Annotated in this window: 222 protein-coding genes, 1 tRNA gene and 1 pseudogene (1 of these 224 running past the window's edge); 108 read left to right on the top strand and 116 right to left on the bottom strand. The window is 66.4% G+C overall.

Going from position 1 to position 223,841, the window contains the following annotated elements; translation table 11 throughout:
* The 4 genes from NMQ16_RS02540 to NMQ16_RS02555 all read right to left on the bottom strand — a co-directional run.
* The coding region (locus NMQ16_RS02540) for an NYN domain-containing protein (protein ID WP_257078919.1) at window positions 1-996 on the bottom strand (996 nt) is incomplete at its 3' end.
* Between the two features lie 122 nt (window positions 997-1,118).
* A complete protein-coding gene (locus tag NMQ16_RS02545; protein WP_257078920.1) occupies window positions 1,119-2,138 on the bottom strand; it encodes a hypothetical protein in 1,020 nt (339 codons plus the stop codon).
* A gap of 16 nt (window positions 2,139-2,154) precedes the next feature.
* Entirely contained in the window at window positions 2,155-2,874 is a 720-nt protein-coding gene (locus NMQ16_RS02550; protein WP_257078921.1) for a hypothetical protein, read from the bottom strand.
* Window positions 2,875-3,113: 239 nt separating this feature from the next.
* A tRNA-Leu gene (locus NMQ16_RS02555) sits at window positions 3,114-3,198 on the bottom strand.
* Window positions 3,199-3,284: 86 nt separating this feature from the next.
* Here NMQ16_RS02555 and NMQ16_RS02560 point away from each other — a divergent pair.
* On the top strand, window positions 3,285-5,000 hold the full coding sequence (locus NMQ16_RS02560) for an ABC transporter transmembrane domain-containing protein (RefSeq protein ID WP_257079288.1): 1,716 nt from the start codon (window positions 3,285-3,287) through the stop codon (window positions 4,998-5,000).
* A gap of 46 nt (window positions 5,001-5,046) precedes the next feature.
* On the opposite strand, the gene NMQ16_RS02565 is transcribed toward NMQ16_RS02560, so the two are convergent.
* On the bottom strand, window positions 5,047-5,439 hold the full coding sequence (locus tag NMQ16_RS02565; protein ID WP_257078922.1) for a BON domain-containing protein: 393 nt from the start codon (window positions 5,437-5,439) through the stop codon (window positions 5,047-5,049).
* 244 nt (window positions 5,440-5,683) lie between these two features.
* Between NMQ16_RS02565 and NMQ16_RS02570 the strand changes: the two genes are divergently transcribed.
* The 3 genes and pseudogenes from NMQ16_RS02570 to NMQ16_RS19325 all read left to right on the top strand — a co-directional run bounded on the left by NMQ16_RS02570 (window position 5,684) and on the right by NMQ16_RS19325 (window position 8,262).
* Window positions 5,684-5,983 (top strand): hypothetical protein, encoded by a 300-nt coding sequence (locus NMQ16_RS02570; RefSeq protein WP_257078923.1) that lies wholly within the window; start codon window positions 5,684-5,686, stop codon window positions 5,981-5,983.
* A gap of 362 nt (window positions 5,984-6,345) precedes the next feature.
* Window positions 6,346-6,789: pseudogene (locus tag NMQ16_RS19320) on the top strand (ATP-binding cassette domain-containing protein); the annotation flags it as partial.
* A gap of 234 nt (window positions 6,790-7,023) precedes the next feature.
* On the top strand, window positions 7,024-8,262 hold the full coding sequence (locus NMQ16_RS19325) for an ABC-F family ATP-binding cassette domain-containing protein (RefSeq protein WP_373566750.1): 1,239 nt from the start codon (window positions 7,024-7,026) through the stop codon (window positions 8,260-8,262).
* Window positions 8,263-8,272: 10 nt separating this feature from the next.
* Here the strand turns inward: NMQ16_RS19325 and NMQ16_RS02580 are convergent, their stop codons facing one another.
* Window positions 8,273-8,728 carry an antibiotic biosynthesis monooxygenase gene (locus NMQ16_RS02580; protein WP_257078925.1) on the bottom strand — a complete coding sequence of 152 codons (456 nt, stop codon included), beginning with the start codon at window positions 8,726-8,728 and terminating at the stop codon, window positions 8,273-8,275.
* 262 nt (window positions 8,729-8,990) lie between these two features.
* Here NMQ16_RS02580 and NMQ16_RS02585 point away from each other — a divergent pair, with 262 nt between their 5' ends.
* Both NMQ16_RS02585 and NMQ16_RS02590 read left to right on the top strand, forming a co-directional pair.
* Window positions 8,991-9,437: a DUF2141 domain-containing protein gene (locus tag NMQ16_RS02585; protein WP_257078926.1), complete on the top strand. Its 447-nt coding sequence runs from the start codon at window positions 8,991-8,993 to the stop codon at window positions 9,435-9,437.
* A gap of 87 nt (window positions 9,438-9,524) precedes the next feature.
* Entirely contained in the window at window positions 9,525-10,139 is a 615-nt protein-coding gene (locus NMQ16_RS02590; RefSeq protein WP_257078927.1) for a TetR/AcrR family transcriptional regulator, read from the top strand.
* Window positions 10,140-10,150: 11 nt separating this feature from the next.
* Here the strand turns inward: NMQ16_RS02590 and NMQ16_RS02595 are convergent, their stop codons facing one another.
* From NMQ16_RS02595 to NMQ16_RS02615, 5 genes are all read right to left on the bottom strand, one after another.
* A complete protein-coding gene (locus NMQ16_RS02595) occupies window positions 10,151-10,870 on the bottom strand; it encodes a hypothetical protein (protein ID WP_257078928.1) in 720 nt (239 codons plus the stop codon).
* A 72-nt stretch (window positions 10,871-10,942) separates the two neighbouring features.
* Entirely contained in the window at window positions 10,943-11,410 is a 468-nt protein-coding gene (locus tag NMQ16_RS02600) for a BLUF domain-containing protein (protein ID WP_257078929.1), read from the bottom strand.
* A gap of 231 nt (window positions 11,411-11,641) precedes the next feature.
* On the bottom strand, window positions 11,642-14,293 hold the full coding sequence (locus NMQ16_RS02605) for an AAA family ATPase (protein WP_257078930.1): 2,652 nt from the start codon (window positions 14,291-14,293) through the stop codon (window positions 11,642-11,644).
* Window positions 14,290-15,423, bottom strand: a complete 1,134-nt coding sequence (locus NMQ16_RS02610) for a DNA repair exonuclease (RefSeq protein ID WP_257078931.1) — start codon at window positions 15,421-15,423, stop codon at window positions 14,290-14,292. The genes NMQ16_RS02605 and NMQ16_RS02610 overlap by 4 nt, the downstream gene beginning before the upstream one ends.
* 307 nt (window positions 15,424-15,730) lie before the next feature.
* On the bottom strand, window positions 15,731-16,453 hold the full coding sequence (locus NMQ16_RS02615) for a class I SAM-dependent methyltransferase (RefSeq protein WP_257078932.1): 723 nt from the start codon (window positions 16,451-16,453) through the stop codon (window positions 15,731-15,733).
* 152 nt (window positions 16,454-16,605) lie between these two features.
* Between NMQ16_RS02615 and dksA the strand changes: the two genes are divergently transcribed.
* The gene (gene dksA, locus NMQ16_RS02620) at window positions 16,606-17,055 is read left to right on the top strand and encodes an RNA polymerase-binding protein DksA (protein WP_373566742.1); all 450 of its coding nucleotides are present in this window, start codon (window positions 16,606-16,608) and stop codon (window positions 17,053-17,055) included.
* 197 nt (window positions 17,056-17,252) lie between these two features.
* Here dksA and infA read toward each other — a convergent pair whose 3' ends face one another.
* A complete protein-coding gene (gene infA, locus NMQ16_RS02625; RefSeq protein WP_069038651.1) occupies window positions 17,253-17,516 on the bottom strand; it encodes a translation initiation factor IF-1 in 264 nt (87 codons plus the stop codon).
* 592 nt (window positions 17,517-18,108) lie between these two features.
* Here infA and NMQ16_RS02630 point away from each other — a divergent pair.
* Both NMQ16_RS02630 and NMQ16_RS02635 read left to right on the top strand, forming a co-directional pair.
* Window positions 18,109-18,840 carry a serine protease gene (locus NMQ16_RS02630; RefSeq protein WP_257078933.1) on the top strand — a complete coding sequence of 244 codons (732 nt, stop codon included), beginning with the start codon at window positions 18,109-18,111 and terminating at the stop codon, window positions 18,838-18,840.
* 93 nt (window positions 18,841-18,933) lie between these two features.
* Window positions 18,934-20,142 (top strand): glycoside hydrolase family 2 TIM barrel-domain containing protein, encoded by a 1,209-nt coding sequence (locus tag NMQ16_RS02635; RefSeq protein WP_257078934.1) that lies wholly within the window; start codon window positions 18,934-18,936, stop codon window positions 20,140-20,142.
* Window positions 20,143-20,228: 86 nt separating this feature from the next.
* Here NMQ16_RS02635 and NMQ16_RS02640 read toward each other — a convergent pair whose 3' ends face one another.
* Complete coding sequence (locus NMQ16_RS02640; RefSeq protein ID WP_257078935.1) at window positions 20,229-21,266, bottom strand: serine/threonine protein kinase; 1,038 nt, start codon at window positions 21,264-21,266, stop codon at window positions 20,229-20,231.
* A gap of 87 nt (window positions 21,267-21,353) precedes the next feature.
* Between NMQ16_RS02640 and queE the strand changes: the two genes are divergently transcribed.
* The 3 genes from queE (at window position 21,354) to NMQ16_RS02655 (ending at window position 24,497) form a co-directional block, all read left to right on the top strand.
* Entirely contained in the window at window positions 21,354-21,986 is a 633-nt protein-coding gene (gene queE / locus NMQ16_RS02645; protein ID WP_257078936.1) for a 7-carboxy-7-deazaguanine synthase, read from the top strand.
* 97 nt (window positions 21,987-22,083) lie between these two features.
* Window positions 22,084-22,449, top strand: coding sequence for a 6-carboxytetrahydropterin synthase (locus NMQ16_RS02650; protein ID WP_257078937.1), 366 nt, complete (start codon window positions 22,084-22,086; stop codon window positions 22,447-22,449).
* Between the two features lie 26 nt (window positions 22,450-22,475).
* Window positions 22,476-24,497 (top strand): transglycosylase domain-containing protein, encoded by a 2,022-nt coding sequence (locus NMQ16_RS02655; protein ID WP_257078938.1) that lies wholly within the window; start codon window positions 22,476-22,478, stop codon window positions 24,495-24,497.
* On the opposite strand, the gene NMQ16_RS02660 is transcribed toward NMQ16_RS02655, so the two are convergent.
* Window positions 24,498-25,637, bottom strand: coding sequence for a class I SAM-dependent methyltransferase (locus tag NMQ16_RS02660; protein ID WP_257078939.1), 1,140 nt, complete (start codon window positions 25,635-25,637; stop codon window positions 24,498-24,500).
* Window positions 25,638-25,708: 71 nt separating this feature from the next.
* Between NMQ16_RS02660 and NMQ16_RS02665 the strand changes: the two genes are divergently transcribed.
* On the top strand, window positions 25,709-26,449 hold the full coding sequence (locus NMQ16_RS02665; protein WP_257078940.1) for a pteridine reductase: 741 nt from the start codon (window positions 25,709-25,711) through the stop codon (window positions 26,447-26,449).
* Window positions 26,450-26,549: 100 nt separating this feature from the next.
* Window positions 26,550-27,440 carry an adenylate/guanylate cyclase domain-containing protein gene (locus NMQ16_RS02670; protein ID WP_257078941.1) on the top strand — a complete coding sequence of 297 codons (891 nt, stop codon included), beginning with the start codon at window positions 26,550-26,552 and terminating at the stop codon, window positions 27,438-27,440.
* A gap of 21 nt (window positions 27,441-27,461) precedes the next feature.
* On the opposite strand, the gene NMQ16_RS02675 is transcribed toward NMQ16_RS02670, so the two are convergent.
* The 24 genes from NMQ16_RS02675 to NMQ16_RS02790 form a co-directional block, all read right to left on the bottom strand.
* Window positions 27,462-29,843: a serine/threonine-protein kinase gene (locus NMQ16_RS02675; protein ID WP_257078942.1), complete on the bottom strand. Its 2,382-nt coding sequence runs from the start codon at window positions 29,841-29,843 to the stop codon at window positions 27,462-27,464.
* Window positions 29,844-29,868: 25 nt separating this feature from the next.
* A complete protein-coding gene (locus NMQ16_RS02680) occupies window positions 29,869-30,684 on the bottom strand; it encodes a hypothetical protein (protein WP_257078943.1) in 816 nt (271 codons plus the stop codon).
* A 98-nt stretch (window positions 30,685-30,782) separates the two neighbouring features.
* A complete protein-coding gene (locus NMQ16_RS02685) occupies window positions 30,783-31,469 on the bottom strand; it encodes a hypothetical protein (RefSeq protein WP_257078944.1) in 687 nt (228 codons plus the stop codon).
* Between the two features lie 142 nt (window positions 31,470-31,611).
* The gene (locus tag NMQ16_RS02690; protein ID WP_257078945.1) at window positions 31,612-31,938 is read right to left on the bottom strand and encodes a PsiF family protein; all 327 of its coding nucleotides are present in this window, start codon (window positions 31,936-31,938) and stop codon (window positions 31,612-31,614) included.
* A gap of 103 nt (window positions 31,939-32,041) precedes the next feature.
* Complete coding sequence (gene hprK / locus NMQ16_RS02695; RefSeq protein WP_257078946.1) at window positions 32,042-32,977, bottom strand: HPr(Ser) kinase/phosphatase; 936 nt, start codon at window positions 32,975-32,977, stop codon at window positions 32,042-32,044.
* Entirely contained in the window at window positions 32,946-33,434 is a 489-nt protein-coding gene (gene ptsN / locus NMQ16_RS02700; protein WP_257078947.1) for a PTS IIA-like nitrogen regulatory protein PtsN, read from the bottom strand. The genes hprK and ptsN overlap by 32 nt, the downstream gene beginning before the upstream one ends.
* A 121-nt stretch (window positions 33,435-33,555) precedes the next feature.
* Window positions 33,556-33,876: a ribosome hibernation-promoting factor, HPF/YfiA family gene (gene hpf, locus NMQ16_RS02705; protein ID WP_069038663.1), complete on the bottom strand. Its 321-nt coding sequence runs from the start codon at window positions 33,874-33,876 to the stop codon at window positions 33,556-33,558.
* 63 nt (window positions 33,877-33,939) lie between these two features.
* On the bottom strand, window positions 33,940-35,376 hold the full coding sequence (locus NMQ16_RS02710) for an RNA polymerase factor sigma-54 (protein ID WP_257078948.1): 1,437 nt from the start codon (window positions 35,374-35,376) through the stop codon (window positions 33,940-33,942).
* Window positions 35,377-35,396: 20 nt separating this feature from the next.
* The gene (gene lptB / locus NMQ16_RS02715) at window positions 35,397-36,137 is read right to left on the bottom strand and encodes an LPS export ABC transporter ATP-binding protein (RefSeq protein ID WP_257078949.1); all 741 of its coding nucleotides are present in this window, start codon (window positions 36,135-36,137) and stop codon (window positions 35,397-35,399) included.
* Window positions 36,130-36,573 (bottom strand): recombination regulator RecX, encoded by a 444-nt coding sequence (recX, locus tag NMQ16_RS02720; RefSeq protein WP_257078950.1) that lies wholly within the window; start codon window positions 36,571-36,573, stop codon window positions 36,130-36,132. Before recX ends, lptB begins: the two co-directional genes overlap by 8 nt.
* Entirely contained in the window at window positions 36,570-37,601 is a 1,032-nt protein-coding gene (recA, locus tag NMQ16_RS02725; protein WP_257078951.1) for a recombinase RecA, read from the bottom strand. The genes recX and recA overlap by 4 nt, the downstream gene beginning before the upstream one ends.
* A gap of 57 nt (window positions 37,602-37,658) precedes the next feature.
* Entirely contained in the window at window positions 37,659-38,153 is a 495-nt protein-coding gene (locus NMQ16_RS02730; RefSeq protein WP_257079289.1) for a CinA family protein, read from the bottom strand.
* Window positions 38,153-38,599, bottom strand: coding sequence for a phosphatidylglycerophosphatase A (locus NMQ16_RS02735; protein WP_257079290.1), 447 nt, complete (start codon window positions 38,597-38,599; stop codon window positions 38,153-38,155). The genes NMQ16_RS02730 and NMQ16_RS02735 overlap by 1 nt, the downstream gene beginning before the upstream one ends.
* Window positions 38,600-38,657: 58 nt before the next feature.
* Entirely contained in the window at window positions 38,658-39,620 is a 963-nt protein-coding gene (gene thiL, locus NMQ16_RS02740) for a thiamine-phosphate kinase (RefSeq protein ID WP_257078952.1), read from the bottom strand.
* Window positions 39,621-39,640: 20 nt separating this feature from the next.
* The gene (gene nusB / locus NMQ16_RS02745; RefSeq protein ID WP_257078953.1) at window positions 39,641-40,132 is read right to left on the bottom strand and encodes a transcription antitermination factor NusB; all 492 of its coding nucleotides are present in this window, start codon (window positions 40,130-40,132) and stop codon (window positions 39,641-39,643) included.
* Window positions 40,133-40,135: 3 nt separating this feature from the next.
* On the bottom strand, window positions 40,136-40,609 hold the full coding sequence (gene ribH, locus NMQ16_RS02750) for a 6,7-dimethyl-8-ribityllumazine synthase (protein ID WP_257078954.1): 474 nt from the start codon (window positions 40,607-40,609) through the stop codon (window positions 40,136-40,138).
* A gap of 20 nt (window positions 40,610-40,629) precedes the next feature.
* Window positions 40,630-41,718, bottom strand: a complete 1,089-nt coding sequence (gene ribBA, locus NMQ16_RS02755; RefSeq protein WP_257078955.1) for a bifunctional 3,4-dihydroxy-2-butanone-4-phosphate synthase/GTP cyclohydrolase II — start codon at window positions 41,716-41,718, stop codon at window positions 40,630-40,632.
* Window positions 41,715-42,323, bottom strand: coding sequence for a riboflavin synthase (locus tag NMQ16_RS02760; protein WP_257078956.1), 609 nt, complete (start codon window positions 42,321-42,323; stop codon window positions 41,715-41,717). Before NMQ16_RS02760 ends, ribBA begins: the two co-directional genes overlap by 4 nt.
* A 43-nt stretch (window positions 42,324-42,366) precedes the next feature.
* A complete protein-coding gene (gene dsbD / locus NMQ16_RS02765) occupies window positions 42,367-44,247 on the bottom strand; it encodes a protein-disulfide reductase DsbD (protein WP_257078957.1) in 1,881 nt (626 codons plus the stop codon).
* A gap of 57 nt (window positions 44,248-44,304) precedes the next feature.
* A complete protein-coding gene (cutA, locus tag NMQ16_RS02770) occupies window positions 44,305-44,646 on the bottom strand; it encodes a divalent-cation tolerance protein CutA (protein WP_257078958.1) in 342 nt (113 codons plus the stop codon).
* The gene (locus tag NMQ16_RS02775) at window positions 44,643-45,308 is read right to left on the bottom strand and encodes an alpha/beta hydrolase (protein WP_257078959.1); all 666 of its coding nucleotides are present in this window, start codon (window positions 45,306-45,308) and stop codon (window positions 44,643-44,645) included. Before NMQ16_RS02775 ends, cutA begins: the two co-directional genes overlap by 4 nt.
* The gene (locus NMQ16_RS02780; RefSeq protein ID WP_257078960.1) at window positions 45,308-45,616 is read right to left on the bottom strand and encodes a ferredoxin; all 309 of its coding nucleotides are present in this window, start codon (window positions 45,614-45,616) and stop codon (window positions 45,308-45,310) included. The genes NMQ16_RS02775 and NMQ16_RS02780 overlap by 1 nt, the downstream gene beginning before the upstream one ends.
* A gap of 54 nt (window positions 45,617-45,670) precedes the next feature.
* The gene (locus tag NMQ16_RS02785; protein WP_257078961.1) at window positions 45,671-46,762 is read right to left on the bottom strand and encodes a VanZ family protein; all 1,092 of its coding nucleotides are present in this window, start codon (window positions 46,760-46,762) and stop codon (window positions 45,671-45,673) included.
* Window positions 46,759-47,166, bottom strand: a complete 408-nt coding sequence (locus NMQ16_RS02790) for a YqaA family protein (RefSeq protein WP_257079291.1) — start codon at window positions 47,164-47,166, stop codon at window positions 46,759-46,761. Before NMQ16_RS02790 ends, NMQ16_RS02785 begins: the two co-directional genes overlap by 4 nt.
* Before the next feature lie 116 nt (window positions 47,167-47,282).
* On the opposite strand from NMQ16_RS02790, the gene ilvA reads away from it, so the two are divergent.
* The 3 genes from ilvA to NMQ16_RS02805 all read left to right on the top strand — a co-directional run bounded on the left by ilvA (window position 47,283) and on the right by NMQ16_RS02805 (window position 50,355).
* The gene (ilvA, locus tag NMQ16_RS02795; RefSeq protein ID WP_257078962.1) at window positions 47,283-48,794 is read left to right on the top strand and encodes a threonine ammonia-lyase, biosynthetic; all 1,512 of its coding nucleotides are present in this window, start codon (window positions 47,283-47,285) and stop codon (window positions 48,792-48,794) included.
* A complete protein-coding gene (locus tag NMQ16_RS02800; protein WP_257078963.1) occupies window positions 48,791-49,759 on the top strand; it encodes a beta-propeller fold lactonase family protein in 969 nt (322 codons plus the stop codon). The genes ilvA and NMQ16_RS02800 overlap by 4 nt, the downstream gene beginning before the upstream one ends.
* 68 nt (window positions 49,760-49,827) lie before the next feature.
* A complete protein-coding gene (locus NMQ16_RS02805) occupies window positions 49,828-50,355 on the top strand; it encodes an SRPBCC family protein (RefSeq protein WP_257078964.1) in 528 nt (175 codons plus the stop codon).
* 55 nt (window positions 50,356-50,410) lie between these two features.
* Here the strand turns inward: NMQ16_RS02805 and NMQ16_RS02810 are convergent, their stop codons facing one another.
* The gene (locus tag NMQ16_RS02810; protein ID WP_257078965.1) at window positions 50,411-50,995 is read right to left on the bottom strand and encodes a 5-formyltetrahydrofolate cyclo-ligase; all 585 of its coding nucleotides are present in this window, start codon (window positions 50,993-50,995) and stop codon (window positions 50,411-50,413) included.
* Window positions 50,996-51,039: 44 nt separating this feature from the next.
* Here NMQ16_RS02810 and NMQ16_RS02815 point away from each other — a divergent pair, with 44 nt between their 5' ends.
* From NMQ16_RS02815 to NMQ16_RS02825, 3 genes are all read left to right on the top strand, one after another.
* Entirely contained in the window at window positions 51,040-53,013 is a 1,974-nt protein-coding gene (locus NMQ16_RS02815) for a lytic transglycosylase domain-containing protein (protein ID WP_257078966.1), read from the top strand.
* Between the two features lie 118 nt (window positions 53,014-53,131).
* Window positions 53,132-54,088, top strand: a complete 957-nt coding sequence (locus tag NMQ16_RS02820) for a complex I NDUFA9 subunit family protein (RefSeq protein WP_257078967.1) — start codon at window positions 53,132-53,134, stop codon at window positions 54,086-54,088.
* Between the two features lies 1 nt (window position 54,089).
* Window positions 54,090-55,334: a multifunctional CCA addition/repair protein gene (locus NMQ16_RS02825; RefSeq protein ID WP_257078968.1), complete on the top strand. Its 1,245-nt coding sequence runs from the start codon at window positions 54,090-54,092 to the stop codon at window positions 55,332-55,334.
* A gap of 4 nt (window positions 55,335-55,338) precedes the next feature.
* Here NMQ16_RS02825 and ruvB read toward each other — a convergent pair whose 3' ends face one another.
* Genes ruvB through NMQ16_RS02840 form a run of 3 tightly spaced genes read right to left on the bottom strand, consistent with a single transcriptional unit; the run spans window position 55,339 to window position 57,743 of the window.
* Complete coding sequence (ruvB, locus tag NMQ16_RS02830; RefSeq protein ID WP_257078969.1) at window positions 55,339-56,409, bottom strand: Holliday junction branch migration DNA helicase RuvB; 1,071 nt, start codon at window positions 56,407-56,409, stop codon at window positions 55,339-55,341.
* Between the two features lie 4 nt (window positions 56,410-56,413).
* Entirely contained in the window at window positions 56,414-57,103 is a 690-nt protein-coding gene (locus tag NMQ16_RS02835; RefSeq protein ID WP_257078970.1) for a pseudouridine synthase, read from the bottom strand.
* A gap of 1 nt (window position 57,104) precedes the next feature.
* Window positions 57,105-57,743 carry an MBL fold metallo-hydrolase gene (locus tag NMQ16_RS02840; RefSeq protein WP_257078971.1) on the bottom strand — a complete coding sequence of 213 codons (639 nt, stop codon included), beginning with the start codon at window positions 57,741-57,743 and terminating at the stop codon, window positions 57,105-57,107.
* A 145-nt stretch (window positions 57,744-57,888) separates the two neighbouring features.
* On the opposite strand from NMQ16_RS02840, the gene NMQ16_RS02845 reads away from it, so the two are divergent.
* On the top strand, window positions 57,889-58,602 hold the full coding sequence (locus NMQ16_RS02845; RefSeq protein WP_373566752.1) for a glutathione binding-like protein: 714 nt from the start codon (window positions 57,889-57,891) through the stop codon (window positions 58,600-58,602).
* Window positions 58,603-58,810: 208 nt separating this feature from the next.
* Complete coding sequence (locus NMQ16_RS02850) at window positions 58,811-59,017, top strand: hypothetical protein (protein WP_257078973.1); 207 nt, start codon at window positions 58,811-58,813, stop codon at window positions 59,015-59,017.
* Between the two features lie 36 nt (window positions 59,018-59,053).
* On the opposite strand, the gene NMQ16_RS02855 is transcribed toward NMQ16_RS02850, so the two are convergent.
* From NMQ16_RS02855 to NMQ16_RS02870, 4 genes are all read right to left on the bottom strand, one after another.
* A complete protein-coding gene (locus tag NMQ16_RS02855; RefSeq protein WP_257078974.1) occupies window positions 59,054-59,428 on the bottom strand; it encodes a YchJ family metal-binding protein in 375 nt (124 codons plus the stop codon).
* Window positions 59,425-59,868: a glycine zipper domain-containing protein gene (locus NMQ16_RS02860; RefSeq protein WP_257078975.1), complete on the bottom strand. Its 444-nt coding sequence runs from the start codon at window positions 59,866-59,868 to the stop codon at window positions 59,425-59,427. The genes NMQ16_RS02855 and NMQ16_RS02860 overlap by 4 nt, the downstream gene beginning before the upstream one ends.
* Before the next feature lie 121 nt (window positions 59,869-59,989).
* Window positions 59,990-60,928 (bottom strand): carbohydrate kinase family protein, encoded by a 939-nt coding sequence (locus tag NMQ16_RS02865; RefSeq protein WP_257078976.1) that lies wholly within the window; start codon window positions 60,926-60,928, stop codon window positions 59,990-59,992.
* Window positions 60,929-60,979: 51 nt separating this feature from the next.
* Window positions 60,980-62,269, bottom strand: coding sequence for a glycosyltransferase family 1 protein (locus NMQ16_RS02870; protein WP_257079292.1), 1,290 nt, complete (start codon window positions 62,267-62,269; stop codon window positions 60,980-60,982).
* 69 nt (window positions 62,270-62,338) lie between these two features.
* Between NMQ16_RS02870 and NMQ16_RS02875 the strand changes: the two genes are divergently transcribed.
* From NMQ16_RS02875 to NMQ16_RS02890, 4 genes are all read left to right on the top strand, one after another.
* The gene (locus NMQ16_RS02875; RefSeq protein ID WP_257078977.1) at window positions 62,339-62,863 is read left to right on the top strand and encodes a TlpA disulfide reductase family protein; all 525 of its coding nucleotides are present in this window, start codon (window positions 62,339-62,341) and stop codon (window positions 62,861-62,863) included.
* A 25-nt stretch (window positions 62,864-62,888) separates the two neighbouring features.
* Entirely contained in the window at window positions 62,889-63,986 is a 1,098-nt protein-coding gene (locus tag NMQ16_RS02880) for a transglutaminase-like domain-containing protein (RefSeq protein ID WP_257078978.1), read from the top strand.
* A 49-nt stretch (window positions 63,987-64,035) separates the two neighbouring features.
* Window positions 64,036-65,748 (top strand): ABC transporter ATP-binding protein, encoded by a 1,713-nt coding sequence (locus NMQ16_RS02885; RefSeq protein ID WP_257078979.1) that lies wholly within the window; start codon window positions 64,036-64,038, stop codon window positions 65,746-65,748.
* A 237-nt stretch (window positions 65,749-65,985) separates the two neighbouring features.
* On the top strand, window positions 65,986-66,390 hold the full coding sequence (locus tag NMQ16_RS02890) for a group II truncated hemoglobin (RefSeq protein ID WP_257078980.1): 405 nt from the start codon (window positions 65,986-65,988) through the stop codon (window positions 66,388-66,390).
* A 99-nt stretch (window positions 66,391-66,489) separates the two neighbouring features.
* Here the strand turns inward: NMQ16_RS02890 and NMQ16_RS02895 are convergent, their stop codons facing one another.
* Window positions 66,490-67,317 (bottom strand): PEP-CTERM sorting domain-containing protein, encoded by an 828-nt coding sequence (locus NMQ16_RS02895; protein ID WP_257078981.1) that lies wholly within the window; start codon window positions 67,315-67,317, stop codon window positions 66,490-66,492.
* Between the two features lie 296 nt (window positions 67,318-67,613).
* Between NMQ16_RS02895 and NMQ16_RS02900 the strand changes: the two genes are divergently transcribed.
* The 5 genes from NMQ16_RS02900 (at window position 67,614) to NMQ16_RS02920 (ending at window position 73,286) form a co-directional block, all read left to right on the top strand.
* Window positions 67,614-68,630 (top strand): glycosyltransferase family 2 protein, encoded by a 1,017-nt coding sequence (locus NMQ16_RS02900; protein ID WP_306441644.1) that lies wholly within the window; start codon window positions 67,614-67,616, stop codon window positions 68,628-68,630.
* A 2-nt stretch (window positions 68,631-68,632) separates the two neighbouring features.
* Complete coding sequence (locus tag NMQ16_RS02905; RefSeq protein WP_257078982.1) at window positions 68,633-69,016, top strand: GtrA family protein; 384 nt, start codon at window positions 68,633-68,635, stop codon at window positions 69,014-69,016.
* Window positions 69,013-69,792, top strand: coding sequence for a ChbG/HpnK family deacetylase (locus NMQ16_RS02910; RefSeq protein ID WP_257078983.1), 780 nt, complete (start codon window positions 69,013-69,015; stop codon window positions 69,790-69,792). Before NMQ16_RS02905 ends, NMQ16_RS02910 begins: the two co-directional genes overlap by 4 nt.
* Window positions 69,793-70,017: 225 nt before the next feature.
* On the top strand, window positions 70,018-71,574 hold the full coding sequence (locus NMQ16_RS02915) for a glycosyltransferase family 39 protein (RefSeq protein WP_257078984.1): 1,557 nt from the start codon (window positions 70,018-70,020) through the stop codon (window positions 71,572-71,574).
* A 23-nt stretch (window positions 71,575-71,597) separates the two neighbouring features.
* Window positions 71,598-73,286: a CorA family divalent cation transporter gene (locus tag NMQ16_RS02920; protein ID WP_257078985.1), complete on the top strand. Its 1,689-nt coding sequence runs from the start codon at window positions 71,598-71,600 to the stop codon at window positions 73,284-73,286.
* A 76-nt stretch (window positions 73,287-73,362) separates the two neighbouring features.
* Here NMQ16_RS02920 and NMQ16_RS02925 read toward each other — a convergent pair whose 3' ends face one another.
* Window positions 73,363-75,375: a ribonuclease catalytic domain-containing protein gene (locus NMQ16_RS02925; RefSeq protein ID WP_257078986.1), complete on the bottom strand. Its 2,013-nt coding sequence runs from the start codon at window positions 75,373-75,375 to the stop codon at window positions 73,363-73,365.
* Window positions 75,376-75,571: 196 nt separating this feature from the next.
* On the opposite strand from NMQ16_RS02925, the gene mgtE reads away from it, so the two are divergent.
* Together mgtE and NMQ16_RS02935 are read left to right on the top strand one after the other, a co-directional pair.
* On the top strand, window positions 75,572-76,978 hold the full coding sequence (gene mgtE, locus NMQ16_RS02930; protein WP_257079294.1) for a magnesium transporter: 1,407 nt from the start codon (window positions 75,572-75,574) through the stop codon (window positions 76,976-76,978).
* 12 nt (window positions 76,979-76,990) lie between these two features.
* Complete coding sequence (locus NMQ16_RS02935) at window positions 76,991-77,518, top strand: hypothetical protein (protein ID WP_257078987.1); 528 nt, start codon at window positions 76,991-76,993, stop codon at window positions 77,516-77,518.
* Window positions 77,519-77,531: 13 nt separating this feature from the next.
* On the opposite strand, the gene NMQ16_RS02940 is transcribed toward NMQ16_RS02935, so the two are convergent.
* From NMQ16_RS02940 to NMQ16_RS02980, 9 genes are all read right to left on the bottom strand, one after another.
* On the bottom strand, window positions 77,532-78,350 hold the full coding sequence (locus NMQ16_RS02940) for a sulfite exporter TauE/SafE family protein (RefSeq protein WP_257078988.1): 819 nt from the start codon (window positions 78,348-78,350) through the stop codon (window positions 77,532-77,534).
* A 113-nt stretch (window positions 78,351-78,463) separates the two neighbouring features.
* Window positions 78,464-79,468 carry a 2-dehydropantoate 2-reductase gene (locus tag NMQ16_RS02945; protein WP_257078989.1) on the bottom strand — a complete coding sequence of 335 codons (1,005 nt, stop codon included), beginning with the start codon at window positions 79,466-79,468 and terminating at the stop codon, window positions 78,464-78,466.
* Between the two features lie 101 nt (window positions 79,469-79,569).
* Entirely contained in the window at window positions 79,570-81,066 is a 1,497-nt protein-coding gene (locus tag NMQ16_RS02950; RefSeq protein WP_069038704.1) for a tripartite tricarboxylate transporter permease, read from the bottom strand.
* A gap of 30 nt (window positions 81,067-81,096) precedes the next feature.
* A complete protein-coding gene (locus NMQ16_RS02955) occupies window positions 81,097-81,606 on the bottom strand; it encodes a tripartite tricarboxylate transporter TctB family protein (RefSeq protein WP_257078990.1) in 510 nt (169 codons plus the stop codon).
* Window positions 81,607-81,712: 106 nt separating this feature from the next.
* Window positions 81,713-82,717, bottom strand: a complete 1,005-nt coding sequence (locus NMQ16_RS02960) for a tripartite tricarboxylate transporter substrate binding protein (protein ID WP_257078991.1) — start codon at window positions 82,715-82,717, stop codon at window positions 81,713-81,715.
* Between the two features lie 54 nt (window positions 82,718-82,771).
* A complete protein-coding gene (locus tag NMQ16_RS02965) occupies window positions 82,772-84,298 on the bottom strand; it encodes an acyl--CoA ligase (RefSeq protein WP_257078992.1) in 1,527 nt (508 codons plus the stop codon).
* Window positions 84,299-84,848: 550 nt separating this feature from the next.
* The gene (locus NMQ16_RS02970; protein WP_069038708.1) at window positions 84,849-85,166 is read right to left on the bottom strand and encodes a cell division protein ZapA; all 318 of its coding nucleotides are present in this window, start codon (window positions 85,164-85,166) and stop codon (window positions 84,849-84,851) included.
* The gene (locus NMQ16_RS02975) at window positions 85,163-85,393 is read right to left on the bottom strand and encodes a hypothetical protein (protein WP_257078993.1); all 231 of its coding nucleotides are present in this window, start codon (window positions 85,391-85,393) and stop codon (window positions 85,163-85,165) included. The genes NMQ16_RS02970 and NMQ16_RS02975 overlap by 4 nt, the downstream gene beginning before the upstream one ends.
* Window positions 85,394-85,490: 97 nt before the next feature.
* Window positions 85,491-85,745, bottom strand: coding sequence for a hypothetical protein (locus NMQ16_RS02980; protein ID WP_257078994.1), 255 nt, complete (start codon window positions 85,743-85,745; stop codon window positions 85,491-85,493).
* Between the two features lie 223 nt (window positions 85,746-85,968).
* Here NMQ16_RS02980 and NMQ16_RS02985 point away from each other — a divergent pair, with 223 nt between their 5' ends.
* The 3 genes from NMQ16_RS02985 to NMQ16_RS02995 all read left to right on the top strand — a co-directional run bounded on the left by NMQ16_RS02985 (window position 85,969) and on the right by NMQ16_RS02995 (window position 88,564).
* Complete coding sequence (locus NMQ16_RS02985) at window positions 85,969-86,541, top strand: histidine phosphatase family protein (protein ID WP_257079295.1); 573 nt, start codon at window positions 85,969-85,971, stop codon at window positions 86,539-86,541.
* 44 nt (window positions 86,542-86,585) lie between these two features.
* Entirely contained in the window at window positions 86,586-88,334 is a 1,749-nt protein-coding gene (gene msbA, locus NMQ16_RS02990; RefSeq protein WP_257078995.1) for a lipid A export permease/ATP-binding protein MsbA, read from the top strand.
* 98 nt (window positions 88,335-88,432) lie between these two features.
* Complete coding sequence (locus NMQ16_RS02995; RefSeq protein ID WP_257078996.1) at window positions 88,433-88,564, top strand: hypothetical protein; 132 nt, start codon at window positions 88,433-88,435, stop codon at window positions 88,562-88,564.
* Between the two features lie 9 nt (window positions 88,565-88,573).
* On the opposite strand, the gene NMQ16_RS03000 is transcribed toward NMQ16_RS02995, so the two are convergent.
* The 5 genes from NMQ16_RS03000 to NMQ16_RS03020 all read right to left on the bottom strand — a co-directional run bounded on the left by NMQ16_RS03000 (window position 88,574) and on the right by NMQ16_RS03020 (window position 94,989).
* Window positions 88,574-89,071 carry a CIA30 family protein gene (locus NMQ16_RS03000; RefSeq protein ID WP_257078997.1) on the bottom strand — a complete coding sequence of 166 codons (498 nt, stop codon included), beginning with the start codon at window positions 89,069-89,071 and terminating at the stop codon, window positions 88,574-88,576.
* Between the two features lie 97 nt (window positions 89,072-89,168).
* The gene (locus NMQ16_RS03005; protein ID WP_257078998.1) at window positions 89,169-91,643 is read right to left on the bottom strand and encodes an ABC transporter permease; all 2,475 of its coding nucleotides are present in this window, start codon (window positions 91,641-91,643) and stop codon (window positions 89,169-89,171) included.
* Window positions 91,636-92,322: an ABC transporter ATP-binding protein gene (locus tag NMQ16_RS03010; RefSeq protein WP_257078999.1), complete on the bottom strand. Its 687-nt coding sequence runs from the start codon at window positions 92,320-92,322 to the stop codon at window positions 91,636-91,638. The genes NMQ16_RS03005 and NMQ16_RS03010 overlap by 8 nt, the downstream gene beginning before the upstream one ends.
* A 30-nt stretch (window positions 92,323-92,352) precedes the next feature.
* On the bottom strand, window positions 92,353-93,909 hold the full coding sequence (locus NMQ16_RS03015) for an EAL domain-containing protein (RefSeq protein ID WP_257079000.1): 1,557 nt from the start codon (window positions 93,907-93,909) through the stop codon (window positions 92,353-92,355).
* Between the two features lie 165 nt (window positions 93,910-94,074).
* Window positions 94,075-94,989, bottom strand: a complete 915-nt coding sequence (locus tag NMQ16_RS03020) for an asparaginase (RefSeq protein ID WP_257079001.1) — start codon at window positions 94,987-94,989, stop codon at window positions 94,075-94,077.
* 105 nt (window positions 94,990-95,094) lie between these two features.
* Here NMQ16_RS03020 and dbpA point away from each other — a divergent pair, with 105 nt between their 5' ends.
* Window positions 95,095-96,537, top strand: a complete 1,443-nt coding sequence (gene dbpA, locus NMQ16_RS03025; RefSeq protein ID WP_257079002.1) for an ATP-dependent RNA helicase DbpA — start codon at window positions 95,095-95,097, stop codon at window positions 96,535-96,537.
* Here dbpA and NMQ16_RS03030 read toward each other — a convergent pair whose 3' ends face one another.
* From NMQ16_RS03030 to NMQ16_RS03050, 5 genes are all read right to left on the bottom strand, one after another.
* Window positions 96,538-97,446 (bottom strand): patatin-like phospholipase family protein, encoded by a 909-nt coding sequence (locus NMQ16_RS03030; RefSeq protein ID WP_257079003.1) that lies wholly within the window; start codon window positions 97,444-97,446, stop codon window positions 96,538-96,540.
* Between the two features lie 5 nt (window positions 97,447-97,451).
* Entirely contained in the window at window positions 97,452-97,955 is a 504-nt protein-coding gene (locus NMQ16_RS03035) for a M48 family metallopeptidase (RefSeq protein WP_257079004.1), read from the bottom strand.
* Between the two features lie 49 nt (window positions 97,956-98,004).
* The gene (locus NMQ16_RS03040) at window positions 98,005-98,577 is read right to left on the bottom strand and encodes a YceI family protein (RefSeq protein ID WP_257079005.1); all 573 of its coding nucleotides are present in this window, start codon (window positions 98,575-98,577) and stop codon (window positions 98,005-98,007) included.
* A gap of 37 nt (window positions 98,578-98,614) precedes the next feature.
* Window positions 98,615-99,199, bottom strand: coding sequence for a YceI family protein (locus tag NMQ16_RS03045; protein ID WP_257079006.1), 585 nt, complete (start codon window positions 99,197-99,199; stop codon window positions 98,615-98,617).
* An 89-nt stretch (window positions 99,200-99,288) separates the two neighbouring features.
* Window positions 99,289-99,537 carry an accessory factor UbiK family protein gene (locus NMQ16_RS03050; RefSeq protein ID WP_257079007.1) on the bottom strand — a complete coding sequence of 83 codons (249 nt, stop codon included), beginning with the start codon at window positions 99,535-99,537 and terminating at the stop codon, window positions 99,289-99,291.
* A 365-nt stretch (window positions 99,538-99,902) separates the two neighbouring features.
* Here NMQ16_RS03050 and NMQ16_RS03055 point away from each other — a divergent pair, with 365 nt between their 5' ends.
* The 5 genes from NMQ16_RS03055 to NMQ16_RS03075 all read left to right on the top strand — a co-directional run bounded on the left by NMQ16_RS03055 (window position 99,903) and on the right by NMQ16_RS03075 (window position 103,845).
* Entirely contained in the window at window positions 99,903-100,700 is a 798-nt protein-coding gene (locus NMQ16_RS03055; protein ID WP_257079008.1) for a TorF family putative porin, read from the top strand.
* A 38-nt stretch (window positions 100,701-100,738) separates the two neighbouring features.
* Window positions 100,739-101,077, top strand: a complete 339-nt coding sequence (glnK, locus tag NMQ16_RS03060; protein WP_069038722.1) for a P-II family nitrogen regulator — start codon at window positions 100,739-100,741, stop codon at window positions 101,075-101,077.
* Window positions 101,078-101,090: 13 nt separating this feature from the next.
* Window positions 101,091-102,530 carry an ammonium transporter gene (locus NMQ16_RS03065; protein WP_257079009.1) on the top strand — a complete coding sequence of 480 codons (1,440 nt, stop codon included), beginning with the start codon at window positions 101,091-101,093 and terminating at the stop codon, window positions 102,528-102,530.
* A gap of 209 nt (window positions 102,531-102,739) precedes the next feature.
* Window positions 102,740-102,928: a hypothetical protein gene (locus NMQ16_RS03070; RefSeq protein ID WP_257079010.1), complete on the top strand. Its 189-nt coding sequence runs from the start codon at window positions 102,740-102,742 to the stop codon at window positions 102,926-102,928.
* A gap of 188 nt (window positions 102,929-103,116) precedes the next feature.
* Window positions 103,117-103,845 (top strand): hypothetical protein, encoded by a 729-nt coding sequence (locus NMQ16_RS03075; protein ID WP_257079011.1) that lies wholly within the window; start codon window positions 103,117-103,119, stop codon window positions 103,843-103,845.
* Between the two features lie 3 nt (window positions 103,846-103,848).
* Here the strand turns inward: NMQ16_RS03075 and NMQ16_RS03080 are convergent, their stop codons facing one another.
* The 3 genes from NMQ16_RS03080 to ubiB all read right to left on the bottom strand — a co-directional run bounded on the left by NMQ16_RS03080 (window position 103,849) and on the right by ubiB (window position 107,709).
* Entirely contained in the window at window positions 103,849-105,351 is a 1,503-nt protein-coding gene (locus NMQ16_RS03080; RefSeq protein WP_257079012.1) for a sodium:solute symporter family protein, read from the bottom strand.
* A gap of 101 nt (window positions 105,352-105,452) precedes the next feature.
* Entirely contained in the window at window positions 105,453-106,049 is a 597-nt protein-coding gene (locus tag NMQ16_RS03085) for a chemotaxis protein CheC (protein WP_257079013.1), read from the bottom strand.
* 136 nt (window positions 106,050-106,185) lie between these two features.
* Window positions 106,186-107,709, bottom strand: a complete 1,524-nt coding sequence (gene ubiB, locus NMQ16_RS03090) for a ubiquinone biosynthesis regulatory protein kinase UbiB (RefSeq protein ID WP_257079014.1) — start codon at window positions 107,707-107,709, stop codon at window positions 106,186-106,188.
* 211 nt (window positions 107,710-107,920) lie between these two features.
* Here ubiB and argS point away from each other — a divergent pair, with 211 nt between their 5' ends.
* From argS to NMQ16_RS03110, 4 genes are read left to right on the top strand one after another with little or no spacing between them, the layout of a single operon-like run.
* Window positions 107,921-109,663, top strand: a complete 1,743-nt coding sequence (gene argS / locus NMQ16_RS03095; RefSeq protein ID WP_257079015.1) for an arginine--tRNA ligase — start codon at window positions 107,921-107,923, stop codon at window positions 109,661-109,663.
* Window positions 109,663-110,262: an SPOR domain-containing protein gene (locus NMQ16_RS03100; protein WP_257079016.1), complete on the top strand. Its 600-nt coding sequence runs from the start codon at window positions 109,663-109,665 to the stop codon at window positions 110,260-110,262. The genes argS and NMQ16_RS03100 overlap by 1 nt, the downstream gene beginning before the upstream one ends.
* 31 nt (window positions 110,263-110,293) lie before the next feature.
* Window positions 110,294-110,932 (top strand): thiol:disulfide interchange protein DsbA/DsbL, encoded by a 639-nt coding sequence (locus tag NMQ16_RS03105; protein ID WP_257079017.1) that lies wholly within the window; start codon window positions 110,294-110,296, stop codon window positions 110,930-110,932.
* Between the two features lie 5 nt (window positions 110,933-110,937).
* Complete coding sequence (locus NMQ16_RS03110; protein WP_257079018.1) at window positions 110,938-111,738, top strand: SDR family oxidoreductase; 801 nt, start codon at window positions 110,938-110,940, stop codon at window positions 111,736-111,738.
* Window positions 111,739-111,827: 89 nt separating this feature from the next.
* Here NMQ16_RS03110 and hemL read toward each other — a convergent pair whose 3' ends face one another.
* Genes hemL through NMQ16_RS03125 form a run of 3 tightly spaced genes read right to left on the bottom strand, consistent with a single transcriptional unit; the run spans window position 111,828 to window position 114,594 of the window.
* On the bottom strand, window positions 111,828-113,108 hold the full coding sequence (gene hemL, locus NMQ16_RS03115; protein WP_257079019.1) for a glutamate-1-semialdehyde 2,1-aminomutase: 1,281 nt from the start codon (window positions 113,106-113,108) through the stop codon (window positions 111,828-111,830).
* Between the two features lie 10 nt (window positions 113,109-113,118).
* A complete protein-coding gene (thiE, locus tag NMQ16_RS03120) occupies window positions 113,119-113,742 on the bottom strand; it encodes a thiamine phosphate synthase (RefSeq protein ID WP_257079020.1) in 624 nt (207 codons plus the stop codon).
* Window positions 113,743-113,745: 3 nt separating this feature from the next.
* Window positions 113,746-114,594, bottom strand: coding sequence for a hydroxymethylpyrimidine/phosphomethylpyrimidine kinase (locus NMQ16_RS03125; protein WP_257079021.1), 849 nt, complete (start codon window positions 114,592-114,594; stop codon window positions 113,746-113,748).
* Between the two features lie 115 nt (window positions 114,595-114,709).
* On the opposite strand from NMQ16_RS03125, the gene NMQ16_RS03130 reads away from it, so the two are divergent.
* The 6 genes from NMQ16_RS03130 to NMQ16_RS03155 all read left to right on the top strand — a co-directional run bounded on the left by NMQ16_RS03130 (window position 114,710) and on the right by NMQ16_RS03155 (window position 124,247).
* Complete coding sequence (locus tag NMQ16_RS03130; RefSeq protein ID WP_069038733.1) at window positions 114,710-114,898, top strand: rubredoxin; 189 nt, start codon at window positions 114,710-114,712, stop codon at window positions 114,896-114,898.
* A 104-nt stretch (window positions 114,899-115,002) separates the two neighbouring features.
* Window positions 115,003-115,401 carry a PleD family two-component system response regulator gene (locus NMQ16_RS03135; RefSeq protein ID WP_083223978.1) on the top strand — a complete coding sequence of 133 codons (399 nt, stop codon included), beginning with the start codon at window positions 115,003-115,005 and terminating at the stop codon, window positions 115,399-115,401.
* A 31-nt stretch (window positions 115,402-115,432) separates the two neighbouring features.
* Window positions 115,433-115,816 (top strand): PleD family two-component system response regulator, encoded by a 384-nt coding sequence (locus tag NMQ16_RS03140; protein ID WP_069038734.1) that lies wholly within the window; start codon window positions 115,433-115,435, stop codon window positions 115,814-115,816.
* Complete coding sequence (locus tag NMQ16_RS03145) at window positions 115,809-116,321, top strand: chemotaxis protein CheW (protein WP_257079022.1); 513 nt, start codon at window positions 115,809-115,811, stop codon at window positions 116,319-116,321. The genes NMQ16_RS03140 and NMQ16_RS03145 overlap by 8 nt, the downstream gene beginning before the upstream one ends.
* Before the next feature lie 160 nt (window positions 116,322-116,481).
* Complete coding sequence (locus tag NMQ16_RS03150; RefSeq protein ID WP_257079023.1) at window positions 116,482-118,575, top strand: methyl-accepting chemotaxis protein; 2,094 nt, start codon at window positions 116,482-116,484, stop codon at window positions 118,573-118,575.
* On the top strand, window positions 118,572-124,247 hold the full coding sequence (locus NMQ16_RS03155) for an Hpt domain-containing protein (RefSeq protein ID WP_257079024.1): 5,676 nt from the start codon (window positions 118,572-118,574) through the stop codon (window positions 124,245-124,247). The genes NMQ16_RS03150 and NMQ16_RS03155 overlap by 4 nt, the downstream gene beginning before the upstream one ends.
* A gap of 28 nt (window positions 124,248-124,275) precedes the next feature.
* On the opposite strand, the gene NMQ16_RS03160 is transcribed toward NMQ16_RS03155, so the two are convergent.
* A complete protein-coding gene (locus NMQ16_RS03160) occupies window positions 124,276-126,108 on the bottom strand; it encodes an alpha/beta hydrolase (protein ID WP_257079025.1) in 1,833 nt (610 codons plus the stop codon).
* 24 nt (window positions 126,109-126,132) lie between these two features.
* Window positions 126,133-127,179, bottom strand: a complete 1,047-nt coding sequence (locus NMQ16_RS03165) for an MBL fold metallo-hydrolase (protein ID WP_257079026.1) — start codon at window positions 127,177-127,179, stop codon at window positions 126,133-126,135.
* A gap of 262 nt (window positions 127,180-127,441) precedes the next feature.
* Here NMQ16_RS03165 and NMQ16_RS03170 point away from each other — a divergent pair, with 262 nt between their 5' ends.
* The 16 genes from NMQ16_RS03170 to NMQ16_RS03245 all read left to right on the top strand — a co-directional run bounded on the left by NMQ16_RS03170 (window position 127,442) and on the right by NMQ16_RS03245 (window position 140,941).
* On the top strand, window positions 127,442-127,756 hold the full coding sequence (locus tag NMQ16_RS03170) for a hypothetical protein (protein WP_257079027.1): 315 nt from the start codon (window positions 127,442-127,444) through the stop codon (window positions 127,754-127,756).
* A gap of 128 nt (window positions 127,757-127,884) precedes the next feature.
* Entirely contained in the window at window positions 127,885-128,442 is a 558-nt protein-coding gene (locus NMQ16_RS03175) for a TIGR00730 family Rossman fold protein (RefSeq protein ID WP_373566744.1), read from the top strand.
* Entirely contained in the window at window positions 128,432-128,809 is a 378-nt protein-coding gene (locus NMQ16_RS03180) for a hypothetical protein (RefSeq protein WP_257079028.1), read from the top strand. The genes NMQ16_RS03175 and NMQ16_RS03180 overlap by 11 nt, the downstream gene beginning before the upstream one ends.
* Window positions 128,806-129,600 (top strand): enoyl-CoA hydratase-related protein, encoded by a 795-nt coding sequence (locus NMQ16_RS03185; RefSeq protein WP_257079029.1) that lies wholly within the window; start codon window positions 128,806-128,808, stop codon window positions 129,598-129,600. The genes NMQ16_RS03180 and NMQ16_RS03185 overlap by 4 nt, the downstream gene beginning before the upstream one ends.
* Window positions 129,600-130,511 carry a hydroxymethylglutaryl-CoA lyase gene (locus NMQ16_RS03190; RefSeq protein WP_257079030.1) on the top strand — a complete coding sequence of 304 codons (912 nt, stop codon included), beginning with the start codon at window positions 129,600-129,602 and terminating at the stop codon, window positions 130,509-130,511. The genes NMQ16_RS03185 and NMQ16_RS03190 overlap by 1 nt, the downstream gene beginning before the upstream one ends.
* The gene (locus tag NMQ16_RS03195; RefSeq protein WP_257079031.1) at window positions 130,508-130,702 is read left to right on the top strand and encodes a DUF1289 domain-containing protein; all 195 of its coding nucleotides are present in this window, start codon (window positions 130,508-130,510) and stop codon (window positions 130,700-130,702) included. Before NMQ16_RS03190 ends, NMQ16_RS03195 begins: the two co-directional genes overlap by 4 nt.
* 445 nt (window positions 130,703-131,147) lie before the next feature.
* On the top strand, window positions 131,148-131,996 hold the full coding sequence (rapZ, locus tag NMQ16_RS03200) for an RNase adapter RapZ (RefSeq protein ID WP_257079297.1): 849 nt from the start codon (window positions 131,148-131,150) through the stop codon (window positions 131,994-131,996).
* A complete protein-coding gene (locus NMQ16_RS03205; RefSeq protein WP_257079032.1) occupies window positions 131,993-132,367 on the top strand; it encodes a NusG domain II-containing protein in 375 nt (124 codons plus the stop codon). The genes rapZ and NMQ16_RS03205 overlap by 4 nt, the downstream gene beginning before the upstream one ends.
* Window positions 132,367-132,888, top strand: coding sequence for a Gx transporter family protein (locus tag NMQ16_RS03210; RefSeq protein WP_257079033.1), 522 nt, complete (start codon window positions 132,367-132,369; stop codon window positions 132,886-132,888). The genes NMQ16_RS03205 and NMQ16_RS03210 overlap by 1 nt, the downstream gene beginning before the upstream one ends.
* A complete protein-coding gene (locus tag NMQ16_RS03215) occupies window positions 132,888-133,520 on the top strand; it encodes a flavin prenyltransferase UbiX (protein WP_257079034.1) in 633 nt (210 codons plus the stop codon). The genes NMQ16_RS03210 and NMQ16_RS03215 overlap by 1 nt, the downstream gene beginning before the upstream one ends.
* Before the next feature lie 176 nt (window positions 133,521-133,696).
* Complete coding sequence (locus tag NMQ16_RS03220; protein WP_257079035.1) at window positions 133,697-134,038, top strand: STAS domain-containing protein; 342 nt, start codon at window positions 133,697-133,699, stop codon at window positions 134,036-134,038.
* A gap of 30 nt (window positions 134,039-134,068) precedes the next feature.
* Entirely contained in the window at window positions 134,069-135,832 is a 1,764-nt protein-coding gene (locus tag NMQ16_RS03225; RefSeq protein WP_257079036.1) for a SpoIIE family protein phosphatase, read from the top strand.
* A 94-nt stretch (window positions 135,833-135,926) separates the two neighbouring features.
* Window positions 135,927-136,685, top strand: a complete 759-nt coding sequence (locus NMQ16_RS03230) for a GNAT family N-acetyltransferase (RefSeq protein WP_257079037.1) — start codon at window positions 135,927-135,929, stop codon at window positions 136,683-136,685.
* A 60-nt stretch (window positions 136,686-136,745) separates the two neighbouring features.
* A complete protein-coding gene (locus tag NMQ16_RS03235; RefSeq protein ID WP_257079038.1) occupies window positions 136,746-137,615 on the top strand; it encodes a 1-acyl-sn-glycerol-3-phosphate acyltransferase in 870 nt (289 codons plus the stop codon).
* 98 nt (window positions 137,616-137,713) lie between these two features.
* Entirely contained in the window at window positions 137,714-140,329 is a 2,616-nt protein-coding gene (locus NMQ16_RS03240) for a CHAT domain-containing protein (protein WP_257079039.1), read from the top strand.
* A gap of 105 nt (window positions 140,330-140,434) precedes the next feature.
* On the top strand, window positions 140,435-140,941 hold the full coding sequence (locus NMQ16_RS03245; RefSeq protein ID WP_257079040.1) for a macro domain-containing protein: 507 nt from the start codon (window positions 140,435-140,437) through the stop codon (window positions 140,939-140,941).
* A 7-nt stretch (window positions 140,942-140,948) separates the two neighbouring features.
* Here the strand turns inward: NMQ16_RS03245 and NMQ16_RS03250 are convergent, their stop codons facing one another.
* The 5 genes from NMQ16_RS03250 to gshA all read right to left on the bottom strand — a co-directional run bounded on the left by NMQ16_RS03250 (window position 140,949) and on the right by gshA (window position 146,032).
* On the bottom strand, window positions 140,949-142,490 hold the full coding sequence (locus NMQ16_RS03250; protein ID WP_257079041.1) for a cryptochrome/photolyase family protein: 1,542 nt from the start codon (window positions 142,488-142,490) through the stop codon (window positions 140,949-140,951).
* Window positions 142,483-142,641, bottom strand: a complete 159-nt coding sequence (locus NMQ16_RS03255; RefSeq protein ID WP_257079042.1) for a DUF2256 domain-containing protein — start codon at window positions 142,639-142,641, stop codon at window positions 142,483-142,485. The genes NMQ16_RS03250 and NMQ16_RS03255 overlap by 8 nt, the downstream gene beginning before the upstream one ends.
* A gap of 115 nt (window positions 142,642-142,756) precedes the next feature.
* A complete protein-coding gene (locus NMQ16_RS03260; RefSeq protein WP_257079044.1) occupies window positions 142,757-143,779 on the bottom strand; it encodes an FAD:protein FMN transferase in 1,023 nt (340 codons plus the stop codon).
* Window positions 143,763-144,707 carry a glutathione synthase gene (gene gshB, locus NMQ16_RS03265; protein WP_373566745.1) on the bottom strand — a complete coding sequence of 315 codons (945 nt, stop codon included), beginning with the start codon at window positions 144,705-144,707 and terminating at the stop codon, window positions 143,763-143,765. The genes NMQ16_RS03260 and gshB overlap by 17 nt, the downstream gene beginning before the upstream one ends.
* Window positions 144,708-144,709: 2 nt before the next feature.
* Complete coding sequence (gshA, locus tag NMQ16_RS03270; RefSeq protein ID WP_257079046.1) at window positions 144,710-146,032, bottom strand: glutamate--cysteine ligase; 1,323 nt, start codon at window positions 146,030-146,032, stop codon at window positions 144,710-144,712.
* A gap of 162 nt (window positions 146,033-146,194) precedes the next feature.
* Here gshA and NMQ16_RS03275 point away from each other — a divergent pair, with 162 nt between their 5' ends.
* Window positions 146,195-147,817, top strand: a complete 1,623-nt coding sequence (locus tag NMQ16_RS03275; RefSeq protein ID WP_257079048.1) for an ABC-F family ATPase — start codon at window positions 146,195-146,197, stop codon at window positions 147,815-147,817.
* Window positions 147,814-148,701: a DUF3293 domain-containing protein gene (locus tag NMQ16_RS03280; protein WP_257079050.1), complete on the top strand. Its 888-nt coding sequence runs from the start codon at window positions 147,814-147,816 to the stop codon at window positions 148,699-148,701. The genes NMQ16_RS03275 and NMQ16_RS03280 overlap by 4 nt, the downstream gene beginning before the upstream one ends.
* Before the next feature lie 22 nt (window positions 148,702-148,723).
* Here NMQ16_RS03280 and NMQ16_RS03285 read toward each other — a convergent pair whose 3' ends face one another.
* Window positions 148,724-149,134, bottom strand: coding sequence for a hypothetical protein (locus NMQ16_RS03285; RefSeq protein ID WP_257079051.1), 411 nt, complete (start codon window positions 149,132-149,134; stop codon window positions 148,724-148,726).
* Between the two features lie 156 nt (window positions 149,135-149,290).
* Between NMQ16_RS03285 and NMQ16_RS03290 the strand changes: the two genes are divergently transcribed.
* Complete coding sequence (locus tag NMQ16_RS03290; protein ID WP_257079053.1) at window positions 149,291-150,841, top strand: hypothetical protein; 1,551 nt, start codon at window positions 149,291-149,293, stop codon at window positions 150,839-150,841.
* Window positions 150,838-152,451 carry a hypothetical protein gene (locus NMQ16_RS03295; protein WP_257079055.1) on the top strand — a complete coding sequence of 538 codons (1,614 nt, stop codon included), beginning with the start codon at window positions 150,838-150,840 and terminating at the stop codon, window positions 152,449-152,451. The genes NMQ16_RS03290 and NMQ16_RS03295 overlap by 4 nt, the downstream gene beginning before the upstream one ends.
* A gap of 187 nt (window positions 152,452-152,638) precedes the next feature.
* Here NMQ16_RS03295 and phoR read toward each other — a convergent pair whose 3' ends face one another.
* Window positions 152,639-153,958 (bottom strand): phosphate regulon sensor histidine kinase PhoR, encoded by a 1,320-nt coding sequence (gene phoR / locus NMQ16_RS03300; RefSeq protein WP_257079056.1) that lies wholly within the window; start codon window positions 153,956-153,958, stop codon window positions 152,639-152,641.
* A gap of 36 nt (window positions 153,959-153,994) precedes the next feature.
* Window positions 153,995-154,684, bottom strand: a complete 690-nt coding sequence (phoB, locus tag NMQ16_RS03305; RefSeq protein WP_069038764.1) for a phosphate regulon transcriptional regulator PhoB — start codon at window positions 154,682-154,684, stop codon at window positions 153,995-153,997.
* Between the two features lie 156 nt (window positions 154,685-154,840).
* Here phoB and NMQ16_RS03310 point away from each other — a divergent pair, with 156 nt between their 5' ends.
* The 4 genes from NMQ16_RS03310 to NMQ16_RS03325 all read left to right on the top strand — a co-directional run bounded on the left by NMQ16_RS03310 (window position 154,841) and on the right by NMQ16_RS03325 (window position 157,661).
* Window positions 154,841-155,278 carry a DUF971 domain-containing protein gene (locus NMQ16_RS03310; RefSeq protein WP_257079057.1) on the top strand — a complete coding sequence of 146 codons (438 nt, stop codon included), beginning with the start codon at window positions 154,841-154,843 and terminating at the stop codon, window positions 155,276-155,278.
* 7 nt (window positions 155,279-155,285) lie between these two features.
* A complete protein-coding gene (ubiE, locus tag NMQ16_RS03315; protein WP_257079058.1) occupies window positions 155,286-156,023 on the top strand; it encodes a bifunctional demethylmenaquinone methyltransferase/2-methoxy-6-polyprenyl-1,4-benzoquinol methylase UbiE in 738 nt (245 codons plus the stop codon).
* Between the two features lie 141 nt (window positions 156,024-156,164).
* Window positions 156,165-157,061, top strand: a complete 897-nt coding sequence (locus NMQ16_RS03320) for a Tim44 domain-containing protein (protein WP_257079059.1) — start codon at window positions 156,165-156,167, stop codon at window positions 157,059-157,061.
* 6 nt (window positions 157,062-157,067) lie between these two features.
* Entirely contained in the window at window positions 157,068-157,661 is a 594-nt protein-coding gene (locus tag NMQ16_RS03325) for an SCP2 domain-containing protein (protein WP_257079060.1), read from the top strand.
* Here the strand turns inward: NMQ16_RS03325 and glpD are convergent.
* From glpD to NMQ16_RS03375, 10 genes are all read right to left on the bottom strand, one after another.
* Window positions 157,646-159,136 (bottom strand): glycerol-3-phosphate dehydrogenase, encoded by a 1,491-nt coding sequence (gene glpD, locus NMQ16_RS03330; protein ID WP_306441646.1) that lies wholly within the window; start codon window positions 159,134-159,136, stop codon window positions 157,646-157,648. The two genes, NMQ16_RS03325 and glpD, sit on opposite strands and share 16 nt — an antisense overlap.
* 99 nt (window positions 159,137-159,235) lie before the next feature.
* Window positions 159,236-159,658, bottom strand: a complete 423-nt coding sequence (locus NMQ16_RS03335; protein ID WP_257079063.1) for a F0F1 ATP synthase subunit epsilon — start codon at window positions 159,656-159,658, stop codon at window positions 159,236-159,238.
* Between the two features lie 65 nt (window positions 159,659-159,723).
* On the bottom strand, window positions 159,724-161,127 hold the full coding sequence (gene atpD / locus NMQ16_RS03340; protein WP_257079064.1) for a F0F1 ATP synthase subunit beta: 1,404 nt from the start codon (window positions 161,125-161,127) through the stop codon (window positions 159,724-159,726).
* Window positions 161,128-161,162: 35 nt separating this feature from the next.
* Window positions 161,163-162,032 carry a F0F1 ATP synthase subunit gamma gene (atpG, locus tag NMQ16_RS03345; protein ID WP_069038769.1) on the bottom strand — a complete coding sequence of 290 codons (870 nt, stop codon included), beginning with the start codon at window positions 162,030-162,032 and terminating at the stop codon, window positions 161,163-161,165.
* A 21-nt stretch (window positions 162,033-162,053) separates the two neighbouring features.
* On the bottom strand, window positions 162,054-163,592 hold the full coding sequence (gene atpA / locus NMQ16_RS03350; RefSeq protein WP_069038770.1) for a F0F1 ATP synthase subunit alpha: 1,539 nt from the start codon (window positions 163,590-163,592) through the stop codon (window positions 162,054-162,056).
* 10 nt (window positions 163,593-163,602) lie between these two features.
* Entirely contained in the window at window positions 163,603-164,139 is a 537-nt protein-coding gene (locus NMQ16_RS03355; protein WP_069038771.1) for a F0F1 ATP synthase subunit delta, read from the bottom strand.
* A gap of 4 nt (window positions 164,140-164,143) precedes the next feature.
* Window positions 164,144-164,617 carry a F0F1 ATP synthase subunit B gene (locus NMQ16_RS03360; protein ID WP_069038772.1) on the bottom strand — a complete coding sequence of 158 codons (474 nt, stop codon included), beginning with the start codon at window positions 164,615-164,617 and terminating at the stop codon, window positions 164,144-164,146.
* A 45-nt stretch (window positions 164,618-164,662) separates the two neighbouring features.
* Complete coding sequence (atpE, locus tag NMQ16_RS03365) at window positions 164,663-164,899, bottom strand: F0F1 ATP synthase subunit C (protein WP_069038773.1); 237 nt, start codon at window positions 164,897-164,899, stop codon at window positions 164,663-164,665.
* Between the two features lie 55 nt (window positions 164,900-164,954).
* Window positions 164,955-165,836: a F0F1 ATP synthase subunit A gene (gene atpB, locus NMQ16_RS03370; RefSeq protein ID WP_257079068.1), complete on the bottom strand. Its 882-nt coding sequence runs from the start codon at window positions 165,834-165,836 to the stop codon at window positions 164,955-164,957.
* Between the two features lies 1 nt (window position 165,837).
* Complete coding sequence (locus tag NMQ16_RS03375) at window positions 165,838-166,188, bottom strand: ATP synthase subunit I (protein ID WP_257079069.1); 351 nt, start codon at window positions 166,186-166,188, stop codon at window positions 165,838-165,840.
* 273 nt (window positions 166,189-166,461) lie between these two features.
* Between NMQ16_RS03375 and NMQ16_RS03380 the strand changes: the two genes are divergently transcribed.
* The 9 genes from NMQ16_RS03380 to NMQ16_RS03420 all read left to right on the top strand — a co-directional run bounded on the left by NMQ16_RS03380 (window position 166,462) and on the right by NMQ16_RS03420 (window position 177,194).
* Complete coding sequence (locus NMQ16_RS03380; protein ID WP_257079071.1) at window positions 166,462-166,773, top strand: helix-turn-helix transcriptional regulator; 312 nt, start codon at window positions 166,462-166,464, stop codon at window positions 166,771-166,773.
* Window positions 166,770-167,993, top strand: a complete 1,224-nt coding sequence (locus NMQ16_RS03385; RefSeq protein ID WP_257079073.1) for an alanine racemase — start codon at window positions 166,770-166,772, stop codon at window positions 167,991-167,993. The genes NMQ16_RS03380 and NMQ16_RS03385 overlap by 4 nt, the downstream gene beginning before the upstream one ends.
* Window positions 167,990-169,600 carry a hypothetical protein gene (locus NMQ16_RS03390; protein WP_257079075.1) on the top strand — a complete coding sequence of 537 codons (1,611 nt, stop codon included), beginning with the start codon at window positions 167,990-167,992 and terminating at the stop codon, window positions 169,598-169,600. The genes NMQ16_RS03385 and NMQ16_RS03390 overlap by 4 nt, the downstream gene beginning before the upstream one ends.
* Before the next feature lie 12 nt (window positions 169,601-169,612).
* Complete coding sequence (locus NMQ16_RS03395; protein WP_257079076.1) at window positions 169,613-171,487, top strand: MFS transporter; 1,875 nt, start codon at window positions 169,613-169,615, stop codon at window positions 171,485-171,487.
* A 10-nt stretch (window positions 171,488-171,497) separates the two neighbouring features.
* Complete coding sequence (locus NMQ16_RS03400; RefSeq protein WP_257079077.1) at window positions 171,498-174,251, top strand: DUF2339 domain-containing protein; 2,754 nt, start codon at window positions 171,498-171,500, stop codon at window positions 174,249-174,251.
* Window positions 174,248-174,778: a DUF3617 domain-containing protein gene (locus tag NMQ16_RS03405; RefSeq protein ID WP_257079078.1), complete on the top strand. Its 531-nt coding sequence runs from the start codon at window positions 174,248-174,250 to the stop codon at window positions 174,776-174,778. The genes NMQ16_RS03400 and NMQ16_RS03405 overlap by 4 nt, the downstream gene beginning before the upstream one ends.
* 212 nt (window positions 174,779-174,990) lie before the next feature.
* A complete protein-coding gene (locus NMQ16_RS03410; RefSeq protein ID WP_257079079.1) occupies window positions 174,991-175,923 on the top strand; it encodes a hypothetical protein in 933 nt (310 codons plus the stop codon).
* A 144-nt stretch (window positions 175,924-176,067) separates the two neighbouring features.
* Window positions 176,068-176,493: a hypothetical protein gene (locus NMQ16_RS03415; RefSeq protein ID WP_257079081.1), complete on the top strand. Its 426-nt coding sequence runs from the start codon at window positions 176,068-176,070 to the stop codon at window positions 176,491-176,493.
* 104 nt (window positions 176,494-176,597) lie between these two features.
* On the top strand, window positions 176,598-177,194 hold the full coding sequence (locus tag NMQ16_RS03420) for a hypothetical protein (RefSeq protein WP_257079082.1): 597 nt from the start codon (window positions 176,598-176,600) through the stop codon (window positions 177,192-177,194).
* Window positions 177,195-177,432: 238 nt separating this feature from the next.
* Here NMQ16_RS03420 and NMQ16_RS03425 read toward each other — a convergent pair whose 3' ends face one another.
* The 5 genes from NMQ16_RS03425 to NMQ16_RS03445 form a co-directional block, all read right to left on the bottom strand.
* Window positions 177,433-178,581, bottom strand: coding sequence for a PHB depolymerase family esterase (locus NMQ16_RS03425; RefSeq protein ID WP_257079083.1), 1,149 nt, complete (start codon window positions 178,579-178,581; stop codon window positions 177,433-177,435).
* 21 nt (window positions 178,582-178,602) lie between these two features.
* A complete protein-coding gene (locus NMQ16_RS03430) occupies window positions 178,603-179,028 on the bottom strand; it encodes a CopG family transcriptional regulator (protein WP_257079085.1) in 426 nt (141 codons plus the stop codon).
* Window positions 179,029-179,073: 45 nt separating this feature from the next.
* Window positions 179,074-180,993, bottom strand: coding sequence for an AsmA family protein (locus NMQ16_RS03435; RefSeq protein ID WP_257079087.1), 1,920 nt, complete (start codon window positions 180,991-180,993; stop codon window positions 179,074-179,076).
* A gap of 46 nt (window positions 180,994-181,039) precedes the next feature.
* Window positions 181,040-181,912, bottom strand: a complete 873-nt coding sequence (locus NMQ16_RS03440) for an alpha/beta fold hydrolase (RefSeq protein ID WP_257079088.1) — start codon at window positions 181,910-181,912, stop codon at window positions 181,040-181,042.
* Window positions 181,913-181,995: 83 nt separating this feature from the next.
* Window positions 181,996-182,394, bottom strand: a complete 399-nt coding sequence (locus tag NMQ16_RS03445; protein WP_257079089.1) for a BON domain-containing protein — start codon at window positions 182,392-182,394, stop codon at window positions 181,996-181,998.
* Between the two features lie 182 nt (window positions 182,395-182,576).
* Here NMQ16_RS03445 and NMQ16_RS03450 point away from each other — a divergent pair, with 182 nt between their 5' ends.
* Window positions 182,577-183,209 carry an ATP-dependent Clp protease proteolytic subunit gene (locus NMQ16_RS03450; RefSeq protein ID WP_257079090.1) on the top strand — a complete coding sequence of 211 codons (633 nt, stop codon included), beginning with the start codon at window positions 182,577-182,579 and terminating at the stop codon, window positions 183,207-183,209.
* Between the two features lie 162 nt (window positions 183,210-183,371).
* Here NMQ16_RS03450 and NMQ16_RS03455 read toward each other — a convergent pair whose 3' ends face one another.
* Window positions 183,372-183,926 carry a YaeQ family protein gene (locus NMQ16_RS03455; RefSeq protein WP_257079091.1) on the bottom strand — a complete coding sequence of 185 codons (555 nt, stop codon included), beginning with the start codon at window positions 183,924-183,926 and terminating at the stop codon, window positions 183,372-183,374.
* 82 nt (window positions 183,927-184,008) lie between these two features.
* Between NMQ16_RS03455 and NMQ16_RS03460 the strand changes: the two genes are divergently transcribed.
* Together NMQ16_RS03460 and NMQ16_RS03465 are read left to right on the top strand one after the other, a co-directional pair.
* Window positions 184,009-184,272 carry a hypothetical protein gene (locus tag NMQ16_RS03460; protein ID WP_257079092.1) on the top strand — a complete coding sequence of 88 codons (264 nt, stop codon included), beginning with the start codon at window positions 184,009-184,011 and terminating at the stop codon, window positions 184,270-184,272.
* 6 nt (window positions 184,273-184,278) lie between these two features.
* The gene (locus NMQ16_RS03465) at window positions 184,279-184,737 is read left to right on the top strand and encodes a YaiI/YqxD family protein (RefSeq protein ID WP_257079094.1); all 459 of its coding nucleotides are present in this window, start codon (window positions 184,279-184,281) and stop codon (window positions 184,735-184,737) included.
* Between the two features lie 24 nt (window positions 184,738-184,761).
* Here the strand turns inward: NMQ16_RS03465 and metW are convergent, their stop codons facing one another.
* The 4 genes from metW to NMQ16_RS03485 all read right to left on the bottom strand — a co-directional run bounded on the left by metW (window position 184,762) and on the right by NMQ16_RS03485 (window position 187,778).
* Complete coding sequence (gene metW, locus NMQ16_RS03470) at window positions 184,762-185,343, bottom strand: methionine biosynthesis protein MetW (RefSeq protein WP_257079299.1); 582 nt, start codon at window positions 185,341-185,343, stop codon at window positions 184,762-184,764.
* Between the two features lie 16 nt (window positions 185,344-185,359).
* Window positions 185,360-186,502, bottom strand: coding sequence for a homoserine O-acetyltransferase (locus tag NMQ16_RS03475; RefSeq protein ID WP_257079095.1), 1,143 nt, complete (start codon window positions 186,500-186,502; stop codon window positions 185,360-185,362).
* Window positions 186,503-186,713: 211 nt separating this feature from the next.
* The gene (locus NMQ16_RS03480) at window positions 186,714-187,031 is read right to left on the bottom strand and encodes a heavy metal-binding domain-containing protein (protein WP_257079096.1); all 318 of its coding nucleotides are present in this window, start codon (window positions 187,029-187,031) and stop codon (window positions 186,714-186,716) included.
* An 18-nt stretch (window positions 187,032-187,049) separates the two neighbouring features.
* Window positions 187,050-187,778, bottom strand: a complete 729-nt coding sequence (locus NMQ16_RS03485) for a YebC/PmpR family DNA-binding transcriptional regulator (protein ID WP_257079097.1) — start codon at window positions 187,776-187,778, stop codon at window positions 187,050-187,052.
* 144 nt (window positions 187,779-187,922) lie between these two features.
* Between NMQ16_RS03485 and NMQ16_RS03490 the strand changes: the two genes are divergently transcribed.
* The 5 genes from NMQ16_RS03490 (at window position 187,923) to NMQ16_RS03510 (ending at window position 193,957) form a co-directional block, all read left to right on the top strand.
* Window positions 187,923-189,152 carry a signal protein gene (locus tag NMQ16_RS03490; protein WP_257079099.1) on the top strand — a complete coding sequence of 410 codons (1,230 nt, stop codon included), beginning with the start codon at window positions 187,923-187,925 and terminating at the stop codon, window positions 189,150-189,152.
* A complete protein-coding gene (locus NMQ16_RS03495) occupies window positions 189,149-189,583 on the top strand; it encodes a hypothetical protein (protein ID WP_257079101.1) in 435 nt (144 codons plus the stop codon). Before NMQ16_RS03490 ends, NMQ16_RS03495 begins: the two co-directional genes overlap by 4 nt.
* The gene (locus NMQ16_RS03500) at window positions 189,573-191,201 is read left to right on the top strand and encodes a diguanylate cyclase domain-containing protein (RefSeq protein WP_257079109.1); all 1,629 of its coding nucleotides are present in this window, start codon (window positions 189,573-189,575) and stop codon (window positions 191,199-191,201) included. The genes NMQ16_RS03495 and NMQ16_RS03500 overlap by 11 nt, the downstream gene beginning before the upstream one ends.
* Before the next feature lie 333 nt (window positions 191,202-191,534).
* The gene (locus NMQ16_RS03505; protein WP_257079110.1) at window positions 191,535-193,061 is read left to right on the top strand and encodes a helicase HerA-like C-terminal domain-containing protein; all 1,527 of its coding nucleotides are present in this window, start codon (window positions 191,535-191,537) and stop codon (window positions 193,059-193,061) included.
* Entirely contained in the window at window positions 193,058-193,957 is a 900-nt protein-coding gene (locus NMQ16_RS03510) for a DMT family transporter (RefSeq protein WP_257079300.1), read from the top strand. Before NMQ16_RS03505 ends, NMQ16_RS03510 begins: the two co-directional genes overlap by 4 nt.
* Before the next feature lie 3 nt (window positions 193,958-193,960).
* On the opposite strand, the gene NMQ16_RS03515 is transcribed toward NMQ16_RS03510, so the two are convergent.
* Genes NMQ16_RS03515 through NMQ16_RS03525 form a run of 3 tightly spaced genes read right to left on the bottom strand, consistent with a single transcriptional unit; the run spans window position 193,961 to window position 198,857 of the window.
* A complete protein-coding gene (locus NMQ16_RS03515) occupies window positions 193,961-195,544 on the bottom strand; it encodes an ATP-binding protein (RefSeq protein ID WP_257079111.1) in 1,584 nt (527 codons plus the stop codon).
* The gene (locus NMQ16_RS03520; RefSeq protein WP_257079112.1) at window positions 195,544-195,915 is read right to left on the bottom strand and encodes a response regulator; all 372 of its coding nucleotides are present in this window, start codon (window positions 195,913-195,915) and stop codon (window positions 195,544-195,546) included. Before NMQ16_RS03520 ends, NMQ16_RS03515 begins: the two co-directional genes overlap by 1 nt.
* Window positions 195,912-198,857, bottom strand: coding sequence for an ATP-binding protein (locus tag NMQ16_RS03525; RefSeq protein WP_257079113.1), 2,946 nt, complete (start codon window positions 198,855-198,857; stop codon window positions 195,912-195,914). The genes NMQ16_RS03520 and NMQ16_RS03525 overlap by 4 nt, the downstream gene beginning before the upstream one ends.
* 275 nt (window positions 198,858-199,132) lie before the next feature.
* On the opposite strand from NMQ16_RS03525, the gene NMQ16_RS03530 reads away from it, so the two are divergent.
* Complete coding sequence (locus NMQ16_RS03530) at window positions 199,133-199,948, top strand: ChaN family lipoprotein (protein WP_257079114.1); 816 nt, start codon at window positions 199,133-199,135, stop codon at window positions 199,946-199,948.
* Window positions 199,948-201,948 (top strand): M1 family metallopeptidase, encoded by a 2,001-nt coding sequence (locus tag NMQ16_RS03535; protein WP_257079115.1) that lies wholly within the window; start codon window positions 199,948-199,950, stop codon window positions 201,946-201,948. The genes NMQ16_RS03530 and NMQ16_RS03535 overlap by 1 nt, the downstream gene beginning before the upstream one ends.
* A gap of 6 nt (window positions 201,949-201,954) precedes the next feature.
* On the opposite strand, the gene NMQ16_RS03540 is transcribed toward NMQ16_RS03535, so the two are convergent.
* The 3 genes from NMQ16_RS03540 to NMQ16_RS03550 are packed head-to-tail and all read right to left on the bottom strand — an operon-like array spanning window position 201,955 to window position 202,898.
* Complete coding sequence (locus NMQ16_RS03540; protein WP_257079116.1) at window positions 201,955-202,155, bottom strand: oxidoreductase-like domain-containing protein; 201 nt, start codon at window positions 202,153-202,155, stop codon at window positions 201,955-201,957.
* Entirely contained in the window at window positions 202,152-202,520 is a 369-nt protein-coding gene (locus NMQ16_RS03545) for an Hpt domain-containing protein (RefSeq protein ID WP_257079117.1), read from the bottom strand. The genes NMQ16_RS03540 and NMQ16_RS03545 overlap by 4 nt, the downstream gene beginning before the upstream one ends.
* A gap of 60 nt (window positions 202,521-202,580) precedes the next feature.
* Complete coding sequence (locus tag NMQ16_RS03550) at window positions 202,581-202,898, bottom strand: DUF1840 domain-containing protein (protein ID WP_257079118.1); 318 nt, start codon at window positions 202,896-202,898, stop codon at window positions 202,581-202,583.
* 56 nt (window positions 202,899-202,954) lie between these two features.
* Here NMQ16_RS03550 and NMQ16_RS03555 point away from each other — a divergent pair, with 56 nt between their 5' ends.
* The 6 genes from NMQ16_RS03555 (at window position 202,955) to NMQ16_RS03580 (ending at window position 206,984) form a co-directional block, all read left to right on the top strand.
* Entirely contained in the window at window positions 202,955-203,848 is an 894-nt protein-coding gene (locus NMQ16_RS03555) for an ROK family protein (protein WP_257079119.1), read from the top strand.
* Window positions 203,849-203,955: 107 nt separating this feature from the next.
* Window positions 203,956-204,222 carry a DUF2282 domain-containing protein gene (locus tag NMQ16_RS03560; RefSeq protein WP_257079120.1) on the top strand — a complete coding sequence of 89 codons (267 nt, stop codon included), beginning with the start codon at window positions 203,956-203,958 and terminating at the stop codon, window positions 204,220-204,222.
* Window positions 204,223-204,270: 48 nt separating this feature from the next.
* Window positions 204,271-205,125, top strand: coding sequence for a DUF692 domain-containing protein (locus NMQ16_RS03565; protein WP_257079121.1), 855 nt, complete (start codon window positions 204,271-204,273; stop codon window positions 205,123-205,125).
* The gene (locus NMQ16_RS03570) at window positions 205,109-205,909 is read left to right on the top strand and encodes a DNA-binding domain-containing protein (RefSeq protein ID WP_257079122.1); all 801 of its coding nucleotides are present in this window, start codon (window positions 205,109-205,111) and stop codon (window positions 205,907-205,909) included. The genes NMQ16_RS03565 and NMQ16_RS03570 overlap by 17 nt, the downstream gene beginning before the upstream one ends.
* Window positions 205,906-206,364 (top strand): DoxX family protein, encoded by a 459-nt coding sequence (locus tag NMQ16_RS03575; protein WP_257079124.1) that lies wholly within the window; start codon window positions 205,906-205,908, stop codon window positions 206,362-206,364. The genes NMQ16_RS03570 and NMQ16_RS03575 overlap by 4 nt, the downstream gene beginning before the upstream one ends.
* Window positions 206,365-206,492: 128 nt before the next feature.
* Window positions 206,493-206,984, top strand: a complete 492-nt coding sequence (locus NMQ16_RS03580) for a hypothetical protein (protein ID WP_257079126.1) — start codon at window positions 206,493-206,495, stop codon at window positions 206,982-206,984.
* A gap of 46 nt (window positions 206,985-207,030) precedes the next feature.
* Here NMQ16_RS03580 and NMQ16_RS03585 read toward each other — a convergent pair whose 3' ends face one another.
* Window positions 207,031-208,122, bottom strand: coding sequence for a 6-carboxytetrahydropterin synthase (locus NMQ16_RS03585; RefSeq protein ID WP_257079128.1), 1,092 nt, complete (start codon window positions 208,120-208,122; stop codon window positions 207,031-207,033).
* A 96-nt stretch (window positions 208,123-208,218) separates the two neighbouring features.
* Here NMQ16_RS03585 and NMQ16_RS03590 point away from each other — a divergent pair, with 96 nt between their 5' ends.
* Both NMQ16_RS03590 and NMQ16_RS03595 read left to right on the top strand, forming a co-directional pair.
* Window positions 208,219-208,605, top strand: coding sequence for a hypothetical protein (locus tag NMQ16_RS03590; protein ID WP_257079130.1), 387 nt, complete (start codon window positions 208,219-208,221; stop codon window positions 208,603-208,605).
* Window positions 208,606-208,653: 48 nt separating this feature from the next.
* Entirely contained in the window at window positions 208,654-209,229 is a 576-nt protein-coding gene (locus tag NMQ16_RS03595; RefSeq protein WP_257079131.1) for a GNAT family N-acetyltransferase, read from the top strand.
* A gap of 38 nt (window positions 209,230-209,267) precedes the next feature.
* On the opposite strand, the gene NMQ16_RS03600 is transcribed toward NMQ16_RS03595, so the two are convergent.
* The 4 genes from NMQ16_RS03600 to NMQ16_RS03615 all read right to left on the bottom strand — a co-directional run bounded on the left by NMQ16_RS03600 (window position 209,268) and on the right by NMQ16_RS03615 (window position 214,709).
* Window positions 209,268-211,271, bottom strand: a complete 2,004-nt coding sequence (locus tag NMQ16_RS03600; protein WP_257079132.1) for a methyl-accepting chemotaxis protein — start codon at window positions 211,269-211,271, stop codon at window positions 209,268-209,270.
* Between the two features lie 247 nt (window positions 211,272-211,518).
* Window positions 211,519-211,971 (bottom strand): PA2169 family four-helix-bundle protein, encoded by a 453-nt coding sequence (locus NMQ16_RS03605; protein ID WP_257079133.1) that lies wholly within the window; start codon window positions 211,969-211,971, stop codon window positions 211,519-211,521.
* 82 nt (window positions 211,972-212,053) lie between these two features.
* Window positions 212,054-212,797: a PEP-CTERM sorting domain-containing protein gene (locus tag NMQ16_RS03610; protein WP_257079134.1), complete on the bottom strand. Its 744-nt coding sequence runs from the start codon at window positions 212,795-212,797 to the stop codon at window positions 212,054-212,056.
* 157 nt (window positions 212,798-212,954) lie between these two features.
* Window positions 212,955-214,709, bottom strand: coding sequence for a pyrroloquinoline quinone-dependent dehydrogenase (locus NMQ16_RS03615; RefSeq protein WP_373566753.1), 1,755 nt, complete (start codon window positions 214,707-214,709; stop codon window positions 212,955-212,957).
* Window positions 214,710-214,947: 238 nt separating this feature from the next.
* On the opposite strand from NMQ16_RS03615, the gene NMQ16_RS03620 reads away from it, so the two are divergent.
* The 4 genes from NMQ16_RS03620 (at window position 214,948) to NMQ16_RS03635 (ending at window position 220,668) form a co-directional block, all read left to right on the top strand.
* Window positions 214,948-215,715: a PEP-CTERM sorting domain-containing protein gene (locus NMQ16_RS03620; protein ID WP_257079136.1), complete on the top strand. Its 768-nt coding sequence runs from the start codon at window positions 214,948-214,950 to the stop codon at window positions 215,713-215,715.
* Between the two features lie 95 nt (window positions 215,716-215,810).
* Entirely contained in the window at window positions 215,811-219,296 is a 3,486-nt protein-coding gene (gene dnaE / locus NMQ16_RS03625) for a DNA polymerase III subunit alpha (RefSeq protein ID WP_257079137.1), read from the top strand.
* Window positions 219,289-219,792: a WbuC family cupin fold metalloprotein gene (locus tag NMQ16_RS03630; protein ID WP_257079138.1), complete on the top strand. Its 504-nt coding sequence runs from the start codon at window positions 219,289-219,291 to the stop codon at window positions 219,790-219,792. Before dnaE ends, NMQ16_RS03630 begins: the two co-directional genes overlap by 8 nt.
* 147 nt (window positions 219,793-219,939) lie before the next feature.
* Window positions 219,940-220,668: a response regulator transcription factor gene (locus NMQ16_RS03635; protein WP_257079139.1), complete on the top strand. Its 729-nt coding sequence runs from the start codon at window positions 219,940-219,942 to the stop codon at window positions 220,666-220,668.
* 71 nt (window positions 220,669-220,739) lie between these two features.
* Here NMQ16_RS03635 and mscL read toward each other — a convergent pair whose 3' ends face one another.
* Window positions 220,740-221,168 (bottom strand): large conductance mechanosensitive channel protein MscL, encoded by a 429-nt coding sequence (mscL, locus tag NMQ16_RS03640; protein ID WP_257079140.1) that lies wholly within the window; start codon window positions 221,166-221,168, stop codon window positions 220,740-220,742.
* A gap of 229 nt (window positions 221,169-221,397) precedes the next feature.
* Between mscL and NMQ16_RS03645 the strand changes: the two genes are divergently transcribed.
* The gene (locus NMQ16_RS03645; protein WP_257079141.1) at window positions 221,398-223,635 is read left to right on the top strand and encodes an AsmA family protein; all 2,238 of its coding nucleotides are present in this window, start codon (window positions 221,398-221,400) and stop codon (window positions 223,633-223,635) included.
* Window positions 223,636-223,761: 126 nt separating this feature from the next.
* Here the strand turns inward: NMQ16_RS03645 and NMQ16_RS03650 are convergent, their stop codons facing one another.
* Window positions 223,762-223,841 carry the end of a heme-binding protein gene (locus tag NMQ16_RS03650; protein ID WP_257079142.1) on the bottom strand. Its footprint extends 340 nt past the window's final position, so 80 of the gene's 420 nt are visible here — the last part of the coding sequence; its start codon lies off the right edge, out of view; it ends in the stop codon at window positions 223,762-223,764.

The raw sequence follows: 223,841 nt of genomic DNA on the forward strand, positions 1-223,841 counted from the left end.
CGGCTTTGCGGCCTTGGGGTCGCTGGCGGTCGGCGCGTCAGGCGCCGGGTCGGCGGCCACCGGCGCCGGTGCGACGGCCACACTGTCCGCGGCCCCCGAATCGGCCGGCGCCTTGCGCGGCTGACGGCTGCGCCGCGGTCGCGCTGCAGCCTTCGGGGTGTCGTCCGCCGAGGGTTCGGCCACACGCTCGACCGGCTTTTCGATCAGCTGCACCTGGGCCTGGCCATTGTCACCCTTGCGCAGGCGGAACAGCTCCGGATGACTTTCCAGCAGGCCGGACAGGCTGGCGTGGCCGTAATCCTTGTTGCTGAAGCCGGGTTCGTACTGGCGAACGATCTGGCCGACCCGCCCGATACCCGCCCAGCCGGTGTCTTCGTCGGTGGCAGAACGGATGCCCTGCGACAGCAGATCGAGCACCTGCGCATCAGGCTGCGTGCTGCGCGCCTTGCGCGGTGCCTCGGCGCGTGCCGGCGCTGCGCCGGCCGGGCTCGCCGGCGCGGTCCGTTCGGCCGGACGTCGCTTCGGTGACGATGACGCGGCGGAGGGCGCGGCACGCATGTCGTCGGTGAACACGAATTCTTCGCAGGCGCGCTGGAAGGCGACCGGCGTCGTGCGCCGACCGACCCCCATGACGAACAGGCCGCTTTCCTGGATGCGGCGCGCCAGCGACGTGAAATCGGAGTCACTGGACACGATGCAGAAGCCATCGACGAGGCCGGAGTGCAGCAGGTCCATCGCGTCGATGATCATCGCGCTGTCGGTCGCATTCTTGCCGCCGACAATGCGGAACTGCTGGATCGGCCGGATCGAGTGGTCGAGCAGGTGCGCCTTCCAGCTCGTCATGTTGGGCGACGTCCAGTCGCCGTAGATGCGGCGCACCGTCACGCGACCGCGCGACGCGGCGGCCAGCAGTACGGGCTGGATCAGCGACGGCTGCGCGTTGTCGGCGTCGATCACCAGCGCCAGGCGGCGCTGCGAGGTTTGGGTATCGTTCATGCGGAGCAGTTGAAGGAACAAACCGTCATGCTACCCCTGTCGGCGCGGCCGCGCGGTCCCTGTGGGAGTTGTCCCTGTGGGAGCGTTGCTCGCTTACGGGTCGCGCTCTTCAGAAGTCCCGGTCAGCCCTCGATCGTCAGATAGACCAGCGTCTGGTTCAGCAGCTGATAGGCCACTTCGCCGTAGGTCATCGGGCCGAGCAGCGAGGGCACGCGCTTGCCTTCGAGTTCGCTGTACAGGTAGTTCAACACGCAGTTGCAGCTGAAGCCGACCGGGCCCGCCTGGCCACCGTCTCGCGCGCGCAGCGCCTGCTGGAAGGCGCTGACGTAGTCGGGCACCGGCGCGGCAAAACGGTATTCGACGTCGTCGAATACCGGCGCGTAGAAATCGACCACGCCCTTGCCCAGATCGACGGCCTTGATGCTCACGTTGATCATCGCGCCGCTGTAGTCGGCGACCAGCGGCAGGCGGGTGTCTATCGCATTGGATGTGACATAGCGCGCGAAATTGGCCGGCTCGCCGTTGATGCGGCACTCGCCGACCGAAAACCCCTTGGCTGGGAAGCGGATGCTGTCGCCGTCACCCGGTGTGAACAGATTGATGATGTCGATGTGCGCGTACTTGTCGGCCGGCAGCGGCACGTGCATCACCAGTGCGCGATCCGGTTCGAATTCCAGCGTTTCACCATTGACCGCGAGTGGACTGGCGCGGCCGAGATCGTCGAGATGAATGCCCGAAATCCAGCCGATCAACGGCTTGAGGTACATGTCCTCGTAGCCCGGCGCGTTGCGAGCGAACAGGGAGTGCACGGCCGAAAACGCGGGAATGACGATGATCGAAAAGCCGTTTTCCGGTGCGTCGGCGCATACCCGCTCCAGACTGATCTGGTCATAGAAGCGCATCAGCGGCACACCACTGCTGACCGGCACCTGCGCGACATAGAGCTGGTCGCGCGTGGTGACGCCGCCGTCCTGCCCCATGAAATAAGGAATGGTGCCGCCGATCCAGTGCCCGCGAGGCAACTCGCGCAGCAGCAACTCGTCGCCGGCGATGCTGTAATAGCCACCGCCGCGAATCAGGGCCGTCGCTTCCGACAGCCCCATCATGCGCCCGCTCAGTTCCTGCTTGGTCTGACTGTTCATGAAGGCGGTGCGGACGTCAGCTGGCGCGCAGCTGGGACAGTTCATGCCCGAGCATTCGTGCGTTCTTGACGAAATATCGATGCAGCTCGCGCAGCTTGAGCATGCGTACTTCTTCGTCGGTGATCACTTCAAGCTGACTGCGCAGGCGCGTCATCAGAAGCTTCAGGCTGAGCGCACGGATATCGAGATCGACCTGGCCCTCGATCAGCTTGAGCCAGACCGGATCGGTCAGGTCGGGAATGTCGTCTGCCGGCGCGACAGCTACGACGGATCCGGCGGGCGCCAGATCGACCAGCGGCGAAGCCGGCACCGCGATGGCGGTCTTGCCCTGATCAAGCGAGTACTTGAACTTCCACAGTTCCTGCAGCGGAATGCCGGTGATCGTGCAGATGCCGTTCAGCGGCACACCTTCGTTGAACAGCGCAAACACATGCTTGGAAAGCGCCTGGGAAAACGGCATGTCGACTGCGCCGGCCCAGGGCAGCGCGCTCAGATCGGCGCCGATCGGCGCCTGCACATGCACATGGCAGCGCCAGCCCGCGAGGTCGACGTGGCGCCAGACGCGCTCGGGCCCTTCGGCCGGCTGACGCCGCACGCGGGCAAACCAGCCGCGTGGCGGCTCAACGCCGACCCAGGCGTCCAGCTTGCGGGCGTCCGGATCGAAGCGAAAATCGCGTACCGTCCACGGCTCGTTCAACTGCAACAAGCGGCCCAGAAGTACCTTGTCCAACGCCATCGGTTTCTCCTCCTCCGACCGAATTCTGTTCCGGTTACATGACCGGAATCTTTTCTGTATTGAGACGGGCCCGGAATTGCGAGACGGATGGTAGCAAAGCGATGCCGTGACACGGTTTGCGCTGCAACATCGCAACCGGTGCCCGGCATGTCTGACCACGACGAGGATTTTTCCGGCCGGGCCGACCGGAGGGTGAAACAGAAGCGAGGCGCGATGAAGCGCCTGAGATACTCAATGTGTGGTGCGCGGAAAGAGACTCGAACTCTTACGCCTTGCGGCACTGCCCCCTCAAGACAGCGCGTCTACCAATTTCGCCACCCGCGCACTTCGGATAGGGGCCGGAATATACAACAAAACAGCCACAACAAGGAGTCAGCAGTGTGACGGATGTACAGCGAGCGCGGCAGGTGATGTTCGAAATGGTGAAGCCGCATCGGGGCCGACTGCTGCTGGCCACCATCGGTCTGGTATTGGCGGCGAGCGCCGCGCTGGCGCTTGGCCAGGGTCTGCGCAGCGTGATCGACCAGGGTTTTGCGGCCGGCGACGCGCAGTGGCTGGACCGCGCGCTTGGCGGTTCGCTGCTGCTGGTCGTGCTGCTGGCGGGCGCGACCTGGCTGCGCTTCTACAATGTTTCGTGGCTGGGCGAACGGGTGTCGGCGGACCTGCGCACCCGGGTCTATGCGCATCTGCTGACGCTGCCACCGTCCTTCTTCGAAGCCGGGCGCACCGGCGAAGTCATTTCGCGACTGACCAACGACACGGCGCAGATCGAGAATGTGGTCGGATCGACGCTGTCGATCGCGCTGCGCAATCTCCTGCTGCTGACCGGCGGCCTCGTGATGCTGGCGCTGACCAGCGGCCGGCTCACCCTGCTGGTGCTGGCCGGCGTGCCACTGGTGGTCGCACCCATCGTGCTGTTCGGCCGCAAGGTGCGTGCGCTGTCGCGCGAGCGCCAGGCCCGGGTGGCCGACCTCGGCACCCATGTCGACGAGAGCGTGCACGCCATCCGCATCGTGCAGGCCTGCGGCCACGAAGACGCGGACCGAGATCACTTCACCGCGCTGGTCGAACGCAGTTTCGACACCGGCGTGAAACGCTATCGTCATTCGGCGCTGATGGTGGTGATGGTGATCCTGCTGGTGTTCGGGTCGGTAGCGGTCATCCTGTGGGTCGGCGGGCACGATGTGCTGGAAGGTCGTCTGAGTGCCGGCGAACTGTCGGCTTTCGTGTTCTACGCGGCCATGGTGGCCAGTTCGGTCGGGGCGCTGTCGGAAGTGTGGGGCGAACTGCAGCGGGCCGCCGGTGCCACTGAACGTCTGATCGAACTGCTCGATACGCAGCCCGACATCATGGCGCCGGCGTCACCGCGCGCGCTGCCCGAGCCGGCGCGCGGCGACATCACGTTCCGCGACGTTCGCTTCTGCTATCCGAGCCGGCCCGACACGCCGGCACTCGACGGCTTCAGCCTCGACGTGCGTGCCGGCGAAACCGTCGCGCTGGTCGGGCCGTCCGGTGCCGGCAAGTCCACATTGTTTCAGCTTCTGCTGCGCTTCTATGACCCGCAGTCGGGCACGGTGTGCATCGACGGCGTGCCGCTCGCCGAAGCGGATCCGGCCGACCTGCGCGCGCGCATCGCACTGGTCCCCCAGGAGGCCGTCATCTTCGCCGCCAGCGTCGCCGACAACGTGCGCTATGCGCGCCCCGACGCCACGGATGCCGAGGTGCGCACCGCCTGCGAAGCCGCCTTCGCCGACGCCTTCATCCGCGCCATGCCGGGCGGCTATGACAGCCCGCTCGGCGAGCGCGGTGTGCGTCTGTCCGGCGGCCAGCGCCAGCGCATTGCCATCGCGCGCGCCATCCTGGCCGACCGGCCCATCCTGCTGCTGGACGAAGCCACGTCGGCGCTCGACGCCGAAAGCGAACGCATGGTGCAGGCCGCACTGGCGCCGCTGATGGCCAGCCGCACCACGCTGGTCGTGGCACACCGCCTGGCCACCGTGCAGCGCGCCGACCGCATCGTCGTGCTCGAGCACGGCCACGCGGTCGAGACCGGCACGCACGCCGAACTGCTGGCGCAGGAAGGCCTGTACGCGAAACTGGCGCGGCTGCAGTTCATCGATGCCTAGACGCGAGCAGGGAGCGCTCCGACGACGGGCGCAAGGCGCCAGAGCATCACTGCTTGCGCAGCGTCAGTTCGTCGTGCAGCGCATGCACGCCGTCGACGCCTCGCGCCACCTCGAGCACCCGCTCACGCTGTTCCTGGGTGTCGACGATGCCGAGCAGACGCACATCGCCCTTGAGCGAAATGACTTCGATCGGGAAGGCCTTGACGCTCGGATCAGCCAGCAGGGCAGTCGTCACGCGGGTCGTCACGCCGGCGTCGTCGAGATTCGCTTCGGATTCCGGCATCGACTGGGCCGTCGCGTTCGACGGCACCGCAGCCGGCGCGGCCGAGGGCGATTGGGTGACCGGCAAGGGCTCTTGCTTGTCGCATCCGGCGAGCAAGAGCACGCCGAGGCAGGCAAGCGTCGCGGCCGTACGCCGTGATGTCTGGTGGGTTTTCATGAAGATGTCTCCGCAGACGGTCAAGTCGACCGTGGTCCGGATCATCGGCGTCCGTATCCGGCTCGTCCGTACCGGAACGAACACAGGGTGCGGTCTGCCGGGCATACGCGCGGTGCGATCCGTCCGCCAGCGCACAGACCGCCGCGCCGGCCCGCGGGCACCTTCATGCTTCAGGCGTCGGCAAAGCGGAGGGAGCATCCGGCCCGCACGTCTGAATCCACGATGACGATGCCAGGAGAGATCAATGACCACGACGCTAGAGATCACGCCGAATGAACCGATGGACGCGCCGGTGTGGAAGACGGAGTCCTACCACGACCACGACATGCACGTCTGCACCGAACGCCTCATCAACCACAACCCGGCGCTGTCCGGCCACGGCAACGAATGGACCTTCACGGTCACGGTCAGCACGCGCGGTGCAGACGCGCAGCGAGTCGAACTGGTCGGCGCGAAAGCCGACCTCGGGCTGTTCTACGCATCGCAGGCGATTGCCGAAGGAATGGGCTTTCTGCGCGGACGCGAACTGATCGAAGGACGCTGACGCCATCGGGTGCCCGGCTTGCCTCCACCCTGCGGTCGGAGCCGGCAGCGGACACGAAATGGACGGCGGGGCCGCGCGGGCACGCGGGCGCCGGACGGAAACTCCGGCGCCATCCCGTCACTTCCGGGCGGAACACCCCTGATCCGGTTCATTCCGGACGCGCGGTGCGCCCGCGTTCGATTTGACGGCGACCTGCGCGGGCGAAGATACTTCGGCCTGCAGCGACCTTCCGGTCACGACTTTCGGTCGCCTGCCCCGTCTTTTCCGCCCCGCCACCCCTTCCCTGGTCTTGCCGCCTGTCGTTGCGGGACGTCCGCTGGAGCTTCACCCGCATGATCACACTCAGGAACGTCACCCTGCGCCGCAGCGCCAAGGTGCTGCTCGACGGCGCCACCGCCACCATCAACCCGGGCGAAAAGGTCGGTCTGGTCGGTCGCAACGGCGCCGGCAAGTCGACGCTTTTCGCGTTGCTCAACGGCACGCTGCATGAAGATTCCGGTGAATTCAACGTACCGGTGCAGTGGCGCATGGCGCAGGTCGCGCAGGACATGCCCGAAACCGACCAGCCGGCGACCGACTTCGTCATCGAGGGCGACACCGCGCTGCTCGCGGCGCAGCAGGAAGTGCATGCCGCCGAGGCGGGCGACGATGGCGAGCGCATGGCCTATGCCTACATGGCGCTGCACGATGCCGGCGCGCACGACGCCCAGGCGCGTGCCCAGTCGCTGATCCTCGGTCTGGGTTTCAAGACGACCGAACTGAACAATCCGGTGAACAGCTTTTCCGGCGGCTGGCGCATGCGCCTGCAGCTGGCACGTGCGCTGATGTGTCCGTCCGACCTGCTGCTGCTCGACGAACCGACCAATCACCTGGATCTGGACGCGCTGGTCTGGCTGGAAAGCTGGCTGACGCGCTACGAAGGCACGCTGGTCGTCATCAGCCACGACCGCGAGTTTCTCGACGCCATCACCAATGTCACGCTGCACATCGACGCGGCGAAGCTGACCCGTTACGGCGGCAACTACAGCACCTTCGAAGACATGCGGGCACAGCAGATGGAACTGCAGCAGAATGCCTACGCCAAGCAGCAGGACAAGATCGCCCATCTGCAGAAGTTCATCGCGCGCTTCAAGGCCAAGGCGAGCAAGGCCAAGCAGGCGCAGAGCCGCGTCAAGGCGCTCGACCGCATGGAACGGCTGGCGCCGATGTTGGCCAGCGCCGACTTCACCTTCGAATTCAAGGAACCGGCCAATCTGCCCAACCCGATGCTGGTGATGGAGAACGCGAGCTTCGGCTATCCGCCACCGGAAGAGGCGCCGCCGGGCACGCCGCCGACCACCATCGTGCGCAATGTGAACCGCACCGTGATGGCCGGCCAGCGCATCGGCATTCTGGGCGCCAACGGTCAGGGCAAATCGACGGTGGTCAAGACCATCGCACGCGCGCTCAAGCCCACCACCGGTATGGTCAGCGAGGGCAAGGGTCTGTCGGTCGGCTATTTCGCGCAGCAGGAACTGGATGTGCTGCGGCCGCAGGACAATCCGCTCGAACACATGACGCGCATGGCGCGCGAAGGCCTGCCGGCCGGACAGAGCGGTCGCGAGCAGGACCTGCGCAACTTCCTCGGCACCTTCAATTTCAGCGGCGACATGGTGAAGCAGGCGGTCGGCACGATGAGCGGCGGCGAGAAGGCCCGTCTCGTGCTGTGCATGCTGGTGTGGCAACGCCCCAACCTGCTGCTGATGGACGAACCGACCAACCACCTCGACCTCGCCACCCGTGAAGCACTGGCGATGGCACTGAACGAATTCGAAGGCACGGTCATGCTGGTGAGCCACGACCGATCGCTGCTGCGCTCGGTCTGTGACGAATTCTGGCTGGTGTCGCGCGGCGGCATCGAACCGTTCGAGGGCGACCTCGACGATTACCAGCGTTACCTGCTCAATGAAGCAAAACGGGCCCGCGAAGACCTGAAGGAATCATTGAAGGCGCCGGCAGCCTCGGCAGCGCCAGCCGCCACAGCCGCCCCCGTACCCGCCCCGGCGGTGAAGAAGACGCCGGTGAATCTCAAGGCGCTGAAGCTCGAACTGGGCAAGCTGGAACAGTCCATCCTCGACCTGCAGAAGCGAAAGCACGGCATCGAAGCGCGTCTCACCACGTCGCTGCCGCCGCAGGAAATCGGCGAACTGGGCGTGACGCTGCAGAAGATCGACGCCGAACTCGACGCCCACGAAGAGCGCTGGCTGGTGGTGTCGGAACAGATCGAATCGGCGTCATAGGGCCACAAACTCAATCCTTCTTGTAGACGCGTTCATTGCCCGGTCGCGCGAGCAGCTCCAGCGCCGCCGCCCAATCGCGCGGCACGTCCTTGCGGGCCATGTTCAGCCGCTTCAGCCGGACGGTCACGATCGCCAGCTCGCTTTTCGCGATGGCCTCCTGATGCACGGCCGAGCGGACGAAGCGGGCGCGCGCGGCGTCGCCGGACCACACGCTCATCGTCCACGCCTCGTTGCCGAACAGTTCGCGCCGCGCGGAATAGCCGATCAGGCCGGGCTGTGTCGCCATGCTGTCGATGACGCGGCGCGTCTGGCGATCGAATTCATCGCGCCGCGCGCCATCGACGACGATGTGCGTCAGCACCAGCACGACGGCGTCGTCCGCCTCGTCGGCGACGGCCGTGTCGATGCGCGGAAACGGCGTCGACAGCGCGCACGCGCCCGCCAGTGCGGACAGGCCGGCCGCCATCAGCAGGGTGCGCAGCGACGGCATGAAAGGGCGGCTTCCCGGCGGCAGGGCAGGTGACATGGCGAAACCTCGCATCAGGGTCAGGGTCGGGGTGACGTGATCGACAACTCGGGTTGACGCCGTCTACTTCAACCTTCATTATCGGCACCGCGCGTTGACAGTGTCAACCACTGATCATCGGCAGCCATCGGATGCACCCGGCGAAGCCGCGCGCCCGATCCGCTGCCATGCCGTCACGATCCCGCTGCCGGAGGTACCCGATATGTCTGTCCAGAGCATTCCATTCGCCCGCCTTGCAGGGCTTCTGGCCCTGTCCGTGTTGCCGCTGAACGGAGCGGCCGCCGAAATCGTGGTGCGCGTGAGCGGCGTGACCGCAGCGAACGGCGAGATCGGCTGCGCGCTGTTCGAACGGGACACCGGTTTTCCGATGGACAACACGTCGGCACGCGTGCGCTGGCAAGCCGCAGCCGCTGAAGGCGTCACCTGCCGCTTCGCCGACGTTGTGCCCGGGCGCTACGCGGTGTCGGTTGTGCACGACCTGAACGGCAATCGGCGTGTCGACACCAATCTCATCGGCCTGCCGACCGAAGCGTGGGGGGTCTCGAATGGCGTGCGTCCGACGCTGCGCGCACCCCGCTTCGACGAGGCAGCCTTCGTCGTGAAGGACAACGACGGCGACACGGTGCTCGATGTCGCCGTGGGACGATAGTCCGGCGCTTCAAGCGGCTCGCCGGGGCATGCGCGGGTGGCCCGTCGTGTTAACGTTGTCGCCGGATCATTTTGCCTCCCGGACCGGATGCCCCAGACGAAGGACGCCGCACACGCGCCGATCGCCCTGCGCGATGCCTGCATCGTCGCGGCGCGCGAAGCCATTGCCGAGCACGGCATCGAACAGCTGAGCCTGCGCGATGTCGCGCGCCGGCTTGGTGTGTCGCATCAGGCCCCGTACAAGCACTACCCGAGCCGCGACCACCTGCTGGCCGAGGTCATGCGGCGCTGCTTCGAAGGCTTCGCCGCCCACCTCGACGCGCGCGGTAAATTCGACGATCCCGGGGACGATCTCGGCGCGCTGGGTCGGCAATACCTCGATTTCGCGCATCGCCATCCGCTGGAGTACCGGCTGATGTTCAGCACACCGTGGCCGGCGTCTGCCGCGCATCCCGACCTGGTGCGCGACGCCGCGCACGCCTTCGACATCCTGCGCCAGGTGCTGCGACGCATGCATGGCGACGCGCCACAACAGCAGGCGCTGGTCGATCTCGATGCGCTGTACATCTGGTCGGCGATGCATGGGTTGGCCGGCGTCATGACCGGCAATTGCATCGGCCAGCTCGACCTCGCCCCCGGCGTGCTGGAGCAGGCCATGCGGCACGTCATGAACCGCGTTGGAATGGGTCTGGCGGCGACCTGACGGCCATCAGGTCAGCGCAGAAGCCGGCGATGACCGACACAATCCTTCGTATAACCCTCGATCATCCGGTTATGCGCCTCGACGCGCTGGTCATAGTCCGCATGGCGCGTGTTGACCGCATCGACGCGCGCGCGCAGCGCCCCAACAGCTGCGTTGTACGCCGCGACCGCCTGCCGAAGCGCCTCCAGCCCACGGTTATGCGCATCAATCGTTTCGTTGTGGCGCCGGACGTCGGCGTTGAAGGCGTCCACTGACTGCTTGCGCGCGGCCGCCTGCCTGGCGTCCGCGGGCGGCGCCTTGATTGCCGCTTCAAGGGCCGCGTGGCGCGTGTTGATCGCAGCGCCGTTGCGAGTCACCTCTGCGCCCTCCTGCACGGATGTCGCTTCAAGCGCGTCCAGCGCCTCGCGTTGCCGGGCCAGAGCGTCGATATCGGGTTTCAGTGTGGCCGCTTGATCGGTCTGTTCTCCGGCGTAGGCGGCCAGCACCTTTCGCTCGGCTTCGATGATGCGGCGCTTCCCGACACATTCGTTGAGCATGGCCGGATCAAGCGTGTCGGGTGGCTCGGGCAATTCGTCGGGCGTGGCGCTGTAACGCAGCACGCTGCGGATTTCCGGCAGCCGGATCGGTTCGGCCAGGACGTCTGCCGGGGCCGGCCCCTGAGCGCGGGCGGCCAGGCAGAGCAGCAGGCCCGGCAGCACCGGGAGGCAAGACAATCGGGGCAGATGGCGCATGACGCCGCAGACTTTACCAAAAAAATGACAGGACGATGAATCCTGCCGCGCCTGTTTGCGGGTCTGTCTGGCTCAAGCGGGATCCAGCGCACCGCCGTCAATGTGTTCCAGCAACAGACCGAGCGCCGCGACATTCTTCGGGTCTTCCGCGTCGTCAAGCGCATCGAGCAGCACTTCCCGGATATCGGTGCTTTCGACGAATTCCATGTCCCAATCGGGAAACAGCCGCTCGCGCACCTCTTCGTTGGCACTCAGCTCGACCACGGTATCGTGCCGCGGGTCTGACCTCAGCGTCGCCATCAGCGCGGTCACACTGTCGCGCGGGCCTTCAAGCCACTGGAAGAACACGCCGCTGCCGAACACCAGCAGACCGGTGATGCCGGCTGCGGGATTGTGCCGCCGCGCTGACGCGATGATGCGCTCGACATCGGCTATATCGACACCTTCCGCCGCACGGCTGCAATAGACCACGTTGTAGAGCCGCGGAAGCAGCGGATCCAGCGTCGGCTCATCGCCACGCGAAGATTGGAAAGCGTTCATGAGGCAGGTCTTTCCGTAATGGCCCGGCAGGCGCGAATCGCACTGCACAAAAACGAAGAATAAGCTGCACTTGGGATCAGATGCAAAAAACGAAGTTCCGACAGTCACGGGACGGGGAACTGACCCCGGGCAACGCCCTCGGGATTTGCCCGTAATCCTTGGCAAGCGCCTGCATGCTGACCAAAAAGGGGGTTGCAGCGCGTCATCGGCGCCGCGCGCTGGCCCGCGAGATCACGCCGCCTTCAGGGCCTCGAGCGACCGGGCCGCCACGCCCATGTCGCGCCAGTTCTCCGGGTGACAGGTGAACAGCAGGATCTGATGCCGGGTAGCGGCATCGAACAGCACGCGCTTCATGCGCGCCAGCCGTTCATCGTCGCTGTGCACCAGCGCATCGTCGAGGATGATCAGCGTCGGGCGGCCGGCTTCGCGCAGCAGGTCGGCATAGGCAAGCCGGCTGATGACGCCCATCTGTTCGCGCGCGCCGAAACTGAATTCCTCGAAGCAGCCGCTTTCTGCACCGTTGAAGTCGGCACGCATCATCGCCCCGGGAAAAAGCTGGTCGTCGATATCGAGCTTTGCGTTCGGAAACAGCAACTGCAGATAGCGGTCGAGATGCTTCTGCAGCGGTGCCTGCAGGCGGCGGGTCAGCGCGCTGCGATGGCTTCTCAGCAATGTCAGCAGGTGGTCGAGCGCGCTGGCGCGGCGGCGCAGCTCGGCAGCGCGGCGCGCGGCCCGCGCATGGTCGCGCGCTCGCTCGGCACGCCGCTCGTCCAGACCCTGTGCGCCGGCTGTCTGCAGTTCCACTTCGAGCCGGGTCAGTTCATCGCGGCGCAGGCTGGCTGAGCGCTCGAGTTGTTCGGCACTGCCACCGAAGCGCGTGATGTCCTGCTGGAGGATGTCCGGGCGCGCGTCACGGCACTGCGCGGTCAGCGCATCGATGTCGGCTGCAGCCACCGCCTGCCCGGCGAGCGCTTCGTTCAGCGCGCGCTGCGCGGCGGCCAGCCGTGCGGCACGCTCAGGCGCATCGAGCATGGCCTGCGCACTACGCAGTTCGCGCAGAGCCGCGTCGACCGCGCTCTGCGCGTTGGCGGCGGCGATGTCCGCGGCAGCCCGCTGCTTTGCTGCATCGGCGGCAGAGGCGCGCGCGGCCTCTTCCTGCGATTCCGCTTCGTTGACGGACGGCAGGGCCAGGCCGTCGTCGGACGCCCCGGCGAGCCGCGCCAGGGATTGCGTGACTTCGGCCAGACGGCCTTCGAGCATCGCCAGATCGCTGCGCAACGCATCCAGACCCTGCGGTGCGCGCGCCTTGAGCGCGGCCTCGGCGGTCTGCGCATCGGCCTGATGCTGCATATATATATGCAGACGTGCTTCGGCGGCATCGAGCGACCCGACACCGAGGCGGGCCAGCAGCGCTGCGTGACGGTCGAGCAACGCGGCTTCCTGGCGGCCCAGATCGGCCAGATCGGCGCCGCCTGGCGTGATGTCGAGCCGGCCGAGGCCAGGCAGCGTCACCGCGGTCGCTTCGGTCAGCAGACGCTCGCCCTGACCGGTCAGGCCTTCTTCACCGATCCGGATGACCCGGCCATCGTCGAGCGTGAAACGCAAGCGGGTGGCGGCTGCCTCCTGCCGCAGGCGCAGCGTGCGGATGTCCTGCTGCTGGGCGCGCAGGGTGGCCAGATCGGCGCTGCGCAGCTCGGTGGCCGCCATCTGCTGGCGCGCGCTGCGCAGGCGCCCGGCTTCGGTATCGGCCTGTGCCAGCGTGGCGCGGGCGGCGTCGCGCCGTCGCGTCAATTCGTCGAGCTGGCGCGCCAGCGTGGCCCGAGTATCGCGCTGGCGGGCGCGGTTCAGTGCCTGTCGTGCGGCGTCATGGCGCGCCGCCGCCTCGCTGCTGCGGCGCTGCCACTGCTGCGCCGTGGCTTGTGCCGCGGTCAGCTTGTCTTCTGCGGCGCTCAGTGCCGCACGGCGCTGTTCGACCTCGCTCTGCTCGGTGCCATGGCGTTCGAGCTGGCTGTGCAGCAGCGCCAGCGTGTCCTCGATGCGCCGTGCACGCTGCTGTGCTTCGCCCAATCGCGCGCCCAGCGCCTTGGCCTCATCGAACTTGCGGCGCGCCGCCTGTTCCTGCGCGCGCAGCGCGAGCCATGGCTTTTCCGCGTCGTCGGCCTCGTGTTCGCGGCGCAGCGCAGCGAGCCGGTCGACCTTGTTGCGGTAGGCGGCGATGTCGGCGTCCAGCGCAGCAATCTCTTCGGCAAGGCCGGCTTCGATTTCGATCGCCTCCTTGTAGGGACCGCGCGGTGTGGCGTTCGCCGGCGTCAGCAGTTCGTTGCGCAACGCCTCGACCTTATCGGTCACCGCGTCGCCGCCGCTGCTGGCCACTTCGCCCAGCGAGGTGTTCAGTGCGGTGCGCAGGTGATCGGTGGCGTGTGCGACCGGGTCGCGGATGTCGTGCGCCGTGCCTTGCTGTATCCACAACAGGCCGGGAATGCCCCAGTGCTCGGCCGCGCTGGCGCCGCGACCGGCGTGGCGGAAGCCGAGCAGGTCGGCCAACCGGTCTTCGGCATCGGCGCCATCGAACTGCTGGGCGCCGCTGCTCAGCGTGCAGCGCTTGCGGACGAGGAAGCTCTTGCTCAGACGGTAGGCGACGCCGCCGGTTTCGAAGTCGAGTTCGACCGTCGGCGACGCGGAGGCGTCGCCCCACGGACGCAGGTCATCGACGCTGCCCGAACGGTGACGCTCGAAGAAGGCGGCACGGATGGCTGCGACGACGGTGCTCTTGCCGGCTTCATTCGGGCCGGTGAACAGGTTGAGGCCGGGGTCCAGCCCGGCGATCTGCAAAGGCTGGCGGAACTGCCGGAACTGTTCGATGCGGATGCGCGTGAGCTTCACGAGGCGCCTCCGTCTGAGGTACACCGGTCACGCAGCAGGCCGGCGAGCAGCACCAGCGCATCACGCGCCGTTTCGGCCTTGCCGTCGCCGCTCCCTTGAAGGGTTCGCAGTTCGGCGATCACGTCGCCAAGATAGCCGTCGGCTGCCAGCGCGTCGATGTCGTCATCGGTCGGCGCAATGCGCAGCGCCGACAGATCGGCCGTGAAGCTGCGCACCCGCCCCTGCGTCTGCGCGAGGGCATCGCGCAGGCGGGCGTGTCCGGCCAGATCGGTTTCGCCATCGAGCATGAGCTGCACGACATCCACATGACCGAAAGTGGCCAGCCGCTCGAGCAGCACATCGATGTCGCTGGCCACCTGCAGCGTCGCGCGCTCGTTCAACCAGCGGTACTGTCCGGTCACCACCGGCGTCACGACCGGTTCGGCGCCGGGCGCGGCAATCTCGACGATCAGTGCCCGGCCGGAGTCATTGGCGCGGAAGCGGTCGGTTTCCGGCGTACCGCTGTACCAGGTGCGCGCATCGACCTGCCGGCAGCCGTGCCAGTCGCCGAGTGCGAGGTAGTCGAGCCGCGCCTCGGCGGCGCGCCCGGCGGCGATCGGATTCGACGAATCGATGCCTTCGGCGAGGATGCCCTGCACGCTGCCGTGCGCCAGCCCGATGCGGTGAAAGCCGGCCGGGCTATCCGTGGCGGCGAAGGCGGACGTGAGGTCGCTGTGCGTGATGCGCTGGGTCAGCGGTGCGGCCAGCACGGCCACGCGCAAGGCGTCGAACTGCACGGCGCCCGGTGCGAGGCACACCGTGACGTTGGGCGGGATCGCGCCCAGTCGCGCGGCGCGCGTCCACACCGATTCGCTCAGCGCGGCGTCATGGTTGCCCGGAATCATCACCCAGGGCCCGACGTAGCCGCGCAGGCAGTTGAACAGCCGGTGGATCGTACGCTCGGCCACGCCCTGCGCATCGAATACGTCGCCCGCCACCAGCACCATGTGTACGCCCTGCACGCTGGCCAGCTGCGCCAGCCGCTCGACGGCGGCGAAGCGCGCCTCCGCGAGCAGTGCGGCGTCATCCGGCTCGAACTGGCCGTACAGCTTGCCGATCTGCCAGTCGGCGGTGTGGAGAAGTTTCAGCAAGGTGCGAGGTCTGATGCGATGGTGAGCGGACTATACAGAACGGGTGAGCAGGACGCGGCCGCGTGGTCGTGGGAATTGTTGTGGGAGCGGCGGCCTCGCCGCGATCAGTGCAGCGATGGTCGATGATCAACGCGCCGATCGCGGCGAGGGCGGCGCGGGGGTTTCGGCGAGCACTGCTCGCCGCCCGCAGAGCCGGCCGGCCATGCAGGGCCGGCAGTGGATCGCCGCTCCCACAAAACCTGCGCCGCTTCCACACGCCGCCGCGCCCGCAAAGACCTCTCCTGCGTGCGCTCTGCCGGCAGCCGTTTCAACCCGGCCTGCGGAACACGACGACGTGCTGCCACGGCAGATGGTCGATCGTGCACTCCCATTTCAGCCGGTGCACCGCGGCCTCGCGCCGCACACGCGCTTCGCTCATCTTGTGCAGTGGCTTGATCGGAATGTCCGGATCCTCTTCCTTGAACTCGACGAACACGATCCGACCGCCCGGCTTCGTGGCGCGCACGATGCTGGCCAGCATTTCGAACGGGAACGACAGCTCGTGATAGACGTCGAGCATGACCGCCATGTCGAGCGCCGCCGCGGGCAGCTGTGCGTCATGCTCCCGGCAGCGCACGGCCTCGATGTTGTCGAAGCCGTTCTCGCGCGCCAGCCGCTCGATCTTGCGCACCATCATGCCTTGCACGTCGACGGCGATGATCTTCCCGTGCGGCTTCACGGCGGGCGACATCAGCCGCGACAGATAGCCGGTGCCGGCGCCGATGTCGGCAATCACCATGCCGGACCGCAGGTCGAGCGCTTCGACCAGCAGGTCGGTACGCTCCTCGTCCAGCCGCTCCGGGCGCTCCAGCCAGTCGGCGGCCCGCCAGCCCATCACGTCGGAGATTTCGCGCCCCATGTAGAACTTGCCGGTACGGTCGAAATCCAGCGGCGGCTCGATCAGATAGCCGGGCGCACGCGGCGGGCGGGGGCGGTAGTCGGGGCGCTGCGGCGCTGCGTCGGCGCGCGCACGGGGCAGGTATCGGGACATGGCGGCGAACATACCATCACGCGTCAGATACGCAGCGCACAAGCTTCGCCTTTGGCGTGTATCGTGACGGTCGCCCTGTGCGCTTCGCCGCGGCGGCGCCGGAACCGGCGTGCCGCACCTTTCATGCAGACCCCACAACGAGGAGGCAGACCATGTCGATTGCCCCCCCAATCCTTCCCCTCTCCCCGGACGAGTTGTCCGAAGCGGAGGCGGCACTGCTGGCAGCGCCCGACAGCGAATACATGTCGGCCGGCCAACTCGACTTCTTCCGCCAGCGGCTGCGCGCCGAACGTGACGCGCTGCTGCAGTCGGCGCACGACACGACGCAGCATCTGCACGAATTCGAGCGCACGCCGGATCCGTCCGACCGCGCGTCGCTGGAAGAGGACCATTCACTGGAATTGCGCGTGCGTGACCGCGAACGCAAGCATCTGCACACGATAGACGAGGCGCTGGTGCGAATCGACGACGGCACCTACGGTTGGTGCGAATTCACCGGCGACCCGATAGGCATCGCCCGCCTGCTCGCCCGCCCGACCGCCACGCTATCGCTGGAAGCGCAGGAACTGCACGAACGCAAGCGCAAGATGCGCGGCCGCTGAGCGGTCGACTTCCGGCGGGCTGTTGGAGCGGGTTTGTGGGAGCGGCGGCCTCGCCGCGATACGCGCTCTGCACAACGATCGCCACGGCACTATCGCGGCGGGGCCGCCGCTCCCACAGGCCGCCGCTCCGACCGACGGGGTGAGGCCCGGCAGTCAGGAAGCCGGACCCCGCCGCGAGCCAGACCGTCACCGACCGATCAATGCACCCGGCGGCGCGGGGCGGCGGCGGGGCCGCCACGACCTTCGATTTCGCGGAAGGTGATGCGGCCCTTGCTGAAGTCGTAGGGCGACAGTTCAAGCGACACCTTGTCGCCGGCGAGGATGCGGATGTGGTGCTTGCGCATCTTGCCCGAGGTGTAGGCGATGATCTGGTGACCGTTCTCCAGCGTCACGCGAAAGCGCGAATCCGGCAGCACTTCGGTCACGACGCCATTCATGTCTATCAGTTCTTCTTTGGCCATGGGTGAATCTCCAGGTTGAATTGGGTGCAGGCACGCCGACCGCGCGCCGGTGCCGGGGTCTGCCGGATCGATGGCGCGCTGATCAGCGGTGGTCTGCAGGCACACGTGCCCGACAGACAGGTTGAGGCGGATCGTCCGCGCGTTGCCGCATCGAAAGGATGCAGCGTCTGCACGGTGACCGGCGGGTGAGCTCTGCGGACTGGAGCCCGGGGCAATCCCGGAGCGCTGGCGTCCTGCGGCGGCCCTGCCGCGAGTGCCGAAGCAGCACACGGCCCTTGCGGGGACGCCGGTTTCAGAGGGTGAAAATCCGGTGGGAACGGAATGCGGGTACAACGGGCGATGTCATGGCCGCGCGACATTTGCCGCCGGCCGACCTACACCACCCCGTACTATGCCCTGAATCGATGCCTTCTGCAGCGCTTTCTTCCGGATCGCCGACACGCCACGCCCGCATTGAGGGGCACAATGATGTCTCACGGCAGCGCAACACCCATGACGATGTCGCGCCGTCCCTCGGGTTTCCAGCGTCTCATCGCACCCTGCCCGCGCCCTGCCATCCCCGGGCCCGACCCACTGAATGGATCTTGCCTTGATGATCGAACCCATACTGCTGACTGCCGCGCGCGTGTGCACGCTCGAAGGACAGCGCGTGCTGACCAATGCGAGCGGCTTCTTCTTCGAACGCGACGAACGCCTCTTCCTGGTCACGAGCCGCCACGTGGTGGTCGATGAACCGAGCAAGCACTTCCCGGACAGCCTCGAGATCGAACTGCACACCGACTCGGCCAACCTGGCCGAATCCACCGGCTTTTCGATTCCGCTGTACCGCGGCGGCAAGAGCATCTGGCGTCAGGGCCAGGACACGGCGGGCGAAATCGACGTCGCGGTGATCGAGATCGAACGCGCGGCACTGCCGGCCAAGACGGTCTATCGCGCCTTCACGCCGGCCCATCTGGAGGTCGATACGCGACAGATCGAGGTCGGCAGCCTGCTGCTGGTGGTCGGTTTCCCGCTCGGCTTTCACGACACGCTGCACCACATGCCGGTGGTGCGCCACGCGGTCATTGCGTCGTCATTCGGCCTGCGCTTTCAGGGCGAAGGCTATTTTCTGACCGACGCACGCACCCATCGCGGCACCAGCGGTGCACCGGTGGTGATGCGCGCTCCGGCGGGCAGCGTCGCCAAGGGCGATCTGCCCTGGCAGCTGCTCGGCGTGCATTCGGCCCGGCTCGACGTCGGCACACGCGACCGCAAGCTCGACGAGGCGCTCGGCCTGAACTGCGCCTGGTACGCCGACATCCTGATGACGCTGACCGAAAGCTGACCGCTCCGCCCGGGAACGCGAAACGCGGCAAGGGCTCTCACCCGTGCCCGCTGCACCTCGTGGCGGACTGATCAGGACTTCCCGGTGCCCGGCATGAACTTGAATGCCCTCTTTCGCATGACCCGCTGCCTGCTGCTGCTGGTGTGTGCGGGCGCACCGGCGTGGGCGAGCGCACCGGCCTGGCAGGGCGCCGCGTTCGAAGGCGACCGTGCGACGCTGGAAAAGCTCGCGCAGGCTGGCGCAAAGGTGGTACGGGTATATCGCGAATCCGATGTGTGGGTGCTCGACGCGGCACACCGGCTGGGCATGAAGGTGGTCATGGGACTGTGGCTAGGCCATCCGCGCCACGGCTTCCGGCTCGATGACCCGGCGGCGGTGCGCGCGCAGGAACAGTCGGTGCGCCGCTTCGTCACCCGGTATCGCGCCCATCCGGCACTGCTGGCCTGGGGCGTCGGCAACGAGGTGGAAACCGGGGTCGCCGATCCGGAGCCGATCTGGCAGGAGGTGAACCGGCTGGCCGGCATCGTGAAGTCGCTCGACCCCGACCACCCGACGCTGATGGTGGTCGCGGACAACAGCGACGACTGGCTCGCACCGCTCGCCCGCTGTTGCGCATCAGTGGATCTGCTCGGGCTCAACCTCTACGGCGGCTCGGTGTTCCAGCTGCCCGAGCGGCTGCGCCGCCTGGGCATCGTGAAGCCGGTCGTGGTGACCGAACTGGGACCGCTGGGCCAGTGGCAGGCGGGGCGCAAGCCCTGGGGCGCACCGGTGGAACTGACCAGCAGCCAGAAGGCCGATTTCTTCCGCGACGCGCTGGCCTTTCTGGCCGCCCAGCCGCAGGTCGCGGGCGCCTTTCCCTTCCTGTGGGGCGCAAAGCAGGAACAGACCGGCACGTGGCACGGCCTGCTGCTGGCCGACGGCAGCCCTACCGCCATGACCGACGCGCTGTCCGCTGCCTGGGGCCGGCCGGTGACGCAGGCCGCACCGCTGATCCGCGGCATAGGCATCGCGGCCGACGACTTCTCGCCCGGACAGACGATGTCGGCCGGCGTGGACGCCGCATCCTTCGACGGCTCAACGCTGGCCACGACGTGGGAGGTGCGTGCCGAAGCAACCGACCTGCGCGAAGGCGGCGATCACGAAGCCGCGCCGCCGCGCATCGACGTCGCAGTGCAGCAGGCCGATGCGCAGAGCGTCCGTTTCACCGCCCCGGCTGCACCCGGCGCCTACCGGCTGTTCATCACCGTGCGCGACCGGCTGGGCAAGGCTGCGACCGCCAATCTTCCGTTCCGGGTGCGCTGAGGCGAACGGGGTACGTGTGTCGCGGCTTGTGGGTGAAAGGGGCCGCCGCTCCCACAGGCCGCGCGGGACCGTCCGCGCGAAATCGCTCAGCGCACAGCCCGCTCGAGCCACAGGGCGGGTTCTTCCATCGCGGCGACCTGTTCGCGCAATTCGAGAATGCGCGCCTCCCAGTAGCGCGGCGTGTCGAACCACGGAAAGGCGGTCGGGAACGCCGGGTCCTGCCAGCGGCGGGCGATCCAGCCACTGTGGTGGATCAACCGCAGGGTACGCAGCGCCTCGATCAGCTGCAGTTCGCGCGGGTCGAATTCACAGAATTCCTCGTATCCGGCCAGCACCTTGCCGAGCTGTTCGGCGCGGTCCGCCCGCTCGCCGGACAGCAGCATCCACAGGTCCTGCACGGCCGGCGCCATGCGGCTGTCGTCGAAATCGACGAAATGCGGCCCCTGCCCTTCAACCCACAGCATGTTGCCGATGTGGCAATCGCCGTGCGTGCGGATGCGGCGGATCGCGCCGCCGCGCTCGAACGCGGCCCGCACGCCGTCGAGCGCCTGTGCGGTGATGCCGCGATAGACGCCTTCCAGTTCCGGCGGCACGAAGTGGTGGTCGAGTACGAAGGCCGCCGGCTCCTCGCCGAAACTGGCGATGTCGAGCGAAGGCCGATGCACATACGGCTGCACCGCGCCGAGCGCATGGATGCGGCCCATGAAGCGGCCAATCCATTCCAGCGTGTCGGCGCGGTCGAATTCGGGCGCCCGCCCGCCGCGGCGTGGAAAGACGGCGAAGCGATAACCGGCGTGCGTCATCAGCGTGCTGCCGCACGGCAATTCGAGCGGTGCGACGACCGGAATCTCGCGCGCCGCCAGCTCGAGGCAAAAGGCGTGCTCTTCCAGGATGGCGGCGTCGGTCCAGCGCGCCGGGCGGTAGAACTTGACGATCATCGGCGCGCCGTCATCGACGCCGACCTGATAGACACGGTTTTCGAAGCTGTTCAGGGCCAGCAGGCGGCCGTCGACCGCGTAGCCTGCGGCTTCGAGTGCGTCGAGCACGGCTTCGGGGGTGAGCCCCGAGTAGGGTTGAAACTCGGGCCGAAGCTCGGGCGGCACATCGGTGTCTGATTCGTTCATCGTGTCTCGTTGAATGAGGGGCCCAACCTTGAATTCGGGGTCGGCAACCCCTACCCTAGCGCGTTTCCCGCCGCAACTGCGCTCGCCGTGACGTATCAGGTAAAGGAAATCTTCTACACGCTGCAGGGCGAAGGGCTGAATGCCGGCCGGGCCGCGGTGTTCTGCCGCTTCGCCGGCTGCAATCTCTGGAGCGGCCGCGAGGCGGACCGCGCAAGCGCGCAGTGCCGCTTCTGCGATACCGATTTCGTCGGCACCGACGGCACGCTGGGCGGCCGTCACGCACAGGCCGGCACGCTGGCCGACACGATCGCGGGCTGCTGGGCCGGCGCGGGCGGCTCGCGTCTGGTCGTACTGACCGGCGGCGAGCCGCTGCTGCAGCTCGACAGCGCACTGATCGACGCGCTGCATGCGCGCGACTTCGAAATCGCCGTCGAAACCAATGGCACGCTGGCCGCACCCGACGGCATCGACTGGATCTGCGTCAGTCCCAAAGCCGGCAACGACGTGGTGCTGCGCCATGGCCACGAACTGAAGGTGGTCGTACCGCAGCCCGGGCTGGATCTCGCGGCGATGGAAAACTGGGATTTCCGGCACTTTCTGGTGCAGCCGATGGACAATGCGGCGGCGGTTGACAACCGCCGCTGGGCGATCGACTGGTGCATGCGCCATCCGCGCTGGCGGCTGAGCCACCAGACGCACAAGGCGCTGGGCATCCGCTGATCGACGCCGTCGCGACGGCCGTCCGCGTGCGCAGCGTCCTGTGGTGAATCCATGCACCGCGTTTTCCTTCAATCCTGATTTCCTTCACCTTTCAAAGATGGTCGTCGAACTCAGTCAGCGCTTCTACTTCGAAGCCGCACACACCCTGCGCCGCAAGGTCGATACCGACAGCAGCCTGCGCATCCACGGCCACACCTATCATGCCGAAGTGATGCTGCGCGGCGAGCCCGACCCGATCAGCGGCATGCTGGTCGATCTCGCGTTGCTGCGTGCGGCACTGGCCGGCGTGCGCGACGCGCTCGACCACCGCTTTCTGGATGAAGTCGCCGGCCTCGGCCCGGCAACGCTGGAAAACCTGTGCCAGTTCATCTGGCGCGCGCTGGCGCCGCAGTTGCCGCAACTGGCGCGCGTCACCGTGGAGCGTCAGGCCTCGGGCGACAAGTGCGCGCTGTGCGCGGCTTGAGTCAGCCGACATCGTGCCGCGATGCAATGCGGTGCGCGCTGTCTTCCATCTGTCTGCTGGCCAGCACGGCTGCGCACGCGCTGGCGCCCGACTTCGACACAGTGCGCGATGCCTGGCGCCCGTCGGAAGCGCGTCTGCTCGATCGTTACGGCGAGCCGCTGGCCGAAGTGCGGGTCGACTTCGACGAACGGCGCCTCGACTGGGTCAGCGCCCGTGCGTTGTCGCAGCCGCTGGTGCGTGCGCTGCTGGCAGCCGAGGACAAACGCTTTCTGCAGCACGACGGCGTGGACTGGCAGGCGCTGGCCGGAGCCACCTGGGACAATCTGTGGCGCGCGCTGGAAGGCCGTCGGCCGCGCGGCGCGTCGACCCTGACCATGCAGCTGGCCGGCCTGATCGACCCGGCGCTGCGCCTTCAGGGCACGCGGCGCAGCGTCGGCCAGAAGTGGGATCAGGCAGCCGCGGCGCGCCAGATCGAGCGGCGCTGGAACAAGGCGCAGATACTCGAAGCGTATTTCAATCTGGCCCCGTTCCGCAGCGAACTGCGCGGCATCGGTGCCGCCTCGCGCGGCCTGTTCGGCAAGGATCCGGACGCGGTCGATGCGGTGGAGGCGGTGCTGCTGGCCGCGCTGCTGCGCGGCCCCAACGCGTCGGCCGACAAGGTCGCGATGCGTGCCTGCGCGGTGGCCAGGCGACTCGATCCGGCGCCGGACTGCCGCGACATCCGGACGCGCGCCGACGCCGTGCTGTTGCAGCGCTACCGCATCGAGCCACGCTGGCAGGATGCCACAGCGCTGGCGCGCCGGCTGCTGCGCGAACCCGGCGAGCAACGCCCGACCACGCTGGACGCCCGGCTGCAGCGGCGCGCCCTGCAGGCGCTGGGCGGTACGCGCGGCGATACCTCCGTGGTGGTGCTCGAGAATCTGACCGGTGAAGTGCGTGTCTGGGGCGGCGGGCCGGACAATGCCGACACCGTGCTGCAGCGTCAGCCGGCCGGCAGCGCGTTGCAACCCTTCATGTATGGCATGGCGATCGAGCAGCGCTGGCTGACCGCGGCTTCGGTGCTCGACGACAGCCCGGCCTTCGTCACCCTGCCCCTGCCCCCGGGCTTGCCCGATCGCGAGCCACGAGGCGCCGTCAGCGTGCGCAGCGCACTGGGCCTCGGCGCCGATATTCCCGCATTGCGCGTGCGCGCGCTGATCGGCGACGATGCGCTGGACGCCACCCTGCAGGCACACGGCCTGACAGCCGCGTCGAACGGCGGCGCGCGCGCCAGCCTGATCGAACTGGCGAATGCCTACCGCACCTTTGCCAGCGCCGGCCTGTGGAGCGCCTGGCGGCTAGAACCGGTCACTGCGGCCGACGCGCTACCCGGATCACCGACGCAGCGACTGTGGTCGCCGGCCGCGGCCTGGATTGTCGGCGACCTGCTGACCGTGCGTCCGACCGAAGGCGAAGCGGTACCACGGCCCTGGGCGGCACTGATGAATGGCCGTTCAGCCGACCGTTCGGTCTGGTGGTCGGTCGGATTCACGCGCCACTACACGGTTGCGCTGCGCGCGCCGCGACCGGTCGCCGCTACATGGCTCGCACTGATCGACGCACTGGACGGACCACCGTTAGAGCCGGCGTATGAGCACCCTGGCGCGCCGCCGGGCGTGGAGCGCTTACGCGTGCAGTTCGAGCCGGCGATCGAACCGGCGCGTGACGAGTACTTTCTGCCCGGCACCCAGCAAGCGTTCGTCGATGCCACGGTGCGCGATGTATCCGAAGGGCCGCGCATCGTGCTGCCAACCAGCGGCGTGAAGCTGGTCAGCGCGGCGCTGCCGGCCGGCCGCCAGACCATGCTGTTCGAGGCCCGCCCGCCACTTCCGGGGCTGGTCTGGCTGATCAATGGCGAACGCCTGCAGGCAGTCGAAGGGCGCGCGCTGTGGAGCCCGCGCCCCGGCCGGCATCGGCTGGCGCTGCTCGACGCCGCCGGCCTGCAGGTCGAGTCGATGGGATTCGAGGTGCGGCTCGACGATTCCGCTCCGCCGACCTCGGCGCCCTGATCAGAGTGTATGGCTGCGATCACCGCGCGCGAAGCCGGTGAGCTGCGATGCAATGCCGCGCGTCATGCAGATCACCTTGAACAGTTCGCCCATTTCGGCCGGCGACGTGAGCTGGTTCACTTCCGCGTTGCGCTTCGCGCGAGCGAGTGGTTCCGGTTCATCCGACAGCAGCGCTGGCAGGCCGCAGTTCAGCAGGAAGCTCGCTTGCGAGGTGTAGCCGGCGAGCGACAGACCGGCGTCGAATGCACTCTGCGCCACAGCGGTGAAGTCGATATGGGCCGTGATGTCGCACAGGCCGGGCATCCAAATCGGCTCGGCATGCGCGTGGTGGCGGTAGTGGCACATCAGCGTGCCGGTGCTGCGGTCGGGGAGGTAATACTCGGCCTGCGGAAAGCCGTAGTCGATCAGCAGCAGCGCACCGCAATCGATGCGCCGCGCCCACTCGGCCACCCAGGCGCGACCGGCCAGGCCCAGTTCGGTCTCGTAGCCGGGCGGCAGGCCAAGCGCGCGCGCGGCATCGGCGATCACGGGGGGGGCGACGCGCCAGCTCGGCACGATCTGCCCGTCACCATCCAGCACGATGCCGGCTTCCTCGATGCCCTGGACCGTGGTGCGGATGCGCTCGACCGGCAGGGCATCGAGCAGTTCGTTGCCGAACACCACGCCGCTGAAGCGCTCCGGCAGTGCATCCAGCCATTCGACCCGCCCGGCCAGCGCCGGCACTTCGCACTCGATCAGCGCACGCTGGCGCGCGCGCAGATCAGCCGACAGTTCGAGGATGCGGTAACTTTCGGGGGGACAGCCGATGCGATCGAGTGCGCGCAGCAGATCGGCGGCGAGCCGGCCGCTGCCGGCGCCTGCTTCCAGCAGGTGCGGCGCCGACAACTGCATCAACTCGGCAAGCTGGATCGCCAGACAGCGCCCGAACAGCGGCGACAGCTCGGGCGCGGTGACGAAATCACCGCCGCTGCCGAACTTTTGCAGCGCACCGCTGTAATAGCCGAGGCCGGGCGCATAAAGCGCGAGCGCCATGTAGCGACTGAACGGCATCCATCCGCTGCCGGCGATTTCCGCCCGGATCAGTGCCTGCAGGCGGGCGCTGTGGTCAAGGGCATCGGCGTCGGGAACAGGCAGGGACATAAGGGCAATGGTTTGGGCGGGCTGCGCATGATGCGGCAACTGACGGGCGCGGCACAATCGGGCAGGACAACATGAACCATGAACGGGTAGCCTTGATCACCGGCGCGGCGCGGCGGGTCGGCGCGCAGACCGCGCGTACCTTGCACGGTGCCGGCTGGCGGGTGGTGATCCACCACCACCGCTCGACCGGCGAGGCGCACACGCTGGTCGAATCGCTGAATGCGCTGCGCCCCGGCAGCGCCGCCGGTCTGGCAGCCGACCTGCTCGACACCGACGGTCTGTCGCCGCTGGTGACTGCGGCCACCGCGCTGTGGGGCCGGCTCGATGCGCTGGTGAACAATGCGTCGAGCTTCTTCCCGACGCCGATCGGCAGCGTGACCGCGCAGGACTGGGACAGCCTGGTCGGCAGCAACTTCAAGGCGCCGCTGTTCCTTGCCCAGGCGGCCGCACCGGAATTGCGGGCGCGCGGCGGCTGCATCGTCAACATCGCCGATATTCACGCCGAACGCCCGCTCGCCGGCTACGCGCTGTACAGCGCGTCGAAAGGCGCGCTGGCCACGCTGACCCGGGCGCTGGCGATCGAACTGGCACCGCAGGTCAGGGTGAACGGCGTTGCGCCGGGACCGATACAATGGCCGGATGACCCGTTGTTCGACGCCACCGAACGTGCGCGCATCGTCGAACACACCCTGCTCAAACGCGAAGGCTGCCCACAGGACATCGCGCGTACGGTACGCTTCCTGATTGAGGACGCGCCGTACATCACCGGTCAGATCATCGCGGTGGATGGCGGGCGCAGCGCACATCTGTGACGCATGCGGCAGCCATTTGGATGATTGCCGCCCAAAAGCCGGACAGATCAGGCGCGCATTTGTAAAATGTGTTTACAGTCGTTCGCCACTCCGGCCACCCATGAGCTCCCAACAAAAATCTCTTTGCGTGCTGTTCGCCGACGTGTCGGGCAGTACCCGGCTGTACGAAAAGCTCGGGGATGCCGAGGCCCTGCGTGCCGTCGAACGTTGCCTGAACCGTATCCGACGGGTGATCGACAGCCATGGCGGAAAGGTCATCAAGACCATCGGTGACGAGGTCATGACGACGTTTCCGAGTGCCGACGAAGGCATCCAGGCGGCCTGCGAAATGCAGCACCGCATCACCGACCTGCCGCCGGTATCGGGCGTCAAGCTGGCGATCCGTGTCGGCTTCCATTACGGACCGGCGATCGAGGAAAACGACGACGTATTCGGCGATACGGTCAATACCGCAGCCCGCATGGCCGGTCTGGCACAGGCCGGGCAGGTGATCACGACCGCCGAAACCCTGTCGTCGCTGACCCTTTCGCTTGCCCCGGCGGTTCGTGAAATCGACGCGCTGACCGTCAAGGGCAAGGCAGAGGACGTGCGGGTGTGCGAAGTGCTGTGGCAGGAAGGCGCCGACCTCACGATGAAGGCGTCGAGCACCGCACCGCTGTATGTGATGGCGCGTCTGTTCGTGAAGTACCGCGAATTGGAGCGCACGCTGGATCCGACGCAGGGCCCGCTCACGCTCGGTCGGGACATGGGCAACGAGGTGGTCATCAAGGATCAGCGGGCCTCACGCAATCATGCCCGCATCGAGCGCCGGCGCGACAAGTTCGTGCTGATCGACCAGAGCACCAACGGCACTTTCCTGCGCATCGAAGGCGAAAACGAAGTCATCCTCAAGCGCGAGGAAATGATCCTGCGCGGGCACGGCACCATCGGCTTCGGCCACAGCGCGATGGAACAGGGCATCGACCTGATGCAGTTCGAGGTGCTGGGCTGACCGACGCGCCGCCGGACGCCGTCAGATACTGATCCGCTTCAGCAGATCCGGATCGCGCACCACGGCCTCGCGCCTTGCCGGTGCAGCGTCCATCAGCGCAGCCGGTGGCAGCGTTTCCAGCCGGGCAAGCACCGCCGGCTCCCGGCACGCCGCCTCGAATTCCAGCGCCACCGCCTCCGGGCTGCTCGACACGATGCGCAGGCAGTTGCGGCCGAGCTTGCGCGACAAGGGCAGCAGGATGCCGGCCTGCACGTTCTGACTGGTCTCGGCCAGCCCGCCCGACATGTCGGCGTTCAGCGCGGCACCTGCGGCGTCCATGCGCAGCACTTCGGTGCCGAGCACCGCCCGCATCGACGCGATTTCGCGCAGCAGCGCCTGCGCGATGTCCTGACCCGGCAGTCCGGCGATGTCCAGCCTGACCTTGCGACCGGCGAAGTGGAAATGGCTCAGGAAGAAATCGCGGCTGAACTGTTCGCCGACCCGCTTTCCGATGTCGGCCAGCGCCTTTTCTTCGGACGCCCAGCTGGCACCTTCCGGAATTTCGGTATTCAGATAGACCTCTTCACCGGTCTTGCGGTCGGTGCAGCGGACGGTCCAGGAAGTGAGCACCACCTTTTCTATGGTCAGGCCGGACGCCGCCAGCCTGGCGCTCAGTCGCTTGAAGCGCACTTCGCCGTCAATGCTGAAGTCGGCCACCTGCGGGCTGCCCGCATCGTCGTTCCAGGTGCGGAAGCCAAACCCCTGCACATGCTGCTTCAACATGTTCTCGGCCAGCGGCGAACGCTGCGCAGGGACGGACGGGTCACCGTCGGCCCAGCGCGATGACACGGCGACCGAAACCTTCGGATCACCGTTGTTGCGGATGAAATCGACCCGCTCGTCTTCGGACATCTGGTTCAACGACTTCTGCACCTGACGCACGCGCACTGCGGCACGCACGGCGCCTGCCATCAGACCGTCCTTGCCCAGCTCGGGCGGCGCCTCTTCGAGCACCGCCTGGATGAAATCACCGCTGCGACCGAGCAGCTTGTCCTGCAGCAGTGCGTAATGGCTGTTGACCGACTTCGGATCGACGAACAGCGCGACCGCCTTTTCGAGTATCTGGCGCCGCGCGTCGTCGCGCAGTGCGCCTGCCAGCGCAGCCTGATCGTTGGCGAAGCGCGGGTCACTCGGGTCGGCCAGCCCGATTGCACTGATTACCGTGACGCCGGGGTCGAGCGCACGTTCCGGTGCCGCGGGCGGCACCGGCGCAGCGGGCGCGGAAGCCGGCGCGGCGTTTTCGATGGCGGCGGTCGGAGCCGGTGCGTCGGCTGCCGGTTGCAATGCGAACCAGACCCCTGCGCTCACGGCGACCAGCGCTGCCGCCGCCATCGCGATGGGCAGCGGTCCGCGGCGCGCGGGCGTATTGACGGGGTGGGCGCGGGGCGGTGACTCGACGGCCGGCGCCCGATCGACCGGCGTTGGCGTTGGCGTTGGCGTTGGCGTTGGCGTTGGCGTTGCAAGCGTCGCATCCGTCTGCGTCACGAGCGTGGCGTCATCATTGTCCGAAAGGTCTACAACGGTGGCGTCATCGTCGACGGACGCGACCAGCGCCGCATCGAGTGCCGCGCGGAATGACGCGGCATCCTGAAAGCGGTCGTCCGGACGTTTGGCGAGCGCCTTGCGCACCACGGCGTCGAGTCGGGTATTGACGTGAACGTTGAGCACCGAAGGCCAGGTCGGATCTTCCTTGAGCACCTTGTGCATGATGGTGGTCAGCGCGCCGGTGAAGGGCTTCTCGCCGGTCAGCAGCTGATACAGCACGACACCCGCGGAGAACAGGTCGCTGCGGCCATCGACCGTCTGCCCCATGAATTGCTCGGGCGACATATAGGAGGGCGTGCCGATGACCGTGCCGGTCTGCGTGAGATTCGACGATTCGATCCGCGCGACACCGAAGTCCGCCACCTTCACCGTATTGTCGGCCAGCAGGATGATGTTCGCCGGCTTGATGTCGCGATGGGTGACGCCGTGGCGGTGGGCATGCCCCAATGCGTCAAGCAACTGCCCCATGAGCTGTCCGACCATGGGCAGCGGTATACGCTCGTCGGCTTCGAACAGATCCTTCAGTTCGCGGCCCTGCACGAACTCCATCGCGATGAAGGCCGTGCCGTCTTCGGCTTCGCCATACTCGTAGATGGCGACGACATTCGGGTGGTTGAGCCGTCCGGCCGCCTGTGCCTCGCGCTTGAAGCGCGCAATCACCTCGTCGGCTTCGCTGCGCTCCAGCTGCTCGCGCTTGAGCGTCTTGATGGCGACCCGGCGGTCGATGACCGGGTCGCGTCCTTCGTAGACGATGCCCATGGCACCCTGACCGAGCTCGCGCAGGATGTCGTACTTGCCCAGTCTGGCTGGAAGGCTCACGGCTTGTGCTCCGGCAGCGGAATGCTTACTTGTACTTCGCGTCGATTTCCCAGACCGATTTCTGCACCAGCCGCTGCACCATGCCGTCCAGCGTGATGCCACCTTCCTGGCTGCTCGACACACCGAGTATGGAGGTGCCCTTGGCCCCGACTTCCATCTTCTCTTCGGTATAGCCCTGCGCGAGCTGTTCGGTGGTGTTTGCGTCGATGATCTTGTAGCGCATGCCGATGATCCACACGCCGGAGGCGGCGGCGGTCTCGACCGATCCGACCGCTTCACCGGCGGCGTAGCTGCCGCGGCTGCCGCCGAGAATGCCGATGATGTTGCCGATGGCCCGACCGCTGATGCCCTCCTTCGCGGCAGCGACCTGCTCCGCCTTCAGGATGTCGAACTTGACGACGTACTTGGTCGTCTTCAGCTTGCCCTTCTGCAGCATCTTGCGCGCCGAGTCGGGGTCGCCCATCGAGTAGGCCAACTGGAACTCGCCCAGCAGCGGACCGAGATCGGACCGCTCGAGCACCTTGAAATTGGCCTGCGACAGTTCGAGTTCGCCGAAGTCGGCGATGTTGTTGGACGCGAACTTCTGCGTGAAGGTCGCGTTGTTGCTCTTGATCTCGCCCGGCACGACGATGACGGTCGGCCCCTTCTTGTTCTTGTTGCTGTACTCGACAGCCTTGTACATCGCCTTGTCGGCGCTTTCGTTGGCCTTGTCGGAAGTGCTTGTACCGGCCGTCGGCGAGGCGCTCTCGAAGGTCGGTTGTGCGAAAGCCGGTGCCCCGATGCAGGCGAGTGCGACTGCGAGTGCCACCCTGTGGCGCAACTTCCCGTGGTTGATAGTCATGACATCCCTTTCATTTGGTCATACCGATCGATTGCACGCCGGTTCTGCGCCGGCTGGAGATGCTCGGGCCTGAAGGCCGTTGCCCCGTTGTCGACTTCCTACTTTCGTTTCTTGCCACGGCTCGACGCCGCGTTCGCGCAGTAGCCACCCAACAGCGTGCTCACCACGCCGTCGGCCTTTTCTTCCACGAGCGTACCGGCCATGGCCAGCGTGTCGCTGCCCGAATACGATTCGGCCGATGCCTGGGCATCGGACAGCAACGTACCGTCGGGCTTCAACAGCGCGAAGGCGATCGTCACGTAGACCTCGGGAATACGGACCACCGGATTCAGCATCGAGCGCGAGGCGATCGTGCCGCGCAGGATCAGCTGAGCACCCATCTTTTTCGAGGCGGCAAGCGCAGCGTCTGGATCGTTGCGGAAGTAGGCGTCCACCTCCGCCTGGGCGATATGGGCCGTGATTTCCTGCTGGGAATAAGTGCGGATGCCCTGCCTGACCAGGCGCTTGTTGATCGAATTGAAGTGCGGGCTGTAGCGGGCCTGGCTGGCGGTGATGCCCTCGCCGGTGCGCTCGCCCATGACGATCATGATCTTCTTGCGCTTGAGTTCGTCAAGACAGCCCGCCGGGAGCGACAGCGCCGTGTGCGAGGCCGTGCTGCGTTCTTCCTCTGCGCGTGCGTCCTTCTCGGCTTCTTCGGAAAAACTGAATGCGCCTGCCATCGACGCGACGGCAAGGAGCGTCACGCCACACAGCAGCCGGATGCCCCCATTGCGATAGCGCAGCACGACGTACCCCGACAGTCGAACACCGCCGGACTATAGCAAAAGGAGATCGGGGCGCCGCCCCTCCTTGCCGCATGATTCACGGCGGGTTGTTGCATAAGCCACAACAGCCGGTGCCGTGGTTGCGGCACCGGCAGCACGGATGTCAGGCCTTGACGCATTCCGCAATGAAGGACTTTCGTTCTTCGCCCTTGAGCGCCTTGTCGGTGGCTTCGGTGCGGCACTGCTTCTTGCGCTCCTTGAGCGCGCTGGCCTCGTCTGCAGTCAGCGTCGGTTTCGCGGCCGAACCCGACGACAGGCAGCCGCTCATGAAGCTGCGGCGTTCGTCACCCTTGAGTGCCTTTTCCTTCGCTTCGGCATTGCAGGCCTTCATCTTCTCCTGCTGCGGCCCCGCGATGGCGGCCGTCGACGAGACAAGCAGCAGGACGGCTGACAGGACGGTCAGCGCCGGGGGCAAGCGGTATGCGGACATGATGTACCTCCTCACGACAACAATGAATGAATATGCGGATCGACTGACAGAAGTCAGTCGATCCGCATGATATTCTGATGTCATCAAACAGGAAAGGTCTGTTTCAGCCCTCGTCGCCACCGAGCGCGCGACGCTGACGCTCGACGAATTCGAGCGTCGAGTCGATGCCGCGGAAGCGCAGGATAGTGACGCGAACGGCAGCCTCGACCAGCACGGCCAGATTGCGTCCGGCCGCCACCGGTATGACGACCTTGCGTATCTTCACGCCCAGGATGTCCATCACCTCGTTGTCGAGCGGCATGCGCGTGGCTTCAGGCAGACCGGTCACCTGCTTCTGCAGGTGCACGACCAGCTGCAGTTTCATTTTCCGCCGACAGGCGGTTTCGCCGAATACGGTGCGGATGTTCAGCACGCCAAGCCCACGGACCTCGAGAAAATCCTTCAGCAGTTCGGGGCAACGCCCTTCGAGCACGGTGGGTGCGATGCGCGAGATTTCCACGCAGTCGTCGGCAACCAGCCCGTGACCGCGCGAAATCAGTTCGAGTGCAAGTTCGCTCTTGCCGACGCCCGAATCACCGGTGATCAGCACGCCCATGCCCAGCACGTCCATCGATACGCCGTGCAACGTGGTCTGGTCGGCCAGTTCGCGCGCGAGATAGGCGCGCAGCTGGTCGATGACCGACGCTGCACTGCGTTGCGTGGTGATCAGGGGAATGCCATGTTCCGCGCAGCCGGCGCGAATGGTCGCCGGCGGCTGCGCGCCGTCGGCGACGATGAAGGCCGGCGGATGGGCTTCGAGCAGCGCGCCGACAATGTCCTCGACCTTGCGCGGACTGACGTTCTCGACCCACAGGATTTCCGGCACGCCGATGACCTGGATGCGCCGGGTGTGAATGGTATTCAGATGGCCCACCAGATCGGCGGGAGACAGGCCGATCTGGTCAGCAACGATCAGTGTGTTGCCGTCGCCGCACTGCCACTGCAGGCGAAGACGGTCGCGATTGTCCTCAAACAGCCGCGCGACGCTGAGCTTCCGCATGCACCGGTTGCCAGGTGGTGAAAAGAGTATGGATGGCAGCGGCGTCCGCTGCCTGAAGCAGCTGCTCGCGGAATGTCTTGTCTGCAAACATTTGTGCCAGCTCGGACAATATCTGCAGATGCAGCTCGGTTGCCTGCTCGGGCACCAGCAGCACAAACAGCAGATTGACCGGCCGACCGTCCGGCGCATCGAAGGCGACCGGCGTATCCAGCCGCACGAACCCGCCGATGGCTTCCTTCAGACCCTTGATGCGGCCATGCGGGATTGCAACACCCTGACCGAGGCCGGTGGAGCCGAGCTTTTCCCGAGCGAACAGGCTGTCGAACACCTGGCTGCGGGCGATACCCTGATGGTTCTCGAACAGCAGGCCGGCCTGTTCGAACACACGTTTCTTGCTGCTGGCCTCAAGGCCGATGCAGACATTCGAAACGGGCAACAGCTTGGCGATGAGCGTCATGTCAGGGGCTACTCCGAACACGCGGCGGGCGCGATCACCGGATTAACGGAAACCGCGCCGTGAAGTTGATTGCACTGCAACAAGACGTCGGATTATACGCTCGTGACAGACGGCAATCGTGTCATTCTGCCGCTTGGTGCTTGACCGACTCGCGCGTGTGCTCGTTCGATTTTTCCTTGTGTTTGAGCACCTGGCGATCGAGTTTGTCCATCAGGTTGTCGAGGGTGGCATACATGTCTTCACTTTCCGCTTCGACAAAGATGTCGCGGCCTCGCACGTGCAAGGTGACTTCCGCCTTCTGTCGCAACTTTTCGACCGTCAGAATCACGGAAACGCTTGTTACGTGGTCGAAATGGCGGATCACGCGTTCGAGCTTGGACTCGATGTAGTCGCGGATCGGCTGCGTCACTTCAAGATGATGGCCGGTGATGGTGAGGTTCATGCTGCCTCCTGTCGTTGCGGGACGGAATATGCGGGACGTTCCGGGCGTTCGTCATTGAACGCGTTAGATCGCCTTGCGCACGCTGACCGGCGGGATGTTGAGCGATTCGCGGTATTTGGCGATGGTGCGCCGCGCAACCACGATGCCCTGCTGACCCAGTATTTCCGCGATGCGCGAGTCCGACAACGGACGCTTGGCATCCTCGGCACCCACCAACTGGCGGATGAGTGCGCGGATTGCGGTGGCTGAGCAGGCCCCGCCGCTTTCGGTTGCCACATGGCTGCCGAAAAAATATTTCAGTTCGAACAGGCCGCGTGTCGTCGCCATGTACTTCTGCGACGTCACACGAGAAATGGTGGATTCATGAAGTTCCAGTGTCTCCGCGATCTCGCGCAGCGTAAGCGGCCGCATCGCAACTTCGCCGAATTCGAAGAACTGGCGCTGGCGCTCGACGATGGCCTGCGATACGCGCAGGATGGTGTCGAAGCGCTGCTGGACATTCTTGATCAGCCACTTGGCTTCCTGCAGCTGGCCGGACAGGCCGCTGCCGCGCTGACCCTGCAGGATTTCCGCATACAGCCGGTTGATGCGCAGGCGCGGCATGGCATCCGGATTGAGCAGCGCCGTCCATTGGCCGCGCACCTTGCGCACCACCACGTCGGGCACGATGTAGCGCGCATCGATCGGCGCGAACTGGGCACCCGGACGGGGATTGAGCGAACGGATCAGGTTCTGTGCGGCGCGCAGCAGTTCTTCATCGCAGCCGACCGCACGTCGGATCTTGGCAAAGTCACGCGCGGCCAGCAGATCGATGTGCTGATCGATGATGACGCGTGCAAGCGTCGACACTTCGTCGGTCGCCAGAAAGTTGAGCTGCATCAGCAGGCATTCGCGCGGGTCACGCGCCGCGACGCCAGGCGGGTCGAAGTTCTGCAACTGGCGCAGCGCGATCGACAGGTCGTCGAGGTCGATATCGGCCTCTTCCGGCAGCAGCTCGACCAGTTCGTCCAGACCCTGGTTCAGGTAGCCGTCATCATCGAGCGCTTCGATCAGCAGGCGGATCAGATAGCGGTCGCGCTCGCTCATCTGCGACAGCGCAAGCTGGCCGCAAAGGTGGTCCCTCAGAGAGGTACCGGCCGCTTGCACGTCCTGATAGTCGCCGTCGTCATCGTCGCCACCACTGCGCGTGCCGTAATTGCCGCCTTCGCCCGACCACTCTTCCATGTCGGCGCTGCCTGTGCCTTCCGGGGCACGCTCGTCGGCGCTGGCCTGGGTGCTTTCCTGCGGCGCATCACGCACCTCGACAACGCTCTCGGGCGGCGGCTGGAAGCTGGCGGTGGCATCCGGCTCGTCGCGCTCGAGCATCGGATTCTCATCGAGGAAACGTTCGATTTCCTGATTGAATTCGATGGTCGACAGCTGCAATAGCCGGATCGACTGTTGCAGCTGCGGTGTCAGCGCAAGATGCTGGGAAAGTTTGAGTTGCAGCGACTGCTTCATGGTGTGCAAATTTCGGCGGGCTACAGGCGGAAATGCTCGCCCAGATAGACCTTCCTGACACTTTCGTTATACACGATTTCGTCCGGCCGGCCGCTCGCCAGCACCTCGCCTTCGTTGATGATGTAAGCCCGGTCACAGATACCCAGCGTTTCCCGCACATTGTGGTCGGTGATCAGCACGCCGATGCCGCGCTCCTTCAGGAAGCGGATGGTTTTCTGGATGTCGATCACTGCAATCGGGTCCACACCGGCGAATGGTTCGTCCAGCAATATGAAGCGCGGCGACGTGGCCAGTGCGCGGGCAATCTCGACACGCCGCCGCTCGCCGCCCGACAGCGCCACGGCCGCGCTCTTGCGAAGGTGGGCAATGCCAAGTTCGCCCAGCAACTCTTCCAGCCGCGTCGCGCGCACCCGCGCATCCTTCTCGTTCAATTCCAGGATGGCGAGGATGTTCTCCTCGACGTCCAGCTTGCGGAACACCGAATTTTCCTGCGGCAGATAGGACAACCCCTGGAGCGCCCGCCGGTGTATCGGCAGGTGCGTCAGCCGCTCGCCATCGAGGTGGATCTCGCCGCCGTCGGCCGTGACCAGCCCGACGATCATGTAGAAACAGGTCGTCTTGCCGGCACCGTTCGGTCCCAGCAGTCCGATCACTTCGCCGCTGCCAACCTCGAAGGACACATCCTTCACGACCGGGCGCGATTTGTATTTCTTGCGCAGCCGCTCAACCTTGAGCCGGCTGGCACTCCGGTTTTCAGTCATCGTCGTCGGGTTGTTCGCGCAGTACCTTGCGTATGCTATCGGCAGAAAAGCCGCGTGATTGAAGAAATCTGGCCTGCCGCGCCCAGGCCTTTGCATCCTGCGGTGCGGCATCGAACCGGCGCGCCCATACGGCACGTGCGCGGACGGTTTCATCCTGTTCCAGTGCAGCCAGCGCGGCACCCGCGTCATCTTCCGGCACACCACGGAGTTTCAGTTCATGCTGCAGGCGACGCGCACCGAAGCGCGTTGCACGTGACGACACGAATTGTTCCGCAAAACGTGCATCCGAAACGAGGCCACATTCCTCGAAACGCGTCAGCAGCGCTGCAACATCGTCCTGGTTGCCGTCCTCCGACAGTTTTCGAACCAGTTCGGCGCGGCTGTGATCACGCCGCGCGAGCAGGCGCAGGGCCTTCTCGCGCAGGCTTGCGCTCACGCAGCCTCTTCCCGTCCGGCCACAACGACGACCATTTCGGGCATGCCGCAGGCCACGCGCACCTTGTTCTCGATCTCGCGTGCCATGACCGGATTGGCGCGCAGGAACTCACGCACGTTGTCCTTGCCCTGGCCGATGCGCTCGGTGCCGTAGGAATACCAGGCACCCGACTTCTCGATGAATTTGTGCAGCACGCCCAACTCGATGATTTCGCCCTCGCGCGAAATGCCCTCGCCGTACAGGATGTCGAATTCCGTCTGCTTGAACGGCGGCGCGACCTTGTTCTTCACCACCTTGACGCGGGTTTCCGAGCCGATCACTTCTTCGCCCTTCTTGATCGCACCGATGCGGCGGATGTCGAGACGAACCGAGGCGTAGAACTTCAGCGCATTGCCGCCCGTGGTGGTTTCCGGGTTGCCGAACATGACGCCGATCTTCATCCGGATCTGGTTGATGAAGATGACCATCGTGTTGGTGCGCTTGATGCTCGCCGTCAGCTTGCGCAGCGCCTGACTCATCAGGCGGGCCTGCAGGCCGGGCAGCGAATCGCCCATTTCGCCCTCGATTTCGGCCTTCGGCGTCAGCGCGGCGACCGAGTCGATGACGATCACGTCCACGCCGCCGGAACGCACCAGCATGTCGACGATTTCCAGCGCCTGCTCGCCGGTGTCCGGCTGGGAAATCAGCAGGTCGCTGACATTGACGCCAAGCTTCCCGGCGTACTGCACGTCGAGCGCATGTTCGGCGTCGATGAAGGCTGCCGTGCCGCCGATCTTCTGCATTTCGGCGATGACCTGCAGCGTCAGCGTGGTCTTGCCAGATGACTCCGGACCGTAGATTTCGACCACACGCCCGCGCGGCAGACCGCCGATTCCGAGCGCGATGTCCAGTCCGAGCGAACCGGTCGATACGGCCTGGATATCGTTTTCGAGCTGGCCGTCGCTCATGCGCATGATCGAGCCCTTGCCGAACTGCTTCTCAATCTGGGCCAGCGCTGCCGCGAGCGCCTTGGCCTTGCTGTCGTCCATGCGGGAATCCTTTCGTTTGCTTTCAGTCGATTATGGCACAGTTCTTGCCACGTGCTTTCAGGTCTGTACTGCCTGCAAAGCCAGCAGTACAGTCAGTGTATGACGTACGGATAGGCGGCGCACGGTTTCCCGGTCACCGTCGAAATGACGCGTTTCGCTGCGCTCGACACCGCCCTTCACGGCCCAGCCGAAGCACACCGTGCCGACCGGTTTGCCCGGTGTCGCACCACCCGGACCGGCAATGCCGGTCACCGACAGCGCGATCGTTGCAGCCGAGCGGGCCAGCGCGCCGTGCACCATGGCCAGCGCGACCGGTTCGCTGACTGCGCCGTGCGCGGCCAGCAGGTCGACCGGCACATCGAGCAGGCGCTGCTTGGCGACGTTCGAGTAGGTCACGAAACCGCAGTCGAACCAGGCCGAACTGCCGGCGGTGGCGGTCAGCACTTCGGCCACCCAGCCTCCGGTGCACGATTCCGCGCTGACGATGACATGCCCGGACGTGCGGCAGGCGGCGCCTACCGCGTCCGACAGCGCAGCGAATTCCTCGTCCATCATGCAAAACGCTCCAGCAGCAGCTTGCCCAGCGCCAGCGACACCATCGCGAACAGGGCCGCAATCAGGTCGTCCAGCATGACACCGAAGCCGTTCTTCATGTGGATATCGACCCAACGCGCCGGCGGCGGCTTGAAGATGTCGAACAGGCGGAACGCGAAGAAGGCCGCAAGCTGCCAGAAGAAGTCGGGCGGCGTCACCCACAGCACCAGCCAGAAGGCGACGATTTCGTCCCATACGATGGCACCGTGGTCGGGCACGCCGAGGTCGCGGCCGGTGCGCTGACAGGCGAGCGAACCGAGGATGAAGGCGATCAGCAGGAAGATGCCGAAGGCCGCGTCGGAAAACGACGGCTTGATCAGCAGATACAGGGGCCAGGCCGCCAGCGTGCCCCAGGTGCCGGACGCAAACGGCACCAGACCGCTGCCGAAGCCGCAGGCCAGCATGTGGGCCGGATGGGCCAGAAAGCCGAAGCCGGGTGGAACGGAGGTCTTGATCATCGCTTCAGGAAAAGTGGTCGTAGCCGCGGTGCGCGACCGGCAGTACGCAACCCTGCGCGTCGATCAGGCTGACATCGCCAGCGCGGCCGATGCACATCGCACCGATGCGGGTCAGCGGCAGCGACAGGGATTCGGACAGCTCGCGCAATGCATCGTGCGCGCTGCTTGGCGCGCAGAACAGCACTTCATAGTCGTCGCCGCCGGCCAGCAAGGCGCGGCGCACGGTCGCCTCGTCATCGCAGGCGGCCCGCAGCGCGGGCCAGGGCAAGGCTGCATCCTCGACCACGGCATGCAGGCCGCTGGCCGCTGCCACGTGACCCAGATCGGCCAGCAATCCGTCGGATATGTCGATGGCCGCACTCGCAACGCCCTGCAGGGCACTGCCCAGGGCCACCCGGGGCAGCGGCTTTTCCAGCGCAGCGATGCACTCGTCGCGACGCGCGTCCTTCAATCGCAAGCGGCCGAGCACGTCGGCCAGCCCCAGCGCAGCCCGGCCCGGCTGGCCGGACACCCAGATGTCGTCGCCGTCCCGCGCACCGCTGCGGCGCAGCGCATTGCCGGTCGCCACTTCGCCGAATGCCGTCACGCACAGCGTCAGCGGGCCGCGCGTCGTGTCACCACCGATCAGGTCGACACCATATATGTATGCACACTCGAAGAATCCGTCGGACAAGGCGGCCAGCCAGTCGTCGTCGACCTGCGGCAGCGACAGGGCGAGCGTGACCCAGCGCGGAGTGGCTCCCATGGCCGCGAGGTCGGAAAGATTGACCGCCAGCGTCTTCCAGCCGAGTCGGCGCGGATCGGTATCCGGAAGGAAGTGGGTGCCGCAAACCAGCATGTCGCTGGTGATGGCAAGTTCGCAACCTGGAGACGGACTGACCAGCGCACAGTCATCGCCCGGCCCGAGCGCCCCGCCACGCATCGGCCGGACGAAGTGGCGGCGGATCAGATCGAATTCCGGGCTCACCGGACTCACCGGAACAGCGACTATCGACGCGGACGGTTGCGTGCCGCCTCGACTTCTACCGCGCGCAATTGCGGCGCCAGCTTGTCGAGCACGCCATTGACGAACTTGTGGCCATCCGAGCCACCGAAATCCTTGGCCAGTTCGATCGCTTCGTTGATCACGACGCGGTAAGGCGTGTCGATCTGGTGCGCCAGCTCGAAGGTCGCCACCAGCAGGATGGCGTGTTCGACCGGCGACAGCTCGCCGACCGGCCGGTCGAGGTGACTGCCGAACTGGACGCGCAGTGCGTCAGCCTTGTCGTGCGCGCCATTGAGCAGCGCGCGGAACAACTTGCGGTCGACCTTCGTGAAGCCGTCGTCTTCGCTCAGGTGCGCGTCGATCGCAGGCAGGTCGTTGCCGGACAGCAACCACTGGTAAATGCCCTGTACCGCGAATTCACGGGCCAGACGGCGGCCCGATTTGCGCGGTGCGTCGGCGGCCTTGTTGTCGCCGGTATCGGAGGAGTTGTCCATGGATCAGTCTGTAAGTGTGGCGATCAGGCGGGCCATTTCGACCGCGGCGCGGGCGCAGTCGGCGCCCTTTTCGTGCATGCGGGCAAGCGCCTGGTCATCGTCTTCGGTGGTCAGCACGCCGTTGGCGATCGGCACGCCGGTCTTGAGCTGCACGTCGGACACGCCGCGCGCCATTTCGTTGGATACGATTTCGAAGTGGTAGGTCTCGCCGCGGACGACCGCACCGAGCGCGACCAGCGCGTCGTACTTGCCGGACAGTGCAAGCCTCTGAAGTACCAGCGGAAGTTCCAGCGCGCCGGGCACGCTCACGATCAGCGTATCGGCCGGCGCCACGCCCAGCGTGCGCAGTTCGGCGCAGCAGGCCGACAGCAGGCCGCTGCCGATGTCCGGATTGAAGCGGGCCATCGCAATGGCGACGCGCAGGCCCTTGCCGTCGAGATTTTCGGCGATTTCGGGAATGTCATTGAAGCGCGGCATGGAAGTTCTCGCTTGTTCGGTCAGTCAGTCAGGTAGCCGGCCAGTTCGAGATCGAAGCCGGCCATGCTCGGAATCTTGCGCGGGTTGGCCAGCAGCCGCATCTTGCGCACGTTCAGCGAGCGCAGGATCTGCGCACCGACACCGAAGGTGCGGGCGTCCCAGCGCGCGGCCGGTGCAGCGCCCGGATCATCGAGCAATCGGCGCAGATCGGCGTCGGTTTCGGTCCGGCGCAACATGACGATCACGCCGCAACCCGCATCGTTGATGATCTGCATCGTGCGGTCGATGCTGAAGCTGTGGCGCGGGCTGTCGCCGTCGAGGAAATCGAGCACCGAAATCGGCTCATGCACGCGCACCAGCGTTTCCGCGTCGGGGTCGATGTCGCCCTTGACCATGGCGAGATGGATTTCGCCGGTGGTCATGTCCTCGAAGCCGTGCAGCATGAAGCGGCCCCAGGCGCCGCTGACCTCGCGCCGCGACACTTCGCGCACCAGCGCCTCGGTGGCCGCGCGCCACGCGATCAGGTCGCGGATGGCGCCGATCTTCAGGCCGTGTTCCTGTGCGAAGTCGATCAGGTCCGGCAGGCGGGCCATCGTGCCGTCGTCCTTCAGGATTTCGCAGATCACGGCCGCCGGCTCAAGTCCGGCAAGATGGGCCAGATCGCAGCCGGCTTCGGTGTGGCCGGCGCGGATCAGCACGCCACCCTTCTGCGCGGTCAGCGGGAAGATGTGGCCCGGCATCACGATGTCGTCGGGTTTCGCGTTGCGTGCCACCGCGACCTGAATGGTGCGCGCGCGGTCATGCGCCGAAATGCCGGTGGTCACGCCGGTCGCCGCCTCGATCGACGCGGTGAAGGCGGTGCCGTGCGGCGTGCGGTTGTGCCGCACCATCTGTTCCAGCCCGAGCTGGCGGCAGCGCTCTTCGGTCAGCGTCAGGCACACCAGGCCGCGACAGTGCTTGACCATGAAATTGATCGCTTCCGGGGTGACGAATTCGGCCGCCAGCACCACATCGCCCTCGTTTTCGCGATCTTCCTCATCGACCAGGATGACCATGCGGCCGGCCTTGATGTCGGCGATGATGTCCTGCACAGGTGCCAGTGCGCTCATGCGTTGTCCCCAGCAACCATCATGCGCTCCGCGTAGCGGGCGATCAGGTCGATTTCCAGATTGACGCGGCTGCCGGCCGAGAGCGCGCGCAAGGTCGTGACGGCGACGGTGTGCGGAATCAGATTGATCGAAAACTCGCAGCCCTCGTCGATATCGGTCACGCGATTGATCGTCAGGCTGACGCCCTGCACGGTGATCGAGCCCTTGCGCGCGATGTAGCGCGCCAGCGATGGCGGCGCGACGATGACCAGTTCGTGCGATTCGCCGATCCGGGTGAAGCTGCGGACGACGCCCACGCCATCGACGTGACCGCTGACCAGATGGCCGCCCAGCCGGTCCGACAGGCGCAGCGCCTTTTCCAGATTGACCTCACCCGGCGCGTCCAGCCCGACCGTACAGGCCAGCGTTTCCTTCGACACGTCGAACAGCGCATGACGACCGTCGATGCCGACCACGGTCAGGCAGACGCCGTTGTTGGCGATGGAATCGCCGACGATGACGTCGTCGAGCCCGAGGCCATCGGTATCGACAGTCAGACGGACGCCCTGCTCAAGCGGGGCGATATGGGTGATGCGGCCGGTGGCGGCCACGATGCCGGAAAACATGGGGAGAGGACGTGAGCTGCGAAGGAAAGCGGATTTTACGCGATCAGCGCGGGCCGCTGGCGGCGATCGCGCGACCCAGCGTCGACGAGAAGAGACCGGCCGGCACGAAACCCACCACGCGCGTCCCGGCAATCTCCTGTCCCGACCGGTCGAAGAACAGGATGCCGGGCGGCCCGAACAGCCCGAATCGCTTCAGCAGCGCCTGGTGTTCGGCGGAATTGGCGGTCACGTCGGCCTTCAGCAGCGTCATGCCCGCCATCTGCGCCGCAACCTGCGGGTCGCTGAACGTGAAACGTTCCATTTCCTTGCAGCTGACGCACCAGTCGGCATAGAAATCGAGCATGACCGGCGCCGTGGCCGCCGCCAGACGAGCATCCAGCTCGGCCGTGCTGCCGACCGGCTGGAACGCAGGTTGCGCGGACGACGTTGCGGCCCCGCCGCGCAGCACGGCCAGTGGCTGCAGTACGTCGCGCGAGCCGGCCGCCGCGCCGATCAGCAGGCTGGAACCGGCCAGCAACGCGATCACACCGACGCCCTTCCACAGCTTGTGCCAGCCGCCGGCATGCACCGGCAGCGGGTCGAGCGCGTGCAGATAGATGCTGGAAGCGATCAGCAGCACGGCCCACGCCAGCATGGTCACCAGGCCGGGCAGCACCGGCGAGGCGATCCAGATGGCGGTCGCGAGCAACAGCACGCCGAAGAAGCGTTTCACGCCTTCCATCCAGGGCCCGGTGTGCGGCAGCAGCGAACGCGACGCCACACCGACCGCGATCAGCGGCACGCCCATGCCGAGCGCCATGGCGAACAGCGCCAGCCCCCCGAGCACGGCGTCGCCGCTCTGCGCGATGTACAGCAGCGCGCCGGCCAGCGGTGCCGCCACACAGGGGCCGACGATCAGGGCCGACGCCGCCCCCATCAGCAGCAGGCCGCCGATCGAGCCGCGCTGGTGGTTGGCCGTGTCGGACAGGCGCGACTGCAGGGCGGTCGGCAGTTGCAGTTCGTAGAAGCCGAACATCGACAGCGACAGCACGACGAACACCAGCGCAAAGCCGCCCAGCACCCAGGCGTTCTGCAGCGCAGCCGACAGCAGGGTCCCGGACAGACCCGCCGCCACGCCGGCCAGCGCATAGGTCGCGGCCATGCCCAGCACGTAGGCCGCCGACAGCGCGAAGGCGCGGGTGCGCGAAATGTGTGCGCCGTGGCCGACGATGATGCCGGACAGGATGGGCACCATGGGCAGCACGCAGGGCGTGAAGCTCAGCAGCAGCCCGAAACCGAGGAAACTCACCGCAATCAGCCACAGATTTCCGCTGCGCATCAGGCTGGCGACCATCGACGATTCGTCGCCAGCCGATGCGGCAGACGGAAGGGGCTGTGGCGCCAGCGCAGGCGCTGCCGGTTCCGCCGCCGGCTCGCTGCGCCCGCCCAGCCCGCGCAGGCGGTCGAGCACCGACGCACCAGCCGCCTCGTCGAACCCGGCCGCATTCACCTGCACCCCCGGGTTGGCCGGATCCAGCACCAGTGTCTGTTCGGACGGCGGATAGCAGATGCCGGCGTCGGCGCAGCCCTGCGAACGCACGGTCAGCGTGATCGGCGTTTCCGGAGTGGAGCCGAGCGGCAGCCGGATCGGCAGCACGCCGCGGTGCACCTCGACGTCGCCGAAGATTTCGTCCTTCTTCATTTTCCCGGGCGGGATGTCGGCCTGGCCGAGCGCCGCCTGCTCGGCCGCAAAGCCCAGCTTGTCGCGATACAGGTAATAGCCGTCGGCGATGTCGAAGCGCACTTCGACTGTCGTCGCATCGACCACCGTGGCCGACAGCCGGAACGCCTGCTCGAGCGGCAACAGCGCGGGTTCGGCCCGTGCAAAAGCGCTGACGGACAAGGTCAGCGCGAGGCAAAGCATGCGAAACAAACGGGGCAGCATCGGGATCATCGGTGGCGCTTCAGGGGCGGACGGAACATGGGTGGGGATAATCATGCATCAGGCGCTCGGAGCAGCGGGTCGGGTGCACTCACCGACCCAGGTCAGGTATTCATCCAGCCCGCGCTCGACCGGCACGGCAATGATTTCGGGCAGTTCGTATGGATGGGCGGCGCGCAATGCAGCCGCCAGCGCATCGTAGGCGGCTGCGCTCGTCTTGATGGTCAGCGGTACTTCCTGCGCGTCCTCGACCACGCCCTGCCACCGGTAGATGGACCGGACCGGCGCACCGATGCTGACACAGGCGGCAAGCCCGCGCTCCACCAGATCGCGCGTGATGCGCGTGGCCGTGGCTTCGTCGGGCAGCGTGGTCAGCACCAGCAGCATGCGAACGTCGCTCATAGTCCGGCTGGCGCGGTGGCGCGCCACCAGCGTTCGATCAGCAGGCGCAGCACGTGCAGCCGGCCGTGGAAGAAGTGGTCAGCTTCGCCCAGCACGCTGACCGGCAGGTTCTGCGGCGCGGCCCAGGCCAGCACGTGCGCCAGCGGCACGACCTGATCGCGCTCGCCATGGATCACCAGCGCATCGTCGCGCACCGGACCCGGAGCGTAATGACGGATGCCCTCGACCGTTCCGGCCGCCAGCCCGACCAGCACCATGCCGGCCACCGGCTCGCCGCGGGCAGCAAGCGCATCGGCCAACCGGGTCGTCACGTAGGCGCCGAAGGAAAAACCGGCGACTATGACCGGCAGAGTGCCGAAGCGCACCCGTGCATGGTCGATCACCGCCAGCTGGTCATCGGTTTCGCCGCGCCCCTCGTCGTGCGTGCCCTCCGTCCGGCCGACGCCGCGGAACTGTGCGCGCAGCGCGACGCACCCCAGTTCGCGCAGGGCGCGCGCCACCGTGAGCACCACCTTGTTGTCCATCGTGCCGCCGTACAGCGGATGAGGATGTCCGACCAGCGCAATCGCACGCGGCGCGCCGTCCGGCAGTTCGGTCAGCGTTTCGATTGCGCCGACCGGGCCGGCGATCATGCTGCGTTCGGACTGTATGCGTGTGTTCATCAGACTTTCAGCCGCTCGACCACGCGGTCATTGACCAGATGTTCTTCGATGATCTCGTCGATGTCTTCCTGATCGACGTAGGTGTACCAGACCGCTTCCGGGTATATGACCATGACCGGTCCTTCGCTGCAGCGGTCAAGGCAGCCCGCCATGTTGACGCGTGCCTTGCCTTCGCCCGACAGGCCGAGCGCCTTGACGCGCTTCTTGGCGTAGTCGCGCAGCCCGGCCGCGCCCAGGCTGTTGCAGCACTGCTCGCCTTCGGACCGCTGGTTGCAGCAGAAAAACACATGGTGCTTGAAGTGGCTCATCGGCCGGCCTCCGGATAGGTAAGGAGTCGTATGTGGACGGTCGTCAGACCCTGATTATCGGTGATCGTGGGCGGCATGTCGGCTGCGCCCTTCGCGTGCCTGCAGCGCCATCAGGTAAGGCAGGGCGAAATACGGCCACAGCGCCGACGCCAGCCGCGTCAGGCCGCTGAAGTTGAAGAAGTGTCCGGCCCGCCAAGCATCCGACACCGCAGACGGATAAGGGTTGTCCGGCGCGAGATTCACCATCGCCACGCCCGCCAGCAGCGCCAGTGCAGCCAGCGCGAAACGCAGCGTGGCCGGGAGCCAGAGCACCAGGCCCAGCGCCAGCGCCCCGGCCACGAGACCGACCAGCGCGCCGGGCGTGGCCCACAGCCAGGCGCCGCCGCCGGGTACCAGCACCGCACCCGACCCCGTCTTGACGACCAGCGCGATGACGAAGCCGCTGGCCAGCAACCACAGGCTGCGTGCGCGCATGCTGTGCCAGCCGATCACGCCGACGCCCACCATGGCGCAGACGCAGGCACCGATCTCGACCGCACGGTAGCGGCGTTCGGTGAAATCGACCGGCGCCGGCAGGCCGAACAGGTCGCGCAGGTCACCCAGACCGAACAGCGGCGTGTCCGGATCGATCTGCGCCACCCACCACAGACACAGCAGCACCAGCGCGATGTCGCCGGTGTGGCCGCGCACGATACGCCGGGTGCGCCAGCGGGCCAGCGCGCCGCCATCATTGAGCACACCGCCCCAGCGCCAGCCGATCAGCGCGCCGATCGCGGCACCGAGCAGGTTCGAGACCACGTCCAGATTCGACGGCACACGGGTCGGCAGGTAGTGCTGCAGCATTTCCAGGCTGATCGACAGCCCGGCCGCCAGCACGATCGCCAGCAGCAGCGCCGGCGAGCGGCGCAGCCGCGGCGCCACAGCCGGCACCAGCAGGAAGCCGAGCGGCAGGTATCCCAGCGCATTGGCAACCACGTCGAAGCGCGTCCAGTAGCGCGGCCACGGCGCGGTCAGGAAATCGAGCAGGTGGTCGCCGGCGTCGCGGAACTCGCCGAGCGGGTGCAGGCTGGCGTAGGCGATCAGCAGCGCCCACGCGATGGCAAGGTGGCGCGCCAGCTGGGTGGTGTGCGGGCCGGATCGCGTCATGCCAGCAACGCGGCCAGTGCGACGTAGCGCGCGCCCTTGCCCAGCCCCATCATCAGCGCGCTGCGCCAGGGCGGCAGGCGCAGCCAGCCGGCCGCGACGCACAGTGCATCGCCGACGAACGGCGTCCATGCCAGCAGCAGCACCGGCGTGCCATGCCGGCGCACGAATTCGAGCCGCTCCGGCAGCGCCCGCCCGGGAACCAGCCGCCCCATCCAGTAACCTGCCATGCCGCCGGCCGTATTGCCCAGGGTGGCGAGCAGCACGGCCGCAACACGCTGTTCCGGATGTGCCGTGACGACCGCCATGAACATCGGCTCGGAGCCGACCGGCAGTATCGTTGCCGCGAGGAAGCTGGCGATGAACAGGCCGCCCAGGCTCGCTTCGGCGCCGGGCATCCAGTCGATCATGGCGAAGCGGCGCGCGCGCACGGCATTTGCCGGCAGAGCGCGCGCGCTGCTAGGCTTGCGCCCCTGCGCGCCGGCCATTCCCGCGACGGCGCGCGCAAGGCTGTATCCCCATCATGCACATCGACTACCTCGAAAAGATCCTGAACGCGCAAGTGTACGACGTGGCGATCGAAACGCCGCTCGATCTCGCCCCGAACCTGTCGCGGCGCATCGGCAACACCGTGCTGTTCAAGCGCGAAGACATGCAGCCGGTGTTCTCATTCAAGCTGCGCGGCGCCTACAACAAGCTGGCCAACATGACGCCCGAGGCGCGCGCGAGAGGCGTCATCTGTGCCTCGGCCGGCAACCACGCTCAGGGCGTGGCGCTGTCGGCGGCGAAGCTGGGCTGCCGCGCGGTCATCGTCATGCCGACGACGACGCCGCGCATCAAGGTCGATGCGGTCGCGGCACGCGGCGGCGAGGTGGTGCTGGCGGGCGAATCCTACGACGAAGCCTACGCGCATGCGCGCACGCTCGAAGCGGAACAGGGCCTGACCTTCGTGCATCCCTTCGACGATCCGGACGTGATCGCCGGTCAGGGCACGATAGGCGTCGAAATCCTGCGCCAGCATCCGAAACCGATCGACGCGGTATTTTGCTGCGTGGGCGGCGGCGGGCTGGTGGCCGGTGTCGCCGCATATATAAAGCGGCTGCGGCCGAACACCCGCATCATCGGCGTCGAAGCGTCGGACGCCGACGCGATGGCGCAGTCGCTGGCGGCCGGCCGGCGCATCCAGCTCGACAGCGTCGGGCTGTTCGCCGACGGCGCGGCCGTAAAGCTGGTCGGCGAAGAAACTTTCCGGCTGGCGCAGCAGTATGTCGACGAAATGGTGCTGGTCGATACCGACGCCATCTGCGCGGCGATCAAGGACGTGTTCGAAGACACGCGCTCGATTCTCGAACCGGCCGGCGCGCTCGCGGTGGCCGGCGCCAAGGCCTGGGTCGCGAAGAACAACGTGAAGGGCGCGACGCTGGTGGCGATCGCCTCCGGTGCCAACATGAACTTCGACCGTCTGCGCTTCGTCGCCGAGCGCGCCGAAATCGGCGAGTCACGCGAAGCGGTGCTGGCGGTCACGCTGCCGGAGCGGCCGGGCGCGTACCGCGAGCTGGTCGCGCTGTTCGGGCGGCGCAACATCACCGAACTGAATTACCGCTACAAGGACGCGAAAGAGGCGCACGCCTTCGTCGGCGTGCAGGTGTCGGGGCGCGACGAGGCCGCCGAGCTGGTGCGCCATCTGGTGGCGAACGGCTATCCCGCGCTCGACCTGACCGATGACGAACTGGCCAAGCTGCACGTGCGCTACATGGTCGGCGGGCGCAGCCCGGAGGCGGGCCAGGAACAGGTGTACCGCTTCGAGTTTCCGGAGCGTCCGGGCGCACTGATGAAATTCCTGGAAGCGATGAGCCGCGACTGGAACATCAGCCTGTTCCATTATCGCAACCACGGCGCAGACTACGGCCGCGTGCTGGTGGGCATGCAGGTGCCGGCGTGCGATCGGGCGGCGTTGCAGACCTTTCTCGACACACTGGGCTATGCCTACCGGGACGAAACTGACAACCCGGCCTACAAGCTCTTCCTCGGATGAAACCTTCGCTGTTCGCACGGCTGCTGGCGCTGATGTGCGGCGCACTGACCAGCGCCGCCGCACTGGCCGGCCCGCTCGCCTACATCACGAACCAGGGCTCGCACGACGTCAGCGTGGTCGACCTCGAAGCGTCGCGCGTGATCGCCGCATTGCCGGCCGGCAAGTCACCGGCCGGCGTGTGGGTCAGCGAAGCGGCCGGCAAGGCCTTCATCAGCAGCCCGGACAGTGCGACCATCACCGTCATCGATCTGGCGACGCGTCAGGTCACCGGCAGCTTCCCGGCCGGCAAGAGCCCGGTCGGCATCACGGTGACGCCGGACGGCCGCCGCCTGCTGGTGGCGGACTGGTTTTCGCACCGCGTGCTGGTGTTCGACGCCGCCACACACGCCGCGCTGGGCGAGATCGCGGTCGGCAACGCACCGGCCGGACTGGTCGCCTCGCCCGACAGTCGTATGGCCTGGGTGGCCAATCGCGACGACAACGCAGTCGGCGAGCTCGACCTCGCGCAGATGAAGCAGGTGTCGACGATTGCGGTCGGCAACCATCCGTTCGCACTGGAACTGTCGGCCGACGGGCGCACGCTGTACGCGCTGAACGTGTGGAGCAATGACGTGTCGGTGGTGGACATCGCGCAGCAGCGCACCGTGGCGACGCTGCCGGTCGGCAAGGGACCGTACGGCATCGCGTTTTCGGACGACGGCGCGCGCGCCTATGTGACCAATCAGCAGGGCGACAGCGTATCGGTCATCGACACCGCGCAACGTCAGGTCATCGCGACCTGGCCTTCGGTCGTTTATCCCGAGGGCGTTGCGGTGACCGGCAATACACTGCTGGTCGTCAGCTGGATGGACGATCTGGTCGGCGTGTTCGACGCGCAGACCGGTGCGGCGCGCGGCACCATCAATCTGGGCCGCAACCCGCGCGGCTTCGGCCGCTTCATCCACCGGTCGCCGCCCGCTCATTGATCGCTGCGCCGCCTGCGGCTATTGTCGCGACCTTTGCAACAACCGTTTTTGACAACCGAGGAGACACCATGCGCGCAGTTTCGGCGTTCATCATCATGCTGGCCGCATCCCTTGCCGCCACCTTCGCACACGCCCACGGCCCGACGCGCCAGAAGGCGTTTGAATCGATCACGATCAAGGCCAGCCCGGACGCGGTATGGGCCAGAGTGAGCGATTTCACCCAACTGCAGAGCTGGCATCCGGCGGTCGAAAGCAGCACCGCCACCAACGGCAGCACCGTCGGTTCGGTCCGCACGCTGAAGCTCAAGGGCGGCGGTGAAGTCATCGAAACGCTGGAATCCATCGACCCGGCCGCGAAGAAGTTTTCCTATCGCGCCAAGGATGGCGGCGCCCTGCCGGTCACCAACTACAGCTCCAACATGACGGTGAAGGCCGGAGAAGGCGGCACTGCAGTGGTGGAATGGCGCGGCGCCTTCTACCGCAAGTACATGAACAACGATCCGCCGAAGGGCGAGGACGACGAAGCCGCACTGAGTGCCATCACCGGCGTCTACAAGAGCGGCCTGGAAAACCTGAAGGCATTGCTTGAAAAGTAGGCGGTCAGGATGACGCGAAAGCCGGCGCCTGCGCCGGCTTTTTTTCGCCCGTCGCTCAGCGGTAGGGCCCGAACACTCCCGCTTCGGTGACGATCCAGTCCATCGGAATGTCGTGCGGCTGCGGGTCGAGATCGTCGAGTCGTCCGTCCTCGATGGCGATGCCGACGGCGCGCGGCGCGGGCGTGAGCGCTGCCAGCGTGCGGTCGAAGTGGCCGGCGCCGTAACCGAGCCTGAACCCGCGCGCGTCGAAACCATTGCAAGGGATCAGCAGCAGCGCCGGCACCACCGACGGGCCCTCCACCGGATAAGGAATGCCGTAACGATCGGTCGCCATCAGGCTTTCAGGTGTCCAGCGACGGAAGGTCATCGGCTGGCCCTTTTCCCCGACCACCGGCAGTGCGGCCCAGCGCATGGCATCGCCGGCCAGCCAGTCGCGCACGAGGGCCAGCGCATCGAACTCGCCGCGGTAGGGCCAGGTGAAACCGATCGAGGCAGGTGCGAGCCGCGCCAGCAGCGCCTCCAGATGACAAGCGATGTCGGCATGCCATGGAGCCAGCGCGGTCGCCGGCATGGCTTCGCGCCGGCTGACCAGCGACAGGCGAAGTGTGCGCCGTCGGGCGCGATCGTCGGGAACATTCACGTGCGGGCGGTATCATGAGTATCAGCAAGCAAAAACGATAGCAGATGCCCACGCACTTCCACCCCGGCGCGCACATCCGGTGCGCCCTACGTCACCTCATGCTGGCGCTCGTGCTGCTCGCACCTGCTGCGCAGGCCAATGGTGACGCCGCCTTCATCGCGGCGCGCGATGCATTTTCCGCCGGCAACCGGCAGGCTTTCGAGCGCCATGCCGAAGGATTGCAGTCGCACATTCTGACGTCCTACATCGACTATTACAGGCTGCGCCTCGATCTCGACCGCGCCGCGCCCGACCGCGTCGCCGCCTTCCTCGAACAGCACGCCGGTACGCTCGTTGCTCAGCGCCTGCGTTCGGACTGGCTGCGCCAGCTCGCGAAAGCCGAACAGTGGAGCGACTATCGTGCTGAGTATGCACTGCTGCCGCAAAGCTCGCCGACACCCGAGGCCGATCTGCGCTGTCACGCGCTGCGCGCCCGGCTCGATGCCGCCGAACAGGCCGCGCTCGCCGACGCCAAGCTGCTGTGGGCGACGATGGACGAGCCGCCCTCGGCCTGCCTGCCCGTCTTTGCCGCGCTGTTCGATGCCGGCCGCCTGACCGAGGACGAGGTGTGGCTGCGCGCGCGACGTCACATGGAATTGCGCCGCCCCGGCCTGGCACGCAGCACGCTCGCCTTGCTGCCGGCGTCCGCCCAGCCGCCGTCCAGCGCACTGGACGACATCGTCAGCAACCCGAAGCGCTGGCTCGATCGCCAGCCGGCCAACTTCTCGATCACCCGACGCGGCCGCGAACTGGCGCTGATGGCCATCGCACGGCGTGCGCGCGGCGACGTGCGCGGCGCGGAACGGAGTCTGGAAGTGATCGCTGCCCGTTTCAGCGCAGAAGAGCGTGGATACGCTTTCGAGCAACTCGGCTGGCAGGGTGGGCAGCAACACGATACGCGCGCGGTGCAGTGGTGCCGGTCGGCCGATGATGCGTTGCAGGGCGAAGAAGCACTGGCGTGGTGCGCGCGCGCCGCACTGCGCGCGACGAACTGGAAGCTGCTGCGCGACATCATCGGCCGAATGCCGCAGGCGCTGGCCGAAAAGCCCGAGTGGATCTACTGGGACGGCCGGGCGCGCAGCGCGACCGGACACGTCGATCAGGCGCATGCCGCGTGGCGGCGCATTGCCGGCGAGCCGCACTTCTATGGCCTGCTGGCGGCCGAGGAACTGGACCAGCCTCACCGACTGCCGCCGCAGGCCACCGCCCCGTCCGTCGATGAAATACGCCGCGCCGAGGCAACGCCGGCAATCGCTCGCGCGCTCAAGCTGTTCGAGCTCGACCTGCGCACCGAGGCGGTACGCGAGTGGAACTGGGCCATCCGCGATGCCGATGACCGCGCCCTGCTCACCGCGGCGCACGTCGCGCTGCGCCACAAATTGTGGGACCGCGCCATCAACAGCGCCGACCGTACGACGCTGGAACACGACTATTCGCTGCGCTACCTGTCACCGATGCGCAGCGATGTCGAACCACATGTGCGCGCCCGCTCGCTCGATCTGAGCTGGGTGTACGGACTGATGCGGCAGGAAAGCCGCTTCATCACGCGCGCGAAATCTTCCGCTGGCGCGCAGGGCCTGATGCAGGTGATGCCGGCGACCGGCCAGTGGGTGGCGAAGAAGATCGGGCTGAACGGCTACAAGCCCTCCCAGATCGCCGACCCGGACACGAACCTGCTGCTCGGTACCAGCTACATGCGTCTGGTGCTGGACAGCCTGGACGATCACCCGGTACTCGCAAGCGCCGGCTACAACGCCGGCCCCGGACGGGCCAAGAAGTGGCGCGCCGCCAGGCCGCTCGAAGGCGCGATCTACGCGGAAACCATCCCTTTCAACGAAACGCGCGACTACGTGAAGAAAGTGATGGCCAACGCAGTGCTGTACAGCCTGGTGTTCGGGTTGCCGGACAGCCCCGGACTCAAGCAGCGTCTCGGCACCATACAGCCGGGCCCGGGCGCGCTGCCGGATGATCCGATATAAGAGTGCGCCCGCGATGGATCGCGCCGGGATCTGCCGGCACACGCCTTGATCCCGGTCACGCATGCCCCCGCAGCGACGCTGGTAGCATGTTCGCCGTTGTTCAACCAGAGTGATCTCGATGTCCCTTTCCACAGTTCTCCTGATCGGCGGCAGCGGTTTCATCGGCAGCCACGTTGCCGGCCTGCTTGCCGAGCGCAATATCCGCGTCATCGTGCCGACGCGCCGGCGCGACCGCGCGAAGCATCTCATCCTGCTGCCCACGGTCGATGTGGTCGAAGCCGACGTACACGATGCCGCCACGCTGAACCGCCTGATGCAGGGCGCCGATGCCGTGGTGAATCTGGTCGGCATCCTGCATTCGCGCATCGGCAGCCCTTGGGGTGCAGACTTCGAACGCGCTCACGTCGCGTTGCCCCGCGCCGTCGCCGCGGCAGCCAAGGCCGCTGGCGTGCCGCGCATGGTGCAGGTCAGCGCACTGGGCGCGGCGGCAGACGCGCCATCCGAGTACCAGCGTTCGAAGGCCGCCGGTGAAGACGCCGTCCGCGCCAGCGGACTCGAATGGACGATATTCCGGCCTTCGCTGGTGTTCGGCGACGGCGAATGCTTCCTGCGCCTGTTCGCGGGGCTGCTGAAGCTGTTTCCGGTGATGCCGCTGGCCGGCGCCGACACGCGCTATCAACCTGTGGATGTTCGAGACGTGGCGCGCTGCATCGTGCATGCGCTCGACAGCGACGACAGCATCGGTCAGGTGTATCCGCTGTGCGGACCCAAGGTGTACACGATGCGCGAACTGGTGCAGCTGACCGGCCGCACCATCGGCCGCGATCCGTGCGTCATCGGCCTGCCCGGGCCGCTGGCATCGCTGCAGGCGCTGGCGCTCGAACTGGCGCCGGGCCCGACGCTGATGTCGCGTGACAACCTGCGTTCGATGAGCGTCGACAATGTGTGCGACGCCGGCTGCACGCTGCCGTTCGGCTTCGCGCCGGCGCTGCTGGAAAGCGAGATCGGCCGCTGCCTGGCCGACTTCACGCCAACCGACCGCTTCGAGCGCGCGCGCTCGAAGGCACGCAGATAGCATGCGCATCTACCGCGTCGGCGGCTCGGTTCGTGACGAGCTGATGCGGCTGCCGGCCGGTGACCGCGACTGGGTCGTGGTGGGCGCCACACCGGACGACATGCGGGCCGCCGGCTACATGCCGGTCGGCCGCGACTTTCCGGTCTTCCTGCATCCCGACACGCACGAGGAATACGCGCTGGCGCGCACCGAGCGCAAGACCGCGCCCGGCTACCGCGGCTTCGTGTTCCACGCCGATGCATCGGTCACGCTGGAAGAGGATCTGCAGCGGCGCGACCTGACGATCAATGCGATCGCGCGGGCCGATGACGGCACGCTGATCGATCCGTGCAACGGTCGGGCCGACATCGAGGCGCGCGTGCTGCGTCATGTCGGCCCCGCCTTTTCCGAAGACCCGGTGCGCATCCTGCGGCTGGCCCGCTTCGCCGCCCGCTTCGTCGATTTCACCATCGCACCGGAAACGCTGGCGCTGTTGCGCGGCATGGTGGAGGCGGGCGAAGCCCGCGCCCTCGTTGCCGAACGCGTGTGGCAGGAACTGTCGCGCGGCCTGATGGAAGCGCGACCTTCACGCATGCTCGAGGTGCTGCGCGATTGCGGCGCACTGGCTGTCGTGCTGCCCGAGGTCGATGCGCTGTTCGGCGTGCCTCAGCCGGAAAAGCATCATCCGGAAATCGATACCGGCATCCACCTGCTGCAGTGTCTGGACTGGGCCGCCGGCCACCAGGCGTCATTGTCGACTCGCTGGGCGCTGCTTGCACACGATCTGGGCAAGGGCACGACGCCGCGCGAAGAATGGCCACGCCACATCGCCCATGAGGCGCGCAGCGTGAAGCTGGCGCACGCGCTGGCCGAGCGCCTGCGCGTGCCGACCGACATCGCCGACATCGGACGGCTGGTGGCGCAGGAGCACACCAACATCCACCGCGCCGCCGAGCTGCGTGCCGACACGCTGGTGAAACTGCTGGAGCGGCTTGACGTGATGCGCAAGCCGGAGCGGCTGACCGACATGCTGCTTGCCTGCGAAGCCGACCAGCGCAGCCGGCCCGGCTTCGATGCGGCGGGCTACCCGCAGGCCGACATCGTGCGCAGGGCAGCGGCCGCGTTCAGGGCGGTCGATGCGGGCGCCATTGCGCGATCGATGGCCGAAAAGGGCAGGACGGGGTCGCCGGACAGCGGACCCGCCATCGCGCGCGAGGTGCAGGCGGCGCGCATCGCCGCCGTGGCGGCTGCTCGCGCGGCCGACTGAGCACTCAGCCGGCGGGTTTCGCGTCGTCCCACAGCGACGCAATCGCCGGTGTGGGCGTGCCGAGGCCGAAGTGGCGATAGATCGCCGCGGTGACGATGCGTCCGCGCGGCGTGCGCTGCAGATAACCCTGCTGGATCAGATACGGTTCGATCACGTCTTCTATCGTGTCGCGTGACTCGCCGACCGCGGCGGCGAGGTTGTCCACGCCGACCGGGCCGCCATCGAACTTGTCGATCACGGCGCCGAGCAGCTTGCGGTCCATCATGTCCAGACCGAGGCTGTCGACGTCGAGCATGGTCAGCGCGGCATCCGCCACTTCGCGTGAAATGGCGCCGTCGGCCTTCACCTGGGCGTAGTCACGGCAGCGGCGCAGCAGGCGGTTGGCGATGCGTGGTGTGCCGCGCGAGCGACGCGCAATTTCGACGCTGCCGGCGTCATCCATCGGACAGTCGAGCAGGCGCGCCGAACGTCGCACGATCAGTGCCAGTTCGTCGGCGGTGTAGAACTCGAGCCGCGCCACGATGCCGAAGCGGTCGCGCAGCGGATTGGTCAGCATGCCGGCGCGCGTCGTGGCGCCGACCAGCGTGAACGGCGGCAGATCAAGCTTGATTGAGCGCGCCGCCGGGCCTTCGCCGATCATGATGTCGATCTGGAAATCTTCCAGCGCCGGGTACAGGATCTCTTCCACCACCGGGCTCAGGCGGTGGATTTCGTCGATGAACAGTACGTCATTCGGTTCGAGGTTGCTCAGGATCGCCGCGAGGTCGCCGGCCCGTTCGAGCACCGGGCCGGACGTCTGACGCAGGCTCACGCCCATTTCGGCGGCAACGATGTGCGCCAGCGTGGTCTTGCCCAGACCGGGCGGACCGAACAGGAGCACATGATCGAGTGGCTCGCGCCGCGCGCGCGCCGCGGCGACGAAAATATCGAGCTGTTCGCGGATCTTGACCTGACCGATGTATTCATCGAGCCGCTTCGGGCGCAGCGCGCGCTCCAGCGCGTCTTCCTTCACGTCGGCCGGCGCCGCCGACACCAGACGTTCGGCGGCTGCCTGAAGCGGATCGGTATGGATCATGGCGTCACACCTCGGCCGGATCGAACCAGCGCCACTCGCCGGGCGCCAGATCCGCCGGCAGTTCGAGCCGGCCGACGGCCACGCGATGCAGCGCCTCGACCCGGTTGCCGGCAGCGGCCACCATGCGTTTGACCTGGTGGTACTTGCCCTCACCGATGGTGATGGCGATCCGGTGCTCGTCCAGCTGCTCGACCGCGTGTGCGGCGACTGACACGTCGGGCGCGTCGTTCAGTACCACGCCACCGCCCAGCGCCTTGAGCATCGCGTCATCCACCGCATGCTTCACGGTGGCTACATAGCGCTTGAGCACGCCGTGCTTGGGCGACGTGAGCTTGTGGATCAGCTGGCCGTCGTCGGTCAGCAGCAGCAGGCCGGTGGTGTCTTCGTCGAGCCGGCCGACGCACTGGATCGCGCGCACCACCAGCGGTGACGGCAGCAGCGAAAACACCGCCGGATGGTGCTTGGGCTTCTGCGAACATTCGTGGCCGGCCGGCTTGTGCAGCATCACGTATGACGGCTCGTGATAGCGCCAGGCTTCGCCGTCGACGGTGTAGTCGAGGTCAGCCGTGTCCACGTCGACGAAGGGGTCATCGACCATTTCGCCGCGCACGGTGACGCGTTCGAGGCGCACCAGGGCGCGACATTCGCGGCGGGTGCCGAAACCCTGGCTCTGCAGGATGCGTTCGAGCTGCATGTCAGCGTTGTCCAACGTGTGGGTTGTATTGGCGTTCTTCGCCGAACGTCGACATCGGACCGTGGCCCGGAATGAAGCGGATGTCGTCGCCCAGCGGAAACAGTTTTTCGCGGATCGAGCGGATCAGGTCGGCGTGGTTGCCGCGCGGAAAATCAGTACGGCCGATCGACCCGGCGAACAGCACGTCGCCGACCTGGGCCAGCCGGCCGACGCGGTCGACGAACACCACATGACCCGGCGTGTGGCCCGGGCAATGCACGACGTCGAGTGTCACGTTGCCGACCGTGACGGTGTCGCCGTCGGCCAGCCAGCGCGTCGGCACGAAGGGCCGGCACGGCGGAAAGCCGAACATCTGCGACTGCACCGGAAAGCCGTCGATCCAGAACTTGTCGTCCGGGTGCGGGCCTTCGATCGGCAGGTCGAACTGTTCAGCCAGATCCAGCGTGGCTCCGGCGTGATCGAGATGGCCGTGCGTCACCAGTATCTTTTCCAGCGTGACGCCCTGCCGCTCGATTTCGGCCAGGACGCGTTCGAGATTGCCGCCCGGATCGACCACGGCGCCCTTCATGGTTTCGTCGCACCACAGCAGGGTGCAGTTCTGTTCGAACGGAGTGACCGGAATGATGGCGTGACGGAGCATGCAGGGAAACGGGAAAAGACAACGACCGCCCATTGTACGTGGTGGGTGCGCGAGGCATCCGCCACATGCAGGGCGAGATGCAACTGGCGCGCGCTGCGGGCAGCGGTTACGGTCGATGGACGTGACCACAGCGGGGCAGCACATCGTGATCGACCTTCATTTCTGGCCCACACCCAACGGCTACAAGGTATTGATGTTTCTCGAAGAATCCGGCATCGAACACCGCATCGTGCCGGTGAACATCGGCACCGGGGAACAGTTCCGACCGGAATTTCTCGCCATTTCGCCGAACAACCGCATGCCGGCCATCGTCGACCAAGCGCCGGCGGATGGCGGCGCACCGCTGTCGGTGTTCGAATCCGGCGCCATCCTGCTCTATCTGGCCGAAAAGACCGGTCAGTTCATGCCGGGCGGGCTGCGCGGGCGGGTGCAGACGCTGGAGTGGCTGTTCTGGCAGGTCGGCGGGCTCGGACCGATGGCCGGCCAGAACCACCATTTCGTACAGTACGCGCCGGAGCCGATCGCCTACGCGATCCGCCGCTACGTCGACGAAACCTCGCGCCTGTACGGTGTGCTGAACAAGCACCTGGCCGATCGCGACTTCATCGCCGGCGGACAGTACGGCATCGCCGACATGGCAAGCTATCCGTGGACCGTGCCGCACAAGCGCCAGCAGATGAATCTCGACGACTTCCCGCATCTGAAGCGCTGGCACGAAGCCATCCGCGACCGTGCGGCCACCGTGCGGGCGTACCTCCGGGGTGCGCAGATCAGCGACAAACCGGTGGTCGACGAAGTCTCCAGCAAGCTGCTGTTCGGGCAGAACGCCGACACCGTGGGCAAGGCTCAGGGCGTCTGACGCGGTAACGCCATGCAACGTGTTCGACGCGCTGCACGATGAAGCGCCGATCGGCCTGTGCTAGGCTTTCCAGCACTGCGTCGGAGTCTTTCGACATTGAATCGCAGACCACCGCGGAGCCTGTCACATCCAGCTTTCCGCTCCTCCGGTTGGTCATTCGATGTCAGCAGACCCCGGTCGCATCTGTCCAGTCCTTCGGGAGAAAGCAATGAGTGCCGAAAAGCTGATTCACGACGCCGCCGACGAGTGCGAATGGGACCCGGATACCGTCGTCAGCATCCTTGCCGAGTTCATCGACGAATTCACCGACCCGGATGATTTGAAGGCCTTCCTCGAAGCCCGCGTGGCCGAAGAGGCGGTCGATGATTACGACGAGGATGAAGAAGAGGAAAGCGCCGGCGCAGACGACTACTGAGCGGTCCGCCTGTGGATGCGCATCCGGCAAGGTAGATCAGGCCGCGAAGTCGCCGTCGAGGTAGAACCAGCGACCGTTGTCGCGCACGAAGCGGCTCGTTTCATGCAGCCGGTGCGCGCGTCCGCCGAGCTTGCTGCGGGCGACGAATTCCACCGTGCCGTGATCGGCGTCCTGCATCACGCAGCGACGCACATCCAGCCCCAGCCACTTCAACCCCGCCTCATCAGGCGTCAGGGTGACCGGACGTGTCGTCGGATGCCAGGTGGCGAGCAGGTAATCGGTCAGGCCGAGCACGTAGGCACTGTAGCGCGAGCGCATCAGGGCTTCGGGCGTGGCAGCCGGCTCGCCGGCGTGATGCCGTGCGCAGCAGTCGGCCGCGAGGCGACCGCTTCCGCATGTGCACAGGCTCACTGCGCGCGCGTCACCCGGGTGTTGCCGCTCGCGCCGACCAGACGAACGCGCTCGCCGATCACAAATTTCTCGTCGCCCTCCTGCACCACCGCAATCACATTGCCGGTGTCGAGCCGGATCGTGATTTCCTGCCCCTTGCGGCGAGTCGCACCTTCCTCGATGAAGGCGCCGGCCACACCGCCGACCACGGCGCCGGCGATGGCGCCTGCAGTGGATCCCTGACCGCCGGCCAGGCCGCCCACCGCTGCGCCCGCAGCGGTGCCGATGTTCGACTTCGTGCCCTCGATCGTGATGGCGCGGACGCCTTCCACCGTTCCCTGGCGGACCGACATTTCACGCCGCGCCTGTTCGCGCGAATAGGTGTCTCCCGACAGGCTGGACTGACAACCTGCGAGAACGATGCCGGCCAGCAACAGCGCCGGCAATGCGATGCGATTCATGATGCTTCTCCGTATGCGGCCGCGACATCGCGGCCTTGCTGACCTTTTACCGCGCGCCGCTCGGCGCGTCAGCCGACCAATGGTGAGCGCATGTTTCGGCCTCCGAGGGTCGACCGGACGCTCAGAATGCCAGCGCAGAGCCGAAGGCGGCGCGATGACGCTCGGCGATGTCGTCGCGCGTCGGCAGGTGGTTCTGCCCGCCCCGGCTGGCGATCTTGATCGAGCCCATGACCGACGCCAGACGCGCCGAGGCGATGATGTCGGCGCCGCGCGACAGCCCGTACAGCAGGCCGCCGCGGTAGGCGTCGCCGCAACCGGTCGGGTCGGCCAGCGCGTCGGCCGGCACGCAGGCCACTTCGGTCACCGAGCCGCCCGTGTAGACCCGCGAACCTTCGGCGCCGCGCGTCACGATCAGCGCCTCGACCCTTTCCGCGATCTGCGCTTCGGTCAGACCGGTGCGCTCGCACAGCAGGCGGGCTTCATAGTCATTGACCGCGCACCAGCGCGCAAGATCCAGGAAGTTCAGCAGATCGTCGCCGCCGAACATCGGCAGCCCCTGACCCGGATCGAACACGAACGGGATGCCGGCTTCGGCAAACTGGCGCGCGTGCGAAATCATGCCGTCCCGACCATCCGGTGCAATGATGCCCAGCTTGACGCCGGTGGCGTCGGACACGCTGTTTTCGTGCGACATGTTCATCGCACCCGGATGGAAGGCGGTGATCTGGTTGTCGTCGAGATCAGTCGTGATGAAGGCCTGCGCCGTGAAGGCGGTGTCGATCCGTCGCACATGGGTGGCCGGGATGGCGAGCGACGCAAGGCGGTCCATGTAAGGGCCGGCGTCATGGCCGACCGTGGCCATGATCAGCGGCTCGCCGCCCAGCAGCTTAAGGTTGTAGGCGATGTTGCCGGCACAGCCACCGAACTCGCGCCGCATGTCAGGTACGAGGAAGGCCACGTTCAGGATGTGTATCTGGTCGGGCAGGATGTGCTGCTTGAAACGATCGGGAAACACCATGATCGTGTCGTAGGCGATGGAGCCGCAGATGAGGACGGACATGAAGGCAGACCGGTGGCGAAAGGCGCGAGTATACGGGCTTACGCCGCCGTTTCAGCGTCGCGAGCGCGCGCTACGCAGTGCCTCGGCATTGAGCACGGTGGCGCGCAGCCGGGCGGCGAAGGCGTCCACCACGCTATCCCAGCCCAGCTGTTCGACGCTGGCACGCGCATGCACCGCCATGCCGGCGCGCAGATCGTCATCGAGCCCGGCGCGCACCGCCTGCGCGATGAAGGTATTCTCGTCGCCCGGCAGGGCCAGCAATCCGTTGTGCTCCGGCACCACCAGTTCGGCCGCAGCCGCCTGCGCATAGCTCACCACCGGCAGCCCGCTGGCCAGCGCCTCGGTCAGCACATTGCCGAAGGTTTCGGTCAGGCTGCCGAACAGGAACAGGTCGGCGCTGGCGTAGTGGGTGGCCAGATCGTCGCCGGTGCGCATGCCGGCAAACAGGTGATGCGGATACTGCCGCGCCAGCGATTCACGTGCCGGGCCATCACCCACCCACAGCATGCGCGCGTCCGGGCGCTGCGCGCGCAGCGCCGCGAAGGCGCGCGCCACGAGGTCGAGATTCTTTTCCGGCGCCAGCCGGCTGACGAATGCCACCACCGGATCGCGCTCGCCGACGCCCCAGGCGGTGCGCAGCGCCGCGCTGCGCCGCTGCGGCGAAAACAGCCGCGTATCGACGCCGCGCGCCACCACCTCGACGTTGCGGTAGCCGCAGTCGATCAGCTGTGTCTGCATGGCACGGGTCGGCACGAAGGTTTCGTGGCCCATGTTGTGGAAGCGGCGCAAGTACGCGGAAATCGGGCGCTTGAGCCAGCGGATGCCGTAATGTGAGCTGTAGGCGTCGAAATTGGTGCGGAAGTCGCTGGTCACCGGCAACTTCAACTTGCGTGCGCCCGCCATGGCGGACCAGCCGAGCGGGCCTTCGGTGACCAGGTGCACCAGGTCCGGCCGCTCGACCGCCCACAACCGGGCCAGCTTCTGCTTGGCAGGCAGGCCGACACGCAGCGTTCCGTAGCGCGGAATGGGCATGCCGCGCGCCAGCACTTCGTGCAGCGCGCCCGACTGCATCGCGGTATCGTCCGCGTGCTGGCGCGGCCGGATCAGCTGGATGCGATGGCCGCGCGCCAGCAGACCGTCGAGCATGCGCTTGAGGCTCATCGCAACACCGTTGATTTCCGGCGGATAGGTTTCGGTCACCACGGCGATGCGCAGCGGTTCGTCTGCCGCGTGCAGTCGTTCCACGGTGAAGGCGAGTTCGTCGTCGGCGTCGTCCGGTCGCATCCGCGCAGTGTCGCGACCGGCCAATGCAGCACCATGACGGTGCGGTGACGCAACCATGACAGCCACTTGATGTCCATCCGCACAACGAAGACCGGCAGTCGAACAAAAGGGAAGACGAAAACTTCGATGTGGGCGACACTTCGCGGCGCCGGAATGGGCGCGCTGCCACTCTTTCTGCTCTGGCTTGCCCTGTGCGGCACGGCGACAGCCGCCGGGTCGGTTGCCGAATTGGTCGCTGAAACACCGACAGCGGCCCCGGTGGGCGACGATGTGCGGCTGGCGCAGCAGCTCGCCCGCCATGCCGGTCAGCCGCTGGTGATCAATTTCTGGGCTTCGTGGTGCGAGCCCTGTCGCGATGAAATGCCAGCGCTGGCGCGCCTGCCGGAGAAACTGGCGGGCACCGGACTGGTCGTGCTGACCGTGGCGGTGGCCGACCGCGAAGCCGACGCCGCGCTGTTCATGCAGCGCGCCCGCCTTGCGCTGCCGGTGCTGCACGACCGCGACCAGCGGTTGAGCCGGCTGTGGGGTGCGCGTCTGCTGCCCTACACGGTGGTGCTCGACCGGCAGCACCGCATCGTGGCGCGTGCACAGGGCGTGATCGAATGGGAGGACAACGCAGTGCTGGAACGGCTGCGAAGTCTGCTGAAATAGCTGTTGCATCAATCGGAGTGTCATCATGGACCGTCGTCGTTTCATCCAGTCTTCCGCACTGGCCGGCCTGTCCGGCATGCTGCCGCTGCCCGGCTCAGCCGCGCAGCCCGTCTTCAAACCTTCGCCGGACGCCGGCTGGCGCACCTTCGAGGTGACCACCGTCGTCAAGCCGGTCACGCGCGGCGAGGTGGCCACGGCATGGATTCCGCTGCCGTCGATCGACAATCCGGACTGGATCAAGCCGCTGGCCGGTGACTGGCAGGGCAACGCGATGCGCGCCGGCATCGCGGAAGACACCGTGTATGGCGCCAAAATGCTGGTGGCGCAGTGGCGCGCCGGTCAGGAGGCGCCGGTGATCGAACTGGTGAACCGCTTCGCCACGCGCGACCGCGCGGTCGATTTCAGCCGTCCGGGCGCCGTCGCGCCGCTCGATGCGCAGTCGCACAAGCTCTATACGCAGGCCACCGAACTGCTGCCGACCGACGGCATCGTGCGCGACACCGCGCTGAAGATCACCCGGGGTGCGGGCAACGACATCGAGCGTGCACGCGCGCTGTACGAGTGGATCTGCGACAACACCGAACGCAACCCGAAAACGCGCGGCTGCGGGCTGGGCGACATCCGCAGCATGCTGGAGAGCGGCAATCTGAGCGGCAAGTGTGCCGACCTGAATGCGCTGTTCGTCGGTCTGGCCCGCGCCGCCGGCCTGCCGGCGCGCGACGTGTACGGCGTGCGCGTGGCGGATTCGAAGTTCGGCTACAAGAGCCTGGGCAAGGCGGGCGACATCACCAAGGCGCAGCACTGCCGCGCCGAAGTGTGGTTGGCCGGTTTCGGCTGGGTGCCGGTCGATCCGGCTGACGTACGCAAGGTGGTGCTGGAAGAGCGCCCCGGCCTGACGCTGCAGGACGACGTGGTGGTGGCCGCGCGCAAGGCACTGTTCGGTTCGTGGGAAATGAACTGGCTGGCCTACAACGTGGCGCACGACCTGAAGCTGCCGGAAGCGACCGGCCCGGCCATCCCGTTCCTGATGTATCCGCAGCTGGAAACATCCGCCGGGCGCGCCGACAGCCTCGATGCGGGCAGCTTCGTCTATGCCATCACATCGAAGGAAGTGACCGCCTGAGCCTGACTGCGTCCGCCGGCGCGGCCGTCCGGCGCGCCGGCCCGTCACCGTGAACGACTCCCGCAACCTGCGCGCCGACGCGCACTTCCGCCTGACCGACGTCCCGCGCGCCATCCGGTTCTTTCTGGACACGGACCGGCGACGCTATCTGCTGTTCATCTGCGTGCTCGGCGTGGTGCAGTTCTACCCGATGCTGCCGCCCTTCCTGATCGGTCAGGTCGCCGACTTCCTGATCGGCTGGCAGCGCGGCGATTCGCTGACGCCGATGTACACGCTGATCGCCACGCTGGGCGTGGCGCATGCGGTGGTTGCGCTGGTGCGGCTGTCCACCAAGCGGGTGATCGGCCGCATGTCGATCGATGCGCGCATGCGCGCCAAGGTGTGGGGCTTCGAGCGCCTGCTCGGTTTTTCGCTCGGCTGGCATCAGAAGGAAAGCACCGGCAACAAGGCACAGCGCGTGCTGACCGGCGCCGACGCGGTGCGCGACTGGACCAGTGACCTGGTGAACGCGCTGCTCACGGCATCCGGTGCCTTCTTCGGCGCACTGATTGCCTGCATGCTGCTGCACCCGGCCACGGTGTTCTTCTTCCTGTACTACTGCGGCGTGCTCGGCTTCATCGAGTGGTATTTCTACCGGCGCATCGCGAAGCTGTCGGACCAGATCAACGCGTCGATGGAAAACGCCAGCGGCAGTTTCGTCGAAAGCGCCGCCAACATTCTCTCGGTGAAGGCGATGAATGCCGGCGCCGACATGACGGCGCGGGTCGCCGCGCGCGAACAGGCGGCGCGCGACTTCGCCTACCGCCGGCTGCGGCTGACCAACACCAAGTGGATGCTGTTCCAGCTGCATACCGCGCTGGCGTGGTCACTCTACATACTCGGCGTGGCCTGGGGCGTGATGGAAGGCGGGTTGTCGGTCGGACTGGTGCTCACCTACACCGCCTACTTCAACACGCTGCGCGAAGCGTCGATGGACATGACCGACCGCGTGCAGACCATGATCGAACGCACCTCCAACCTCGGCCGCATGATGCCGCTGTTCGCGCCGCAGACCGCGCAGCACGGCACGCTGGACTGGCCGGCCGACTGGCAGCTGCTGCACGCCGAAGCGCTGACCTTTGCGCACGACGGTCGGCGCGTGCTCGGCCCGCTCGATTTCACGATTCGGCGCGGCGAGCACATCGGCATCGCCGGGCGTTCGGGTTCCGGCAAGAGCACGCTGGTCAAGCTCCTGCTCGCGCTCTACCCGCCGGAATCGGGACGGCTGGCGGTCGACGAGGTGCCGCTGTCCGACATCCGGCACGAGGCGCTGCTGCACCAGGTCGCCGTGGTGCCGCAGGAAACCGAACTGTTCAGCCTGTCGCTGCGCGACAACCTGACGCTGGGCCGGGACGTGAGCGAACTCGAGCTGCTGAATGCCTGCCGCATCGCGCAGCTCGACGACGTAATCGCGCTGCTGCCCGACGGCCTCGACAGTCCGGTAGGAGAAAAGGGGCACAGCCTGTCCGGTGGCCAGCGACAGCGCGTAGGGCTCGCTCGCGCCGTGCTGCGCGATGCACCCGTGCTGTTGCTGGACGAAGCCACGTCGGCGCTCGACGCTGACACCGAAGCGCGCGTGATCGACGCGCTGATGAGCGATCACGCGCCCGGGCGCACAGTCATCCTGATCGCGCACCGGCCACGCGCCTTCGAGCGCATGGCCCGCGTGCTGACGATGGACGCCGGGCAATTGGTTGGCCCCTCCGCGGCGATTCCGGCCTGATAGGGGTTGCGCCGCTGCGGCCGGGATGCGGCGGCCGCTTGTGAAGGTCGGAGTTGGGCATCGCTGCGCTCACCCCAACCCACGTGTGGACGGTGCTGGGCGGGTACCCCCACCGGGGTATTGCGGCGAGTGGGCGGGGCAGCGGAAGCTGCAGACTTCTGCGGCAACAGTAGGTTGGGGTGAGCGCAGCGATGCCCAACAAGCAGGCCCAACATGCAGCCCCGTCCAGGAGACCCGATGAACAGCGGCGCGACCCGCCCCGCCAGCATGTTCCAGCAGATCGGTGGCGAAGCGCCGCTGCGCCGGCTGGTCAATGCCTTCTACGACATCGTCGAAGCCCACCCGGACGGGGCGCCGGTACACGCGCTGCACCAGCACGGTTTCGGCGTGGCCCACCTGCGCGAGGCGCAGTTCGAGTTCCTGTGCGGCTTTCTCGGCGGCCCCCGCTATTACGCCGAGCGCATGGGCCACGCCAACCTGCGGCAGATGCATGCGCACGTTGCCATCGGCCAGGAGGAAGTCGTGTCCTGGCTGCGCTGCATGGTGCATGCCATCGAGGCGACCGACATTCCGATGGACCTCGCGCCGAAGCTGATGCAGCACCTGACCCGCGCGGCCGAAGCGCTGAAGAACAGGCCCTGAGCAGACATGCGCTCCCGCTGGCAGGGCGTCGACGAAAAAGGGGCAGCCGAAGCTGCCCCAAGGCGAAAGTACGTCGAGCGGAGAGTGTGCGTCGACGGCTCAGGCCATGCGGCGGCGCATGAACGCCATACCGGCCAGGCCAAGGCCCAGCAAACCCAGTACGCCCGGTTCCGGGATCGGCTGACCGATCGCTTCGCGGAAAGTGGTCGCCAGCACGACGCGGTCGATCAGGACGTTGTCGCCCGGATCCAGATGCGCAGTGCGGATGCCGACGCGCGTGATCTGGTTGATGCCCGAATTGCCGACGAAGCTGGCGTCCGGCGTGCCGAGGTCACCTGCAGTCGGGTTCAGCCAGGCGTCGAAGTTGGTGTAGTTGCCGGCCGCGTTGCGGTACAGGTGACCGACGATCTGATGGGTCTGACCAAGCATCACGTTGCTGGACGCCAGAAAGCTGCCGTTGCTGCCGGTGGTGCGCACGAACAGGTCGTTGCGCGACGCGTCGTTGGTCACCTCGTTGCCCTTGAGGCCGAGCGTCGGGCGATTCAAACCTTCGTTGGCGGCGCCGTTCTGCAGCCACAGGCCCAGAAAGTCGTTGTTGCCGATATTCGAACCGGTCGCCACCTGAATGAAGAAGCTGACGAACACGCTGTCGCCGGTAAAGGCCGATGACAGGGCGCGGTGCGCCGCGTTGCCGGCGTTCGAGGTAAACGATGCCGCGCGGTTGCCGTCCAGATCAACCGCCGGATCGCTGACCGAAGCAGCACCCGTGGCGCTCCAGCCGCCGCTCCACCCGGTACCGCCGTTGGCGCCGTTGAGCGCGCCGGTCGCGTAGGAAAAATCATCCGAAGCAATGATGGCGGCGGAAACCTGGCTGGCCGATGCGGCAAGCGCCAGTGTCAGTGTCAGTGCAATCTTCGAGAATTTCATCATGGTGTCCTGATCGTGGCGGGCGAACATCCGGAGCGTGCCCGCATCATCTTTGTGTGGCGACTCGACGCCCATCGCTTCGAGCCTGACGGTTTCCAGTCAGCAATCGCCATGCCACACCGTTCTCTTTTGTTTGTTTTCATGGACTTGAAAATGCAAACAACTGCGCACACTAACTATCAACCGGTGCTGTAAAGCCCCCCGACAGCGACTGCAGGCCGGTACACTGCGCACCTCGCCAACCTCTTGCGCCGTCTTCCTGCCCCGCCGCTGCCGTCCGTGCGGGCGCGCCCACGATGATCCCGACCGACCCCGCCGGCACCCGGCTGCAGCCTTCCTCACGACGCATCGGGCCGCCCGCCTGCGTCAGCATCGTCATCCCGGCCTATAACGAAGCGGGCGCGCTGGCCGCCACGCTGGACATGATCGCCGGCCACCTGTCGGCGCTGACACCCGCCTTCGAACTGGTGGTGGTCGATGACGGCAGCCTCGACGCGACGGCGCAGATCGCCTGCGATTGCGCGGCTCGCCTGCCCGTCACGCTGGTGCGCTTTTCGCGCAATTTCGGCAAGGAAGCAGCGATATCCGCCGGGCTGCAATACGCGCGCGGCGACGTGGTGGTGTGCATGGATGCCGACGGCCAGCATTCGGCCGAACTGCTGGGCGACATGCTGGCGCGCTGGCGCGACGGCTACGACATGGTCTATGCGGTACGCGCCGACCGCGGCGAACAGGGCCTGTTCAACCGGCTCGGCTCCCGGGTTTTCTACGGCCTGATGAATATCGGTGGTCGGCTCGACATCCCGCCCAATGCCGGCGACTTCCGGCTGATGGACCGCTGCGTGGTCGATGCCCTGCTCGCGCTGCCGGAACGCCAGCGCTTCATGAAGGGCATGTACGCCTGGGTCGGCTTCCGCTCGATCGGCATTCCTTACACGCCGCTGCCGCGCGCAGCCGGCGTCACCACCTTCAACCGGCTCAACCTGATGCGGCTGGCATGGACCGGGCTGACCAGCTTTTCGGTGCTGCCGCTGCGCATGGCCAGCCTGACCGGGCTGCTGCTGTCGACGCTGGCCTTTGCCTATGGACTTTATGAGGTGATCGAAAAGCTGGTGTTCGGTATCGACCTCCCGGGCTGGCCGACCGTGGTGGTCAGCATCATGTTCTTCTCCGGCGTGCAGTTGCTGTTCATCGGCATCCTCGGCGAATACCTCGCGCGTGTTTACGAAGAGGTGAAGGGCCGGCCGCCGTATGTCGTTGCGGAACTCGTGCGGCGCGAGCAGGTGGCGCACGCAGACAGGCTAGAGGACTGAACATGCGCGCCTCCGTGCTGCTCTTCCTCATCGTCGGCGGCTGCGCCGCGGGCGTGCATTATCTGGTCACGCTGGCTGTGGATGCCGCCACCGGCGTGGATCCGGCGTGGTCAAACCTGATCGGCTTCGTGTGCGCCTTTCCGGTCAGCTACCTCGGCCACCGGCGCTTTTCGTTCGCCGGCACGCAAGCCAGCCACCGGCAGGCGCTGCCGCGGCTGCTGGCAGTGTCGTGCACCGCCTTCGTCGGCAACCAGTTGATGCTGGCCGCGCTGCTGCGCTACACGCCGCTGCCGCTGTGGATCGCACTGGCCATCGTGCTGGTGTGCGTCGCTGTCAGCACCTGGGTGCTCGGCCGCTACTGGGCGTTCGCACACCGGACGGCATGAAGACGGTCTATCTGACCGCTGACGACTACGGCTGCCACCCGGCCGTCGATGCGGCGGTGCTCGATCTGATCGACGCCGGCCGCCTCAGCGGCGCGGCCTGCATGACGCGTGCGCCGGGCTGGCCGGCTGCGGCCAATCGTGTCGCCTCCCGCCGCAGCGCCACCGGGTTTGGCCTGCACCTGGATTTCACCGAATTCGCGCCGGCACGCCGCAGCCTGTGGCCGCTGATTGTCCTGAGCCAGAGCCGCCGCCTCGATCAGATGTCGCTGCGCGACGAAGTCGCCGCTCAATGCGCACGGTTCGAAGACGCCACCGGCCACGCGCCGGACTACATCGACGGCCACCAGCATGTGCATCAGATGCCGCAGATCCGCGACGCGCTGATCGACGTGCTGCTGACGCGCTATGGCAGCCGGCTGCCCTGGCTGCGCATCAGCGGCGCGCGCGCGGGCGACGGCTTCAAGCCGCGCTTCATTGCCGCGCTCGGTGCCCCTGCGCTGTTGCGCCGCGCCCGCGCCGAAGGTTTCCGCGTGATGCCGCGCCTGCTGGGCGCCTACGGCTTCGACTGCGACGCCGCCAGCTACCGCAAACGGCTGGCGCACTGGTTCGCCACCGCCGATGACGGCGACGCGGTGATGTGCCATCCGGCGATGCAGGCCATGCCAGGCGATCCGATCGGCTGCGCGCGCGTGGTCGAACACGGCGTGCTGGCCGGGAGCGATTTCCAGGACCGGCTCGCAGCGACCGGCATTCAGATCGGGCGGCTACGACCGTGAACAGCTGGCATCCGGCCTCTCACCCTTGACGCCCCGCTTTCCAACCCATTCATCGACTGCACTGTCAGCGCGTGCGCAGGCAGCGCGTTACGCCTCTGCCCCCGGCTCCCGGCCCGCTCCATGCATCCTTTGACACCGACCGCTACAACGTTTCACCCTGCAACACGCAGCCTCCCGCGCCTGACTGCACATGTCACGGGACTCGCGCTGTTCGCGTTCATTGCGTTGCATATCGCACTGACCTTCGGCCAGCACGGCATCAGCAACGACGAGTGGGTGCAGCACACCTACGGCCGGCTGCTGCTCGACTACTACGCGTCCGGGCTGACCGACATGTCGGCCTTCCACTACAAGGACCTGTACCTGTATGGCGGGCTGTTCGACCTGATCGCTGCCGCGCTCGAACGCGTGCTGCCGATGAATGTGTGGGACATGCGCCATCTGCTGTCGGCTGCATTCGGTTTTGCCGGCATGGTCGCCGTGTATCGGCTGGCACGCCACCTGCTGAACGACACCGCCGCCTGCATCGCGGTGGCACTGCTGATGCTCACCGGTGCCTGGAGCGGCGCGCTGTTCACCCACACGAAGGACATCCCGTTTGCCGCCTGCATGGCGTGGGTGACCTGGTACACGACGCTCATCGTGACGCGCCTGCCGGCACCGCCACTCGGTCTGGTGCTGAAGCTGGGCGTGGCGATCGGCTGCGCCTTCGGACTGCGCGTCGGTGCGGTATTCGGCGTCATGGTGCTCGGGTTCGGCGTGCTCGCTTCGATGGCGCTGGTCGACGGCGACTGGCGCGCCCGCCTCGCGCATCTGGGCCGCTCGCTGCGCACGCTGCTGCCCGCCCTGCCGGTCGCACTGGCGCTGATCGCGCTGTTCTGGCCCTGGGCGGCGCAGGCGCCGGGCAATCTGATCAAGGCGCTGACCACCTTTTCGCACGTCACCTTCGCGATCCAGACCGTGCTCGACGGCCAGGTCATGGCGATCACCGAAGTGCCGCGCAGCTACCTGCCGATCTATCTTGCAGTGCGTCTGCCGGAACTGGCGCTGGCCGGGCTCGTCGCCGCGCTGGGCATGCTGCTCACGGCGGTGCTCACCGCAGTGTTCACTCCGGCGCTGGACGCGCGCCACCACCCGCTGCGACAGCACCTGCCCTGGCTGACGGTCATTCTGGCGGCGCTGTTGCCGCTGGCGCTGGCCATCGCGACCCGGCCGGCGCTGTACAACGGCATCCGCCACTTCACCTTCCTGCTGCCGCCGCTGGCGGTCATCGCCGCCGCCGGGTTGTACGCCCTGTGGCGGCACGCCCGCGCCTCGCGCAGTCTGGCGGCTGCCTTCATCGCGCTGTGCCTCATCGGGGCGCTCGATCCGCTGGTCGCACTGGCGCGGCTGCATCCGTATCACTACGTCAATTACAACCGCCTGGCCGGCGGTTTCGAAGCGGCGGTCGCCGGGCGCTGGGAAGCCGATTACTGGTCGGACGGCGTGCGCGAAGCCAGCGGCCTGCTGCGCGATCATCTGAAGGGCACAACCCGGCCGGCCGCGCCCTGGCGGGTTGCGGTGTGCGCCGATCCGGTCGAAGCCGACGCCTGGCTCGGCCCGGAATTCGTCATCACCCGCGACTGGGTGAGCGCCGACTTCTTCATTTCGACCACGCACATGGACTGCGACAGCGTACTGGCCGGCCGCATCATTGGCCAGGTGGCACGCGAAGGACTGCCGCTGACAATCCTGAAGGACCGGCGCATGCTGACGGCGGAACAGCGCCGGCTGCTGCGCTAGGGTCTGTTGACATTGAATCGCCCATGAGCCTCACCGATCCGCCGGTCGCCCGACATTTCCGCCAGATCCTGATGTGGCCGCTGCGGCTGATGCCGCTGCGCAGTGGTGATCAGGTGCAACGCCACCCGCAGGCACTGGCCGCCATCACCGAGGGCAATCCCTGGCGCGAACAGCGCGACGAATTCACCGGTTCGCCGGCCGATTTCCACGAGCGGCACTACCGCGAATTCGTAACCTTTCTGCCGCATGTGCAGCGCTTCCTGTATGGCCAGGGGCGGTCGAGTTCGACCCAGCCCGGCTACGGTGAATCGCCGATCCGCGTATTCCGGCGCAACGATGTGGCCGCGGTGCGGCTCGGCTGCGAAGACGGCAGCACGCTCGACCTCGCGGTACAGCACATCGACCTGTACTTCTTCTACGACGTGGATGTGGTCATCCTCGCGATGGAAGTGCATGCCGACAACCTTCCGCTGGCCCGGGTGCAGGAACTGCTCTTCCGCTTCGGACGCGCCTTTCCGGCGAAGTGGAGCAATGCCGATACGGATGGGCGCGCAGCACAGTGCATGCGCACCGTACAGTGGGTCGGCCACAATGGTGCGGTGCTGGCCGAGTCCGACTATGGCGACCGCGAACGCTATCTGCACCACGCCTGGGAGCACCGCGCCTCGTGCATCGGACGCCACTGGGAATATCTGCTGCAGCCCATGGTGCTGCACCATTCGGAAGCGGTCGGCGACATCCGCTACCGGCAGCTGGAATACCACCGGCTGCCGAAGATGACCTTCCTGTCCTTCGACGATCCGTTCGCGCTGAGCCGCGAGGATTTCGTGCGTCTGGGCCAGGCCACGCAGCCGGACGACGGCCATCCACTTCCGTATTCGGAACAGGTGATGGACGAGTTCGAGCGCACCGCCTGCTATGACCGCTTCTGGGTGCCGGCGCGGCGCAGCGACAACGCCAGCACGCGCGTCATCTGCACCGGCCCCTCGATGGTGATGGTGGGCAAGCACGGCCTGGCCGGCTATTCCGACCCGCAGAACGGCCTGCTGGCGGAGTTCCGCCACCAGTACTTCCTGATCGGCCTGATTGCGCACTTCCACCGCGCGTCGCTGCTGATGCTGATGGACCGGCTGGTGGTCGCGGTCAGCCTGCTCGACGCCGACGACGTCGATTCGCGCCGCCGTTTCAAGCGCGGCATCCGCCAGACGATGGAAATCTTCCTGCGCTTCAACCACCGCTACTGGTTCGGCGAGGTATCGAAGCAGTCGATGGCCAAGGACCTGTTCGACCTGTGGACCCGCAACCTCGGCAACGAGGCGCTTTACAACGAGCTGCGCGCCGAGGTGCTGGACATGGACAACTACCTCGAAGCGGACGACAGCCGGCGCCAGAACGAAACCCTGCTGCGCCTCACCGTGGTGACCATCTTCGGTCTGGTCGGCACCATCGTCACCGGCTTCCTCGGCATGAACATCTTCGACGGCCCGCCGGCCACATTGGCCGGCAAGATCGGCGCCGTGCTGGTGGTGACTGTACCGACCGTGCTGCTCGCTTTCTACACGCTGAAGAAATCGAGTGCGCTGTCGGAATTCTTCGACGCGGTGTCGGACGACACGCTGACCCGGCGACAGAAGTTCAAGTCCTTCCTGCGCATCTGGCGCGGCCGTCCGACCGGACGCCGGCGCAACGACCTGCGGGCGCGCAAGCCCTGAGGCTGCCGACCGCCCAACGGACGAACGGCGCGCCGGCGCACGCCTGCGACACCCTTCCCCTCAGGCAAAAGCCCGCTCAGTCCGCTTCGCCGCTCTCCGGTGCGGCCACCGGCAGCTCGGGCACCAGCGCGTCTGCCGCCGGCGTCTCGGGCGGCAGTTCCGCCTCGGCGATCTCTTCCGCCAACTCTTCCTCGGACACCTGTGCCGCACCGGCCAGTGCGGCGAGATCGCCAACCCAGCGGGCACGCGCGTCGTTGTCGAGCAGATTGAGCTGGTCGATCTCGACCTCGACGCGCGAGCGCGGGTCGCGCGCCGGCAGACTGGGCGAACGCAGCACCAGCGGCACATGCTCCAGCCGCACCAGCGATTCGCGCAGCACGATGGCCGGCCACACGGTATTGCCTTCGCGCGCCTGCTGGCGCAGCCAGCGCAGGCACCAGTAACGCTCCATGCCGCGCTGGAAGTCGGCGTAGGCCGCATAGGCAAGTTCGAAATCGCGCAGCGCCGACAACAGCGCTTCGGATTTCGGTGGAAACACCGGCTCGTCGCCGCGCAGCAGCGCAATCATCTGCCACTGGTTCACCAGGTCGACATAGCGGCGCAACGGCGAGGTGGACCACGCGTAGCAATCGACGCCCAGCCCCTCGTGCGGTGCCGCGACCGTGGTCATGCGCACCTTGCCGGCGCCCTGGGCGCGATACAGCGCCGGAATGCCAGCATCACGCAGATCGCTGCCCCAGGTATTGTTGGCGACGATCATCAGTTCGGCGACCAGCTTGTCGAGCGGGCTGCCGCGCGCGCGGCGCTGGATGTCGACGCGGCCTTCGCCGTCTTCCGTCGTCTGTGCCCAGTCGACGTAGAAATTGAAGTCCATCTGGCCGGCGTTGGCAGACGGCTTGCCGCGCCCGGCTTCCAGCACTTCGGCCAGACGCCACAGCAGCAGCAGTTCGTCGCGCCACTCGAATTCGGGCAGCTCACCGCCGGTGATCGTGTCTTCGTTGAACAGCGGCTCGATCTCGTGGTGGCGCAGATTGGCGGCCACGGCAACCTGTTCGATGCGGCTTGCCTTCGCCGTGACGCGCAGGTCGGTCTCGACATCGAGGTAGAGCGACAGCGCCGGACAGCTGCGGCCGGCCTGCAGCGTGTAGGTGTCCACTGCCTCGTCCGGCAGCATGGTGATCTTGCGGCCGGGGAAGTACACCGTGGACAGCCGGCTGCGCGCGATGTCGCCCAGTGGCGTGCCCGGCTGGATGCCGAGCGACGGCGCTGCAATATGTATGCCGATGCGCCAGCCGCCACCGGCCTTCGGCTGCACCGAAAAGGCGTCATCGATTTCGGTCGTGGTGGCGTCGTCGATCGAAAAGGCGCGCACGCCGGCCTCGGGCAGATCGCCGGCCAGCGGCACCTCGTACGTCGGAAAGTCGGTGCCGCGCGGGAAGTATTCGAACAGGAAGCGACCGAGGTGGTACTCGTGGCTGGACGCAAATGCGCCGGCCTTCGCCATCAGGCCGACCACCGACAGGCCGGCCGACGTGGCGGCGGCTTCCACCGCCTTGGTTTCGAGCCGGTTGCGGTCCGGCTTGTACAGGATCTGCGCGCTGCAGGCCGCGATGTCCGGCGGCGTGCGCCCGGCGAGCAGCTCGGCGACCCAGCCATCGACCTGCTCCTGCTGCAGGCGCTTCTTTTCCAGGCCGGCCAGTGCGGCTTTCAGAATGTCGGGCGGCGCCTTGCGGAAGCGGCCCTTGCCCTTGCGGTGAAAATACACCGGCGCGGCGTGCAGGCACAGCAGGATGGCAGCGGCCTGTTCGGCTGTCGGCGCGGCACCGTGATACTCGCGCGCCAGCTCCTCGAACGGAAATTCGTCGTCGCCGCACACGTCCCACAGGAAGGTGGCATCGAGATCGGCCGCCTGCACTTCGGCCGCAGCCAGCAGGGCTGCCGGATCGGGGCTGGCAAAACGCAGCAGCACGTTGGCTGCCTTCACCTTGGAACGCTTGCCGCTCGGCAGTTCGACCTGCAGCGAGGACACGCTGTCGGTCATCACGGAGCCGGCGCGGAAGTGGCCGTCCTCTTCGAAAAGAACATTCATGAAGCGGGTACGGAAGAACTCGGACCGCGATTATCGCGGATAAGCGCCGCCCGGGGTCCGCACGTTGTCGCATTGCGGCAAAAACCCGGAGCCGGCTGACAGGCGGCAGCTACAATCGATGCCTCCTTCTGCACCGATCACCCTGCCTGAACGACACCCTGTGGACGAACACGACGAAATCCTGCCGCTTGATGCAATGCACCGTCGCCTGAAAGAGGTGAGGTCGCTGCTCGACCGTCAGAAGCGGGTCGAAAGCCTGCTGCACCGTCAGGAAATGCCGCGTCACGACCTGGTGGAAACGCTGGTCGCCAAGCAGCACCACAGCGAGTTGACGAAAAAGCTCGACACGATGCACCCGGCCGACATCGCCTACATCCTTGAGGCGCTGCCGCCGGAGGACCGGCTACTGGTGTGGGATCTGGTGCGCGCCGACCGCGACGGCGAAATCCTGCTCGAAGTGTCAGATGCGGTGCGCGAATCGCTGATCGATGCGATGGAGCCGAAGGAACTGGTGGCTGCCGTCGAACAGCTGGACGCCGACGAACTGGCCGATCTCGCGCCGGACCTGCCGACCGAGGTCATGCAGGACGTGTTCAGCGCGCTCGACGTCGAAGAGCGCGAACAGCTGCGTTCCGCCATGTCCTACCCGGACGATTCGGTCGGCGCGCTGATGGATTTCGACATGGTCACCGTGCGCGAGGACGTGACGCTCGAAGTGGTGCTGCGCTATCTGCGCCGCTTCGATGAACTGCCCGATCACACCGACCAGATCTTCGTCGTCGACCGCGAAGAAAAACTGCGCGGCGTGCTGTCGCTGAGCACCCTGCTGATCAACGACGGCGAAGTCGAAGTGGCGGCCGTGATGCGTGAGCACCCGCTGGTGCTGCACGCCTCGGACGACGCCGAATCGGCCGCCCAGGCCTTCGAGCGCTACGACCTCGTGTCGGCGCCGGTGATCGATCACCACGATCAGCTGATCGGCCGGCTGACGGTGAACGAGGTGATGGACTTCATCCGCGAACAGTCCGAAGAAGAGCTGCTGGCCCAGGCCGGCCTGCGCGAGGAAGAGGACATCTTCGCGCCCATCATGGATTCGGTGCGCAACCGCTGGGCCTGGCTGGCGATCAATCTGGGCACCGCCTTCTTCGCCTCGCGCGTCATCGGCGCCTTCGAAGGCTCGATCGAGAAACTGGTCGCGCTGGCCGCATTGATGCCCATCGTGGCCGGCATCGGCGGCAATTCGGGCAACCAGACCATCACGATGATCGTGCGTGCGATCGCGCTCGGCCAGATCGCACCCGATGCGGCACGCCGGCTCTATCGCAAGGAGATGGGCGTGGCACTGATCAACGGCATCGTCTGGGGCGGCCTGCTCGGCCTGCTGGCCGCCTGGCTGTACGATTCGTGGGCGCTGGGCGCCGTGATGAGCGCGGCGATGACGCTGAACCTCCTGCTGGCCGCCTTCATCGGCGTGACGGTTCCGATCATGTTGGCGCGGCTCGGCCGCGACCCGGCGGTTGGCGGTTCGGTGCTGATCACCGCGGTCACAGACTCCGGCGGTTTCTTCATCTTTCTCGGGCTGGCCACCCTTGTTTTGCTCTGATCGGGAACGTCCATGCGCCTCCGGCTCTTCACTGCCAGCCTTGCCCTGATGATCGCAGGCGCCTGCGCCGAAGCGGCCGACCGCGCTCTTGTCATCACCTGTGCCGAAGCGGGCTCGCTCGAACTGAGCGTGCCGGACAGCTGGACCGTGGAGGAAAGCCGGCACGATGTGCGCATGCCGCCAACCCTGACCGTGTCGGCGCCCGACGGCATGACACAGTGGGTGGTGACCGCGGTGTGGAAGGCGGCCGATCGCAAGCCGCCGTCAACGCTGGATGAAATCCGCACCCGCGTGGCGCGCACCGCACAGACCGTCGGTGCGGCCGATGCACCGCTGCAACCGGTGCCGGCAAGCGCACCCGCCGGCTACTTCTTCGACGCCGGTGGCGACATCACGCCGGAGCCGTTCTCGATGCTGCGTCAGGGCATGCTGAAGGTGGGTGAATTGACGGTGAGCTTCACCGCGATGGGCGCCGCCGGCCGCAGCGCCGATCAGGACGCGCTGGTGGAGCGGCTGGCCCGGGCGACGCATCGGCGTTGAACCACGGCGCGGTTCAGGCGTTCCACAGCTTCCACAGCATGCGCACGGCCAGCGCAACCAGCAGCAGCGAAAACAGCCGCTTGATCAGCGGCACCGGCAGCCGGTGTGCGGCGCGCGCGCCGAGCTGTGTCGTGAACAGGCTGCCCGCGACGATGGCGACCAGCGCCGGCAGGTGCACATAGCCCAGCACCTGCGGCGGCATGTCCGGCACTCCCCAGCCATTGAAGATGTAACCGGCCGTGCCGCCCAGCGCGATCGGCAGGCCGAGCGCGGCCGAGGTGCCGATGGCCTGGCGGATGTCGCGGTTGCACCAGGTCAGGAAGGGCACCGTCAGCGCGCCGCCGCCGATGGCGACCAGCGCCGACACCACGCCGATGCCGCCACCGGCCGCGATCAAACCGCCTGCTCCGGGCAACTGACGGGCAGGCTTCGGCTTGAAACCGATCAGCATGGTCAGCGCGACGTAGCCGATGAACACCGCGAAGATCAGCGACAGTACCTGGGTCGACACTTCGCGCGCGATGAAGGTACCGAACAGGGTGCCGATCAGCACGCCTGCGGTCATCGTGCGCACGGTCGGCCAGTCGACTGCGCCATGCGCATGGTGGGTGCGCAGGCTGATCGCGGCCGACGCGACGATGGCCGCCATCGAGGTGCCGAGCGCCAGATGCAGGATGTGGTCGGGCGTGACGTGCAGCCGTTCGAACAGGCTGACCAGAATCGGCACTAGCAGCGCGCCGCCGCCGATGCCCAGCAATCCGGCCAGGAAGCCCGTGACGGTGCCCAGCAACAGGCAGGCAAGCACGAATTCGGTATCGGGGAAGAAAATCATGGTGCGCTGCAAAAACCGCTATCTGAACACAGGCCGCAGTGCGACCGCAAAGCCCGCGTTGCGCAGAAGCACACAGGGCACCCGCAGGTGCCCTGTGACGGCAACGCGCCGCGTCAACCAGCGATGGCCAGCTTGCCGCGCTTGTCCGACAGCGTGCGCGCCAGGAGCGACACCAGCGCATAGACCGCATCGATGTTCGGCGTCGGAATGCCGGTGATGCGGCCCAGTTCGCGCACCGAACCGACCAGCGCCTCGAATTCGAGCGGCCGGCCGGCTTCGACGTCCTGCAGCATCGAGGTCTTGTGCGCGCCCACCGCTTCGGCGCCGGCGATGCGTTTGTCGAGCGCGATCTTGAATTCCACGCCGAGCTTTTCGCCGACCGACTGCGCCTCGCGCATCATGTTGGCAGCCAGTTCGCGGGTCAGCGGGAAGCGGCAGATATCTTCAAGCGTGGCATGCGTCAGCGCCGAAATCGGGTTGAAGCTCAGATTGCCCCACAGCTTCACCCACATTTCGGAGCGGATGTCCTTCGACACCGGCGATTTGAAGCCGGCGGCGATCATGGCTTGCGACAGCGCCTCGATGCGCGGCGAGCGCGAACCGTCGAGTTCGCCCAGCGTGAAGCGATTGCCTTCGATCAGCTTGATGACGCCCGGCTCGACAAGCTCGGACGCCGGATACACCACGCTGCCGATGACCCGCTCGACTTCGATGTTCGCGGCGACGATGCCGTCCGGGTCCACCGAGGTGACCGGCGTGCCTTCGTAATCGCCGGCCAGCTTGTGGAAGTACCACCACGGAATGCCGTTCTGCATCGTCACGACCAGCGTGTCCGGGCCGAACAGCGCCCGCATGTCGGCAGCGACGTCCTTCACCTGATGCGCCTTGAGCGTCAGCAGGATCACGTCCTGCACGCCGGCGTCCGTCATCTTCTGCACTCCGCGGATGTCCGGCGCGTGCTCGACCGTGCCGTCTTCCAGCATCAGCGACATGCCCTTCGCCTGGATGGCGGCGAGGTTGGGGCCGCGCGCGATGCAGGTGACTTCATTGCCGGCACGCGACAGCTTCACGGCCAGATAACCTCCGATGGCACCTGCGCCAACGACTGCAATCTTCATCTTTTCATCTCCCTCGAGAGCGCGGCGGCGCGCCGGACACCGGTCACGCCGCCGCCGCCGGCCGCGCCCGGCCGTCGTGCGGCGGGCGCGGCGGTTTCAGATCAAGTACGGCGGCGCAGCTGGTGCTTCAGCACCGGCACGATGGGCCACAGCAGCATCACGAACGACAAGGCCATCAGGCCGCCGACCAGCGGATTCGCCCAGAAGATGTCCAGGCTGCCCTGCGACAGAAGCATCGACTGGCGGAAGCTCGATTCGGCCATGTCGCCCAGCACCAGCGCGAGCACCAGAGGCGCGAGCGGATAGCGCAGCTTCTTGAACAGGTAACCGAACACGCCGAACACCAGCATCATCACCACGTCGAAGATCGAACTGTGCACCGTGTAGGCGCCGATCGCGCAGATGACGATGATGATCGGGCCGATGACCGAGAACGGAATGCGCAGGATGGCTGCCCACCACGGCACGGTGGTCAGCACGATGATCAGGCCGACGATGTTGCCCAGATACATCGAGGCGATCAGGCCCCACACGAAGTCCGGCTTCTCGGTGAACAGCAGCGGCCCCGGCTGCAGACCCCAGATAAGCAGGCCGCCCAGCAGCACGGCGGCGGTCGGCGAACCCGGAATGCCGAGCGTCAGCATCGGCAGCAGCGCCGACGTACCGGCCGCGTGCGCTGCGGTTTCCGGCGCCACCACCCCTTCGATGTTGCCCTTGCCGAACGAATCCTTGTCCTTTGCACCGCGACGGGCCAGACCGTAGGCCATGAAGGAGGCCGGCGTGGCACCACCCGGCGTAACGCCCATCCAGCAGCCCACCAGCACCGAGCGGATCGAGGTTTTCCAGTAACGCAGCAGTTCAGCCCAGGTCTTCAGCACGACATCGAGCTGGATCTTCGCGCTCTTGCCCTTGAAAGCCAGCCCTTCTTCCATCGTCAGCAGGATTTCGCCGATGCCGAACAGGCCGATCACCGCAATCAGGAAGTCGAAACCCTTCAGCAGTTCGGTCACGCCATAGGTCATGCGCAACGTGCCGGTCACCGTGTCCATGCCGACCGCGGCCAGCGCGAAACCCAGTGCCATCACAGCCAGCGTCTTGGCGGGTGGTTCCTTGCTCATGCCGACGAAGGAACAGAAGGTGAGCATCTGCACCGCGAACATTTCCGCCGCACCGAATTTCAGCGCGAACCTCGCCACCAGGGGAGCGAGGAAGGTGATCAGCAGCACGGCGAAGAACGCACCGACGAATGACGACGTGAATGCCGCGGTCAGTGCGGCGCCGGCACGACCCTGCTGCGCCATCGGATAGCCGTCAAAGGTGGTCGCGACAGACCACGGCTCGCCCGGAATGTTGAACAGGATCGACGTGATCGCGCCGCCGAACAATGCGCCCCAGTAGATGCAGGACAACATGATGATGGCCGAGGTCTGGTCCATCGAAAAGGTCAGCGGAAGCAGGATGGCGATGCCGTTGGCGCCGCCCAGACCGGGCAGCACGCCGATCAGGATGCCCAGCGTGACGCCGAGCACCATGAAGCCCAGGTTGGGCAGCGTCATCGCGACGCTGAACCCGTGCATGAGGTTATTGAGTTCGTCCATCTCGGTCTCGGAGGATGAGTTCTTGTGGTGTCACAGACCGAGCATCAGCTCGATCGGACCTTTTGGAAGCGGCACGAGAAACCAGCGCTCGAACAGCAGGAAGGCGCCCAGCGGCACGCCGATCGAGGTGATCACCGTGGCCAGCCAGCCGAATTTGCCGTGCACCTTCATGAAGAAGGCGATCAGCACCAGCGAAGAGACATAGATGCCCAGGAACACCACTGCCGCCACATAGATGGTCAGCGGCACCAGCATCTGCATGACCGAGCGCAGTTCCGTCCAGCTGGCGAACTGCGGCTGCGCGCGCTTGAACTTCATCAGCGCGGTGATCAGGATCCAGCCGCTTGACGCCAGCAGGATGCAGCCGATGTAGAACGGGAAATAGCCGGCGCGCGGGCCTTCGCCCTCTTCCCAGCCTATGCCGACGCGGATGCTGTCAATGACCGCGATGATTCCCATGACGAACAGGAACAGCGCGACCAGTAGTTCCGGCCAGCGGTTGGACAAGCCGGCTTCAGCGGCTTCCTCGGATCGCTCCATCACGAATCTCCAGAATGAAAACAGGGCGCATGCATCTTTGCGGCGGGGCGACTAAATGAACACGGGCGGGATGACCCGCCCGTGTGACTCACTTGCTTGAGGCGGATTACTTGGCGAGGAAGCCGGCGTCCTTCATCAGGCCGTAGTGCATCGCTTCGGTCTTGCCCACCCAGTCGGCGAATTCCTTGCCGCTCATGAAGGTCTGCTTGAATGCACCCTTCTTCATGAAATCGGCCCATTCCGGTGTTTCACGCACCTTCTTGAACAGATTGACGTAGAAATCAACCTGCTCCTGGGTGACTCCCGGAGCGAGGAAGATGCCGCGCAGCATCAGGTACTCGATCGGCACACCGGCGCTCTTGCAGGTCGGAATGTCAGCCCATGACTGGGTGTCCGTCACCTTATCGGTGTAGTTCAGCTTTTCGGTGTCCATGATGCACAGCGGGCGCAGCTTGCCGCCACGCCAGTGGGCTTCGGCTTCGATCGGGTTGTTGACGGTCGAATTGACATGGCCGCCAACCAGTTGCACCGCTACATCGCCGCCGCCCTTGAACGGCACGTAGATGATCTTCTTGCCGGTGGCCTTGTCGATCATCGCAGTGATGATCTGGTCTTCCTGCTTCGAACCGGTACCGGCCATCTTGAACGTGCTGGCCGGCTTGGCCTTGATGTCGTCGATATATTCCTTGGCCGTCTTGTACGGCGCATCGGCATTCACCCACAGCACGAACTGGTCGAGTGCGAGCATCGCGCCCGGCGTCAGGTCACGCCAGTTGAACGGAACACCGGTCGCCAATGGCGTGGTGAACAGGTTTGACAGCGTGATGATGATCTTGTGCGGGTTGCCCTTGGCACCCTTCACTTCCAGAAAGCCTTCGGCACCCGCGCCACCCGACTTGTTGACGACGACCAGCGGCTGCTCCATCAGCTTGTTCTTGGCCACGATGCCCTGGATGAAACGGGCCATCTGATCGGCGCCGCCACCCGTGCCGGCCGGCACGACGAACTCGACAGGCTTGGTCGGTTCCCAGGCGTGTGCCGCACCGGTCAGACCGATCGCTGCAACCGCAGACACCAGGGCTCTTGCGGCCCAGTTCTTGAACTCGATCATTGCGCTCTCCTCAGTGGATATTGTTGATGACGGTACTGCGGGAAAGGTCGTGGATCAGACACCCAGACCCAATTTCTGTGCCAGCCCGATGCGTTGCAGCTTGCCGGTCGCACCCTTGGGAATTTCGTCCATGAACAGGATCTTGCGCGGCACCTTGAAGTCGGCGAGCTTCGTTGAAGCGAAGGCCTGGATTTCCTTGTCGGTCGCGCTCTGCCCTTCGCGCAGCACGACGACGGCGCCGACTTCCTCGCCCAGCTTCGGGTGCGGAATGCCGAAGGTCACGACCTGGGCGACCGCAGGGTGGTCCATCAGCACTTCGTCGACTTCGCGCGGTGAAATCTTCTCGCCACCGCGGTTGATGATTTCCTTCAGGCGGCCGGTCAGCGACAGATAGCCCTCGGCGTCCTTGCTGCCCTGATCACCGGTGCGGAACCAGCCGTGGGTGAAACCTTCCTTGTTCGCCTTCTCGTTGTTTTCGTAGCCGGGCGTCACGTTGGCACCGCGGATGACGATTTCGCCGATCTCGCCGGCCGGAAGGATATTGCCGTCGTCATCCATGATTTCCACTTCGGGACCGGCCGCCAGCCCGACCGCACCTGGCTTGCGCGGGCGCGGCGGCAGCGGGTTGGACGCCATCTGGTGCGACGCCTCGGTCATGCCGTAGGCTTCGATCAACGGCGCGCCGAACACCTCTTCCAGCTCGCGGATGACCTGCGGCGGAATCGACGACGACGACGAGCGCAGGAAACGCAGCGGGTTGCGGGCTATCGTTTCCTTGTTGCGCGATGCGCGCGACAGGATGGCCTGGTGCATCGTCGGCACCGCGGTGTACCAGGTCGGACGCGCTTCATCCATCCAGGAGAAGAACTTCAGCGCGTCGAAGCCCGGTGTGCAGAACACCGATGCGCCGGCGGACAGCGGCGCCATGATGCCGGCGATCAGACCGTGGATGTGGAACAGCGGCATGATGTTCAGGCCGCGGTCCTTTTCGGTGAAGGCGAGCGTCGCGCAGATGTTCTGCGCCGATGCCGACACATTGCGCTGGGTCAGCGGGACGATTTTCGGACGTGAGGTCGTACCCGATGTGTGCAGCACGAGTGCCACATCGTCCGGCTGGGCGTTGCCCGGGTGCGCCGGTGCGGACACATCGGCCGCCTCGCGCGGTTCCAGCATGAAGTCTCCTGCCGCGTCCTGCGCCACCAGATCGATGACGCGCACACCCAGCTTCTTAGCCACCTCGATGGCCGGCGACACGCTGCCGCGATCGACCACGAGCGCCTTGGCGTTCAGATCGGACAGATAGAACTCGAATTCTTCCGCGCGATAGCCGGCGTTGAGCGGTGCGGCCGTGGCGCCGGCGGCGATGCTGATGAATGCGCTGGCCATGTCCGGGCCGTTCGGCAACACGATGGCGACGCGATCATTGCGGCCGATGCCGAGCGCGTTCAGGCGTGCGATGGTGCGTGCCATCAGGGCACGCAGCTGACCGAAGCTCAGGTCCGAACGCGTCGGCGCAGACAGCGCGACGGATGCATCGGCACCGGTGGAAAACAGCTCGATCAGCGTAGAAGTGGCCGACATACAGACTCCGTAAGACAGTTTGAAATTCAGGAAGCTGCCAATGGCGCGCTTCGGGGTACCGCAGAGGCAAGCCGACAGGTCACCGCGGACAACCGCTGTTCCGCGAAAGCAAAACAATGGGGGCTGTGAGTGTCGTCCATAACGAACGATCGTTCAAGCCATGTCCGCACCAAGCGATCAGCTTATGCAAAACTTTGCTGCAAAGACACTGAGTTGGAACAGTCTGTGGCAGATAAGCCACAAGACCTTGGCCTGCGATGTGTCTCATCGCCAACCAGAGGCGGTCACCTCGGTGACCGTACCGCGCACCCGGGGTGGTGGGCGTCGGTAGGGGGACCCCCGCGCATGTCGCTAGGCCGGCATCCTGAACCGTGGGTTCAGAGCGGCTGCGTTCCTGCCGCATCAGGCCAGCCCGTGAAGGGCCGGCACAACAGCGGCGTCCTAGGTTCGCGACCTCATGCCAATCAACATTGGTTCAAGGAATCTATGACCTTGGCGAACACCGCAGGGGATTGATGCTCAGGGCGTTCAGCCCTGACGCAACCGACATCTAGAAAAGCTTTTCCTGACTGGAAAGCACCTCTTCGATGCGCGATTGCATGGAATTTATTCTACGCCGCAGCGGCACCAAATCAACACCGCCGGTCGCCTGCATCTGAAAAATTTCGTGTGCCAGATTGAGCGCGCACATCACCGCAAGCCGTTCGCCGGACGCGCGCGTCGTTTCCGCCAGATCGCGCATGCGGCGCTCAACCAGTTCGACCGACGCATTCAGCGCGTCACGATCACCTTCCCGACATTGCACCCGGTACTCGCGTCCGAGTATCGTGATTTCAGTGGTTTCCGCCTGCGCGGGTTCGCGGCTCATTCCTGTGGCAACCTTTCGAGCAGTCTGCTCACCTTCTCGCGCGCCGCTTCGACCTTGTCGCCGAGTACCCTGTTTTCGCCTTCCAGCGCCGCCACGCGGTTGCGCAGCACGATGTTTTCATCGTGCAGCGCCCCGAATCGACCCAGCAGGATGTCGAGACGGTCGCCCAATTGATTGATATCGTGATCCATCGGCGAACTATAGGTGGGCGCCCATCGGGCGGTCAAGACAAGCGCCGACCGGGCGGCAGCGCAAAAGAAAAAGCCACTCTCAGGAGTGGCTTTTCCGGGTGAGCGGCGGGAACAAACCCGCCGGATCCTGCGATCAACGCGACAGTTCGGCCGTGTCGATGCGCTTGTCGGCAGACGTTTCGGCGACCTGGCTGCCGTCCACCTTGCGGGTGAATACCCAGCGCGCCGGCGTACGCACGAAAGCGTAACCGGTCTTGGCATCGATGAACACCTTGTAATCTTCGGGGTGTCCGACCGCCTTCGATGCCTCGGTGGTGTCGGCGGAGGCCGCAACGGCCGAAAGCGAAAGGCTCGCAATGAGCAAGATACGGAGTGCAGTGGTTTTCATGATGAAGCTCCCAGCAAGTTAAAAAGCAGTTGTTGAATACAATGTAGTGCACTGCAACAACTCTTTCAACCCCGCGCCAGTATTGGATTGTGACGAAATTCGTAGTTTATTTTTGCACCGCAGCACAGTGGGTCGCAAGCTCAGCACAGTGTGTCAGCGCTGCGACTCGTGCTGGCGCGCCGGCCAGTTCGCGTGATGTCACAGGCGGCACACCATGAGCGGAATGTTCCGTTTGAGTGATCCGCTCCAGCTCTATCTGGTGCGTCATCCGAAGCCCGCCGTGGCACCGGGGCTCTGTTATGGCGTGACGGACCTGGACGTCGCCGAAGATCCGCTGACCTGCGCCGACCGACTGCGCCCGCTCCTGCCGGCCGACGTACGCATCGTCAGCAGTCCGCTGCAACGCGCGCGATTGCTGGCGCACGCCCTCGATCCGGCAGTCGAAACGGACGAGCGGCTGCGCGAACTCGACTTCGGCGACTGGGAGATGAAGCCGTTCAGCGACATTCCGCCGCACGGCTTCGACACCTGGGGCAATGCGCTGATCGACTTCCGGGCGCCGGCCGGCGAGCTGTACGCCGACATGGCCGCGCGTGTCTGGGCCGCCTTCGAGGCGCACCGGCACGGCACCGGTGCGCTGGTGCTGGTCGGCCACAACGGGCCGATGCGCGCGCTGACCGGCACCCTGCTCGGGCTGCCGCCCGGGCGCTGGCTGAATCTCGAATTCGACTTCGCCCACCTGACGCATCTGGCAATCGGTCCGCTCGGCGCCAAACTTCGCGCATTCAACCGCTGAGCGGGCTGCACCTATAATCCGCGCTTCTCCGCACCTGACCCGCCATGACTTCAGTCCAGGTTTCCAGCCGCGCGATCTATGTGCGCCTGCTCGGTTATGTGCGTCCCTACTGGGTGGCTTTTGCCGTTGCACTGCTCTGCATGGCGCTCACGGCGGCAGCCGAACCGGTATTTCCGGCCATCATGAAATCGCTGCTCGACGGCGGTTTCGGCGGCAGTGACCCGGATGCCGTGTGGTTCTACCCGGTGCTCATCGTCGCGCTGTTCGCGGCGCGCGGCATTTTCGGCTTCATCGCCGACTACGCCTTCGCCTGGGCTGCCAACAACGTGGTGCTCGATCTGCGCCGCGCGATGTTCGGACGCCTGCTCGCGCTGCCGACCGAATTCTTCGACAACCACAACTCCGGCGCGCTGATTTCCAAGGTCGCCTATGACGTGCAGGGCGTGACGCAGGCGGCGACCAATGTCATCACCGTGTTCGTGCGCGACACGCTGACCGTGGCCGGCCTGCTGGCCTGGCTGCTGTGGCTGGACTGGAAACTCACGCTCATCGTGCTCGGCATGCTGCCGCTGATCGCCATCGTGGTGCGCCTCAGTTCGCGCCGCATCCGCGAGTCGGCGCGCGGTGCGCAAACCGCCATGGGCAGCATCGCGCACACGCTGGAAGAAACCATCGAAGCACACAAGGTGGTCAAGATATTCGGCGGCCAGGACTATGAGATGGGCCGTTTCGATGCAGCCTGTCGCAAGCAGCGTCGGCAGAACATGCGCAACATCGTCGCCGCATCGCTGGTGTCGCCGATGACCCAGGTGCTGACCGCGATGGCGCTGGGCATCGTCATCGCAGTCGCGCTGCACGACTCGGCAAGCAACCGCACGACGGTCGGCAGCTTCATGGGCTTCGTCACCGCGATGCTGATGCTGCTGGCGCCGCTGAAGCGGCTGACCGACGTCAATGCGCCGCTGCAACGCGGGCTGGCTGCGGCGGAAAGCGTGTTCCAGCTGATCGACGAACAGGCCGAGCGTGACACCGGGACGGTCGAAATCGAGCGCGCGCGCGGCCGCATAGACTTCGACCAGCTCGGCTTCGGCTATCCGGGGCGCGACGAACGCGTGCTGCAGCACATCGATCTGGCGATCGCTCCAGGCGAGACGGTGGCGCTGGTCGGCGCATCCGGCTCCGGCAAGACCACGCTGGCCCATCTGCTGGCGCGCTTCTATACGCCGGGCAGCGGGCGCATCCTGCTCGACGGTCACGACATCCAGAACATCCGGCTGGCCAGCCTGCGCGCGAACATGGCGCTGGTGAGCCAGGACGTGGTGCTTTTCAATGACACCGTGGCCGCCAACATCGCCTACGGCGCGCTGCGCGAAACCGATCGCGGCGACATCGAAGCCGCCGCGCGCGCAGCCTACGCGCTCGATTTCATCCAGGCCATGCCGGAAGGTTTCGACACGCTGATCGGGGAAAACGGCGTCAAACTGTCGGGCGGCCAGCGCCAGCGGCTGGCGATCGCGCGCGCGCTGCTGAAGGACGCACCGGTGCTCATTCTCGACGAAGCGACGTCGGCGCTCGATACCGAATCGGAGCGGCAGGTGCAGGCGGCACTTGAAGTGCTGATGAAAAACCGCACCACGCTGGTCATCGCGCACCGGTTGTCCACGATCGAACGCGCCGACCGCATCGTCGTGATGGATCGCGGGCGCATCGCCGAGATCGGTCGCCACGCAGAGCTGCTGGCAGCCGGCGGCATGTACGCGAACCTTTACCACTCGCAGCTCGGCGGCGACTGAGCCGCACCCGTGAATTCCCGTCGCACGGCCGCATCGGCTTATAGTGGTCGGGCCGAGCCGTGCGCCCACTGCGCCGGCGGCACTCGAAAGGTCACACCATGAGCAAGGAACGAAACAGCGTGAAGGCGACGAAGAAACAGCCGGCGTCGACACCGAAGGAAAAGAAGGCCGCCAAGCAGGCGAAGAAAAATGCGTCCGAACTGATGCAGCCACTGATCAAGCCGCACTGAGCGGAACGTTCATTCGACACGGATTGCGCGAATGCCGAGCGAGAAGGTGCCCGCCTGACGGTCGGCGATCATCAGGCCGATCTGGCGTGCGCGTGACGGGTCGAGCGGCGGTGCGCCCATCACGTTGCGCCCGCGGAAGGTGGCGCGAAACGCCGCCACCGGCAGGTGCACGGTGGCCCACTGACCCGCCGGGGGTTCAAAGCTGATCTGGTGGCTCAGGCCGTCGAAATCGTCGTCGCAGCGCAGGCTGAGCTTGTAGCGCTTGCCGTCGCCGAGCACCACGAGCGCGTAATGGGTCGCACCCGCTTCGGCGATGTTTCCGGGCTGGGCGCGCACCGAGGCGAATCCGCCGTTGCGTTCCAGCGATACGATGCCTTCGAATACCGCGTGCCCGGCCGGGTCGGGTCGCAGCCTGCTGCGCGACATGCCGCCCATCACGCCATCATCGATCGGCGACCAGTCATCGACTGCGCCAGCGTTGCCGAAATCAAATAGTTTGCGCGCCATGGGCGCATTGTAAGGTGCTTGGTGCGGCGGGCAATCGTCGCGCGCCGAAGCATCGCCCAACCCGGCTGCCCGACCGCCTCATCCGCCTGCTGTCTGTTCAGTCATCCAGCTTCACTGCCCGCACCGCCGCGACACCCAGTGCACCGCGCGCGCCCAGTATCGCCGCGAGCGTCGAGGCCGCCAGCATGGCGAGCACGATGACGGCAAGCCAGCCCCAGGGCACCACCCAGTCCATGCTCCAGTGGAAGGACTGGCGGTTCACCACTTCGATCAGCAGCGCGCTCATCGCGAACCCCGCGACCAGACCGAGCATCAGCCCGGGCAGCGCGGACAGCAGGCCTTCGGCAGCCAGTTGTGCAGCGATCTGCCGGCGCGTGCAGCCGAGGTGGCGCAACAGCCCGAATTCGCGCGCGCGCGCGCTGGCCGACGCGGCAAACGCCGCGGCGATGCCGGCCAGACCGATCAGCGCCGACGCCGCCTCCAGCGCATAGGTCGCGGCAAAGGTGCGGTCGAACACGCCGAGCGACAGGCGGCGCACCTCGTCGCTCGACGTCAGCTCCAGCGCTTCGCCCTTGCCGCTGGCTTCGCGCAACGCCCGCGCGACGCTCCCTTCATCGGACCCTGCGTCGAGCCACAGTCCGAAATCGTCGGACGCCGTGTCGCCGGTCAGCGCGCGGTAGCGCGCCAGATCGATCACCACCGCACCGTGCTGGCGCGCGTAGTCGCGCCACAGGCCGGCGACCTGCACGCGCAGCCGCTGTCCGGCGAGCGGCAGTTCGACTTCGCGGCCGGTCGTCCAGCCATACAGATCCGCCATCGCCTCGGACGCCCACACCTGAGGCAGCACGCCCGGCGGCACCGATACGCCGACGCGCGGCAGCACGCGACCGGCGTCATCCGGCAGCGGCCGGGCGATCAGCGCCACCGCCGGCAGGTCGGCGCTCAGCAGCAGGCTCTGATGCCGGATCGCTTCCAGCCGCTCGACACCGGGCACTGCGGCCAGCCGCGCTTCGATGTCGTCCGGCCACGGTCGATCTCGATCGCCGCGCAGGTACAGCTCGGCCGGCAGCACATCGGTCAGCCAGCGGTCGACCGAGCTGCGGAAGGACGACACCATCACGGCCATCGCGACGATCAGCGCCGTGGCGGCGAGCACGCCGGCCGCACTGCGCGACGCGAACCCGGGCTCGGCCATCAGCCGCGCCCTTGCCAGATCCAGCGGTACTGCCGAGAACGTCGGCACGCGCCGCGCCAGCGCCCGGGCGAGTGGCGGCACGGCGAGCACGGCGGCCACCAGCACGCAGGCGATCGCCGCGTAGCCGCCGAGCGGCAGACCGGCCAGCGGCGGCAGCGACGCGGCGGCCAGCGCCAGCAACAGGGCACTCAGCGCCGCCACGGTGCGGCGGTCGGTGCCCAGCGTGCGCAGCGCAGGACCGAAATGACCGGCCCGCAGCGCCTGTGCCGGCGCAATCAGCAGCGCATCGCGCGCCGGCCAGCCCGCGCCGGCGGCCGCGCTGGCCACGCCGAGCAGGCCGAAGCCCGCGCTGGCCGCGAGGTCGAACGACAGTGCCGGCGCCACGCCGGACACCAGGCCGGCGCCCAGATCGGCACCGATCAGCGACAGCGCGAGCGCCGCCAGTGCGTGTCCGAGCGCGATGCCCAGCAGCGCACCGCACGCGCCCAGCAGCGCCCCTTCGCCGATCAGCATCCGGAACAGCTGCGCGCGCGTCAGTCCGGCCGCCCGCAGAAAGGCGATTTCAGCCGTGCGCCGCGCAATCGCCGCGGCCTTGGTCGCCGCCACCAGAAAGCTGCCGACCGCCAGCGCGATCAGCACCAGCAGGCCCAGATTGACGCGATAGGCGCGCGACAGCCGGTCCGCCCGTTCCAGCGCCTGCGCGGGCGTCTGCCACTGCACGCCCGGCGGCAGCACGGCTGCGATGCGCGCGGTCGCCTCGGCGCGATTCACGCCTTCGCGCAGGCGCAGCGCGACGCGGCTGATCTGACCGAGTGTGGCCAGCCGCCACTGCGCCTCTCCGATGTCCATCACGGCCAGCACGGCACCACTGCCGGCCGACGGCAGCCAGCCGGCAACGGTGAAAGCCGTGTTGTCGCGACCGAGCACCAGCGTCTGCCCCGGCTGGACGCCGAGCGCCTGACCGGCGGCATGACTCAGAAAGATCGCGCCCGGCTCCATCAGCTGCCCGATGTCGCCCGCCGGCGGCAGCAAGGTCGGCTGAACCGCCGACGCGCGAAAGGCATCGAGGCCGATGACGCGCAGCTTCAGCGCGCGCGCGCCGATCGCAACGTCGAGTTCGCGCTCGACCAGCGGACTGGCGTGTGCCACGTCGGGCAGACGGGCGAGCAAGGGATAGACCGATTCGTCCATGCCGCGCGCCGCCACCACTTCCAGATCGGCCGAGCCCGATACGGCACGCAGGCCGGATTCGAACTCGTCGAGTGCTGCCCGGTGAATGGCGGATACCGCGACGCCAAGCGCCACCCCGAGCGCGATGGCCAGCAGCGCAAGCCGGCTCGCGCCGCGCCAGGCCGAGCGGCACAGCAGCTCAAGCATCGACGTGCGCGTCGGCCGGATGCAGGCGGCCGTCGCGGCCCAGCCTGAGCACGCGGTCAGCGGTTGACGCGACGGCGGCCGAATGGGTGACCAGCAGGCCGCAGGCACCGCCCGACTTCACGGCATCGCGCAGCAACGCGGCGATCCGCTCGGCGTTGTCGGCGTCCAGATTGCCGGTCGGCTCATCCGCCAGCAGCAGGCGCGGCTGGCGCACCAGCGCGCGCGCGATCGCCCCACGCTGCAGCTCGCCGCCGGACAACTGCGTCGGGCTGTCGTCGGCGCGTGTCGCAAGCCCGACCGTGGCCAGCTGCGCGAGCGCGCGCGCGCGGCGCTCGCGCAGCGGCACACCGGCCAACGCCAGCGGCAGCCCCACGTTGTCGCGCAGGCTCAGCCAGGGCAGCACATGGAAGGCCTGGAACACAAAGCCGACCCGGGTGCGCCGCCATACGGTGGCGGCGTCATCGTCCAGCGCCGACACCTCGACGCCGTCGAAACGCACAGAACCTGCATCGGGGCGATCGAGTGCCGCCACGACGTTGAGCAGCGTGGATTTGCCGGAGCCGGATTCACCGATCACCGCCACGTATTCACCGGCGGCGATGTCGAGGTCGAGCGCGTGCAGCAGCACGCGCGGCGGTGAACCGGGCAGGGTCTTGTCGAGGGCAGTCAGGGAAAGCACGGCGGATGGACTGCGCGCCGCGCCGTACGTTCAGGCGCGCGTGGCGAGGAACTGACGGAATTCGGCGGCATCCATCGGCCGCGCGTACAGGAAACCTTGCGCAATCTGAACGCCCTGCTCGCGCAGATAGGTCGCCTGCTGTTCTGTCTCGACACCCTCCGCCACCATCTGCAGCTTACGCGAGCGGGCAATTTCGGCGATGTGCGGCACCAGCGGTGCGTGCGGCGAATCGGCACCGATGGTGCCGACGAAGGCGCGGTCGATTTTCAGCGCATCGACCGGCAAATCATGCAGGTAGGACAGACTGGAGTAACCGGTCCCGAAGTCGTCGAGCAGCACCTTGTGGCCGGCTTCGCGCAACTGTGCCAGCACGAGACCGGCCGATCCGGCCTGGATCAGGTTGCGTTCGGTCAGTTCGAGTTCGATCTGGCTGCGCCGGATGCCGTTGCCGTCGAGCACGTCGGACAGCAGCTCGCTCAGGCCGCCGCTCTCCAGATCGTGCGACGCCACGTTCAGCGACACCGTGAGTTCGGGCCGGCGCTGCAGCAGGTCGCCGATCTCGGCAATCGCGGTACGCAGCACACGCGAGGTGATTTCATGTTCGAAACCGGAGTGTTCGGCCAGATGCACCAGATCGTCGGTGCTCATGACCGGTTCGTTCTGGTCAGGCCAGCGCACCAGCAGTTCCGCGCCGACGCAGCGGCCGTCGGACAGGCGTATCTGCGGATGGTAGGCCACCCGCAACTCGCCTCGCCGGATGGCCGCCAGCAGCGCCGTGGCCGGTGAGAAGAACTGGCGCGTGAAACGGCGCACCGCCCACACCATCAGCGTACTGACGAGGACACCGAACAGTGTGGTCATCACCAGCGGTTCGGTCCAAGCCGCGAGCAGCTGGGCGCGCGACTGGGCCGCCACTGCCACGATGGGCAGCTGACCGGACTGCGCGACGGCATACAGGCGGTCGCCCTGGACATGCTCCCGGCCGGTCATGGCGGTATCGATCATGCTCGACACCAGCGGCTCATCGACCACGGCGAGCGGAAGCCAGTCGGTGATACTCAGTACGACCAGACGGGTGTCGGCGATGCTGCGTACCTGAAAATGACTGGCGTGGATCAGCGCCAGATGCGAACCGCGACCGATGGCGACAGACGGTCGTGCATCGTCGAGCGGGTGCGTCAGCCGGAACCAAATCTGGCGTCCCTTGCCATCGGTCCAGTCGGCAGCGGGCAGCGAACGGATACCGTATTCTTCGTCAGGACCCATGCTACTGCACAGTATGCGGCCATCGCGGGCGTAAGCGATCTCGCGCACGAACGGCGTGCAGTAGGCGATCTGACGCATGCGTTCAATGTGGGCCGGCGAGCACGGCGTATCCGGAACCGTGTCGAGGCCATGCAGCTCGGACTGCGCCTCGTCGAACACTTGCTCCGCGCGCAGCAGCGCCTGCTGCGCCAGCGCGTCGAGGTGCAGCGTTTCGACCCTGAGCGTATAGCTCCAGGAAAAATAGAGCGCTGCAGCGAGCGGCAGCAGCCCGGCAAACAGGGCAGCGACCGTCAGCAGCGTGATGAATGCGCGGCGTCGCATCAGGGCGTTCTTCGATCAACAGTCGCTCGGGCGACTTTATTGTGTGTGTGCACGATGCCGAAGTGTAAGCGCATCGTGTCGTTTCACTTACGTGGGCTGCGTGAAATTCACGATGCGTCGTGACGGGCGAACACACGCCCGGTGCGGCAGCATCGCCGCCGCGTGTTACATCAACCGCAACATCAACTCGACACGCGCCTGCACCGACGTGAGCGCACCGGCGCCCGGCAATGCAGCGCCGGGGGTGTCGATGACACTGCCGCGCGCGGTCCGGCTGGTACGCAGCACGGCGACGCCGCCCGCCTGCGCTCGCAGCAGCGCCGCCTCGAGCGGCACGCCGAGGGTGCCGTTGCCGGTACCCGCCGCGACGATGCCGCGCACACCCAGCGTGCACAGCGCATCGACCAGCGCACCGTCGGCGCCGGCATGGTTCAGCACGATGTCAACGCGCGGCCAGTCGTCACGCAGCACATGCGCCAGACCCAGTGCGTCGCCGCGTGGCCAGTCGCGCAGGCGGCGCAGCACGCCCTCTTCGAGGTAGGCGAGCGGACCGGCATCACCGGAATCGAAGGCGTCGACACGATACGGATGCGCCTTGCGCACCTCGCAGCCGGCATGAACGGTGCCCGCCATGCAGACCAGTACGCCGCTCGCTTCGGGCGACGCGGCCAGGCGCACGGCGTCGAGCAGGTTCTGCGGTCCGTCGGCGGCCAGCGCGCCCGCCGGGCGCATCGCGCCAGTCAGCACGACGGGTCTGGCCGGCGCCAGCACGCGATGCAGGAAGTAGGCGGTTTCTTCCAGTGTATCGGTGCCGTGGGTGATGACGATGCCTGCGACATCCTTGCGTGCAAGGTGATGCGCAACCCGCTGCGCCAGTGAACGCCAGATGGCGAAAGTCATGTCCTTGCTGTCTGTCTGGGCGACCTGCTCGGCATCGATCGCAAACGCCGCCAGCGGCGGCACGGCAGCGATCAGATCCGCAACGGCGATCGTGCCGGCGACATAGCCGGTGTTGTCGGCGGCGCTGCGCGCCTGGCCGGCGATGGTGCCACCGGTGCCGAGGATGACGATGCGTTTCATCGGGTCGCTGCCTGTCGGATGCTGTCGGCGCATTCTGGTGGAGCGGCGCGCCACGGCGCAAGGGCGATGCACACGCCGGGCCGGCACGGGCCCTTATAATCGTGCATGACCGAATCCACTGCTTCCGAATCCTCCGCCCCCGACCTCGCACCACCGGCGGTGACCGAGACCGCTTTCGACACCTTGCCACTGGCGCCCGAAACGCTTGCCAACCTGAATACGCTTGGCTACCTCGCGATGACGCCGGTACAGGCGGCGACGCTGCCGCTGGCGCTTTCAGGCCGCGACCTGATCGCGCAGGCGAAGACCGGCAGCGGCAAGACGGCGGCGTTTGCATTGCCCTTGCTGGCCAAACTCAATCCGCGCTGGTTTTCCCCACAGGCGCTGGTGCTGTGCCCGACGCGCGAACTGGCCGATCAGGTGGCGAAGGAAATCCGCCGGCTGGCGCGCGCCACCGACAACATCAAGGTGGTGACGCTGTGCGGCGGTGCGAAGATGGGGCCTCAGATCGGCAGCCTGGAGCACGGTGCGCATGTGGCCGTCGGTACGCCGGGCCGCATCATGGATCACCTGGAACGCGGCACGCTGGATATGCGCGGCCTGAACATGCTGGTGCTCGACGAAGCCGACCGCATGCTCGACATGGGCTTCTTCGACGACATCGTGTGGATCGCGCAACAGTGTCCGGCCGCGCGCCAGACCCTGCTGTTTTCGGCCACTTTCCCGCCCGGCATCGAAAAGCTGGCGTCGCAGTTCCTGCGCGAGCCGGAACGGGTGCAGGTCGCGACGCAGCACGCGGCCGGCAAGATCCGCCAGCGCTTCTACGAAATCGACAACACCGAGCGGCTCGACGCCGTGGCGCAACTGCTGCGCCACTTCCGGCCGGTCAGCACGCTGGCGTTCTGCAACACCAAGGCACGCTGCCGCGAACTGGCGGACCGTCTGAGCGCGCAGGGTTTCGAAGCGCTGGCACTGTATGGCGACATGGAACAGCGCGAACGCGACCAGGTGCTGGTGCGTTTCGCACACCGCAGCGCGTCGGTGCTGGTGGCGACCGACGTGGCCGCGCGCGGTCTGGACATCGACAAGCTCGAAGCCGTGATCAATGTCGACGTGACGCCCGACCCGGAGGTGCACGTACACCGCATCGGACGCACCGGTCGCGGTGACGCCGAGGGCTGGGCACTCAGCCTGGTCAGCCGCAACGAGATGGGCCGGGCGCTTCGCATCGAGAAGGCGCAGGGCGTGGCGCTCGAATGGCAGCCGCTGGCGGAACTGGAGCCGGCCGGTCATGCACCGCTGGTGCCGCCGATGGCCACCTTGCAGATACTGGGCGGGCGCAAGGAAAAGATCCGGCCAGGCGACGTGCTGGGCGCGCTGACCGGCGAAGCCGGCTTCACCCGTGAACAGGTGGGCCGGATCGACGTGACCGACTACCTGACCTATGTCGCGGTGGAACGGAACATTGCCGACGAGGTGGTGCGCCGGCTCGACGGCGGGCGGGTGAAGGGGCGTGACGTGAAGGTGAAGCGGCTCGGCACCGACTGATCAGGGCGACGGTGGCCGGCCGCGCACGCCGGACGACGCCTCCAGCCGGTCCAGTGCGTCGACGGCGAGGCGGCGGCCGTACTCGATCAGCGGCGACGCCAGATGGAATTCATGAAACCGGCAGGTATTCTTCGGCACATTGATGACCACATCGGGCCAGAACACCGCGAGATTGCGGCGCGTCAGTGCGGCCTGCATGGTTTCCAGCGAACGCATCAGCACATCCGACATGGCCAGTCCTGATTCGGCGACCTTCACCGCGCCATTTCCGTTGCCGCCGGGCAGGTAGCTGCGCAAACGCGCCAGCAGGCCAGGATCGGTTTCGGTGTCGATGCGCAGGGGCGGTGGCATGACGGCTTCGCCGTTGAGATCGACGATGACCGTCAGATCGGTCAGTGTGCGCAGGGTCGGCGCCACCGGAACCGGATTCAGCAGTCCGCCATCGACCAGCAGACGACCGCGGTAGGCGTGCGGCGTAAAAACCGATGGCACGGCCATCGAAGCACGGATGGCTTCAAACAGCGAGCCGTCCGACAGCCACACTTCCCGTCCGCGTTCGATGTCGACGGCGACAGCCGTATAGTCGAGCGGCAGATCTTCGATATTGCATTCGCCGACCAGCTCGCGCAGACGCTGGATCAACACATCGCCGCGGATCAGGCCGCCACCGGAGAGCGTGAGGTCGAGCAGGCGGAGCATGTCCGATTGACCGAGCGCGATCACCCAGTTTTCGTAGGCGTCAAGTCCACCCAGCGCGTGAATGCCACCCACCAGCGCGCCCATCGACGAGCCCGAAATCGCCCGGATGTCGTAGCCGCGCGATTCCAGTTCGCGGATGACGCCGATGTGTGCGAGCCCGCGCGCGCCGCCGGAGCCGAGCACAAGCGATACGGTAGGTCGATTGCCCATCGGATTCAGGCGGGCCCGCCGCACAGGTCGAGCCGGGTCAGGTGCAGCCGCAAGTCGAATTCATACTGGTGGTACTGCGGTTCCATATGAGTACACAGCTGGTAGAACGCCTTGTCATGCTCGCGCGATTTCAGGTGGGCCAGTTCGTGCACGACGATCATCTTCAGGAACTCCGGCGGCGTATCACGGAACAATGTGGCGACCCGTATTTCGTGCTTCGCCTTCAGCTTGCCACCCTGCACACGCGACACCGTGGTGTGCGTGCCGAGCGCCCGGGCGACCAGGCCAAGGCTGCTGTCGTACATGACCTTGTTGATCGGCGCGCCATTGCGAAGATGGCGCTGTTTCAGCGCCATCACGTAATCGTACAGTGCGCCATCGCTGCGCACCGCATGCGAGTCGGGATAACGCGCCCGCAGTGTTTCGGCAAGGCGGCCCTGCGCGATCAACGTGCGCACCTGATCCTGGATGTGCGCCGGGTAGCCGGCCAGGTACTTCAGCGTGTCCATTCCGTCCGGGCGGAGGGGGGCGGATTCGGTCCGCACCCGACCGCTGCACTCAGTCGCGGAAGGCCTCGACCGGAATCTCGATGTAAACGATGTCGCTGATGCCCGGCAGGTACTTGGTCATGCCGAAGTCGGAGCGCTTGATCGTGGTGGAAATGTCGGCGCCGCACAGTGCCTTCTTGTTGATCGGATGCGTGCCGCAGGCAAAGCCCTTCACGTCCAGCGTGACCGGCCTGGTCACCCCGAGCAGCGTCAGGTCGCCTTCGGCACCGACCAGCTTGTCGCCGTCGAACATGAGCTTCGTGGATTTGAAGGTCATGGCGGGAAACTGCTCGGAATTGAAGAAGTCTTCGCCGCGCATGTGCTTGTCCCATGCTTCGAGCCCCATGTCGATCGAGGCGGTGTCGATCTTGACCTCGATGCTGCCGCTGTTCTGCGACGGCACCAGCATGATCTTGCCGCTGGCGCTGTTGAAGCGGCCGCGCTGGGTCGAAAAGCCGAGGTGGTTGATTTCGAAGGTCGGGAAGGTGTGACGGGAATCGATGGTGTAGCTGTCGGCGGCGATCGCACCGCTGGTCAGCGAGGCGCCCATCAACAGGCCAAACAGAGCGGAAGTGAATTTCATGTGGGTTCCAGAATTTTGTTGAGTTGGAAGCAGCCGCTTACTTGCCTGCGACGGCCAGCTTGAAACGGATCTGCACTTCGTCGGCGACGACCGATGTATCGCCCCAGGCGCCGGTGCCAATGCCGAACTCGAGGCGCTTGAGCGGGAAACTGCCTTCCAGCAGCGCGCCGGTGCCGTCAGGCTTCAGCGTGAAGGGTGCCGCGACCTCGCGTGTCTTGCCCTTGATGCTCATCTGCCCGCGCACCTCGTAACGGTTGTTGCCGAGCGGCTTCACCGAACTCGACACGAAGCGGGCCGTCGGGTGCTGCTTGACGTCGAACCAGTTCTTGCCCTTGACCTCGTCGTTCGCTTCCGGACCGCCGGCATCGATCGACGCCAGTTCGATGTCGAGCGTGGCGCTGCCTGCTTCCGGCTTCGCAAGATCGAAGTCGAGCGTGGCCGAAAAGCGGGTGAACCGGCCGTCGACCGATACGCCCATCTGCTGCGACACGAAAGCGAGCGAACTCTTTTCCGGCACAACACGCGAGTAACTGCCCGCCGCCTGCACGGCGGACGACATCAGCGCAAGGCCGGCGCCGAGCGTCAGCACGCGGCGCGCAAGCGGCGAAATTCCCTGCTTCATCGACGGCTCCAGACTATGAAAGACAACGGTGTGATGTCACCGGGGCCAAAAAATTCCGCTGCGAGCCCGGCCGCCACGGAGCCGGGCGATCAGCCGGCACGTGCGGCGAGCTGCTTTTCCAGCTCGGATACCCGCGCTTCGAGTCCTTCTAGCTGCGCCCGGGTGCGGGCCAGCACATCTTTCTGCACGTCGAATTCCTCGCGCGTGACCAGATCGAGGCGCGAAAACATGGCGCTTGCCATCGCCTTGGCGTTTTTTTCCAGATCCCTGGCCGGGCTGGCGGCGAGCAGTTCGGAAAAGCGCGACGACAGTTCTTCGAGCATCTTTGGATTCAGCATAAGTTTCTCTCCAGGCTATGGCCGGTACAACGCAGCACATCCGGTCTCCGCCGACCGCGAAGCCTCGCATTGTGCCGTCGCGCAGCGGAACGTGCGATCCCGGCGTGACGGAATTCACGCCAAATGACTGCAGAGGCGGTGTGCGAGGCACCGATTGTGCGCAAAGCAGAGCAGCACGCCCGCGAATGCACTGTCTTGGTGCAAAGCCATATTGCAGTGCGTGCATTTGGGGCGGGGGATTCCTTCGGACCGACCCGGATATTCGCCGTACTGCATCAAGTCATTGAAAAAAAAGGAGTAACAACGTCTGGCACGGTCCATGCAAGACAAGCCGGGCAGTTTCCCTAAATCAAGGAGTGAACCCAATGCAAAAGACTTTGATCGCCGCTGCCCTCGCCAGCGCACTGGCCGTGCCGGCCTTCACCGCTCAAGCCGAAGAACCGGCCAGCCCGCATACCTTCACCGGCAACGTTGGTCTGTTCAGTCAGTATGTGTTCCGCGGCATCAGCCAGACCAACGAAGACCCGGCACTGCAGGGCGGTTTCGACTACTCGCACGCCAGCGGCTTCTACCTTGGCACCTGGGCATCGAATATCTCGTGGCTCAAGGACGCTCCGGCAGGCGTTGATTCGGCCTACTCGAGCTCCAGCGTGGAAATCGACGTCTATGGCGGCTATCGCGGCGCCTTCGGCGAATCGGGCGTCGGCTACGACGTCGGCCTGCTGCAGTACATCTACCCGGGCGACCGCAACCCCGGCATCACCAAGGCCGACACGCTGGAAGCCTACGCCGCGGTCAGCTGGAGCTTCCTGAGCGCCAAGTACTCGTACAGCCTGGGCGATACCTTCGGCGTGAACAACTCGTCGGGCACCTGGTACCTCGACCTGTCCGCCAACTATCCGATCACCGAAGAACTGACGTTGAATCTGCACTACGGCATCCAGGACTTCAGCGGTTCCAACGCTGGCGTGAAGAACGACGACATCGCTTCGTACGAAGACTGGAAGATCGGCCTCTCGTACGCCCTTCCGCAAGGTTTCACGGTAGGTGCCTTCTACACCGACACCAGCATGAACAGCGTGGAACAGGCGTTCTACACGAACCTCAAGGGCAAGTATCTGGGTGACGACCAGTATGTGGTGTTCCTGACCAAGACGTTCTGATCCAAACAACGCTTCACGGTATCTGCCAGGGGATTGTCATGAAACTAGTCACAGCCATCATCAAGCCTTTCAAGCTTGACGAAGTACGCGAGGCCCTCTCGGCCATCGGCGTGCAGGGCATCACCGTTACCGAGGTGAAAGGATTCGGCCGCCAGAAAGGTCACACCGAGTTGTACCGGGGTGCCGAGTACGTCGTCGATTTCCTGCCCAAGGTGAAGATCGAGGCTGCAGTCAGCGACGAGCTGGTCGACAGCGTGGTCGAAGCCATAGAAAAGTCTGCCAGCACCGGCAAGATCGGTGACGGCAAGATTTTCGTTTTCGATCTGGAACAGGTCGTCCGCATCCGCACCGGTGAAACCGGCGTCGATGCGCTTTAAGGGAGAACACAAGATGAAACGTTTCCTGGGCATCCTGTGCGCAACCTTGGCTATCGGCCTGGCTGCGCCTGTCATGGCAGAAGATCCCCCGGCAGCTCCGGCTGCCGTAACCGAAGAAGCAGCCGCTGCACCGGCGGATGCGGCAGTTGAAGCACCTATGGCGGCGGAAGCTGCACCGGCCGAGGCAGCCGCAGAAGCTGCACCGGCGGAAGAAGTGAAGGCGGCGGTGCACAAGGGCGACATCGCCTGGATGCTGGTGGCCACCATCATCGTGCTGTTCATGGCGCTGCCCGGCCTGGCACTGTTCTACGGCGGCATGGTTCGCGCCAAGAACATGCTGTCGGTGCTGATGCAGGTCATGGTGGTGTTTTCACTGATCGGCATCCTGTGGATCGTCTATGGCTACAGCCTCGCCTTCACCGAAGCGACGCCGTTCATCGGTTCGCTGGACAAGCTGTTCCTCAGCGGCGTGACGGTTGATTCACTGTCCGACACGTTCAGTGCCGACGTGAAGATTCCGGAATACCTGTTCGTCGTGTTCCAGCTGACGTTCGCCGGCATCACCGCCGCGCTGATCGTCGGGTCGTTCGCCGAGCGGGTGAAGTTCTCCGCGGTGCTGCTGTTCAGCGTGCTGTGGTTCACCTTCTCCTACATCCCCATTGCACACATGGTGTGGGGCGCCGGCGGCTACCTGCTGGGTCATGGCGCGCTGGACTTCGCGGGCGGCACGGTGGTGCACATCAACGCCGGTGTGGCCGGCCTGGTGGGCGCCTACATGGTCGGCAAGCGCATCGGCTACGGCAAGGAATCGATGGCACCGCATTCGCTGGTGCTGACGATGGTCGGTGCATCGATGCTGTGGGTGGGCTGGTTCGGTTTCAACGCCGGCTCCAACCTCGAAGCGAACGCCGGTACGGTACTCGCCGCTCTCAACACCATGGTTGCCGCTGCTGCAGGCATCGTGGCATGGGTGGCTGCGGAAGCCGTGTTCAAGGGCAAGCCGTCGATGCTCGGTGCGGCTTCAGGTTCGATCGCCGGTCTGGTGGCGATCACACCGGCCTGCGGTACGGTAGGGCCGATCGGCGCGGTGGTCATCGGCCTGCTGGCAGGCGTGATCTGCCTGTGGGGCGTCAATGGCCTCAAGCACATGCTCGGTGCAGATGATTCGCTCGACGTGTTCGGCGTGCATGGTGTCGGTGGCATCGTCGGTGCAATCCTGACCGGCGTGTTCACGGCCCCGTCGCTTGGCGGCACCGGTGCCGATGACTTCTCGATCGGTTCGCAGGTCACCATTCAGGTGATGAGCGTCGTGATCACGATCATCTGGTCGGCCGTCGTGTCCTTCATCGCCTTCAAGCTGGTGGATATCTTCATCGGCCTGCGGGTGCCGGAAGATGAAGAGCGCGAAGGTCTGGACGTGACGGCGCACGGCGAAACCGCCTACCGCATCTGAACTGCACGCTCTCTCCTCTGCAAAGTTCGGGCACCTTCGGGTGCCCGTTTTTTTTTTGCGTTGCGACCTGTATCACGGACCGTCAGAGCGGCGCAGCGGGCAGTGTTCGAAATCGCACGGAATACCGGGGAATCTCGGCGATATTCTGGACTTCGCCCATGGGCAAACCGCGTGAAACTCAGCACCTGATGCGTTTGAGGAGAATTGCCATGCCTACTCCAGTCAATCGATTCCTTCGCGCCGGACGCCGGTCTGCAACCCGTCAGGCCATGCCGCTGTGCGCGGTGGCGGCCGTGGCCTCCGTGGCGGCCGGTCTGCCGACCGGCATATCGCTGGCGCTGGGCGGGCTGGCTGTTGTCAGCTATGTGCTGCGACCGGCCCCGACCGTGCAGATCTGAGCGCTCTGCCACCTGCCACGCGGCGCCCGTCTGCCCGGCCCGCAATCGAAGACACACTCTGTCCATCGATGCCCGTCCTGATGCGTTGTGTCCCCTTCGCATATCGAACGTCCGCACGCCGGGTTAGCATCTCGGCGGATGGACAGCACGGCGCCACCTGGCGTCGAAGTTCAAGGATGAGGACGCTCGTGAACACTTTTGCCGCACACCTGCTGGCGGGACTGATTGCCCTGACGGCAAGCGGTCTGGCTGCCGCCGGCTCCGCCGCCGCCAACGACACCCCTGCAGCAGAGGCTGACGCCTTCCCGGCCGAGGAGCGCGACCGGCTTCGCCAGCGCGCCAGCGATCTGAAGAATCAGGCGCGCGAGTTGCGGCGCAAGGCGGATGCCGATCGGGCGGCCGCGGACGCGCTCTGCTGGCAGCGCACGTTGGTGTCGTCCTGCATCGAAGAAGCCGACGAAACCTTGCGTGTGCGCGTGACCGAAGTGCGCAAGCTCGAGCTCGAGGCACGCGACATCGAACGTGACGTGCGCACGCGGTCCGCGCAGGCGCGACGCGCGGAAAAGCAGCGGGCAGCCGATGAACGCCGGCTCAAGTCGATCGAAATGAGCGTGAAGACGCGTGAAACCGAACAGGCGCAGTCACGGCAGCGCGAGCAGGAAGCGAAGGAGCGCGCGCAGAAGGACGCCGACGCGGAAGCACGCGCACGGCTGAAAGCACAGGACGCCGCTCGCAAGGATGCCGAACAGGCCGCCGGACGACAACGCGAGGATGCACGTGCCGCGGAACGTGCGGCAGACCAGCGGCGCCATGCCGACAAGATCGACGAACGGGTGCGCCGGAAGGAAGCGCAGCGCCTGCAGCGCGAAGCCGAAGCAGCCGCCAAGGCCGCGGCTCAGCCTCAGCCCGCACATTAGCGATCAGCGCGGCGGCGGGGTATGACCGGTGGCGGCGTGATGCGTGCCGGCGGCGGCATGGTGATGCAGCGCTGCGTGGTCCGGCTCATGCGGCAGACGATGGCCCACCCACTGCGGCAGCAGCGAGCCGACGATCATTCCGGTTGCACTGACCGCCAGACCGATCAGTTGGGCCGGTACCGCACTGGCCTCGCCCACCAGTATCTCGACCAGCAACCATGAGCCCAGGCCGCCGATGATCGCGGCCAGCGCGCCCTGGGTGGTGGCGCGCTTCCAGAACGCACCGAAGAACAGGGGCACGAAGGCGCCGGCCAGCGTCACCTTGTAGGCGTTCTCGACCATTTCGAATATGCCCGCCTCGGAATTCAGCGCCACCACCAGCACGATGCTGGCAAAGCCGACGATCGCACCGCGCATGACAAACAGCAACTGGCGATCGCCCATGCGCGGGTAGAAACCCTTTACGATGTTTTCGGCGAAGGTGACTGACGGTGCCAGCAGCGTGGCTGACGAACAGCTCATGATGGCCGACAGCACCGCACCGAAAAACAGGATCTGCGCGATCAGCGGCGTGTGCTGCATGACCAGCGTCGGCAGCACGCGCTGCGAATCCTCCTCGATCAACGCGTTGAAGGTGCCGGGGTCGATCAGCGTCGCCGAATAGGCGATGAACATCGGCACGAAGCAAAAGCAGAAGTAGATCGATGCACCGAGCACCGAACCGCCGATCGCGACCTTTGCGCTCTTCGCCGACGTGATGCGCTGGAACACGTCCTGCTGCGGCACGGAGCCGAGCATCATGGTCAGCCAGGCGCCGAGGAAGGTGATCCACAGCCATGGATCGGCCGGCGGAAAGAAATCGAGCTTGCCGGCCGCCGACGCGTGGTCGATAACCGGCGCCACACCCCCGGTCAGGCCACTGATGACGTAGGCGATGTAGAGAAGGCCGCCCATCGACACCGCCATCTGCACGAAATCGAGGATGGCCACCGAGAACATGCCGCCGAAGGTGGTGTAGGTCAGCACGATGAGGGCACCGAGCACCATGCCGGTCTCCTGACTGACCGCACCATCGGTCACCATGAAGAAGATGAGGCCCATGGCCTTGATCTGCGCCGCCACCCAGCCCAGATAGGACATGACGATGCACAGCGACGTGATGACTTCGACGGTACGGTTGTAGCGCAGGCGATAGTAGTCGCCGACGGTCATGATGTTCAGCTTGTACAGCTTGGTCGAATAGAAGATGCCGGCGATGATCAGGCACATCGATGCGCCGAACGGATCGGCGACCACGCCGCCGAGGCCTTCGGTGACGAACTGCGCCGACACCCCGAACACCGCCTCGGCACCGAACCAGGTGGCGAATACCGTGGCCGTCACCACCGGCAGCGGCAGGCTGCGGCCGGCCACGGCGAAATCCCTGGCGTTATGGACCCGTGTCGCGGCGTACAGGCCGATGCCGACCGACACCATCAGATAGAGCACTACGAACCAGATCAGCATGCACGCCCCGGAGCAACATTTCGCGGCGCGGCACAACACCGCGCGGACTCAATGATAGCGGCGCACAAGCCTTGCGGGCACTGGATTTGCGGCGTTTTCGCTCAGGCGTCGAGGCGCCGCGGCGGCAGCATGGGCAGACCGGCGAGAGCAGTCATTTCGAGCACGACAAGACCATCGACGCGCAGGCCCGACAGATGCATGCGCAGATGAGTCACCAGCGCGCAGCGCACCGATTCATCCATGCCGAAAAGCCGATCAGGCATCGACAGCGTGACGCGCGGCTGCGACGCCTCGATGTGCCAACCGAGCGCTCCGGCCAGCACGCCGGAGCAGGCGTCGATGACGATGTTGCCGACCTCTGCGAGTGCGTCCTGTTCAAGTTCGCCCGGTTCGGCAATGTCACCCGGCAGACCGAGCATGCGCCGCACCAGCGCCAGACCGCCGATCTGCGGCAGCACCAGCATGGCTTCGGCGCCGCAACCGTCGGTGGTGCGCATGCGCTGGGCCACGCCGCACAGGCAGCTGTCGAGGCTGGCCAGGCAAAGATCGAGGCGGGCGCGGTCGGCGATTTCGACATGCGAAACCGACATGCCCACCTGCTCGGACACGATCTGCGTGAAGGTGGATGCGGCACCATGCACCGATCGGCTCATCGAGCCGGCCAGTTCGCCGAATGCCTTCATGTGTGGAGGAATCATGTTCCCGCCCCTGCGCTGCCCCGTGCAAGCCACGCCGCAGCTACCGTGGTCGTTTTCATCGTTGGCATCTCCCGGTATGAACAGGGGCTAACGACTTTCGTGGCGACATCTTTAGGGAAGACATCCCGAGCGAAGCTCAGGCGAAGGCGTGCCACACCTCGAAGCCGATCAGCAGTGCGACCAGCAGGCACAGGAACTGTATCCAGCGCAGCTGCCGGCGGCTGCGCTGCTCGAGATCGACCGCCTCCTGCCGCACGTCCTGCGCGGCAGACTGGCTCAGTATCTTGTGCGCCAGCCGCGGCAGCTCCGGCATCATCATCGCCCACGCCGGCGCCTCGTCGAGCAGCTTGCGGCGCAGCGCGCGCCAGCCGACCTGTTCGCTCATCCAGCGTTCCAGAAAGGGCTTGGCGGTTTTCCACAGGTCCAGCTCCGGGTCGAGCTGGCGCCCCAGACCTTCGATGTTGAGCAGGGTTTTCTGCAGCAGCACAAGCTGCGGCTGGATTTCGACATTGAACCGGCGCGACACCTGGAACAGCCGCAGCAGCGTGCGGCCGAACTCGATTTCCTTCAGCGGCTTGTCGAAGATCGGCTCGCAAACGGCACGGATCGACGCCTCGAACTCATCCACCCGGGTGCCGCGCGGCACCCAGCCGGCATCGACGTGCGCCTGCGCCACCCGCTTGTAGTCGCGCTGGAAGAACGCGAGGAAGTTCTGCGCCAGGTAGTTCTTGTCCACATCGGTGAGCGTACCCATGATGCCGAAGTCGAGTGCGATGTACTGGCCGTCGGGCGCGACGAAAATGTTGCCCGGATGCATGTCGGCGTGGAAGAAACCGTCGCGGAACACCTGGGTGAAGAAGATTTCGACGCCGGCGCGCGACAGCGCCGCCATGTCGACACCCTGGGCACGCAGCGCGTCGGTGTGCGAAATCGGCAGACCATACATGCGCTCCATCACCATGGCGGTGGGGCCGCAGAAGTCCCAGTAGACCTCGGGGACGGCGAGCAGCGGCGAATCGCGGAAGTTGCGGCGCAGCTGCGAACAGTTCGACGCCTCGCGCATCAGGTCGAGTTCGTCGCCCAGATGCTTGGAAAACTCGGCCACCACCTCGCGCGCCTTCAGCCGGCGTCCTTCCGACCACACGCGCTCCAGCAGGGCGGCGGCGGTTTCCATCAGCAGGATGTCGTTGGCGATGATGTGTTCGATGCCGGGGCGCAGCACCTTGACCGCGACATCTTCGCCATTCGGCAGCACCGCGAAATGCACCTGCGCCACCGATGCCGACGCCACCGGCCGGGTTTCGAAACTGCGGAACACCTGGTCCAGCGGCTTGCCGTAGAAGGCCTCGAGCCGAGCGATCGCCTGTTCGGACGGGAATGGCGGCACGCGGTCCTGCAGCTTGGCCAGTTCGTCGGCGATGTCCGGTGGCAGCAGGTCGCGCCGCGTCGACAGCATCTGGCCGAACTTGACGAAAATCGGACCGAGCGCCTCCAGCGCTTCGCGCAGCCTGACAGCGCGCGGATCGGTGAAGCGCCGACCCAGGCGGGTGACGCGCAGCAGGCCGGCAAAGCGCAGCTTGCTGCCGGCATCGAGCAGCATCTGGTCGAGCCCGAACCGCAGGCTCACCGTGAGGATCTTGAGCAGTCGCAGCCAGCGCATGCGGCTCAGCCCTCGGCCGCGCGTTGCGGGGCAGGAACAGACGATCTGGGGGGTTGAAACCTCATGTTGCGGGGACTCGACAGCGGCGTGCGGAGCGCGCACTGTACAAGAAGCACCGCCACGCCGGAAGCGGCTTTCCGGGCTGAATGCGGGCTCGCGCTATACTTCGCGGTCTTCAAATGCACTTGCGCATCGCGCTTCCGTTTCACTCATGACCCCCGAACTGCGCCGAGAACTGACCCGTCTGCTGCATGCCGCACTGGCCAGTGTGGCGCCCGACATCGCGCCACCCGACATCCTTCTTGATCGCCCGAAGCAGGCTTCGCACGGCGACCTCGCCTGCAACGTCGCGCTGCAGCTGGCCAAGGCGCTGAAACTGAACCCGCGCGTCATCGCCGAACGCATCGTGCGCGAACTGCCGCCATCGCGCATCGTCGAGCGCGCCGAAGTGGCAGGCGCCGGTTTCATCAATTTCTTCTTCAGCGCCTCGGTCAAGCAGGCCATCGTTGGCCGCATCCTGAACGAAGGCGAACGCTACGGCCGCTCGGACACCGGAACCGGCAAAAAGGTGCAGGTCGAATTCGTGTCGGCCAACCCGACCGGGCCGCTGCACGTCGGCCACGGTCGCGGTGCTGCCTACGGATCTGCGCTGTGCAACCTGCTCGACGCCGCCGGCTACGCGGTGACGCGCGAGTTCTACGTCAATGACGCCGGTCGCCAGCTGGACATCCTCGCTGTGTCGGTATGGCTGCGCTACATGGAAACGCAGGGGGCGGCGGTGAAATTCCCGGCCGACGGCTACCGCGGCGACTATGTGCGCGACATCGGCGCGGAACTGTTCATCCAGCAGGGCACCCTACTGAACAGGCACACGGCCGAGCTGCCCGATGCCTCGGTCGCCGGCGATACCGCAGACGCCATGCTTGACGCATTGATCGCCCACGCCAAGACCACACTGGGCGAAGACTGGTGGACGGTGCACCGCTACGCGCTCGATGCCATGCTGGCCGACCAGCGCAATGATCTGGGCGAATTCCGAGTGCATTACGACGTGTGGTATTCGGAACAGTCGCTGCACAGCAATGGCGCGGTGGATCGCGCAGTGAAGCGCCTGCAGGACGGCGGCCACCTTTATGAACAGGATGGTGCGCTGTGGTTTCGATCGACCCGCTTCGGTGACGAGAAGGACCGTGTCGTGCGTCGCGAAAATGGCGCCTACACCTATTTCGCGTCCGACATCGCCTATCACGCGGAGAAGTTCGCGCGCGGCTTCGACCTCGTCATCGATGTCTGGGGTGCCGACCATCACGGCTATATCCCGCGCGTGAAGGGCGCGCTGACTGCGCTGGGCGAAAACCCGGACAAGCTCGAAATCGCGCTGGTGCAGTTCGCCGTGTTGTACCGCGGCGGTGAAAAGGCGGCCATGGGCAAGCGTTCTGGCGACTTCGTCACGCTGCGCGACCTGCGAGCCGAAGTCGGCAACGACGCGGCGCGCTTCTTCTACGTGCTGCGCAAGAGCGACCAGCACCTCGACTTCGACCTCGATCTTGCCAAATCCGAGTCGAACGACAATCCGGTCTACTACATACAGTACGCTCACGCACGCATCTGCTCGGTGCTGCGCGAGGCAGTGGCCAATCACGCGCTCGACCTGTCGCTGCTGCCCGGCATCCCGTTCGATGTGTTGACCGGCGAGCGCGAACTGCTGCTGGCCCAGCGTCTGGCCGAATTCCCGGACGTGATCACCCAGGCGGTGGCCGACCGCGCACCGCACTCTGTCGCCTTCTACCTGCGCGATGTGGCGTCCGATTTCCACGCCTTCTACAACGCCTCGCGCATGCTGGTCGACGATCTGGCGGTGCGCGAAGCCCGTCTGGCGCTGGCCGCCGCCACGCGGCAGGTCATCGCCAACGGGCTGTCGCTGCTTGGCGTATCCGCACCGGAATCGATGTAATGGCCAAAGCTGCACAAAAGAGGGCACCCGCGCGCAAGCATCGCGGCGGCACCGTAGTCGGCATCTTCATCGGCCTGGTCCTGGGCGTGGTGCTGTGCGCCGGAGTGATGTGGTACATCAACGGCTCGGCGCTGCCACTTCAGTTGCGTGAAGCGGCGCCCGCGGCGTCTGCACCGGGGAGCGAACCGGTCGCACTGCCCGGCAAACCGGGTGACAAGCCCCCCGTCAAGCCGCGCTTCGACTTCTATGAAATCCTGCCCGGCGGTCAGAGCGCACAGCCTGCTCCGGCCCGGACGCCGCCTGCGGCAGCACCGACGCCGCCCGCAGACAGCCCGGTGCCCGCGGTCGCGCCGGCACCGGCCGCCGCCCCGGAATCGCTGGTTCTGCAGGCCGGTGCCTTTTCGTCGGAAGAAGAAGCCGACAACCTGCGCGCCCGTCTTGCGTTGATGGGTCTGGAGTCGAACGTTCAGACCCATGCCGTTGCCGGCAAGGGCACGCTGTACCGCGTACGGCTCGGCCCGTTCGCCAGCCCGGACGACATGAGCCGGGTCCGAGCCGAACTGGCCCAGAACGGGATCGACACTTCGCTTGTCCGATGACCGGACTTGCCATGCACATACAGGAGACAGCATGAAATTCGGATTCAAGCAGATCGCCGCGCTGGCTTTTGCCGGCTTCATGGCCAGCGGCGTCGCCGCCGCCCCGCTGAACGAGAAGGACTTTCGCGAAATCAAGCCGGCCCAGTCGGTCGAACCGGGCCCAAAGGTCGAGGTGATCGAGTTCTTCTGGTACGGCTGCCCGCACTGCTTCGAGCTCGAGCCGTCATTGAAGAAGTGGCTCGACCGCAAGCCGGACGACGTGACCTTCAAGCGGGTACCGGCCATCTTCCGCCAGTCCTGGGTGGCCGGCGCACAGACCTTCTACACGCTGGAAACGCTCGGCGAGCTCGACCGCATGCACAGCAAGGTGTTCGACGCCATCCACATGGAACGCCAGGCGTTCAACGACATGGCGACCATCAGCAGCTGGATGGGCAAGAACGGCATCGATGCGAAGAAGTTCGAAGACACCGCCAAGTCGTTCGCCGTGTCGGGCAAGGTGCAGCGCGCGCAGCAGATGAGTGCCGCCTATCAGCTGACCGGCGTGCCTGCGCTGGTGGTCGATGGCAAGTACATCGCGCTCGGCAACAGTTATGAAGGCATGCTCGTCATCGTCGACCAGCTGATCGAGCGCGCCCGCGGCGAGCGCGCAGCGGCCGCCAAGAAGTAAACCGCATGGACGCAGCGCGTCCGGCGGCAACGGGTGCCCGCGCGGCACCCGTTGTCTTTCTGACCGGCGCATCGAGCGGCATCGGCGAAGCGCTGGCCCGCCATTACGCCGCGGAAGGCGCCACGCTCGGCCTGGTGGCGCGGCGGGCGGCGCAGCTCGATGCGCTGGCTGCCAGCCTGCCCGGACAGCATTTCACCTTTGCCGCCGACGTGCGCGACGCCGCCGCGCTGCAGGCGGCGGCCGAATCCTTCATGCAGCAGACCGGCGTGCCGGACATCGTCATCGGCAACGCGGGCGTATCGGTCGGCACGCTGACCGGCGAGCAGGAGGACCTGCCGGCGTTCGAAACCGTGTTCGACATCAACGTCCTTGGCCTGGTGCGCACCTTCGCACCCTTCGTGAAACCGATGCAGGCGCGGCGCAGCGGCGCGCTGGTCGGCATCGCCTCGGTCGCCGGCATCCGCGGACTGCCGGGTGCCGGTGCCTACTGCGCGTCGAAATCGGCGGCGATCACCTATCTGGAAAGCCTGCGGGTGGAACTGCGCGGCAGCGGCGTGAAGGTACAGACGATCTGCCCCGGCTACATCGATACGCCGATGACCGCCATCAACCCCTACCCGATGCCCTTCCTGCTCAGCGCCGACGAAGCCGCCCCGCGCTTCGCCCGCGTCATCGCACGCGGCACGTCCTATGCAGTCGTGCCGTGGCAGATGGGGCTGGTGGCCAGGCTGCTGCGCCTGCTGCCCGACCCCGTATTCGACTTCGCGTTCGCGAAGGCCGGCCGCAAACCGCGCGGCACGTTGTAGGGCAGATGCAAGTTACAAGTTTCAAGATGCAAGGAAGGGCGGCGCTAGCTTGAATCTTGCATCTTGAAACTTGCATCTGCGGTCAGCCGTCAGGCCTTCGCGAACGCGGCCTTCGCCCGCGCCAGCGTCTGCGCCACGTCGTCCTCGCTGTGCGCACCCGACACGAAACCGGCTTCGAACGCCGACGGTGCCAGATAGACGCCGGCATCGAGCATGGCATGGAAGAAGCGGTTGAAGCGCTCGCGGTCGGACTGCATCACTTCGGCGTAACTGGCCGGCGCCGCGTCGCGGAAATACAGGCCGAACATGCCGCCGACCGACTGTGCCGAAAACGGCACGCCTGCTTCGTGGGCCGCGGCGACCATGCCGTCGGTGAATTGCTTCGTGCGGGCGGCGAGCCGGTCGTGGAAGCCGGGTACGTCGATCAGTTCCAGCGTCTTCAGTCCCGCCGCCACGGCGACCGGGTTGCCGGACAGCGTGCCGGCCTGATAGACGGCGCCGATCGGCGCGATGGCGGCCATGATGTCGCGCCGGCCGCCGAACGCACCGACCGGCATGCCGCCGCCGATCACCTTGCCCAGCGTGGTCAGGTCGGGCGTGATGCCGAACAGGCCCTGGGCGCCGACCGGACCGACGCGGAAACCGGTCATCACCTCGTCGAAGATCAGCACCGCACCATATTGTGTACACAGCGTGCGCATCGCATCGAGGAAGGCGCGCGTCGGCACGATGAGGTTCATGTTGCCGACCACCGGCTCGACGATGACGCAGGCAATGCGCTCGCCGTGGTTGCGGAAGCAGTCTTCCAGCTGCTGCGGATCGTTGTAGTCGAGCACCAGCGTGTGCTTGGCGAAGTCGGCCGGCACGCCGCCCGAACTTGGATTGCCGAAGGTGAGCGCGCCGGAGCCGGCCTTGACCAGCAGGCTGTCGGCGTGGCCGTGATAGCAGCCTTCGAACTTCACGATGGTGTCGCGACCGGTGAAACCGCGTGCCAGACGGATGGCGCTCATCGTCGCCTCGGTGCCGGAACTGACCAGGCGCACCTGTTCGATCGACGGCACGCGGGCGCACAGCAGTTCGGCCATCAGGATTTCGCCTTCGGTCGGCGCACCGAAGGACAGGCCGCCCACCGCAGCCTCCTGCACGGCCCGGATCACGTCCGGGTGTGCATGACCCAGGATCGCCGGCCCCCAGGACCCCACATAGTCGATGTACTCGACGCCATCGGCGTCCCACAGCCGGCTGCCCACGCCGCGCGTGAAGAAGCGCGGCGTGCCGCCGACCGAGCGGAAGGCCCGGACCGGCGAATTGACGCCGCCCGGAATGCTGCGCTGGGCGCGTTCGAAAAGCTGCTCGTTGCGGGTGGTCATGGCAATTCCTTCAGAAAAGCTGCGCATAGGCACGTGCCCGCGCGGAAATATCGGGGGCGTCGAACAGATCGGACACCACGGCGAGCAGATCGGCTCCGGCTTCGATCAGCCGCGGTGCCCGATCCAGCGTGATGCCGCCGATGGCGCAGCGGGCAATGCCCAGATCGGCCACCTCGGCGAAACGCGCGCGGTCGGCGACCGGCGCGGCGGGTTTGGTCGCCGACGCGAACATCGCGCCGAAGGCCACGTAATCGGCGCCGGCACGCCGGGCCTCGTGCGCCAGCCCGGCATCGTTGTAGCAGGACACGCCGATCAGCGCCGCCGGACCCAGCCGCCGGCGGGCCGCCGCCGGATCGCCATCTTCGCGGCCGACGTGCACGCCGTCGGCGCCGACTTCGCGCGCCAGTTCGACATCATCGTTGACGATGAAGCGCGTCCCGCAGACGGTGGTGATGGCGCGCAGCGCAAGAGCATCCGCAAGCCGGCACGCGACGTTGTGCGACTTGTTGCGGTACTGCAGCAGCACCGCGCCGCCGGCGCAGGCGGCTTCCGCTGCCCGGTAAAGCGCAGCGCCGCTGAGGGCTTCGGGTGTCACTGCGTACAGACCGCGCAATGGAAGGAGGTCGCCAGGCATTGTCTAGTCGTCGCTGCCGTCGTCCGCGTCCATATTGCTGTTGCGCGTCCAGAAGAAACGGTCGGGCAGGTACTGGCCCATGCCGGGCCGGAAACCGTTGACCAGCGTACGCCACGTATATTCCTGCGCCGCCTGCACGGCTGCGCCGACGTCCAGACCCTGCGCCAGCCAGGCCGCCAGCGCGGACGCCAGCGTACAGCCGGAACCGTGATAGCTGCCCGGCAGACGGTCCCATTCGTCGCGCCGGATCACGCCGCCATGGCCGTACAGCACGTTGCTGACGCGCAGCGTCGATTCATGGGTGCCGGTCAGCAGCACATGCCCGCAGCCGGCTGCAATCAGCAACCGGGCGCACTCGTCGAGCGCGAGCGGATCCTGACGGTTGTCCGATTCATCGTCTCCGTCCTCGTCCTCGTCGTCGCCGAACTGCGCCAGCCGGCGCGCTTCGAGGCTGTTCGGCGTCAGCACCGTGGTCAGCGGCAGCAGCAGTTCCTGCAGCGCGATCACCATTTCCTCGTCGGCCAGCTCGTCACCGCGGCCGGATGACAGCACCGGATCGAACACCACCGGCAGATGCGGGTAATCGGAAATGATCTCGGCGATGGCGGCGATGTTCTCCACGCTGCCCATGACGCCGATCTTGAATGCCGCCACCGGCACATCCGACAGCAGCACGCGCGCCTGGTCGACCACCAGGTCGTCGTCCATCGGCACGATTTCCTCGACGCCGGTGGTGTCCTGCACGGTGACGGCCGTGACCACGCCGAGCGGATGGCAGCCGAGCGCCGACAGCGTCATCAGATCGGCCTGCATGCCGGCGCCACCCGTGGGGTCGGTGGCGGAAAAACACATGACAAGAGGCGGATGCGCCCGCACATCACGATTGACCATAAAGCGCGCGCCCGGATTGTCGTTACAGAAGGTTAATTACGGTAATATCGATTCGATTCTAACAAACCATACTGCCATGAGTTCCACAGTCACGGCCGAATTCCAGAGTTACATGTGTCTCATTTGCGGCTTCATCTACGACGAAGCCGCCGGTCTGCCGGAAGAGGGTATCGCGCCCGGCACGCGTTGGGCGGACGTACCGCCCAACTGGACCTGTCCGGAGTGCAGCGCACGCAAGGACGACTTTGAAATGGTCCAGATCTGACCAGCCGACGGCCGTTTCCGCAGCGGGCGACCCGCGTCGCTGTCTGACGGCGCACGGCACAACATCGCGGCATCGATCGTCGCGCACAAGAACGGGAGAGCATCTTGGCTGAATCGGGTGGCAGTGCCGGCGTCAAGGTGATGGTGATCGACGACAGCAACACCATCCGCCGCAGTGCCGAAATCTTTCTTGTCCAGGCGGGATATCAGGTCGTCCTCGCGGAAGACGGCTTCGATGCGCTGTCGAAGATCAGCGACCATCATCCGCAGGTGATCTTCTGCGACATCATGATGCCCCGTCTCGACGGTTATCAGACCTGCGCACTCATCAAGAAAAACCCCAGGTTTGCCGCTACTCCTGTCGTGATGCTTTCTTCGCGCGACGGTCTGTTCGACCGCGCACGCGGCCGGATGGTCGGCTCGGACGAATACCTCACCAAACCTTTCACCAAGGACAGCCTGCTGCAGGCAGTGTCGCGTCACGCGCGCAACGGCGCTGACTGACCTGCCGGCGCTTACCGAACGCGGAGCCACAATGGCCATCAAGCGCATCATGGTGGTGGACGACTCGCCCACCGAACGCCATGTACTGAACGACTTCCTGACCCGCAAGGGCTTCGAGGTCATCATCGCCGAGAACGGCGAGCAGGCCATCGAGAAAGCCAAGGCTGAAAAGCCCGACCTCATCCTGATGGACGTCGTGATGCCCGGCGTCAATGGCTACCAGGCAACGCGCACCATCACGCGCGAAGACAGCACGCGCGACATCCCGGTCATCATGTGCACAAGCAAGGATCTGCCGACCGACCGCATCTGGGGCATGCGACAGGGCGCGCTCGATTACATGGTCAAGCCGGTCAATCTCGAAGAACTGCTGGGCCGCATCCAGCAGCTGGGCGCGGCGGGCAACGATGGCTAGGACGTCGCTGCGCGAATTCGAGGAAGAGTTGGCCCGGAAGCTGTCCGACACTTCAGGACAGACGAGCGCGCGCGCGCTGCTCGGCGTGCAGGCGGGCGACGAATGGTGGCTGATCGATCTGGCCGAATCCGGCGAAATCCTGCCGGTGCCGGCACTGACGCCTGTGCCGCTCACCCGCGGCTGGCTGCGCGGTATCGCCAACGTGCGCGGTCTGCTCTACGCGGTGAATGACTTCGCCGCGTTCCAGGGTGGCGCATCGACCGGCGTGGCCGGCGAAACACGGCTGCTGCTGCCGCACGCCAAATTCGGGACCAACAGTGCGCTGCTGGTGTCCCGCGTGCTCGGCTTGCGCGCACTCGAGGATTTCGAAAGCGCTGATACCGGTCAGGCCGATGCCCGGCCCTGGGTGTCGGCCCGGCTGGTCGACACCCAGGGCCGCGTGTGGCTGCGGCTGGATCCGCGGCGCCTGTACGCAGACCCCGGCTTTGCCGACGTGGCGGCCTGATCCGCATGCCGGCCCTGCTCGCGTGCTATCCCGCTGCCGGCCGCCGCCGCTCACCCGGCGATGCATCGGGCCATGCTTTCACTGTCGCTGTTCCGGGCTGGCCGCTGCTCCAGTCTCCTGCCTTTCTCCCCAAGCAACGTAGTCCCCGAGGAAAGTCCCGATGGCGTTGAACATTCCTGGACTGAAGTCCGCTGCGCAGGCCGGCAGCGACCCCGCGCCGTCGAAGCCGGTGGATGCGGCGGGATTCCTGCGCGGCCGCCTGCCGCTGATCGGCCACCTGCCGCTCGGCCAGCAGGTGCGGGCGCTGGCCGTGATCTTCCTGCTGTTCATCGGGCTGGCTGCGGTACTGGTGTGGCAGGACTGGCGCGGCACGCGGCAAAATGCGGCCCACATCCATGCCGCGGGTCAGTTGCGCACGCTGATGCAGGGGGTGACTCATTCAGCGCCGCAGGCATTGGCCGGACAGGCCAGTGCGCTGGGCGAACTTTCGTCCGCTCGCGCGGCTGTGACGGCGCTGCTCGACACATTGAACCGTGGCGGCGAGGCGGACGGCGTGGCGCTGCCGCCCGCCCGCGGCGCCGCAAAGGACGCGCTGCAACAGATCGACGCCGCGTGGAGCGGCCAGGACCGCAACGTGGCCCTGCTGCTTGGTCAGCAGAAAACCCTGCTTGCGCTTGGCGAGGCCGGCCGCGCGCTCGATGCTGCCGCAACACCGATGATGGCCGCGCTCGCTCGCATCGCTGCCCAGCGTGGCGCACGCGATGGCGGGCTCAGTCTGTTGTTCGCTGGCAGCGTCGGTCAGGTCCGGGCGGCGATCCATGCGCTGACGTCAACCACGCCGACGTCAGCCGATACGCTCGACACGCTTCAGCGCGCCCTGCCCGTGCTGCTCGACACCGCAGCCCAACTCGAACAAAGCGCCGAGGGCGAGCCGCGTGAGGCCTTTGCGCAGGCGCACAACGAACTGGTGCCGCGCATGACCGCGCTGGTTACGGCGCTGGACAAGCCAGCCGACCTGCTCGCCGCACGTGCCGCAGGCCTCTTGCTGATCGGCGGCACTGCGGCGCTGGCGGGCCCGACCGATGCGCTGGCTGCCATCTATTCGACGGAGCGCGATGCCCGTGCGTTGCGGATCCTTGGCGCGGTACTGTGCGTGCTGCTTGCCTTGGCCAGCGTGTTCCTGATGGTGCGCGCCTACAACGAAGACCAGCACCGGCAGCGCATTCTCGTCGAGGGCTCGCGCGAGGAAGCGAAACGCGAGAAGGACACGACCCAACAGGCCATCCTGCGCCTGATGAATGAAATGGGCGATCTGGCGGACGGCGACCTGACGGTGCGTGCGACGGTGTCGGAAGACATCACCGGTGCCATCGCCGACTCGGTCAACTACACCATCGAGGAACTTTCGGTGCTGGTGAAGCGGATCAACGACGCGGCCGGGCGCGTGGCGGAAGCGTCGGAGTCCGCGCAGCGCATTTCGACCCAGTTGCTGACGGCCGCGGAGCGGCAGTCGCGCGAAGTGACCGAGTCCGGCCAGTCGGTGCTGGCCATGGCGAAATCGATGAATGCGGTGTCGGAAGAGGCGACCCGCTCGGCGCAGGTGGCGCGCCAGTCGCTGGCAGCAGCCCAGAACGGCTCGAACGCGGTGTCGAATTCGATCCGCGGCATGAACGACATCCGCGACCAGATTCAGGAAACATCGAAGCGCATCAAACGCCTCGGCGAGTCGTCGCAGGAAATCAGCGAAATCGTCGAACTGATTTCCGACATTACCGAACAGACCAACGTGCTGGCGCTGAATGCCGCCATCCAGGCCGCGGGCGCCGGCGAGGCCGGGCGCGGCTTCACCGTGGTGGCCGAAGAAGTGCAGCGGCTGGCCGAACGGTCGGGCGAGGCGACCAAGCAGATCGCAGCCATCGTGCGCACCATCCAGACCGACACCCAGGATGCGGTCGCCGCGATGGAAAATTCGACCCGCGGCGTGGTCGAGGGTGCGCGCCTGTCCGACGCAGCCGGACAGGCGCTGGACGAAATTTCAACCGTATCGACCGAACTGACCGAACTGATCGAAGCGATTTCGTCGTCGGCGCAGGTACAGGCAGAACAGGCGACCCGGGTGGCGCACGGCATGCAGGGCATTCTGCGCATCACCGAACAGACCACGGTCGGCACCAAGCAGACCGCACTTTCCATCGGACAGCTGGCCGATCTGGCGGCTGAACTCAAAGGCTCGGTCGCGGGCTTCAAGGTATGAACACGACGCCTTCCACCCATCAGGATCTGGGCCCGCTGATCTGGGTCCGCGGCGAAATCGATCTGGCGCTGATCCGCGCATCCGAAGCACTCGGCAACGAAGATCATCAGGCGGGTGCCGAGCCGCTCAAGTTCGCGCAGACCCATCTGCACCAGGCGCGCGGCGCGCTGGCCATTGTCGGCCTCGACGGCCTGACCCATTTCTGCGACGCGCTCGAACAGTTGTTCGCCGACTGGCACGCTGGCCGGCTGGCCAGCAGCCGGGGCGCTGCATCGCTCGCCCAGCGCGCCATTGCGTCGGTGCGCGGTCATCTCGACGAACTGGTCGCAGGTGGCGCAGACCAGCCGATGCGGCTGATGCCGCTGTATCGCGACCTGATGGCGCTGCGCGGCGAAACGGTCGTCGTGCCGTCCGAACTGTTTTTCCCCGACCTCACGCTGCGCCCGCCTGCTCCGGCCCAGCTGGCGTCGCAACTGTCGCCACTGGACCGCGCGCGTGCGCTGCGTGCCGCACGCAGCCAGTTCGAACGCGGCCTGCTGCGTTTCCTGCGCGACGATCGCGAAGGACTGCCGCAGATGCGTCAGGCCATCGGTGCCATCGAACAGATGCAGTCGGTCCCGGCGACGCGCGCTTTCTGGTGGGTGTGCGGTGCGCTGACCGACGGTCTTGCACAAGGCGCCATTCGCGGCGATTTCTTCATCAAGCGACTGTGCGCACGCATGGATGTGCAGATGCGCCGCCTGCTCGAAGGCTCGCGCGGCGTGGCTGAACGACTGATGCGCGATTCGCTGTACTTCATCGCCACCGCCGAGCAGTTGACGCCGCACATCCGTCAGGTGCGCGATACCTATCAGCTCGACGCACTGCTGGCACCTGGCGACACCGCCGGCCACGACGACTTCGGCACCCTGCGCCCGGCACTGGCCGCGCTGCGCGAATCGCTTGGCCAGGGCAAGGATGCATGGACACGGTTTTCGTCCGGAGCGGCGGTCGGCCTGCCGCAATTCCATGAACAATGCGAAGCCATGGTCGCCGCGGCGGGCCGCGTCGGTCAGCCGGATCTGGCACGCCTGGCCGCCGCTCTGCTGGACCTTGGCCAGTGGCTGCGCCGCGATCCGCTGCAGCACACCGAAAATCTGGCGATGGAGGTCGCCACCGCGCTGCTGGTGATGGACGCGCTGGTCGAACAGTTCAGCCGCGCGCAGAGCGAAGACCTGCCGGGCCAGGTCGATACGTTGATCGACCGCCTCGCGCGAGCGCGCCGCGGTGAAACGCTGCCGGCGATGCAGATCCCGCTGTTCGACGAAATGTCGCGCCGCGCTCAGGAACGGCTGTTCATGGGTCAGGTGGCACGCGAAATCATGGCCAGCCTGGCCGATGTCGAACAGCAGCTCGACGGCTACTTCCGCGATCCCTCGCGCGCGGCCGAACTGGCGGCGCTGGCCGGCCCGCTGAAGCAGATCGACGGCGCCCTCAACATGCTGGGGCAGGACGCCGCCGTATCGCTGGTGCGTCGCGCAGCGGCGCAGATCGCCGACATGGCGAAGCCGGAACATGAAATCGTGGAAGGCGAGTTCGAAGCCCTCGCGCACCAGCTCTCCGGCCTGGGCTTCTTTGTCGACAAGCTGCAGTACGGCCCGGCCGACCTCGACCTGATCCTGAACCCGCGCAGTGCGGCGCAGGACGCCGCCGAAGCCGGCGAAGGCGCAAGCGTGGAGTCGGAACTTGCGAACCGACGCGAGAAAGCGGCTCAGCTGCTCGACCGGCTGTCGCACGGCGGCGCCGACGAGCACACGCGCGACGAACTGCGTCAGGCACTCGAAACCATCCGGCAGGACGCCAAACTGCTCGCCGATGAAAAGCTCGAGCAGCGCGCCACCGAAGCCCTCGCCGCACTCAAGGCCGGCGAGGCGGTACCCGATGCCGCCATTGCCGACGCAGTGCAGGGGATCGGCCAGACGCCGCACGAGTCGCTCGCGCCGTCGGCAGATACGGTGCGTCTGGCCGAAGCCAGCCAGGAAGATTTCGATGCCGAACTGCTCGAAATCTTCATCGAGGAAGCGCGCGAAGTGCTGGACACGATGGCGTCGAGCACCGATGCCGCCCGCCGGCAGCCGCACAGCCAGGACCTGCTGACCACGCTGCGACGCGGCTTCCATACGCTCAAGGGCAGCGGTCGCATGGTCGGCTTGCGCGATCTGGGCGAGGCGGCGTTTGCGGTCGAGCAGGTCATGAACCGCTGGCTGGGCAGCGAGCGCGACGGCACACCGGAACTGTTCGACCTGCTCGATGGTGCGCGCATGCTGTTCGCTGGCTGGGTTGACCGGCTGTCACAGGGCGATACCCGCTCGCCGGAGCACGATTGGCTGCAGCCGGCCTGCGACGCGATACAGACGCACGACGCAGAGCCCGCTGCCGCGCCGGCCGCCGAAGCACTGGCTGAAGACGCGGTCCCGGGCGCAGCCGTCGCGGGCAGCGATCTCGACCTGGACATCGACTTCGATTTCGATCTGGAGGCGGACATGCCAGCCGCCGGGCCGGTTGCCGCCAATGCCTTCGAGCCCGACACCGGCCTCGATTCGGTGACCAACATCGTCGCGCTGGACGCACCGCTGGACGCCACAGGCGGCGATGTCGACCTCGAACTCGATTTCGACCTCGATGCACCGGGCGTCGAACTGACGCTGCCGGAAAGCACGATAGACATCACGTCCGACATCGACGCCGAAGAGCGCGCACTCGATGCCGGCGCAGACCGCACGCTGTTCGACCTGTTCCTCGCCGAAGCGCGCGGCCACGTCGCCACATTGCGGCGCGAACTGACGCGACTGCACATCAACCCGTCGCTGCGTCCGAGCCAGGACAGCCTGCTCGCCGCTCATACGCTGGGCGGCATTTCGCTCACCGTCAGTCAGGAAGACATCAGCGCGCTGGCGCGCTCGCTCGAACATGCACTGCTGCGCTGCGAAGCGCGCGGCGACGCGCCGCACGCCGACCAGTCCGCGCTGCTGAACAGCGCCGCCAGCGCGCTGGAAGCCCAGGTCGCCGCCATCGGCTCGGGTGCGATCGCCACACCCGCACCGGAACTGATCGCACGGCTTGATGCGCTGTTCGGCGCAGCAACCATCGTGCCCGAGACAGTCGAACTGCAGGTTCTTGAACTGCCGGACATGGACATCATGCCGCTTGGCGGCATGACGGAAGTACTGGCGGAAGCTCCCGAGCCGATGCGACCCGAGGCCTTCGACACCGCGGACGAAATGGCCGCCCCGGGCGAACCCGCACTGGATATCGTCGCGGCAGACCTGCCGCCGGTGAACCCGTTCGAGAAGGTCGCGCTGCCGGACGAATATGTGCTGGCCGAGACAGCCGGCAACGAAGCGCAGCCGTTCGAACTGGCACGCCTGCCATCAGCCCGCGCCACCGTGCCGGCCGAGAGCGCGCAGGCCTTCGTGGTACCGGATGAAATCGATCATCAGTTGCTGCCGATCTTCATCGAGGAGGCCCATGACCTGCTGCGGGAAATCGGCAGCGAACTGCGCAGCTGGCGCGACGACACCGACGCGTTGAGTGCTTCGGACGCATTGCGCCGGCAACTGCACACGCTCAAGGGCAGTGCCCGGATGGCCGGCGTGATGCGCTTCGGCGATCTGGTGCACAGCATGGAGACGCTGATCGAGCAGCCTTGTGCGCCGGACGATCGCGCGCTGCTGCTCGACGAGCTCGACCTCGGCTATGACCGCTGCGAAGAACTGGTGGCGAAGCTGGAACGCGGCGAAGCGCTGACTCCGGAGACCGTGGCGGCCGAGGACGCGGTGGCCCCGACGTCCGCGGCCGAGGGCGATGCCGGCGCGCCGCGCGAGCGTCCGTCGGTGCGCGTGCGCTCCGACATGGTCGACCGCTTCGTCAATGAAGCCGGCGAAATGAGCATTGCACGCACCCGCATCGAAGGCGAGCTGCGCTCGCTGCGTGGCTCGCTGAATGACCTGACGGAAAACGTGCAGCGCCTGCGCAGCCAGTTGCGCGAGATCGAAATCCAGGCCGAGAGCCAGATGCAGTCGCGCATGGCAGCCGCCGAAGCACAGCACGAACAGTTCGACCCGCTCGAAATGGATCGCTTCACGCGCTTCCAGGAACTGTCGCGCATGATGGCCGAAAGCCTGTCAGACGTGACCACGGTGCAGTACAACCTGGTGCGTAACCTCGATGCGGCCGACACCGCCATCCAGTCGCAGGCGCGGCTGAACCGCGACCTGTCGCAGGCGCTGATGTCGGTGCGCATGGTGCCGTTCTCGACGCTGGAAGACCGGCTGTACCGGGTGGCGCGCCAGTCGGCCAAGGAAACCGGCAAGAAGGTCAATCTTGAACTGACCAACACGCGCATCGAACTCGACCGCGAGGTGCTGGAAAAGATGACCGGTCCCATCGAGCACCTGCTGCGCAACGCGGTGGCCCACGGCATCGAGCCGCGCGCGACACGTGAAGCGGCAGGCAAGTCGGAAACCGGCGAAATCGTCATTTCCCTGACCCAGCAAACCAACGAGGTCGTCATCGAACTGGTCGACGACGGTGGCGGGCTGGCGTTCGAACGCATCCGTGCTCGCGCCGTCGAGCGTGGGCTGCTCGGCGCAGACGAGGAGGCCGACGAGCGGCGTCTGACCAGCCTCATTTTCGAGCCGGGCTTCTCGACTGCCGAACAGCTGTCGGAACTGGCCGGCCGCGGCGTCGGCATGGATGTGGTGAGGAATGCCACGACCGCACTGGGCGGCCGCATCGAAACCACATCGGAAGCCGGCCGCGGTACGCGCTTCAGGCTGTCGCTGCCGATGACGCTGGCAGTGACCCAGTCGCTGCTGGTGAGCAGCGGGGGCAAGACCTACGCCATTCCGTCTTCGATGGTGAAGCACGCGCACGAGCTGCGCGATGACGAAGCGGTTGCCCTTCGTCTGGCCGGCGGCCAGGAGTGGATGGACCACCACTACACCTATCATTACCTGCCCCGCCTGCTTGGCAATACCGATGCTCAGCCGGGCACCGGCACCTGGCTGCTGCTGCTCGGTGCCGGCAACGAATTGATGGCGCTGGAAGCAGACGGACTGCGCGGCAACCAGGAAGTGGTCGTCAAGCCGGTCGGACCGCAACTGTCGCGGCTGGCCGGCATCGCCGGCGCCACCGTGCTGGCCGATGGCGAAGTCACGCTGATCATCAACCCGGTGTCGCTCGCTTCACGCATCGGCCGCATGGCCGACCGACCCGACATCGTGCGCGCCGTGCCGGAAGTGCCGGAAGCGCTGCCGCCGCTGATCATGGTGGTGGATGATTCGCTGACGGTGCGCAAGGTGAGCAGCCGGTTGCTGGAACGCGAAGGCTACCGCGTCATCACGGCCAAGGATGGTATCGATGCGCTGGAAAAGCTGGCCGACAAGCTGCCGGCAGTCATGCTCGTGGATATCGAAATGCCGCGCATGGACGGTTTCGAACTGACGCTGCAGGTGCGCGCCGACGCGCGCACGCGCGACATTCCCATCGTGATGATCACCTCGCGCATCGCCGAGAAGCATCAGGCCTATGCGCGTGAGATCGGGGTTAACGAGTACCTCGGCAAGCCTTACGACGAGGCCCACCTGCTGCAGCGGGTGGCAGACTTCACCGGCGGCAGCGGCCGCCGGTGAAGTTCAGGGCGCCTTGCGCGCCCCTGGCTCAACCTTTCGTCGTGTCCAGACGCAGCTTGGCGTAGCGGCCAGGCGCGTCTTCGATCACCTTCAGCTTGCCCTTTGCCGGATCGCGCGCGGGCACCATGTCGGCATCGAGCGCGGTCACCCACTGCTGCCAGTCGGTCCACCAGGAGCCGGTGTGTTGTGTGCATCCCTCCAGCCAGGTGTCGGCATCGGCTGCCAGCTTGGGCGCGGCACTGGTCCAGTAGCCGTACTTGTTGGCGGCCGGCGGATTGACGATGCCCGCAATGTGGCCCGAGCCGCCGAGCACGAAGCGCGTCGGGCCCGACAGCAGGGTGGCACCTGTATAGGTGCTTTTCCACGGCGCGATGTGGTCTTCGATAGCGGAAATGAAATACACCGGCTGCTTGATCTTGCGGATGTCGATCGCTTCACCGAGCACCGTGATGCCACCCGGCTCGCGCAGCTTGTTGTGGATGTACATCTGGCGCAGGTAGTAGCTGTGCATGCAGGCCGGCATGCGGGTCGAGTCGGAATTCCAGTACAGCAGGTCAAACGGGAAGGGCTCGCGACCCATCAGGTAGTTATTCACGACGAAGGACCAGATGAGATCGTTCGAGCGCAGCATGTTGAAGGTGCCGGCCATTTCCGAACCTTCGAGATAGCCGCGCGAGAACATCTTCTTTTCCAGCCCCTCAACGGCCTTCTCGTCGATGAACACGCCCAGTTCGCCCGGTTCGGAGAAGTCGATCAACGTGGTGAAGAAGGTCGCGCTGGCGATCCGCTTGTCCTTCTTCGCCGACAGGTAGGCCAGCGTGGTGGCCAGCAGCGTACCGCCCAGGCAGTAGCCGGCGGCATTCACTTCGGTTTCGCCGGTCTGCTTCGTGATCATGTCGAGTGCAGCCAGCGGCCCCTGCTGCACATAATCTTCGAAGGTCAGCTGGGCCAGCTTTTCGTCAGGATTCACCCAGGAAATGACGAACACCGTGTGCCCCTGATCGGTCGCCCACTTGATGTAGCTGTTCGAGTCGCGCAGGTCGAGGATGTAGTACTTGTTGATCCAGGGCGGCACGATGAGCAGCGGACGCTTGAACTGCTGCTCGGTCGTCGGGTTGAACTGCAGCAGCTGCATCAGCGCGTTTTCGCCCACCACCTTGCCCTGCGTGGTGGCCACGTTGCGACCCAGTTCGAAGGCCGTGGTGTCTGTCATGCGCACGCGCAGCTGGCCGTCACCGTCCTCGATGTCGCGCAGCAGGTTGTTGAAGCCCTTCAGCAGGTTCTGGCCGTGGCTGCGTACCGTTTCGCGCAGCACTTCGGGGTTGGTCAGCGCGAAATTGCTCGGGCTGAACGCATTGATGGTCTGTCGGGTGAAGAAATTGACCTTCTGCAGCGTATGTTCGTCCATGCCTTCGACGTTGCTCACCACATCATGGATGTGGCGCGCCGAGATCAGGTAGCTCTGCTTGAAGAAATCGAACAGGAAGTGGCTCTGCCACTCCTCGCCGCGAAAGCGGTTGTCGCCCTTGACCGGGGTGACCACCGGGGCGGCATCGACACCCATGAATTTCAGCATCGATTGCTGCCACAGCGTGTAGTAGTCCCACACCAGCCCCATCTGCGCCTGCGCCAGCTTGTACGGGTTGGACAGCAGATGCGACGTCATGTCCATGAAGGCCTGGGCGATGCCCAGTTCGTCGGCCGGCGGCGTGATGCCGCGCTTGAGCTGTCGCTGCACGTGGTCACCGAGCAGCTTGGACGCGCGTTCGGCTACCTGGGCATACGTCTTGGCGACTTCTGCCGGATCAGGCAGAGACGACGCCTCGGGCTGTGTGGTGTCTTTGGTGGCTGGTTTATTCATGGCTCTGGCTCCCCCGGAAACTGGTTATGGCTGGGTGTAACGAAGCACGCCGTCCTGCTTCGGCAGGCGGCGCAGGCGACCCGTCTGCCACAGGTGGTTGAGGTGGGCAATCACCTCTCCCATGGCAAAGCGGGTCTGGAAACTGTCGAGTTCGCGCTTGAACAGCGATGGCAGCAGCGCCGCCGCGGTTTGCGGTTCGGCACACAGGCCCACGATCAATGCAAGGCGTTCTGCATGGTGCGCCTGAAGCGCATCCACGCGTGCGGCGATGCCGACATACGGATCGCCGTGCGCCGGCAGCACCACGGTGTAGTCGGGCAGCGCGCGAAAAAGCTCTATCGAATCGAGAAACTGACCGACCGCGTCCACCTCCGGCTCGTAGGCCAGCGTGGGCGTATTGGGCGAAATGCGCGGCAACAGCATGTCACCGGCGATCAGTACCGGATCGTTGGCGCGGTGGAAGGACAGATGCTCCGGCGAGTGTCCATAGCCCGCAATGGCGGTCCAGTCGTCACCGCCGATGCGCAGGGTTTCGCCGGGCAGGATGCGCCGCATCGCCAGCGGCAATTCACCGACGACCTGCCGGTACCGTCCACTTTCACTGCGCATGGCATCGGTGTGTCCGGCAGCCAGACCGTGCAGCATGAAAAAGTCGGCCATCAATCCCCGGTCCGACGCCGGCACGGTGCCGAACCAGGCCTGTGCCGTCATGTATTCGCCGAGCGACATCCAGATGCGTGCGCCGGTCTGCTTCGCGAGCCACTCACCCAGCCCGAAGTGGTCAGGGTGGCAGTGGGTGATCAGGATGCGCCGCACCGGACGACCGGCAAGGTCGCCGGTCAGCGCCGCAGTCCAGTTGGCGCGCGTCGCGTCGTCCGGAAAACCTGCGTCCACCAGCGTCCAGCACGGTCCGTTGTCGTTGCCGTCCTCGAACTGATCCTCGATGGCCCACAGATTCACGTGACCGGGCGCAAAAGCCACCGGCATGCGCAACCAGTACACGCCGCGCGCCACCTGCACCATGCAGCCGGCTGGCGGGGCGATCGCGGGATGAGGTTCGAGGGCAGACACGATGGGCAGCGCAGTCCAAGGCGTTGAATTCCTTGAATGGTAACCCGAAACGACCGCGCATTGTGCAGTGCAATATCGAACCCGCTTCCGGAACGCGATGGCGGGCTTGTCCGGGTCTGTTGCCATGAATCACGAACCCGATTTAATGTCGACAGACCCTAGACTTGCGGATCAAGGCGCGGAACACCGGCGGCTGGCCGGCATCAGAGATCCGAGGATCGCCTGATGGTCCATGAATCCGGAGGAAACAATGCGGAAAACGATGTGTGCGCTGCTGCTCGTGCTGAGCGGCCCGGTGGTGTGGGCCGAGGACGAAGACCCGACGAAGTTCGTTACCTTCAGCCAGGATTTCGCCGGCAATTGCGTGTCGCGCAACTCGGTGCAGCTGCTCGTTGCCAATAGCCATCCGACGCGCACCGTGATGGTGTGGCTCGACCGCTTTCACATGGATGTGGGCACCGGCGACCGCTCGAAGACGGAGATGAAGGCGGGCGCCGAGCCGGTACCGCTCGGCTGTTCGCGTACGCTCGACGGGCCGCAGGAGTGGCGTATTGTCCGGGCAAAATTTCTCGACTGAGAACCGATCCGGACCCGGAAAACTTTGCGTCCTGCCGGACTTGCCCTGCGCAGGGCACACGAGGCCGGGCATACTCGCCTTTGCTCGCTTTCTCCAACCCGAACTCGTACTGTCCGATGCGCGTCTGTGTGTTCTGCGGCTCCCGCGAGGGTGACCGCCCCCTCTATCGCGACACCGCCGCCGAACTGGGCACGCTGATCGCGCGCGCCGGCCACGGCGTGGTCTATGGCGGCGGCAATATCGGTCTGATGGGCATCATCGCGGACGCAACGCTGGCGGCTGGCGGCGAGGTGATCGGTGTCATTCCGCGTCACCTGCTCGATCGCGAAGTCGCCCACGGTGGCCTGAGCACGCTGCACGTGGTGGGCAGCATGCACGAGCGCAAGGCGCTGATGGCCGAACTGGCGGACGTATTCATCGCCGCGCCCGGCGGCTTCGGCACACTGGACGAACTATGCGAAATTCTCACGTGGGCGCAGCTCGGACTGCATCGCAAGCCGTGCGGCCTGCTGAACACAGCGGGCTATTTCGACCCGCTGCTCGCGATGTTCGATCATGCCGTCCAGGAAGGTTTTCTCAGCGCTGCGCATCGGCAGCTCATGCCTTCCGAGCACGACGCGCGGCGCCTGCTCGATCGTCTGCTGTCCGCCGTCGTTTCCGGGGAGAATTCGCTGCATGAAGCCTGATCTGACGCGCCTGCTGTTCGCCTGCGCCTGCGCGGGCATGCCCGCCGCCGGCACTGCCCAGAATGTACAGGTGCGCCCGGTCGACCTGGTGCAGGCGGTGCCACTGCTGACCGAAAGCGGTCGTGCAGGTTACAGCCGCTTCCTGCGCATCGGCATCCGCCCGCGCGCCTTTGCATTGAACATGAACGGCGACTGGGCCTGGAATGCCGGCGAAAGCGCGGTGACTGACGCACTGGCACGCTGCGAGGCGCACGGCCTGCCCTGCCAGCTGTACGCAGTGGACGAGGAAGTCGTGATGCCCGGCTTCGAACTGGGCGCGCCGCTGCGCGCGCTCGGCGGCACGCTGGTGCAGGGAGACCCACAGTGACGCGCCATGCTGACGCGCTGGTGCTGACCGAAGTCGATGCCGGAATCGGCATCGTCACGCTGAATCGCCCGCATGCGCACAATCTGCTCGACGCTTCGCTCGCGGAATCATTGATCGGGGCCATCGACGATCTGGTCGCACGGCCCGGCGTGCGCACCATCGTCCTTTCGGCACTGGGCGACAGTTTCAGCGTCGGCTCCGATCCGCTCAAACTTGAACGCAGCGGCCTGATCGGCGTAGAGCCGGGGCTGGCGGCACGATTGCTGCGCAGCGTCGGCGAATGCCCGCGACCGGTGGTGGCGCGCGTGCAGGGCCCGGCCTACGGGCTGGGTGCCGGCCTGATCGCCGCATGCGACATTGCCATCGCCAGTTTCGATGCCGAATTTTCGTTCGAAGCCGTGCATATCGGTCGCGTACCGGCCGTCATCGCCCCATACGTGATCGGCGCAGTCGGTCCGCAGCGCGCGCGCCGATATTTCCTGACCGGCGAGCGATTTTCTGCATCCGAGGCCTACCGCATCGGCCTGCTGTCGGAACTGGCCGCCTCGGCAGAACAACTCGACGATGCGATCGGGGAAGTCGTCGATGCGCTGCTGCTCGGCGGACCGCGTGCGCAACAGCAGGTCAAATCGCTGGTGCGAGCGCTCGGCCGGCCGCGAGTGGACGAGAAGACGCTCGATCAGGCGGTCGACATCGAACACCGGCTCGACGCAGGTGCCGAAGCGCAGGAAGGACTGGACGCGCTGTTCGGGCGACGTCATCCCGGCTGGGTGCCGGTTGGCAGTTCGTGATGGCGGCGCTGCCCGCTGCCGTGCGCATCGTCGAGGTCGGTCCGCGCGACGGCCTGCAGAACGAAGCGGTCGCGCTGAATGTCGAGCGCCGGCTCGCATTGATCGGCCGGCTGTCGGATGCCGGTCTGCGCGACATTGAAGCCGGCGCCTTCGTGTCGCCGCGCCGCGTGCCCAATATGGCTGGCAGCGGCGAACTGATGCAGCAGCTCGACCGACGACCGGGTGTCAGCTACCCCTGCCTGGTACCCAACGAAACCGGCCTCGATGCCGCGCTGGAGGCCGGCTGCACCGACATCGCGATCTTTGCCGCCGTGTCGGAAACCTTTTCGCAACGCAATACCGGCTGCAGCATCCACGAATCGATGGACCGCCTGGCGCGCGTGGCGGTGCGTGCACACGATGCAGGTCTGCGGGTGCGCGGCTACCTGTCGTGCGTCCTGGGTTGCCCGTACGAAGGGGCGGTCAGCGATGAAGCCGTTGCCACGCTGTCGGCCGAGCTGATTGCCATGGGCTGCCACGAAGTGAGCCTCGGTGACACGACGGGCGTCGGCAGCCCTTTCCGGGTGCGCGCGCTGATCGACTGCGTGGCACGTCGCGTGCCAGCGGAGCGACTCGCCGGTCATTTCCACGACACCTGGGGCATGGCCGCAGCGAATGTCCATGCGGCAACCCTTTCCGGCGTGACCGTGTTCGACGCCTCGGTCGGCGGATTGGGCGGCTGTCCGTTTGCGCCGGGCGCGACCGGAAACGTTGCGACCGAAGATCTTGTCTATCTCTTCGATGATGCCGGCGTGTACACCGGTGTCGATCTGCGGAAACTGGTGGATGTGGCGAACTGGATCAGCGCGCAACTCGAGCGTCCGGTCGCGTCGCGCGTGGCCCGTGCCTTCAACTCAGGACGCCCCACATGATTGCTTCACCCTGTACTGGCGTTTGCCAGCTCGATCCCGCCACGGCGCTTTGCCTGGGCTGCCTGCGTTCGCGCAATGAAATTGCCTGTTGGGGCTCGACAACAGACAGCCATCGCCTGCAGATCCTGGCCAATATCGGTCGGCGCGAAGCGGCCGGGCACCTGCGGATCACGCCGACGGAGGGCCCGTGAGCGATTCAACCCGACTTCAGTTTGCGCGGGCTGCCAGCCGGCGCTACCGGTGCCGGCTCGGCGGGCGCAGGATACTCGCGGGCAAGCGTATCATCGCGCACCGGTTCGGTGCGCGACCCCGCACGGTCGGCGTCACGTTCGGAACGCCGCCTGTTGGCCTGACTGCGCTGAAGTCTGAGATATCGCATGCCGGGCTCCTTCGGTGTGAAAGTGCAGCGGGCGGAAATCCGGACATGGCGTGGGAGCGCACCAGGCCTTTCAGAAAGTGGCCTGTGACGCACCCGTCTGGATCATCATGGAAAGCCTGCGGCGGGCGCTCGATAGCGGTATCCGGTGCAGACTTGAACTTCAAGCGTAGATCGCGGCTGGTCAGAGTCAAGCATGTTGCATGCATGAACATCCATTTGCAGGGTGAATTACGGTGAATGAATTGCGACGTGGCGCGATGCGCCTCGTATTGATCAGCGGGATGTCCGGTTCCGGCAAGAGCGTGGCGCTCAATGTGCTGGAAGATGGCGGCTTCTTCTGCGTCGACAACCTCCCGGCACCCCTGCTGCCGCAGCTGGTCGGGCATCTGCGCGAAGCCGGCTACACCCGGGTGGCCATCGCGGTGGATGTGCGGTCCGGCAAGAGCATGGAAGCGTTGCCGCCGATGATGGGCGTGTTGCGCAACGGCACCCAGTTGCAGACGCTGTTTCTCGACGCGCGTGACGCCACGCTGATCGCGCGCTTTTCCGAAACTCGACGCCGCCATCCGCTCGGCGACGACCAGACCTCGCTCGGCGAGGCGATCCGGCGCGAACGCGAACTGCTGGCACCGATCGTCGAACTGGGTCATCGCATCGACACCAGCGACCTGCAGGCCTCGGTATTGCGCAAGTGGGTGCGCGACGTGGTCGAAGTCGACGAAGCGACCGGGCTGACGCTGATGTTCGAGTCGTTCGGCTTCAAGCACGGCATTCCGCTCGACGCCGATCTGGTGTTCGACGTGCGCTGCCTGCCCAATCCATATTACGACGTCGTGCTGCGACCGCAAAGCGGTCAGGACAAGCCTGTCATCGATTTCCTCGAAGGCCACGCAGAGGTGATCCGCATGCGCGACGACATCGCGCGCTTCGTGCGCGACTGGCTGCCCTGCTATGTGAAGGACAGCCGCAGCTATCTCACCGTGGCAATCGGCTGTACCGGTGGTCAGCATCGCTCCGTGTATATGGCGCAGTGGCTGGCCGAACACTTCCGCAGTGCGGCGCGCGTACTCGTGCGCCACCGCTCGCTGGCTTCGGCGCATAAATGAGGGCAGTGCGGCCAGGCGACTGGCTGGTCATCGCCGCCGGCCTGCTCGCCACCGCAGCCACCGCGGCGGCGCAATGGGGCCGCAGCCCACCCGCCATGGCGCAGGTCAGGCTGGACGGGCGCATCGTGGCCGAACTGCCGCTGAACGGGACGCATCGCATCGCCCTGGACGGCGCCCTCGCCGCGCGCGGCCAGACGGTGATCGAGGTAGAACCGGGCCGGGCGCGCATCGCGGCCGATCCGGGTCCGCGCCAGTACTGCGTTCAGCAGGGCTGGCTGACCCGCGCCGGCAGTGTCGCCGTGTGCGCACCCAGCCACATTTCGCTGCAACTGGTGGGCCCCGGCGGTGCGCATGACACGGTGGCATTCTGATGGCGCCGTCGGCCACGACGCTGCAGGTCGAGCCCAGCGCACGCGACCGCCGGCTGGCCCGTTACGCGGCGGCGGCAATCGTCGCGTCGCTGGTCGAGGCGGCGATTCCGAGCCCGCTGCCGGGCGTCAAGCCCGGTCTGGCGAACATCGTCATCCTGATCGTGCTGGCGCGCCACGGCTGGCGCGACGCGGCCTGGGTCAGTGTGCTGCGCGTGGTTGCCGGCAGCTTGCTCGCCGGCCAGTTTCTCGCGCCCGGATTCTTTCTGGCGGGTGCCGGCGCACTGGCCAGTCTGGCGGTGCTGGGCGCGCTGCAGGCGGTGTCCTGGCACTGGCTCGGCCCGGTCGGCCGCTCGGTCGCCGCGGCGTTTGCCCATATCGGTGCGCAACTGCTTCTGGCACGCCTGTGGCTGGTGCCGCATGACGGCCTGTTCAATCTGGCGCCGGTATTCTTCGGCGCCTCGCTGCTGTTCGGCATCCTCAACGGCATCGTCGCCGCCCGGCTGATGCAGGAGAAAGCATGATGAGTACCTCCCCCGCTGCACTGCCGACCGTCCTCGTCGCGTTGACCGGCGCCTCCGGCATGCCGTACGGCCTGCGTCTGATCGAATGCCTGCTGGGTGCCGGCTGCAAGGTATGGCTGGTCTATTCGCAAGTTGCACAGATCGTCGCCCGGCAGGAGATGGATCTGCTGCTGCCGGCCAATCCGGCGCAAGCCGCACGCGAACTGTCCGCGCGTTTCAATGCACCGCCCGGCCGGCTCGAAGTATTCGGTCGCGAGGACTGGAACTGCCCGCCCGCCTCCGGTTCGAACCCGCCCGACGCCATGGTGGTGTGCCCTTGCTCGATGGGTACGCTGGCCGCGATCGCCCACGGCCTGGCCTCGAGCCTGATCGAACGCGCCGCCGACGTCGTCATGAAGGAACGCCGCCAGCTCATCCTGGTGCCGCGCGAAACACCCTTCTCCACGCTGCACCTGGAGAACATGCTGAGCCTGTCGCGCAACGGCGCGGTCATCCTGCCGCCGTCGCCCGGCTTCTATCATCAGCCCCGGGGCATCGACGATCTGGTCGATTTCGTTGTCGCCCGCGTGCTCGATCAGCTGCGCGTGGCGCACGATCTGGTGCCGCGCTGGGGCGACGCGCCAACGGAGTAAAGCGCCCAGGGTCTGTTCTCATTTGATTCGTGCGTCACATGGCTGCACGCGTGAGGTACGAATCAAATGAGCACAGACCCCAAAGCGCTGTCACACGCCTGACATGGAAATGAAACAAGCTGCAGGGCTCGTTCGGTCGTCCCCAGTCGGCGACCGGGCACCACGGGAGCGAGCATATGAAAATGGACAGCCAGACGCTGGATGGCGACATCACCCTGATCCGGCTGGACGGCCGGCTCGACATCGAAGGCGCGCAGACGCTGGACCAGCCCTTCACCTATCTGACCAGCACGCACCAGGCGAAGATCGTCGTCGACCTGTCGGACGTCAGTTTCGTCGCCTCGATCGGCATCCGTACGCTGCTCGCGGGCGCGCGAGGCCAGGCCGCCCGCGGTGGCAAGCTGGTGCTGTTCGGTGCCCAGCCGATGGTGCTGCGCGTGCTGCAGACTGCCGGTGTCGATCAGTTGCTGACCTTGTGCACCGACCTCGACACCGCGCGCGCGGCACTCGACGCCTGAGCCCGCTCGACGTGCTTCCAGGGGGCGCCGATGCATAGCGCCCATGCGCGCCGCAGCCTGCGGCTGATCAACGACAGTGGCGCGATCTCCGCCGCCAGCGCCTGGCTGCGCACGCTGGGCGACAGTTTCGAGCTGGGCAGCGAGCTCACGTTCCGGCTCGATCTGTGCGTGTCGGAGCTAGTTGCCAATATCGTCAGCTATGCCTTCGAAGACGAGGCACCGCACACGCTGGCGCTCGATCTCATCCTCGAACCGCAGTCGGTCAAGCTGGTCATCGCCGACGACGGCTGCGAATTCGACCCGCTCGCGCTGCCCGATCCGGTCGCTCCGGCCACGCTGGAAGAAGCGAGCGTAGGCGGCCTGGGCGTGCATCTGGTGCGCCAGTTTGCCGATCAGGTGAGCTACGAGCGGGTCGGCGTGCGCAACCAGCTGACGCTCGCATGGACCCGCCCCGGCCGCGCCGGGCCGGCACAGGGCCGCGCGCCGATCCGCCGCGGCATCGAACGCCGGCGCCGTCCGGCCACGGCCTTCCCGCTGAACACCGGCGATGTCGCAGGCATTGCTGCAGATCGGCGCAGCGGTGGCGAGCGACGCGCACTCGGTTTCATTTCCCGCATCGAACTGTTCCGCGACGTGCCGTACGCACTGATCGAAGGTCTGCTCGCGCACTGTCCGCAGCGCGACTACCCGGACGAGTACGTCGTGCTGGCGCCCGGCGTATCGAACGAGCACGTGGCGCTGGTGCTGACCGGTCGGCTGCGCGTGCACCTCGATACGCCGCAGGGCGGCGATTACAGCGTGATCTCGGCGGGTGAGTGTGCCGGCGAGCTGTCCATCATCGACGGCGAACCCGCCTCGGCCTGGGTGGTGGCCGAGCCGGGTACCCGCCTGCTGCTGATCGATGCCCACCAGTTCTTTTCCGAACTGCTGCCGCTGCCGCGCGTCGCGCGCAATCTGCTGGGCATGATGGCGGCGCGCATGCGCAAGACCAATCAGCAGGTGATCGACCGCGTGCGCAACTCGATGGTGCTCGACCGGCTGCAGTCGGAGATGCGCACCGCGCAGGAAATCCAGACCGGCATGCTGCCGATGCGCTCGCCGCTGTTCCCCGAGCACTTCGAAATCGAGTGTGAAGCGACCATCCAGCAGGCGCGGGAGGTAGGCGGCGATTTTTTCGATGCCTTCTTCATCGACGAGAAGCGCCTGTTCGTGGCGATCGGCGACGTGTGCGGCAAAGGCATGCCGGCCGCGCTGCTGATGATGCGCACGCTGACCACGCTGCGCTCGGAAGCCGGCCGCAAACAGGGCCAGAAAGGCCATCTCGAACGCGTGATGGAGCGCATCAACCGCAAGCTGGCGCTGAACAATGACCGCCTGCTGTTCGCCAGCCTGTTCATCGGCCTGCTCGACACCGGCAACGGCAGCTTCCGCTTTGCCAATGCCGGTCACATGCGGCCGGTCATCGCGCGACAGGGCGAGCCGGCGTCGCTGCTCAAGGTACCGCGCAACCCGATCGCCGGCATCGATCCGGCGATCGATTACGCGCTCGGCGAAACCCGGCTGGCGCGCGGCGACCTGCTGCTGCTGTATACCGATGGCGTGACCGAGGCGGAGAACGAAGCCGCCGAGCAGTACGGCGAAGCGCGCCTGCTCGCCGCCGTCACCGGCGCGGCGAGCGGCGGCGCGCTGCAGACCATCGGCGCGGTGCGCGACGCCACGCGCACATTCTGCGGCGCGCATGCCCAGGCCGACGACATCACGCTGCTGGCGCTGCGCTTTCTCGGCCAGCCCTGAAGCTTGCCGCTGTAACCGTCGTGTCGCCGCTGCGTCATATCGCCTGAACACTTCGCACCTATCGTGAAGCTGACCCTTCACGGAGACCGACTGCATGCTTCAGGTCGATACCGCACGCGAGCGGCGTGCCCAGCGCAATCTCAGCGTGACGCTGGCAAATTGCGAATCCGAAATCCTGGCGGCGCAGAAACTGCGCTGGCGCGTGTTTGCCGAGGAACTCGGCGCACGGCTCGACACGCCGACGCACGGCGTGGACAGCGACCGCTTCGATCCGCACTGCGACCACCTCATCGTGCGCGATGACGACAACGGCCGCATCGTCGGCTGTTACCGCATCCTGGCGCCCGACGCGGCACGTCGCACCGGCGGCTACTACTCGGAAACCGAATTCGACCTCGGGCGGCTCGACCACCTGCGCTCGCAAATCGTCGAGATCGGCCGCTCCTGCATCGACCCGGACTACCGCAGCAACGCCGCGGTGATCGCGCTGCTGTGGTCCGGCCTCGCGCGCTATCTGCTCGACGGCGGCTACCAATACCTGATCGGCTGCGCCAGCATCAGCATGGCCGACGGCGGTCACAACGCGGCGGCGATCTTCAACAGCCTGAGCGAGCGCATGGCCCCTCCCGAGTACCGCGTGTTCCCGAAGGTGCGCCTGCCGCTGGAACGACTGACACCGCACCCGGCCTGCGTCGTGCCGCCGCTGGTCAAGGGCTATCTGCGCGCAGGTGCCGACGTGTGCGGCGAACCGGCCTGGGACCCGGACTTCAATACCGCCGATCTGCCGCTGCTGCTCACCCTGTCACGGCTGGACGCGCGCTATGCCAGGCACTTCGTGCAGCGCGCTGCCTGAGCCGGGCACCCTCGTCGAACCATCGGGCAAACCATCAGGCAGAATGCGAGGACACGCGCCATGTCACTGATCGATATCTCAGCCGACTTCTTCGACGCATCTGCCTTGACCTTCGAAAGCCCGCCTGCCCGTCAGCCCGTCAGCAACGCCTCCGACCGCGGCCTGCGTGCAGGGCTTCGCATGAGCTGGCGCATTTCGCGTCTGGCTGTGCATCTAGCCGACGGCTGCGCCCGCGTGGCGCTGATCTACCCGCTGGTGTCGGCGCGCACGCAACGCAAGATCAAGGCGCAGTGGTCACGCCGCCTGCTGCGCGTGCTCGGCGTCGAACTGCAGGCTGGCGGACCGTTGCCGCGTCCGGGCCAGCTGCTGGTGAGCAATCACATTTCGTGGGTCGACGTGTTCGTCATCAATGCGATTTCGCCGCTCGGCTTCGTCTGCAAGGACGAAATCCGCAGCTGGCCGGTACTGGGCTGGCTGGTCGCGCGCAATGAAACGGTGTTCATCCGGCGCACCAGCCGCAACTCCGCGGCCGAGGTACGCAACACGCTGGTCAGCGCATTGAGCTGCGGCCGCAGCGTCATGGTGTTTCCGGAAGGCACGACGACCGACGGGCGCAGCGTGCTGCCGTTTCGCGCCGCGATGTTCCAGGCGGCGATCGACGCCGGCCGCGCGGTCAAGCCGGTCCGCCTGCGCTACCTGGACGCACACGGCGAGCTGTCCGAAGCCGCCCTGTACATCGGCGACACCACCTTCTGGCAGTCGGTGTGCCGGCTCGCGCGCGCACCGCGCACCGTGGCACAGGTCGAATTGCTGCCGTCGCTGCCCACGCACGGCCATACACGCCAGCATCTGGCCCGCACCACGCACGCCACGGTGTCCGGTCTCGAAGCCCCGGCCGCTGACAACGATCCGGCCGAACCCGCACACTGACGTTTCGCCGGGCGCCGCAGGGCGGCGCCCGGTCTATACTCGGCAAGCCTGCCAGAACGGATGACCGCCCGGTCGTCGGGCAGCGCCGGAGCCAGCCGTTGAAGATCTTCCTGTCCTACGCGTCGGAAATCCGCACGCGTGCCGAAGGCGTGAATGCTGCGCTGCAGGCCGCCGGACACGACGTGTTCTTCGACCGCGACGACCTGCCGGCCGGCCTGAACTACGACGACCGCATCCGCAGCGCCATCGAAAGCAGCGACCTGTTCGTGTTCCTGCTGTCGCCGGCAGCGGTCGCCGAAGGCCACTACACCCGCACCGAACTCAAGATCGCCCGCCGCTGCTGGCCGGACCCGGCCGGCCACGTGCTGCCGGTCATGGCGGAAGCGACGCCGTTCAGCGCCCTGCCGCCCTATCTGGGCTCGGTCACCGTACTGGTGCCGGAAGGCAATCTGGCGGCCGAGGTCGTGCTGGCGGTGGCCGACATCGAGCGGCTGCCGTCCCCTGCACCGGTTGACCCCGCGGACGCGGTCCCGCCCGACATGCCCGACGCCGCACCCACCTATGCCTCGCTGAAGGTGCGCTTTTCCTATGCCGAGGCCGGCCGCTACACGGTGGACATCAACAGCCCGCCGTCGGCCGACGGATTCAGCGGCGACTGCGCAATCGATGCACCGGCGATCGAGGACGCGATGCGCGGCGCACCGGTCGGTGACACGCTGCGGCGCCCGCCCGGCGCACTTGCCCACAATGGCCTGCCCACGGCCGCACAGGCGCGCGACGCCGGCACCCTGCTGTACAAGGCGCTGTTCGGACCGACCCTGCGGCCGGGCATCGAACAAAGCCTGCGCGCCATCGATCCGCAGCAGGGCAAGGGCCTGCGCTTCGTCATCGACACCACCGACACGCCGGAACTGGGCCGCCTGCCCTGGGAATTCCTTTACAGCCCGGATAAGGACGACTTCCTGTTCTCCGACCGGATGAAGCCTGTGGTGCGCTGGCTCGACGTCGACGAACCCACGCCGACGCTGAGCATTTCTCCGCCGCTGCGCGTGCTGATCGCATTCGCCGCTCCGGGCGGTCTGGCGCCATTGAGCATCGGCGACGAACTGGCGCGGCTCGACCAGGCACTGGCGCCGCTGACCAAGCGCGGCCTGATCGGCATCACGCGGCTGGAGAACGCCACCCTGGAGCGGCTGGACGAGGCGCTGCTGACAGTGCGCCCGCACGTGCTGCATTTCATCGGCCACGGGGACTTCAACGGCGGCGATGGTCTGCTGCTGCTGGAAAGCGACACGCCGGACCGCGCCCCCGACCCGCTCACCGGGCGCCGGCTCGGCGTGCTGTTGCGCAATCATCTGGCCAATCTGCGGCTGGTGTTCCTGAACAGCTGCATGGGTGGCGCGGTGTCGCCGGTCGATCCGTTCGGCGGTATCGCGCAGACGCTGATCCGGCGCGGCGTGCCGGCGGTCATCGCGATGCAGTTCGCGATTCCGGACAAGGCCGCGGTCGAGCTGTCGCGCCACTTCTATCGCTACCTCGCCGCCGGCCAGCCGGTAGATGCCGCACTGACCTCGGCACGCGCCTTCCTGTTCGCCCGCGGTCACGAGGTCGAGTGGGGCGCACCGGCGCTGCACATGCGCTCGCCGGATGGGCAGCTGTTCGCGATTGCCACCCCCGCTGCGCCGGCCGTTGCTCCGCCCGCCATCCCGGTAGCCCTGCCCGCCGCCGAACCGGAGGCGGTCATCCGTGAATCGACCGCGGCAGACCTCGCTGCACCGTCAGTCGCGCCCGGACTTGCGCCGACCGCGCCGGCCCTCGAGCCCGAGCCTGCGCCCGCGACGGCACCGATCGCCGCACGTTCGTCCCGTACCCTGCTGTATGGCGCGCTGATCGCGCTGCTGGTGCTGGTGATCGGGGTCGTCCTGTTAACATTCAGCGCCTCCGATCACGCCCCCTCTCCGGGCGAGCTGGCCGGCGCAGCGCCGGCGGCCAGACCGGTCGCACCCTCGGAAACACCGGCGGAGCGCGCCCGCCTTGCGGTCGCCCGGGCCGTCGCGCAACTGGAGGCCGGCGACGATGTCGCGGCAGTGGCCACCCTGCAGGCACTGCAGCAGCTCGATCCGGGCGCGCTCGACGCGGCGTCGCTCGGTGCTGATGCACAACGCCTGAGTGCTCTGCTGTGGGACGCGGCGCAGCGCGCCGCAGACCCTGCGCAGGGCACGCTGCTCGGTCAATTGTCGGCGTCGGTGGGTAATGTGGCGGCCAGTGCAGGTGAGCCTCCCGATCTCGCCGTCCACAGCGAGGTCGAACCTGCGGCCGGCACCGATCGGGACGAAGCGCTGTACACCGTGCGCCGCGGCGACACGCTGGAGGGCATCGCGAAGCGGCTGCTCGGTGACGCTCGGGAATGGACGTTCATCCTCGAACGCCACAATGCCGCCAGCAGGGTGATGTCCGGACTGCGCCTGATCAAGGACCCCGATTTCCTGCTGGCCGGCGAGTATCTGGCTGTGCCGGTGACCGAAGACGATGCCGGCTTGCCCGGCTGGCCCTACCACGTGCAGCGTGGCGATTCGCTGTGGGGCATCTCAACGCGCATGTACGGCGAGGGTCGGCTCTGGCCGCGCATTGCGGACGCAAACGCGGACCTTGTGCCCGACCCCTCACGCCTTCAGCCCGGTCTTCGGCTGTTCGTCCCCGCCCCTGCGCGCTGAGCCCGTCACCCCGTTGACCCCGATCAAAGGCCGTACGCAGCGGGCGCGTACTGTGGAACTGACGCGCAACATCCATGCTGCGCGCGGCTTTCAGGGGGAAGATTGATGATTCAGTATGTAACGGGCGACATTCTGCTGAGCCAGGCTCAGGTCATTGCGCACGGCATCGCGCCGCAGGAACACTTCGACCACGGTCTCGCGCTGGCGCTGCGCGAGCGCTGGCCATCGATGGCGCGCGACTACCGGCATGCACAGCGCGGTCAGCATCTGGATGCCGGCACGGTATGGTCCTGGGCCGGTGTGGACAGCGATGGCAGCACACGCACCATCCTCAATCTGCTGACCCAGAAAATGGTGGGTGAAGGTCCGGCTGCACGACCCGGCAAGGCCACGCTTGAAACGGTCAACCATGCGCTGAAGGCACTGGCGCGTTACGCGGGCTCCACCAGCGTCGCCAGCATCGCACTGCCGCGACTGGCCACCGGCGTCGGCGGCATGGACTGGGCCGACGTGAAGCCGCTGGTCGAACAGCATCTGAGACCGCTGGGCATCCCGGTCATCGTCTATGAAACCTATCATCAGGGCGTGGCGGCGAACGAACGGCTGAACTGAGCCGGCGCTACAAGCGGTCGAGATTGTCCAGCATGTCGGCCGCGCGGTTGCGGAGCGCGTCGCGCTCCGCATCGCCGATGCGCTGCAGGTTCTTCACCATCAGCGCGGTGCGCGGATTGCCGGCAAAGGCCGCCTCGTGACGATCGAGGAAATGCCAGTACAGCGTGGTGACCGGACAGGCGCGCTCGCCGGTGCGTTCGGTCGGCTTGTAACGACAGCCGTCACAGTAATTGCTCATGCGCTGGATGTAGGCGCCGCTCGCCACATACGGTTTGCTGGTGAAACGGCCGCCATTGGCGTACAGCGTCATGCCGGCGACGTTCGGCAGTTCGACCCACTCGACGGCATCGACATACACCGCCAGATACCAGTCCTCGACCTGCTGCGGTTCGATCTCCGCCAGCAGGGCGAACTGTCCGGTCACCATGAGCCGCTGGATGTGATGCGCGTAGCCGTATTGCAGCGTCTGGCCGATGGCTGCACGCATGCACTGCATGTGGGTATCGCCGGTCCAGTACCAGCGCGGCAGCGCGCGCGCGTGGCCGAAATGGTTGGCTTCGCGCAGGCCTGGCATGTCGAGCCAGTACGTGCCGCGGATGAATTCGCGCCAGCCCAGCACCTGACGCACGAAGCCCTCGACCGACTGCAGCGGCAACCGGTGCCGGCGCATCGCCTCGACCGCCGCCGCGATCACTTCGCGCGGATTGATCAGCTTCAGGTTCATCGCCGCGCTGATGCGGGCGTGCCACAGCCAGGGCTGGCCGGTCCACATCGCGTCCTGATGGTGGCCGAACAGTTCGAGCCGATGCTCGACGAAATCGTGCAGGGCGGCCAGCGCGTCTGCGCGGGTGACCGGCCAGTCGAAGTGTGCCGTCGAGCCCGGGTGATCGGCAAACCGTACTTCGACCAGATCGATCACGTCGCGTGTCACGTGATCGGGCGCAAAGGCGAGCGGTGCCGGCACGAGACCGGGGCCGCGCTTGCCGAAGCCTGCGCGATTGTCGGCGTCGAAATTCCAGCGCCCGCCCGCCGGCTCGCCGCCCTCCATCAGCACGGCGTGGCGCTCGCGCATGTGGCGGTAGAAGAACTCCATGCGCGGCTGCTTGTACTTGCGCGCCCAGTCGGCGAAACCCTGGCGCGACATCATGAAGTGCAGGTCGTCGCGCATATCGAGCGTCGTCACGCCATCGGAACACAACGCGCGGATCGCCTTTTCCAGCCGCCATTCGCCGGGCTCGACCAGTATCAGCTTGCGCGGACTGTGCTGCGCGAGGCGTGCCGCGAGGATGTCGACCAGCGCCGCTTCGGCGTCGTCGCCGAGCGCGCGGTAATCCACTGTCCAGCCGCGCGCGCGCAAGTCCTGCGCGAAGTGCCGCATGGCCGACAGGAACAGCGCGCTGCGCGCCTTGTGGCTCCAGACGTGGGTCGATTCGCCAACCGCCTCGATCATCAACACGGCATCGCACGCCGGGTCGAAACCTTCGAAGGCGGCGGAATCCGCATCGAGCTGGTCGCCCAGCACCAGTATCAGATGACGCAGTTCAGCCATGCGGCACACCCTTGCGACGGCAGCCATCGGAGCAGTACTTCACCTGTTCCCAGTTCTTCGCCCAGGACTTGCGCCAGGTCATTTCGCGACCGCAGGCGGCGCACGGCCGGCTGGGCAGCGACTGCTTGTTGCCTTTGAAACGAACGGTCATGGCGCGCGGGATTGACAAGACGACATGAGGACCGGCTTCGCGCCGACGGGTTTCACGACGCGACGGATTTATTTGAAACGCTCCGCGGCCGCACAATCGGGACTGCACAGATCGCTCAGCGCAGCCGCGCCCGCATGTCGGATGTGGCGACCACGCTGCCATCCTGATCGACGCGCAGCGCGTGACTGACGCCCATGCGCGCGGCCAGCGCCTGCCAGTGGTCGCGTCCGGCGATGAACAGCGGCTTGCTGTCTGCGTCCGAGCGCGCACCGGCACCGGGCGCGGCCGGGATCAGCACGGTCAGCGACTGCGTGTGGCGCACCGGCTGGCCGTCGCGCGGATCGATCAGGTGGCACAGCCGCTCGCCATCAAGTTCGAAGTAGCGCTGGTAGTCACCCGAGGTGCCGATGGCTTCGCCGTCGCGCAGCTCGACGCTGGCCAGCGCCTCGGACTTGCGCGGGTGCTGGATACCGACTCGCCAGGGCTGGTCACCCTTGCGCCCCAGCGCCATCACGTTGCCGCCGATATTGATCAGCGCATTGCGAACACCGCGCGCGCGCAGCAGGGCGGCCGCGCGGTCGAGCGCATAACCCTTGGCATAGCCGCCCAGGTCGAACTGCACCGCGGTGTTGCGGCTGCTCAGGCGATGGCCGCCGTCCGACCCGGCGTCAATGTCAACATCGGCCATGCGCGGTCGCGCTGCGATCAACGCAGACAGCGTCGCTGCGTCGGGCCGCCTCGGCAGGAACTCGTCGGCATGGAAACCCCAGGCGGCGATCAGCGCACCGGCAGCCGGATTGAACAGGTCCTCGCCGCGCAGCGCCGTGGCCTTTGCATCGGCCAGCAACTGCGCCATTTCGTCATCGATATCGGCGGGCTGGCCGGCGGCAATGGCCGCGTTGATGCGCGTCAGCTCCGACGGCTGCCAGGCGTGCAGCAGGCGGTGCAGGCGGTCGAATTCGCGCAGTACCTCGCCCAGCGCGTCACGCGCCTGCGCACGGTCGACGCCGTAGACGACGACTTCGACCCGGGTACCGAACACAAAGGATTCCTGCCGCTCCACCTGCTCGCGCGCGCAGCCCGCGAGCAGGCCGCACAGCCACAGCAGCGCGAAGAAAGCGCTAGCGCGTTGCCGCACGTTCGAGCGCGTCGACGAACATCGCAGCGACATCGAAGCCTGTCTGTTCGGTGATTTCCACGAAACAGGTCGGGCTGGTGACATTGATTTCCGTCAGCCGGTCGCCGATCACGTCCAGCCCGACCAGCAGCAGGCCGCGTGCGGCGAGCACCGGACCGAGCGCGCGGGCGATCCGCCAGTCGGCTTCGGACAGCGGCTGCGCCACGCCGCGCCCGCCGACCGCCAGATTGCCGCGCGTCTCACCCGCCTTCGGGATGCGTGCGAGGCAGAACGGCACCGGCTCGCCGTCGATCAGCAGAATGCGCTTGTCGCCCTGTGCGATATCCGGGATGAAGCGCTGCGCCATCAGCGTGTCGCTGCCGTCGCCGGTCAGCGTTTCGATGATGACATTGCGGTTCGGGTCGTCGGCGCGCACGCGGAAGATGCGCGAACCGCCCATGCCGTCGAGCGGTTTCAGGATGCTGTCGCGATGCAGGTCGATGAAGGCATTGATCGCCGCCACATCGCGCGTGACCAGCGTCGGCGTGATCAGGTCGGGAAACTCGCAGATCGACACCTTTTCCGAGTGGTCACGCACCGCGCGCGGATGGTTGAACACGCGGGCGCCGCCGGCCGCGGCGCGCTCGAGCATCCATGTGGCGGTGATGTATTCGAAGTCGAACGGCGGGTCCTGGCGCATCAACACGGCATCGAAGTCTCGCAGCACGCGCGTCCGGACTTCGGCGGCGCTGTACCAGGGCTTGTCGCCTTGCGCGAGATCGATGCGCAGGGCGCTCGCCGACAGCTCGCTGCCGGACAGGCTCAGCACCTCGCGCTGCACGGTCCAGATTTCGTGGCCGCGCCGCGCTGCCTCGCGCATCATGGCGATGCTGGAATCCTTGACCGGCTTGAGCGCGTCGAGCGGATCGACGATGAAGGCGAATTGCATGATCAGCCGCGCAGTTCCGCTTCGACGGCTTCGTCGTGGCCGTCGAGCGGCAGGGCGCGGTCGAGTTCGATGCTGGCCGCCAGCAGCGCAAGACGTGCCACCACACCATACGCGTAGAACCGGTTCGGCGGCGCATCCGGCTCGCAGCCCGGATCGGGCATCGTGCAGCAGGATTCGAACGCAAGCGGCTTGAAGTGCATGCCGGGCGCGTTCAGGTTCTCGTCGCGACCGCGCTCGGCATGCACGCGGTAGAAACCCCCGACGACATAGCGGTCCATCATGTACACCACCGGTTCGGCGACGCCGCCATCCACTGTCTCGAAAGTGGGCACGCCTTCCTGTATCAGCACGGAACTGACTTCCATGCCTTCCTTGATGACCGCCATCTTGTTGCGCTGCTTGCGGTTCAGGCCGACGATTTCGGACGGGTCGCGCACCGTCATGATGCCCATGCCGTAGGTACCGGCATCCGCCTTCACGATGACGAAGGGGTCATGATCGATGCTGTGCTGGGCGTACTTGTCGCGGATGCGCGCCAGCAGCGCGCCGACCCGCGTCGCCAGACACTCTTCGCCGCTGCGCTCATGGAAGTTGATGTCGTGACATACATCGAACATCGGATCGATGAGCCAGGGGTCGATGTCCATGACCGACGCAAAGCTGCGCGACACCTCGCTGTAGGCTTCGAAGTGCTGCGACTTGCGACGGGTCGTCCAGCCGGCATGCAGCGGCGGAATGACTGTCTGCTCGTGCACGTTCTGCAGCACCTCGGGCACGCCAGCCGACAGGTCGTTGTTGAGCAGGATGGCGCACGGATCGAAACCTTCGACGCCGATGCGCCGCCCGCCCGGCAGGCGGATCAGCGGTTCGAGCAGCAGACTCTGACCGTCGCCGAGGTCCAGCGTGGTCGGCTCCGTGATGTCCGGCAGCACGCTGCCGATGCGTACGTGCAGCCCGGCCAGCTTGAGAATGTGCGCGAGCCGGGCCACATTGCGCAGGTAGAACAGGTTGCGGGTGTGATTTTCGGGCACCAGCAAGAGGTTGCGCGCTTCCGGACACAGCTTCTCTATCGCCGTCATCGTCGCCTGCACGCACAGCGGCAGAAAGGCGGCGTTGAGGTTGTTGAAGCCGCCGGGAAACAGATTGGTGTCGACCGGCGCCAGCTTGAAGCCGGCATTGCGCAAGTCAACCGAGGCATAAAAGGGCGGCGAGTGCTCCAGCCACTGCGACCGGAACCACTGTTCGATGTCGGTCTGGCGTTCCAGGAAACAGCGTTCCAGCGCGAGCAGCGGGCCGGTGAGCGCGGTGGTCAGATGAGGCACCATGGGCGTTGGGCGGTCGCGATCCGCAATGAAATTCAGGCCGCGAATTGTACCCCCGCAGCCCCCCTGTCACCTCGGGAGCGCGCCGACCCGGACGGCTGCCCGGTGCGCTCCGGTACAATCCCGCCTCTTGCGCATCCGCGCGTTCAACTTTCCGTGAGTGCCATGCTGTCCGCTTCCAACATCACCATGCAGTTCGGTGCCAAGCCGCTGTTCGACAACGTCAGCATCAAGTTCGGCGGCGGCTTCCGCTACGGGCTGATCGGCGCCAATGGCGCCGGCAAGTCGACCTTCATGAAGATCCTCGCCGGCGTGCTCGAACCGACCGCCGGCAACGTCGTGCTCGATCCGCACGAGCGCATGGCCTTCCTGCGTCAGGACCAGTTCGCCTTCGAAGACCTGCGGGTGATCGACGTGGTCATGATGGGTCATGCCGAAATGTGGGCCTGCATGCAGGAAAAGGACGCCCTCTACGCGAACCCGGACGCGACCGAAGAAGACTACATGCGCGCCGCCGAACTCGAAGGCGAGTTCGCCGAATACGACGGCTACACCGCCGAGGCGCGCGCCGGCGAGTTGCTGCTCGGTGTCGGCATCCCGACCGAACAGCACACCGGACCGATGCGCGAAGTCGCACCCGGCTGGAAACTGCGCGTGCTGCTGTGCCAGGCGCTGTTCGCCAACCCGGATGTGCTGCTGCTCGACGAACCGACCAACAATCTGGACATCAACACCATTCGCTGGCTCGAACACGTGCTGAACGAGCGCAACAGCACGATGATCATCATCAGCCACGACCGTCACTTCCTGAACCAGGTGTGCACCCACATGGCCGATCTGGACTACGCGACCATCCGCGTCTATCCGGGCACCTGGGACGACTACATCGAGGCGTCCACGCAGGCGCGCGAGCGCGTTGCCGCGGCGAACGCCAAGGCGAAGGAACGCGTGGCCGACCTGCAGAACTTCGTGCGTCGCTTCTCGGCCAATGCATCAAAGTCCAAGCAGGCCACATCGCGCCTGAAGATGATCGACAAGATCAAGATCGAGGAATTCAAGCCGAGCTCACGCCAGTATCCCTGGATACGTTTCGAGTACGACCCGAAGGAAAAGCTGCATCGTCAGGCGGTCGAGCTGGAAAACGTGGTGTTCGGCTACGACGGCGGCCCGCAGATACTGAAAGGCTTCACCGCCACCTTCGACGGCGGCGACCGCGTCGCCATCATCGGCGAGAACGGTGTCGGCAAGACCACCTTCCTCAAGCTGCTGGTGGGCGAGCTGGCGCCGCAGCACGGCGCGATCAAGTGGGCGGAGAAGGCCCGGCTGGGCTATTTCGCCCAGGACCATTCGGCCGATTTCGACAGCGACCTGAATCTGACCGACTGGATCAGCGGCTACGTGCGCGAAGGCGGTTACGAGGGTGATGACGCAATCACGCTGATCCGCGGCACGCTCGGCCGGCTGCTGTTCGGCGGCGAAGACGTGAAGAAGAAGGTGCGCGTGCTGTCCGGCGGCGAACAGGGACGCATGATGTTCGGACGGCTGATGCTGCAGCGGAAGAACGTGCTGCTGCTCGACGAGCCGACCAATCACATGGATATGGAATCGATCGAATCGCTGAACGCCGGTCTGGACGCTTTCGAAGGCACGCTGTTCTTCGTGTCGCACGATCGCGCCTTCGTATCGACGCTGGCCACGCGCGTGCTGGAAATGCGCGCCGACGGACAGATCACCGATTACCGCGGCGGATACGAGGAATACCTCGCCAGCCAGGGCATCGAAGATTGAGCGCCGACGCGTCGAGCGCTGGCGAACACAAGCCCGATTGCCCGATCTGCGGCGACGCGCCGGGCCATCACTGGCTGTGGCGCGACGAACGGCTGCGCATCATCGATGCACGCGATGCCGACCATCCGGCCTTCCTGCGCGTGATCTGGAATGCGCATGTGCGCGAAATGACCGATCTGACCGACGCCGACCGCCAGCACCTGATGGAGGTCCTGTGGCAGGTCGAGCGCGCCGTGCGCGAAATCGCCCAGCCGGACAAGATCAATCTGGGCAGCCTCGGCAACATGGTGCCGCACCTGCACTGGCACGTCATCGCACGCTGGCCGGACGACGCGCATTTTCCGGGGTCGGTCTGGAGTGCGAAGCAGCGCGAAGGCGCGGCCCGCCCGCGGATACCCGCCGCGTTGTGGCGCGCCACGCTGCTGGCGCGGCTGGGGCTGCCGGCGGTAGCGGTGACGCCCGAGCTGGTCACGGCCTACGAACACACCGCGTATGCGGCCGACCTGCCCGGCGGTCCGGCCACGCTGCGCATCGGCACGCCTGAACCACTGCTCGAGCACTGGCTGACCGAACACGGACAGACCCGCTGGGCAGTCATTTCCGCCGCCAATCCGTGGTCGTCGCGCTGCGAAAAGGATGCCAACCACGCCGCGCACACCGCCTTGCGTGCGCTGCTGGTGCAGCGCGGCCTGCCGGTGTGCGAAGCAATGAACTGGCCTGACGACGGAGTCGCCGGCTGGACCGAACCGGCGCTGATGTGCGCCGGGCTCAGCCCGGAGGAAGCGCTGCGAATAGGCGCCGCATTCGGACAAAACGCGGTGTTGTGCGGTGAAGCGGGCGAATCGACACAGATCATGTGGTGCGTGCGCCAGCGGGACCGTTGACCCGCCGCGCGGACAGCGCCGCTCAGTAGCCTTTGGGACTGTAGCTGGGCCCGCTGTCCGGTGTCTCCGCCGGACGGGTGCGCGCGACATGCCAGGTGCCGCCCAGACCGTCGCCGCCGGCTTGTCCGGGTTTTGCGTCGCCCACGAAATAGTACAGCGGCCTGCCGCGATGCGCCCACTGCAGGCTGCCGTCGGCGCGACGCAACAGCGGGAATGCCGGTTTCGCCGACGCATCGGGCGACGCGGAAAAAGGCGGCCACTGCACGGCGCACTCATCCTTGCAGGCGCTGACACCCGCGCTGTCTCGATCGAACGTATACAGCACCCGGCCGGCCGGGTCGGTGAGCCGTCCGTCCGCGCCCTCGACCGGCTGCGCCAGCACAGCCCGGCAGCACGCCACGGTGACGATACACAGCAGGTATCTGGATAACATGTCGATCTCCTGTTCGGTGACTCAGCGCAGACAGCGCGCACACGCAGATTGATGTAACGCAATCGGTCAAAAAAAGCGTGCGATCAAGCCGGGTGCGCACACGCAAACATCGGCACGCACATAGAATCAGGTATCGCTACACGCTGCAAGATCGCAATGCACCCGTTCGCCCTGCCGGCAACCGCACCGACGCACCCGCCCGAGCTCGCCACGGCCCGGGCGGCGCGCGACTGGCTGCAGCAGCTCGACAGCACGCAGCCACTGAACGCCCAGGCCAGCCTGCTCGGCCAGATAAACCTGCTGAACCGTTATCGCATGACAGCGGGCGAGCGTTTGCGCGTGATCGAAGAATTGCGCGATGCCGTGCTGCATGCGCAAGCCGGCGCGTCGGGCCGCTTTGTCGGCCGGCCGCTGCCGCTGTCGGCCGGCGAGCGCTCAGCGTTCGATGCCAATCAGGCGATGTGGGATGCGCTGGCCACGGCCTATCTGCATTGCCTGGCTGCTGCACTCGATGGCGACGGCGGCGTCGCAGGACAGGTCGGGCTGATTGCACATCGCGCGCTCAGCGCGCTGTCACAGATGCAGCTCGATGCGATGCGCGCGGCCCATCTGCCGCCGACCGGCTACTGGCGGCGCACCCATGCCTGCTACGAAGCAGCGGAAAAACTCGGGGCGGCCGAACGCAAGATCCAGGACGACACGCTGAACGATGAACGCCCCACCAGCGTGCGCGCCGCCTATGTGCTGTGCGTGCTGATGCATACCGCCAGCCCGTTCGGCCTGACGCACCGCCAGTTGCGCATGCTGTACCGCTGGCTCGGCAAGTGGTCGGGCAAGGTGGCGCTGCTCGACAGCGCGATCCATCAGTGCGCGCTGCCACCACTGATGCTCGATCTGTCGAGCGACGAGGCAATCGCGCGGGCAGCACAACGTGAAAGCTCGCTGCGCTGGCTGGTACTTGACGAGTTTTCGCACGGTATCCGCAAGCGCATGGGGCTGCTTGCGCAGGGTGAAACACCAGTCGCGCTGCGCCTGGGCGACGAATTGAGCCCGGCCCAGGCAGACCGGCTGCTGCGCCATCTGCACACGCACTGCTGCCGCGGTGGCCTCACGCGCGCCGAACCGAGGCGACCGCTGCAGCAGAACGCATCGGTGGTCGTCGGCATGCAGGCAGTGCAGCAGTTTTTTGGCGGCGGCGCCCCTGCGCCTGACGTACTGCAATCCGCCAGCGCGCCGGTCACCACCGCCACCGGTTATCTGGTCGAAGACTGGCGCATTCTCGACGACAGTGCCACCGGTCTGCGGCTGGACCGTCGCATCGGCGGCGACGGCATGCGCGTGAGCAACGGCATGTTGCTGGCAGTACGACCGGACAATGCCAGCCAGTTCATGCTGGCCTACATTTGCTGGGTCATGGCGAATGGCGTCGAACTGCAGATCGGCATCAGCCTGCTCGCCGGCACCCCCCAGCCGGTCGGACTCGCCCGCGCGCCCGACGGCCAGGGCGAACATCAGGGACACGGACTATTGATGCCGGCCGTCGAGCGCATCGGCCAGCCGGAATGCGTTGCGCTGCCGTCAGGCTGGTATCGCAAGTCGCGCGACATCCTGCTGTCGGGAGACGCAGGCCGGCGGCGCGTACGGCTGGTTGAATCGCTGGAGCGCGGCGCCGATTTCGACCTCGCGCGCATCGAGCCCGCAGCATGACCGACATTCCACCGCTGCCGGGCACGCTGAACTACCGCGATGCTCGCCAGTGCAAGGCATTGATCGCCGAATTGCCGCTGACCAATGTGCCGCGGGTGCGCGACACGCTGACCCGGCTGCTGTACGGTCTTCGGCAGACTCCGCCGCACAGCCCGGATTACCTCGACGTGCTCGAAGCCATGCGGGCACCGCTGCATTTCCTGCAGGAAAGCCTGGCGGTGCGCTACAGCAGCCGGCCGGTGATTCCGGGCGGCGCCGAAGACCCGGTGCTGCGCCAGGTGGTTGCGCTGTGGCTGGGTATGGCACAGGCCTATGCCCAGGCGGCCGAGCAGACCGGCGTGCATCCGCTGTCCGACACACAACTTGCGCTGGTCTGCCAACGCTGCGTGCTGTATGCCGGCCGGGCGGTGATCGAGTATTTCCGCGCCCGGCGGACCATTCCGCGCGGCATGTGGCTGGAACTGCATGGCTACTTCAGCACGGCCGACGAGTGGGGATTCGCCACGCAGCCGGTGGCCGACAGCCTGAAGGAAGGCGGCTATCCACAGAGCGCGGCAGAATCCTACTGCTGCGTGCTGCTGATCGATCTGTCGAACCCGTACGGCCGCAGCCCGCGCGAGTTCGAATGGGTGTGCCGATGGGCTGACCAGTACGCCAGCCTGACCGAAATCATGCCGGTTTTCGGTGGCACAGACGCCAAGACCTATGCCATCGACCTCAACCGCGACAACGGTGCCAAGCCGCTGGAGGTTTTCGCCCGCGCGCCATCGCTGCGCCGGCTCGGCTCGGCGCGGCTGGCCAGCGAGATCGAGCGCGTCGTGGCAGGGCTCAAGCAAGGCCTGTCGCCGGAACATCTGGGCCTGGGCGCCGATTGCCACCCGGTTTCAGCGGGTCGCCTGCTGCTGCTGCTTTACAAGCCGTGGTGCCACGCTGCCAATCCGCGCCGCTTCCAGCGGCGTGTCGGTACCGGCGACATCGATATCGCCCTCGGCTTCGACGCCATGCACTTCCTGATCAGCGGCAGCGAATTCGTCCAGCCACCGCCGGCCCGCATCTACAGCCACAGCGATTTCATCGACATCGCCACTTTTGGCGAACGCGCTCACGATGGTGCCGGTCTGGCGGTACGGCAGGCCAGCGCGCGGGCGCACTACCCGACCCAGCGCTGGGCCATGCTCGACCACAGTGTGATGGGCTATCGCCTGCGCGCGCCACCGGACACCGGTCCGGTCGAGCACGCGCAGATCGTGGCCGTGTTCGGCCCTGACGCAGAGCATTGGCGACTGGCGCGCGTATCCTGGTTGATGGTCGAAGCCGACGGCCGACTGCTGGTCGGGCTGCATGTGCTGCCCGGTACGCCACGCGCCATCGCAATACGGCCCAAGGCCGAAGACGGTGCCCCCGCCGAGCGCTTCATTCGTGCCTTTCTGCTGCCGTCGGTACAGGTGATGGGCGAGGAAGCTACGCTGGTCATGCCACGCGGCTGGTTCCAGCAGGACCGCACGCTGGAAATCTATCTGAACGACAGCGTGCTCAGTGTGACCCTGACCCGACTGAATACCTTCGGCATCAACTACGAACGGGTGGCATTCAGCGAACTGGCGAAGTAGCTGGCCGGGAGGTGGCTATGGGAGCGGCCTTGTGGGAGCGGCGGCCTCGCCGCGATCAGTGCCGCGATGGTCGCACTGCAGAATGCGGATCGCGGCGAGGGCGTAGCGGGGTTTCGCCGAACATCGGCCTCCGCCCGCATGGCCGACTTACGATGCGGGATCCGCCGTAGCTGAGCCCTGCGAAAACCTAGGCTGCCACAGCCTGCGCCGGCCTCAATGTGCGCCGGGCCGGAAAGCGAACGGTGAAGCAGCTGCCCTTGCCCGGCTCACTGACGACATTCAGCGTCGCCTGGTGGCGTTCGAGCACGTGCTTGACGATGGCGAGGCCCAGACCGGTACCGCCTGTTTCGCGCGACCGGCCACGATCGACGCGGTAGAAGCGTTCGGTCAGGCGCGGAATGTGCTGCGCATCGATGCCGATCCCGTTGTCTTCGACCGAAAATACACCGCAGCCATCAACTACCGTCCAGCCCAGTCGCACCCGACCGCCATCCGGCGTGTAGCGCACCGCGTTGCTGGCCAGATTGCCAAGCGCGCTGCGCAGATCGCGCGCGCAACCGGTGAGCGCGCCGGGCGGGCTGTCCAGTTCGAGCAGCACCTCGTGCCGCCCACCTGACAGCGCACGTGTTTCGATCATCACAATGTCGAGCAGATTGCGCATGTCGACCGCTTCTTCCGGCATCGGCGCATCGGTTTCCAGCGCCGACAGCGTCAGCAGGTCATCAACCAGACGCTGCATGCGCACCGACTGCTGCTGCGCCATTGCGATGAAGGACAGCGCTTGCTCGTGCGGCAGTTCGGGCAGCGCGTCCTCCAGCGTTTCGAGGAAGCCGTGAATCACCGTGAGCGGGGTCTTCATTTCGTGTGACACGTTGGCAACGAAGTCGCGCCGCATTGTTTCAAGCTTTTCGAGTTGCGTGATGTCGCGCGACAGCAGCAGCTTCTGCTCGTCGCCAAAGGCCACCACGCGGATCTGCAGCGTGCGGCCGGGCTGGCGCGGCGAAGGCATTGACAGGGAATCGGCATAGTCACCCGACTGCAGGTAGCTGGCGAACTCCGGCTGACGCAGCAGGTTCAGCAGCGAACTTCCGATATCGCGTTGCCCGTCAAGTCCGAGATGCTGCTCGGCCATCGGATTCAGCCACTCGATCACCTCGTCGCGGGACATGATCAGCGTGCCGTCCGGCATTGCGCGACTGGCTTCGCGCATGCGCTCCAGCCGGCTGCGCAGGTCTTCGCGCAACTGTCGTGCGTTGCGCTCGCGCCTGGCCAGCTTGGCAAACAGGAATTCCCACTGACCGGCGCCATCGGGCAGCGCGGTATCGACAGTCGAGTTGAGCCAGTGATCGAAGCGGCCGATTTCGTACTGGTCGCGCAGGCTTCCCGCCAGCAGCAGCAGCACCGCCAGCGCCAGTCCGAACACGACTGACCCGGCGATCAGCCCGGTGAGCACGCAGGCGCCCACCAGCGCTGCGCGCAGCAGGACGCGAAACCAGAATTCACGCATGGCGGGCCGATCCGTTCATTCGCGGATTATCGCGCGCTATTCTTTCTGGCAGGACAGTCTGTAGCCGCTGCCGCGCACGGTCTGGATCAACGCGTCGTGGCCGCTCGCTTCGAGCACGCTGCGCAGGCGACGTATATGCACGTCCACGGTGCGTTCCTCGACGAATACGTGATCGCCCCACACGCTGTCGAGCAGCTGGGCGCGCGAATGCACACGCTCCGCGTGCGTCATGAAGAAGTGAAGAAGGCGGAATTCGGTCGGGCCCAGCATGACGGCCGCGCCGCGCGCAGTGACACGATGGGTCGCTGGGTCGAGGCGCAGACCTTCGATCTCGACCGGGTCTTCGGTGGCCTGCGGCTTCTGGCGGCGCAGCACAGCCTTGATGCGGGCAGCCAGTTCGCGCGGCGAGAAAGGCTTGGTGACATAGTCGTCGGCACCGGTTTCCAGCCCCGTCACCTTGGACTGTTCGTCGCCGCGCGCGGTCAGCATGATGATGGGCACGCCACGCGTACGTTCATCGCTGCGCAACCTTCTTGCAAGATCAATGCCGCTTTGCCCGGGCAGCATCCAGTCGAGCAGCACCAGATCGGGCAGTTCGGCCTGCATCAGCCGCAGCGCGGTTTCCGCGTCGAGCGCGCGCAGCGGATCATGGCCGGTGCGCGTGAGGGTCACGCTAATCAGTTCCTGAATGGACGGTTCGTCCTCGACAACGAGTATGCGGGCCATGACGATGAAGGTCGTTCCGGTGATGGATCGCTGCGAAGTCTATTTCAGTACGATGACGATTTAGTGACAGCGCCTGCCCGCTACGGGCGCGTTCACGAAGGCAGTGCGGGCGGCGCGCGGTATCATCGGCATTCTTCGTATCGAATGCAGAAAACCATGGCCGGTCTGGACAAGGACACCCCGATTCCCACGGAAATAAAAGTGCAGCAGAAATCGAAGCTGATGGACGTCAGTTTCGACAACGGCAGGCACTTCAGCTTCAGTTTCGAATTCCTCCGCGTGTGCTCGCCATCGGCCGAGGTGCGCGGCCACGGGCCGGGGCAGGAAACGCTGCAGGTTGGCAAGCGCGACATCGACATCACGCGTGTCGAACCGGTCGGCTCGTATGCCGTGAAACCTGTGTTTTCCGACGGCCACGACAGTGGAATCTACTCATGGGACTATCTGTATTTGCTGGGCGAGAACCAGGAAGCACTGTGGTCCGACTATCTGGCCCGCCTCGATGCGGCCGGCGCCAGCCGCGATCCCGCACTGACGCCGCCTCCCCCAGCCAAGGGCGGCTGCGGCACCGGCGGCCGCGGCCACTCTCATTGAGCTGGACATGAGCGAACCGTCCACCGATTTCGGATTCGAGCGCGTCGCCGAAGCGGCGAAGGCAAAGCGCGTGTCCAGCGTATTTTCGTCGGTCGCGCGGCGCTACGACATCATGAACGACCTGATGTCCGCGGGCCTGCACCGCGGCTGGAAGGCGTTCGCCATCCAGATGGCGGGCGTGCGGCCGGGTCAGCGCGTGCTCGACGTGGCAGCCGGCACCGGCGACCTGACCATTGCGCATGCCCGACGGGCCGGCGAAACAGGCGAGGTCTGGCACACCGACATCAATCCGGACATGCTGCGCGAAGGCCGCGACCGGCTGACCAATGCCGGCCTGCTGCTGCCCAGCCTGCTGTGCGACGCCGAGAAGCTCCCCTTCCCGGACAATCACTTCGATTGCGTCACGGTCGCCTTCGGTTTGCGCAACATGACGCACAAGGACCGCGCGCTGGGCGAATTCCGGCGCGTGCTCAAGCCGGGCGGCCGCGCGCTGGTGCTGGAGTTTTCGCGCGTCGCCAAGCCGCTGGAGAAGATGTACGACCTTTATTCGTTCAAGGTGCTGCCCTGGCTGGGCCGGCAGGTGGCGAAGGACGAAGCAAGCTATCGCTATCTTGCGGAGTCGATCCGCATGCACCCTGACCAGGACACGCTGGCGGGAATGATGCGTGACGCCGGCTTGGGCCGGGTCGAGTACTTCAACCTGAGTGCCGGTGTGGTCGCGCTGCACCGCGGCTTCAAGCTCTGAACGCCTGCACGCCCGCTGCCATCCGTCGTGAAAGAACAGAACCTTCCGCGTATCCCGCGGTCTGTTAGTGTGCTAATTTTTGGGCGATGATCCGGAGCCGGAAAGGCACCGTTTTCACGCCTTACCCGAGGAGACAACAGAATGAAGAAGTTCCTGCTGATGCTTTTTGCCACCGTCGTCGGTTTCGGCGGCATGACTTACGAAGCCGAAGCGAAGCGGCTCGGCGGCAGCAAGTCGTTCGGATCGCAGCGCGATTCGTCGGTGATGAAGCGCGACGCCACGCCTGCGCCGGCACAGAACACGTCGTCGGCGACGCAGCAATCGGGTGCGGCCGCCGCTGGCGCCGCAGCCCAGCCTGCCAAGCGTTCCTGGATGGGGCCGCTGGCCGGCCTGGCCGCCGGTATCGGTCTGGCCGCACTGGCGTCGCACCTCGGGTTCGGTGAAGAACTCGCGTCCTTCATGATGATTGCGCTGCTGGTCGTCGGCGCCTTGGTGCTGTGGCGCATGTTCGCCCGTCGCAAGTCGCCGGCTCCGCAGCAGGGCATGCAGTACGCGGGGGCAGCCGCCGGACGCCCGGCCTACGCGCCGCCGCAAGCTCAGCCCTTCGACGCACCCGCCGCCGGGTCTGCCGCAGCGACCGCAGCGACAACCGTGCCGGCGCACATTCCGGCCGATTTCGACGTGGCCGGTTTCCTGCGCCAGGCCAAGCTGAACTTCGTGCGCCTCCAGGCCGCAAACGACGCCGGTGACGTCGAAGACATCCGCAGCTTCACTACGCCGGAAGTGTTCGCCGAAATCCGCATGCAGATCCAGGAGCGCGGCAGCGAGCCGCAATCCACCGATGTGGTACAGGTCGAAGCCGTGCTGCTTGATGTCAGCACCGAAGACACGCAGTACGTCGCCAGCGTGCGCTTCTACGGCCTGATCCGCGAGCAGGCGGATGCGTCGCCGGAATCGTTCGATGAGGTGTGGCACCTGTCCAAGCCGGTGTCGGGCGACCGCGGCTGGCTCATCGCCGGCATCCAGCAGATGGAGTGAGCGGGGATGAGCGCGCTGCTCGCTTCGACAGTATTGAAGGTACTCAACCACCTGCTCGCCCAGACGCCGGGCGCGCAGGAAAAATTGTCCGTACATGCCGGCCGCCACGCGCGGCTGGCGGTCGGAGAGATCGCTGTGGCGTTCGCCATCGCACCTGATGGCACGCTGGCCGTGTCGGCTGAAAGTACCCCGTCCGTCACGCTGCGTCTGCCCGCCGATGCGCTGCTGCGTCTGCCGCACCAGGGCGAAGGTGTTTTGCGCGAGGCACGCATCGAAGGTGACGCCGCGCTGGCCGAAACGCTCGGACAGGTGCTGCGTTCGCTGCGCTGGGATGCCGCCGAAGACCTCAGCCGCGTAGTCGGCGATGTGGCGGCTGAGCGCGTCGTCGGCGGGGCCCGCTCGATGTTGTCCGCCGGCGGCGACCTGGCGAACCGGTTCGCCAACGCAGGTTCCGAATACGTCGCCGACGAGGCACAGATTTTGATCCGCCCCGCGGCGTCCGCTGCGTTCGCGTCGGCTGTGGATATCTTGCGGGACGATTATTCCCGTCTACAGAAGCGGATTGAGCTGCTCGAACGCCGGGCTCAGCCAAAAGGCTGAGCGCTCCACCACCCGGTGAATGCAGCCCGCTGCGCGGGCGTCATCCGCACGCCGCATCGGGTGCGACGCCACATGACGTCATCGGCCGCCGTCGCCCACTCTTGTGCGGCACACCAACGCGCCTCCGCCTCGAACAGGCCACCACCGAAATCTCGGCCGGCGCCCCCTGCCCCACCGGCGTGATTGTCGATCAACTGCCCGGTCAGCGCACCGTGGCGATGCCACAGCGCGTCTATCCATTCCTTCGGGATGACGCCCGCCTTCCGGCTCAGGTCGGCGAGCGCTGCGGAACCCGCGGGTCCGGACCCGGGGAGGTTCCGTTCAGCGGTCGATGAACGGCTGACAAGCCCGAGCGGGCCATTCAGCAGATCAACGGCCGTCTCGGCAAGGCGTCTGTAGGTCGTGAGCTTTCCGCCCTGTACGGTGAGCCAGGTCCGCTGACGATCCGTTGCGTCCAGCGACAGACGATATTCGCGGCTTGCCGTGCGTGCATCCTTCCCGTCACCACCGATCAGCGGTCTCATGCCGCTGAAAGCCCACTCGATATCGTCGGTGTGCAGGCGCCGTCCAAAGGCGCGCTGCACTGCCGACAGCAAATAGTGAAGTTCAGCGGCGGTGGCTCCCAATGCGGACGGAGAAGCGAGCTCCGTTTCGGTCGTACCGACCAGATGCGAATGCGCGTCCCACGGAATGACGAACACCACGCGCCGATCGGGCTGCTGCAGCAGCCACGCATCGTCACCCGCGTGCAGCCGTGGCAGAAGAATGTGCGTACCCTGCACCAGCCTCACCGGTGGGGGTGGCGCACCGCGCAGCCCTTCCACTTCTGCCACCCACGGTCCGGCGACATTGACCACGCAGCGTGCGTGAATCTCGCGCCTCCCGGTTCGCCCGGACAGCTCACAGCGCCAGCCCGATGTCGGGTCGGCGCTCACGGCAACCAACTCATGCCTCGGCAGCACCTCCGCGCCGTGCGCGTGCGCATCCATCAGATTGGTCAGCGTCAGGCGGGCATCGTCCACCCAGAGGTCGAAGTAGGCGTGGGCGCCGGAGACCGGCGGATCGAGTTCGCGCAGCAGTTGAAAATCCGGCGGCAGCCGGTGTGATGGCGGGAGGCTGTGACGACCGGCGAGCAGGTCGTAAAGCCCCAGGCCGATTGCCAGCATCCAGGCAGGACGTTCGCCGGTGTGCGGCACGATGAAGCGCTGTGGACGAACCAGATGGGCGGCGATGCGCCCGAGAATTTGGCGCTCGCGCAGGGATTCGCGCACCAGCCCGAACGCAGCCTGTTCCAGATAGCGGATGCCGCCGTGGATCAGTTTCGTCGATGCCGAGGAGGTGGCACCGGCGATGTCGCCGCGGTCGCAGACGACGACAGACAAGCCCCGCAACGCGGCATCGCGCGCAATCCCGGCACCATTGATGCCGGCGCCGACGATCAGCAGATCATGCGAAGGCGAAACCATGGTCGGCATTCTGCGCTGGAACGCCTGGGTGCTTGAAACGACCGGCCGCCTGAAACGAAAAAGGCAGACCGAAGCCTGCCTTTCCCATTTCCTGCACTGCAGAAACGCTCAGTGGCGCTTGCGCAGCTTCTGGATCGCCGCGAGCTGGGCGACGGCGGAAGCGAGTTCCGCCTGCGCGGCCGCGTAATCCATCGTGGCGTTACGGTTCGACAGCGCCTCTTCGGCCTGGCGCTTTGCCTCAAGCGCCTTGGCTTCGTCGAGATCGGAGCCACGGATTGCGGTGTCCGCCAGCACGGTCACCAGACCCGGCTGCACTTCGAGCATGCCGCCGGCCACGAACACGAACTCTTCCGCGTCCTGGTTCGGCAGCTTGATGCGCACTTCGCCCGGGCGGATGCGCGTGATCAGCGGCGTGTGGCCGGGCAGGATGCCCAGTTCGCCGCTTTCGCCCGGCAGCACGACGAATTCCGCCAGCCCGGAGAAAATCTTCTCTTCCGCGCTGACCACGTCGACATGTACGGTCTTGGACATAAGTACTCCGTGAATGCTGCCCGTGTGCGGCAGCGGGCGAACCCGTTACCGCACACGCCGGCGCATTACTGCAGGGTTTTCGCCTTTTCGAACGCTTCCTCGATGCCGCCGACCATATAGAAGGCCTGTTCCGGCAGGTGGTCGCATTCGCCATTGACGATCATGTTGAAGCCCTTGATCGTGTCGGCCAGCGGCACGATCTTGCCCGGCGAACCGGTGAAGACTTCGGCCACGTTGAACGGCTGCGACAGGAAACGCTGGATCTTGCGCGCACGGGACACGGCCAGCTTGTCTTCCGGCGACAGCTCGTCCATGCCCAGAATGGCGATGATGTCGCGCAGTTCCTTGTAGCGCTGAAGCGTCATCTGCACCTTGCGTGCGCAGTTGTAGTGCTCTTCGCCAACCACCAGCGGATCAAGCTGGCGCGAGGTCGAGTCGAGCGGATCGACCGCCGGGTAGATGCCCAGCGAAGCGATGTCACGCGACAGCACGACGGTTGCGTCCAGATGCTGGAAGGTGGTCGCGGGCGAGGGATCGGTCAAGTCATCCGCAGGCACATACACGGCCTGGATCGACGTGATCGAACCGACCTTGGTCGACGTGATGCGTTCCTGCAGGCGGCCCATTTCGTCGGCCAGCGTAGGCTGGTAGCCCACGGCGGACGGCATGCGACCCAGCAGCGCGGACACTTCGGTACCAGCCAGCGTGTAGCGGTAGATGTTGTCGACGAAGAACAGGATGTCGCGGCCTTCGTCGCGGAACTTCTCGGCCATGGTCAGGCCGGTCAGCGCCACGCGCAGGCGGTTGCCCGGCGGCTCGTTCATCTGGCCGAACACCATCGCGACCTTGTCCAGAACCTTCGACTCTTCCATCTCGTGGTAGAAGTCGTTGCCTTCGCGGGTCCGTTCGCCCACACCGGCGAACACCGAAAAGCCGCCGTACGACTTCGCGATGTTGTTGATCAGTTCCATCATGTTCACGGTCTTGCCGACGCCGGCGCCACCGAACAGACCCACCTTGCCGCCCTTGGCGAACGGGCAGATCAGGTCGATCACCTTGATGCCCGTGGGCAGCAGGTCGACCGACGGGCTCAGCTCGTCGAACTTCGGGGCCTTCTGGTGGATCGAGCGGCGCTCTTCCGTCGGGATCGGGCCGGCTTCGTCGATCGGGCGACCCAGCACATCCATGATGCGGCCCAGCGTCGCGCTGCCCACCGGCACGCTGATCGGCGCGCCCGTATTCGCCACCTTCATGCCGCGGCGCAGACCATCGCTCGAACCGAGCGCAATCGTGCGGACCACGCCATCACCCAGCTGCTGCTGGACTTCGAAGGTCAAACCCGCTTCGGCGGTGTGCGTGCCATCTGCTTCGTCGAGTGTCAGAGCTTCAAACACTTTCGGTATCGAATCGCGCGGGAACTGGATGTCCACGACTGCGCCAATACACTGAACGATGTTTCCGGTATTCATCGTCTATCCCCAATACAAAAAATCATTGTGCGCGATCAGACTGCAGCGGCGCCGCCGACGATTTCGGACAGCTCCTTCGTGATCGCCGCCTGGCGGGTCTTGTTATAGACCAGCTGCAATTCGCCGATGACATTGCCCGCATTGTCGGAGGCCGCCTTCATGGCCACCATGCGCGCGCTCTGTTCGGACGCCATGTTCTCGGCCACTGACTGATACACCAGCGCCTCGACGTAACGGACAAGCAATTCATCGATCACCACCTGCGGGTCCGGCTCGTACAGGTAGTCCCACGTGCCCTGCGGCGTACCGAGGCGATCACCGGTCAGCGGCAGCAGCTGTTCCATCACCGGTTCCTGCTTCATCGTGTTGATGAAGCGGGTGAAGGACATGTACACCGCGTCGAGCTCGCCGGCCTGGAAGGCATCGATCATCACCTTGACGGTGCCGATCAGCTTTTCCAGGTGCGGCGTGTCACCCAGCTGCGTTGCCTGCGACACCACCTTGGCGCCCATGCGCTGCATGAAACCCAGACCCTTGTTGCCGATGGCGGCAACGCGGATTTCGGTTGCGCCCTTCGCTTCCCATTCCTTCATCGAATTCAGGGCAAGGCGCAGCACATTGGTGTTCATGCCGCCGCACAGACCCTTGTCGGTCGTGACGACGATGATGCCGACGCGCTTGATCTGTCCGACAGTCGCGAGGAAGGGGTGCTTGTACTCGCTGGCGGTGGCGGCGGACAGATTGGCGGCAAGACGACGGATCGTGTCGGCGTAGGGGCGGGCAGCCCGCATCCTGTCCTGCGCCTTGCGCATCTTGGATGCAGCCACCATCTCCATCGCCTTGGTGATCTTCTTCGTGTTTTGCACGCTCTTGATCTTGGTACGGATTTCTTTTCCGCTGGCCATGGTTATCTCCGATCCGCGCGCTTACGCCCAGCTCTTCTTGAACTCGGCCACCGCAGCAGCGAGCGCCTTTTCCGATTCACCGTCGAGATCCTTGGTGGACTCGATCTTGTTCATCAGATCCGGGGTCTTCTGCTGCAGGTATTGATGCAGGGCCGATTCAAAAGCGAGCACGCGCGGCACTTCGACGTCGTCGAAGTAGCCGTTGTTGGCGGCGTAGAGCGACACACCCATCTGCGCGACGGACAGCGGCGAGTACTGCGGCTGCTTCATCAGTTCCATCACTCGGCGGCCACGCTCGAGTTGCTTGCGTGTCGCTTCGTCGAGGTCGGAAGCAAACTGCGCGAAGGCAGCAAGTTCGCGGTACTGGGCCAGCGCCAGACGCACGCCGCCACCGAGCTTCTTGATGATCTTGGTCTGGGCCGCACCGCCGACGCGCGACACCGACACACCCGCGTTGATGGCGGGGCGGATACCGGCGTTGAACAGGTCGGTTTCGAGAAAGATCTGGCCGTCGGTAATCGAAATCACGTTCGTCGGAACGAAGGCGGACACGTCGCCGGCCTGCGTTTCGATGATCGGCAGCGCGGTCAGCGAACCGGTCTTGCCCTTCACTTCGCCGTTGGTGAACTTTTCGACGAATTCCGGATTCACGCGGGCGGCGCGCTCAAGCAGACGGCTGTGCAGGTAGAACACGTCGCCCGGGTAGGCTTCGCGGCCCGGCGGACGACGCAACAGCAGCGAAATCTGACGGTAGGCGACAGCCTGCTTCGACAAATCGTCATAGACGATCAGTGCATCTTCGCCGCGATCGCGGAAGTATTCGCCCATCGTGCAGCCGGCGTACGGTGCGAGAAACTGCATTGCAGCGGAGTCGGATGCCGTTGCCGCGACGACGATGGTGTAAGCCATCGCGCCATACTCTTCCAGCTTGCGCACCACGTTGGCGATGGTCGAGGCCTTCTGGCCGACCGCCACGTAGATGCAGGTCATGTTCTGACCCTTCTGGTTGATGATGGCGTCGATCGCAACCGCGGTCTTGCCGGTCTGGCGGTCGCCGATGATCAGCTCGCGCTGGCCGCGTCCGACCGGCACCATCGAGTCGATCGACTTCAGGCCGGTCTGTACCGGCTGCGACACCGATTGACGTGCGATCACGCCCGGGGCGACCTTTTCGACCTTGTCGGTCATCTTGGCGTCGATCGCGCCCTTGCCGTCGATCGGCTGGCCGAGCGAATTGACCACGCGGCCGATCAGCTCGGGGCCGACCGGCACTTCCAGAATGCGGCCCGTGCACTTGACGGTCTGGCCTTCGGAAATATGTTCGTAGTCACCGAGCACCACGGCGCCGACGGAGTCGCGCTCGAGGTTCAGTGCGAGACCGAACGTGTTGCCTTCGAATTCCAGCATTTCACCCTGCTGCACATCATCCAGACCATGCACGCGCACGATGCCGTCAGTCACCGATACCACGGTGCCTTCGGTGCGTGCCTGCGCGGTCAGGTGCAGGTTCTGGATCCGGCTCTTGATCAGGTCGCTGATTTCAGACGGATTGAGGTTCATCAAAAAACTCCTAGTTCTGTAGCGCAGTGGCCATGGCGGCAAGCTTGCCGCGGACCGAGGCGTCGATCACTTCGTCACCGACCGCAACCTTCACACCGCCGATCAATTCCGGATCGATGCTCACCCGCGCCTCGAGGCGACGGCCGAAACGCGGTTCCAGATCGGCCAGCAGACGCGCCACGGTGGCGTCGTCCATCGGAAAGGCCGAACTGACGTAGGCCACGGCATTGAGCTCGTGATCGTTCTTCAGGCTGACAAACTGCTCGCACACCTCGGGCAGCAGCGACAGCCTGTTGTTCTGGGCCAATACGCGCACGAAGCTGCGGTGCTCGTCGGTCAGCTCGCCCGGAACCGCGGCGAGGAACAGGAAGCCGCGATCCACGGACGTGCGGGTGGGATCGGACAATAGCTGGCGAACGGCCGGGTCGGACGCTGCGGCCGCCATGCAGCCCAGCGCATCGGCCCAGGCAGACAGCGCACCGGCTTCCCTGGCGAGCTGGAAAGCGGCTTCGGCGTACGGTCGCGCGATGGTGACGTTCTCTGCCATGGTGTCAGCTCAATTCCTGTTTCAGGTTGGAGAGCAGATCGGCGTGGGTTTGAGCGTTGATTTCGCGACGCAGGATGCGTTCGGCACCGGCGACGGCAAGCGCTGCCACCTGATCGCGCAATGCGTCCTTGGCCTTCTGGGCAGCGGCACCGGCTTCGGTGGTCGCGGCTTCGCGGGCGGCGGCGATGATGCGATTGGCTTCGGCGCGGGCATCCTCGACCAGCTTGCCGGCCTGCTTTTCAGCGCCTGCGCGGAGCTCGGCGGCAGATTCGCGCGCGGAGCGCAGCTCTTCCATCGAGCGCTTCTCGGCATTGGCCAGATCGGCCTTTGCCTTGTCCGCAGCAGCCAGTCCGTCAGCGACCTTCTTCGCACGCTCGTCGAGTGCCTTGACGATGGGCGGCCATACGAAATTCTTCGTAAACCACACGAACGACAGGAACACCACGAGCTGGATGATGAGCGTTGCGTTCAGATTCACGGCAACTTTCCCTTCAATGAGTCGGTGTTGGGGCGGTTGCCTGTCTTACTTCAGGAAGGTCGACGTGGCGAACCAGAGCGCAATACCGAGACCGATAATGAACGCAGCGTCGATCAGGCCGGCCAGCAGGAACATCTTGACCTGCAGCGCGTTCATCAGCTCGGGCTGGCGTGCCGATGCTTCGAGGTACTTGCCACCCATCAGTGCGATACCGATACAAGCACCCAGAGCGCCGAGGCCGATGATCAGACCGCAGGCGATAGCAACGAATCCCAGTTCCATAACAACTCCTTAATGATAAGAATAGAAAAACAACAACAACCTGATGAACTGCAAATCAGTGACCGTCATGCGCCTGGCCGATGTACACCAGCGTCAGCATCATGAAAATGAATGCCTGCAGCGTGATCACCAGGATGTGAAAGATCGCCCAGGACAAACCGGCAACGAAGTGGCCGGCGGCGAGCAGGATGCTCGGTGCGTTCATGCCGGTCCATGCGCCACCCATCAGCGCGATCAGCATGAAAATGAGTTCGCCGGCAAACATGTTGCCGAACAGCCGCATGCCGTGCGACACGGTCTTTGCGAGGAATTCGATGACGTTCATCGCGAAGTTGAACGGCGCCAGCAGGATGTGGTTGCCGAACGGCGCCGAAATCAGCTCATGGAACCAGCCCCCGGCACCCTTGATCTTCACGTTGTAGTACAGGCACAGCAGTAAAACCGCAATCGACATGCCCATCGTTGCATTGATGTCGGCGGTCGGCACGACGCGCATGTAGGCGTGATGCGGATCGTGACCGGCGGCGGCATAGACACCTTCCCAGATGCGCGGCAGCAGATCCACCGGCAGCAGGTCCATCGCGTTCATGAAGAATATCCAGACAAACACGGTCAGCGCGAGCGGCGCCACGAAGCGACGCGATTCTTCGCTGTGGATCATGCCCTTGGCCTGATCAGCGACCATTTCAACGAGGATTTCGACGGCAGCCTGGAACCGGCCCGGAACGCCCGACGTGGCCTTGGCAGCGGCGCGGTGCAACAGGAACACCGTAAGCAGGCCGAGCACGATCGAATAGAACAGCGTATCGACGTTGTACAACCCGAAATCAATCAGGTTGGCCTGCATTTCGCCGGAGTTGTTCAGAAATGTGAGGTGGTGGGCGATGTACTCGCCCGCGGTGGGAGCGGCGTGCGTCAGTTCGGTTCCGGATGCCATGTCAGTGTTTGAGCAAGAAAGCAAAAAAACCAGCCTGCAGCGCGACGGCCAGACCTCCGACAAACCAGCCCCACATGAGGTCCGGCACGAGGTAAAAGCTCAACGCCAGCAGTCCAATCGTCGAGAGGATCTTGATCGCCTCGCCGAAGAAGAATTCGAGCGGATATGCGTTGCCGGACGCCGAGGCAACTCTTGTCAGACGGTTCAACCTCAGGGCGAACAGCAGAGACGGGAGCGCGTAGCTCAAACCGCCCAGCAGCACCGACAACCCTGCAAGCGTCCCACCGAACAACAGCGCACAACCGGTAGTGACCAGAATCAGCGAAAGCTGCAGCATGACCGCCTTCAGCATGCCTGCTCTTTCCGTTGCACAGCGACTTTCCTATCCACTGCGCGAACCTGTCCGATCAACTACATCAGCGTCGCTTGCGCGACATCCCCATCTGCATTGCAGCGGCGCACATGGAACTTATGCGCCACACACAAAGTCCGCGATGATACATGAGCTTACAAGACCGGTCAATTGAAGCGGCGCGCAGATTCAAGGTGGCCGCGCGCCCCGCACGTTGCACCGCAACATGGCCAGGGCTTGACGCGGCGCGTCAATTAGTCGATATTTTTCGACATGAAAAACGCGTACCGATCGGACATTCCGCCGGAGTGGCTGCAACTGTCGCAGGTCTTTGCGGCGCTGGGCGCTGAAGAACGCCAGCGCATCCTGCTGCTGTTCGAGCCGGGCGCCCGGCTGAACGCCAGCGACATCGCCCGCGCTTCGACGTTGAGTCGCACGACCGTTTCGCACCACCTGAAGCTGCTGTGCGACGCCGGCATACTCGAACGGTCGCGACACGGTCGCGAAATCCATTTCCGGCTCTGTGCCGCACTATTGATCGGCCACCTGCAGAGCGTGATCGACTATCTGGAAGATCACCGATGACCACCGCCGCCACGCTTTGCCATTCGACATCGACAGCTGCGTCGTTCCCGGCCTTCGCCGGACTCGATGTTGAGGCGCTTGCGGATCGCGTCGGCAGCACACCGTTCTTCGCCTACGACGCCGCGGCGATCGAAGGGCGCATCGACACATTGCGCGCGCAGCTGCCCGCGGACACGCTGCTCTGTTATGCGCTGAAGGCCAATCCGCTGCCGGCGTTGCTGGGCCGGCTGGCACTACGACTGGATGGCGCCGACGTCAGCTCCGGCGAAGAGATCCGTCGCGCGCTGGCGGCCGGCTTCGACGGTGCGCAGCTGGGTTTCACCGGACCGGGAAAAAGCGATGCGGATCTGACGCTTGCGGTGCACGAAGGCGTGCGCCTGTGCGCGGAATCGATCGGCGAGATCGGTCGCATTGCGCGCATCGCGGCACGCGAAGACCTGCCGGCGCGGGTGGCACTGCGCGTCAATCCGGATGTCGCGGTGTCCGGCACGCAGGTACGCATGAATGAAGCGGGTGTGTTCGGCATCGACAGCAGCCAGCTTCCGGCGGCATTGCGCGCAGTGCGCGACCACCGGCTCACCTTCGCAGGCTTCCACTATTACTGCGCATCACGCATGCTCGATGCCGACGCCGTGATCGCGCTGCATGCATTCTGCACGGCCGACGCGCTGCGTGCGGCCGATGACGCCGGGCTGGCGCTGGACTGGCTCAATCTCGGTGGCGGCTTCGGCATCCCGGCCAGTGTCGACGAGGCACCGCTCGACATGGCTGCGGTCACCGCGCACCTGCACCATATCGACGCAGGGCTGAAGGCCGCGCATCCGGCTGCGCGCCTCGCGCTCGAACCGGGTCGGTACCTGGTCGGCGAGGCCGGCATCTACGTCTGTCGCATCCTCGACCGGAAGATGGTCCGTGGACGCACCTGGCTGGTGGCTGACGGCGGCGCCCATCACCACCTGCACGCCACCCTGCAGCCCGATCGCGCACAGCCCGCCAATCTGCCGATGATGCTGGTGCAGGCCGCACCGGGCACGGGAACTGAATGCGTCAGCGTCGCCGGGCCGCTGTGCGCGCCCTTCGATGTGCTCGCACGCGACATCACGCTGCCGCTCGCGCAGCCGGGCGACCTGCTCGTGGTGTTCCAGTCCGGCGCCTACGGCCCGAGCGCAAGCCCGGTGAATTTCCTGGGTCATCCGCCGGCTGCGGAGATCGTGCTGTGACGTCCGCCGCGCGCCATCTGCTTACACTGGGCCTGATGATGACCTTCGCGCACCCTGCCCTGCCCGCGTCCGACGCAGTGTCCGGCGGACGACTCGGTCTGCATGACGCGAGCGGTTTTCGCGCCATCAGGGGCGCCTGTGCTGGATGCGCAGCAGCGCCCCAGGCACTGTGGTACTTCCATGACGAATGGATTGCCTTACCGCAGGCACCAGCGAGCGGTTTCGATCCGGCGCTGGCAGCGCAGGACGATGTACGCACGTGGGCGCAGGCAAACGACGCCAGCGCCGAAGCGACGCTCCCGCCACTGATCTGGATCGGCTCGCCCCATATCCTGACCGGCGCCCGCCTGACTGCCGACGGCACCCGGCTCGACGTCGGCGACAGCGGGAGCCTGGCCTTTTCGCTGGTGCCGCAGCTGGCATCGAACGTGTCCTGGTTCAACGCCGACAGCGTGATGTGGCTGCAGGGCCAGTCGCTGACGTTGCGCGGAGAGGCGAGCGACGGCGGCTTCACCGCGCGCACCCTCTGGCCGCACGGTTTCGACATCGACCTCACCGCACTGCGCGCCGACCCGCTGCGCGACGGCGAAACGCTGGCCACGCTGGTGCGCGCCAGCGAGGGCGGTGCGCGCCAGCCGCCATCGGTGCGCCTGCTGTGGGAACGAACGCCGGGCGCGGCGCATGCGGCCGGCGGCAAGCCGGTGCTTGCACTGGTGCTCAATGGCGCCCAGGGCGACGATGACGAAGCACACGGCGGTCATTTCGCGCTGGCCACCGGCGTGCTCGGCGAAAACGGCCAGTGGAACGACTGGCTGGTGAACAATTTCTACAATCTGGATGCCTGGAGCGAGAAGGGCATCGTGGCCGCCACGCTGCCGATGGACGCCTATCTGACCGATCTCAACGCAGGGCAATCCTGGTACCGACCTTCCGCCGTGCTGGTCGCCGTGCTGCGCGAGCCGCGCGCCGCCGCCCGCGTGCAGCAGGGCCTGGACCGCGTGTTCAGCCACTTCTACCGGCACGACCTCAGCTATCGCCACGCCACCGCCAACTGCGCCGGCATCAGTCTCGACACGCTGCGTTCGCTCGGCTGGGCGGTGCCGCAGCTGGGCCCGACATCGAAACCGAAAGCCTGGCTCGGCCTGCCCTGGATGGCGCTCAAGGAGCGGAGCCTGGCCAGCGGTCTGCGGGCCTTCGACTACATGAGCGCGGAACGCAGCGGCCTTTTCCCGTTCGTCGCCTTCAACGTCGCCGGCAGCGACCTGCTCGGCCGCCTGACTGCCGGCAAGGCGGCCGAGCAGGGGCTTGAGCGCCTGCTGGCCGAAGACGTCGAAGCGCTGCTGTACATCCACGTCCCGCAGATCCCGTCGTCGCGTGCCTTCGGCGGCGCGCCGGTCACGTCCTATGACGAGTACGCCGCGCGGGTACCGGCCGAGCGCTCGCAATGGATCGTCCGTCCGGCCCCGCCACGGCCCTTCCCGGACGAGCTGCGCGACACATCGGCACCGAAGGAGGCGCCGCCGGCGTCGCGCCGCGCGCTCATCGTCTGGCTGGTGGCGCTCGGCGCGGTCGCACTGTGGCTGCTGAGCCGGCTGTTCCGCCGCTGACCGGGGCCCCGCATGAGTTCCCAATTCCACCTGTTGAAGGAAGGCCGCTTCCGGCCCTTCTTCCTGACCCAGCTGCTGGGCGCGCTGAACGACAACGTCTTCAAGACCGCGTTGATCACGCTGCTCACCTTCCGGGCCGGCAGCATTACCGACCTTTCGCCCGGGCTGCTCGCCACCGTGCTGCCGGGCGTGTTCATCCTGCCCTTCTTCCTGTTTTCCGCCACCTGCGGCCAGCTCGCCGACAAGTACGACCGCGCCATGCTGGCCCGCCTGAGCAAGCTTCTGGAAATCGTCGTCATGGCACTCGGCGCCTGGGGCTTCATCGCCGGCAATCTGCCGGCGCTGGTCCTGGCTCTGTTCCTGATGGGCACGCAGTCGACGCTGTTCGGGCCGGTCAAGTACGCCTACCTGCCACAGCATCTCGATGACGGCGAACTGGTCGGCGGCAACGGGCTGGTCGAATCGGGCACTTTCGTCGCCATTCTCGGCGGTCAGATACTCGGCGCCTGGCTGGTCGGCAACTCCTCGGCCGGCGCCATCGCGCTGGTCGTGCTCGCGCTGGCCGTGACCGGCTGGTGGACCAGTCGCGGCATCCCGCTGTCGCCGGCGCCGGAACCGGCGATGCGGCTGGACTGGAACCCGCTCAGTGCCACGCGCGACACGTTGCGCTTTGCCACCGGCAACCGCACGGTGTGGCTGTCGCTGCTCGGCGTGTCGTGGTTCTGGTTCTACGGCGCGACGCTGCTGGCGCAGTTTCCGGTCTATGCCGCCGACGTTCTGGGCGGCGGCGAAGGCGTGTTCATCGTATTGCTTGCGGTGTTCTCGATCGGCGTCGGCGCCGGTTCGCTGGCGTGCGAAAGATTGTCCGGCGGCAAGGTGGAAATCGGTCTGGTGCCGTTCGGCGCCATCGGTCTGACGCTGTTCGGCATCGATCTGTTCTTTGCCACGCCGGCAGCACCGGCCGCGTACGACGGCAGCGCGGCGGGCTTCCTGCAGCAGGCCGCGCACTGGCGCCTGCTGATCGACATCGCGCTGATCGGCATCGCCGGCGGCATCTACATCGTGCCCCTGTATGCGTTGATCCAGAGCCGCTGCGAGAAGCATCATGTCGCACGCGTCATCGCCGCCAACAACATCCTCAATGCAGGTTTCATGGTGGTGTCGGCGCTGGTCAGCCTGCTGCTGCTGCGCGCCGGCCTTGATATTCCGCAACTCTTTCTGGTGACCGCACTGTTCAACGCCGTGGTCGCGATCTACATCTACACGCTGGTGCCGGAGTTCCTGATGCGCTTCATCGTGTGGATATTGATCCACACGGTATACCGGCTCGACACGCGTGATCTGGAACGCATCCCGGACGCAGGCCCGGCCGTCGTCGTGTGCAACCACGTGAGCTTCGTCGACGCACTGGTCATCACGGCCGCGTGCCGGCGACCGATCCGCTTCGTCATGGACCACCGCATCTTCCGCACGCCCATCCTGAGCTTCGTGTTCCGCACCAATCGCTGCATTCCGATCGCCCCGGCAAGGGAAGACCCGGTGCTGCTCGAACGCGCGTACGACGACATCGCCGCGGCGCTCGAAGCCGGTGACCTGGTGGGCCTGTTCCCGGAAGGACGCATCACCGATACCGGCGAGCTGTACCCGTTCAAGCCGGGCATCACGCGCATCGTGGGGCGCACGCCGGTGCCGGTCATTCCACTCGCCCTGCGTGGCCTGTGGGGCAGTTTCTTCTCGCGCAAGGACGGGCCGGCAATGCGCAGGATGCCGCGGCGCGGTCCGTTCAGCCGCATCGAACTGGTGGCCGGTGACCCCATTGCGCCGGAGGCCGCGACACCGGCGGCGCTGCAGGCCATCGTCGCCGGGCTGCGCGGCGAACGGCGATGAGGTGCCTGCGATGCTGACCGCCATCCTGTGTCTGCTCGGCCTGATCGCCGGCGCTGCGCACGGCGGGCTCGAAAGCGCTCTCGGCGCCGCCGTCGGCCTTGCCGCCGGCCTGTGGATCAGCGCCCGCAGTGCACGGCGGGAACGCGACCTGACGCAGAAGCTGCGCGAGCTCGATGACAAGTCACGCTGGCTGTACGACGCGCTGACCGCATTGCAGCGCGAGCGCAGCGCAGCGCCCCCGGTCGAGGCCCCATCGCCGGACAGCGTAGTCACGGTCGCGCCTGTCGTCGATCCTGCGGCTGCGCCGATCGTTTCGCCGACGCCGACGACCGTCAGCGCACGGGCCGCCCCGCTCGATGCGCTGCATGCACCCGGCGTGCGCGCCGCAGCAGTCGCCGGGTGCATGGACGCGGCCGCGCCCGAATCCCGCAGCCCCTCCGCCGGCCCATCGTGGTCGGCCCTGTGGGCGCGCCTGATGGGCGCCAATCCGCTGGCGCGCATCGGCGTCGTCGTGCTGTTCTTCGGCGTCGCATCGGCGCTGCGGCTGGCCGCGCAGGCGGGCCTGCTGCCGCCGGAGCTGCGGCTTGCCGGCGCGCTGGCGGTCGGGCTGGGCATGATCCTCGTCGGCTGGCGCATGACCGGCGCCGGGCCGCGCCGCATGTTCGCGCTGGCGGTACAGGGAGGCGGCTTTGCGCTGCTCTACCTGTCGGTGTATTTCGCGCTGGAGCGCTACGGCTTCATCGGGCCGGCGCCGGCCTTCGGACTGTTCGCCGCGCTTGGTGCCGCCTGCGCACTGATGGCCGCGCGCCAGTCGGCGCAAAGTCTGGCGCTGCTCGGCCTGTCCGGCGCCTTCGTGGCACCGCTGCTCGCCACCACCGGGCAGGGCGACCACATCGTGCTGCTGTCCTACATCCTGCTGCTCGACATTTTCATCATCGCGCTGTCGTGGCGCCATGCCTGGCGCGCATTGATACTCGCCGGCTTTCTGTTCACCTTCGTGGTCGGCACCGGCTGGGGGCTGCGCAGCTACACACCGGACGACTATCTCGCGGTACAGGGCTTCCTGATCGCGTTCTTCCTGCTGTTCAGCGCCACCCGGGTCGCGCTGACGGTCGCCCGTGCGCCGGGTGAAGCGAAAACGGAATCGGGCTGGAACGCCGGCAGCCTGCTGTTCGGCCCACCATTGGCGGCCGGTGTGCTGCAGGCGGCGCTGATGCAGCCTTTCGAGTATGGCGACGCGCTCAGCGCGATCGCCGCCGGCCTGTACTACCTCGGGCTGGCCTGGCTGCTGCGGGTGCGCGCATCGGATGCTTCACTGGCCTTCCGCGCGCACGCCGGCATCGGCGCAGCGCTGCTGACGCTGGCCGTGCCGCTAGCGCTCGACCTGCAGATGACCGCCGCGGTCTATGCCATCGAGGGAGCGGCTGCACTGTGGTACGGCTGCGTGCGCGGATCCAGGCTCACGCTGTGGTCCGGCGCGGCACTGCAGGGGCTGGCCGGCCTGTGGCTGGTCGCCGCGCTGCCTGAGCTGACGCTGGCGTGGCCGCTGGTCAATGGCCGCACGCTCGGCTGCCTGCTGATGGCCGGTGCGGCACTCGCCTCGGTGCGCGTGCTGCGCGTCACGGCGGCAACCGGTGACGGACTGCCGCAGGCACTGACCGTCTGGCTGGCCGGCTGGTGGCTGTTCGGCGGCCTGGCCGACATCGATGATTTCGCGCCGTCCGCGCTGCAGCCGGCGCTGGCGCTTCTGTTTGCGATGGCCAGCGCCGCCCTGGCCGAACAGCAGGGGCGCCGCCGCAAATTCGTCACCGCACGCGCACTCGCCGCACTGTCGCTGCCGGTGCTGTGGGCGGGCAGCCTGGTTGGCTGGGACATGCAGCACCACCTGCTGTTCGGCGCGATGGCGCTCGCGCTGCCGCTCGCCTGGGCCACCCATCTGTGGATCCTGCGCCGGCAGGACGAAGACGATGCCGGCCTGTTCAGCCGCTTCCGCCATGTCGCGACGGCCTGGACGCTGCTGCTGTCGGTCGGCGTCGAAGCCGGCGGCTGGCTGGATATGTGGCTGCCCGGACAGGACCTGTGGCGCTGGCTCGCCTGGATCATGGTCTGGCTGGTGACCGGCATCGTGCTGCAGCGAGCCCTGGCCGACGATCGCGACGAATGGCCCTGGACCGCGCAGCGCGACCGCTACGTCGGCTACGTGCAGCGACCGGTCGCCGCGCTGCTGCTGCTGTCGGTCGCGGCGCTGCAGCTGGCACACGATGGCAGCTCCGCGTTGCGCTACCTGCCGCTCGCCTCGGCCCTCGATGTGGTCAGCATCGCCGCGCTGCTGTGGCTTGCACGGGGTCAGTCACAGCGCCCGCCTCTGCGTCTGCTGCCGCGCCAGCTGCCACTGACCGGCGCCGTCGGTCTGCTGTGGGTGTCGGCACTGGCGGCGCGCAGCGTGCATCATCTGGCCGGGGTGGCCTGGTCGGCAGAGGCAATGTTCCACTCCACGCTGCTGCAGGCCGCGCTTTCGCTGATGTGGACGCTGACCGCACTCGGACTGATGATCCACGCCACCCGCAGCGGTGCGCGTACTCTGTGGTTCGCCGGTTTCGCGCTGCTCGCTGCGGTAGGTGCCAAATTGCTGATGGTCGATCTGGCCAGCGCGGGCACCGTCGAATGGACCGCCTCCCTGCTCGGGATCGGCGCACTCATCCTGATTGCCAGTTACGTCGCGCCGGTGCCGCCTGCCACCGCCCCCGAAGGAGTCACACCTTGAATACACGATTGACCGCCGCACTCACCCTTGCCCTGTGCGCCTTCGGCAGCGCACACGCTGCCGACATCAAGCCCGGCCTGTGGGAATTCAAGTCGAAGCTGGCGATGCCGGGCATGCCCGACATGTCGGCGCAGATGGAAATGATGCAGCAGCAGATGAAGAACCTGCCGCCGGAGGCGCGCGCCATGATGGAGAAGCAGATGGCCGCCCAGGGCGTCGCGATGGGCAGCGGCGGCACACTGCAGGTATGCATCACGGCGGAGGATGCCAAGGGCGCGAACGTCTATACCGGCAAGACCGACGGCGACTGCCGCTACACGAACGTCACCAACACCGCGACCCGGGTCAAGGGCACGATCACCTGCACGAAACCGAAGGCCAGCGGCGATTTCGAAGCCACCATCGACAGCCCGACCCATTTCACGTCGAAGGTGAACATGCAGTCGGCAGAAGGTGCGATGAGTGCCGACACCGACGCACGCTGGCTTGCCGCCGACTGCGGCAAGATCAAGCCGACGGCGCGTTGAACCCCGGCTGGCGCCGGATCGACGGCATCGGCCAGACGCGCCTTGTCTGCGGGGCGCCGTCGGGGAACCGGCGTGCGCTGATGGCCTCGAAGCTGACGCAGACCCTTGATTTCACGTATCGTCCGCGCTTCGACTTCCGGTGCCGGCGCTGACCGCACCGACTTGTGCACCTTCCCCCTCCGCATGCTGCCGGCGCGCGGCCAGACCTGAAGATGGCTTTACACCGCCGACGACATCCTTCCACGCTCGGCTTCGACGCGTTCGACATGGCCTGGGAAGCGACCCCGCCCGGCGTCGTCTACCTGACCCTGCGCGTGCGCCGCAGCGTGCTGTTCGCGCTGGCCGTAGCGGTGTGCCTGCATCTGGCGCTGCTCGGCTGGATCCTGCACAAGGACAGCATGCCCGAGCTGCCGCTGACCGGTACACCGAGCGAAACCATCAGCGCCCGCCTGGTCCAGCCGGAAGCCCCGCGTCCGCGCGCCGAGCCGCAACCGCCCGCGGTGCAACCGGCGCCCGTTCCGCCGCCGCCGACCCGTCAGACCGAGCGACCCAAGCGTGACCGCAAGCCCGCGCCGGTCAAACCGCAGCCGGAAGTGCTGCGTGCCCCGGTGCCCGACCCGGCCCCGGCCCCGCCACCGCCGGCGCCGACCCGGCCGAAACTCGACGACGAACCGACCGACATGGCGTCGTACGTCAATCGGCAGCGCGAACGACGGCAGGCGGCCGAAGCTTCGGAAGGGCGAGAGACCGCTGCCGGCATCGCACGCGAGCGGGTGCCCAGCGCGGACGAAATCGCCATGGCGAACATCAAGCGCAACCTGCAGTCGGGCACCAGCGGCGTATTCCAGATCACCCGCAAGGGCGTGCGGACGGCGTCTTTCGTGTTCCGCGGCTGGACCACCGACGCGGTCAACGCACGCCGTGAATACATCGAGGTCGATGCCGGTGTCGGCGGCGACATCGAGCGTGCGCTGGTCAAGCGCATGATCGAACTCATCCGCCGCTACTACCAGGGCAATTTCAACTGGGAATCGCGCGTGCTCGGCCGTACCGTCGTACTGTCGGCGGCACCCGAAAACAATGCCCAGCTGGAGGATTTCCTGATCCGCGAGTTCTTCCGCAGCGGCTACAGCTATCCGCCCTGACGCGCGGTGGGTGCGTCGGCACGCCCGATCATGCCGGCGCGCTGGGTTCGCTGTCGCACGGAACAGGATCGAAGGGACGCCTATGTTGGGTCATCCGGCTTCGCCAGACCGGCCAGCCGGCCCACCCTACCCGAGGTACATCCCATGAAGATATCGAACATGCTCCTTGCAGGCGCTACCGCGTTTGCGCTGTCCGGCTTCGCGCTGGCCCAGTCCACCCCGTCCGATCCGGCGAAGGCCGCGGGTTCAAGCGGCACGGTCAGCAGCCCGCTGATCGCCGATCCGGCGACAACCCGGACACCGGCATCCCCCACGCATCCTGCGATCGAAAACACGCAGAAGCCGCTCACGACCGCTCCGGATGCGGTCAGGGGCAGCACGGTACAGCCGGGTTCCGCTGCGCAGGAACGGATGAACAACACCAGCGCCGACGAACGGCTGCGCATGAATTCATCTAACGCCGCCTCGACCGACTCGGCGGCAGAAGCCCGCAGGCTGTCGGACGAAGGTGCGACCGGAGCAGGCGACAGCACAGCCCGCCCGCGTGCCGCGCGTGCCGACCGCAACTGAAAGCGCCTGACACGCGGCGCCGATCTGCTGCACGGGGGGCGGCATGGCGACGGTTGCAGTGCTGCGCCCGGGACTGTGCCGCCCGCTTTGTCGCACTCGTCGCTGTGGCCATGCTGCCGGGGCTGGCGGGTGCAGCCGGACCGGGCACCGACCCGGCACTCGCGACGGCATCACCCGAAGTGCGCCGCACCGTCGTCCGGATCATCGCGTCGCAGGACAGCGCCGGTGCGCCCTTCCACGTCATCGACAAGAAGCAGGCACGCCTGTTCGCGTTCGACGCGGACGGACGCCTGCTCGGCACGAGTGCGGTGTTGTTGGGTGCCGCCATCGGTGACCACTCTGTTCCCGGCATCGGCAACCGGCCGCTGGGGCAGATAAGACCGGAGGAACGCACCACGCCCGCCGGGCGCTTCGTTTCGGAACAGGGGACGAATCTGAAGGGCGAGGATGTGACCTGGGTGGATTACGACAATGCGGTGTCGATGCACCGTGTCCGCACCGGCAAGCCCGCCGAACGGCGTCTGGAACGCCTGGCCACGCCGACACCTGCGGACAACCGCATTTCGTATGGCTGCATCAATGTGCCGGCGGCCTTCTATGACCGCCACATCCGGCCCGGTCCGCAATCGCTGAAGCCAGCGGTGGTCTACGTGCTGCCCGAAACCGGCTCTGCGACAAATGCGTTCGCGCCCGGCAACTGACAGCGCCGCACGGCTCTCCCGGAGATTTGTGCGCTGGCAGACGGTCAGCCCGGCGGCAACGCGCTACGGTCAGTGTCGGCGTGCCGGCGCAATGCCTGCACGTATCGTCAATCCGACTTCACCTGTACCCGGGCTCCCCACATGAACAGCATTGTCTATATCGTCGGCGCCGTCGTCATCGTTCTCGCCGTTCTGTCCTTCTTCGGCTTCCGCTGACCCGCCCGGACGCCTGAAACACTCAGGCGCCCGGCGTGCCTACCTGCGCAAGAAAGAAGCGCAGCATTTCGCGCGTGGCATCCGGGCCGCCGGCATCGGTATAGGAGCCGGCTGCCTGTCCGCCTGACCACGCGTGGCCCGCGCCATGCACCACCCAGTGCTCGGCGAGCGCTGCCCCGTCGTGATCGTCATGCACGATGCGCGTGTAGTGACGCCCCTTTTCCGAAACGCCCTGCTGCGTGTGCGTGCGGCGCTTTTCCGGCTGCCCTGCCACGCGGCCAAGCGCGGCAGCAATGACCTGTTCGCCGTTGCGCGGATGCACGGTGTGGTCCCGATCGCCGTGAAACACAATGGTCGGAACCGCGCGTACTGCCGGCTGAGCCGCGCCGCGACGCTTCTTCATCCCACCTGTCATCGGTGAAGTGTCCGGCGCACCCCCCGACATCACCGCGAACGCCTCGGAGACGCTGCCCGCCGCGCCGCACGGCAAGCCGGAATGCACACCCGCTGCGGCGAAAATGTCCGGATAGGCGTTGGCAACGATGTCAGCCATCGCGCCGCCTGCCGACAGCCCGGCAACGAACACGCGCCGGGCATCGATGCCATGCGCCTGCATCACCGACAGCGTCAGTGCAGCCAGGGCCGCGGGCTCACCGCTGCCGCGCTTCTGATGGGCGTGCTCGAACCAGTTCCAGCAGCCTTGCGGATTGGCCGCCTGCGACTGCGCCGGATAGAGCACGACGAATCCCAGCTCGTCGGCCAGTGCATTCATGCCGGTACCCGCGGCGAAATCGTCAGGGTTCTGCGTGCAGCCGTGCAGCATCACCACCAGCGGCAGCGCGTCGCTGGTGCGTCCGGCCGGCTGGTACAGCTTGTACTGGCGCGTCACCCCGCCATGCACGAAGCGTTCGTCGGTGAAACGACCGGCCTGCGGCGCAGGCGCATCCGGTCGCAGCGCCGGCTGATCGGTGCCGAGCAGGCCGGATGGATTCTCCTTCACTTCGAAAGCCTCGCCCTCGAAGGCCTGCGAAGGCATGCCGGCCGCCGCCGCCATCCCTTCGAGCGCGCGCTGGATGGCTTCGGTGGCTTCGTTCAGCCGCCCGGCTTGCGTGAGCCGGGTGGCGTCGCGCATCAGAAGCTGGAACTGGGTGTGCATGGGAACCTCATTCATGGAAGCGGATGTCGTCGGGGCTCAGGGCACGCGATCGGCCAGCGCGGCCTTCACCGCAGGACTCGCATGCAGCGCACCCAGCACATCGATCGAGGCGATGGCGGCGCGTGCCAGTTCGGGGGTGACGTCGTCGGCCAGCGTGACCAGCCCAAGCACGCGTATCTGCAGCGTCTCGCCGCCGTCACACACGGCCTGCAGATCAGCCGCACTGAAATGCTGCAGGCCCAGCACGAACATACGGCGCGTCACGACGTGCTTCACCGCGTCGGCGTGGCTGGCCAGGTGATTGCGGATGGCAGTACGGATGAAGTCGCTCCGGTTGCCGTAGAACCCCTCGGCGACCAGCAGATCGATCTGGCCGAGATCGACAAAACCGAGATTGATGGTGATCTTCTCGGACTCGGCAGGCTTCACCTTGACGGCGGACAGTGAGCGGACTGTATTCATGCGAACCATCCTAACACCATCCATATGGATGGCCTACGGATGTTTTCACTTCGTCAGCGCGGTCTTCGCTGCACCGCGCCGGGCCAGCGCCGCGCAGCCGGCGGCGAGGCGGTCCGCTTCGTCACTGTTGCCGGCATCCACCAGCGGCAGCAGCGCCGCCAGCGGATTGAGCAGCGCCAGCAGAGCGGCACCCGCCACCTTCATGCCGATCGGTGCCTTGTCCAGCGACACGTGCGGATCGGCCAGACTACCCTGCACCCGCAGTGGCGAACGCAGGGTCAGCGGACTGAAATCCTTCGGCAATGCGACTGCAGTCAGGTCCAGCGTCTCGGCCGCAAGCGAAAGCGAACCGCTGACCGACACGGTCGAATCCTCCGTGTCGAGCACCATGACCTGCGGGCGCAGCACGCCTGCCTCGGCCTGAATATCGGCCACCGCGCAGTCCAGCGGCAGCGTGCTGTCGCCGCTGACCAGCAGGCCAAGCGCTTCGGCCAGATCCAGCCCGGCCGCTTCCACCACCAGATGCGACATGCGGCCCTCGCGCAATTGCGCCCGCACCCGGCCTTTCAGGCTGGCGAGGATGTCCGCCGTCGACCGCCCCTGACCGGTCACCGTGACGCGCCCGCCGAGACGGCCGACAACATATGGCGGTGCGTCGGTGCGCGCCTGGTGGAGCCACTTTTCGAGTCGGACGTTGCCCCAGCGCAGATCCGCCGACCACAGCGCAACTTCGCCCCGGCCATCGAGTCCGATATCGCCTTTGAGCCAGCCCTCGGCGGTGCGCGCTTCGAGTTCGCTGATCGACAGCACGCCGGCAGCCAGCCCGAGCTGCGCGCGCAGTGGCTGCAGGGCGCCCAGCAGGGGTGTCCCCAGATCGACTTCGGCGATGTCGATGGCGATGTCGGCGTCCATGGCGCGCAGCGCAGCCAGATCGAAGGCGCCACCGGGCAGCACCTTGCCTTCGCGCGGGGCGGGCCTGGCACCATCGAGCGCCGGGCCCAGATCGGCCAGCAGCAGGCGCGCACCGCCCAGCCGGCCGCTCAGCAACGGCCGGTCGGCGCCCGCCCGATACAGGAAGTCGCCCTTCAGCCGGCTCGACCCCACCGTGGCGTCATCGATGCCGACCCGCCACTCGCCGCCGGACCTGGTCAGTGAGCCGGTGGCACGAAACGGCGGCGTACCCGGCAGCGTGACGCCGATCGGGTCGCCGATCGCCGCCAGCGACGACCCGGCAAGCTTGAAGTGGCCGGCCAGCCCCGCGAAATCCTGCACGCCGCTGGCGTTGCCGGTGAAGTCCAGCGTGGCGCGACCGATCGAACCGCTGACCGTCAAGGCGACTTCCGTGGTCTGCGCTTCGGACGCGCTCTCCGGTCTGGCACCGCTGGCGCGCAGCGTGACCTGTACCGGCTGGTCGCGGTAGGCGCCGGTCAGATCGACCTTCAGGACGCTGTCCGCCTGCTCGCCGGCGACTGAAACGCGCGCTTCCAGCGTGACGTCGTGCCGCAGGTCGCTGTAGCGCAGCAGACCGTCATTGATCCGGAACTCACCGAAGCGCGGCCATTCGGTGGTGTCTTCCGGTGAGCTGGCGGCGGCGAACTGCCACGATGCGCGCCCGTCGGCCAGTCGCTCGAGGTGGGCGTCGAGCGTGCCCGCCTGCAGGCTTTCGATGCGCAGCCGCTGCCCGCGCAGGGCACGCCACAGATCGATGTAACGCAGCCGCAAAGCGACGTCACGACCGTCCAGCAGATGCGGCGCGGTGCTCCAGGACACGCTCGCGATGTCGAGCCGGGCGCTGTGCAGGCGCACGCCGCCGATGAAACGCACGGCGAATGTACCCGGCGCATCGTCGATGAAACGCACGCGCCGCTCCAGCTGTCCGGACAGCAGGTTCTGCAGCGGCGACGCTAGGAAGGGCCAGCCGCGCCACTCGCCGATTGCGATGCCGGTCAGCAGCAGGAGCAGCATGGAGAGGGCGACGACGCGCGGTCGGCGCCAGGGACTGCTCGATGAATCAGACATCAAGGGCACGGGTGAGGAAGCCCACGATGCGGCCGGCGCAGGCGCCTACCGCATCGCTGAGGTCATGACCGCCGGCCACCGGCAGCAGTTCCGCCCTGCCACCGCTGGCCGCATGCAGCCTCAGCGCATCGGCATAGGGCACGACCTCGTCGTCCACGCCATGCACCAGCATTACCGGACAGGTCAGGGCCGGCAGGGTCGTGACCGGTGCGATGTCGTCGAGACGGGCGCCGATGACATGCTGCACATAGCGCGTGAGCGCCCAGCCGAGCGGCACCCACGGCACGCGCCGGCCGTTCAGCATGCGGCGCATCAGCGCAGCCGGATGGGCGAATGCGGACAGGCTGACGACGGCTGCCACATCGCGTCGCCGGGCGGCGCACAGCAGCGCGGCCGCAGCACCGACCGAATGGCCGAGCACCGCCAGCCGCGTGGCATCGACCTCGGGTCGCTGACTCAGCCAGTCGAGGCCGCTGGCAATGTCTTCCGCAAAGCGCGGCATCGACATGAAATCCTCTTCGTCGCTGGCGCCATGGCAGCGTGCGTCGATCAGCAGCACGGCCATGGCAGCCGCGTGCAGCGGCAGCATGGCGGGCAGCATCATGGCGGAATTGACGCCCCAGCCGTGGATCACCAGCACCGCAGCCGATGGCAAAGTGGCGCGTGTGGCCGTCGGCACCCACCAGGCGAACAGGGTTTTGCCGCCAGTGGCCGGGATGCGCAACGGAAAGGCAGTCAGGCCGAAGTCTCCCGGCGTCTGGTGATGCGGGCGTCGCGGTGCGGCAAACCCGCGCAACAGCCGTGACCGCGCGGCGCTGCTCAACGCCCACCGTGCGGCGACGAAGGCGGCGGCGCCGCGCTTCACGACCGAGTGGGTCGATGTATGCTTGACAGTTGAATGATGGGCCGCGCTGGCGGCGTGCCTGATCTGCGAATCGCCCGGCCGCATCAATCCGGCTTGACGCTGAGCTCGTCGCGCACCGCCCGCACGCCGTCGACCGCGCTGGCGAGTTCGAGCGCGCGATCGGCCTGATGCCGGTGATCGACCACGCCGATCAGGCTGGTGCGGCCGGTCAACGTAATGACGTCGATGTCGAAGCGGCTGACACCGGCGTCCTGCAGCAGCGCAATCCTGATCTGCCTCGTCACTTCCGCATCCTTGCGCAGGGTGGACCGGACGCTGGTCACCAGCGGGTCCTCGATGACTTCTGCAGACGCCCGCGGCGGCGCGGCCGGGGGGGCCGCGTCGCCTCGCCCGCCGCAACCGGCGGTCGACAAGACACCCAGACCTGCAAGCGCCGCGGCAAGCGTCACGACTCCGGACCGCCAGTGGGAAGATGCTTGCATTTCAGCCATACCGCGCAGGTCAGCCAATCGTGACGCCCGGACTGTGTGCCGATCAGGCTGGATGCTCTGTGCGTTGGCGAACCGATTCCAGCAGGCTTGTACGTGCGGCCCGCATTGCGGGGCGTCGGCGGAACAACCCGCGATGGGCACATAATCTGCAAGAAACCGGACAGGAGCCCGCGATGCTGAACAGAACCACTCCGGAAGGGACGGAACCGGACAGTCCCGAAGAGGCAACCGTGCCTTTCAACGGCCTGATCCGCTACGAGCGGCAGATGCCGATCCACCAGATCTCCTACTACCTGTGCGGCGACATCGGAGAGCCGCAGCACTACACCGAACTGTTCTACACACTGCGCACGGCAAGCGAGACCGACCTGATCTATCTGCACCTGAACTCGCCCGGCGGAGAATTCGATACCGGGCTGCAGATCATCAACAACATCCTCGCCTCCGAAGCACACGTGATCACCGTGCTGGAAGCGCGCGCCTACTCGATGGCAGCGCTGATCTTCCTGAGTGGCGACGAACTGGTCATCCATGACAACTGCCAGCTCATGTTCCACATCTATTCCGGCAGTTTTGCGGGGCGCGGCAACGAACAGCAGGCTGAAGTGATCGCCGTCGGAAAGTGGTTCGAAAAGGCGATGGGCCGCATCTGCACACCTTTCCTGTCCGACGCAGAGATCGGGAAGATCCTGAAGGGCAGCGACCTGTGGATGGATTCGGACGAGATCCAGCGCCGCCTGATGCGCCTGCAACGCGCCCGGGCGAAATCAGCGACGGCGCGGAAAAAGCCGGACGGCGCAACCTGAAAGGCCCCGGCCTCAGGGGTGGCGACACGAGCGACCTGCGGTAGATCACCCGCGATGACCCCCACCGCGGGAACGATGTCCCATCGAAATCCGGCAGCTCACAGCGCCGTTGAACCGGTTGCTTTCCGCAGACTGGCCGGACCGCGCCGCCTCCCAGAGACGTCAGCGTCCCGCCGTGTCCGGTCCGAATACATGTTCCGGGACCGGTTGCAGCATCGCGCCGTCGTCACCCAGCCAGATCTGGCCTTCGTTCACGATGCACTGCAGGTTCAGCGCGCGCTGCGCCAATCCGGCCAGCGCCTGCGTATCGGCCGTCGCCAGTCGAAGCACGGTGAGATTGTTCAGCCGCGCCAGCGTGGACTTCGACTGCTCCCACCATTGCACGGCGGTGCGGCCATAGGTCACGACGACCACCTTGCCGGCGCGCGAGGCGGCGCGGCGCACCAGCTTTTCGTCCGGCAGGCCGACGTCGAGCCACAGCCTGATGGCTCCGGTCAGGTCGGCTTCGTACAGATCCGCCTCGTCTTCGGCGCTCAGCCCGCGCCCGAAACGAAGATCCTCGGACGCGTACAGCGCGAAGGCCAGCACGCGCACCATCAGGCGCTCATCGTTCTCCGACGGATGGCGGGCGACGGTCAGCGCATGCTCGGCGTAGTAGCCGCGGTCCATGTCCGACACGTTCAGATTGATCTTGTAGATGGTGGATTTCAGAGCCATGGCCGACAATGCTGTCCCGTGAGTGTTCCGGCGCGTCGAATGCGCGCCGGAGCCGTGAAACAAGACCCGACAGGATACCGACTTGAAGAAGACCGATCTGTACAAGAATGACCGGCTGAAAGTGGTGGCGCAGATGAAGCATGCCGCCGGACAGCGCACCACACTGGGCGAGGCGCCTGCACCGGACCGCAAGGAGCAGCGCAAGCTCGATCAGGCGCGCGGCCTGGTGCCCTTTGCGGTGAAGATCGATTCGACCCTGGCGGCGCGCCTGCGTGATCTGGCAACCGAGCGGCAGATGTCGCTGAACGACCTGACCGACGAACTGCTGCGCAAGGCGCTCGATTAGGTTCCGGTGAGCGGCGGGATATCGATCTGGGTTGACGCCGACGCCTGCCCGGCGCCGGTGAAGGACATCCTGTTCCGCGCCGCCACACGCACCGGCCTGCGGCTGACGCTGGTCGCCAACCGCCTGCTGCGCGTGCCGGCGTCTCCGCTGATCCGCGCCGTGCAGGTGGCGCACGGTTTCGACGCCGCTGATCGCCACATCGAAGCGGCGGTGGTCGCCGGTGATCTGGTGATCACGTCCGACATTCCGCTCGCGGCGGCCGTGCTGGCGCGCGGCGCGCATGCGCTGGAGCCGCGTGGCGAGTGGTTCTCGCCCGGCACCATCCACGAGCGGCTGCAGATGCGCGCACTGATGAATGACCTGCGCGACAGCGGCGTCATGAGCGGCGGGCCGTCGGCGTTCTCGGTCGGCGACGGCCGCGCCTTCGCCGCGGCGCTGGACCGCTTTCTGGCGCAGGCGCGCTGACTGGCGGGCGGACCGCGCCCCGGGTCAGCCGAGCCGGTAAAGCGCGAAGCTGCCGAGGAAGTTGTGTTCTTCGGTCACCGGCTTGCCGGCGTCGTCGAGCACCAGCCGCTCCCGCACCGCAATGCCCAGCTTGTCGCACAGCGCCTCGAAATCGGCGACGGTGAAGAAGCGGACGTTCGGCGTGTCGTACCACTGGAAGGGCAGCCGGTCCGATACCGGCATGTGGCCGTCCATGATCGCCACGCGGTGCTTCCAGTAGGCGAAGTTCGGAAAGCTCACCACCGCTTCGCGGCCGACCCGCAGCATTTCACGCAACAGCTTTTCGGTACGGTGCAGCGTCTGCAGCGCATTCGAAATGATGACCAGGTCGAAACTCTGGTCCTCGAAGTCATACAGCCCTTCTTCCAGGTCGATCTGCAGCACGTTGATGCCGTTCTTCATGCCGGCGATCACGCGCTCGACGTCGATCTCGACGCCATAGCCGCTCGCGCCGCGCTTGTCCTTCAGATAGCGCAGCAATTCGCCGTCGCCGCAGCCCAGGTCGAGCACGCGCGCGCCTTCGGCGACCCAGGAGGCGATGACGTCGTGGTCGATGCGGATGTCCAGTGTGCTCATGTCGTCCTCACACCGTGATGTTGTCGAAGTAGGCGCGCAGCACCGCGTGATAATGCGGGTCGTCGAGCAGGAAGGAATCGTGGCCGGCGCTCGATTCGATTTCGGCGTAGCTCACGTTGCGCCGGTTGCGCATCAGCGCATCGACGATTTCGCGCGAGCGCGCCGGCGCGAACCGCCAGTCGGTCGAGAACGACACCAGCAGGAAGTCGGCCGTGGCCGGCGCGAAGGCCGCGGCAAGATCGCCACCGGCGTCGCCCGCCGGATCGAAGTAGTCGAGCGCACGGGTGGCCAGCAGATAGGTGTTGGCGTCGAAGCTGGCGGCGAACTTGTCGCCCTGATAGCGCAGGTAGGACTCGACTTCGAATTCGACCTCGAAGCTGAACTTGCGCCCGCCCTCGCGCAGCCGGCGGCCGAATTTCTCCGCCATCAGGTCGTCCGACTGATAGGTGATGTGACCCAGCATGCGCGCCAGCCTCAGACCGCGGCGCGGCAGCGTGTCGTGCTCGTAGAAGTGACCACCGTGGAAATCGGGGTCGGTGATGATGGCCTGACGCGCCACTTCGTTGAACGCGATGTTCTGCGCCGTCAGCTTGGGCGCCGACGCGATCACGATGGCGTGGCGCACGCGCGCCGGCCGGTGGATGGCCCAGGCCATGGCCTGCATGCCGCCCAGGCTGCCGCCGATGATGGCGGCCCAGCTGTCCACGCCCAGCCGGTCGGCCAGCAGCGCCTGCGCGGCCATCCAGTCTTCGACCGTCACGATCGGAAAATCGGCCCCCCAGGGCCGGCCGGTATCCGGATTGGCGCTGACCGGACCGGTCGAGCCGTGACAGCCGCCCAGGTTGTTGATGCTGACAACAAAGAATTTCGACGTATCGAGCGGCTTGCCCGGGCCGATCAGGTTGTCCCACCAGCCCGTGTTGTTCGGTGCGTCGGCATGCACACCGGCTGCGTGGTGGTGGCCGGACAGCGCCGGGCACACCAGCACGGCGTTTGAGCGCGCGCCGTTGAGCGTGCCGTAGGTTTCGTACATCAGTTCGAAACCGGGCAGCACGGCACCACTCTTGAGCGTCAGCGGCGTGTCGAAACGGGCCGACAGCGGTGCAACGACGCCGACGCTGCCGGAAGAAAGGGGGAAATCGTTGGCCATGAAAAAACCCGGTAGGCCAAAGCCAGGACCGGGTCGCCCTCGCTTTAGCCGTATTTATTATGCGCCCGCAAGCTGAGACAAATCGGCGCACCACACTGAATCCGCATTCTGGCGAAACGGGCGGGTTTGTCAATCTCCGGGCCGCCAGGCCCACTACGGTCGCCGGGTCGGCAAATCCGCGCGCGCGCCTCGACCGGACGCGAACCACCCGCTAGATGCTGACCGCAGTACCGCTGACACAAACCATCAGCATGCCATTGTCTGCGCCGAGCACTTCGTAGTCGATGTCGATGCCGACGATGGCGTTGGCGCCGAGCTTCGCGGCGACCTCGCCCATCTCTTCCATGGCGGCTTCGCGCGCGTCGGCCAGCGTACTTTCGTAGGCGCCGGCGCGGCCACCGACCACATTACGGATGCTGGCGAACATGTCCTTGAAGATGTTGGCGCCGATGATGGCTTCACCGGTGACGACACCGTAGTACTGGCGTATCGGTCGGCCTTCGAGCGTCTGCGTGGTGGTCATCAGCATAAGTGTTTCCCTTGTCGGTCAGTCTTCGTCCATCACGGCGGTGGTGTAGACGTCCTGCACATCGTCCAGACTGTCCAGCGCATCCAGAAGTTTCTGCATCCGTGCCGTGTCGTCGCCGGTCAGCACGTTCTCGTTCAGCGGTTTCATCGTCACCTCGGCGAACTCGGGCTTGAAGCCGGCCTTTTCAAGCGCATCCTTCACGGCGACGAAATCATTCGGCGGGCTCAGCACTTCGATCGAACCATCGTCGTTGCTGACGACGTCTTCGGCGCCGGCTTCGAGCGCGGCCTCCATCAGCGCATCTTCCGGCGTGCCGGGCGCGAAGATGAACTGGCCGCAGTGCTTGAACATGAAGGCGACCGAGCCGTCGGTGCCCAGATTGCCGCCGTACTTCGAAAACGCGTGACGCACGTCGGCCACGGTGCGCGTGCGGTTGTCGGTCAGGCAGTCAACCATGACCGCCGTGCCGCCGATGCCGTAGCCCTCGTAGCGGATCTCCTCGTAGCTCACGCCTTCGAGCTCACCGGTACCGCGCTTGATGGCGCGTTCGATGTTTTCGCCCGGCATGTTTTCAGCCTTGGCCTTGTCGACCGCCATGCGCAGACGCGGGTTGAAGTTGAGGTCACCGCCACCCATGCGGGCGGCCACGGTGACTTCCTTGATCAGCTTGGTGAATACCTTGCCCCGCTTGGCGTCCTGCCGCCCCTTGCGGTGCTGGATATTGGCCCATTTCGAATGACCTGCCATGAATGACTTCCGTCCGTGTTGTGCGAGGCATGATTTTAGTCGAGAGCGTCGCTCGCGCACGCTCAAGTGGGACGCAGGGTACCCGTTAACGCTGTGCGGGCAAGGTATGCCACGCCCGGCCCTCACCGACCTATGCCTGGACGCATGAAGACTCGACACTCGACAACGCTTTGCCTGCTGGCCATTCTCCTGTCGCTATCGGCCGCTGCCAGCGCCGACAACGGCGGGCAGGAACCGATCTGGCGCTTGAGCGGCTTTGGCACGTTCGGCGCCGGCTATCACGGCAGCGACGGCCTCACCTATAGGCGCGACCTCGAACAGGCCGGCGGCCATGACGGCGGTCGCGTCGGCTTTCGCGGCGACAGCCGGATCGGCGTGCAGGCCAGCGCAAGCTTCGATGCCGGCTGGTCCGCACAGATCCAGAGCGTCAGCCGGCTCGACAGCGAAGGAAAATGGACGCCGCAACTGTCCTGGACCTTTCTGCGCTACACACCGTCGGACACCCTGGACATGCGCATCGGAAGGCTGGGTGTCGACCTCTACCTCGATGGCGACTCGCGTCATGTCGGCTACGCTTTCACCGCCGTGCGACCGGCACCGGAAGTGCTGGGCGTTGTCACGCAGGACCTGTTCGACGGCATCGACCTGACGTTGCGCCGACCGGCTGGAGACGGACTGCTCAGCCTGCGCCTGTATGGCGGTCGCTCGCGAGGAGACCTTTCGCTGTATGGCCGACAGTATCGTCCGCCGGAGGCGCGCCGGCTCGGTGCCACGCTCGACTGGGTGAGCGAAGGACTGACGCTGCGCGCCGCCTGGGGTGACACCTATACAACACGAGATACGTCATTGCAGCCACTGGCTACAGCGCTGGCATCGGTTCCGATTCCGCTGGCACAGGCCCGGGCGGCACAGTTCGACACGTCACATCACCTGACCTTTGCCGGCCTCGGTTTTCTCTTCGAACGCGGTCCGTTCTCGGCACAGGGCATGTTCAGCTGGTCGCGCTTCTCGCAGTTTCCGACCTATCACGGACAGGGGGCCAACGTCATCCTGGGTTACCGGGTGGGAGCGTTCAAGCCCTACGTGACATACTCCCGCGTATCCCTCGACCCGAGTGAAGAGACCGACCTGTCCCTGCCCGCCCCCCTTGCAGGCCTGCAGTCGGCCTACGCGGGTGCCGTGGACCGCCTGACCATGAATCAACGCAGCATCGGCGCCGGCGTGCGCTATGACTTTGCGCCCAACTACGCCGTCAAGTTCCAGGTTGATCGAATCAACGCCGCCGAGTCGATACTGATCATCGATTCCCGTGGTATGCCGGCGCGTGATGTCGGCATGACGCTCTATTCGATCGCACTGGATTTCGTGTTTTGAAGCCGGCTACACTTCTTTCGTCCCGCCTGCTCGTGGCGCTATGGCTCGCGCTGTACGGCGCTGCGGCCGCGGCCAATGGCATCGCGGTGATCGTCAATCCCGACAGCGGTATCGACAGCATCAGCCGTGAAGAGGTGAGCCATCTGTTCCTTGGTCGCATCAAGCACCTGCAGCCCGGCATGCCGGCCCTGGTCATCGACACCCTGCCGCTGCGCCAGGCGTTCTATCAGTCGCTGGTGCGACGGGGCATTCCGGAGATCAATGCCTACTGGGCACGCCTGCGCTTCTCCGGCCGCACCCAGCCGCCACTGCAGATCGAGGACGCGGCCATGGTGATCGAACGGGTCGCGCGAGACCGCAACGCCATCGGCTACATCAATGGCGCCCTGGTCGATTCACGCGTCAAGACGGTGCTGCGCCTTGAGGACTGATCCGCTGACGCGAGCTCCGGACGTCGGTGCCGGCACCGCAACGTCGCACCAGTTCGGCGCCAGCGTCGTCTGGCGCACCACGCTGCTCATCCTGTTCTTTGCCGGACTGGTCGGCATCCTGGTCGCGCTCGCCAGCACGGTGATGGTGGCGCGCGAAGAACGCGAGCGCATGAAGCAGAGCCTGGTCGAGCTGATGGAAACGGTGGAGCGCACTGCAAGTGTCGCGGCCTTCGCGCGTGACGAGCAGCTCGCCAACGAGGTCGCGCGCGGCCTGCTGCGCAATGGCGCGGTGTCGCGGGTGGTCATCCGCGAAGGCGAGAACGAACTGGCAGCCGTCGGCGATGCATCGGTGGATACGCGAACGGTGACGCTGCCAGTGCTCACGCTGCCGCTTGCTTCCCCGTTCGATCCGGCGGAGCGGGTCGGCGAACTGCAGCTATGGCCTGCCGGCGAGCGGATCGAGCATGACGCCGGTGCCTACTCGGGCTACATCGCCATCATTCTGCTGGTACAGCTGGTCGTCGTCGTGCTGGCCGTCGCCTGGGTGGTGCTCAATGTTGTGACGCGACCGGTCAAGAAGCTGTCAGACGACCTGCACCTGCTCAAGGTGGGCAGCGGCGAACAAATCGTGCTGCCGCCTGGTCACCGGAACGACGAGATCGGTCGGCTGACCGAGGACATCAACAGCCTGATCGGCCGCACCGGCGATTTGCTGGCGGCCGAACGCGACATGCGCGCACAGCTCGAGGAATCGGAACGCAAGTTCAGGCTGCTGTTCGAAAGTGCGCAGACCGGCATCTTCACACTCGACGGCGAAGGCGTATTGCAGGACTGGAATCCGTGGTTTTCGCGCATGCTGGGCCTGCCGGCGCACGGCGACGCTGCCCGCCGCTATGCGCTGGGCGCGCTGCTGGGCGACGACACTTCGCGTCTCGACGCATTGATGGTGCGCACGCTGAGCGATCAGCGTCCGGCCGCAGCGGATTTCGAGATGCCGCATGGCACGGCGGGTTCGCTCTGGCTGCATCTGGTGCTCAACCCGATGCCCGGCAACCTGATGCAGGGCATCGTCAATGACGTGAGCGAACAGAAGCGGGCCGAAGCCAGCGCAATCGCCATGGCCGAGCGCGACCCGCTGACCGGACTGCTGAACCGGCGCGGCATCGAACACCGGCTAGGAGATGCGCTGGCCTCGCTCCGGCCTGACTCGGGCCTGGCGCTGATGGTGGTCGATCTTGACGGTTTCAAGCAGGTCAATGACACGATGGGGCATGACGCCGGTGACCGCGTCCTGGTTGCCGCCGCCCGCCATCTGGAGGCGGTGGTACGGCGCACCGATCTGGTCGCCCGCATCGGTGGCGACGAATTCGTCGTTGTACTGTGCGCGCTCGAAAGCGCCGACACCGCCCGCTTCATCGCTTCGAAGATCGTCAGCACGCTGGCGCGTCCGGTCGATTGCGGCGACGGCCAGTCGGCCACCATCGGTGCCAGCGTCGGCGTGGCCTACACGGCAGCGCCGGCTGACTTGGCCGACAAGCTGATGCGCCGCGCCGACGACGCGATGTACGAAGCCAAGCGCGCCGGCAAATCGCAGTTCCGGTTCGCGACCGGGAGTTGAGTGGACGGCCCCCTGGGCCGGGCGATGCCCGCCCCACCCCCCGAGGGGGCACGTCGCCTTGGGGCGGCCCGGCGGCGACTTCACGGCCCCCTGAATCGCGCGATGCCCGCCCCACCCCCCGAGGGGCACGTCGCCTTGGGGCGGCCCGGCGGCGACTTCACGGCCCCCTGAACCGCGCGATGCCCGCCCCACCCCCCGAGGGGGCACGTCGCCTTGGGGCGGCCCGGCAGCGACTTCACGACCCGGTGCGCTGAGCGGGAGCCGCGTCGCGCTTGCCAGCCGGGCAGCGTCCGCTGGTAGCATCGCGCCATTCCTTCCGAAGGACTTGAAGCCATGGCCGATCCGCTCTACGTCGCCCGCGCGGGCGATCTCTCGCTCGCCCTGCTGCCCAATATGGCGAATCGTCATGGACTGATCACCGGCGCCACCGGTACCGGCAAGACGGTCACGCTGCAGTCGCTGGCCGAGCGCTTCTCCTATATAGGCACACCGGTTTTCATGGCGGACGTGAAGGGCGACCTGTCCGGCATGGGGGCGGCCGGCAGCGTCAGCCCGAAGCTGCAGCAGCGCCTGGACCTGCTCGGCATCACCGATTTCACGCCCTATCCGAGCCCGGTCTGCTTCTGGGACGTGTTCGGCCAGTCCGGTCATCCGATCCGCGCCACCGTCAGCGACATGGGCCCGCTGCTGCTGGCGCGCCTGCTCGGCCTCAATGACACCCAGACCGGTGTGCTGACCATCGTGTTCAAGGTGGCTGACGATCACGGCCTGCTGCTGCTCGACATGAAAGACCTGCGCGCGCTGGTGCAGCACGTCGGCGACAATGCGGCGCAGTTCAAGACGCAGTACGGCAATGTGTCGACGGCATCGATCGGCGCCATCCAGCGCGGCCTTCTGACACTGGAGGAACAGGGCGCCGACCGCTTCTTCGGCGAGCCCATGCTCGACATCGCCGACCTGATGACGCACGACGAACACGGTCGCGGCACCATCAATGTGCTGGCGGCAGACCAGCTGTACAACTCGCCCAAGCTCTATTCCACCTTTCTGCTGTGGCTGTTGGCCGAACTGTTCGAACAGTTGCCGGAAGTCGGCGATATGGACAAGCCAAAGCTCGTGTTCTTCTTCGACGAGGCGCACCTGCTGTTCAACGACGCACCGCCGGCGCTGCTGGAAAAGGTCGAGCAGGTTGTGCGGCTGATCCGCTCCAAGGGCGTCGGGGTGTATTTCGTGACGCAGAACCCGCTCGACGTGCCGGACACCGTGCTCGGCCAGCTCGGCAACCGCGTGCAGCACGCGCTGCGTGCGTTCACACCGCGCGACCAGAAGGCGGTCAAGACGGCCGCGCAGACCATGCGCGCCAATCCCAAGTTCGACGCCGAACAGGCCATCATGGAACTGGGCACCGGCGAGGCGCTGGTGTCCTTCCTGGACGAAAAGGGCCGGCCTTCGGTGGTCGAGCGCGCCTTCGTGCTGCCGCCGGCGTCCCGCCTCGGCCCGCTGACCGAGGCCGAACGGGCTGCCATCATCCAGCACTCGCCGATGCGCGGTCGCTACGAACAGACGCTGGACCGCGAATCCGCCTACGAAAAGCTGACCGCATCGGTGGCCGCCGGCACATCGGCGACGCCGTCACCCACCGCGTCGGCACCCACCGCCGGCACGCCGGCCGCAGGCGAAGGCGGTCTGCTCGGCGGTCTGAACGATCTGGTGTTCGGCTCGACCGGACCGCGCGGCGGTCAGCGTGACGGCATTGCGCAGATGGCGGCCAAGACGGTCGCGCGCACCATCGCCAGTTCGGTCGGCCGCGAAATCATGCGCGGCGTGCTCGGCTCCATCCTCGGCGGGCGACGAAAATAACCGTACCGACTGCCGCCGCAGACGCCCGGCTGGGCATCTGGCTGGCCGTCATCGCGTCGGCCGGCTTTTCGCTGAAGGCCATTCTGGCCAAGCTGGCCTATCCATATGGCGTGGACCCGGTGACGCTGGTGGCGCTGCGCATGCTGCTGGCCGCCCCGGTATTCATCGTCGTCGCGTGGCGCGAAGCACGACACAGTCAGCCACTGACCACACGTGACTGGGTGACGGTCAGCGTGCTCGGCCTGTTCGGCTACTACGGCGCCAGCATGCTCGACTTCTACGGCCTGCTCTATATCTCCGCCGGGCTGGAGCGGCTGGTGCTGTTCACCTATCCGACGCTGACACTGCTGATCGGCTGGCTGGCGCAGGGCCGGCGCATCACGCCGCGCGAAATCGTCGCCAGCCTGCTGTGCTACGGCGGCATCGCACTGGCCGTCGTGCACGACATCGAGGTGAGCGGCGAAGTGGCGACCATCGCGCTCGGCTGTCTGCTGGTGTTCGGTTCGGCACTCAGTTTCGCCATCTATCTGACCGGGGCGGGGGCACCGATCCGCAAGCTCGGCGCGACGCGCTTTTCCGCGCTGGCAACCTTGGTATCCACGGTCGCCGTCGGCCTGCACTTCGCTGCGGTACGCCCGCTCGACGCGCTGGCGCAACCGGCACCGGTCTGGTGGCTGGCGGCGGCGATGGCGCTGTTCGCCACCGTGCTGCCGGTGTTCCTGCAGTCGGCCGCGATTCGCCGCATGGGCGCACAGACTGCAGCGCTGGTCGGCAGCACCGGCCCGGTCATCACGGTGTTCCTCGCCTGGTGGCTGCTCGCCGAGCCGGTGTCCGGCCTGCAGCTGGCAGGTACCGTACTGGTCGTGGCAGGTGTGCTGTGGGTGGGACGCCGCTGAGCGTCAGGCGGCGAGCGACGGCACGCTGGCTTCGGTGTCGCCCAGCGTGAAGCAGAAGGTGGCGCCGGCGCCGGGTTCGGAACGCGCCCAGACGCGGCCGTTGTGACGACGGATGATGCGCTGGACCAGCGCCAGACCGATGCCGGTACCGTCGAACTCGCCATCGCGGTGCAGCCGGTTGAACGGGTGGAACAGCTTGTCGGCATGTGCCATGTCGAAGCCGACGCCGTTGTCCCGCACGTAGATCACGGCCTGCTGGCCCTTGCCTTCGCTGCCGATCTCGATCTGCGCATGCGCGGTCGGGGCGGAGAATTTCCATGCATTGCGCAGCAGATTGTCGAGCACGATGCGCAGCAGGCCGACGTCACCGGCGACCAGCAGACCGGGCTGTATGCGGATGTCGCACTGGCGCGACGGCTCTGCGTTGCGCAGCACGTCGGTGATGTCCTGTGCCAGCGCGCTCAGGTCGACCGGCTGGCGCTGCAACGGCAGGCGCGTGACGCGCGCCAGTTCAAGCAGGTCATCGACCAGGTGTTCCATGCGCAGCGCGGCGCGCAGGATGCGCTGCAGCGAATCGCGCGCACTGTCGGGCAGGCCGGTCACGCCGGGGCTGTTCAGTTCGGTGTCGAGCACGCTGGCAAAACCGTGGATCGCACGCAGCGGCCCGCGCAGGTCGTGCGACACCGAATAGCTGAAGCTTTCCAGTTCCTCGAAAGCGGCCTTCAGACTGGCAGTACGGCTGCGCACCCGCTCGTCAAGTTCATGATTGAGCGCGCGCAGCTCCTCTTCGGCACGCACCTGCCGGCTGACGTCGCGCGCGCTGCCGCGGTAGCCGGCGATGTGGCCGGTGGCATCGCGCCACGGGCGGGCGGACAGCGCCATGATGCGCACGCTGCCATCCTGCTGCCGCCAGTCGATCACGACGTCGCGGAAGCTGCGCACCTCGCGCGCCAGCTGCGCCGGATCGTCCGGCCGCTGCAGGCCGGGCCGGCGCATCGCGAACAGGCCGTCCAGCGTGAGCCCGCGCAGCGGCCAGGCGCCATCCGAGGTATGCACGATGACGCCATCGATGTCGGTTTCCCAGAACCAGTCGGCCGCCGCTTCCGCGAAGTCGCGCAGCCGGGTTCGTTCCGCTTCCAGTTCGCTGATCTTCTTGTCCAGCTTGTCGCGCAGGCGCTCGGCATAGAGCGCGTCGGCGTCGGTCGGCACCGGCCGGATCGCCTTGCGGCTCGCGGCAGATTCCAGTTCCAGGATGAGCCTGTCGATTTCGCACGGCTTGACCAGGAACAGGTCGGCACCCAGCTGATAGGCCAGTTCCTCGTCGCGCCGGTCGGTGAAGGTGGCGGTGTAGAACACGAACGGAACGCCCGACAGCTGCGGGTGGGCGCGCACCGCGCGGCACAGGCCATAACCGTCCAGCTCCGGCATCAGGATGTCCGACACGATGAGGTCGGGGGTGTCGGCGAGCGCCAGGTCGAGTGCCTGCCGTCCGTCCGTCGCGGCCTGCACCTGGTGGCCACGCGCTTCCAGCGCTGCGCTCAGCATCAGGCGTGAGTTTTCGTCGTCTTCAGCGATCAGGATGTGCATCAGATGGCCTGCATCAGGACGTTTTCGATCTGCGCCATCACGCGCAGCGGATCGACCGGCTTTTCGATGTAGCCGTTGCAGCCGGCCGCCAGCACGCGTTCGCGGTCGCCCGCCATGGCAAAGGACGTGATGGCGATCATCGGGATCGGTGCGCCGGTTTCGCCGGCCCGGATGCGGCGCGCCACTTCCAGGCCGTCGATGTCGGGCAGCTGGATGTCGAGCAGGATGAAGTCCGGGCGCTCGCGCAGCGCCTCTGCCACGCCATCCAGTCCGGTGATCGCGCTGCGCGTGGCATAGCCACCGGCATGCAGGATGAAGGTGATCAGTTCGAGGTTGTTTTCGTTGTCCTCGACCACCAAGGCGGTCTTCATGGCTTGACCCCGTTGCTGGCGCGTCCCGAACCTTCGCGCGGCACGTGCAACGTGAAGCGACTGCCGAGCCCCGGCGTGCTGCTGACCTCGACCGAGCCGGACAGCAATTCGGTGGCGATCTTGCGCGTCAGGTAGAGGCCGAGGCCGGTACCGGGGGTTTTCACTCGCAGGTGGGAATCAATGCGTTCGAAGGGCTGGAACAAGCGGCTCAGGCCGGCTTCGTCCATGCCGATGCCTGTGTCTTCAACAGTGATGTCTAGCCAGCTTCCACGCACACACGCCTCCACGGTGATAGTCCCTTCGACGGTGTACTTTACCGCGTTGCTCATGAAATTCAGCAGGCATTGCAGCAGCCTGCGGCGGTCTGCCTGGACCATGATGCCGGGCGGCACCGACACCCTGATCTCCAGCTTCTTCTCGCGCGCGGCCGGTTGCACGGTCTGCACCGCTTCATCGACCAGCGCTGCCACCTCGATACGCTCCTCGAATACGTCGATGAAGCCTGCTTCGATCTTCGAAATGTCGATCACGTCGGTGATCAGGGCGAGCAGGTGCTTTGCCGAGCCGTAAACCCGCTGCAACTGATCCTGCTGGCGCGCGGTAAGTTCGCCTGCCATGCCGGCGAGCACGACACCAGTGAAGCCGATGATGGAATTGAGCGGTGTGCGCAGTTCATGCGACATCGAGGCGATGAACATCGACTTGAGCCGGTCGAGATCCTTCAGCTGCTCGTTCGCCTGCGCGAGTTCGGCGGTACGTTCGGTGACGCGCTGTTCCAGCGTTTCGTTCGCCACGCGCAGCGCAATCTCGTTGCGCTTGATGTCACCGATGTCGCGCAGCACGCTGGAAATGTACTGCACCTTGCCGCTGCCATCGAGATGCGCCAGGCGCACCGCAGACATCGGCACCAGCGTGCCGTTGCCTGCGCGCAGCGTTGTTTCGCCAATCCAGATGCCATCGCGCAGCACGGTCGGCAGCTGCACATCGATGTAGTGGCGATAGCTGTCGGCCGGATAGAAATCGCGTGCCTGCAGTCGTTCCGGCAGTTCGTCCAGTGGCAGTCCGAGCATGCGGCGCGCCGCCAGATTGAGATAGGACACATTGAGATCGGTGTCGACGGTGGACACGTAGTCAGGGGTCGCATCGAGGATTGCCGACAGGCGCGACTGTTCCTCCTGGGCGAGACGCCTCTCGCGCGCCACCAGGAAGCGCCCGAGCTGCGAGGCCAGTTCGGCAGCGAAGCGGGCTTCGTCATGCGCCCACTCGCGTGTCCGGCCACGCTGTTCAAGGCAGACCACGCCGGCCAGCCGGCCGTCGAGAAACGCCGGCGCATCGAGCATGGCGGCGAGGCCTTCCCGGTCGAGGTAGTTGTCGGCGAGCTGTGCGGTGGCAGGGTGCGCGCGGGCGTCGCCGGCAGTGATCGTGCGGCCGCTGCGCAGCGCCGAGAAATAGTCGGGGAATGCCGCGGCATCAAGCACCTGGCCCTGCGTGTGGCCGTGCGTGATGGCCAGCTGGTCGATGTCGAACAGATCGAGGCAGACCAGTTGCCGCGTGTCGTCGTCCAGCCGCCACACGCTGGCACGACTGACCGACAGTGACGCGGCGGCGACTTCGGTCAGCGTGGCCAGCGCATCGTCGTCACCGGCCGACAACGCGGTGTCGGTGCTCAGGCGCATGATCGCCGCCAGCTGCTTGTCCTGCCGCTCGAGCCGGCTGCGTTGCTCGCGCCGCGCGCGCAGATCGTCGGTCACGTCGATGAAGGTGGCCTGGATGGCCGGCTCGCCCCGCCACATGACCTGCCGGATATAGGCGTCCAGCGTACGTCGCTCGCCGTCGGCGCGCGTCACGCCGGCCTGCATCGGCAGGATGCGGCCGGACGACAGCTGGCGGCGGTTGCTGTCGCTGTCGACCACCGGCAGGTCGTCGGCGACGATCATGTCGGCCAGCGAACCTTGCGCCATCAGGTCGGCCACCGACTGGAAGCCCAGCAGCTCGGCTGCCCGCCGGTTCGCGAACAGCGGCTGGAAGCGCCGGTGGATGAGAATGCCCTGGATCGAGCCGTCGAACAGGTCGAGCAGCTGCGCCTCGCGCGTGTGCGCCCGGCGAGACGCACTCGCGCGCTCGTTCAGCGTGATCGACAGGGCATAGGACGCTATCGACAAGGTGATGATGAAGGTCTGCAGCAGCAGCAGCGCGCGCAGCGGGGTGTCGTTGCCGAACGGGCCGGTGCCCTGGCTCGTGCCCCAGAAGGCGAGCCCGTGCATGAGCACCAGCAGCAGGCTCATCCAGCGCACCTTGAGGCGGATGGCCGACAGCACCAGCACGGCTGGCAGCATGAACATGAACGGCTCCGGGCCATCCAGTACGCGCAGGAAGATCGCTGCCGTGGTCAGCAGGGTCAGCGCGAACCACGGCAGCACCTTCGGCAGATCGGCCGCTACCCGCCGCCAGTCCTGCCTGTCCAGCCAGCCGGCCACCAGCTGCACCGTCAGCACCGTACCCGCGAAGCTGGCGGCCGCATGCAGTGTCCAGTCCGAAACGTACATCGGCGCGCCCGGATGCCAGGCCAGCCGGGCGCCGTGGATAACCGACAGCAACAGCGCAATCGCGAGGAACCACATGTAGTGATCGGCGCGCATGCGTGGAAAGGGCTGCACCGGAAAATGGCGCAGCATCTGAGTGCCGGCGCCGGTCAGCAGGCCGATGACGATCGCCGAGCCGAGCGCCGGCAGCGGCGTTGCGCCGGCATGCAGCGCCAGCGCGAGATCGGTCAGCATGATGGCGGGCAGGTGACGCAGGCCGAACAGCAGCACAATGGCGAGCGCCGTGCCGAGCGCCAGCTGGATGACCGGCGGCTGACCGTCCGACAGGCCGAGCAGCGGATCGACCAGCACGGCAGCGGCATAGGCAGGCACGGCGGCGAGCAGCGGAGCGATCTTCACGGAATGAGGCACGATCACGTGTCGGCGATAAACTGATCTGCATGTTAAAGCCGTTCCGCCCCGGGCAAGTGTGCGGAACGAACGCCCGGCCGATGCGTCCACCTGCGCGACGTGGGCCGTTGCCTGCACCCTGGCATGTGCCCTGACGATCCACCCTGACGCTTTCCCATTCCCTGCCCACCCCACCTGATGACCCTGCGATGCGATCAATGATGCGGACAGCCGCCCTGTGCGGAGGATTCCTTCTGGCGCCTGCGGTACCGGCGGCCTCTTGCGTGACGCCCGGCAGTTGGCTGGAACCGGGGCAGGGCGAGACCGAAAGTGCCGCGCTGATGCGCCGCATGAACCGGCAGTCGGTCGTGCTGCTGGGCGAAACGCATGACAGTGCGGCCCACCATGACTGGCAGCTCGACACGCTGCGCGCGTTGCATGCGCTGCGTCCGCGCCTGGTGATCGGTCTCGAAATGCTGCCACGCAGCGCCCAACCGGCACTCGATGCCTGGGTGCGCGGTGAACTGAGCGAAGCGGCGCTGTTCGAGCGCACCGACTGGAAGCGTGTCTGGGGCATGCCGCCCGAGCTGTACGCCGGCATCTTCCGCTTCGCGCGCGACAAGGCAGTGCCGCTGCGCGCACTCAACATTGACCGCAAGGTGGTGCGCGAGGTGTCGCGGCTGGGGCTGGCCGGTGTGCCAACGGCGAGCCGCGAGGGGGTCGGAACGCCGGCCGGCGCGCAGGCGCCCTATCGTGACTGGCTCAGACAGATCTGGAGCGACCACATGCCGGCTGGCAAGGCGATGCCGGACGACGCCTTCGGCCGCTTTCTCGATGGTCAGCTTCTGTGGGACCGCGCCATGGCAGAGGCACTGGCCGGCGCAGTGCGCGAACAGCCGGACGCGCTGGTCGTCGGCCTGATGGGCAGCGGCCACGTCATCCACGGCTATGGCGTGGAACACCAGCTGCGCGACCTTGGCGTGCCCGATGTCGGCAGCCTGCTGCCGTGGGACGCCGACGGCGACTGCGCCGATCTGGTCGCCGGGGTGGCCGATGCGGTGTTCGGCATCGTGCCGCCGGCGCGGGGCGCACAGCCTTGATGCTGACGCCGGGCTGGCGTGCGCTTGCCGTGGCGCTGAGCGCGGCGCTGTCCCCCCTGCCGGCGCTCGCTGCACCGCAACTCGACCTCGTCGTCAGGCTGGAACCGACGCAGGGCAGCCTGAGCGCGCACGCGCTGATTGCGCTGCCTGCGCACGAGGCGATCGACCTGCGCATCGATGCCCGCCATCGCGTCACGTCGATGCAGCTCGACGGCGGCGCACTGCGTGCCTCGACCGAAGGCGGACTGCAGCGCATCCGCATTGCAGCGGCAAAACGGCCACGCCAGCTTGAATTGCGCTGGGCCATCCGGGCCGATGCGCCGGATGCCGGCGCCACACATCGCGATACGCTGACCGCCTTCGCGCCGCAGATTGGCGAAGCCGGCAGTTTCCTGGCGGCTGGCGGCGCCTGGTATCCGCTGCCCTTCGACAGCGCCGGCCCGCTGCTGCACCGTTATCGCCTGACCGTCGACCTGCCGGCTGCGCAGCGCGCACTGGCGCCCGGTGACCGCCAGTTCGACACGGTGCGCGACGGCCGGCGCACGGTGCGTTTCGACATGGCACAGGACAGCGAGGGGGCCGACCTGATGGCCGGACCGTGGGTCGAAGCCGAGCGCAGCGTGCGCTCGATCGATGGCCGCACGCTGACGCTGACCACATTGTTTCACCCGGACATCGCCGATCAGGCCGAGGGCTACCTCGACGCCGCCGCGAGCCACCTGGCGCGCATCGAACAGACCCTGGGCGCCTACCCGTACAGCCGCTTCAGCATTGCGTCGTCACCCACGCCGACCGGATTCGGCATGGCCGGCCTGACCTATCTGGGCATCGAAGTGCTGCGCCTGCCCTTCATCCGCCACACCTCGCTGCCGCACGAAATCCTGCACAACTGGTGGGGCAACGGCGTCTATCTTGCGCTGGCGGGTGGCAACTGGTCGGAAGGGCTGACCACGTTCATGGCCGACTACGCGCTGCGCGAGGCGAATCAGGGCGAAGAGGGCGCGCGTGCCATGCGGCTCGACTGGCTGCGCGGCCTGTCGGCGCTGTCACCGGCGGCGCAAGGCAGTCTGGCCAGCTTCGGCGGACGCACGCATGACGCGTCGCAATCCATCGGTTACCACAAGGCCGCACTGGTGTTCCTGATGCTGCACGACACGCTGGGCGCATCGGCATTCGACCGTGCGCTGCGCGACTTCTGGCAGGCACACCGCCATCGGCGCGCCGGCTGGCCGGACCTGCGCGCGGCGTTCGAACATGCCTCGGGCCGCGATCTCGGACGCCATTTCGCACTGTGGGTGGACGGCAGCGGACTGGCTGCCCCGACGATCGCCGGGGCTGTGGCCGGTCCGGACGGTCTGACCGTCACGCTGCAGCAGCCGGCACCGCACTATCCGCTGGAGGTACCGCTGCATGTGCGGATTGCCGGGCAGGTCCGGATCGAACGGGTGGCGCTGCCGGGTGCGCAGGCACGGGTCAGCCTGCCGCCCGCGGCGGGCTGCGCCGAGCTGGCGCTCGACCCGGATTTCCGTCTGGCGCGCCGTCTGGCACCGGGCGAAGCACCGCCGGTGCTGCGCGAAGCCACGCTGGACGACACGCTCGGCCTGACCGTGCTGCCGGGCGACGAGCGCCTCGCGACGGCGGCCCGCACGCTGACTGCACAGTGGCTTGACCGCACGCCGACCATCGTCGACGCCGCAGAAGCGCCGGGCAGGGCGTCGCGCATGGTCATCGGCAATTTCGCGGACATCGACGGCTGGCTGGCACGGCACCGTCTGCCGGCGCGCGACCGGGACGGCGAGGTCGTCGCCTGGGCGCTGCGCGCTCCGGCTGGTGGCACACTTGCGCTGGTTGCCGCGCGCGACGCAAACGCGCTGACAAAGGCGACGCGCACCCTGCCGCACTATGGGCAGCAGGGCTGGGTCACGCTGGCCGGCGGCCGCGCCGCCACACGCGGTCAGTGGCCGGCGGCGACGGTCTGGACGAAAACCTGCGTGCGCTGAGCGTATTTATATATGGGGGGCTTGCTCCGGGTGGCGGATCAGCCACGCGGCGTAACGGCGCTCGTAATCGAGCTTGTCTTCCTGATAAACGGTCCATACGCAGCGTTCGCAGGCGGATTCGCAGCATTCGGAATCCATGGGCATGCTGGGCGGCACGGGCGCCGGGTCGCTCGGGATGGAAGGGCGGGCGATGGTCAGTTCGGTCATGATCGGATCAATGTGCGGATGTGGCAGGCGGCGCGGTTGTAACAGGTTTCAAGTCGTGACAGTTCTGCATCCAGGTCGAGCGCCGGATCGGCTCGTTTCAAGTGCTGTTCCAGCGTGTATGCCACATCAGACAGCTCGATCGCGCCAACGTTTCCGGCGCTGCCCTTCACACCGTGAATCGCCTTGAGCAACGCGTCCGGCTCGCCAGCCAGCCGTGCCAGACGCGCGCCGGCCAGAATCGCTGGCGCATCAATGAGCCAGGTACGCAGGATGTCGTCCAGCGCATCGCCGAGCAGCGCACGCAGGTCATCAAGCCTTGCCGTGTCGATGACCCGGCTCTCAACAATGTCAGGATCGGTCGGCATGCACCTAATCAATGGAAGGATGCTGCGTTATCGGCCGCAGGTGCGCCGGCTGAATGCCGCTCAGCTTTCCCAGATCACCGGTTCGCTGGCGCGCAGTGACCTTTCCATCTGTTCGATCAGCGGTACCGCGCGCTGTGCCAGCGACACGGGCACCGGCGCGCGTGCCGGATCGACGTCGTCGGGTTCAGGCTGGCCGCGCTGTGCCGCGCGGCTGCTTTCGGCCGCCTCGCGCAGCCGCGCGATGGCGTCCGGCAGTTGTTCAAGTGTGATAATTCCACGCGGCTCGAAAGCCTTGCCCATCAACGACAGCAGGTCCTTTGCGACGTCGCCGAACATGATGGTGTCCGCAGTGGCCCGGGATTTGAAGGTGATGATCATGATGGTTTCGCCGTCGGATGAAGAAGTCCTGATTGTCGCATCGCGCGGGAGGCCGCATGCGCATCGGCATTGATCTGGGTGGAACAAAGACCGAATTGATTGCGCTGGACGGCAACGGTACGGCGTGCCTGCGCCGACGCGAGCCGACGCCGTCCGGCGACTATGCAGCGACGGTCGCCCTGATCGCCCGGCTGGTGCACGACGCCGAACAGCGGCTGGGCGTGCCTGCGACGGTGGGCATCGGAACTCCGGGTTCGCGCTCGCCGCTGACCGGGCGCATGCGCAACGCCAATTCCACCTGCCTGAACGGCCAGTCCTTGCAGCAGGACGTCGAAGCCGCACTCGGGCGCGAGGTGCGCATGGCCAATGACGCCAATTGCTTCGCGCTGTCCGAAGCGGTGGACGGCGCGGGGCGGGGGGCACCGGTGGTGTTCGGCGTCATCCTGGGCACCGGCGTCGGTGGCGGCATCGTCGTCGATGGCCGGGTGCTGGAAGGCGCCAATGGCGTGGCCGGAGAGTGGGGTCACAATCCGATGCCCGCGGGGCCGGATACCGAAGGCGGTGCGCCCCCGCCATGCTACTGCGGTCGCGCCGGCTGCATCGAAACCTGGCTGTCCGGTCCGGCGCTGGCGGCCGATCACCGCCGGGTGACCGGCGAGCCGCTGGCGCCGGAGCAGATCGTCACGCGCGCCGCAACCGGTGATGCCGCCTGCTCAGCCACGCTGGCGCGCTACGAAATCCGGCTGGCGCGCGCACTGGGCGGTGTCATCAACCTGCTCGACCCGCAGGTGATCGTGCTCGGCGGCGGGCTGTCCGCCTTGCCGGGTCTGTATGAGCGGGTGCCGCAGCACTGGATGCCGCATGTCTTTTCCGACCTGATCACGACCCGTCTGTGCCCGCCGGTGCATGGCGGTTCCTCCGGCGTGCGCGGTGCCGCGTGGCTCTGGTAGTCCATGCAGATTTTTTCCATGGTGCGGTAAGGTTCGGCGCGCCGCAGGGTCTACTGCCGTGCAAACCACATGACCGGTTTGATTTTTCCACCCTCAGGAGATCACACATGAACAAGTCCGCCGCCCTTTCTGCCGCCCTCGCATCCGTGTTCGCCCTCGGCATCGTGACAAGCCCTGTTGTCGCGGCTGCAGAAGGCAAGGAGAAATGCTACGGCGTGGCCAAGAAGGGCGCCAATGACTGCGCATCCGCCAATGGCTCGCACAGCTGCGCCGGTCAGGCCAAGGCCGACAATGACCCGAACGAGTGGGTGTTCGTCGCCACCGGCACGTGCGAAAAGATGGGCGGCAAGACCGCTGCGCCGAAGAAGGGCTGATGCCCGGGGGATGTAGCCGGACGGCTGCATCCCTGTTCCGAGATTCCCATGATCCTGCATCCTGCCTCGCCGACCGGCATCGGTCTGCGCCAGCCGCACTACGCCCGCGTACTGGAAGAACGACCGCGCATCGGCTTTATCGAGGTGCACAGCGAAAATTTCTTTCATGACGGTGGCGCCGCATTGCGCACGCTGGAGCGCGCCCGCGAATGCTATCCGGTCAGCCTGCACGGCGTCGGTCTGGCACTCGCGTCGGTCGACACGCGCCATGACGCCCATGTCGAACGGCTGGCGAAGCTGGTTCAACGCATTGAACCCGAATTCGTGTCCGAGCACCTGTGCTGGAGCGCAGTCGATGGCGTCCACTTCAACGATCTGCTGCCCTTCCCCTACACCGACGAGGCACTCGCGCTGGTCGCCATGCGCGTGAATGCGCTGCAGGACCGCCTGTGCCGCCCGGTCATGATCGAGAACCTGTCGGCCTACGTGCAGTTTCACGGCGCGCAGATGAGCGAAGCCGAATTTCTCGCCGATCTGGTCTGCCTGACCGGTTGCGGACTTTTGCTGGACCTGAACAACCTTTACGTGAATGCCCGCAATTTCGGCACCGACCCGATGGATGCGCTCGAACGATTGCCGATGCACGCGGTACGGGAGATCCACCTGGCCGGTCATGCGGTGACCGAATACGGCCTGATCGACACCCATGGCAGCGCGGTGTGCGACGACGTGTGGGCGCTGCTCACCGCCGTGCGCCGGCGTGGTGTCGGCGCACCGGCACTGATCGAATGGGATACCGATCTGCCGGAACTAGACATCCTGCTGGCCGAGGCGGCCCGGGCCGATCGCATCGGCGCCGACGCCGGCACATCGGATGGAGACCGCCATGTCTGCGCTGCTTGACGCCCAGCGGCGCTTCGCTGGTGCCTTGCGCAGCGCGCAGGGCGAACCGGCCATGCTGCCGTTGCTCTCCGGCGACGCCGAACGCAACCGCGGCCTGCTCGGTGTCTATCGCGGCAATGCGGTGGCCAACGCCAACGCCGCGCTGACGCTGGCCTACCCGGTGTGCCGGCAGATCACCGGCGACGACTACTTCGATGCGCTGGTACGCCGTTACTGGGCGCAGACGCCATCGACCGACGGCGACCTCAATCGCTACGGCCACAGCTTCGCCGACTTTCTCGACGGCTTCGAACCGGTGCGCGCGCTGCCCTACCTGCCCGACGTGGCCCGCCTCGAATGGTCGGTGCATGTCGCGACGACGGCGGCCGATACCGCGCCACTGGGTGGCGAGGCCTTTGCCGGCCTCGACCCCGAGGCGCTGGCCACGGCGCGCCTGCGCATGACGCCCGGTTTCGCGCTGCTCGGCAGTGCATGGCCGATCGCCGATATCTGGCTGCAGCATCAGCCGGACGCCGCAGGCGGTTCGGGCGGCGCCTTCGACATCGATCTTGAACAGGCTCAGTACGCCGTCGTGTGGCGCGACGGGCTGCGTGTGCGGGTGGCGGCGCTGTCCGCCGGCGCCCACGCATTCTGGGCCGCCATCGCGCTGGTGGGTGCCAGCTTCGGCGACGCCTGGGCCGGCGCCAGCACGCAAGAACAGGACTTCAACCTCGCAGCCACCATTGAACAGGCCATTGCATGCGGCTGGCTGCACCACATCGAAACCAGGGGAAACGAACAATGAACGCTGTAACCCGCGCATACGACCTCGGCGCGCCGCTCGCGCGCCTCGCCGATCAGGTGCAGCCGCTGCTGCTGCTCGCCCTGCGCCTGTATATCGCCTGGGTGTTCATGAAGGCCGGTCTGACCAAGATCGAGGACTGGGACACCACGCTTTTCCTGTTCACCGAAGAGTACAAGGTGCCGCTGCTGCCGCCCGCCATCGCGGCCTTCATGGGTACGGCCGGCGAAATCGTGCTGCCGCCGCTGCTCGCCATCGGTCTGGCCGGACGCTTTGCCGCGCTGGGCCTGTTCGTCGTGAACATCATGGCGGTCGTGTCCTACCCCGCACTGTGGGAATTCGAGTGCCCGGCGGCCGTGGAGGCGCACCTGTGGTGGGGCGTCGGGCTGCTGGGGCTGGCCGCGTTCGGGCCCGGCGCGCTGTCGGTCGATCGGCTGCTGGGCCGGCGCCGCGACTGAGTCGACGCGGGTGCCGGGCCGGCTTTCCATGTCGGCGCTGAAACATGGTGCAACACAGCATTGGCGTCGCCGGGGAACGCCAGGCCGTTCGCGTTGCCCGACCGGTATTCGATACCGGGTACGCTGCTTTGACTGTTTCCTTCCGCTGCATCCTGCTGTGCGCAGCCGGCCTCGCCAGTGCCGCAGCATCGGCCGACACGACGGCGCCGTCACACCGTCTCGGCCTGCAGATCGGCCCCTACGTCCATCACTGGGACCACGAATCCGACCACAACGATACGCCGGCCCTGTTCGGCCTCGAGTACGAGTCGCCGACGCGCTGGAACGTCGGCGCGGCGTGGTTCCGCAATTCCTTTGATCAGGCGAGCGAGTACTACTACGCCGGCCGCAGCTGGCCGATCGACGCGGTCAGCCCGAACCTGTACGTGAAGGTGACGGCCGGCGCACTGCTCGGCTATACCGGCGAATACGAAGACAAGATTCCATTCAACCGCAAGGGCGTGGCGTTTGCGGTCATTCCGGCGCTGGGCTACCAGTACGACCGCTACAACGCCCAGATCGCGCTGCTCGGCACGGCCGGCTTCATGGTGACCTTCGGCATCGATCTGGGGCGCTGGTGAAGGTCGGGTGAAACGACAGCCCGACGATGCGACCGGCGGCAGTGCGTCACACCGGCAGCGTCGGTTCGCTGCCGCCGCGCTGCAGGATGACGCCGCAGCCGCGGGTTTCATGCAGGTCAAGCCGTTCGAGCGAGGGGATCAGCGGCGTCGCCAGCGTCATGATGCGGCGTGCCAGGCTGGCGGTGTCGGCGTCCAGGCCATTCTCATCCATCATTTCATGCAGCGGCGCGTGGTCGAGCCGTTCGAACAGCGGCGCGAACTGCGCCTTCACGTCGCCGAAATCGACCGTCCAGCCCATGACCGGATCGAGTGGGGCAGCCAGATGAAGGCGCAGGGTGAAGGTGTGGCCATGAATGCACCGACGCGGATCGCCGTCGGGGGCGCGCTTGAGCTGCACGGCACTGTCCAGCGTGAATTCCTTCCACACGCGGTGCTGCAGGCCGTCGAACTGTGCACCGCAGCTTGCGGTTTCGTAAACGGTGACCCAGCACAGGCCGGGCAGCGCGGGTTTCAGCTGCTGCCATATCCAGGCGGCAATGTTTTCGCTGGTCGGATTGTCCAGCCCGGCGATGTCATTCAGGCAAGCGAGATGCAGCTGCGCATGCAGCGGCGCCCACAGTGCGTCGATCCGGTCGTGGTCGACAGGCGCTTCAGATGTCCGCTTCGCATGCAGCAGCACTTCGAAGCCGTGGCCGTGCATGCGGCCGCACTTGTGGCCGGGCGCGACGCGCGGCAGCTGATGCGCCGACTGGAATACGTGGCGGCGCCACACGTGCGCGTCGCCGTGCCGGTCCAGTTGCACGCCGGCGTGGCGGGTGCTGCGCACGCCGACGGCGTGCACTTCGGGCAGGTCGAGCTGTCCGCGCAGCCAGCGCGCGAGATTTTCGTCGCCGGGCCGGGTGACGGTGTCGTTCAGCAGCCGGTAGTCGAGCGGCGCGAGCACCGTGCGCAGGCGAGCCGCCAGCGCATCGACCTCGCCGCCGGCCACACCGCCCCAGCCCTCGGGCAGCGCGGCGCGCACGCTGCCGGTGAAGCTGTGGCCGTGCAGCGCGTGCGCGCGGTGGGCGGTCGGCAGGTGTTCGAGGTGGCGCGCGGCTTCGAAGTCCGCAGCGGCAACTTGGAGCAGGATGTCTTTCATGATCGGGGGTCGGGGCATACGGTTGCGGCAGCGCCGCAGTGTGCCTGAGTGCGCAGTACTATCAGTATCGATCGAATTGCAGAAGGAGCACACCTCATGTCCATCAGTCTGCTCGGCGCGGTGAAGGCCGTGCCCTGGGGCGACGTCATCGCGGCAGCACCGAGCGTGGTGCAGGGCGCCAATGCGTTGTGGGACCGCGTCGCAAAGAAGCGGCCGAAGGGCGAGCCGGCGGACGCACCGGCGACTGCACCGGCCGGCGCGCCGGCCGAGGTACGGCTGGCCGCGCTCGAACAGGTGGTCACCGAACTGCAGAAGGAGGCGCTTGCCTCGTCGCAGCTGATCCGTTCGCTGGCCGAACAGAATGTGCAGCTGGTACGCGAGATCGAAGTGCTGCGCATGCGCTCGCGCGTCATGCTCGCCGCCGCCGTGGTGTTCAGCGTGGCACTGGCGGCCAGCCTTTATTTCGCGCTGGCGGCGCGCTGAATCCGGCGGATCGCGTCACAGCGCTGCCCGTCGCCGGTCCGCATGACCATGACGTCCCCCGATATCCTGACGCCGCGCCTGCGGCTGCGCGCCATGGGTGCCGATTTCCTCGCTGCGTCCGCCGACGGGTGCGACATCGACGAGCTGTCCGCGCTGATCGGACTGAACGTGGCCACCGCGTGGCTGCGTGAATCCGACCTGGCCGCCCTGCGACTGCAGGACGTGACGACCGACCCGGCCAGCCTGCCCTGGTCGGTGCGCGCGCTGGCACTGCGCGACAGCGACGAAATGATCGGCCACGCCGGCTTTCATTCCCGCCCGGCGCCCGATTATCTGGCGCCGTACGCCGCCGATGCGGTCGAAGTCGGCTACACGATCTACCCCTGTCACCGCCGGCAAGGCCTGGCACGCGAAACGCTGGTCGCGCTGATCCGCTGGGCCCACGTCGAGCAGGGTGTGCCGCGCTTCGTCGCGTCGGTCAGCCCGGACAACCTTGCATCGTGCGCGCTGCTAGCCAGTGCGGGTTTCCGGCGCATCGCATCGTTCATCGACGAGATCGACGGTCTGGAATACGTACTGCTGCTCGACGCACCGGACGTGCCGCGTCTGCTCGGCATCGAGTAAGGCCGGACGGCCGGGCCTGTGCGGCGCCGTCAGTGTGCCTACAGCTTGAATCGGCCCACCAGTTCGCCAAGATGGTCGGATGCGCGCCCGATCTGCGACAGGGTGGCCGAAGTGCGCTGTATCGCCTGATCGGTGTTCTGCACTACTTCGGAAGCCTGCTCCGCCGACTGCGCCAGCGCGGTGGTGGCAGCCGACTGTTCCTGCGTCGCTTCGGCAATTTCGCGCACTCGTTCTGCGGCGCGCTGCATGCCGGCCTCGATGCCGCCGATCTCCTCGGCCACGCGGGTGGCGCGCTCGACGCCGGATTCGACCGCTTCGCGTGTGCTGTTCATGCTCTGCACGGCGCGGTCGGTTTCGCCGTGCATGGCAGAAATCATGTCCCGGATCTCGGTGGTGGCGTTGCTGGTGCGTTCCGCCAGCTTGCGCACCTCGTCGGCCACCACCGCGAAGCCGCGGCCCTGTTCGCCGGCGCGGGCGGCTTCGATGGCGGCATTGAGCGCCAGCAGATTGGTCTGGTCGGCGATTTCGCGGATCACCTGCACGATGCCGTTGATCTGCACCGAACGTTCGGCCAGCCCGGTCAGCGAGCCGGCCAGCGTTTCCATGCTGCCGGCAATGTCGCGCATGTGCGTCTGCATGCCATGTACCGCCTCGCCGCTGCGCTGCGAGGCGGTGTGCGTGTCGAGCATGACGCAATTGGCGTCGTTCGCATGGCTGGCGATGTGACCGATCGATACGGTGATCTCCTCTATCGTTGCCGCATTGTCACCGGTGGTGCCGGCGAGCGAGCGTGAGCTGTCGGCGATGTGGCGGGTGGCGTCCGATGCGTCGCGGATGCCGCCGACCAGCGCCTGACTCTGGTCGCGCACCTCGATGAACATGCGCTGCAGGCTGCCGAGGAAGGCATTGACCGAGGTGGCGACGCGGCCCAGCTCGTCACGACTGCCGGTTTCCGGCAGACGGCGCGTCAGGTCGCCTTCGCCGCTGGCCAGCGCCTGCATCGCTTCGGCCAGGGTTTCCAGTGGCCGGGTCATCGCGCCGAGCAACACGAACAGCACGCCGGCGGTCAGCAGCACACTGACGACGCCCATCGCGATAGCGGTGTTGCGCAGCGAATCCGCCGAGGCGGTGATCACGCCTTCCGGCACCGACACCACGCTGCCCCACCAGCCGTCGCTGTCGCTCAGCGACACGCGCTGCAGGAAGTGAAGCACACCGGCGGCGTCACGCCACTGCAGGCTGCGACCATCGCGCAGCGCAGCCAGTGCATCGGCCGGCAGGTCGGCGGCCGGCTTGCCGATGCGGGCGGCATCGGCGTGCGCGACCACAAGACCGGACGGCGCGTACAGCGCAACCGTGCCGACGTCGAGCGGCTTGAGGCGGCCCAGGTCGTCGGCCAGCCGGTCGAGCGCCATGTCGACGCCGGCGATGCCGGCGAAGCGGCCATTGACGACAATAGGTTTGACCAGCGAGGTGATGAGCATCTTGTTGCCGCCCACCACGTATTCGTAAGGTTCGGCGAGATAGGCGCGGCCGGTCTGCTTCGGCTGCTGGTAATAGTCGCCGGCACCCGGCTTGTCGTAGTCGATCAGGGCTTCGACCGACAGCGTCTCACCGCTGCGGCTCCAGTAGGGCACGAAGCGGCCGCTGGCGTCATGACCGGCGGTACCGGCGAAGTCGGTGTCGCGCGCGTCGAAGGCATCGGCTTCCCAGCCGGTGTAGACGCCCAGCAGCGCGGGCCGGCCTTCCAGCGTGCGACGCAGCACACGGCTGACGGCGTCTCGATCCGGCGTGCCCTTGGCGTGCAGGCCTTCGAGCGACAGCGCCAGCGTGGACGACACCGCCATGGCTTCGTCCAGATCGGCGCCGACGTCATGCGCGACCGAGGTCGCCACGCTTTCGGCGCGTGCCAGCCCCTGTTCCAGCACGGCCTGATGGCTGCGCCAGGCGAGTACGCCCAGCGTGACCGAGAAGCAGAGCAGGACGGTAATGACGGTGGATGCCAGCAGCTTGGTGCGCAGATTCAGGGCGTGCAGATTCATGATCAGGCTCGGTTTCGGTGACAAGGCGTTGACGACGACCAAGAAAGTTTCTTTAAGAGAATAATTTATGAACGTGGTGCAATGTTCAGGCTCCGGCGGGAAGGTCATCGCCCGACCGACCGTCTGGTCGACCTGCACCGACCCGATGCTCGACGTGCTGCATCTGCACGGGACGTAAAAAAGCCGACCCCGAGGGCCGGCTTCCCGTGCCGGGCGGACAGATGACCGCCCTCCTCATGCAACCCGCTCAGGCGGCCGCGCGGTACTGGTCACGCAGCGCACGGATCTGGTCATGGTTGCGCTGCGCGCCGATCAGCTGGCGCTGCACCAGATTGCGCAGTTCCGGCGGCAGCGGCGCCTCCAGCGCCTTGCGGTAGCGCGCCAGCGCACGGTCCTCGCCACGTTCGGCTTCCTCCAGCATCGCCATATCGTCCTTGCCCGGCAGCGCGCCGCGCACGCTGACCCAGCCGCGATGCAGCGCACCGACCACCGTACCCGATGTGTCGGCCTCGCCGCCAGCCCGCACCACTTCCGTCTGCAGTTCCTGTGCAGCGGTGCGGCATTCCTGTGCCCGCTGCCTGAACATCGACTGCAGCTTCACCGAGTCCGCCTGATCGGCGCAGGTGTTGAATCCGTACTCGCCATCCTTGCAGGTTTCGATCAGGCCGTTCAGCACTTCAATCGTTTCGCTCTGGTTCATGATGTCTCCTTGGATGAATGACAGGCATATGCGCTGTCGAGACTTCATCCTAAGGAAATGCGGTTCGCCCGGCTGCGGGCGATCACGAAGCCCGGTGTAGGGGATGACCGACCCGCCGGTTGCATCCTGTTGCAGTCATCCGCGCGCGCCGTGCCGCGGCACCAACGAGCGCGAGGCCCAGACCCAGCATCGCCCAGGTGGTCGGCTCGGGTACCGGCGTGATGGCAACGGCGTCGAATGCGCTGCCGCGGATGATGCTGGTCTTCGGATTGTTGGCCACGTCCGGATCCGCATTGCTGAAGCGCAGCACCAGACTCAGGTAGTTGAAATCGTCGATGTCGAGCACACCGGGCAGGGTTTGCTCATCGGCCAGCAAGGCTGCGCCGCGAAAGTCGAAGCTGATCGAATCGAGCACGAAGGCGGTGGCGCTTATTGACGGATTGAACACCGCGAAGGGCGCAATGCTGCCACCGTTGAAACTGCCCCAGCCGCCAGCCAGGAAATCGCCGTCGATCTGCTGCCAACGTCCGTTCTGCGCCTGGATCGTGAAGCTGCCCAGATTGACGTCGACGATGTCGACGAACAGATCGTCGAGCGCACCGCTCCAGGTCGGTATGGCGCCCGAAGGCGCGACGCTGGCGTCGATGCGGAAACTCATGCTGAACTGTGCGCCGGCACCGGCCGAAAACGGGCCCGGATTGGTATCGCTGTTCTGCATCTGCACGTCGACCAGGATGTCGGCGGCCAGCAGCGGCGCGGACGTGAAGCCCAGACCGGCTGCGAGCAGCAGCACACGGGACATCGATGAAAAGGCAGGCAGTGTCATGAAGGCATCCTCCGGATCGTGGGCCGGTGACTTACCGGCGAAAAAGACCAAACTGGAGACGTAGCAAGCATCGCGCCGCCTGCCGCAAAGCGCCGTATGCCGTGGGACTCATGCCAGCCGCCTGCAATATGTAAGATTCTTCGACGCCCGGATGCGCTCAGTCCGGCAGTCCGAACACGATGACGGCATCGCCCTGACGGTAGCCCCAGATGGCGCTGCCGCCGGCCGCCACCGCCACATACGGCTTGCCGTCGAGAGTGAAGGCAATCGGCGGCGCGTTCACGCCGGCGCCGGTCTGAAAGCCCCACAGCCGCTTGCCGCTGACGCTGTCGAACGCGGACAGGTGGCCATTGCCTTCGCCGGTGAACACCACACCGGATTTCAGCGCAAGCACGCCGCCGACCAGCGGCTCATCGGTTTTCACCGTCCATTTGAGCTTGCCGCGCTGCCTGAGGTCGATCGCCGCGAGCACGCCCCAGTTCGCCTCGTCCGACGGCTCCATGCTGTCGTAGCGCTGCGCCGGCTTGCCCGCCGTGGCGGCACTTTCCTTGATCCAGTAACGCATCGGCATGTGCATCGCGGCGACGAAGGCCAGGCCGCGCGCGGCGTCGACGGCGGCCGGCGACCAGTTCACTCCGCCGGCCACGCCCGGCGTGATGCGCGTGCCGTCCTTGCTCGCCGCAGCGAACAGATTGTCCTGCTGCACGAAGGGCTCCGACTTGTACAGCAGCGCGCCACTGGCGCGATCATGCACATAGAACCAGCCCAGCTTCGACGCCTGGCCGACCGCAGGCACCACGCGGCCACCCGGTTCGCGATGGTCGAACAGCACCGCGGGGCTGGCCACGTCGTAGCCCCACTTGTCGTGCGGAATCTGCTGGAAGTGCCAGGCATGGGCGCCGGTCTTCGCATTGATGGCGACCAGCGATGCGGTGTACAGGTTGTCGCCCGGGCGCGTAGTGTCGTTGATCTGCGGGCTGGGGTTGCCGGTGCCGAAGTACAGCAGGCCGCTTTTTGCGTCATAGGCCGGCGCATTCCACACCGAGCCGCCGCCGTACTCCCACGCGTCCTTGTGCTGCGGCGCGCTGGCACGCTCGCCGGCGATGTCGCGGTTCAGCGGCAGGCCATCGGCAGTTTTCTCGACGAAGTCGCCTTCCCAGCCGCCATCCTGCGGCTTGCGCACGGTGTCGAACTGCCACACCCGCTGGCCGGTCTTCGCGTCGAAGGCCGCCAGAAAACCGATGCCGCCGTACTTGCCCGCCATGCCGACCACCGACGCGAGCTGGCCGGCGCGGCCGGGCACGTCCAGATGCAGCCCGTAACCCACGCCGTTGATGCCGACGATCACCTTGCCTTCGACCACCAGCGGTGCAGCCGCCGCGCCGACGCCCGAACCGCCGCCGACCTCGCCCTTGATGCCTTCGCTGCTTTCGGTCGTCGCGTTGTCCGGCCGCGCCAGTTCGATGTCCCAGTGCGGCTTGCCGGTGGCGGCGTCGAGCGCAACCAGGCGCGCGTCCACGGTGGCGACGAACACGCGGCCGTCGTCGAACGCCACGCCCCGATTCGCCGGGCCACAGCACACCTTCTCCGTGCGCTTCCTGTGCGTGTAGCGCCACAGTTCGACACCGGACCGCGCATCGAGCGCCACCACATGCGAACCGGGCAGCGACACGTACATCTTTCCCTCCACGACCAGAGGCGTGGCCTGGAAGGTCTGCGCGATGCCGCTCTGGTAGATCCACTTCGGCACCAGCTTCCGTACGGTCTTCGGCGTCAGGCCCGGTATGTCGGCAAGACGCGTATTCGCGTGGTCGAGGCCGAAGGTGGGCCAGTCGCGATCCGGTGCGGCGACCACCGGTGCGGTGGCGAGAGCGGTGAGCAGGCAGAGCGCATTCGGAATCAGACGGTGCATGGCAGCGGTCGAAAACGGAAAGCCGTGATGATAGGCCGTCAGGCGCATCGCGTCGGCCATGGGAGTGCACGGCTGCCGAAACGCAAGTTTGCAATCCGCTGGTCCGTTCGGACCACGCACGTTCGCTTCGCGCTGCTTTCGCTGTAACGCTCGTCTGTCACATTCGAGGATGCGCGGCCGAACGTGCCGGCAGGTTTTCCCATCCTTCTGTTTTCCCCCGCATTTCCGGAGATCCGACATGTTCCGCAAGACCGCAATCGCCCTGCTGCTGGCTGCCACCGGCGTCAGTGCTCACGCCGCGCTGAGCGCCGGCGACATCGCCTTCACCTCGTTCAACGCGGACGAAGACGGCCTGTCCTTCGTGGCGCTGGCTGCCATCGACGCCAACACCACCGTTTTCTTCTCCGACAACGAGTGGACCGGCAGCGCCTTCAATACCGGCGAAAGCTACAGCCAGTGGAATTCCGGCGCCTCGGTCATCGCCGTCGGCACCGTCGTACGCTTCGCCGCCTACGACGCCGAGGCGCCTTTGGCGTCGGTCGGCACATTGAGCCGCGCCACCGTGTCGGGCAGCAGCAACTGGGGTCTTGCCGGCTCGAATGAAACCGTTTACGCCTACCTGGGCAGCAGCGCCACCGATCCAACCACCTTCCTCGCCGCCATCACCAATGGCACCTTCGAAGCCAACGGCCCGCTCACCGGCACCGGCCTGACCGAAGGCACATCGAACGCCGTCCGCCTCACCGCAAAGGCTGGCGCGTCGACCCAACCTGACTACGCCGAGTACAGCGGCTCGCGTGGCACCTTTGAAAACGTCGCTGCCGCGAAGCTCGCCCTGGGCGACCTGAACAACTGGACGATCGACACCGTCAGCAACAGTTCTTCTGCCAGCATCGTTCCGGACACCACCGCGTTCTTGATCACACCGGTGCCGGAACCCGAAACCTACGCGCTGATGCTGGCCGGCCTCGGCCTGATCGGCGTCGCCGCCCGCCGTCGCAAGTAAGTTTCGTCAGCCCGGGCGTTCCGCAGCGGGACGTCCGACACCGGCGGGCACCCATGCGGTGCCCGCCGGGCAGGAGGGAGCGGTACACTTGTCGCATGTCTGCTCCCGCCTTCGTCCATCTCCGTCTTCATTCCGAATTTTCCATCGTCGACGGCATCGTCACGCTCGACGCGGCCGTCAAGGCCGCCGCGCAGGACGGCATGCCGGCGCTGGCGATTTCCGACCTGACCAATGTGTTCGGTCTGGTGAAGTTCTACAAGGCTGCACGCAGCAAGGGCGTGAAGCCGATTGCGGCGGTCGATGTCTTCATCACCAATGAAGCCGAACGCGACAAGCCGTACCGACTGCTGCTGCTGGCGCGCAACCGCGAGGGCTACGGCACGCTGTGCCGCCTGCTGACCCGCGCCTATCTGGAGAACAAGCACCGCGGCCGGGCGGAAATCCGGCGCGAGTGGTTCGAAGCGGCCGACACCGGCGCAGCCGGCCTGATCGCGCTGTCCGGCGCGATGCAGGGCGATGTCGGGCTGGCGCTGCTGGCCGGCAACATGGAATCGGCGCGCCGGCTGGCGGCCGACTGGTCGCGGCTGTTCAATGGCGATTACTGCATCGAGCTGCAGCGCGCCGGCCATCCGAACACCGAGGTGTATGTGGCCGATGCGTGCGCGCTGGCCATCGAAACCGGCATTCCGGTGGTGGCGACGCACCCGGTGCAGTTCATGGCGCCGGACGACTACAAGGCGCACGAGGCGCGCGTGTGCATCGCCCAGGGCTACGTGCTGACCGACAAGCGGCGGCCGCGCGATTTCACCGAACAGCAGTACTTCAAGACCTCGGCCGAAATGGCCGAACTGTTCGCCGACATCCCCGAAGCGCTGGACAACACGGTCGAGATCGCGCGCCGCTGCAATCTCACGCTGACGCTGGGCAAGAACTACCTGCCGCAGTTTCCGACGCCACCCGGCATGACGATCGACGACTTCATGATCGCCGAGGCAAAAGCCGGTCTCGAGACGCGGCTGGCATTGCTGTTTCCGGACGAGGCGGTGCGCGCGTCGCGCCGCGACGAGTACGAGGCGCGGCTCAGGTTCGAGTGCGACACCATCATCCAGATGGGCTTCCCCGGCTACTTCCTGATCGTGGCCGACTTCATCAACTGGGCCAAGAAGAACGGCGTGCCGGTCGGGCCGGGTCGCGGCTCGGGCGCCGGCTCGCTGGTCGCCTACTCGCTCGGCATCACCGATCTCGATCCGCTCGCCTATGCACTGCTGTTCGAACGCTTCCTGAATCCGGAACGGGTGTCGATGCCTGACTTCGACGTCGACTTCTGTCAGGACAAGCGCTGGATGGTGATCGAGTATGTGCGCCAGAAGTACGGCGCCGACGCGGTCAGCCAGATCGCCACCTACGGCACCATGGCCTCGCGCGCGGTGATCCGCGACGTCGGCCGCGTGCTCGACATGGGCTACAACTTCTGCGACCAGCTGTCGAAGCTGATTCCGGTGGTACAGAACAAGCCGCTGTCGCTGGCCGAGGCGCGCGAACAGGCGCCGCAACTGGCCGAGCGCGAACAGAACGAGGAAGAGGTGCGCGAACTGCTGCGCCTCGCCGAGCCGCTCGAGGGCCTGGCGCGCAATGTCGGCATGCACGCCGGCGGCGTGCTGATCGCGCCCGGCAAGCTGACCGATTTCTGCCCGCTGTACCAGCAGGACGGCGACGACGCGGCGCCGGTCAGCCAGTTCGACAAGGACGACGTCGAAGCCATCGGCCTGGTGAAGTTCGACTTTCTGGGCCTGCGCAACCTCACCATCATCGAACTGGCCGTCGACTACATCGAGCGCATGACCGGCGAGCGTCCCGATCTGCTGAGCCTGCCGTTCACCGATCCGGCCGCCTACCAGGTGTTGAAGGAAGCCAACACCACGGCCATCTTCCAGCTGGAATCGGAAGGCATGAAGAAGCTGCTGTCCAAACTGCAGCCCGACCGCTTCGAGGACATCATCGCCGTGCTGGCGCTGTACCGCCCGGGGCCGCTGGGCTCCGGCATGGTCGATGACTTCATCCTGCGCAAGAAAGGTCAGCAGGCGATCGACTACTTCCATCCCGATCTCGAAGGCTGCCTGTCACCGACCTATGGCGTCATCGTGTATCAGGAACAGGTGATGCAGATTTCGCAGATCATCGGCGGCTACACGCTCGGCGGTGCGGACATGCTGCGCCGCGCCATGGGCAAGAAGAAGCCGGAGGAAATGGCCAAGCACCGCGAAACCATCGCCGCCGGTGCCGCCACCAAGGGCTACGACCCGGCGCTGGCCGAACAGCTGTTCGACCTGATGACGAAGTTCGCCGAATACGGCTTCAACAAGTCGCACACCGCCGCCTATGCCGTCGTCACCTACCACACCGCCTGGCTGAAGGCCCACCACTGCGCCGCCTTCATGGCCGCATCGCTGTCGTCCGACATGGACAACACCGACACCGTGAACATCTTCTTCCTCGACGCGAAGAAGAACCGGCTCACCGTGCTGCCGCCCGACATCAACCGGTCCGAATACCGCTTCGTGCCGGTGTCGCGCAGCGAAATCCGCTATGGCCTGGGTGCCGTGAAGGGCACCGGCGAGCAGGCGGTGAACGCCATCATCGAGGCACGTACGAGCGGCGGGCCCTTTGTCGACCTGTTCGACTTCTGCCTGCGCGTCGACCGCCGCACGGTAAATCGCCGCACCATCGAGGCGCTGATCCGCGGCGGAGCGTTCGACGCGACGCGCGAGGGCGCCGACCCGGACCGCAACATCCTGATGTCCAGCGTTGCACTTGCCATGGAAGCGGCCGAACAGGCGGCGGCCAACGCACATCAGGGCGGCCTGTTCGACGACGCTCCGGCGGGCGTCGGCACCCGCGCCCCCGAGTACGTGAGCTGCAAGCCATGGAGCGAACGGGAAAAGCTGCAGAACGAAAAGCAGGCGCTCGGCTTCTATCTGTCGGGTCACCCGTTCAACAGCTATGCGCAGGAGTTCTCGCGCTTCGCGCGGCGCAAGCTGGCGCAGCTCGAATCGTCGCGCGACCCGACCGTGGTCGCCGGGCTGGTCGTCAGTTCGCGCGTACAGATGACGCGTCGCGGCAAGATGGCTTTCGTCGTGCTGGACGACGGCACGGCGCAGGTCGAGGTGTCGGTGTTCAACGAACTGTTCGACGCTTCGCGCAACAAGCTGCGCGAAGACGAAGTGCTGGTGATCGAGGGCCGCGCTCAGTTCGACGACTATTCCAATTCGATGCGCGTCGTCGCCGAAAGCCTGCTGACCGCCGGCGAGGCGCGCGCGCGCTTTGCGCGCCGGCTCGAACTCAGGGTCAATGGCGAAGTGGCCGGCGCAGGTGGTGCGCGCGCGGCCTGCGCACGTCTGCGCAGCCTGCTCGAACCGTTCCGCGCCGAGGGCGGGTGCCGGGTGCGTCTGCACTACAGCAGCGGCCAGGCCATCGCACCCCTCGATTTCGGCGACCAGTGGCGGGTGCGGCTGGACGACGCGTTGTTCGACGGGTTGCGTGACTGGTTGCCGCCGGAATCGGTCGGTGTCACCTATGCCTGAGCACGCGCCACCGCGCACCCGGCTGATCGATCTGGCTGCGCTTGATGCACTCACTGCCCGGGCGCAGGCCAGCCCGCGCCGGCGCATGAACGACAACCTGCATCCGCAGGACGCCCATCCCGCGCACCGGCTGCTGAATGCCGTCGAGCCGGACAGCTACGTCCAGCCGCATCGCCACCTGGATCCGGCGAAGGACGAAACCATCCTGTGTCTGCGCGGCCGTTTCGGCTGCATCCTGTTCGACGACACGGGCGCCGTTCAGTCGCTGCATCGGCTGGGTGCGGGCTACGCCTGTGGCATCGATATCGGTCATGGCCAGTATCACAGCCTTGTTTCGCTCGAATCGGGCTCGGTCATGTTCGAAGCCAAGTCGGGGCCGTATCTGCCTCTGGGCACCGGAGAGGCGGCGCCGTGGGCGCCGGGTGCCGGTGATCCGGCCGCCGGGGCCTATCTGCGCTGGATGGCGGGTCTGTTTGCCGCCCTGCAGGCGGGCTGACCCCGCTGTGGCATACTCGAATGTCCATTGAGCGGTACCCGGTCACGCTTCAGGCGGCATTTATCGTGCATTCCGGCCCTTCAGTCCGCGACCTGCCTGCCGTCAACCCTGTCTGACCCGCTCATTTCTACGGATACAGATCCCGCCGTGCAGACTGCCCGAATTGCTTTGCTGGAAGACGACCCGGTCCAGGTGGAAATACTGGGCACCTGGCTGCGTGCCGCAGGCCACGACGTGCATGTTTTCATGCGATCTCGTGACCTGATGCGCGAAGCGGTGCGTGAAAGTTACGACCTGCTGCTGATCGACTGGGAATTGCCCGACCTGCCGGGTGCCGATGTGCTGCGCTGGCTGCGCAACGAGCGCCAGTTGCAGACGCCGGTCATTTTCGTGACGGCGCGGCAGGACGAGAACGACATCGTCACCGCGCTGGCCGCCGGCGCCGACGATTACATCGTCAAGCCGGCGCGGCGCCTTGAACTGCTGACCCGGATCGAGGCGGTGCTGCGGCGCAGCCGCCCGCCGGCAGACCAGCCGGTGGTCGAGGCCGAGCCCTACCATTTCGATCTGAATTCACACACGGCGCGCCTGCACAACGAGGTAGTCGACCTGACCGAACGCGAGTTCGAGCTGGCCGTGTTCCTGTTCCGCAACGTCGGTCGCCTGGTATCGCGCGGTCACCTGCTGGAATCGTTGTGGGGCCGCAAGGGCGATGTGCCGACACGCACCGTCGATACCCACATGTCGCGCGTACGCTCCAAGCTCGCCCTGCGTCCGGAGAATGGCTATCGACTCGCGTCGACCTACAACTATGGCTACCGGCTGGAGCGTGTGTCCGGTGACGCCCGGCCGACCGAGAGCGAAGCGGTGGACTGAGTTGCACAACTCGCAGACCGACAACAAAAAAGGAGCCATCGGCTCCTTTTTTGTTGTCGGCTTGGTCCGGATTACTTCGACAGCGAATCGCGGATCTGGCGCAGCAGCACGACCTCTTCGGCTGGCTCGGCCGGCGCCGCCGGTTCCGCCGCCTCTTCCCGCTTGAGCCGGTTGATCTGCTTCACCATGATGAAGATGATGAAGGCAAGAATGACGAAGTTCAGCGCGATCGTCAGGAAGCTGCCCCAGGCGAACACCGGTACGCCCGCCTTCTTCAGGTCGGCCAGCGTTTCCGGCACGCCGGGCGGAATATCCTTGAGCACGATGAAGAACTGGCTGAAATCCAGGCCACCGAAAATCGCACCCACGATGGGCATGATCAGGTCGGCGACGACCGAGTCGACGATCTTGCCGAAGGCTGCGCCGATGATGACGCCCACCGCGAGGTCGACGACATTGCCCTTCATGGCGAATGCCTTGAATTCCGAAACGAAGCTCATGCTGATCTCCTTGTTGATATGGGTGCAATTCGCGCGCGGGCGGCGCGCGCGAACCGGTGACTTCCGGCGGCGAGCAAGATAGCACACGGCCGGCGTGGCGCCGGTCCGGGCTGCCAGCCGCCATCTCTGATACGCTCGCCAGCCACCGTGCCGCTTGCGTCAGCCGGATCGAGCACCGTCCGGCAACGCGGCACGTGTCATCAGCCGGTCTGTTTCGTATGGAGAAGGCATGAAGATACTCAAGCTTGCCGCTTTCGCGCTCGGCGGCGTCGCTGCGCTGCTCGCTGCGGCCGTGCTGTACGTGGCGATCACCTTCGATGCCGTCCGCGTGAAGGAAGAACTGAGGCGCGTCGTGCTTGAACAGAAGCAGCGCACGCTGGACATCGAAGGCGACGTCGACCTGTCCTTCTATCCGAATCTCGGCCTGAAGCTGGGCCGCACCGCACTGTCCGAACACAATTCGACCGAACGCTTCGCGGCCATCGACGGTGCGCGCGTCTCGGTCGCCGTGCTCCCGCTGCTGTCGGGTTCGCTGGTCATCGACGAGATCCGGGTCGAGGGCGCCAGCGTCACCCTGATCCGCTACAAGGACGGCTCGTTCAACTTCGAAGACCTGCTCTCGGCCGAAAAGGACGAGGGCTCGCCGGTCCGCTTCGACATCGCCGGTCTGAAGCTGTCGCGGTCGGCACTCGCTTTCCGCGACGAGGGCAGCGGTGCGGTGCACACGCTGGACGACATCGAGCTGGCGGTCGGCAAGCTGTCGAATACTGCACGCGGCAAACTCGACATGGCCGCGCACTGGACGTCGGCGCAGCCGACGGCCGACACGCGCATCGTACTGGCCGCCGGCTATGACTATGACCTGCTGACCCAGCGCTTCGCGCTCGAAGCGCTGGGCGCGACCATGGAGGGTACGCTGCTTGACCTGACGGACCTGCGCGCCGCACTGACGTCGACCCGGCTCGAAGCGGGCGCCGAAGGCCGCATCGACATCCAGAAGCTGGCGTTTGACCTGTCCGCCAGACGGGCCGGCGAGGCGCTGTCGGCGAAACTGGCAGCGCCTGCGCTGCAACTCGATGCCGGCGGCGCCCGCGGCGACGAAATCAATCTGGCCGCGAAGATCGATTCGAGCGCCCGCATGGCGGACATCAAGCTGCAGTTCAAGGGCATCGAAGGCAGCCCGCAGGCGGTCCGGGTGGCCGGACTGACGCTGACGCTGGACGCCCGTCAGGACACGGCGACCGTCAAGGCCGCCCTGGCCACGCCGCTGAACGTTCAACTGGACGGGCCGTCCGCCGAGTTGTCGGCGCTCGAGGGCTCGATCGACATCGCGCATCCGTCGTTGCCGATGAAGAGCGTCAAGCTGCCGGTCAAGGGCTCGGCTCGCGCAGACCTGAAGGCGCAGACCGCGGCGCTCGATCTCGACACACGGCTCGACGACAGCCACATCCTGCTCAAGCTCGCCGCGACCCGCCTGCAGCCGCTGTCGCTGACCTTCGACGTCGACATCGACCAGCTCAATCTCGATCGCTACCGCCCGCCTGCAGCAGCCGGCGACGCAACCAGGCCCGCCGCCGGCAACCCGGACGACACGCCGGTCGATCTGTCCGCGCTGCGCGACATCAATGCCACTGGCAGCGTGCGCATCGGTGCGCTGCAGCTGGCTGGCGTGAAGATGACGAAGATGACGCTGAACGTGAAGGCGTCGAACGGAAAGCTGGAGGTATCGCCCTATTCAGCCACGCTCTATCAGGGCGCGGCCAGCGGTGCGCTCATCCTGAATGCCGATGGCAACCGCATCGCGCTGAAGCAGACGCTGTCGGACATCGACGTGCATCCGCTGATCCGCGATGCAGCCGGCAAGGACCTGCTGGAGGGGCGCGGCACGGTCATGCTGGATGTCGCGACCTCGGGTACGACGGTCGGCGCCCTGAAGCGCGCACTCGATGGCAATGCGTCGCTGAAGCTGCGCGACGGCGCGATCCGCGGCATCAATCTGGCGAAAAGCCTGCGCGAGGCGAAGGCGAAGCTGGGCGGCGGCACCACCGTACAGCAGGCCAGCGCCACCGAAAAGACGGACTTTTCAGCACTCAGCGCCAGCTTCCGCATCGACGACGGCATCGCCCGCAATTCGGATCTGACCGCCAGCTCGCCCTTCCTGAGGCTGGCGGGTGCCGGCACCGTCAATCTGCCCGAGGCCAGTGTGGATTACCTCGCCCGCGTCACGCTGGCCGCAACCAGCAAGGGGCAGGACGGCCGCGCCGCAGACGAGCTCAGGGGCGTGACCGTGCCGGTGCGCCTGTACGGTCCGTTCGCCAGCCTCGACTACAAGATCGAGCTCGCCGATCTGGTCAAGGGCGCCGCCCGCACGGCGGTCGAGCAACAGAGCCAGAAACTGCAGGAAAAAGCCCGTGACAAGGTGCAGGAACAGGTCGGCGACAAGCTCAAGGGGCTGTTCGGCCGCTGAGCAGCGGCGAGTGAGAGCGGCGGCCTCGCCGCGATCGAGCAGCGATGGTCGATGATCAGCGTGCGTATCGCGGCGAGGCCGCCGCTCCCACAGCCGCTCCCACAGGCCCGCGCCCGTAAGGGCCCGTCAGGCCGGCATTTCCCAGCTCGCGCCGATGGCCGCGATGCCGGCGCGGGCGACGATGGCATCTTCGCTGGACTTCACGC

Source organism: Methyloversatilis sp. XJ19-49, from assembly GCF_024580145.1.
GTDB lineage: Bacteria > Pseudomonadota > Gammaproteobacteria > Burkholderiales > Rhodocyclaceae > Methyloversatilis.

Bases quoted from the DNA above. Each gene is read 5' to 3' on its own strand.
- NMQ16_RS02545 (WP_257078920.1), bottom strand. From the start codon at position 2,138: ATGAACAGTCAGACCAAGCAGGAACTGAGCGGGCGCATGATGGGGCTG.
- NMQ16_RS02550 (WP_257078921.1), bottom strand. From the start codon at position 2,874: ATGGCGTTGGACAAGGTACTTCTGGGCCGCTTGTTGCAGTTGAACGAG.
- NMQ16_RS02560 (WP_257079288.1), top strand. From the start codon at position 3,285: ATGTTCGAAATGGTGAAGCCGCATCGGGGCCGACTGCTGCTGGCCACC.
- NMQ16_RS02565 (WP_257078922.1), bottom strand. From the start codon at position 5,439: ATGAAAACCCACCAGACATCACGGCGTACGGCCGCGACGCTTGCCTGC.
- NMQ16_RS02570 (WP_257078923.1), top strand. From the start codon at position 5,684: ATGACCACGACGCTAGAGATCACGCCGAATGAACCGATGGACGCGCCG.
- NMQ16_RS19325 (WP_373566750.1), top strand. From the start codon at position 7,024: ATGCGGGCACAGCAGATGGAACTGCAGCAGAATGCCTACGCCAAGCAG.
- NMQ16_RS02580 (WP_257078925.1), bottom strand. From the start codon at position 8,728: ATGGCGGCCGGCCTGTCCGCACTGGCGGGCGCGTGCGCGCTGTCGACG.
- NMQ16_RS02585 (WP_257078926.1), top strand. From the start codon at position 8,991: ATGTCTGTCCAGAGCATTCCATTCGCCCGCCTTGCAGGGCTTCTGGCC.
- NMQ16_RS02590 (WP_257078927.1), top strand. From the start codon at position 9,525: ATGCCCCAGACGAAGGACGCCGCACACGCGCCGATCGCCCTGCGCGAT.
- NMQ16_RS02595 (WP_257078928.1), bottom strand. From the start codon at position 10,870: ATGCGCCATCTGCCCCGATTGTCTTGCCTCCCGGTGCTGCCGGGCCTG.
- NMQ16_RS02600 (WP_257078929.1), bottom strand. From the start codon at position 11,410: ATGAACGCTTTCCAATCTTCGCGTGGCGATGAGCCGACGCTGGATCCG.
- NMQ16_RS02615 (WP_257078932.1), bottom strand. From the start codon at position 16,453: ATGTCCCGATACCTGCCCCGTGCGCGCGCCGACGCAGCGCCGCAGCGC.
- dksA (WP_373566742.1), top strand. From the start codon at position 16,606: ATGTCGATTGCCCCCCCAATCCTTCCCCTCTCCCCGGACGAGTTGTCC.
- infA (WP_069038651.1), bottom strand. From the start codon at position 17,516: ATGGCCAAAGAAGAACTGATAGACATGAATGGCGTCGTGACCGAAGTG.
- NMQ16_RS02630 (WP_257078933.1), top strand. From the start codon at position 18,109: ATGATCGAACCCATACTGCTGACTGCCGCGCGCGTGTGCACGCTCGAA.
- NMQ16_RS02635 (WP_257078934.1), top strand. From the start codon at position 18,934: ATGAACTTGAATGCCCTCTTTCGCATGACCCGCTGCCTGCTGCTGCTG.
- NMQ16_RS02640 (WP_257078935.1), bottom strand. From the start codon at position 21,266: ATGAACGAATCAGACACCGATGTGCCGCCCGAGCTTCGGCCCGAGTTT.
- NMQ16_RS02650 (WP_257078937.1), top strand. From the start codon at position 22,084: ATGGTCGTCGAACTCAGTCAGCGCTTCTACTTCGAAGCCGCACACACC.
- NMQ16_RS02655 (WP_257078938.1), top strand. From the start codon at position 22,476: ATGCGGTGCGCGCTGTCTTCCATCTGTCTGCTGGCCAGCACGGCTGCG.
- NMQ16_RS02660 (WP_257078939.1), bottom strand. From the start codon at position 25,637: ATGTCCCTGCCTGTTCCCGACGCCGATGCCCTTGACCACAGCGCCCGC.
- NMQ16_RS02665 (WP_257078940.1), top strand. From the start codon at position 25,709: ATGAACCATGAACGGGTAGCCTTGATCACCGGCGCGGCGCGGCGGGTC.
- NMQ16_RS02670 (WP_257078941.1), top strand. From the start codon at position 26,550: ATGAGCTCCCAACAAAAATCTCTTTGCGTGCTGTTCGCCGACGTGTCG.
- NMQ16_RS02680 (WP_257078943.1), bottom strand. From the start codon at position 30,684: ATGACTATCAACCACGGGAAGTTGCGCCACAGGGTGGCACTCGCAGTC.
- NMQ16_RS02690 (WP_257078945.1), bottom strand. From the start codon at position 31,938: ATGTCCGCATACCGCTTGCCCCCGGCGCTGACCGTCCTGTCAGCCGTC.
- hprK (WP_257078946.1), bottom strand. From the start codon at position 32,977: ATGCGGAAGCTCAGCGTCGCGCGGCTGTTTGAGGACAATCGCGACCGT.
- ptsN (WP_257078947.1), bottom strand. From the start codon at position 33,434: ATGACGCTCATCGCCAAGCTGTTGCCCGTTTCGAATGTCTGCATCGGC.
- hpf (WP_069038663.1), bottom strand. From the start codon at position 33,876: ATGAACCTCACCATCACCGGCCATCATCTTGAAGTGACGCAGCCGATC.
- NMQ16_RS02710 (WP_257078948.1), bottom strand. From the start codon at position 35,376: ATGAAGCAGTCGCTGCAACTCAAACTTTCCCAGCATCTTGCGCTGACA.
- lptB (WP_257078949.1), bottom strand. From the start codon at position 36,137: ATGACTGAAAACCGGAGTGCCAGCCGGCTCAAGGTTGAGCGGCTGCGC.
- recA (WP_257078951.1), bottom strand. From the start codon at position 37,601: ATGGACGACAGCAAGGCCAAGGCGCTCGCGGCAGCGCTGGCCCAGATT.
- NMQ16_RS02730 (WP_257079289.1), bottom strand. From the start codon at position 38,153: ATGGACGAGGAATTCGCTGCGCTGTCGGACGCGGTAGGCGCCGCCTGC.
- NMQ16_RS02735 (WP_257079290.1), bottom strand. From the start codon at position 38,599: ATGCTGGCCTGCGGCTTCGGCAGCGGTCTGGTGCCGTTTGCGTCCGGC.
- nusB (WP_257078953.1), bottom strand. From the start codon at position 40,132: ATGGACAACTCCTCCGATACCGGCGACAACAAGGCCGCCGACGCACCG.
- ribH (WP_257078954.1), bottom strand. From the start codon at position 40,609: ATGCCGCGCTTCAATGACATTCCCGAAATCGCCGAAAATCTCGACGGC.
- ribBA (WP_257078955.1), bottom strand. From the start codon at position 41,718: ATGAGCGCACTGGCACCTGTGCAGGACATCATCGCCGACATCAAGGCC.
- NMQ16_RS02760 (WP_257078956.1), bottom strand. From the start codon at position 42,323: ATGTTTTCCGGCATCGTGGCCGCCACCGGCCGCATCACCCATATCGCC.
- dsbD (WP_257078957.1), bottom strand. From the start codon at position 44,247: ATGCTGCCCCGTTTGTTTCGCATGCTTTGCCTCGCGCTGACCTTGTCC.
- cutA (WP_257078958.1), bottom strand. From the start codon at position 44,646: ATGAGCGACGTTCGCATGCTGCTGGTGCTGACCACGCTGCCCGACGAA.
- NMQ16_RS02775 (WP_257078959.1), bottom strand. From the start codon at position 45,308: ATGAACACACGCATACAGTCCGAACGCAGCATGATCGCCGGCCCGGTC.
- NMQ16_RS02780 (WP_257078960.1), bottom strand. From the start codon at position 45,616: ATGAGCCACTTCAAGCACCATGTGTTTTTCTGCTGCAACCAGCGGTCC.
- NMQ16_RS02785 (WP_257078961.1), bottom strand. From the start codon at position 46,762: ATGACGCGATCCGGCCCGCACACCACCCAGCTGGCGCGCCACCTTGCC.
- ilvA (WP_257078962.1), top strand. From the start codon at position 47,283: ATGCACATCGACTACCTCGAAAAGATCCTGAACGCGCAAGTGTACGAC.
- NMQ16_RS02800 (WP_257078963.1), top strand. From the start codon at position 48,791: ATGAAACCTTCGCTGTTCGCACGGCTGCTGGCGCTGATGTGCGGCGCA.
- NMQ16_RS02805 (WP_257078964.1), top strand. From the start codon at position 49,828: ATGCGCGCAGTTTCGGCGTTCATCATCATGCTGGCCGCATCCCTTGCC.
- NMQ16_RS02815 (WP_257078966.1), top strand. From the start codon at position 51,040: ATGCCCACGCACTTCCACCCCGGCGCGCACATCCGGTGCGCCCTACGT.
- NMQ16_RS02820 (WP_257078967.1), top strand. From the start codon at position 53,132: ATGTCCCTTTCCACAGTTCTCCTGATCGGCGGCAGCGGTTTCATCGGC.
- NMQ16_RS02825 (WP_257078968.1), top strand. From the start codon at position 54,090: ATGCGCATCTACCGCGTCGGCGGCTCGGTTCGTGACGAGCTGATGCGG.
- ruvB (WP_257078969.1), bottom strand. From the start codon at position 56,409: ATGATCCATACCGATCCGCTTCAGGCAGCCGCCGAACGTCTGGTGTCG.
- NMQ16_RS02835 (WP_257078970.1), bottom strand. From the start codon at position 57,103: ATGCAGCTCGAACGCATCCTGCAGAGCCAGGGTTTCGGCACCCGCCGC.
- NMQ16_RS02840 (WP_257078971.1), bottom strand. From the start codon at position 57,743: ATGCTCCGTCACGCCATCATTCCGGTCACTCCGTTCGAACAGAACTGC.
- NMQ16_RS02850 (WP_257078973.1), top strand. From the start codon at position 58,811: ATGAGTGCCGAAAAGCTGATTCACGACGCCGCCGACGAGTGCGAATGG.
- NMQ16_RS02860 (WP_257078975.1), bottom strand. From the start codon at position 59,868: ATGAATCGCATCGCATTGCCGGCGCTGTTGCTGGCCGGCATCGTTCTC.
- NMQ16_RS02865 (WP_257078976.1), bottom strand. From the start codon at position 60,928: ATGTCCGTCCTCATCTGCGGCTCCATCGCCTACGACACGATCATGGTG.
- NMQ16_RS02870 (WP_257079292.1), bottom strand. From the start codon at position 62,269: ATGGTTGCGTCACCGCACCGTCATGGTGCTGCATTGGCCGGTCGCGAC.
- NMQ16_RS02875 (WP_257078977.1), top strand. From the start codon at position 62,339: ATGTGGGCGACACTTCGCGGCGCCGGAATGGGCGCGCTGCCACTCTTT.
- NMQ16_RS02880 (WP_257078978.1), top strand. From the start codon at position 62,889: ATGGACCGTCGTCGTTTCATCCAGTCTTCCGCACTGGCCGGCCTGTCC.
- NMQ16_RS02890 (WP_257078980.1), top strand. From the start codon at position 65,986: ATGAACAGCGGCGCGACCCGCCCCGCCAGCATGTTCCAGCAGATCGGT.
- NMQ16_RS02895 (WP_257078981.1), bottom strand. From the start codon at position 67,317: ATGAAATTCTCGAAGATTGCACTGACACTGACACTGGCGCTTGCCGCA.
- NMQ16_RS02900 (WP_306441644.1), top strand. From the start codon at position 67,614: ATGATCCCGACCGACCCCGCCGGCACCCGGCTGCAGCCTTCCTCACGA.
- NMQ16_RS02905 (WP_257078982.1), top strand. From the start codon at position 68,633: ATGCGCGCCTCCGTGCTGCTCTTCCTCATCGTCGGCGGCTGCGCCGCG.
- NMQ16_RS02910 (WP_257078983.1), top strand. From the start codon at position 69,013: ATGAAGACGGTCTATCTGACCGCTGACGACTACGGCTGCCACCCGGCC.
- NMQ16_RS02920 (WP_257078985.1), top strand. From the start codon at position 71,598: ATGAGCCTCACCGATCCGCCGGTCGCCCGACATTTCCGCCAGATCCTG.
- NMQ16_RS02925 (WP_257078986.1), bottom strand. From the start codon at position 75,375: ATGAATGTTCTTTTCGAAGAGGACGGCCACTTCCGCGCCGGCTCCGTG.
- mgtE (WP_257079294.1), top strand. From the start codon at position 75,572: ATGCACCGTCGCCTGAAAGAGGTGAGGTCGCTGCTCGACCGTCAGAAG.
- NMQ16_RS02935 (WP_257078987.1), top strand. From the start codon at position 76,991: ATGCGCCTCCGGCTCTTCACTGCCAGCCTTGCCCTGATGATCGCAGGC.
- NMQ16_RS02940 (WP_257078988.1), bottom strand. From the start codon at position 78,350: ATGATTTTCTTCCCCGATACCGAATTCGTGCTTGCCTGCCTGTTGCTG.
- NMQ16_RS02945 (WP_257078989.1), bottom strand. From the start codon at position 79,468: ATGAAGATTGCAGTCGTTGGCGCAGGTGCCATCGGAGGTTATCTGGCC.
- NMQ16_RS02950 (WP_069038704.1), bottom strand. From the start codon at position 81,066: ATGGACGAACTCAATAACCTCATGCACGGGTTCAGCGTCGCGATGACG.
- NMQ16_RS02955 (WP_257078990.1), bottom strand. From the start codon at position 81,606: ATGGAGCGATCCGAGGAAGCCGCTGAAGCCGGCTTGTCCAACCGCTGG.
- NMQ16_RS02960 (WP_257078991.1), bottom strand. From the start codon at position 82,717: ATGATCGAGTTCAAGAACTGGGCCGCAAGAGCCCTGGTGTCTGCGGTT.
- NMQ16_RS02965 (WP_257078992.1), bottom strand. From the start codon at position 84,298: ATGTCGGCCACTTCTACGCTGATCGAGCTGTTTTCCACCGGTGCCGAT.
- NMQ16_RS02970 (WP_069038708.1), bottom strand. From the start codon at position 85,166: ATGAGCCGCGAACCCGCGCAGGCGGAAACCACTGAAATCACGATACTC.
- NMQ16_RS02980 (WP_257078994.1), bottom strand. From the start codon at position 85,745: ATGAAAACCACTGCACTCCGTATCTTGCTCATTGCGAGCCTTTCGCTT.
- NMQ16_RS02985 (WP_257079295.1), top strand. From the start codon at position 85,969: ATGTTCCGTTTGAGTGATCCGCTCCAGCTCTATCTGGTGCGTCATCCG.
- msbA (WP_257078995.1), top strand. From the start codon at position 86,586: ATGACTTCAGTCCAGGTTTCCAGCCGCGCGATCTATGTGCGCCTGCTC.
- NMQ16_RS02995 (WP_257078996.1), top strand. From the start codon at position 88,433: ATGAGCAAGGAACGAAACAGCGTGAAGGCGACGAAGAAACAGCCGGCG.
- NMQ16_RS03000 (WP_257078997.1), bottom strand. From the start codon at position 89,071: ATGGCGCGCAAACTATTTGATTTCGGCAACGCTGGCGCAGTCGATGAC.
- NMQ16_RS03005 (WP_257078998.1), bottom strand. From the start codon at position 91,643: ATGCTTGAGCTGCTGTGCCGCTCGGCCTGGCGCGGCGCGAGCCGGCTT.
- NMQ16_RS03015 (WP_257079000.1), bottom strand. From the start codon at position 93,909: ATGCGACGCCGCGCATTCATCACGCTGCTGACGGTCGCTGCCCTGTTT.
- NMQ16_RS03020 (WP_257079001.1), bottom strand. From the start codon at position 94,989: ATGAAACGCATCGTCATCCTCGGCACCGGTGGCACCATCGCCGGCCAG.
- dbpA (WP_257079002.1), top strand. From the start codon at position 95,095: ATGACCGAATCCACTGCTTCCGAATCCTCCGCCCCCGACCTCGCACCA.
- NMQ16_RS03030 (WP_257079003.1), bottom strand. From the start codon at position 97,446: ATGGGCAATCGACCTACCGTATCGCTTGTGCTCGGCTCCGGCGGCGCG.
- NMQ16_RS03035 (WP_257079004.1), bottom strand. From the start codon at position 97,955: ATGGACACGCTGAAGTACCTGGCCGGCTACCCGGCGCACATCCAGGAT.
- NMQ16_RS03040 (WP_257079005.1), bottom strand. From the start codon at position 98,577: ATGAAATTCACTTCCGCTCTGTTTGGCCTGTTGATGGGCGCCTCGCTG.
- NMQ16_RS03045 (WP_257079006.1), bottom strand. From the start codon at position 99,199: ATGAAGCAGGGAATTTCGCCGCTTGCGCGCCGCGTGCTGACGCTCGGC.
- NMQ16_RS03050 (WP_257079007.1), bottom strand. From the start codon at position 99,537: ATGCTGAATCCAAAGATGCTCGAAGAACTGTCGTCGCGCTTTTCCGAA.
- NMQ16_RS03055 (WP_257079008.1), top strand. From the start codon at position 99,903: ATGCAAAAGACTTTGATCGCCGCTGCCCTCGCCAGCGCACTGGCCGTG.
- glnK (WP_069038722.1), top strand. From the start codon at position 100,739: ATGAAACTAGTCACAGCCATCATCAAGCCTTTCAAGCTTGACGAAGTA.
- NMQ16_RS03065 (WP_257079009.1), top strand. From the start codon at position 101,091: ATGAAACGTTTCCTGGGCATCCTGTGCGCAACCTTGGCTATCGGCCTG.
- NMQ16_RS03070 (WP_257079010.1), top strand. From the start codon at position 102,740: ATGCCTACTCCAGTCAATCGATTCCTTCGCGCCGGACGCCGGTCTGCA.
- NMQ16_RS03080 (WP_257079012.1), bottom strand. From the start codon at position 105,351: ATGCTGATCTGGTTCGTAGTGCTCTATCTGATGGTGTCGGTCGGCATC.
- NMQ16_RS03085 (WP_257079013.1), bottom strand. From the start codon at position 106,049: ATGATTCCTCCACACATGAAGGCATTCGGCGAACTGGCCGGCTCGATG.
- ubiB (WP_257079014.1), bottom strand. From the start codon at position 107,709: ATGCGCTGGCTGCGACTGCTCAAGATCCTCACGGTGAGCCTGCGGTTC.
- argS (WP_257079015.1), top strand. From the start codon at position 107,921: ATGACCCCCGAACTGCGCCGAGAACTGACCCGTCTGCTGCATGCCGCA.
- NMQ16_RS03100 (WP_257079016.1), top strand. From the start codon at position 109,663: ATGGCCAAAGCTGCACAAAAGAGGGCACCCGCGCGCAAGCATCGCGGC.
- NMQ16_RS03105 (WP_257079017.1), top strand. From the start codon at position 110,294: ATGAAATTCGGATTCAAGCAGATCGCCGCGCTGGCTTTTGCCGGCTTC.
- NMQ16_RS03110 (WP_257079018.1), top strand. From the start codon at position 110,938: ATGGACGCAGCGCGTCCGGCGGCAACGGGTGCCCGCGCGGCACCCGTT.
- hemL (WP_257079019.1), bottom strand. From the start codon at position 113,108: ATGACCACCCGCAACGAGCAGCTTTTCGAACGCGCCCAGCGCAGCATT.
- thiE (WP_257079020.1), bottom strand. From the start codon at position 113,742: ATGCCTGGCGACCTCCTTCCATTGCGCGGTCTGTACGCAGTGACACCC.
- NMQ16_RS03125 (WP_257079021.1), bottom strand. From the start codon at position 114,594: ATGTGTTTTTCCGCCACCGACCCCACGGGTGGCGCCGGCATGCAGGCC.
- NMQ16_RS03130 (WP_069038733.1), top strand. From the start codon at position 114,710: ATGAGTTCCACAGTCACGGCCGAATTCCAGAGTTACATGTGTCTCATT.
- NMQ16_RS03140 (WP_069038734.1), top strand. From the start codon at position 115,433: ATGGCCATCAAGCGCATCATGGTGGTGGACGACTCGCCCACCGAACGC.
- NMQ16_RS03145 (WP_257079022.1), top strand. From the start codon at position 115,809: ATGGCTAGGACGTCGCTGCGCGAATTCGAGGAAGAGTTGGCCCGGAAG.
- NMQ16_RS03150 (WP_257079023.1), top strand. From the start codon at position 116,482: ATGGCGTTGAACATTCCTGGACTGAAGTCCGCTGCGCAGGCCGGCAGC.
- NMQ16_RS03155 (WP_257079024.1), top strand. From the start codon at position 118,572: ATGAACACGACGCCTTCCACCCATCAGGATCTGGGCCCGCTGATCTGG.
- NMQ16_RS03160 (WP_257079025.1), bottom strand. From the start codon at position 126,108: ATGAATAAACCAGCCACCAAAGACACCACACAGCCCGAGGCGTCGTCT.
- NMQ16_RS03170 (WP_257079027.1), top strand. From the start codon at position 127,442: ATGTGTGCGCTGCTGCTCGTGCTGAGCGGCCCGGTGGTGTGGGCCGAG.
- NMQ16_RS03180 (WP_257079028.1), top strand. From the start codon at position 128,432: ATGAAGCCTGATCTGACGCGCCTGCTGTTCGCCTGCGCCTGCGCGGGC.
- NMQ16_RS03190 (WP_257079030.1), top strand. From the start codon at position 129,600: ATGGCGGCGCTGCCCGCTGCCGTGCGCATCGTCGAGGTCGGTCCGCGC.
- NMQ16_RS03195 (WP_257079031.1), top strand. From the start codon at position 130,508: ATGATTGCTTCACCCTGTACTGGCGTTTGCCAGCTCGATCCCGCCACG.
- rapZ (WP_257079297.1), top strand. From the start codon at position 131,148: ATGCGCCTCGTATTGATCAGCGGGATGTCCGGTTCCGGCAAGAGCGTG.
- NMQ16_RS03205 (WP_257079032.1), top strand. From the start codon at position 131,993: ATGAGGGCAGTGCGGCCAGGCGACTGGCTGGTCATCGCCGCCGGCCTG.
- NMQ16_RS03210 (WP_257079033.1), top strand. From the start codon at position 132,367: ATGGCGCCGTCGGCCACGACGCTGCAGGTCGAGCCCAGCGCACGCGAC.
- NMQ16_RS03215 (WP_257079034.1), top strand. From the start codon at position 132,888: ATGAGTACCTCCCCCGCTGCACTGCCGACCGTCCTCGTCGCGTTGACC.
- NMQ16_RS03220 (WP_257079035.1), top strand. From the start codon at position 133,697: ATGAAAATGGACAGCCAGACGCTGGATGGCGACATCACCCTGATCCGG.
- NMQ16_RS03225 (WP_257079036.1), top strand. From the start codon at position 134,069: ATGCATAGCGCCCATGCGCGCCGCAGCCTGCGGCTGATCAACGACAGT.
- NMQ16_RS03230 (WP_257079037.1), top strand. From the start codon at position 135,927: ATGCTTCAGGTCGATACCGCACGCGAGCGGCGTGCCCAGCGCAATCTC.
- NMQ16_RS03235 (WP_257079038.1), top strand. From the start codon at position 136,746: ATGTCACTGATCGATATCTCAGCCGACTTCTTCGACGCATCTGCCTTG.
- NMQ16_RS03245 (WP_257079040.1), top strand. From the start codon at position 140,435: ATGATTCAGTATGTAACGGGCGACATTCTGCTGAGCCAGGCTCAGGTC.
- NMQ16_RS03250 (WP_257079041.1), bottom strand. From the start codon at position 142,490: ATGGCTGAACTGCGTCATCTGATACTGGTGCTGGGCGACCAGCTCGAT.
- NMQ16_RS03255 (WP_257079042.1), bottom strand. From the start codon at position 142,641: ATGACCGTTCGTTTCAAAGGCAACAAGCAGTCGCTGCCCAGCCGGCCG.
- gshB (WP_373566745.1), bottom strand. From the start codon at position 144,707: ATGCAATTCGCCTTCATCGTCGATCCGCTCGACGCGCTCAAGCCGGTC.
- gshA (WP_257079046.1), bottom strand. From the start codon at position 146,032: ATGGTGCCTCATCTGACCACCGCGCTCACCGGCCCGCTGCTCGCGCTG.
- NMQ16_RS03275 (WP_257079048.1), top strand. From the start codon at position 146,195: ATGCTGTCCGCTTCCAACATCACCATGCAGTTCGGTGCCAAGCCGCTG.
- NMQ16_RS03285 (WP_257079051.1), bottom strand. From the start codon at position 149,134: ATGTTATCCAGATACCTGCTGTGTATCGTCACCGTGGCGTGCTGCCGG.
- NMQ16_RS03290 (WP_257079053.1), top strand. From the start codon at position 149,291: ATGCACCCGTTCGCCCTGCCGGCAACCGCACCGACGCACCCGCCCGAG.
- NMQ16_RS03295 (WP_257079055.1), top strand. From the start codon at position 150,838: ATGACCGACATTCCACCGCTGCCGGGCACGCTGAACTACCGCGATGCT.
- phoR (WP_257079056.1), bottom strand. From the start codon at position 153,958: ATGCGTGAATTCTGGTTTCGCGTCCTGCTGCGCGCAGCGCTGGTGGGC.
- phoB (WP_069038764.1), bottom strand. From the start codon at position 154,684: ATGGCCCGCATACTCGTTGTCGAGGACGAACCGTCCATTCAGGAACTG.
- NMQ16_RS03310 (WP_257079057.1), top strand. From the start codon at position 154,841: ATGGCCGGTCTGGACAAGGACACCCCGATTCCCACGGAAATAAAAGTG.
- ubiE (WP_257079058.1), top strand. From the start codon at position 155,286: ATGAGCGAACCGTCCACCGATTTCGGATTCGAGCGCGTCGCCGAAGCG.
- NMQ16_RS03320 (WP_257079059.1), top strand. From the start codon at position 156,165: ATGAAGAAGTTCCTGCTGATGCTTTTTGCCACCGTCGTCGGTTTCGGC.
- NMQ16_RS03325 (WP_257079060.1), top strand. From the start codon at position 157,068: ATGAGCGCGCTGCTCGCTTCGACAGTATTGAAGGTACTCAACCACCTG.
- glpD (WP_306441646.1), bottom strand. From the start codon at position 159,136: ATGCCGACCATGGTTTCGCCTTCGCATGATCTGCTGATCGTCGGCGCC.
- NMQ16_RS03335 (WP_257079063.1), bottom strand. From the start codon at position 159,658: ATGTCCAAGACCGTACATGTCGACGTGGTCAGCGCGGAAGAGAAGATT.
- atpD (WP_257079064.1), bottom strand. From the start codon at position 161,127: ATGAATACCGGAAACATCGTTCAGTGTATTGGCGCAGTCGTGGACATC.
- atpG (WP_069038769.1), bottom strand. From the start codon at position 162,032: ATGGCCAGCGGAAAAGAAATCCGTACCAAGATCAAGAGCGTGCAAAAC.
- atpA (WP_069038770.1), bottom strand. From the start codon at position 163,592: ATGAACCTCAATCCGTCTGAAATCAGCGACCTGATCAAGAGCCGGATC.
- NMQ16_RS03355 (WP_069038771.1), bottom strand. From the start codon at position 164,139: ATGGCAGAGAACGTCACCATCGCGCGACCGTACGCCGAAGCCGCTTTC.
- atpE (WP_069038773.1), bottom strand. From the start codon at position 164,899: ATGGAACTGGGATTCGTTGCTATCGCCTGCGGTCTGATCATCGGCCTC.
- atpB (WP_257079068.1), bottom strand. From the start codon at position 165,836: ATGGCATCCGGAACCGAACTGACGCACGCCGCTCCCACCGCGGGCGAG.
- NMQ16_RS03375 (WP_257079069.1), bottom strand. From the start codon at position 166,188: ATGCTGAAGGCGGTCATGCTGCAGCTTTCGCTGATTCTGGTCACTACC.
- NMQ16_RS03380 (WP_257079071.1), top strand. From the start codon at position 166,462: ATGAAAAACGCGTACCGATCGGACATTCCGCCGGAGTGGCTGCAACTG.
- NMQ16_RS03385 (WP_257079073.1), top strand. From the start codon at position 166,770: ATGACCACCGCCGCCACGCTTTGCCATTCGACATCGACAGCTGCGTCG.
- NMQ16_RS03395 (WP_257079076.1), top strand. From the start codon at position 169,613: ATGAGTTCCCAATTCCACCTGTTGAAGGAAGGCCGCTTCCGGCCCTTC.
- NMQ16_RS03400 (WP_257079077.1), top strand. From the start codon at position 171,498: ATGCTGACCGCCATCCTGTGTCTGCTCGGCCTGATCGCCGGCGCTGCG.
- NMQ16_RS03410 (WP_257079079.1), top strand. From the start codon at position 174,991: ATGGCTTTACACCGCCGACGACATCCTTCCACGCTCGGCTTCGACGCG.
- NMQ16_RS03415 (WP_257079081.1), top strand. From the start codon at position 176,068: ATGAAGATATCGAACATGCTCCTTGCAGGCGCTACCGCGTTTGCGCTG.
- NMQ16_RS03425 (WP_257079083.1), bottom strand. From the start codon at position 178,581: ATGAATGAGGTTCCCATGCACACCCAGTTCCAGCTTCTGATGCGCGAC.
- NMQ16_RS03430 (WP_257079085.1), bottom strand. From the start codon at position 179,028: ATGAATACAGTCCGCTCACTGTCCGCCGTCAAGGTGAAGCCTGCCGAG.
- NMQ16_RS03435 (WP_257079087.1), bottom strand. From the start codon at position 180,993: ATGCTGCTCCTGCTGCTGACCGGCATCGCAATCGGCGAGTGGCGCGGC.
- NMQ16_RS03445 (WP_257079089.1), bottom strand. From the start codon at position 182,394: ATGCAAGCATCTTCCCACTGGCGGTCCGGAGTCGTGACGCTTGCCGCG.
- NMQ16_RS03450 (WP_257079090.1), top strand. From the start codon at position 182,577: ATGCTGAACAGAACCACTCCGGAAGGGACGGAACCGGACAGTCCCGAA.
- NMQ16_RS03455 (WP_257079091.1), bottom strand. From the start codon at position 183,926: ATGGCTCTGAAATCCACCATCTACAAGATCAATCTGAACGTGTCGGAC.
- NMQ16_RS03475 (WP_257079095.1), bottom strand. From the start codon at position 186,502: ATGGCCAACGATTTCCCCCTTTCTTCCGGCAGCGTCGGCGTCGTTGCA.
- NMQ16_RS03480 (WP_257079096.1), bottom strand. From the start codon at position 187,031: ATGCTGATGACCACCACGCAGACGCTCGAAGGCCGACCGATACGCCAG.
- NMQ16_RS03485 (WP_257079097.1), bottom strand. From the start codon at position 187,778: ATGGCAGGTCATTCGAAATGGGCCAATATCCAGCACCGCAAGGGGCGG.
- NMQ16_RS03490 (WP_257079099.1), top strand. From the start codon at position 187,923: ATGAAGACTCGACACTCGACAACGCTTTGCCTGCTGGCCATTCTCCTG.
- NMQ16_RS03505 (WP_257079110.1), top strand. From the start codon at position 191,535: ATGGCCGATCCGCTCTACGTCGCCCGCGCGGGCGATCTCTCGCTCGCC.
- NMQ16_RS03515 (WP_257079111.1), bottom strand. From the start codon at position 195,544: ATGCACATCCTGATCGCTGAAGACGACGAAAACTCACGCCTGATGCTG.
- NMQ16_RS03520 (WP_257079112.1), bottom strand. From the start codon at position 195,915: ATGAAGACCGCCTTGGTGGTCGAGGACAACGAAAACAACCTCGAACTG.
- NMQ16_RS03535 (WP_257079115.1), top strand. From the start codon at position 199,948: ATGCTGACGCCGGGCTGGCGTGCGCTTGCCGTGGCGCTGAGCGCGGCG.
- NMQ16_RS03540 (WP_257079116.1), bottom strand. From the start codon at position 202,155: ATGACCGAACTGACCATCGCCCGCCCTTCCATCCCGAGCGACCCGGCG.
- NMQ16_RS03545 (WP_257079117.1), bottom strand. From the start codon at position 202,520: ATGCCGACCGATCCTGACATTGTTGAGAGCCGGGTCATCGACACGGCA.
- NMQ16_RS03550 (WP_257079118.1), bottom strand. From the start codon at position 202,898: ATGATCATCACCTTCAAATCCCGGGCCACTGCGGACACCATCATGTTC.
- NMQ16_RS03555 (WP_257079119.1), top strand. From the start codon at position 202,955: ATGCGCATCGGCATTGATCTGGGTGGAACAAAGACCGAATTGATTGCG.
- NMQ16_RS03560 (WP_257079120.1), top strand. From the start codon at position 203,956: ATGAACAAGTCCGCCGCCCTTTCTGCCGCCCTCGCATCCGTGTTCGCC.
- NMQ16_RS03565 (WP_257079121.1), top strand. From the start codon at position 204,271: ATGATCCTGCATCCTGCCTCGCCGACCGGCATCGGTCTGCGCCAGCCG.
- NMQ16_RS03570 (WP_257079122.1), top strand. From the start codon at position 205,109: ATGTCTGCGCTGCTTGACGCCCAGCGGCGCTTCGCTGGTGCCTTGCGC.
- NMQ16_RS03575 (WP_257079124.1), top strand. From the start codon at position 205,906: ATGAACGCTGTAACCCGCGCATACGACCTCGGCGCGCCGCTCGCGCGC.
- NMQ16_RS03585 (WP_257079128.1), bottom strand. From the start codon at position 208,122: ATGAAAGACATCCTGCTCCAAGTTGCCGCTGCGGACTTCGAAGCCGCG.
- NMQ16_RS03590 (WP_257079130.1), top strand. From the start codon at position 208,219: ATGTCCATCAGTCTGCTCGGCGCGGTGAAGGCCGTGCCCTGGGGCGAC.
- NMQ16_RS03595 (WP_257079131.1), top strand. From the start codon at position 208,654: ATGACGTCCCCCGATATCCTGACGCCGCGCCTGCGGCTGCGCGCCATG.
- NMQ16_RS03600 (WP_257079132.1), bottom strand. From the start codon at position 211,271: ATGAATCTGCACGCCCTGAATCTGCGCACCAAGCTGCTGGCATCCACC.
- NMQ16_RS03605 (WP_257079133.1), bottom strand. From the start codon at position 211,971: ATGAACCAGAGCGAAACGATTGAAGTGCTGAACGGCCTGATCGAAACC.
- NMQ16_RS03610 (WP_257079134.1), bottom strand. From the start codon at position 212,797: ATGACACTGCCTGCCTTTTCATCGATGTCCCGTGTGCTGCTGCTCGCA.
- NMQ16_RS03615 (WP_373566753.1), bottom strand. From the start codon at position 214,709: ATGCACCGTCTGATTCCGAATGCGCTCTGCCTGCTCACCGCTCTCGCC.
- NMQ16_RS03620 (WP_257079136.1), top strand. From the start codon at position 214,948: ATGTTCCGCAAGACCGCAATCGCCCTGCTGCTGGCTGCCACCGGCGTC.
- dnaE (WP_257079137.1), top strand. From the start codon at position 215,811: ATGTCTGCTCCCGCCTTCGTCCATCTCCGTCTTCATTCCGAATTTTCC.
- NMQ16_RS03630 (WP_257079138.1), top strand. From the start codon at position 219,289: ATGCCTGAGCACGCGCCACCGCGCACCCGGCTGATCGATCTGGCTGCG.
- mscL (WP_257079140.1), bottom strand. From the start codon at position 221,168: ATGAGCTTCGTTTCGGAATTCAAGGCATTCGCCATGAAGGGCAATGTC.
- NMQ16_RS03645 (WP_257079141.1), top strand. From the start codon at position 221,398: ATGAAGATACTCAAGCTTGCCGCTTTCGCGCTCGGCGGCGTCGCTGCG.